This window comes from Pseudomonas sp. NFACC56-3 (genome assembly GCF_900100025.1).
Taxonomy (GTDB): Bacteria; Pseudomonadota; Gammaproteobacteria; order Pseudomonadales; family Pseudomonadaceae; genus Aquipseudomonas; species Aquipseudomonas fluorescens_AA.
In genome coordinates, this window is record NZ_FMTK01000001.1 from 1 (window position 1) to 230,686 (window position 230,686).

Annotated in this window: 175 protein-coding genes and 7 pseudogenes (1 of these 182 cut by a window edge); 88 read left to right on the plus strand and 94 right to left on the minus strand. The window is 59.8% G+C overall.

The genetic code is table 11. The features are described from left to right. Together BLO80_RS00005 and BLO80_RS00010 are read right to left on the minus strand one after the other, a co-directional pair. Positions 1 to 131, minus strand: a 131-nt coding sequence (locus BLO80_RS00005; protein ID WP_139196884.1) for an FAD-dependent oxidoreductase, incomplete at its 3' end; no start/stop codon positions are given. 375 nt (positions 132 to 506) lie between these two features. After that, positions 507 to 1,316, minus strand: coding sequence for an isocitrate lyase/PEP mutase family protein (locus BLO80_RS00010; protein ID WP_092325883.1), 810 nt, complete (start codon positions 1,314 to 1,316; stop codon positions 507 to 509). 369 nt (positions 1,317 to 1,685) lie between these two features. Between BLO80_RS00010 and BLO80_RS00015 the strand changes: the two genes are divergently transcribed. Continuing rightward, a complete protein-coding gene (locus tag BLO80_RS00015; RefSeq protein WP_092325885.1) occupies positions 1,686 to 2,141 on the plus strand; it encodes a hypothetical protein in 456 nt (151 codons plus the stop codon). Between the two features lie 22 nt (positions 2,142 to 2,163). Here the strand turns inward: BLO80_RS00015 and BLO80_RS30445 are convergent, their stop codons facing one another. The 4 genes from BLO80_RS30445 to BLO80_RS00035 all read right to left on the minus strand — a co-directional run bounded on the left by BLO80_RS30445 (position 2,164) and on the right by BLO80_RS00035 (position 7,417). Further along, a complete protein-coding gene (locus tag BLO80_RS30445) occupies positions 2,164 to 3,723 on the minus strand; it encodes a M10 family metallopeptidase C-terminal domain-containing protein (protein WP_092325887.1) in 1,560 nt (519 codons plus the stop codon). Between the two features lie 319 nt (positions 3,724 to 4,042). After that, entirely contained in the window at positions 4,043 to 4,795 is a 753-nt protein-coding gene (locus BLO80_RS00025; RefSeq protein WP_092325889.1) for an SDR family oxidoreductase, read from the minus strand. Positions 4,796 to 5,297: 502 nt separating this feature from the next. Further along, on the minus strand, positions 5,298 to 5,744 hold the full coding sequence (locus tag BLO80_RS28730) for a hypothetical protein (RefSeq protein WP_139196885.1): 447 nt from the start codon (positions 5,742 to 5,744) through the stop codon (positions 5,298 to 5,300). Between the two features lie 143 nt (positions 5,745 to 5,887). Then, positions 5,888 to 7,417, minus strand: a complete 1,530-nt coding sequence (locus BLO80_RS00035) for a DUF2235 domain-containing protein (RefSeq protein ID WP_092325891.1) — start codon at positions 7,415 to 7,417, stop codon at positions 5,888 to 5,890. A 742-nt stretch (positions 7,418 to 8,159) separates the two neighbouring features. Here BLO80_RS00035 and BLO80_RS30485 point away from each other — a divergent pair. Together BLO80_RS30485 and BLO80_RS30490 are read left to right on the plus strand one after the other, a co-directional pair. After that, a pseudogene (locus tag BLO80_RS30485) lies at positions 8,160 to 8,915 on the plus strand (MCP four helix bundle domain-containing protein); the annotation flags it as partial. 66 nt (positions 8,916 to 8,981) lie between these two features. Next, positions 8,982 to 9,770, plus strand: a complete 789-nt coding sequence (locus BLO80_RS30490; RefSeq protein WP_371914560.1) for a methyl-accepting chemotaxis protein — start codon at positions 8,982 to 8,984, stop codon at positions 9,768 to 9,770. Positions 9,771 to 9,837: 67 nt separating this feature from the next. On the opposite strand, the pseudogene BLO80_RS30495 reads toward BLO80_RS30490, so the two are convergent. From BLO80_RS30495 to BLO80_RS00055, 3 genes and pseudogenes are all read right to left on the minus strand, one after another. After that, positions 9,838 to 9,933, minus strand: a pseudogene (locus BLO80_RS30495) (transposase domain-containing protein); the annotation flags it as partial. Further along, on the minus strand, positions 9,934 to 10,944 hold the full coding sequence (locus BLO80_RS00050; RefSeq protein ID WP_092325897.1) for a zinc-dependent alcohol dehydrogenase family protein: 1,011 nt from the start codon (positions 10,942 to 10,944) through the stop codon (positions 9,934 to 9,936). It lies immediately after the preceding pseudogene. Between the two features lie 308 nt (positions 10,945 to 11,252). After that, a complete protein-coding gene (locus BLO80_RS00055; protein ID WP_092325899.1) occupies positions 11,253 to 12,152 on the minus strand; it encodes a LysR family transcriptional regulator in 900 nt (299 codons plus the stop codon). Between the two features lie 105 nt (positions 12,153 to 12,257). Here BLO80_RS00055 and BLO80_RS00060 point away from each other — a divergent pair, with 105 nt between their 5' ends. Both BLO80_RS00060 and BLO80_RS00065 read left to right on the plus strand, forming a co-directional pair. Beyond that, the gene (locus BLO80_RS00060; RefSeq protein WP_092325901.1) at positions 12,258 to 13,115 is read left to right on the plus strand and encodes an NmrA family NAD(P)-binding protein; all 858 of its coding nucleotides are present in this window, start codon (positions 12,258 to 12,260) and stop codon (positions 13,113 to 13,115) included. Positions 13,116 to 13,288: 173 nt separating this feature from the next. After that, entirely contained in the window at positions 13,289 to 13,501 is a 213-nt protein-coding gene (locus tag BLO80_RS00065; RefSeq protein ID WP_256574031.1) for an aldolase/citrate lyase family protein, read from the plus strand. A 51-nt stretch (positions 13,502 to 13,552) separates the two neighbouring features. On the opposite strand, the gene BLO80_RS00070 is transcribed toward BLO80_RS00065, so the two are convergent. Both BLO80_RS00070 and BLO80_RS00075 read right to left on the minus strand, forming a co-directional pair. Continuing rightward, positions 13,553 to 15,103, minus strand: coding sequence for a M10 family metallopeptidase C-terminal domain-containing protein (locus tag BLO80_RS00070; RefSeq protein WP_092325905.1), 1,551 nt, complete (start codon positions 15,101 to 15,103; stop codon positions 13,553 to 13,555). A gap of 36 nt (positions 15,104 to 15,139) precedes the next feature. Then, a complete protein-coding gene (locus tag BLO80_RS00075) occupies positions 15,140 to 16,060 on the minus strand; it encodes a LysR family transcriptional regulator (protein ID WP_092325907.1) in 921 nt (306 codons plus the stop codon). Positions 16,061 to 16,224: 164 nt separating this feature from the next. On the opposite strand from BLO80_RS00075, the gene BLO80_RS00080 reads away from it, so the two are divergent. Together BLO80_RS00080 and BLO80_RS30100 are read left to right on the plus strand one after the other, a co-directional pair. Beyond that, complete coding sequence (locus BLO80_RS00080) at positions 16,225 to 17,355, plus strand: epoxide hydrolase family protein (RefSeq protein WP_092325909.1); 1,131 nt, start codon at positions 16,225 to 16,227, stop codon at positions 17,353 to 17,355. Continuing rightward, positions 17,356 to 17,521 (plus strand): annotated as a pseudogene (locus BLO80_RS30100) (short-chain dehydrogenase/reductase); the annotation flags it as partial. It abuts the gene before it with no gap. A gap of 244 nt (positions 17,522 to 17,765) precedes the next feature. On the opposite strand, the gene BLO80_RS28755 reads toward BLO80_RS30100, so the two are convergent. The 7 genes from BLO80_RS28755 to BLO80_RS29810 all read right to left on the minus strand — a co-directional run bounded on the left by BLO80_RS28755 (position 17,766) and on the right by BLO80_RS29810 (position 23,898). Further along, positions 17,766 to 18,227: a hypothetical protein gene (locus BLO80_RS28755; RefSeq protein ID WP_139196887.1), complete on the minus strand. Its 462-nt coding sequence runs from the start codon at positions 18,225 to 18,227 to the stop codon at positions 17,766 to 17,768. 216 nt (positions 18,228 to 18,443) lie between these two features. Next, positions 18,444 to 18,626 carry a hypothetical protein gene (locus BLO80_RS00085; RefSeq protein WP_092325911.1) on the minus strand — a complete coding sequence of 61 codons (183 nt, stop codon included), beginning with the start codon at positions 18,624 to 18,626 and terminating at the stop codon, positions 18,444 to 18,446. Positions 18,627 to 19,477: 851 nt separating this feature from the next. Continuing rightward, complete coding sequence (locus tag BLO80_RS00095) at positions 19,478 to 20,551, minus strand: polyamine ABC transporter substrate-binding protein (RefSeq protein WP_092325913.1); 1,074 nt, start codon at positions 20,549 to 20,551, stop codon at positions 19,478 to 19,480. Between the two features lie 44 nt (positions 20,552 to 20,595). After that, on the minus strand, positions 20,596 to 20,937 hold the full coding sequence (locus BLO80_RS00100; protein WP_092325915.1) for a cupin domain-containing protein: 342 nt from the start codon (positions 20,935 to 20,937) through the stop codon (positions 20,596 to 20,598). Beyond that, positions 20,934 to 22,358 carry an NAD(P)/FAD-dependent oxidoreductase gene (locus BLO80_RS00105; protein WP_092325917.1) on the minus strand — a complete coding sequence of 475 codons (1,425 nt, stop codon included), beginning with the start codon at positions 22,356 to 22,358 and terminating at the stop codon, positions 20,934 to 20,936. The genes BLO80_RS00100 and BLO80_RS00105 overlap by 4 nt, the downstream gene beginning before the upstream one ends. Positions 22,359 to 22,415: 57 nt before the next feature. After that, a complete protein-coding gene (locus BLO80_RS00110; protein ID WP_092325919.1) occupies positions 22,416 to 23,216 on the minus strand; it encodes a helix-turn-helix domain-containing protein in 801 nt (266 codons plus the stop codon). A gap of 385 nt (positions 23,217 to 23,601) precedes the next feature. Further along, a complete protein-coding gene (locus BLO80_RS29810) occupies positions 23,602 to 23,898 on the minus strand; it encodes a hypothetical protein (protein ID WP_175459429.1) in 297 nt (98 codons plus the stop codon). Positions 23,899 to 23,993: 95 nt separating this feature from the next. On the opposite strand from BLO80_RS29810, the gene BLO80_RS00125 reads away from it, so the two are divergent. Beyond that, the gene (locus BLO80_RS00125; protein WP_256574032.1) at positions 23,994 to 24,776 is read left to right on the plus strand and encodes a DUF4253 domain-containing protein; all 783 of its coding nucleotides are present in this window, start codon (positions 23,994 to 23,996) and stop codon (positions 24,774 to 24,776) included. A gap of 59 nt (positions 24,777 to 24,835) precedes the next feature. Here the strand turns inward: BLO80_RS00125 and BLO80_RS00130 are convergent, their stop codons facing one another. The 4 genes from BLO80_RS00130 to BLO80_RS00145 form a co-directional block, all read right to left on the minus strand. After that, entirely contained in the window at positions 24,836 to 25,948 is a 1,113-nt protein-coding gene (locus BLO80_RS00130; protein ID WP_092325923.1) for an alkene reductase, read from the minus strand. Between the two features lie 144 nt (positions 25,949 to 26,092). Next, a complete protein-coding gene (locus BLO80_RS00135; protein WP_092325925.1) occupies positions 26,093 to 28,330 on the minus strand; it encodes a xanthine dehydrogenase family protein molybdopterin-binding subunit in 2,238 nt (745 codons plus the stop codon). Further along, entirely contained in the window at positions 28,327 to 28,800 is a 474-nt protein-coding gene (locus tag BLO80_RS00140; RefSeq protein ID WP_092325927.1) for a (2Fe-2S)-binding protein, read from the minus strand. The genes BLO80_RS00135 and BLO80_RS00140 overlap by 4 nt, the downstream gene beginning before the upstream one ends. After that, positions 28,797 to 30,062: a c-type cytochrome gene (locus BLO80_RS00145; protein ID WP_092326674.1), complete on the minus strand. Its 1,266-nt coding sequence runs from the start codon at positions 30,060 to 30,062 to the stop codon at positions 28,797 to 28,799. The genes BLO80_RS00140 and BLO80_RS00145 overlap by 4 nt, the downstream gene beginning before the upstream one ends. Positions 30,063 to 30,373: 311 nt before the next feature. Between BLO80_RS00145 and BLO80_RS00150 the strand changes: the two genes are divergently transcribed. Together BLO80_RS00150 and BLO80_RS00155 are read left to right on the plus strand one after the other, a co-directional pair. Next, positions 30,374 to 31,573, plus strand: coding sequence for an MFS transporter (locus BLO80_RS00150; RefSeq protein WP_092325930.1), 1,200 nt, complete (start codon positions 30,374 to 30,376; stop codon positions 31,571 to 31,573). A gap of 100 nt (positions 31,574 to 31,673) precedes the next feature. Then, entirely contained in the window at positions 31,674 to 32,588 is a 915-nt protein-coding gene (locus BLO80_RS00155) for a LysR family transcriptional regulator (protein ID WP_092325932.1), read from the plus strand. 99 nt (positions 32,589 to 32,687) lie between these two features. Here the strand turns inward: BLO80_RS00155 and BLO80_RS00160 are convergent, their stop codons facing one another. From BLO80_RS00160 to BLO80_RS00185, 6 genes and pseudogenes are all read right to left on the minus strand, one after another. Further along, positions 32,688 to 32,987, minus strand: coding sequence for a hypothetical protein (locus tag BLO80_RS00160; RefSeq protein ID WP_092325934.1), 300 nt, complete (start codon positions 32,985 to 32,987; stop codon positions 32,688 to 32,690). Positions 32,988 to 33,460: 473 nt separating this feature from the next. Then, positions 33,461 to 34,540, minus strand: a pseudogene (locus BLO80_RS00165) (transposase). A 74-nt stretch (positions 34,541 to 34,614) separates the two neighbouring features. Further along, positions 34,615 to 35,232 (minus strand): LysE family translocator, encoded by a 618-nt coding sequence (locus BLO80_RS00170; protein WP_092325936.1) that lies wholly within the window; start codon positions 35,230 to 35,232, stop codon positions 34,615 to 34,617. Between the two features lie 314 nt (positions 35,233 to 35,546). Further along, positions 35,547 to 37,238 (minus strand): thiamine pyrophosphate-binding protein, encoded by a 1,692-nt coding sequence (locus tag BLO80_RS00175; RefSeq protein WP_092325938.1) that lies wholly within the window; start codon positions 37,236 to 37,238, stop codon positions 35,547 to 35,549. Between the two features lie 140 nt (positions 37,239 to 37,378). Then, positions 37,379 to 38,134, minus strand: a complete 756-nt coding sequence (locus tag BLO80_RS00180; protein WP_092325940.1) for a molybdopterin-dependent oxidoreductase — start codon at positions 38,132 to 38,134, stop codon at positions 37,379 to 37,381. A 282-nt stretch (positions 38,135 to 38,416) separates the two neighbouring features. Then, positions 38,417 to 39,421, minus strand: coding sequence for an aldo/keto reductase (locus BLO80_RS00185; RefSeq protein WP_092325942.1), 1,005 nt, complete (start codon positions 39,419 to 39,421; stop codon positions 38,417 to 38,419). A 93-nt stretch (positions 39,422 to 39,514) separates the two neighbouring features. Between BLO80_RS00185 and BLO80_RS00190 the strand changes: the two genes are divergently transcribed. Continuing rightward, positions 39,515 to 39,970, plus strand: a complete 456-nt coding sequence (locus tag BLO80_RS00190) for a MarR family winged helix-turn-helix transcriptional regulator (protein WP_092326676.1) — start codon at positions 39,515 to 39,517, stop codon at positions 39,968 to 39,970. 95 nt (positions 39,971 to 40,065) lie between these two features. Here the strand turns inward: BLO80_RS00190 and BLO80_RS00195 are convergent, their stop codons facing one another. The 4 genes from BLO80_RS00195 to BLO80_RS00210 all read right to left on the minus strand — a co-directional run bounded on the left by BLO80_RS00195 (position 40,066) and on the right by BLO80_RS00210 (position 44,482). Continuing rightward, the gene (locus BLO80_RS00195) at positions 40,066 to 41,574 is read right to left on the minus strand and encodes an amino acid ABC transporter permease/ATP-binding protein (RefSeq protein WP_092325944.1); all 1,509 of its coding nucleotides are present in this window, start codon (positions 41,572 to 41,574) and stop codon (positions 40,066 to 40,068) included. 106 nt (positions 41,575 to 41,680) lie between these two features. Further along, complete coding sequence (locus tag BLO80_RS00200; protein WP_092326677.1) at positions 41,681 to 42,484, minus strand: ABC transporter substrate-binding protein; 804 nt, start codon at positions 42,482 to 42,484, stop codon at positions 41,681 to 41,683. Positions 42,485 to 42,564: 80 nt separating this feature from the next. Further along, positions 42,565 to 43,617 (minus strand): isopenicillin N synthase family dioxygenase, encoded by a 1,053-nt coding sequence (locus BLO80_RS00205; RefSeq protein ID WP_092325946.1) that lies wholly within the window; start codon positions 43,615 to 43,617, stop codon positions 42,565 to 42,567. 13 nt (positions 43,618 to 43,630) lie between these two features. Continuing rightward, positions 43,631 to 44,482 carry a sugar phosphate isomerase/epimerase family protein gene (locus BLO80_RS00210; protein WP_092325948.1) on the minus strand — a complete coding sequence of 284 codons (852 nt, stop codon included), beginning with the start codon at positions 44,480 to 44,482 and terminating at the stop codon, positions 43,631 to 43,633. A 534-nt stretch (positions 44,483 to 45,016) separates the two neighbouring features. Here BLO80_RS00210 and BLO80_RS00215 point away from each other — a divergent pair. Continuing rightward, positions 45,017 to 45,478 (plus strand): Lrp/AsnC family transcriptional regulator, encoded by a 462-nt coding sequence (locus BLO80_RS00215; protein ID WP_092325950.1) that lies wholly within the window; start codon positions 45,017 to 45,019, stop codon positions 45,476 to 45,478. Between the two features lie 136 nt (positions 45,479 to 45,614). On the opposite strand, the gene BLO80_RS00220 is transcribed toward BLO80_RS00215, so the two are convergent. The 15 genes from BLO80_RS00220 to BLO80_RS00290 form a co-directional block, all read right to left on the minus strand. Continuing rightward, positions 45,615 to 47,660 carry a M3 family metallopeptidase gene (locus BLO80_RS00220; protein ID WP_092325952.1) on the minus strand — a complete coding sequence of 682 codons (2,046 nt, stop codon included), beginning with the start codon at positions 47,658 to 47,660 and terminating at the stop codon, positions 45,615 to 45,617. Between the two features lie 25 nt (positions 47,661 to 47,685). Beyond that, positions 47,686 to 48,720 carry a DUF2891 domain-containing protein gene (locus BLO80_RS00225; RefSeq protein ID WP_092326679.1) on the minus strand — a complete coding sequence of 345 codons (1,035 nt, stop codon included), beginning with the start codon at positions 48,718 to 48,720 and terminating at the stop codon, positions 47,686 to 47,688. 59 nt (positions 48,721 to 48,779) lie between these two features. Beyond that, positions 48,780 to 49,958: a cystathionine beta-lyase gene (gene metC, locus BLO80_RS00230; RefSeq protein WP_092325954.1), complete on the minus strand. Its 1,179-nt coding sequence runs from the start codon at positions 49,956 to 49,958 to the stop codon at positions 48,780 to 48,782. 428 nt (positions 49,959 to 50,386) lie between these two features. Further along, positions 50,387 to 52,153, minus strand: coding sequence for an enoyl-CoA hydratase/isomerase family protein (locus BLO80_RS00235; RefSeq protein ID WP_092325956.1), 1,767 nt, complete (start codon positions 52,151 to 52,153; stop codon positions 50,387 to 50,389). A gap of 23 nt (positions 52,154 to 52,176) precedes the next feature. Beyond that, positions 52,177 to 53,631 carry a metalloprotease TldD gene (tldD, locus tag BLO80_RS00240; RefSeq protein WP_092325958.1) on the minus strand — a complete coding sequence of 485 codons (1,455 nt, stop codon included), beginning with the start codon at positions 53,629 to 53,631 and terminating at the stop codon, positions 52,177 to 52,179. Between the two features lie 36 nt (positions 53,632 to 53,667). After that, entirely contained in the window at positions 53,668 to 54,024 is a 357-nt protein-coding gene (trxA, locus tag BLO80_RS00245) for a thioredoxin (RefSeq protein ID WP_092325960.1), read from the minus strand. A 29-nt stretch (positions 54,025 to 54,053) separates the two neighbouring features. Beyond that, positions 54,054 to 55,400, minus strand: a complete 1,347-nt coding sequence (locus BLO80_RS00250) for a TldD/PmbA family protein (RefSeq protein ID WP_092325962.1) — start codon at positions 55,398 to 55,400, stop codon at positions 54,054 to 54,056. A gap of 13 nt (positions 55,401 to 55,413) precedes the next feature. Next, complete coding sequence (locus BLO80_RS00255) at positions 55,414 to 57,129, minus strand: ABC transporter ATP-binding protein/permease (protein WP_092325964.1); 1,716 nt, start codon at positions 57,127 to 57,129, stop codon at positions 55,414 to 55,416. Between the two features lie 59 nt (positions 57,130 to 57,188). Then, positions 57,189 to 58,901 carry an ABC transporter ATP-binding protein/permease gene (locus BLO80_RS00260; RefSeq protein WP_092325966.1) on the minus strand — a complete coding sequence of 571 codons (1,713 nt, stop codon included), beginning with the start codon at positions 58,899 to 58,901 and terminating at the stop codon, positions 57,189 to 57,191. Between the two features lie 16 nt (positions 58,902 to 58,917). Further along, positions 58,918 to 59,334 carry an ExbD/TolR family protein gene (locus tag BLO80_RS00265; protein ID WP_256574039.1) on the minus strand — a complete coding sequence of 139 codons (417 nt, stop codon included), beginning with the start codon at positions 59,332 to 59,334 and terminating at the stop codon, positions 58,918 to 58,920. A gap of 2 nt (positions 59,335 to 59,336) precedes the next feature. Beyond that, entirely contained in the window at positions 59,337 to 60,077 is a 741-nt protein-coding gene (locus BLO80_RS00270; RefSeq protein ID WP_092325970.1) for a MotA/TolQ/ExbB proton channel family protein, read from the minus strand. A gap of 40 nt (positions 60,078 to 60,117) precedes the next feature. Next, positions 60,118 to 60,945 carry an energy transducer TonB gene (locus BLO80_RS00275; protein ID WP_256574087.1) on the minus strand — a complete coding sequence of 276 codons (828 nt, stop codon included), beginning with the start codon at positions 60,943 to 60,945 and terminating at the stop codon, positions 60,118 to 60,120. 5 nt (positions 60,946 to 60,950) lie between these two features. Then, positions 60,951 to 61,187 (minus strand): STN domain-containing protein, encoded by a 237-nt coding sequence (locus tag BLO80_RS00280; RefSeq protein WP_175459430.1) that lies wholly within the window; start codon positions 61,185 to 61,187, stop codon positions 60,951 to 60,953. 320 nt (positions 61,188 to 61,507) lie between these two features. Beyond that, positions 61,508 to 62,470 (minus strand): FecR family protein, encoded by a 963-nt coding sequence (locus BLO80_RS00285; protein WP_092325976.1) that lies wholly within the window; start codon positions 62,468 to 62,470, stop codon positions 61,508 to 61,510. Beyond that, positions 62,454 to 62,978 carry a sigma-70 family RNA polymerase sigma factor gene (locus BLO80_RS00290; protein ID WP_092325978.1) on the minus strand — a complete coding sequence of 175 codons (525 nt, stop codon included), beginning with the start codon at positions 62,976 to 62,978 and terminating at the stop codon, positions 62,454 to 62,456. Before BLO80_RS00290 ends, BLO80_RS00285 begins: the two co-directional genes overlap by 17 nt. 507 nt (positions 62,979 to 63,485) lie before the next feature. Here BLO80_RS00290 and BLO80_RS00295 point away from each other — a divergent pair. Further along, complete coding sequence (locus tag BLO80_RS00295; RefSeq protein ID WP_092325980.1) at positions 63,486 to 65,924, plus strand: TonB-dependent siderophore receptor; 2,439 nt, start codon at positions 63,486 to 63,488, stop codon at positions 65,922 to 65,924. Between the two features lie 179 nt (positions 65,925 to 66,103). Here BLO80_RS00295 and BLO80_RS00300 read toward each other — a convergent pair whose 3' ends face one another. From BLO80_RS00300 to argH, 8 genes are all read right to left on the minus strand, one after another. Continuing rightward, positions 66,104 to 67,282: an MFS transporter gene (locus tag BLO80_RS00300; protein ID WP_092325982.1), complete on the minus strand. Its 1,179-nt coding sequence runs from the start codon at positions 67,280 to 67,282 to the stop codon at positions 66,104 to 66,106. Between the two features lie 68 nt (positions 67,283 to 67,350). Continuing rightward, complete coding sequence (locus BLO80_RS00305; protein ID WP_092325984.1) at positions 67,351 to 68,700, minus strand: MmgE/PrpD family protein; 1,350 nt, start codon at positions 68,698 to 68,700, stop codon at positions 67,351 to 67,353. Next, positions 68,697 to 69,584, minus strand: a complete 888-nt coding sequence (locus tag BLO80_RS00310) for a polysaccharide deacetylase family protein (protein WP_092325986.1) — start codon at positions 69,582 to 69,584, stop codon at positions 68,697 to 68,699. The genes BLO80_RS00305 and BLO80_RS00310 overlap by 4 nt, the downstream gene beginning before the upstream one ends. Then, on the minus strand, positions 69,577 to 70,419 hold the full coding sequence (locus BLO80_RS00315; protein ID WP_092325988.1) for a polysaccharide deacetylase family protein: 843 nt from the start codon (positions 70,417 to 70,419) through the stop codon (positions 69,577 to 69,579). The genes BLO80_RS00310 and BLO80_RS00315 overlap by 8 nt, the downstream gene beginning before the upstream one ends. A 144-nt stretch (positions 70,420 to 70,563) precedes the next feature. After that, complete coding sequence (locus BLO80_RS00320) at positions 70,564 to 71,388, minus strand: ABC transporter substrate-binding protein (protein WP_092202939.1); 825 nt, start codon at positions 71,386 to 71,388, stop codon at positions 70,564 to 70,566. A 39-nt stretch (positions 71,389 to 71,427) separates the two neighbouring features. Continuing rightward, positions 71,428 to 72,192, minus strand: a complete 765-nt coding sequence (locus BLO80_RS00325) for an amino acid ABC transporter ATP-binding protein (protein WP_072394591.1) — start codon at positions 72,190 to 72,192, stop codon at positions 71,428 to 71,430. A 10-nt stretch (positions 72,193 to 72,202) separates the two neighbouring features. Next, positions 72,203 to 73,081, minus strand: coding sequence for an amino acid ABC transporter permease (locus BLO80_RS00330; RefSeq protein ID WP_092325990.1), 879 nt, complete (start codon positions 73,079 to 73,081; stop codon positions 72,203 to 72,205). Positions 73,082 to 73,153: 72 nt separating this feature from the next. Then, positions 73,154 to 74,581, minus strand: a complete 1,428-nt coding sequence (gene argH / locus BLO80_RS00335) for an argininosuccinate lyase (protein ID WP_092325992.1) — start codon at positions 74,579 to 74,581, stop codon at positions 73,154 to 73,156. A gap of 294 nt (positions 74,582 to 74,875) precedes the next feature. Between argH and BLO80_RS00340 the strand changes: the two genes are divergently transcribed. Continuing rightward, positions 74,876 to 75,841: a LysR family transcriptional regulator gene (locus BLO80_RS00340; RefSeq protein WP_092325994.1), complete on the plus strand. Its 966-nt coding sequence runs from the start codon at positions 74,876 to 74,878 to the stop codon at positions 75,839 to 75,841. A gap of 251 nt (positions 75,842 to 76,092) precedes the next feature. On the opposite strand, the gene BLO80_RS00345 is transcribed toward BLO80_RS00340, so the two are convergent. Next, entirely contained in the window at positions 76,093 to 76,869 is a 777-nt protein-coding gene (locus BLO80_RS00345; protein ID WP_092325996.1) for an IclR family transcriptional regulator, read from the minus strand. A gap of 164 nt (positions 76,870 to 77,033) precedes the next feature. On the opposite strand from BLO80_RS00345, the gene BLO80_RS00350 reads away from it, so the two are divergent. The 6 genes from BLO80_RS00350 to BLO80_RS00375 all read left to right on the plus strand — a co-directional run bounded on the left by BLO80_RS00350 (position 77,034) and on the right by BLO80_RS00375 (position 82,543). Next, positions 77,034 to 77,792 carry an ABC transporter substrate-binding protein gene (locus tag BLO80_RS00350; protein ID WP_092254690.1) on the plus strand — a complete coding sequence of 253 codons (759 nt, stop codon included), beginning with the start codon at positions 77,034 to 77,036 and terminating at the stop codon, positions 77,790 to 77,792. 61 nt (positions 77,793 to 77,853) lie between these two features. Beyond that, positions 77,854 to 78,510, plus strand: a complete 657-nt coding sequence (locus BLO80_RS00355; protein WP_060742896.1) for an amino acid ABC transporter permease — start codon at positions 77,854 to 77,856, stop codon at positions 78,508 to 78,510. After that, positions 78,507 to 79,253: an amino acid ABC transporter ATP-binding protein gene (locus tag BLO80_RS00360; RefSeq protein WP_060742895.1), complete on the plus strand. Its 747-nt coding sequence runs from the start codon at positions 78,507 to 78,509 to the stop codon at positions 79,251 to 79,253. The genes BLO80_RS00355 and BLO80_RS00360 overlap by 4 nt, the downstream gene beginning before the upstream one ends. Next, positions 79,250 to 80,539: an NAD(P)/FAD-dependent oxidoreductase gene (locus BLO80_RS00365; RefSeq protein ID WP_092325998.1), complete on the plus strand. Its 1,290-nt coding sequence runs from the start codon at positions 79,250 to 79,252 to the stop codon at positions 80,537 to 80,539. Before BLO80_RS00360 ends, BLO80_RS00365 begins: the two co-directional genes overlap by 4 nt. A gap of 178 nt (positions 80,540 to 80,717) precedes the next feature. Then, positions 80,718 to 82,157 carry an ATPase domain-containing protein gene (locus BLO80_RS00370; protein WP_092326000.1) on the plus strand — a complete coding sequence of 480 codons (1,440 nt, stop codon included), beginning with the start codon at positions 80,718 to 80,720 and terminating at the stop codon, positions 82,155 to 82,157. Positions 82,158 to 82,180: 23 nt separating this feature from the next. Further along, positions 82,181 to 82,543: a response regulator gene (locus tag BLO80_RS00375; protein WP_092326002.1), complete on the plus strand. Its 363-nt coding sequence runs from the start codon at positions 82,181 to 82,183 to the stop codon at positions 82,541 to 82,543. Positions 82,544 to 82,609: 66 nt separating this feature from the next. Here BLO80_RS00375 and BLO80_RS00380 read toward each other — a convergent pair whose 3' ends face one another. Continuing rightward, positions 82,610 to 83,503 (minus strand): LysR family transcriptional regulator, encoded by an 894-nt coding sequence (locus BLO80_RS00380; protein WP_092326004.1) that lies wholly within the window; start codon positions 83,501 to 83,503, stop codon positions 82,610 to 82,612. 94 nt (positions 83,504 to 83,597) lie between these two features. Between BLO80_RS00380 and BLO80_RS00385 the strand changes: the two genes are divergently transcribed. From BLO80_RS00385 to BLO80_RS00425, 9 genes are all read left to right on the plus strand, one after another. Then, complete coding sequence (locus BLO80_RS00385; RefSeq protein WP_092326006.1) at positions 83,598 to 84,764, plus strand: MFS transporter; 1,167 nt, start codon at positions 83,598 to 83,600, stop codon at positions 84,762 to 84,764. 555 nt (positions 84,765 to 85,319) lie between these two features. Next, positions 85,320 to 86,216 carry a nitrilase family protein gene (locus tag BLO80_RS00390; RefSeq protein ID WP_092326008.1) on the plus strand — a complete coding sequence of 299 codons (897 nt, stop codon included), beginning with the start codon at positions 85,320 to 85,322 and terminating at the stop codon, positions 86,214 to 86,216. A gap of 38 nt (positions 86,217 to 86,254) precedes the next feature. Then, positions 86,255 to 87,418 carry a substrate-binding protein gene (locus BLO80_RS00395; protein ID WP_092326010.1) on the plus strand — a complete coding sequence of 388 codons (1,164 nt, stop codon included), beginning with the start codon at positions 86,255 to 86,257 and terminating at the stop codon, positions 87,416 to 87,418. Positions 87,419 to 87,476: 58 nt separating this feature from the next. Continuing rightward, complete coding sequence (locus BLO80_RS00400; protein ID WP_092326012.1) at positions 87,477 to 88,310, plus strand: branched-chain amino acid ABC transporter permease; 834 nt, start codon at positions 87,477 to 87,479, stop codon at positions 88,308 to 88,310. After that, the gene (locus BLO80_RS00405) at positions 88,303 to 90,114 is read left to right on the plus strand and encodes an ABC transporter permease subunit (RefSeq protein WP_092326014.1); all 1,812 of its coding nucleotides are present in this window, start codon (positions 88,303 to 88,305) and stop codon (positions 90,112 to 90,114) included. The genes BLO80_RS00400 and BLO80_RS00405 overlap by 8 nt, the downstream gene beginning before the upstream one ends. After that, a complete protein-coding gene (locus BLO80_RS00410; protein ID WP_092254711.1) occupies positions 90,111 to 90,818 on the plus strand; it encodes a branched-chain amino acid ABC transporter ATP-binding protein in 708 nt (235 codons plus the stop codon). The genes BLO80_RS00405 and BLO80_RS00410 overlap by 4 nt, the downstream gene beginning before the upstream one ends. A 5-nt stretch (positions 90,819 to 90,823) precedes the next feature. After that, complete coding sequence (locus tag BLO80_RS00415; protein WP_092326016.1) at positions 90,824 to 91,825, plus strand: asparaginase; 1,002 nt, start codon at positions 90,824 to 90,826, stop codon at positions 91,823 to 91,825. Positions 91,826 to 91,834: 9 nt separating this feature from the next. Next, positions 91,835 to 92,986, plus strand: coding sequence for a transporter substrate-binding domain-containing protein (locus BLO80_RS00420; protein ID WP_092326018.1), 1,152 nt, complete (start codon positions 91,835 to 91,837; stop codon positions 92,984 to 92,986). Between the two features lie 4 nt (positions 92,987 to 92,990). Beyond that, positions 92,991 to 93,599 carry an ANTAR domain-containing response regulator gene (locus tag BLO80_RS00425; RefSeq protein WP_092326020.1) on the plus strand — a complete coding sequence of 203 codons (609 nt, stop codon included), beginning with the start codon at positions 92,991 to 92,993 and terminating at the stop codon, positions 93,597 to 93,599. Positions 93,600 to 93,755: 156 nt separating this feature from the next. Here BLO80_RS00425 and BLO80_RS00430 read toward each other — a convergent pair whose 3' ends face one another. Next, complete coding sequence (locus BLO80_RS00430) at positions 93,756 to 94,553, minus strand: AraC family transcriptional regulator (RefSeq protein ID WP_092326022.1); 798 nt, start codon at positions 94,551 to 94,553, stop codon at positions 93,756 to 93,758. A gap of 146 nt (positions 94,554 to 94,699) precedes the next feature. Here BLO80_RS00430 and BLO80_RS00435 point away from each other — a divergent pair, with 146 nt between their 5' ends. From BLO80_RS00435 to BLO80_RS00445, 3 genes are read left to right on the plus strand one after another with little or no spacing between them, the layout of a single operon-like run. Continuing rightward, the gene (locus BLO80_RS00435; protein WP_060742892.1) at positions 94,700 to 94,888 is read left to right on the plus strand and encodes a DUF1656 domain-containing protein; all 189 of its coding nucleotides are present in this window, start codon (positions 94,700 to 94,702) and stop codon (positions 94,886 to 94,888) included. Between the two features lie 12 nt (positions 94,889 to 94,900). Then, positions 94,901 to 95,809, plus strand: coding sequence for an efflux RND transporter periplasmic adaptor subunit (locus tag BLO80_RS00440; RefSeq protein WP_092326024.1), 909 nt, complete (start codon positions 94,901 to 94,903; stop codon positions 95,807 to 95,809). After that, positions 95,809 to 97,776 carry an FUSC family protein gene (locus BLO80_RS00445; RefSeq protein WP_092326026.1) on the plus strand — a complete coding sequence of 656 codons (1,968 nt, stop codon included), beginning with the start codon at positions 95,809 to 95,811 and terminating at the stop codon, positions 97,774 to 97,776. Before BLO80_RS00440 ends, BLO80_RS00445 begins: the two co-directional genes overlap by 1 nt. Before the next feature lie 110 nt (positions 97,777 to 97,886). Here the strand turns inward: BLO80_RS00445 and BLO80_RS00450 are convergent, their stop codons facing one another. After that, entirely contained in the window at positions 97,887 to 100,100 is a 2,214-nt protein-coding gene (locus tag BLO80_RS00450; RefSeq protein WP_092326028.1) for a TonB-dependent siderophore receptor, read from the minus strand. Positions 100,101 to 100,390: 290 nt separating this feature from the next. Here BLO80_RS00450 and BLO80_RS00455 point away from each other — a divergent pair, with 290 nt between their 5' ends. The 10 genes from BLO80_RS00455 to BLO80_RS00500 all read left to right on the plus strand — a co-directional run bounded on the left by BLO80_RS00455 (position 100,391) and on the right by BLO80_RS00500 (position 134,167). Then, complete coding sequence (locus tag BLO80_RS00455) at positions 100,391 to 101,194, plus strand: ABC transporter ATP-binding protein (protein WP_092326030.1); 804 nt, start codon at positions 100,391 to 100,393, stop codon at positions 101,192 to 101,194. Continuing rightward, complete coding sequence (locus BLO80_RS00460; protein ID WP_092326032.1) at positions 101,191 to 102,174, plus strand: FecCD family ABC transporter permease; 984 nt, start codon at positions 101,191 to 101,193, stop codon at positions 102,172 to 102,174. Before BLO80_RS00455 ends, BLO80_RS00460 begins: the two co-directional genes overlap by 4 nt. Next, a complete protein-coding gene (locus BLO80_RS00465; protein ID WP_092326034.1) occupies positions 102,171 to 103,220 on the plus strand; it encodes a FecCD family ABC transporter permease in 1,050 nt (349 codons plus the stop codon). Before BLO80_RS00460 ends, BLO80_RS00465 begins: the two co-directional genes overlap by 4 nt. Before the next feature lie 40 nt (positions 103,221 to 103,260). After that, on the plus strand, positions 103,261 to 104,211 hold the full coding sequence (locus BLO80_RS00470) for an ABC transporter substrate-binding protein (RefSeq protein ID WP_256573409.1): 951 nt from the start codon (positions 103,261 to 103,263) through the stop codon (positions 104,209 to 104,211). Positions 104,212 to 104,366: 155 nt separating this feature from the next. Further along, a complete protein-coding gene (locus tag BLO80_RS00475) occupies positions 104,367 to 105,320 on the plus strand; it encodes a TauD/TfdA family dioxygenase (protein ID WP_371914561.1) in 954 nt (317 codons plus the stop codon). A 70-nt stretch (positions 105,321 to 105,390) separates the two neighbouring features. Then, a complete protein-coding gene (locus BLO80_RS00480) occupies positions 105,391 to 110,208 on the plus strand; it encodes a non-ribosomal peptide synthetase (RefSeq protein ID WP_092326039.1) in 4,818 nt (1,605 codons plus the stop codon). A 43-nt stretch (positions 110,209 to 110,251) separates the two neighbouring features. Beyond that, the gene (locus BLO80_RS00485) at positions 110,252 to 119,713 is read left to right on the plus strand and encodes a non-ribosomal peptide synthetase (RefSeq protein WP_092326041.1); all 9,462 of its coding nucleotides are present in this window, start codon (positions 110,252 to 110,254) and stop codon (positions 119,711 to 119,713) included. 11 nt (positions 119,714 to 119,724) lie between these two features. Next, positions 119,725 to 128,742: a non-ribosomal peptide synthetase gene (locus BLO80_RS00490; protein ID WP_175459431.1), complete on the plus strand. Its 9,018-nt coding sequence runs from the start codon at positions 119,725 to 119,727 to the stop codon at positions 128,740 to 128,742. After that, positions 128,742 to 132,527, plus strand: a complete 3,786-nt coding sequence (locus BLO80_RS00495) for a non-ribosomal peptide synthetase (RefSeq protein ID WP_256574040.1) — start codon at positions 128,742 to 128,744, stop codon at positions 132,525 to 132,527. Before BLO80_RS00490 ends, BLO80_RS00495 begins: the two co-directional genes overlap by 1 nt. Beyond that, positions 132,524 to 134,167, plus strand: coding sequence for a cyclic peptide export ABC transporter (locus BLO80_RS00500; RefSeq protein WP_092326047.1), 1,644 nt, complete (start codon positions 132,524 to 132,526; stop codon positions 134,165 to 134,167). Before BLO80_RS00495 ends, BLO80_RS00500 begins: the two co-directional genes overlap by 4 nt. A gap of 8 nt (positions 134,168 to 134,175) precedes the next feature. On the opposite strand, the gene fhuF is transcribed toward BLO80_RS00500, so the two are convergent. Next, positions 134,176 to 134,913, minus strand: a complete 738-nt coding sequence (gene fhuF, locus BLO80_RS00505; RefSeq protein WP_092326049.1) for a siderophore-iron reductase FhuF — start codon at positions 134,911 to 134,913, stop codon at positions 134,176 to 134,178. Between the two features lie 203 nt (positions 134,914 to 135,116). Between fhuF and BLO80_RS00510 the strand changes: the two genes are divergently transcribed. The 6 genes from BLO80_RS00510 to treS all read left to right on the plus strand — a co-directional run bounded on the left by BLO80_RS00510 (position 135,117) and on the right by treS (position 144,047). Continuing rightward, entirely contained in the window at positions 135,117 to 135,332 is a 216-nt protein-coding gene (locus BLO80_RS00510; RefSeq protein WP_092326051.1) for an MbtH family protein, read from the plus strand. 38 nt (positions 135,333 to 135,370) lie between these two features. Next, positions 135,371 to 136,801 (plus strand): diaminobutyrate--2-oxoglutarate transaminase, encoded by a 1,431-nt coding sequence (locus tag BLO80_RS00515; protein ID WP_092326053.1) that lies wholly within the window; start codon positions 135,371 to 135,373, stop codon positions 136,799 to 136,801. A gap of 272 nt (positions 136,802 to 137,073) precedes the next feature. Then, on the plus strand, positions 137,074 to 139,431 hold the full coding sequence (locus BLO80_RS00520) for an FdhF/YdeP family oxidoreductase (RefSeq protein ID WP_092326055.1): 2,358 nt from the start codon (positions 137,074 to 137,076) through the stop codon (positions 139,429 to 139,431). Between the two features lie 20 nt (positions 139,432 to 139,451). Continuing rightward, on the plus strand, positions 139,452 to 140,825 hold the full coding sequence (locus BLO80_RS00525) for a cytochrome ubiquinol oxidase subunit I (RefSeq protein WP_092326057.1): 1,374 nt from the start codon (positions 139,452 to 139,454) through the stop codon (positions 140,823 to 140,825). Between the two features lie 12 nt (positions 140,826 to 140,837). After that, a complete protein-coding gene (gene cydB, locus BLO80_RS00530; protein WP_092326059.1) occupies positions 140,838 to 141,839 on the plus strand; it encodes a cytochrome d ubiquinol oxidase subunit II in 1,002 nt (333 codons plus the stop codon). Between the two features lie 141 nt (positions 141,840 to 141,980). Further along, positions 141,981 to 144,047 carry a maltose alpha-D-glucosyltransferase gene (treS, locus tag BLO80_RS00535; RefSeq protein WP_092326682.1) on the plus strand — a complete coding sequence of 689 codons (2,067 nt, stop codon included), beginning with the start codon at positions 141,981 to 141,983 and terminating at the stop codon, positions 144,045 to 144,047. Positions 144,048 to 144,183: 136 nt separating this feature from the next. Here the strand turns inward: treS and BLO80_RS00540 are convergent, their stop codons facing one another. Beyond that, on the minus strand, positions 144,184 to 144,576 hold the full coding sequence (locus tag BLO80_RS00540) for an ester cyclase (protein ID WP_092326061.1): 393 nt from the start codon (positions 144,574 to 144,576) through the stop codon (positions 144,184 to 144,186). A gap of 176 nt (positions 144,577 to 144,752) precedes the next feature. Here BLO80_RS00540 and BLO80_RS00545 point away from each other — a divergent pair, with 176 nt between their 5' ends. Beyond that, entirely contained in the window at positions 144,753 to 145,616 is an 864-nt protein-coding gene (locus BLO80_RS00545) for an alpha/beta fold hydrolase (RefSeq protein WP_092326063.1), read from the plus strand. Between the two features lie 88 nt (positions 145,617 to 145,704). Here the strand turns inward: BLO80_RS00545 and BLO80_RS00550 are convergent, their stop codons facing one another. Continuing rightward, on the minus strand, positions 145,705 to 146,475 hold the full coding sequence (locus BLO80_RS00550) for an alpha/beta fold hydrolase (protein WP_092326065.1): 771 nt from the start codon (positions 146,473 to 146,475) through the stop codon (positions 145,705 to 145,707). Between the two features lie 433 nt (positions 146,476 to 146,908). After that, the gene (locus BLO80_RS00555) at positions 146,909 to 148,591 is read right to left on the minus strand and encodes a diguanylate cyclase (RefSeq protein ID WP_092326067.1); all 1,683 of its coding nucleotides are present in this window, start codon (positions 148,589 to 148,591) and stop codon (positions 146,909 to 146,911) included. Between the two features lie 227 nt (positions 148,592 to 148,818). Between BLO80_RS00555 and BLO80_RS00560 the strand changes: the two genes are divergently transcribed. Then, a complete protein-coding gene (locus tag BLO80_RS00560) occupies positions 148,819 to 149,601 on the plus strand; it encodes an EAL domain-containing protein (protein WP_092326069.1) in 783 nt (260 codons plus the stop codon). Positions 149,602 to 149,823: 222 nt separating this feature from the next. Here BLO80_RS00560 and BLO80_RS00565 read toward each other — a convergent pair whose 3' ends face one another. Continuing rightward, positions 149,824 to 150,744 (minus strand): LysR substrate-binding domain-containing protein, encoded by a 921-nt coding sequence (locus tag BLO80_RS00565; protein ID WP_092326071.1) that lies wholly within the window; start codon positions 150,742 to 150,744, stop codon positions 149,824 to 149,826. A 207-nt stretch (positions 150,745 to 150,951) separates the two neighbouring features. Here BLO80_RS00565 and BLO80_RS00570 point away from each other — a divergent pair, with 207 nt between their 5' ends. Together BLO80_RS00570 and BLO80_RS00575 are read left to right on the plus strand one after the other, a co-directional pair. Continuing rightward, entirely contained in the window at positions 150,952 to 151,836 is an 885-nt protein-coding gene (locus tag BLO80_RS00570) for a glycine betaine ABC transporter substrate-binding protein (protein ID WP_256574044.1), read from the plus strand. A 76-nt stretch (positions 151,837 to 151,912) separates the two neighbouring features. Further along, positions 151,913 to 153,946, plus strand: coding sequence for an NADH:flavin oxidoreductase (locus BLO80_RS00575; RefSeq protein WP_092326075.1), 2,034 nt, complete (start codon positions 151,913 to 151,915; stop codon positions 153,944 to 153,946). A 48-nt stretch (positions 153,947 to 153,994) separates the two neighbouring features. On the opposite strand, the gene BLO80_RS00580 is transcribed toward BLO80_RS00575, so the two are convergent. Further along, a complete protein-coding gene (locus BLO80_RS00580) occupies positions 153,995 to 154,891 on the minus strand; it encodes a LysR family transcriptional regulator (protein ID WP_092326077.1) in 897 nt (298 codons plus the stop codon). 231 nt (positions 154,892 to 155,122) lie between these two features. Between BLO80_RS00580 and BLO80_RS00585 the strand changes: the two genes are divergently transcribed. From BLO80_RS00585 to BLO80_RS00595, 3 genes are all read left to right on the plus strand, one after another. Beyond that, complete coding sequence (locus BLO80_RS00585; protein ID WP_092326079.1) at positions 155,123 to 155,749, plus strand: hydrolase; 627 nt, start codon at positions 155,123 to 155,125, stop codon at positions 155,747 to 155,749. A gap of 499 nt (positions 155,750 to 156,248) precedes the next feature. After that, on the plus strand, positions 156,249 to 156,632 hold the full coding sequence (locus tag BLO80_RS00590) for a c-type cytochrome (protein WP_092326081.1): 384 nt from the start codon (positions 156,249 to 156,251) through the stop codon (positions 156,630 to 156,632). A gap of 111 nt (positions 156,633 to 156,743) precedes the next feature. Continuing rightward, the gene (locus tag BLO80_RS00595; protein WP_256574088.1) at positions 156,744 to 158,045 is read left to right on the plus strand and encodes a D-arabinono-1,4-lactone oxidase; all 1,302 of its coding nucleotides are present in this window, start codon (positions 156,744 to 156,746) and stop codon (positions 158,043 to 158,045) included. Between the two features lie 132 nt (positions 158,046 to 158,177). Here BLO80_RS00595 and BLO80_RS00600 read toward each other — a convergent pair whose 3' ends face one another. From BLO80_RS00600 to BLO80_RS00610, 3 genes are read right to left on the minus strand one after another with little or no spacing between them, the layout of a single operon-like run. Next, on the minus strand, positions 158,178 to 159,788 hold the full coding sequence (locus BLO80_RS00600) for an arylsulfatase (RefSeq protein ID WP_092326085.1): 1,611 nt from the start codon (positions 159,786 to 159,788) through the stop codon (positions 158,178 to 158,180). A 29-nt stretch (positions 159,789 to 159,817) separates the two neighbouring features. Continuing rightward, entirely contained in the window at positions 159,818 to 160,633 is an 816-nt protein-coding gene (locus BLO80_RS00605) for an ABC transporter ATP-binding protein (RefSeq protein ID WP_092326087.1), read from the minus strand. Beyond that, positions 160,630 to 162,222 (minus strand): ABC transporter permease, encoded by a 1,593-nt coding sequence (locus BLO80_RS00610; protein ID WP_092326089.1) that lies wholly within the window; start codon positions 162,220 to 162,222, stop codon positions 160,630 to 160,632. Before BLO80_RS00610 ends, BLO80_RS00605 begins: the two co-directional genes overlap by 4 nt. A gap of 288 nt (positions 162,223 to 162,510) precedes the next feature. On the opposite strand from BLO80_RS00610, the gene BLO80_RS00615 reads away from it, so the two are divergent. Then, positions 162,511 to 163,512, plus strand: coding sequence for an ABC transporter substrate-binding protein (locus tag BLO80_RS00615; RefSeq protein WP_092326091.1), 1,002 nt, complete (start codon positions 162,511 to 162,513; stop codon positions 163,510 to 163,512). 122 nt (positions 163,513 to 163,634) lie between these two features. Here the strand turns inward: BLO80_RS00615 and BLO80_RS00620 are convergent, their stop codons facing one another. Next, positions 163,635 to 164,555, minus strand: coding sequence for a LysR family transcriptional regulator (locus BLO80_RS00620; protein ID WP_092326093.1), 921 nt, complete (start codon positions 164,553 to 164,555; stop codon positions 163,635 to 163,637). Positions 164,556 to 164,737: 182 nt separating this feature from the next. Between BLO80_RS00620 and BLO80_RS00625 the strand changes: the two genes are divergently transcribed. After that, positions 164,738 to 165,643, plus strand: coding sequence for a TauD/TfdA dioxygenase family protein (locus tag BLO80_RS00625; RefSeq protein WP_092326095.1), 906 nt, complete (start codon positions 164,738 to 164,740; stop codon positions 165,641 to 165,643). Positions 165,644 to 165,715: 72 nt separating this feature from the next. On the opposite strand, the gene BLO80_RS00630 is transcribed toward BLO80_RS00625, so the two are convergent. Beyond that, positions 165,716 to 167,323: an alkaline phosphatase family protein gene (locus BLO80_RS00630; protein ID WP_092326096.1), complete on the minus strand. Its 1,608-nt coding sequence runs from the start codon at positions 167,321 to 167,323 to the stop codon at positions 165,716 to 165,718. A gap of 190 nt (positions 167,324 to 167,513) precedes the next feature. Continuing rightward, positions 167,514 to 168,458, minus strand: a complete 945-nt coding sequence (locus BLO80_RS00635) for a LysR family transcriptional regulator (protein WP_092326098.1) — start codon at positions 168,456 to 168,458, stop codon at positions 167,514 to 167,516. Between the two features lie 155 nt (positions 168,459 to 168,613). Between BLO80_RS00635 and BLO80_RS00640 the strand changes: the two genes are divergently transcribed. The 5 genes from BLO80_RS00640 (at position 168,614) to BLO80_RS00660 (ending at position 174,024) form a co-directional block, all read left to right on the plus strand. Beyond that, complete coding sequence (locus BLO80_RS00640; protein ID WP_092326099.1) at positions 168,614 to 170,953, plus strand: TonB-dependent receptor; 2,340 nt, start codon at positions 168,614 to 168,616, stop codon at positions 170,951 to 170,953. 325 nt (positions 170,954 to 171,278) lie between these two features. Next, positions 171,279 to 172,088: an energy transducer TonB gene (locus BLO80_RS00645; protein WP_092326101.1), complete on the plus strand. Its 810-nt coding sequence runs from the start codon at positions 171,279 to 171,281 to the stop codon at positions 172,086 to 172,088. 52 nt (positions 172,089 to 172,140) lie between these two features. Beyond that, positions 172,141 to 172,860, plus strand: coding sequence for a MotA/TolQ/ExbB proton channel family protein (locus tag BLO80_RS00650; protein ID WP_371128535.1), 720 nt, complete (start codon positions 172,141 to 172,143; stop codon positions 172,858 to 172,860). A gap of 1 nt (position 172,861) precedes the next feature. Beyond that, positions 172,862 to 173,263, plus strand: coding sequence for an ExbD/TolR family protein (locus BLO80_RS00655; RefSeq protein WP_092203032.1), 402 nt, complete (start codon positions 172,862 to 172,864; stop codon positions 173,261 to 173,263). A 131-nt stretch (positions 173,264 to 173,394) separates the two neighbouring features. Further along, positions 173,395 to 174,024, plus strand: a complete 630-nt coding sequence (locus BLO80_RS00660) for a LysE family translocator (protein WP_092326102.1) — start codon at positions 173,395 to 173,397, stop codon at positions 174,022 to 174,024. On the opposite strand, the gene BLO80_RS00665 is transcribed toward BLO80_RS00660, so the two are convergent. Beyond that, entirely contained in the window at positions 173,996 to 174,640 is a 645-nt protein-coding gene (locus BLO80_RS00665; protein WP_256574047.1) for a TetR/AcrR family transcriptional regulator, read from the minus strand. The genes BLO80_RS00660 and BLO80_RS00665 overlap by 29 nt on opposite strands. A 126-nt stretch (positions 174,641 to 174,766) precedes the next feature. On the opposite strand from BLO80_RS00665, the gene BLO80_RS00670 reads away from it, so the two are divergent. The 6 genes and pseudogenes from BLO80_RS00670 to BLO80_RS30510 all read left to right on the plus strand — a co-directional run. After that, positions 174,767 to 175,393: a DJ-1/PfpI family protein gene (locus tag BLO80_RS00670; RefSeq protein ID WP_092326685.1), complete on the plus strand. Its 627-nt coding sequence runs from the start codon at positions 174,767 to 174,769 to the stop codon at positions 175,391 to 175,393. A 111-nt stretch (positions 175,394 to 175,504) separates the two neighbouring features. After that, complete coding sequence (locus BLO80_RS00675) at positions 175,505 to 176,059, plus strand: DUF2867 domain-containing protein (RefSeq protein WP_092326104.1); 555 nt, start codon at positions 175,505 to 175,507, stop codon at positions 176,057 to 176,059. Positions 176,060 to 176,497: 438 nt separating this feature from the next. Then, positions 176,498 to 177,598, plus strand: a complete 1,101-nt coding sequence (locus tag BLO80_RS00680) for an ABC transporter substrate-binding protein (protein ID WP_092326105.1) — start codon at positions 176,498 to 176,500, stop codon at positions 177,596 to 177,598. A gap of 1,286 nt (positions 177,599 to 178,884) precedes the next feature. Next, positions 178,885 to 179,937: pseudogene (locus BLO80_RS30500) on the plus strand (sensor histidine kinase); the annotation flags it as partial. A gap of 210 nt (positions 179,938 to 180,147) precedes the next feature. Further along, a pseudogene (locus tag BLO80_RS30505) lies at positions 180,148 to 180,483 on the plus strand (response regulator transcription factor); the annotation flags it as partial. Between the two features lie 519 nt (positions 180,484 to 181,002). Then, positions 181,003 to 181,344: pseudogene (locus BLO80_RS30510) on the plus strand (ATP-binding protein); the annotation flags it as partial. A 36-nt stretch (positions 181,345 to 181,380) separates the two neighbouring features. Here BLO80_RS30510 and BLO80_RS00690 read toward each other — a convergent pair. Next, on the minus strand, positions 181,381 to 181,890 hold the full coding sequence (locus BLO80_RS00690; protein ID WP_092326107.1) for an Lrp/AsnC family transcriptional regulator: 510 nt from the start codon (positions 181,888 to 181,890) through the stop codon (positions 181,381 to 181,383). Positions 181,891 to 182,089: 199 nt separating this feature from the next. Between BLO80_RS00690 and BLO80_RS00695 the strand changes: the two genes are divergently transcribed. From BLO80_RS00695 to mdeB, 4 genes are all read left to right on the plus strand, one after another. Continuing rightward, the gene (locus BLO80_RS00695) at positions 182,090 to 183,106 is read left to right on the plus strand and encodes a 1-aminocyclopropane-1-carboxylate deaminase (RefSeq protein ID WP_060742854.1); all 1,017 of its coding nucleotides are present in this window, start codon (positions 182,090 to 182,092) and stop codon (positions 183,104 to 183,106) included. A gap of 137 nt (positions 183,107 to 183,243) precedes the next feature. Continuing rightward, a complete protein-coding gene (locus BLO80_RS00700) occupies positions 183,244 to 183,702 on the plus strand; it encodes a transketolase (RefSeq protein WP_092254844.1) in 459 nt (152 codons plus the stop codon). Positions 183,703 to 183,748: 46 nt separating this feature from the next. Continuing rightward, positions 183,749 to 184,171 carry a hypothetical protein gene (locus BLO80_RS00705; protein ID WP_092326108.1) on the plus strand — a complete coding sequence of 141 codons (423 nt, stop codon included), beginning with the start codon at positions 183,749 to 183,751 and terminating at the stop codon, positions 184,169 to 184,171. Next, positions 184,168 to 186,864, plus strand: coding sequence for an alpha-ketoglutarate dehydrogenase (gene mdeB / locus BLO80_RS00710; protein ID WP_092326110.1), 2,697 nt, complete (start codon positions 184,168 to 184,170; stop codon positions 186,862 to 186,864). Before BLO80_RS00705 ends, mdeB begins: the two co-directional genes overlap by 4 nt. A gap of 380 nt (positions 186,865 to 187,244) precedes the next feature. On the opposite strand, the gene BLO80_RS00715 is transcribed toward mdeB, so the two are convergent. The 7 genes from BLO80_RS00715 to BLO80_RS00745 all read right to left on the minus strand — a co-directional run bounded on the left by BLO80_RS00715 (position 187,245) and on the right by BLO80_RS00745 (position 195,306). Beyond that, positions 187,245 to 188,399, minus strand: coding sequence for a M20 family metallopeptidase (locus tag BLO80_RS00715; protein ID WP_092326112.1), 1,155 nt, complete (start codon positions 188,397 to 188,399; stop codon positions 187,245 to 187,247). Then, on the minus strand, positions 188,396 to 189,820 hold the full coding sequence (locus BLO80_RS00720) for a M20 family metallopeptidase (protein ID WP_092326113.1): 1,425 nt from the start codon (positions 189,818 to 189,820) through the stop codon (positions 188,396 to 188,398). The genes BLO80_RS00715 and BLO80_RS00720 overlap by 4 nt, the downstream gene beginning before the upstream one ends. After that, positions 189,817 to 190,806 carry an ABC transporter ATP-binding protein gene (locus tag BLO80_RS00725; protein WP_092326115.1) on the minus strand — a complete coding sequence of 330 codons (990 nt, stop codon included), beginning with the start codon at positions 190,804 to 190,806 and terminating at the stop codon, positions 189,817 to 189,819. The genes BLO80_RS00720 and BLO80_RS00725 overlap by 4 nt, the downstream gene beginning before the upstream one ends. Next, a complete protein-coding gene (locus BLO80_RS00730) occupies positions 190,803 to 191,819 on the minus strand; it encodes an ABC transporter ATP-binding protein (RefSeq protein ID WP_092326117.1) in 1,017 nt (338 codons plus the stop codon). The genes BLO80_RS00725 and BLO80_RS00730 overlap by 4 nt, the downstream gene beginning before the upstream one ends. Positions 191,820 to 191,850: 31 nt before the next feature. After that, positions 191,851 to 192,753 (minus strand): ABC transporter permease, encoded by a 903-nt coding sequence (locus BLO80_RS00735; protein WP_092326118.1) that lies wholly within the window; start codon positions 192,751 to 192,753, stop codon positions 191,851 to 191,853. Positions 192,754 to 192,762: 9 nt separating this feature from the next. After that, positions 192,763 to 193,680, minus strand: coding sequence for an ABC transporter permease (locus BLO80_RS00740; protein ID WP_064053624.1), 918 nt, complete (start codon positions 193,678 to 193,680; stop codon positions 192,763 to 192,765). A 105-nt stretch (positions 193,681 to 193,785) separates the two neighbouring features. After that, positions 193,786 to 195,306 carry an ABC transporter substrate-binding protein gene (locus tag BLO80_RS00745; protein WP_092326120.1) on the minus strand — a complete coding sequence of 507 codons (1,521 nt, stop codon included), beginning with the start codon at positions 195,304 to 195,306 and terminating at the stop codon, positions 193,786 to 193,788. Positions 195,307 to 195,493: 187 nt separating this feature from the next. Between BLO80_RS00745 and BLO80_RS00750 the strand changes: the two genes are divergently transcribed. Then, positions 195,494 to 196,408, plus strand: a complete 915-nt coding sequence (locus BLO80_RS00750; RefSeq protein WP_072339293.1) for a LysR substrate-binding domain-containing protein — start codon at positions 195,494 to 195,496, stop codon at positions 196,406 to 196,408. 107 nt (positions 196,409 to 196,515) lie between these two features. Here BLO80_RS00750 and BLO80_RS00755 read toward each other — a convergent pair whose 3' ends face one another. Beyond that, the gene (locus BLO80_RS00755; RefSeq protein ID WP_092326122.1) at positions 196,516 to 196,755 is read right to left on the minus strand and encodes a hypothetical protein; all 240 of its coding nucleotides are present in this window, start codon (positions 196,753 to 196,755) and stop codon (positions 196,516 to 196,518) included. A gap of 408 nt (positions 196,756 to 197,163) precedes the next feature. Here BLO80_RS00755 and gcvA point away from each other — a divergent pair, with 408 nt between their 5' ends. The 3 genes from gcvA (at position 197,164) to BLO80_RS00770 (ending at position 199,761) form a co-directional block, all read left to right on the plus strand. After that, positions 197,164 to 198,069: a transcriptional regulator GcvA gene (gene gcvA, locus BLO80_RS00760; protein WP_092326124.1), complete on the plus strand. Its 906-nt coding sequence runs from the start codon at positions 197,164 to 197,166 to the stop codon at positions 198,067 to 198,069. Between the two features lie 68 nt (positions 198,070 to 198,137). Then, complete coding sequence (locus tag BLO80_RS00765; protein WP_092326126.1) at positions 198,138 to 198,965, plus strand: DMT family transporter; 828 nt, start codon at positions 198,138 to 198,140, stop codon at positions 198,963 to 198,965. Between the two features lie 34 nt (positions 198,966 to 198,999). Then, complete coding sequence (locus BLO80_RS00770; RefSeq protein WP_092326128.1) at positions 199,000 to 199,761, plus strand: glucose 1-dehydrogenase; 762 nt, start codon at positions 199,000 to 199,002, stop codon at positions 199,759 to 199,761. A gap of 46 nt (positions 199,762 to 199,807) precedes the next feature. On the opposite strand, the gene BLO80_RS00775 is transcribed toward BLO80_RS00770, so the two are convergent. From BLO80_RS00775 to BLO80_RS00815, 9 genes are all read right to left on the minus strand, one after another. Next, positions 199,808 to 200,785, minus strand: coding sequence for an aliphatic sulfonate ABC transporter substrate-binding protein (locus tag BLO80_RS00775; protein WP_092326688.1), 978 nt, complete (start codon positions 200,783 to 200,785; stop codon positions 199,808 to 199,810). 144 nt (positions 200,786 to 200,929) lie between these two features. Then, the gene (locus BLO80_RS00780; protein ID WP_092326129.1) at positions 200,930 to 203,062 is read right to left on the minus strand and encodes a TonB-dependent receptor; all 2,133 of its coding nucleotides are present in this window, start codon (positions 203,060 to 203,062) and stop codon (positions 200,930 to 200,932) included. A gap of 476 nt (positions 203,063 to 203,538) precedes the next feature. After that, a complete protein-coding gene (locus BLO80_RS00785; protein WP_092326131.1) occupies positions 203,539 to 204,498 on the minus strand; it encodes a D-isomer specific 2-hydroxyacid dehydrogenase family protein in 960 nt (319 codons plus the stop codon). Continuing rightward, the gene (locus BLO80_RS00790; protein ID WP_092326133.1) at positions 204,495 to 205,682 is read right to left on the minus strand and encodes an acyl-CoA dehydrogenase family protein; all 1,188 of its coding nucleotides are present in this window, start codon (positions 205,680 to 205,682) and stop codon (positions 204,495 to 204,497) included. Before BLO80_RS00790 ends, BLO80_RS00785 begins: the two co-directional genes overlap by 4 nt. Before the next feature lie 78 nt (positions 205,683 to 205,760). Continuing rightward, entirely contained in the window at positions 205,761 to 206,771 is a 1,011-nt protein-coding gene (locus tag BLO80_RS00795) for an ABC transporter substrate-binding protein (protein ID WP_092326689.1), read from the minus strand. Positions 206,772 to 206,785: 14 nt separating this feature from the next. Continuing rightward, positions 206,786 to 208,135, minus strand: coding sequence for an LLM class flavin-dependent oxidoreductase (locus tag BLO80_RS00800; RefSeq protein WP_092326135.1), 1,350 nt, complete (start codon positions 208,133 to 208,135; stop codon positions 206,786 to 206,788). Positions 208,136 to 208,147: 12 nt separating this feature from the next. After that, a complete protein-coding gene (locus tag BLO80_RS00805; protein ID WP_092326137.1) occupies positions 208,148 to 209,101 on the minus strand; it encodes an ABC transporter substrate-binding protein in 954 nt (317 codons plus the stop codon). Positions 209,102 to 209,196: 95 nt separating this feature from the next. Beyond that, positions 209,197 to 210,780, minus strand: a complete 1,584-nt coding sequence (locus BLO80_RS00810) for a rhodanese-related sulfurtransferase (RefSeq protein ID WP_092326139.1) — start codon at positions 210,778 to 210,780, stop codon at positions 209,197 to 209,199. Continuing rightward, positions 210,777 to 211,385 carry a cysteine dioxygenase family protein gene (locus tag BLO80_RS00815; RefSeq protein ID WP_092326140.1) on the minus strand — a complete coding sequence of 203 codons (609 nt, stop codon included), beginning with the start codon at positions 211,383 to 211,385 and terminating at the stop codon, positions 210,777 to 210,779. The genes BLO80_RS00810 and BLO80_RS00815 overlap by 4 nt, the downstream gene beginning before the upstream one ends. 240 nt (positions 211,386 to 211,625) lie before the next feature. Here BLO80_RS00815 and BLO80_RS00820 point away from each other — a divergent pair, with 240 nt between their 5' ends. Further along, positions 211,626 to 212,531, plus strand: a complete 906-nt coding sequence (locus BLO80_RS00820) for a LysR family transcriptional regulator (RefSeq protein ID WP_175459432.1) — start codon at positions 211,626 to 211,628, stop codon at positions 212,529 to 212,531. A 127-nt stretch (positions 212,532 to 212,658) separates the two neighbouring features. Beyond that, the gene (locus BLO80_RS00825) at positions 212,659 to 213,453 is read left to right on the plus strand and encodes a class II aldolase/adducin family protein (RefSeq protein WP_092326143.1); all 795 of its coding nucleotides are present in this window, start codon (positions 212,659 to 212,661) and stop codon (positions 213,451 to 213,453) included. A gap of 264 nt (positions 213,454 to 213,717) precedes the next feature. Here BLO80_RS00825 and BLO80_RS00830 read toward each other — a convergent pair whose 3' ends face one another. Next, positions 213,718 to 214,806, minus strand: coding sequence for an LLM class flavin-dependent oxidoreductase (locus BLO80_RS00830; RefSeq protein WP_092326144.1), 1,089 nt, complete (start codon positions 214,804 to 214,806; stop codon positions 213,718 to 213,720). 363 nt (positions 214,807 to 215,169) lie between these two features. Here BLO80_RS00830 and BLO80_RS00835 point away from each other — a divergent pair, with 363 nt between their 5' ends. Genes BLO80_RS00835 through BLO80_RS00845 form a run of 3 tightly spaced genes read left to right on the plus strand, consistent with a single transcriptional unit; the run spans position 215,170 to position 217,895 of the window. Next, positions 215,170 to 216,042: an ABC transporter permease gene (locus BLO80_RS00835; protein ID WP_092326145.1), complete on the plus strand. Its 873-nt coding sequence runs from the start codon at positions 215,170 to 215,172 to the stop codon at positions 216,040 to 216,042. Between the two features lies 1 nt (position 216,043). Then, positions 216,044 to 216,832 carry an ABC transporter ATP-binding protein gene (locus BLO80_RS00840; protein ID WP_092326147.1) on the plus strand — a complete coding sequence of 263 codons (789 nt, stop codon included), beginning with the start codon at positions 216,044 to 216,046 and terminating at the stop codon, positions 216,830 to 216,832. A gap of 37 nt (positions 216,833 to 216,869) precedes the next feature. Next, positions 216,870 to 217,895, plus strand: a complete 1,026-nt coding sequence (locus tag BLO80_RS00845; protein WP_092326149.1) for an ABC transporter substrate-binding protein — start codon at positions 216,870 to 216,872, stop codon at positions 217,893 to 217,895. Positions 217,896 to 218,070: 175 nt separating this feature from the next. On the opposite strand, the gene BLO80_RS00850 is transcribed toward BLO80_RS00845, so the two are convergent. Then, on the minus strand, positions 218,071 to 219,321 hold the full coding sequence (locus BLO80_RS00850; protein ID WP_092326150.1) for an MFS transporter: 1,251 nt from the start codon (positions 219,319 to 219,321) through the stop codon (positions 218,071 to 218,073). A gap of 448 nt (positions 219,322 to 219,769) precedes the next feature. On the opposite strand from BLO80_RS00850, the gene BLO80_RS00855 reads away from it, so the two are divergent. The 3 genes from BLO80_RS00855 (at position 219,770) to BLO80_RS00865 (ending at position 223,478) form a co-directional block, all read left to right on the plus strand. Further along, on the plus strand, positions 219,770 to 220,789 hold the full coding sequence (locus BLO80_RS00855) for a substrate-binding domain-containing protein (protein ID WP_092326152.1): 1,020 nt from the start codon (positions 219,770 to 219,772) through the stop codon (positions 220,787 to 220,789). 149 nt (positions 220,790 to 220,938) lie between these two features. Further along, a complete protein-coding gene (locus BLO80_RS00860; RefSeq protein ID WP_092326153.1) occupies positions 220,939 to 221,364 on the plus strand; it encodes a YciI family protein in 426 nt (141 codons plus the stop codon). 371 nt (positions 221,365 to 221,735) lie between these two features. Beyond that, the gene (locus BLO80_RS00865; RefSeq protein WP_092326155.1) at positions 221,736 to 223,478 is read left to right on the plus strand and encodes an OPT family oligopeptide transporter; all 1,743 of its coding nucleotides are present in this window, start codon (positions 221,736 to 221,738) and stop codon (positions 223,476 to 223,478) included. Positions 223,479 to 223,486: 8 nt separating this feature from the next. On the opposite strand, the gene BLO80_RS00870 is transcribed toward BLO80_RS00865, so the two are convergent. Beyond that, positions 223,487 to 224,389, minus strand: coding sequence for a LysR substrate-binding domain-containing protein (locus tag BLO80_RS00870; RefSeq protein WP_092326156.1), 903 nt, complete (start codon positions 224,387 to 224,389; stop codon positions 223,487 to 223,489). Between the two features lie 157 nt (positions 224,390 to 224,546). Between BLO80_RS00870 and BLO80_RS00875 the strand changes: the two genes are divergently transcribed. Together BLO80_RS00875 and BLO80_RS00880 are read left to right on the plus strand one after the other, a co-directional pair. Next, entirely contained in the window at positions 224,547 to 227,615 is a 3,069-nt protein-coding gene (locus BLO80_RS00875; RefSeq protein WP_092326158.1) for a D-2-hydroxyglutarate dehydrogenase YdiJ, read from the plus strand. Between the two features lie 201 nt (positions 227,616 to 227,816). Next, positions 227,817 to 229,022 carry a DSD1 family PLP-dependent enzyme gene (locus tag BLO80_RS00880; protein ID WP_175459442.1) on the plus strand — a complete coding sequence of 402 codons (1,206 nt, stop codon included), beginning with the start codon at positions 227,817 to 227,819 and terminating at the stop codon, positions 229,020 to 229,022. 53 nt (positions 229,023 to 229,075) lie between these two features. Here the strand turns inward: BLO80_RS00880 and BLO80_RS00885 are convergent, their stop codons facing one another. Next, entirely contained in the window at positions 229,076 to 230,296 is a 1,221-nt protein-coding gene (locus tag BLO80_RS00885; protein ID WP_092326161.1) for a multidrug effflux MFS transporter, read from the minus strand. Between the two features lie 91 nt (positions 230,297 to 230,387). On the opposite strand from BLO80_RS00885, the gene BLO80_RS29815 reads away from it, so the two are divergent. Both BLO80_RS29815 and BLO80_RS00895 read left to right on the plus strand, forming a co-directional pair. Then, complete coding sequence (locus tag BLO80_RS29815) at positions 230,388 to 230,543, plus strand: hypothetical protein (protein ID WP_175459433.1); 156 nt, start codon at positions 230,388 to 230,390, stop codon at positions 230,541 to 230,543. A 90-nt stretch (positions 230,544 to 230,633) separates the two neighbouring features. Further along, a protein-coding gene (locus BLO80_RS00895) for an LLM class flavin-dependent oxidoreductase (protein ID WP_092326164.1) crosses the window boundary here: on the plus strand, positions 230,634 to 230,686 show its 5' end (the start). The gene runs 1,366 nt beyond the window's last position; the window shows 53 of its 1,419 coding nt (coding positions 1-53); its start codon is at positions 230,634 to 230,636; its stop codon lies off the right edge, out of view.

Sequence of the window (230,686 nt, forward strand, 5' to 3'; positions counted from 1 at the left end):
TTTTCGACCACGCAGACGCTGATTTCCTTACCGGCTTCGGCGGCCTTCTGTTTCAGTCGGCAAGCGGCAGACAGGCCAGCGGGGCCGGCACCGACAATGACCACATCGAATTCCATGTATTCGCGTTGCATCGAAAATTCCTGACTTGGAGGGGAAATGTAATGAGCGGTTGCCGCCTTCTCTGGTGCTTGCAGAATCTTTCGGCATTGGAGCAAATGATTTCTGCGCTGAAGTTCATTGCTTTGAACGGCTCTTCCGTAGGATTAACCTCGACGGGGCGGATACAGTAATTTGAAATCTGCGAAAACTTTATCCAGGAGGGCCTTGATATTTATCTCGCGCGTGCAAGGCCTGACCGGGTCGTAAAAGAACCTTGCACGATCAGTTGTTGAACAAGTACATGACTGCCGACCGCTGCAAAACCGGTTGCTTAATGGTGACCATGGCGTCTTTGCGGCAATGGCCACACCCTGATACGAACGTCTGGCCTCGTCCGCAGGACAGCATTACTCGGTTTTCACCGCCATCAAAGCATTCAATTCGCCGTATGTGTGGGCTTTCAAGGTTTGGGTGTCGAGTTGGCCGTTGTCCAAGAAACTGCGGACCAATGCTCCCATGGCACCGTGCAGAAACTCGGCGATGCTGGAGCCCGCACTGAGTCGTCTGACGCCCAGACGCTTCAATTCGTCGGGGGAGGGCAGTCCGTCCCGGGACAGCAGGTTGACTGGCAGTTTGGTCTCCTGACAGAGGGTGGCAATTTCGTTTGAATCGACCACGCCAGCGGCAAACAGGCCGTCCGCCCCGGCGCTGGAATACAGTGCGGTGCGCTTCAAGAGTTCCCCCAGGCGTTGTTCGGCAGGGAAAAGGTTCTTCAGGTAGACGTCGGTCCGTACGTTAATGAACAACTTGACGCCCGCCTGGTTTGCCACCTTTTTCGCAACGTCGATCTTGCGACCCAGCAGCTCTGGAGAGCCCAGGCCGTCTTCGATGTTGATCCCGACCGCCCCGGCGGCGATGACTGTGTTGATCACTCGACCGACCTGCTCCAGGTCATCGGAGTAGCCGCCTTCGATATCCACCGTGAGCGGTACGCTGAGCACCCGTGCCATCGACTTGACGGTGGTGCTCAGCAGGTCGAGAGGCAACTTGTTGCCATCCTGATAACCATGAGACCAGGCCATGGCCGCGCTGCTGGTCGCTACCGCCTTGCCGCCCAGTCGTTCGACGATGCGCGCACCGCCCGCATCGGCCACATTGGCCAAGACCAGCAGTCCGTTCTGATGCAGCTTGTGAAATGCGGTATCCAGTGCAGTCATGACAATCAAATTCCTTTTAAAGGTTTGCTTTTAATGGCGAGGGGCGGCGTGTTAGGGGCCGGTTGTGCAATGCACATTGCTTAAGTATGGGGCATCCGTGACGTAGCATGAGCGAGATCTGAATGCCAGGATCCTGTCCTTCGGGTTTCTCACCCTAAAGATATTGCGATGATCGACGGTACAACGTGCTCCTCTCAAACCTGTCTGTGCATGCAGATGAATGGCGGTAGTCAGGGCTAGGGTTATCAATCAGCAAGCGGAACAAACTAATGTCTTGGTAGTCTTGAAGAGTGCCCCTTGGCACCGGACGGTTCTTACATGGGGGGCGGTCTGAAACGTTGGAGTATTTTTTGCCATAGGAGGTTTTGCGTGCTCTGGAAGTCAAATCTTGTAGCGCTCGCCTTGTCTGCCGTTGCCTTTTCGGCGCAGGCTCAATCTGATCGTCAAGTGGTCGAGGACATGGTGACTCGCTCGGCCAATGTCTGCCCAGGCCACAGTACCGAGCGCACCACGCCCACGGTGAAGGCGGTGCCTGTCGGCGCGTTGCGGGTGATGCTTGACCGCGGCCTGGTCATGTGTCCCGACCGGCGCCTTGATGTCGACGCGCCGGCTGTATTCTACGGTCGAGTTGGCGTATTCGAATGGAACCCCGAGGTGCCTTCAAGCTCGGAGGTGATCGTCAAGCAGATCGACGCCATGACCCGCAAGGACGAGTATCCATCGGACACCTTGGTTTGGGACGCCAAGGGTATGCCACTTGAGCAGCGCACCGTGCCGGCTTTCGAGGCCAAGCCAGGGGCTGCTGTGCTGTACCAGATACGGTAAGCACACAGCGCAGGGCAACAGATCAGACCACGTTATAAGTATGGGGATCTACGGTGCCTATCAGCGTCAGTTCCACAGGTTCAGGCGCGGAAAGATCCCCGGGGAGCGCAGCACTATCGACGCTGGAGCGGGCGACGCTCGCCGTGCTGAACGTCAGGTTGCTGTCGTCGAGTTGTCCGGCAAAGTTTCCATCGAGCACCAGCTCGAAGCGTTGACCGTCGGCATTGGCCTCGAAGCTTTTCAGATAGGTGCGGGTATCGTCTGCGTTATTTCCAATCAACACGGTGCCGTCGTATCCGTTCCCGATCCCGGTGAAACCCAGGGCACTGAGGTCGATGCGATCCTCTGCGGGATTGAAATCGAGTATGCGGTCACTGCCACTGCCGTCAGAGGTGCGAAAGCTGTCTGTTACGCTGGCATAGCGGAATACGTCATTTCCCGCACCGCCGGAGAGCAAGTCGCGGCCGAGATTGCCTTGCAGCACATCGTCACCTGCCAGGCCGCGCAGGATTTCATTGGTACCCAAGCCTTCCAACACATCGCTGCCGGACGAACCCACCAAACGGGTGCTGCCGTCCGTGCTGCCGAAAGTGCTGTCCAGGCTGCCATCGGCGTTTAGCCGAACCGCGGCAAAATCACTGCCGCCATTGGCGAAAGCGCTTCCTCCGAGCAGAATCTTGCCATCGTCCTGCACCGCTATTGCTTTGCCTGCGGCGTAATCGCCAGGCAGATTAATGCTGACCGAACCTTGGTTGCCGAAACTGACGTCGGGGCTGCCATCGGCGTTGAAACGCAGCACGGTGAAGTCATCGAAAGAGGTCGTGTTGGATAGCAGTATTTTTCCATCGTCCTGCACCGCCACACCGCCGCCGTAGCTGCCAACATTGATCTCCATGATGCCATTGACGCCAAAGTGGGTGTCCAGTTCTCCACCAGCTGTGTATTTGAGCAAGCTGTTATGAAAGTTCGGCGCACCTTGGACGAGTATGCCGCCATCCGCCAGGGAGGTGAGGCCTAGCACGAAATCAAGCGTTCCAGGGGCCTGCAATGTCAGGATTCCGTTTGTGCCGAAGGAGAGGTCTTGTGTGCCGTCGGCATGCAGCTGCGTCACTCTCAGCGTGCTGCCCTCGACGGCCCCCACCAGCACGCTGCCGTCAGAGTTGATTTCCACTATCGGTGCGTGGCCGAACCCGCTGGACAGGCTAGCCTGGGCATTGGCGTTGAACACCGCATCGGCTTTACCGTCCGGGCCCCAACGCTGGACGATGGGGGTGTTATCGTGCCCTTCGTGGGCCGCCACCACCGCCCCGTCAGTCTGGACGCGAAGGCTATAGTCCTTTTCGATGGGGATTTGCTTATGAATCACCAGCCGCCCAGCATTGCCATAGGTCGAATCCACGCTGCCATCGGTGTTGAGATGGGCCAAGGAAAAGTCTTGGCCGTAGTCAAGGTCGAGCGCGTGGTAGGAGAGACCGGCGACCAATACTGAGCCGTCGGGCTGTATGACCATGTCGTAGGCGTTATCGGCGTATCCGTTGACATCGACGATCATGATCCCAGGGGCGCTGTAGGTAGTGGCCATTGCTCCATCCTCTAAAAATATCCAGAAGCATTGACTTTAGCCTAGGACCATTAGTTCGCTAGGCCCACTCGGAATAGGCTGTTGATGCCACCCGTTGGGGCCAGCCGATCGTTGACATACTCAATGATGATCAGAGCGCTTTTTGATGGATTCGTCATGTTCCCGACTCCTGCGGAAACAGCGGCAGAAGTTTCCCGCGTACCGCTGTTTGCACCGTCTGGATTGGACTCGTTCGCCGCTAAGGGCTGAGACGGGCGTTCAGTACCTGATTAACTCAGCCCAGGCGATGTTGCATTCGCGCAATTCTTGAGTTGCGCGCTTAGCCATTCAGCAGGCGGCCGCCGTCAAGGACGATTTCAGAGCCGACCGTCCAGCGCGACTCGTCGGACGCCAGATACAGCACGGCTTTGGCCACCTCGTCGGAGGTCCCGAAGCGCCCAAGCGGAATGGTTGCCGCGATCTCTTTGTTAAGCTGCTCGCGATAAGCTTCCGCAATACCGAGCTTGTCGTAAAGCGGAGTCTCGACGGGGCCAGGGCTCACTGCGTTGACACGGATGCCACGGCCCAGCAATTCGGTCGAGAGCGTCTTCGACATGTTCAGCAATGCGGCCTTCGTTGCGGCATACACGGACGAGCGATCTGCGCCTGCATGCGCGCTTACGGAAGTAGTCAACACGACGGAAGCAGGATTTGCGAAGACCGGCAACAGCGCCTGCATCAGGAAGTACGGCCCTTTGACGTTGATGTCGAAAGAGCGGTTGAACATATCCTCTGTCCATTCCTCAATGGGCAGCCAGACGGATACGCCGGCATTGAGGAAGGCAACGTCGAGTTGGCCGTAGTGTTCCTTGATGACTTGTGCCAGCTCCTTTTGTGCTGCAACGCTGGCCGAGTCGGCGCGCAGCACCGGCACTTCCGGGCCCAATTCGGCCTGGGCTTTTGCAATCGAATCGGGGTTGACACCCGTTACGATCACGCGAGCACCCTCCGCCAAGAATTGCTTTGCCGTTTCCAGCCCGATGCCACTGGTGCCGCCAGTGATGAGCGTACGTTTACCTTGCAAGCGCGACATTTGAATTCTCCGGTGAATGACGACCACTGCGGTCGACATGGAGAAATATGCGCTCATGCCCCGTATCGGATAAGACTGCCTATTTGCATATGGCTCATGCAAATCAGGCATGAATTGAGGGGGAGAAGTGGACCGATTTCTTTCCCTGCCAGGGCATCGGCTGCATAGACGTTGTAGACAAAGCAGTGAGTTTTGGCCAGATACGGGGCGCCCTCCACGCTGTCGTCCTGCAATACTCCGTTTTGGAGAATATGCGAGACGAACATGGCTTTGCTGTCGAATGTCTGGAATCGCTCGATGTGATGGGCCGTATTATATCGAGTGTCTTCCTCCCCTTTGAAGTACGCCGCCTCGGAGTGAACAAAGCGCGCATTATCGTTAAACTTAGGTCCGCCGATTATCTTTTGTGGGCTTTTCTCCAGCGCTACCACGTAGTCAGGGGAAGTGCAGCGCGGTGCCAGAAGGAAAGTAGAGCATGCTGTGAAATTTCACCGCGTCGCTGCTATCCAGCATTTAAGGCTGTAATCGAACCACGCCAAGCTCCAATAAAAACTAGCAATGTGACCGATATTAAACACAGCCAGAATGCAACGGTTATTTTTGTTCTGTGTTTGTTCTTTGTTTTATCGCTATGGAAATGTTCCCAGCCTTTTGCATGTTGATTGCTTTTTGAAACTTCCATTTCTATTTTCTTTATGTAGTCGCTAAGGCGTTGTAAATGTTGGCCAACATTAAAGCTGCGTAATGCACTGAACAGCGAGATCAGTATCGGAATGCTCCATGCCAAATATGAAAACGGGATCGCCAGCTTTGCAGTTACAAGCCAGGAATAAATAGCGGCAATGGCAAGTATTGCATTTCGCTCCAGGGAGGCTAATTCGGCGACAGCCGCTTCCACTTCTTTGCGAAGTGTCAGGTATTCTTCTTTAAGAAAGTCAGGCGCATCCATTTCAACCCCCCCCCGTTTAACTAATGTCAGGCGGCATGCCCTGTAGCGATGGTGCGTTGTATAAGGTTCCTTGTCACCCCTATAAGTCCTTGTCTTTGGGCAAGCACCTCTAAGAACGAGTAAAAACTGCAAGCAATGCTGCTTCAAGGATGTTTAACCACCCACTTCAACGCCACGTGTCCACGATTATTGCCATAACAGTTCCAAGCATCATTGGCATACGCATACAAATACCCCGAGCGCTTTGGCACATAGCTGCATCCCTTACCGATCTTGAAACTCTCGGGCTTGATCAAATAACCCTTGGCATCCACGCCGTCGCCGTTTGCGATCGCGCCCATTAGGCAGAACCAGGGGTACTGTTCGTGACGTTTAGTGAAGCGGAAATTGGCATCACTGTTTTTGAAGAGCCTGCCGTACCAGGATTCCACCTGCCCCAACGCACTGGCTACCAAGTGTGCAACTTCCGCAGGCTGAAAGTTGCCGTCATCGGTGCCGTCGGGGCCGCAACTGATGGAACTGTCCAGCCATTCTCCGGATGCGCTGAAGGTGTAGCTCACGCCCGCTTCCAGCCATAGACCCGTTTCGTTCCAAGGCGAACGTGCCGAGATATCCAGCGACACCGGCGGTTTCGGTGAGATGAGGCGCGACTGTCGATAGGGGTGTTGGGTTATAGGCGGATCGTCTTGGCGTTTCAGCGCGGAGTCGTGAAAGCGATCAGGTTGTGCGACGAGGTTGGCGATGCTACGCGGCTGGGTTGGCAGCAGGCTGAAAACGCCGTCACAGGAATCATGCATCATGTCGTGGTAATCAGGTTTGATCTGATTGATCGCGTTATTGAACTGTAGCCCACACGAGGACGCTTCTTCGATCATCCATTTCAAGGCGCCATCTGCCAGGCCGTTTTCGTGATAGCCACCACCAACGTCTGAATGCACCCCTGGAAACCACAACTGCTTCATGTCTTGGTCGGTTGGCACTTCGGTCCATAACGTTGGCTGGAACGTTGCTCTACGTTCATCCATGGCCACTGCGTGTCGCGCGGTCTTTACCGAGTTATGCAAAGTCGTATCGTGGAAGGTGTAACGGTTGCGGTCGTCAAGCAGGTTGAGCAAAGCCATATCGTCCGGAATACCTAATGCACCAACGGTATCCCACACACCAAGGAAGCGGATCGGAATGCTGGCGCTCGTCTTGTTGTGAAACTTCCAACCCAAGTCATCCCAATCTGCACGGTCTTCAAGTTTGCGTCGGTAGCCACGTTTCAATAATTGATCTATTCGCTTCCAAACTTCGGCAGGCTCTAAATCAGCGATCTTCAACAAGCCACAACTGGTGATGAAACCGCACAGGCTTCGCACCGTATATGCGCCGCGACTGAAGCCGAACAGATAGATATCAGCGTCTGCTTTGTAGTTGTAGCACAGTTTCTGATAGGCACTTTTTATGTTGTCATCCAATCCGGCTCCGGTGCCACCACCAATCGCCTTGTCCCACCACTTGCCGGAGGTCCCCACGCCTGGGTGGTAATACTTTTCCTGAGGAATACCTTTGGCATCGGTTGCTGCAACGGCGTTGTGCAGTCTGACCACGTTGGTGGGGGCTGGTACGCCTTTGTCGAGCTGGTCAGGCGTATTCCAAGTACCATCGCAGCAAATTACGATGTTGGCCATGGCAGGGGTCCTTGCTTCAGTGGTTAGTGAAGTCAAAACCAGTTTATTAAGTGCGTCAAGGTATAGGAGCGGGGAAAAAGCTATATGCCTAATTTAAAAACAGATTTTTTTATTGTTTGCTGGCGCAGTGTTACGTAATTGAAACACAATTTACTCAGCAGTTTTTTTCGAACATTGAAATATAACGCGCTCATAAGATATGGGGGTTGTTTACTGTTCCGGAGTCTTCAGGGTTGTCGGCATTTGAGGCTTTTCTGGTGCGACACTAGGCACTGTACGAAAAGTAATGTCGCAAACACCGCATTTGACGGGCAGGTCTGCGCGCACGATCCGTCCTTCGGTACGCATCACGCTTCCGGGCTCCGTCAGCGAAAAGGGCGCCGGGGCAGGAGCCAGCGAACTTGCGATGCCAGATGCGGGCAGCAAAGCGGCTGCAGCAGTACCCACTATGCATTCTCTGACCTTGCGTGACCCCGCGCAGCCCACCGAACGCTACCAGGCGCTCAAACGGCTTATCGAAAAAGTCACCCTGCAAATGGGCTTGAACGAGGTTTGCATATGCCCGGCGCTTCGGAGCGCCTCCCTCGAGAGACATCAAGCGCGCACGCTGGCGTTTTGCCAGAGGTTGCGCTAGCCCATTTGTCGGATGGCTTGTATTTCCAAGCGTCTTGGTCGATATCCCGGAATGACAGCATCACTGTATCGACCTTTTTAAGAGAATAAAAAAATGAACATCAGGACTATGAACCTCGCCCCCAGGTTTGCCACGTTCTTCTCGCTCATTGTCCTGGTGGTTTTTGCTCTAGGCATCGTCGCCCTATTGCAAATGGGGACGCTTCGAGATTCGGAGCAGGATGTTGAAACCAACTGGATGGCGAGCATCCGCGAGACCAGCAAGATGCAGACAGGCGTTTTGCGCCTGCGTCTTGAAAGTATTCGCGTCACCGTGACCACCGACGAACAACAGCGCCAAACCCGCATTGCTGCGTTGAGCGGCTACCGCAGCACGCTGCAGAACGTCATCAGCGATTACGAACCTCTAATCTCGGGGCCGACTGAGCGTGAGCTCTACCTGGCGGTGTCCACCGATGTGCAGCAGTATTTCAAACTGTTGGATGAGCTGGAGCCGATGCTGCGCAGTGGTGACAATGCCGCAGCCATCACCCTGATCAATACCCGCATCAGCCCTATGACCAACGCCCTGCAGGACAAGATGGACAAGCTCTCGAACTTTAATGAGGAGGGCGCCAAGCATGCGGGCCTGGACGCCGCTTCCACCTATAGCAATGGTGTGACGCTGGTAATTGGCCTGCTGGTGGTAACCGTGGTACTCACCGTGGCGCTGGCTGCGGTGCTGACTCGAAGCATCACGTCGCCCATCAGCGATGCCCTGGCCGTGGCTGAGCGCATCGCCGGCAGTGACCTTTCCCGGGAGGTCTCGATCAGTGGCGGCGATGAAGCCGGCCGCCTGCTGGCCGCTCTGGCGAAGATGCAGGGCAACCTGCGGGAAACCATCGCCCGCATCGCTGATTCCTCCACCCAACTGGCGTCGGCCTCTGAAGAAATGACCGCCGTGACCGAAGACGCCAGCCGCGGATTGGTGCGGCAGAACGACGAGGTCAATCAGGCCGCCACCGCGGTGACCGAAATGAGTGCCGCTGTGGATGAGGTGGCACGCAATGCCGAAGCCGCCGCCCAATCTTCCCGCGAATCAATGGCGTTCACCCGCTCGGGTATCGAGAACGTGGCGCAAACCCTCAAAGCCATCGAAGGTCTGGCCAACAACGTGGCCACCACAGGTGAACAGGTCAAGGCCTTGTCAGGCAGGGCACAGGACATCAGCAAGGTGGTCGAGGTGATTCGAGCCATTGCCGAGCAGACCAACCTGCTGGCGCTGAACGCGGCCATTGAAGCCGCTCGGGCCGGGGAGCAAGGCCGTGGCTTCGCCGTGGTGGCCGATGAGGTGCGGGCATTGGCCCATCGCACCCAGCAGTCGACGCAGGAAATCGAACAGATGATTAGCGCGATCCAGACCGACTCGACCCACGCGGTGAGCGCCATGAGCGTCAGCGCGCAGATGGCCAGCAGTTCAATCTCGGTGGCGCAGAATGCCGACCTCTCGCTCAAGCAGATCGCCGAGACCATAGCCCACATCAACGAACGCAACCTGCTGATCGCCACCGCCTCCGAAGAGCAAGCCCAGGTGGCCCGCGAGGCTGACCAGAACCTGACCAGTATCCGCGAACTGTCAATCCAGAGCTCGGCAGGCGCCAGCCAGACCGCCAGCGCCTGCAGTGAGATGGCCAACCTGGCGATTGAACTCAATCATCTAGTGGCGCGCTTCAAGGTCTGAGTGTAGGCGAAGGGCTATACCGCCTGTGGTGGCCGACTGAAAACGACCCCTTGCTGCCAATTGTGACAGGCGGCATGGGGCCGATCTCTCTCGTCCGCTGCGTCGGCAGCCGTGGCAGCACATCCTTGAGAGAGGCATACGGATCATGCCCATGCATGCGTGCTTAGATATCCAGGCAAATTTTGCCAAAATGCTGGTTGGTTTCCTGATACTTGAACGCTTCGACAATCTCGCTCAAAGGGAAATGACGATCGATAATCGGGCGCATGCCATTAGCATTGATGGCTCGGATCATGTCCTGCTGCTGGCTGCGGCTACCCACCAATACACCCTGCAGACGCACTTGCTTGATCAGTGCCGGTACAAAATTCATTGCACCGCTTACGCCACTCAATATGCCGATGACGGAGATGTGACCAGCAACCCGAACTGCACTCATCGATTGCTCAAGCGTCGCAGGGCCGCCGACTTCGATGATGTGGTCAACACCACGGCCACCCGTTAGCGCGCGTGCAGTTTCGCCCCAGTTGAGGTCTTTGCGGTAATTGATCACATGATCAGCGCCTAGCGCTTTCAGACGTTCAAGTTTTTCATCGCTTGAAGAGGTCGCAATAACGGTAGCACCGGCCATTTTAGCGAACTGCAGGGCGAAAATTGAAACGCCGCCCGTGCCTTGGACGAGCACGGTGTCGCCCGGCTTGAGTGAGTCATCGGCCATCAGGGCGCGCCATGCAGTAAGGCCGGCGGTGGTAAGCGTCGACGCTTCAGCATGGCTGTAGCCAATAGGCGCGAGGGTGAACGATGTGGCGTTGGCCGTCACTTGCTCACGAGCGTAGCCGTCAATGCCATCACCTGGCACGCTGACAAAGCCTTCAACCAGTGGTGCACCGTTGATCCATTCCGGGAAGAAGGTGCTGACGACTGAGTCACCCACCTTGAATTCAGTGACATCTGGGCCGACAGCAATGACTTCACCCGCACCATCGGCCATGGGGATGCGTTTTTCGCTAGGGCCCCACATACCGCTGACCACCGCAAAGTCGTGGTAGTTGAGCGAGTTGGCATGAAGGCGTACGGTGATTTCGCCACGCGCTGCGGCTCGGACTTCGCTGCTGCCAATCACAACCTTTTCATAGCCGCCACCGGGTTCAACGAAGATAGTTTTGCTGCTCATAAGGGATTTCCTAATATTTTCTCATTACGCGAAATAACGAAATGAAGGGTTAAAATTACAATTCGATGATCAGCCTGGCCGCAAAGTCATCAATCGCCTGCTCATTGCGCCGGTAGCTTGTGGCCGATTGATTGTGTTGAAAAAGTCGGTTTTTCCAGGCTGCCCGCATACTGACTGCTGAAAACGGCCTTTCTCGCGCGTAGCTACGTGAAATCTGGGCCCGGAACCCTCTGTGATTTACACCTACAAGCTCCAAAAGCGGTCGGTGGATCGTCTGGCCGGAAACCGGTAGCAGTCATGGGCAACCATCAGTTAACGATCGTCAGCACGAAATCGAGAAATGCCCTGACCTTTGCTGAGGGATTCAAGCGAGAAGGATACAACGCGTAAAGCGGAAAACGCTCATCTGGCAAGTCCTGAAATAATTGAATCAAGCGCCCCTCCGCCAAGAGAAGCTCACTGCCCAATTCCATGATCTGTGCGATGCCGTAGCCAGCCACGCAGGTGCTGTGCAAGCTTCCGACGTCGTTAACAGTCAACTGGCTTTGGGTTTCGACCACGAGCCGCTTATCGCCGTGGTGGAACTCCCATGGAAATGGTCGATTGCTCTCAGGATCGCGAAACTGGATGCAACGATGGTCGATTAATGCCTTTGGGTGGCCAGGACGTCCATAACGCTTGATATAGCTGGGCGCGGCGACTGTAAGAATCCGTGTATCTAAGAGCTTACGAGCCACTAGGCTCGACACACGAGGCTCACCGAATCGAACAGCTAGGTCGAAGCCGTCCGCCACCATATCCCCCAGGCGATCGCGGGTGGTCAGCTCTAGATCTAGCTCCGGGTACGTGTCGAGAAACCTCCCAAGTCGTGGCCCGAGAATCAACCGCGCAAAAAACGGGTCGACATTCACTCGGAGTCGGCCACGCACTATATGTGCGCCAGAGGTCACCGATGTCGCCGCCTCATCTAATGCGGCGAGCAAGGGTATAACCTGTGAGTACAACCTTTCCCCTTCGTCAGTCATGGTAACGGAGCGCGTCGTTCGGTCGAATAGCCTGATTCCCAAGCGTGCTTCCAGCCTGGCCAGACTCCTGCTCACCCCGGGTTGAGACATTGCTAGCACCTCACCGGCAGCCGCAAAGCTGCCGGTTTCGGCAATGGCCGCGAAGACGGTGATGCCATTCAGATTGCGCTCATCAAAATTCATATTGATGCCTTTATGTCATAAATCATATGACATACATGTTATCGATTAATTAGTTTAGAGAAGACAAACTTGCTCTCAGCACGCCAAACACCACAGGAGAGCAAGATGTTCGTCATTACAGGTATCACAGGTCAGGTAGGTAGCACATTGGCTCGTAATCTTCTCGCGCAGGAGCATGAGGTACGTGCCGTCGTTCGAGATGCCGTCAAGGGGAGTATTTGGCGCGAGCAGGGTTGTGAAGTCGTTGTCGCAGATATGTACGATAAACAGTCATTGAGTCGCGCTTTCACGGGCGCGGAAGCGGTTTTTATTCTGTTACCGCCCAATTTCGATCCTAGCCCGGACTTTTCCGAATCGTGCGCAATTATTGCGAATATCTTCGCAGCCTTGCAGGAGTCGAATCCCAAGAAGGTAGTCTGCCTTTCAACGATTGGCGCACAAGCGACTCAACGTAATCTTCTTAGTCAACTGAGCGAGATGGAACGTCGTCTGTCTCACGTGTCTATGCCAATTGCGTTTCTTCGGGCGGCCTGGTTCATGGAAAACAGTGTATGGGACATCATTCCTGCACGTGACCAAAAGGTGTTGCATAGCTTACTTCAGCCGTTGGACAAGGCATTCCCCATGGTGGCAACTGCAGACGTCGGTCGGACTGCTGCGCAAATGATGTTGGAGCAGTGGGATGGGGTCCGTTTGGTCGAACTGGAGGGGCCACACCGAGTCACGCCTCTGCAAATTGCTGATTCGCTGGGCCGGCTTCTGGGGGTAAAGGTTCAAGCTCAGAGTGTCCCGCGTAACACGTGGGAGTCGATGTTTCGGGACCAGGGCATGAACAACCCACTTCCCAGAATCCAGATGCTTGATGGATTCAACGAGGGGTGGATTGAATTCGCAGGTAGCCCTCAACGTGGCACGGTTGAACTGGATACCGTGCTGCGTGGCCTGGTCGAGCGTCTCGGCTGATGGAGTAGAGGGGCTAGTTATGATTATTTCGAGCCAGACGGATTGTTGCGTGGAACTCAACGAAATGCATCGCGGTTCGATCATGACACCTCCTTGTGCAGCGGGCGTGCCCCTGGGTCGACGCGGCAAGGCAATGCCTACAGCGCCGAAATTTGCGCCACAGTGGGCTTCCAGTGGTGCTGATCGACGGTGAACACGCGCCAAACGATATGCGTAGCACACTTGCACAGTTGCAGGCCGTTGCGCCTTACCCGACCCATCTCGTGGCCCGCACGGTCGATGGCAATCCGGCAATGATCAAACAGATGCTCGACATTGGCGTTCAAACGTTGCTAGTGCCCATGGTCGAGAAGCATAAGCGATTGATCGCTTGTGGCTTGCAGTGAGCGTTGAGAAGCCAGGGCGCTGTGTTTACCACACAGCGCCGCGCAACCAGATCAGGCCAAGTAATCGGTATGCGGGTCTACGGTGCCTATCAACGTCAGCTCCACCTGTTCAGGCGCGGAAAGATCGCCGGGGAGCGCAGCACTATCGACGCTGGAGCGGGCGACGCTCGCCGTGCTGAACGTCAGGTTGCTGTCGTCGAGTTGTCCAGCAAAGTTTCCATCGAGCACCAGCTCGAAGCGTTGACCGTCGGCATTGGCCTCGAAGCTTTTCAGATAGGTGCGGGTATCGTCTGCGTTATTTCCAATCAACACGGTGCCGTCGTATCCGTTCCCGATCCCGGTGAAACCCAGGGCACTGAGGTCGATGCGATCCTCGGCAGGATTGAAATCGAGTATGCGGTCACTGCCACTGCTGTCAGCGGTGCGAAAGCTGTCTGTCACGCTGGCATAGCGGAATACGTCGTTTCCCGCACCGCCGGAGAGCAAGTCGCGGCCGAGATTGCCTTGCAGCACATCGTCACCTGCCAGGCCGCGCAGGATTTCATCGCTACCCAGGCCTTTCAACACATCGTTGCCGGACGAACCCACCAAACGGGTGCTGCCGTCCGTGCTGCCGAAAGTGCTGTCCAGACTGCCATCGGCGTTTAGCCGAACCGCAGCAAAATCACTGCCGCCATTGGCGAAAGCGCTACCGCCCAGCAAAATCCGGCCGTCGTCCTGCACAGCGACGCCGTTGGCTACGGCGTAATTGCCAGGAACATCGATGGTGACCGAGCCTTGATTGCCGAAACTGAGGTCGGGGCTACCATCGGCGTTGAAACGCAGCACGGTGAAGTCATAGACAGGAACCGTGAAGGTGGATAGCAGGATTTTACCGTCGTCCTGCACGGCTACGTCGGTCCCGGCTGCACCCCTGGCAAACTCAAGGATGCCATTGCTGCCAAAGTGGCTGTCCAGTTCCCCATCCGCGGTGTATTTGAGCAAGCCACCCGCGGTTCGGACGAACAGGCTGCCATCCGCCAGGGAGGTAAGGCCTCGCACGGAGTAAAGCGTTTCAGGGGGCTGTAGCGTCAGCATTCCATCTGTGCCGAAGGACAAGTCCCGCGTGCCATCGGCATGCAACTGCGTCACTCTCAGCGTGCTGCCCTCGACGGCCCCCACCAGCACGCTGCCGTCGGTGTTGGCTTCCACTAACGGCGTGTGGCCGAAGCCGCTGGACAGGCTGGCCTGAGCATTGGCGTTGAACAGCGCATCGGCTTTACCGTCCGGGCCCCACCGCTGGACGATGGGGGTGTCATCGTGGCCTTCGTGGGCCGCCACCACTGCGCCGTCGGCCTGGACGCGAAGGACGTAGGCCTTTTCGATGGGAATCTGCTTGTGAATCACCAGCCGCCCTGCGTTGCCGTAGCTGCCGTCCACGCTGCCATCGGTGTTGAGACGGGCCAGGGAAAAGTCTTTGCCGTAGTCAGGGTCGAGTGCGTGATTGGTGAGGCCCGCGACCAATACTGAGCCGTCGGGTTGTATAACTGTGTCGTAGCCATTATCGGCGTATCCATTGATATCGACGATCATGATCCCAGGGGCACTGTAGGTAGTGGCCATGTATCCATCCTCCTAAGACATTCAGAAACGTTGACTCTAGGCTGGATCATTAGTTCGCCAGGCCCGTGGAAGCCCTTCGCCAAGGGATTCCACCAGATAATCGACGAAGCAACGCACGCGGGCCGGTAGGTGTGGGCCGCCCATGAACACGACATGTATCTCTTCGCCATCACCTGGATTGAACGCCTCCAGAAGTGGCACCAGTCGCCCTGCCTCAATGGCCTGTTGAACGGTCTCGGCACACACTCGAGCTATGCCCAGACCCTCAACCGCCAGTTGGCCCTGAGTATCGCCATTGTTGGTTTCTATGCTGCCTTTGATCTTAAGGGCATATCCATTTCCGTCTTTGATAAAAGGCCAGCCTGGAGCGGCGCGCTTGAAATTGAAGTCGATGCAATCGTGGCCGTACAGGTCTTCAGGTACTTCAGGTGTGCCCCGTGCTGCCAAGTAATCAGGTGACGCGACGATGACTTTGCGGGTTTTCCCTAATCTTCGTGCAACCAAGGGAGCGTCAGCCAGAGGGCCCAGCCGCAAGGCGACATCGGCTTGGCCTGCGCTGATGTCGACGACAGTGTCCGTCAGGTTGATATCGACAAGGATGTCCGGATACCGATGAATGAAATCCCTCAGCAGTGGCAGCAGGAATGTCTTGCCATACAAAATCGATGCGCTGATCCGCAGGCGCCCACGCGGCGAGCTTTGGTCAGTGATCAGTTGTTCGGTCTCTTTCAGGTCAGCAAGAATTCGTCGTGCCGAAGACAGATAAGCCACCCCCTCGGCCGTCAAGGTCAGCGCTCGGGTAGTGCGCAGCAACAGCCGGACATTGAGGCGTGCCTCAAGGCGATCAACGACGCGCGACACAGATGAGGGTGCCAGTTTGAGCGATCGGCCAGCGGCCGAAAAGCTGCATGTCTCGGCCACCAGCGTGAAAATTTCAAGATCGCTAATGATATCCATGGGCTCTCACTTTTGCGCCGAACGCATAGGCATTTCTCTTATATTGGGCCTTATCGTAGCCTGCGGGCGAGCCTAGTATTGCGTACAACAGTGCAATGCGAAACTCATGCGAACGGCCCCATCGTCAGGAAGTAACTGTACGTAGGGCCCAGGAGGATAGACCCATGGTTGCGCCTTACTCGATCCATATTCCACAAGAACGTCTGGATGCTATCAGGGCGAAGGTCAGTGCCTATGACTGGAGCCAATTGCCTGATACCGGCGGTTGGAAGTCTGGTGTGGGAATCGATGACCTCAAGCGACTTATTCGTCATTGGGAGCACGTCTACGACTGGCGCAAGGTTGAGCGACAGCTTAATCAGCTTCCGCACTTCACTACCCATATCGAAGGTGAGTGCATTCATTTTCTCCACGTTCGAGGTGACGGTTCCAAGCCTCCTGTGCTGCTGCTGCATGGATGGCCTGGATCGTTCATCGAATTCGAACATCTGCTCCGACCATTGAGTGCAGATGGACACGATGTGATAGTGCCCTCGTTACCGGGATTTGCATTTTCGACGCCAATCACCGGCGTCATCGGGCCGCGCCGAGCGGCTCATCTGATGAATACCTTGATGAAGCGGTTGTTTGAACAATCGCGTTACATCGTTCAGGGCGGAGATTGGGGTTCGGGTATCGCCGCCTGGCTGGCTCACGATTCTGCTGAGGCGTTGCATGGTATTCACCTCAACATGGCCGACTTGCTCGCCGAAGGCACCAAAGCAAACACACCGGAGGAAATGGACTTTGTCGCCAAGCGCGACGTGCTCCTGGACTGGGAAACGGGCTACAACCATGAGCAGGAAACCCGTCCTCAGACACTGGGTGTGGCCATGGCCGACAGTCCGGTGGGCGCCGCTGCGTGGATATTGGAAAAATTTGGACGGTGGGCCGACTTACCGCGCAATGCCGACGGCGATCCTGACCTCTGGAGTACGTTTAATGAAGAGCAGTTGCTGACCAACATCATGCTTTATGTGGCGACATCGTCGTTCGTCACGGCGACCTGGATGTACCACGGCAAACGCTTGGAACGCTCTGGCAAATTTCCCCCTGGTACCCGGATTCAGGTGCCGACCGGCTTTGCAGCTTTCCGCGATCCTGTATTCATACCGCCGCCGCGATCATTTGCCGAGAAAACCTTCAACATCGTGCATTGGACCGAAATGCCGCGGGGTGGCCACTTTGCTGCCTGGGAGCAGCCAGCTTTAATGCTGGAGGATCTACGACTCTTTATCGCGAAAGTTTTAGCGTGAATGCTGGATGTCGTTGACTTCGCCCGATCGACAGCGCACTAGCTATTGAAACAACCCACAGCCCAGTCGACGTGTTGGTTAATAACGCCGGCCACGGTCATGAGGGCATTTTCGAAGAGTCGCCGCGGGGCCTCGCCCATTCGATGTCAACGTGTTCGACGCGGTAGTCAAACCCTCGGGAGATACCCAAGGGCTCCGCTAGTCTGGGATTTAAATTGCTCATCAGTCAGTATGTAGTTTTACTGGCAAGAGTATTGAGTCCGGTCAAGGTCGTCAGAACAGAAGCTACTGCAGGCAAGTAAGGGCTCTCTGGTTAGTTGCGGTCGCTTGCATGCCCGGCTTCGGCGAAGGTGAGCTGTTTCAGCAGGCGTGAAGGTGGTTGATATGGATATTGTATGGAGGGTTTGATTTTAATTAATGCCCATATAATGAAGCGCTCCCGTGTTTCCTAGCCCCGACCCAAATATTCCACAGTTCCCCTTTACCTCATAATAATCTATTGCACTACTGTCATTATTAACCCAGAATGCGACGGTGCAGAGCTCCTGAATATTTTTTGTTTGAATCTGCTGGACATTGACTGGTTGTCCGGATGAGGTATCCATGTATGAGCCTACAACTGTTTGCTGGTCGTAATTGGTTCCATATCTGTCGAATACATATATTTTTTGTCCATATAATTCATGACTTGAGCTTACTGAATGCTCTGTCAAGATCATAGAGGGTTTGCCAAATTTTTTATATGCTTCCTGAATGTTTTTTCCCATAAGTTCACTTGCGGCGGAACGCTCCGGTGCAATTGTAGAACACCCTGTTGATGAGAGTGCAAACACAGAGAGGAGTGTGAGTAATGGTGTTTTATAAGAAAACATACAGTCAGTCATTCCTTGGCTGGGTTGGAATTTTTATAGGTATGGGACCTGAGCTGCGCCACTTTGTTTTGGAGTGAGTGATTGTTAGTCGAGAAGCTCAAAGTGGGCACTACAGTCTTGCTGGGGCATTGCATTATTTTGCAACGCCCCAACTATTGGATGGTTAGGGGGTTTATTGCATATGTCTTCACAAGTGCAAAAAAAACCCTAAGTAGATCAACCCTCGCCCCCACCCCCACAGGCAATCAGCTCGATAAGCCCCATTTGATACCACTTATTCTGGCAACTCCATCCGTGTTCAAAAGTAAAGGCACTTGCGGTGCCGCTAAATGCGAGCCCCATTGAGAGGGCGAGCGCCGCTCCAATGGTCCAACGTGCTTTCTTCATTTTGTTTTTCATGGAAACTTCCCTTTATTACTCGTCGCTGTACGGTCTAGCCGCTGAAGGGGTAGCGGTTGTCAAAATCAACCGCCATTCCTGTGGCAGGGCTGCCACTTTTGTAGCTTTATCGAACTGCATCTGAATAAGACAGCAGAGGAGTGGCAGGCACAGAAACACTATTGAATCAGCGGAGCACGCTCCTCAGGTCCATTTGATGATGGAGAGTCATTTATAACAATAGTACAAATGACCTAGTCGCTCGCCGCAAAGAGACAGAGAAACGCAAGAATTAGGGTGGGTATGAATGGTACTTTCCTTACGGCGATTCATGACTGAGACGGTTATCACGCCAGAGGGCCTCTCATCGGACACCCTCTGGGCAGGAGTGATCGCCGGTGTAACCACCTAGAATGCCGGTATCGGGTTACTCGGTGCCCTCGAAGGATCTCGCATCCCGGAGGCTTACTCCGATCTGGCGCAGCAGGTGTTTGCAGAGTGGTCGCTATCAACCGTCGTCATTGAGGCCCAGGACGTCGCCGAAGCAATATGGCGTGCAGCGAATGACCCAGTCTCGCCAATGCGCGTTGTTGCTGGCGCTGACGCCGTTGCTCTGGAAAGTGAGCAAAGCACATCTGCATAAATGCGTGATTGATGAAACTCGTTATTGAGCTTGTATCAGTTGCCCATCGACTCTAGGAGCACTTGCCGAAGGCGCCCGAGTACCAATATGGAAGTGCGTCATCGTTTTGTGGGCGCCTAACGAGTCCAGCCTAGGCTTGCGTCGATGCTGCTGCATTTGGCCACAGGCTTTTGAATGAGGCCTGGGAGATGTCGCCGATGATCCGGGTGCTGTTCATCGGCGACAGCTTTCATTGCCCGCTCTTAATCCGGCTCCAGACCCGCGTGCGCAGCCGGTCGTCCTCCAATGGCATTGCCTCCAGTACAAAGAGTTTTTTCATCACGCTGTCAGGCGGGTACACCATCGGGTCGTTGCGGATGGCCTTGTCGACCAGCCCCTCGGCGGCGGTGTTGCCGTTGGCATAGTGCACATGATTGCTGATGCCAGCTATCACCTTGGGGTCCAGCAGGTAGTTGAGAAATTCGTAGCCGGCGCTTTCATTTGGCGCATCGGCGGGCATGGCGACCATGTCGAACCACATCGGTGAGCCTTCCTTGGGGATGGCATAGGCGATCTGCTGGCCGTTCCCGGCCTCATTAGCTCGCGCTGCGGCTTGCATCACGTCGCCGGAAAATCCCACGACCAGACAGACATCACCCGTTGCAAGGTCGCTGGTGTACTTGGAATTGTGGAAGTAACTCACATAGGGGCGCACAGCGAGGAGCAGGGCCTGGGCCTTCTCGTAGTCGGCCTTGTCCTTGCTGTGATGCGGCAGGCCAAGGTAGTTCAAGGCGATGGGGAGGATCTCGGGACCATTGTCGAGCATAGCCACGCCGCATCGGGCGAGTTTCTTCATGTTTTCCGGCTTGAACACGATGTCCCAGGAGTCTATCGGTACATCACCCAGGACCGCCTTGACCTTGGCCACGTTGTAGCCGATGCCGGTGCTGCCCCACAGGTAGGGAAAGCCGTAGCGGTTACCAGGGTCATTGGCCTCCAGAACCTTCATCAGCGTCGGGTTGAGGTTGTGCCAGTTCGGGAGTTTACCGCGGTCCAGCGGTTTGAGTGCGCCGGCCGTGATCTGCCGGGCCATGAAGTGGTTGGACGGAAACACTACGTCATACCCTGAGTGGCCGGCCATCAGTTTGGCGTCGAGCACCTCGTTGCTGTCGTACAGGTCATATTGAGTCTGGTGCCCGGTCTGGGCGGTAAAGTTTTGCAGGGTATCTGGAGCGATGTAGCTGCTCCAGTTGTAGATCCTGACGGTGTCTGCTGCCTGAGCGGTAGACGCGATCAACAGTAACGGAAAGATCGACTTCAACATGCGAGACCTCAACCTTTGTTCTAGGCGTTATGGATGAAGGCAGTTCAGAAAATCAGTACGTAGCTCTTGCGAACGGTTTCTTGTACATCCCAGATTCCCGTCGTGTTCGCAGGGAACATCAACGCGTCGCCGGCCTGGATATGAAGGGGCTCGCCACCGTCCGGGGTGAAGGTGCAACGCCCCTGAGTGAAATGGCAGAACTCCTGTTGCACGATCTGGCGCCGCCAGCGGCCGGGGGTGCATTCCCACACGCCGGCCTCGACGCCGTCGTCGCGTTCGACGCATGCCGTGGCAACCTGTGAAAGCGGCTCGCCCAGCGGTACACCCACAGCGCCAGGCTCACCGAGCGGCAAACGGGCGGTGTCGCGAAAATGATCGATCTTCATGCAAACGGCTCCTTGGACTTCATCAGACGTTCCATGCAACCGGCCAGGCCTTCAGCCATCCGGCGACGCCAGCGTGGCGCATGGAGGTTGGCCAATACCTGATCCTCGTGAACGAAGCTCTGGATAATGGCGTTGTAACCCAGCCAGCGCAGAGGCTCGGGCTCCCATCGTGGCAACGAGGCCAGGGGACGGTCATCCAGCACCCAGGGTTGGCGAGTCAGTTCGTTGTCTTGGCCAAGAATCAATGCCGCCACGGTTCGGCCGCCCAGATTGCTGGCGCCTACACCTTCACCTCCGTAGCCACCCGCCAGTGCGATGCGCTGGCGACGGTCGGCGAGCATGTGCGGGTGAAAGGACCGGGCAATCCCCAGATTGCCGCCCCAGGCATGGGTCAGGCGCACATTGCGCAGGATCGGAAAGAGTTCACTAAACAGGTGTTGCCGCAATGCTCGTTCGGCCTGAGTGAGGTTGAAGTCACTGCGCAGGCGACCGCCAAAGCGATATCCACCGCGGGCGCCAAACACCAGGCGATCGTCTCGGCTGCGCTGACCGTAGGTGACTTGTCGGCTGTTTTCACTGAAAGCCTGGCCGCGTGTCAGGCCGATTTCGGCCCATACATCGGCCGGGAGTGGCTCAGTCGCGACGATCAGGCTTTGCGCGGCCAGTTGATGTTTGTTCAGCGGGGGCAGGGTGCTGGCATAACCTTCGACCGCCGGCACCACCCAATCGGCGCTCACCCGACCGTGCTCGGTTCGGACCTGGCCTGGCTTCCAGTCGAGCACCGGGCTTTGCTCGTAAATGCGTACACCCATCCGTTCGACGGCTTCGGCCAGCCCCCGTACCAACCGTGCAGGCTGGATGGTCGCGCAGTGAGGTGAATACAGGGCGCCGTATGCCTGGGCCACATTCAACTGTTCGCGCAAGGTCTGAGGGCTCAACCAGCGGTAGTCGTCTTCACCCAGGCCTTGCGCACGGACGGCATCGAGTTGTTCGCGCAGGCGCCGTTCTTGCTCGGGATAACGCGCCGCGCAGTACAGCACGCCGCCTTTGCGCAGTTCGCAATCGATGCCTTCGAGGTGGCACACTCGCACCACCTCGTCGGGAATTGCATGCAGCAGTTGGTAGCCCGCGTGACGTTGCGCGGCAGGTAAGGGGCCCAGGAGCCGGTCTTCGCCCAGCAGGTTGCCCATCAACCAGCCGCCATTGCGGCCGGAGGCGCCGAAGCCGGCAATTTGTGCTTCAACGATGACGATGTGCAGGTGCGGTGCTTGCTGTTTAAGGTAATAGGCCGTCCAGAGGCCACTGTAACCGGCGCCGATAATCACAACGTCTGCTTGCAGATCCTGATACAACGCCGGGCGCGGTATCAGCGCCTCGCCGAGTTGCTCCATCCACAAACTCACACCACCCCAGCCAGACATCCCATGCTCCATCGGTTGATTGCCGATAGAGATTAATGCGCTGCGACAGGGGCTGTGTTATCTGCGGGCACGCGCGCAATTGGCTTTCAACCACGCCTTGGGCGTGCAGCCGGTATGACTTCGGAAGGCCTTGTAGAACGCCGAGGTGGAATTGAATCCGGCACTCGCCGCAAGGGCATCGATGGGCGCGTTTTCACCGTGATTGGGCAGGCGCTCAAGCAGGTAGGCCAACCGGGCTTGGGTCACGTATCGATAGAAACTTTGTCCCAGCACTTGATTCAGCAGGTAAGACAACTGATTGCGACTGTACCCGGTGGCGCTGGCAATCCGTGCAAGGTCCAGATCCGGGTCGAGGAAGGGCTGCTGGCGCGTAAAATAGTCGGCCAAATCTCGCGCCATGAACGTCAGTTGACGCGCCGAGAGCCCCAGTTTACTGATGGCGGGGGCGTGGCGCCCAGTCTGGGGCTCGCTGTCGCGCACCAGTGAGGCATATTCGTTTATACGAAGGATCAGGCCATCACATACCGTGATGGCTTCGCTGGTGCGAAAAACCACCCGCTCGCCACTGCCTTTCAGCGCTGTCTGGTACTGGATGAATGCGGTACTGCCATCTGCACGGATGCGGTCGTTGTGTTCAAGATACTCGTCGGGATGACGCGGCAGCGTGCTGGTGATGTAAGCGCGCAATTCGGTCAGGCCCATGCTGCGGTTCTGGAAAAAATCGTTGTACTGCACTTGCGGGTGATAAATCGCGAGAATCGCCTCCAAGTCGCGGTGTTTCCACGCCATGTGGTAACGCAGCACCACTTCGAGGGTCAGCGCTGTCTGTTCGGCGGTATCTGGCGGAAGAAGAGGCATTGGCTGACCGGCGTGACGATTGGGGCTGGCGCCAGTCTAGCCCTGCAGTGGCTCACTGGACAAATTAGCAGAGCTGCCGACTCCAGGCTCAGCCACAGCTCCGGCGCTACGGTGACGACGATTGATTTGAGAATGCGTTTGCGTTCTTCTTGTTGCAGATGGGTCAGCAGAAAATCGGTAAAGGCGGGAACACAGGACATGGGATCTCCGTATCAGGTCCGAGAGGTGGCGCAAGGTTGATCAACCGGCCGACATCATAGAACGGGGCAGCGGGAAAAACTGCTGCGCCGACGGACTTCTCAAGCCACGGAGCTTGCGTTCGCCGCATGCGACGACGCAGCGCCTCGATGTGGCGAGCATTCTCGTTTAAGGGGGGGCGGTTTCATTAGACCCCCGGCCGATATGCGACGTGTATGACGCCATAAGAATGCCCCGAGCCTACAAACAGGCTTGGGATGTCGAGCGTTCGAGGCGTTACATCACCGATCAAGCCGGTACCCAGTTCGATCCCTCCCTGGTGGACGTCTTTTGTAACCTCTTTGACGAAATAGATCGTTTGCGGTTGCCCGATGTGGGTTGATGTTGTCCTATGAGTGTTCAGCTTTGGTATCTCTACGCCAGTGTCGCTTTGATTGAACTTGCGGCGGGGATTGGCAACGGCCACATGCAGTGTGTGTTGCATGCTACGGGTCCTGTTGTAGCTTGTTTCTATGATGATCTTGGAGCGCTTAGGATTACTCCCTCAATTCAGTAACAATATGGAGCAAGCCACGCTTTATGGATATCGAATTTCGCGGTAATGGCATGCGTGAGAACCCGTCTGTAGGTACATGCGATGAGTACGGTGTGAGCGGAATTACCAGCTTTGACGATCTGACCGAGGCTCGTCGTAAGATTGCAGAGTCGCACCCAGGCTTTAAACCTTTGTTCTCGCTCGATGATCTGCACCAGGCTCGATACACGTCGGGCCATGCTCGCAGTCATTTAGGAATGGATGACGCCACCGAGGAGGACATCGCGGGGCTGCCTCAAGAATGTTTTGAGAACGGTGAATATGTAGGTTATCCGACCACGAAAGCGGAGTTCGCCATCTGCCTTCGCAATTTCACGAACCTGGTAGCAGCTACGTCTTTCGAAGATGCTTGTGCTCATGGTTTGACGCTTGATGAGCAGGCCCTGCAGGAGTGGATTGGTTATCAGGAAAAACCTGTATCGATAATCGACCAGCCCATGTCAGCGCTTTTGGTACCCGTTCAGGAGTCTTACCAGGCGCTCGCTGCTTTTCCCAACGGCTATTTCACTTCCGATTTGGATCCTGCGAAAAACTTTGCGGTTGCGCGTCATTTTTCAGAAGCGCATGGCTATGAGCTAATGGGCGTAGGTGCCTCTTACATCGGCTTCATTCGTGCTGAGCCGCCTGACCTATCTCTGGCCAATCTCGTTGCGAAAGACTTTTGCGCGCTCTACAACACGAGCGTTGAAAAACTACAAGCACGCATTTTTGCAGTCGCTCAGGCGGTCTCGGGTCGGACTCATCTTTGGCTGCGTTATGTGGAATGATGATCCCAAACAATCCGAGCCGGCCGCCTTTCGGACCGGTCAACTGCGTTAAGCCCAGCTCAGGAATGAGTCGGATAATCCACGTAGCCACGCTGATCGCCACCGAAGAAGGTGCTCGGGTCTGGTGTATTGAGCGGTAACCCGTCGCGAATTCGCCGGGGCAGATCCGGGTTTGCCAGGAACGCTCTGCCGAACGCAATGATGTCCGCCCGGCCGTCGATCAAGGCCTGTTCCGCCGTCTCGGGATCGTAGCCACCGGCGATCATCAACACGCCGTTCCATGCCGCACGTAATTGACCGATGATTTCATCCCAGCGTGGATCGAAGTGCTCGTCCTTGACGGTGCCAACCACGGCGGGCTCGACGAGGTGCAGATAGGCCAGCGTCCATTGGTTCAACGAGCGCACGATGTAGCCGAATGTCGCCTGCGGTGTCTCATCGCCCATGCCCATGAACCGCCCCATCGGCGTCAAGCGTACGCCTACGCGCTCTGCGCCCACTTCGTCGACTACGGCGGCGACCACTTCCAATAACAGCCGTGCACGGTTTTCCAGGCTTCCACCGTAAGCATCCTCGCGCTGGTTACTGTTACTGTTGATGAACTGGTCCAGCAGGTAACCATTGCCCGCATGAATTTCCACGCCGTCCATTCCAGCGTCCAGTGCATTGCGCGCGGCCCGGCGGTAGTCGTCGATGATGTCGGTGATCTCTGGAGCCTGCAGTGCACGTGGCACCGGTACATCGCTCCAGACACCGTTGCCATCCGCGTCGACGATGAACGTCTTGCCCGGCACGGGTAACGCGCTCGGGGCAACCGGGCGCGCGTTGTCAGGCTGAAAGCTCGGGTGGGACACGCGGCCGACATGCCAGAGCTGCATGAAGATCAGGCCGCCGCTCTCATGCACCTGGGCGCTGACTGCACGCCAGGCTTGCACCTGTTCAGCGTTGTAGATGCCCGGTGTCCAGGCATAGCCTTGGCCTTGCCGGGAAATTTGCGTCGCTTCGGTAATGATCAACGCGGCGCTCGCACGCTGGCGGTAATACTCGGCGTTCATGGCCGTTGGCACGTCGCCCGGTTGCCCGGCGCGAGAGCGTGTCAAAGGCGCCATCGCCACGCGGTGAGGGAGTGTGTAGGGGCCCAATGCGATGGGTTGGAACAGGTGCTGCGGCATGAGGTGTTCTCCGATAGTGGTACAGAAAGCAGGGCGGCGGACGTTGGGTCAGGCACCGGATGGCTCAAGTTAATCGGCGGAAGGGCGCTTGATAATCCGAGGAAAGCCCAACACTGCGTTGCGTGAAGCGCAACGCAATGCAGGTCAGGACGGCTGCTCCGAGCGGGTCAGGGGCAGGTTCAACCAGCGTCGGCCGGTGGCGTTCGCCACGGCGTTGCCGATGGCGGCGGCCATGGGACCCTGAACGATTTCGGCGGCGCCGAGAAACGGTTGTCCCGGTTGGTCGAGTAGATGAACATCGACCTTCCTGGGCACCTGCGAAAAGCGCAGGATCGGGTAACCACTCCAGTCGTAGCTGCGTATCCCCCCGGCGTCATAGGCGACCTGTTCATACAGCGTCCAACTGGTGGACTGGACGATCCCGCCCTCCACCTGATTGCGCAGGCCATCGGGATTGACGATCTGTCCGACGTCCACCGCCGTGACCACATGCTCGATCTGTATTTCACCGGTCAGCGGATGTACCTGAAGTCGTACCGCGATAGCGCAGTAGCCCATGATGTTTTTGTACCGGGCAAAGGCGAAGCCGATGCCTGCGCCAGGCTCATTGCTTTTTTGCGGCCAGCCAATAGCGTCGCGAACCCGCTCCACCACGGCCCGCGCCCGGGGATCTTCCAGATGAGCCAGGCGCAAGGCTATCGGGTCGACCCTGGCCCTGGACGCAAGCTCATCCATGCACGCTTCGATCGCAAAAATGTTGATGTGCGCACCCAGTGAACGCATGGCCGAGGTGCGAAAGGGCATCTGCGTGACAAAGTTCATATTGATGCGGGTAGAAGCCAGCGTGTAGAGCGGCACGGCGTTGCGATCGCCATCGCCTTCAGGTTGAGCGATGGGCACCGAAGGTGCGGAGGCGAACGGTCGAGCCAGCAATCGCGCCGGCAGCAACCGGCCGGCGTTGACGATGCGTTCGTTGTGCGGCGTCGTCCACAGTTCATAGTTCCAGTCCTGCAACCGACCTTGGGCGTCCAGGTTGGCTTTGACTTCGGTGACCATCGCCGAGCTGTAGGGCTCCCAGAGATTTTCCTGCTCGCGCATCCATTGGACCCGGACCGGTGTGCCGGGTATGCGCATGGCAATCAACGCCGCGTCGGCTGCCGCATCGTCCGCGCCGTTATGGCCATAACAACCGGACCCTTCGGTGTGGATACAGCGAACGCGCTCGGGGGGGAGCTGCACCATTTCGGCGATCCCGGCCCGCAGGGGATACACGCCCTGGGTGTGGGTCCAGACGGTGAGGGTGCCGTCCTTGAACCAGGCCACGGCGCAGGACGGGCCAATGGAGCCATGCATCAGGTATTGCTTGGTCACGCGTGCCTGATAGCTGTTGTCGGTCGGACCCTGGGCAGTGCGTTCATGGCTGATCGGGTAGGGGCGTGAAGGGAGGCGTTTGAGCAATGCGTGGATGTCTGCGGATTCGGGTATAGCCTGGCCACCGCTCCAGCGCGCTGTTTCGTATCCGCTGCGCATCGCTTTGATTGCTTGCCATTCATCCCGCGCGACCACCGCAAGATAGTTGCCGTCGCGAATCACCTGCACAACTCCGCAGAGCGCTTCGACCGACGCCGCATCAAAGGCCCGCAGCGTGCAGCCGGGGCGGGGTGGGCGAATCACCCGAGCGTGCAGCATGCCCGGCAGACGGATGTCCTGGACAAACGCGGCGCCACCGCTGACTTTTGCCGGAATATCCAGCCGTTGCAGCGAATGGCCGATCAGCCTGAACGCGGTCGCGGCCGCTGCCGGCGAATCGGACTGTGCATAGCGGTGCAGATCGACGTTTTTGACGGCGTCGGCATAAGCCATTCGTTGTCCGTTGGGACCGTGAATGATGCCCTCCCGGGTCGTCAACAGTGCCGGTGCAACCTCCCAACGACGCCCGGCCGACTCCAGCAGCAGTTCACGCACTTGTGCCGCTGCGTTGAACAGCGCGGTCCCGCTGTCGAAAATACTGTGGCTGCCAGCGGTGTAACCTTCGTTGGGCGTCAGCGCCGTGTCGGCGGTGAGCAGGTTGATCGCTGATGGAGAAACCTCCAGGCGTTCAGCGGCAATTTGCAGCAAGGCAGTCTTGACCCCGGTGCCCAATTCAACCTTGCCGGTATAGACGGTGATGCCTTCATGACCGACGCGGATCCAGGCATCAAGATAGGGATTGGTGCGCAGGCTGCCGGGCAGATCCGGTGCCAATACCACCGTGCCAAGCGTGTCGACTTCGGTGTCCGCCCACGCACGTCGCGGCACTGGTACCAGGGTAAACGCCATCAGCAAGGCGCCCCCACGTAGGAATGCGCGACGGCTGTGATTGACCTCGTTGACCACTGTCATGACGCGCTCCCGTTTTGCCTGGCGACAAGGCTGATCGCGTCGATGATTCGCAAGTGGGTGCCGCATCGACACAGGTTGCCGGCCATGTACTCACGAATGGTCTGTTCATCCGGCTGCGGGTTGCTCTCCAGCAGTGACTGCGCGCGCATCAACATACCAGCGATGCAGTAGCCGCACTGGGCCGCCTGTTTCTCGATAAAGGCCTTTTGCAAAGGGCCGGGATGTTCGGCGGTACCGAGACTTTCCACCGTCCGGACCTGCTTGCCGCCAAGGCCCGCGCACGGCGTCACGCAGGAAAATACAGGCTTGTCATCGACGATGACCGTGCAGGCGCCGCATTGCCCCAGACCACACCCGTACTTGGCGCCGTTGAGCCTCAGATGATTACGCAGCGCGTAGAGCAACGGCATGTCCGGTTCGAGGTCCAATGTCTGGGCCGAGCCGTTGACGTTAAGCGTGATTTGGGTCATTTCGTCTCCTGACGTATCGCTTCAAGGGTTGAAGAAAGGTCTGTCCAGGGTTGGTCGGGTCTGGCTTGTCGGCGCAAGTACGAAGCGAGTGCGATGAGTTGATCGTTGTCGAGGCTGGCGGCAAACGGCGGCATCATCGGTCCCGGCATGCCCGGCGTTGCCGGGACACCTTCGAACACGGTTTTCAGGAAATTGCGCGGGTTCGGGGCTTGCAACGATGACGTACGGTCCAGCGAAGGACGCTCGTCGATTTCACGCATCGGTGCGGCTGGCCCATGGCAGCCGGCACAGGCGCTGGCGAACAGCAGGGCGCCAGTGGTCTGATCGGAGGCCCCGGCATTAGCATCTGCGGCTGGGACCTCGGTGATGACAGTTCTGGCGGGCAAGCTCAGCAGGTACTCGGCAATCGCCTGTACGTCGCCGACTGGCAAGCGCGCCAGGCTGAGACTGACCGGGCGCATCGGGCCGGCGGCAGTTCCATGGCCGTCCACCACTTCTGCTCGCAGGTAGCTCACCAACTGATCGTAGCGCCAGGCATTTGCACGACGATCCATGCCCAGCAGCGAAGGCGCTTCCCAACCATCCACGGTACCGCCGGCCAGGCTTGCGCCGGACTTCTCGGCGCCGATCAGGTTCAGCGGAGAATGACAGCCTGCGCAGTGGCCAGGGCCTTCGACCAGGTAGCGCCCGCGATTCCATGCATCGGATTGCTGCGCCACGGGGGTCAGTGGCTCGCCGTGCAGGAACAGTAAATTCCAGAACGCCACCAGCGGCCGGAGGTTCATCGGGAAGCTCATGCGGTTTTGCCGGGCTGGAGCGTGCACGGCCGGGCCACTCATCAAGTACGCATAGGCGTCTTCTATATCGCCTGCTGTCATGCGCCGGTAATGCACGTACGGGAAGGCCGGATACAGGAAGTGCCCATCGCGGGCGATCCCTTCACGCATCGCCCGCTCGAACGCCGGCAGCGACCACTGGCCAATGCCTGTCTGCGGATCGGGTGTGATGTTCGTGCTGTAGAGTGTGCCAAACGGCGTCACCAGCGGCAGTCCCCCCGCCAGGTAAGGGCCGCCGGGTCTCGTGTGGCATACCGCGCAGTCGCCCGCTTCGACGACTCGCGCGCCGCGTTGCAACTGCACCGGATCGAAGGTTCGCGGCCGCTCGACGGGCGCAATCGCCGGACGCCACATCAGCAGGGTGGCAGCGATCGCACCTATCGAAGCCAGGACCGCAGCGCCGACCCAAAACGGTCTGGACCTCATGGAAATGCCCATCATGGGCATCCCAAGCCTGAGGGACGCGCGCTGGACATTGAGGATGGATTCGAGGTCATTGACGGCTCCTTGAACAATCGGGAAAGGGCGCCGATGGAGAATCCTGCGCCGAGTGCCCAAGGGTAGAGAAGCCCCATGCGCCGGAGTATCAGCGGATCACGCAAAAGCCTGTTGCGCCAACCGCAACACCGCTGGCGTTGCGTGTCGCGCATCACTTCATTGCCCGATCAATGTATTCTCCGGGCAGACCGTTGCCCTTAGCCTGACGATCACTTCCCCAAACTTACCGAGGTGTCACCATGTTCATGGGCAATCCCGCCGCGACGGCCAAGGCCGAACAACCCGCTTCACTTTCCGGCCTGATGGTCGCGTTCCTGGCGTTCTGCTGCGGCGCGGTCGTGGCCAATCTTTATTACGCTCAGCCGATTGTCGAATTGATCGCGCCGCAAATTGGCCTGTCCAGCACCAATGCGAGCCTGATCGTGTCGCTGACGCAATTCGGCTACGCCTTGGGTTTATTGCTGCTGGTGCCATTGGCTGACCTTGCGGAGAACCGGCGCCTGGTGGTGGGCCTCACCCTCGCGTCGGGCGTTACCCTGTTGTGTGCCGGGCTGGCGCACTCGCCGTCGATATTCCTCGTCTTGTCGCTGCTGATCGGCCTCACATCGGTAGCGGTGCAGATCCTGGTGCCCCTGGCGGCACACCTGGCGCCGGAGGCAACACGAGGCCGCGTGGTGGGTAACATCATGAGCGGCCTGTTGCTCGGCATTCTGCTGTCGCGCCCGCTGTCGAGCTTGCTGGTGGACGTGTTCGGCTGGCGCGGTGTGTTCTTCAGTGCGGCGGCGCTGATGGCTGTTATCGCCCTGATCACCGCCATTGCGTTGCCGCGTCGCGTACCGACGCATCGGGCGACTTATGCCGCATTGATCGGCTCGGTGTTTGCGCTGGCCCGGCGCCATTCGGTCCTGCGCCAACGTTCGTTGTACCAGGGATTGTTGTTCGCCAGCTTCAGCCTGTTCTGGACCCTGGCGCCCATCGAGCTGATGCGCCACCACGGTTTCAGCCAGGTGCAGATCGCGATCTTTGCGCTGGTAGGCGCCGTCGGTGCCGTGGCCGCGCCCATTGCCGGACGCTTGGCCGATGCAGGTCATGGCCGTCGCGGGACACTCGTTGCGCTGCTGTTGGCTCCGGTCTCCTTGTTGATTGCTGCGCTGCCCGGCAGTGGCTACATCTGGCTTGTCGTGTGCGCGGTGCTGCTGGATTTCGCCGTGCAGCTGAACATGGTGCTGGGCCAGCGCGAGGTGTACTCCATCGACCCGCACAGCAGGGCTCGATTGAATGCCGTGTACATGACCAGCATCTTCGTCGGCGGTGCCTTGGGATCGCTGGTGGCGAGCCCGCTCTATGAGCATTTCGGCTGGAACCTCTCTGCGGTGGCGATTGCGTTGCTGCCTGCCTTGGCCCTGGTGATATTCATGAGTCGCAAGGCAGATGTCTGACCAACAGGCATCGAGGAGCGCGGCGAAGCACAGTCCTGCAAGACGGCGGGCGAACGGTCATGCACAATCAGCTCCGTTCCCTTTCGACCGGACTCCGCTGATGGACAAATTGCTGGCGTTGAAGATGTTTGTTGAAACCGTGCGTTGCGGTGGTTATTCCTCTGCGGCGCGCAAACTCGGCATCTCCACCTCTTCGGTGACACGCCAGGTGGCGGGCCTGGAAAGCGAGCTGGGCGCCAGCCTCCTTAACCGCACGACCCGCAACACCAGCGTGACCGTCGCCGGGCAAGCCTACTTTGAAAAAGCCGTGGCTATTCTGGAGGCCATCGATGAAGCCGATGCCGTGGTCGCCGACCGCGGCAGCGAGGCGCAAGGGCGCCTGCGGATCAGTGTCCCCGTCGAGTTTGGCCGGCGAATCATCGCGCCACATCTGGGCCGGCTGCTCGACCGTCATCCGGGACTGGAAATCAGCGTGTCATTGAGCGATCAGGTCGGTGACCTGTTGAGCGAGCAGATTGATGTGTCCGTGCGCCTCGGCTCGTCGGTGGTCAGCGAGGACATCGTCAGCAAACGGGTAGGGGCCTTCGAGCGCTGGGTCGTCGCCAGCCCGGATTACCTGGGCCGTCACGCGGCGCTGAGTCATCCTAATGACTTGCTGGGGCACCAGTGCCTGCGCTTCGATTACGGTGGATCGCATCATCACTGGACGTTTCAGGGTGACGAGCAACCCCTTCAGCTCAACGTGCATGGCCGGTTGCAAAGCAACAACGCCGACATCTTGCGCGAGGCCGCAATTGCGGGCGGCGGGGTGGCTCTCCTGGCCGACTGGCTGGTGCGCGATGACGTCGCCGCAGGTCGACTGACACGGTTGCTGGAGCATTACGAAGTCAATCCGGGCAGCGCGAGCAGTTGCATCAATGCGCTGTATTTGCCCAATCACCGCGGCTCCAGCCGCATCAATGTGTTCATCGATTTTCTTACGGAGCTTCTCGCCTCTGATCGAATGGCCCAATGAGGGATATCGCCGAGCTGTGTAGCGCCAGATCCTCAAGTGACGTACTGAGGACCTTCATGACTGGCCGATATTCCTCTTTTTATCACCGCTGCAGAGCGACTATTGATGGGTGTCCACTTCCTCAGCCGGATAAAACTCGCCTTCCTTGCCCATCTTTGTCAGTCGTTCGCGCGCGATCCGCTCAACGCTGGCCACTGCGGCCTGATCGTCAGGGTTGACCAACTGCAGGCACAGGCGTTGGACATTCTGATCGTGGGTGCCTTCGCTGAGCATTTCGTGGGTGAAGACTTGTGCGCCACGCCAGAGGCATAGCTGGGTATGAGTCCCGCCGAGCCATATCTCGTTGATTGATCTGAGGTCAGTGGTCGCCAGTTGATCCACGGTAATTGTCTTATCCATTGCGCTGTACCTTACCAATGATTGGTTACAGGTAGACTTACAGGCACAGCGGGTGTTCCCAGCGTCGGCGGTTCAACCGCGCCAAGCCATGGAGTGGCGAACCTCATAAAAAAGTGGGCAGTATTTCCAGTAAATAAATCTGTCCCCTTCATTGCCGCAAACCTTGATGTATGAGGAGACTTCGCTTTTGCCAGCGATTCTGTAGCACGTAATGGAGTTCAACCCCGGTCATGGTCTCCATCAGTGGTGAGTATCCGCACCTTGCAGAGCTTGGGCCCGCCGAGGATGCAATCGGGCGAGAGCGGCTGCTTCCGACCGAGAGTGTGTAAAAACGTCAGATTGGGTTTCTATATCGACGCCAGGAGACCGTGCTCACGTTTCGCAAACTGATCAAGGTCACGACGTTTCCAGGAACAGTTAAAACGGCTCAGCAGCCTCTTAAAATCTTTTGGATGGGATAAAAAGATCGGTTTTCACGCCGTTAACGCTTTCATCAAGCCAGTGGTGCTGATGATTTTCATAAACCTTTTCAGATTGTAGGCGAGCACATTCCTCTGCACTCACCCCGTTAAGCTTTCTGGTCAGGAAGTGTGTCGCGCCCATCCACATCTCCGGCGCATTGTTCAGCCGGGTCTGCATTTCCTCCAACACGGCTTCATGGTCCCAGCGCCGAACTCACCGCTCCGTGATTGGTGTGCACTGCGGTTTCATGGCACAGCCCCGGCATTCGAACTCCAGTAACGGTGCAACGTCAGGCCTTTTTCAACGTTGGTATAGCGCCAGATCAGCGCCTCTCCAGCCGGGCAAATGTATTCGTTTTTTGCGCGTCATAGATGAACGCATCGCTATTGAAACGCCCGTCAGCCTTGGCTCCAGAGGTCATCGGCTTGGGTACATAGGCGGTGAATTTCAATGACCTGTAACTCTTTCATCTGAGCTTTGAGCTTGTCGATTTTCTCTTGCAGATGAGTAGCCTTGGACTGAGCGGTTGAGGGTTCTTGCTGATCGGCTTCGTCGAGCGCAGTCAGATACCGATTGATACTCGATTCAATTTCCTCCATTCGCCGCTTCAGTTTGGCGCTGGTGAAATTGCGGTCGCGATTGTTGACAGCCTTGAATTTACTGTCATCGATGGCAACAAGACTTCTCCAAACAATCCCAACTGCTGACAGAGCACGACGAACTGGTGACAAACGTCTCGGATGGCCTTGCTGTTATCTTTTCGGAAGTTGGCAATGGTCTTGAAATCGGCATCAAACGCGCGCTCAGCCACATCAGCTCGACGTTGCGTTGGGCTTCTCGCTCCAAACGTCGGCTCGACTGGATGCGGTTGAGATAACCTTAGATGTAGACCTTCAGCAAGACCGAGGGATGGTAAGCAGGCCGGCCAGTATCGGCAGGGACGGCACCTTCAAAACACAGATTGACCAGATCGAGTTCATCGACAAAGACGTCGACTACGCGCACCGGGTTGGTATCGCTGACGTAGTCGTCGAGACGCTCGGGAGTAAGGTGCCTTAGCCTCGATGGTCACCTTGAATAAAGCGCTTCATGGGCGATCCTTGCGATGAAATCCTCAGAAATCATAGCAAGGTTTTCGGGCTGGATAGATTACTCAATCGTAGACTTATTGAACCAGCTGCCGGATCCCTAGAGACAAAATCAAACCACCGCATAATCGATCAATAGCTTTTTTCCTCCTTCGATACGCTGAAGCGATCTCAGGTTGAGAAAGAGCTATTGCGACCACCCCATACCAGGTCATCGAAACCACCACTACGACTGCCAGCATCGACAAAAACGTGCTTGGTGAAACGTGGGTGGGGGCTGCCGCTGAAAAAATAGCGGCATAGAAGGCCATGGATTTAGGGTTGCCAATGTTCGTAACGACCCCCTGAATGAATGACTGCCGAAAGTTTTCGACGACAGCATTATTGCAGGGGGCAGGCGCGCTCTTCCCGGCCTTGAGCAGCAGTCGGAATCCAAACCACATCAGATAGGCAGCTCCCAGAACTTTTACGACCAGCGCCGCCCAAGGGAACGCAGCAAATACAACGCCGATACCTGCGATTGCACAGGTGGCCCAGAATAAATTGACCAATACGATGCCTGCTACCAAGGCCAAAGCTTCTGACCGCGTAGCAGCTACCGCTTTGTGGACTACTGCAACGAAATTTGGCCCTGGAATAACGACACCGGCCAGGTAAACCAAAAAGACTGTCAAAACGGCGGGACCATCGATCATGTGCATTCCTTTGCGAGTATTGTGGCCGGGGACGGTCATCATTCAGTTCAAGGCCGCCCGCGGCTTCAACGTACAACGAAATAAAAATTTGATACAGGGCTTTGAGCGTAGTTGTGTTTTTTACACACTCTGGGCCAGAAGCAGCCGCCTGAAGGTGTCGACGAAAATTCGGGCGACTCAGCTTTTGTTGATTGACGCGCTATCTTGATAAGGTCGCATGTAATAAGCCCTGTTGTTCGCCAAGGCTTTCGCGGTCGCCTGATGCAGGGCTGCAATTTTCATGGGGCCGCGCCAAAGGTGAACGGACGTTAGCATCAAGCCATGATCGGTAATTCGATGAGGTTGGGACGGCCTGAGCGAATGCCATCCTCGACCGCTTCAGCGATATCGCCGGCGCGCTCGACCCTGCGCGAAGCAACCCCCAGGGAGGAGGCGAGGGCCTGGAAGTCGATGGCCGGGTCTCGGATGTCCATGCCGATGAACTGGTTCGTACCGGCACTTCGGTAGTGCGCCTGGCTACGCGCGTAGTTTTTCAGGATGTTGTATTCGCCATTGTTCATGACCACAAAGGTGACGGGCAAACGCTCGTGTGCCGCTGTCCAAAGCGCTTGGGGTGAATACATCGCCGAGCCATCGCCGACCAGGCAGACCACCGGGGCGCGGTCCAGGCCAAGGGATGTACCGACAGCCGCCGGCATGCCCCAGCCGAGGATGGCGCTCCGTGTAAACAGGTACTGGCGGGCCGAATGCGAATCCAGGCACGCACGCACATGAGGGATGGTAACCGGCGCTTCGTCGACGATCCACACGTCAGGGCCGATTGCCCGGACAGCTTCATGGGCCGCAACGAAAGGCGTTGTCACGGGCGTATGGAATTCGCGCTTCGCGCGCTCGGCCACTTCGATTCGGCGGGTTCCGCGCTCGTGCGCAGCGACATTTCGCAGCGTCGCGATGGCCTGGCTGTGTGGGGCCAGCATCTGATCCAGTAACGGCAGCAACAACTGCAAGGACAGCTTGATGTCGCCTATCAATCCCAGCGCCGTTCCATGCACTCTGCCCAGTTGGTGGCCATCGCCGGTCAATTGAATGAGACGGCAATGAGGGGGGATCGCCGGGCCTTGCGAGTATTGGTAACTGATCAGCGAATGGCCGCCGAGAAGCAAGACCGCATCGAAGTCAGCGAACGTTTCGCGGATATCGGCAGCTTTGGGCGACAAGGCTCCGCGCCATTGAGGATGAGCGGTGGGGAAGGGGATATGCCCGGGCCAGGATGGCCCGAAGACCGGCGCGCCGAGTGCTTCGGCGAGCCTCACCGCTTCCACTTGCGCATTCGACTGGAAGACCTCCTCCCCGACGATAATCGCCAGGCGGCCGGGAGTAACCGTCGCTAAGGCGTCAGCCAACGGGTCAATCGCCGCGGTCACCGCACCTCGTTCGATTCGCGACGGCTGGCCAGCATCGGCATCGGTATGCTGCTCCATCACGTTGATCGGCAGCGAAAGGAAAACCGGGCCGGTCGGCCCTGTGCGGCAGTCCTGAAGCGCGCGACGCAGCAGCATCGGGATATGTTCGGGGTGCTGGATTTCCTCCGCCCATTTGACGCTCGGTCGGGCCAGGCTGACCAGATCGCCATGAAGCAGCGGGTCGGTCACGCCATGGCGGGTATCCTGTTGGCCCGCGGTGATCACCAGCGGCGTGTTCGCCATCTTCGCGTTCAGGATGGCGCCCATCGCATTGCCAAGGCCTCCTGCTGTATGAAGGTTCACGAAACCGGGGCGGCCGGATGCCTGCGCATAACCGTCGGCCATCGCCACGACGCAGGCCTCCTGGAGGCCGAGCACGTAGTGCATATCGGATACGCCCGAGAGCGCATCGAGCAAAGGCAGCTCCGTTGTTCCCGGATTGCCGAAGACATGGCGAACGCCTTCGCTGCGCAGTACTTCTACGAGCAGGTCCGCGCCGCGTTGCCCACGGATGCTGGACGGGACACAGGGAGTTGACGGCATGGCGCGAAACCTCATTTATTTGGAAGAGATAATTTAACCTGCTTTCATGGCTATTGGATTGCCAAATGGCAGTGCACCACCTGTGCGGCGACGACGCTGCAAGCCCTGACGCTGGGTTTGATTTGAAGCCCGTCAGTGACTTAACGTCCGCCTATTCTTTCGAGCGACTGGCTTTTGCGCGGCAAATCGCTGGTACGCTTGTCCGAGCCTTTGCGAATCGCATTGCACAAGGCCCGGACGATGGGTACATAGCTCAGCTGGCTGGGCTGGCAGGCCTGGAGCGCACCCGTTGGGTTGATCAAGTGTACCGCGATGTGCCCTGGCAGCCATGAGACGAGTGGCCAGCGGGGTCGTTGGGCGATCGTCGGGCACAGATCAGCCGCCGTCACACCAAATTCAGAAGACGCCACGAATGCGACCCCCATCAGGCACGCGCCTTCAAGCTGGGCGCGTAGGCGACCGGGGTTTTCTACAGCGCCCAGGTCAGCGACAAACACCGTGTCATGCACAATCAAGCGGCCCTCGTCGCTCAGCTCGACATCGATTACCGCGGCCATGCAAGTCTGCGCATCGCAGTGTGCGGCGATGCCCTGGGTTCGGCGTCCGCCTGAAGGCTTGCCCCAATGGCTTCTCGTGGCCGCTTCGGTGATGACGCTACGCATTCGCCGGGCATCGAAACCTGAGCGTTGCGCGGCGCCGTCGGCCCGTGTTGATACCGAATCGATCAGGGAAAGCAGGTAGTCTTGTTGATCGAGCCTGCATGCAGGGTCCTGTGCGGCCATGAATTGCTGTTCGGCGCGCAGGCGAAGCAACAGGTCTTTGCGGTTCAGGATACCGTCTGGCGATGGCCAGATGAATTGATCAAGCGCGCTGTCGTGCCCGTCAGGATGGTTCATTTGCGTTTCTCCTTCCGCCTGATGACAAGAGCTCCAGCAAAAAGCAACCAAGGGTGCGGAATCTCTGGTTAAGCCAGGTTCCTGCGGGAGCGGGCAGGCTCGCTCCCGCAGGTTCATGCTGGCGCCGCAGGAGCAATCCTGGCGTTACTTTAGGCGCAACGATCTGACGTCAGGGTGACGGGAGGCTGACAGGAACATGTCAGGCGATAAAGGGGGCCGGGCAGGTGATGCATACAGTTGAGTCTGGCCTTCTTGTCGTCGGCTTGCATCACCCACCCACGTTCAAGCCACGATCTGCTCTGCTGCGCGAGCCCAAGGGGTCGCTGTCCTTGCTGGCATCGAAGGAGACAAGCTGCTAACGGTGTCGAGCCGATGAATCTGTTCGGCTGACAGTTCAACCGACAGGGCTGCGAGGTTGTCGGCCAACTGCTCGACCGAGCGCGGGCCGATGATGGGTAACGACCCGTGCGTGCCGGACCAGGCGATGGCGACTTGACCGGGGGTGACGCCTAGTTCGTTGGCGATGGCGATGACCGTGTCGAGGACCTGTGTACGCTGCTCGCTATTCTCCGCCTGGAACACCTTGCCACCGAGGCCCTCGGCGCGTCCTTTCTCGCCCTTGCGGTACTTACCGGTCAGCATGCCTCCGCCGAGTGGCGACCAAGTGACGATACCCAATCCCAACGCATGCGAAGCCGGGAACAGATCAACCTCGGGGTCGCGGTGGACCAGGCTATGCTCGAATTGCGCCGCGGCGATCGGCACCGAGTGGGTGAGTTCGGCGAGGGTGACTGCTCGCGATAGCCGCCAAGCAGGAAAGTTGGAGAGGCCGGCATAAAGAATCTTGCCTGCGCGGGCGAGATCCTCGAACCCACGGACAATTTCTTCGATGGGCGTGACATTATCCGGCCAATGCACCCAGTAGAGATCGATGCGATCGGTTTTGAGTCGCTTCAGGCTCGCCTCTACCGAGGCCACCATGGCTTTACGACTATTGCCAATGACGAGGCGATCGGCATTTGGCTGCGCGCCTTGGGTGTACTTGGTCGCCAGGACGAAACGCTCGCGTCGGCCCTTCAGAAGGGTACCGAGCAGTTCCTCGGACTCTCCGAACTGGTAGATATCTGCGCCATCGATGAAGTTGCCGCCGGCCTCCGCGTAGGCGTTGAAGATTGCCGTGCTGACATCGGGATCCGCACCGTAGCCCCAGCCTGTGCCAAAGTTGCCCGTCCCAAGCACGACCTGGGACACACTCAGTCCTGTTTTGCCGAAGGATGCATATTTCATGTTTTCACCATTGATCAAGTCGGAATGATTTTTTCAGATAGTGGCGGTGCAAAGAAAATTGTATATGCAAATATTGCAGGTACAATAGACCCCATGAAAAATACTATCAAGCCACAGGGCTGCACCAATCTGAAACTCCGCCAGCTCAATCGCATGGTGACGCGTCATTACGACCGCTACGTCGCCGAGTTCGGCCTGAAGAACACGCAATACGCATTGTTGTCGCATGTGGTCAGGCTGGGACCTATTCGGCCGAGTGATCTGGCCAGGCAAATGCAGATGGATAATTCGACCTTGACTCGAAACATGCAGTCCCTGACCGCTCAGGGGTGGCTGGAGATTGGTGCAGGAGGCGATGCCCGCAGTCGCCTTGTCGAAGTGACCGAGGCTGGACGCGTAAAGCAAGCCGAAGGCCAGCGGGCCTGGAAGGAGGCACAGCGCGCACTCAATGGTCTACTCGGCGTGGAGCGCGTGGCGGTATTGCACGAATTGCTCGACGCATGCATTGCGAGCCTTGACGACGATCTTGATGAGTCCCCATCAGAATGACTCGCCAGAAGCCTCGCAACGCATAACGGGGATGGGAAAACCAGCGTGCTTGACGGATATCCCATCTCGAGTGTCAGGACCCAATCACACCGAGTTCAAACCCTCATGAATTTTCTGATTCTCTCGCCGCACTGATCAGCTCGGATCATCCCAGGCGCCGCATCCAGTTTGACCAGGCCGTCCTCCATGAAAACTACCCTGTCGGAAATTGACATGGCGAAGTCCATTTCATGGGTCACGATCAACATGGTCATGCCTTCTTTTGCCAGGTCGCTGATCACCTTGAGCACATCGCCGACCAGTTCCGGGTCAAGGGCTGAAGTAGGCTCATCGAACAGCATGATTTGGGGATCCATCGCCAATGCACGGGCGATAGCCACGCGTTGTTGCTGGCCGCCCGACAACTGATGCGGATACTTTTGCGCGTGCGCCAGCAGCCCGACCTTGTCCAGCAGCGCGTAGGCGCGCTGCTCGCTGATGGACTTGTCGCGGCCGTGATAACGTGGCGCGAGGGTGATGTTGTCGAGAATGGTGCGATGGGGAAACAGGTTGAAGCTCTGAAACACCATGCCGATGCGCTGCACCCCGTGGCGTACTTGTTGCGTGTTGGTGTTGTCACCGGCGTGGATGTAGCTCTCGCCGAATAGAATGATCTCGCCCTGGTCGATGCTTTCCAAGGCGTTGACGGTCCGAATCAGCGAGGTTTTTCCCGATCCCGACGGACCGATAATGGAAATCACCTGCCCCACGTTGACATCAAGGTTGATGCCCTTGAGCACGGCGTGCTGGCCGTAGCGCTTGTGAATGTTGATCAGTTGCAGGGCGGGTGCCGAGCCAGGCCCCGGCGCTGTACGAGCGTCTGCCGGAGAGGGCGCCGCCCGTGACGCGCGTAGACGCCGCAGGCTGATGTCATCCAGCGTTTGTGGTTTGCGGTTGTTGAGCTCCAGGTGTTGCTCCAGCCAATGAAACAGCCAGCCGAGCACGGTCACGATCAGCACGTAATACACCGCCACAGCCGACAGGGTTTCCATGACCAGGAAGTTTTGCGCGTAAAGACGCTGGCCCACGGTCAGCAGTTCGGTCAAGGAAATCACCGAGACCAGCGAGGTCAGTTTCACCACGGTGATGTATTCGTTGATCAGTGTCGGCAGGGAAATGCGGAACGCCTGCGGGATTACGATCAGGCGCTGCAGACCGATCAGGCCGATACCCAGTGCACGGCCGGCTTCTTTCTGGCCTTTGGCAACGGATATCAAGCCGCCACGATGAATTTCCGCCATGTACGCCGCCTCGGTGACCACCAGTGCCAACAGGCCGGAATAGAACGGGTTGGACAGTACGCCACGGGTGACCGGGAGCATCTGCGGCAAGTTATAGACGAACACCACCAGTACGAGCAGCGGCACGCTGCGAAAGAACCAGATATAAACCGACGCCGGCACGCTGACCCAACGCGTGGCCGAAAGCTTGGCCGACGCCAGCAGGAAGCCCAGCAGCATGCCGATGAACCAGGCCAGCGTGCTGAGTTGCACCACCGTAATGCAGGCTTTCCAGAAGTCCGAGACCGAAAACAGAGAAAAGAAATAGGGCCATTCAAATTGCATGTGTACCTCCAACTGCTGGCGTCGACGGAGGCTTCACCTATGCCGGGCAGTCAAGCGAAAGCCGCCGACTGTGGGAGCGGCCTCGCTCCCACAGGGCTGCACTGAGTCAGTTAGTCGGTTCTTCCAGGTTGTACTTCTTCAACAGGGCGGCGTATTCACCCGATGCTTTCGTCGCATCAAAGGCCTTGAGCAGCGCCTGATAGAGCGCGTCGTTGTCCTTTTTGACGTAGATACCCAACGTCTGTTGATAGATCGAGTGCTCGGTGCTGATCACAACCCGACCTTTGGTACGTTCTGCGATCATGCCGGCGGCACCGTCGATCTCCACCTGAGCCTGCACGTTGCCGGAGAGCAGCGCCTGGGTCACTTCAGGCGCGGACGGGAATTCGCTGACCATGACCGCGCCCTTGTTGTTCGGGACGCAGTAATCGGTCGAGAGCTTGTTGAATTGCGTCACCCAAGTGGTGCCTTTTTCCAGGCCGATTTTCAGGCCGCAGAGGTCTTCCGGTACTTTCGGTTTCAACGGGCTGTCTTTCAGCACCATGATCGCTGCGCCGGTCTTGGCGTATGGGATGGTTTGCGCTTGGGTCTGCCGTTCGGGCGTGATGTACATGCCCGAGATGATCGCGTCATAGTGACCGGCGTTCAGGCTCAGCAGCAGGTTGGAAAATTTGGTGTCAACGAAGTCAGCTTTGAGGTCCAGATGTTTGGCGAGCAATCGCGCCAGTTCGGGGTCGGAGCCGACGACATTTTTTTGTTCGTCGTAGGATTCGAAGGGCGGATAAGTGATTTCCATGCCGACCTTGAGGACGCCGGGTGTCACCGTCGTGGCTGCGTGGGCACCTGCCGCACCGAGGATCGCGAAGGCCAGCAGGGACAAGCGGACAGCGATATTCATTGGATTGCGCATCATCAGTGACTCCACGTCGAAAAAGTAGGGTTGGACTGGTTTTGGAACAGGGTTGTTTTGGAACGGGTCGGGGGGTTGCATCAGGACGCTTCCTGCGTCTGGTTCTTCAAGTGACCGAAGCTCGATGGCTTGCGCGCGCGCTCGTACAGTTTGAGTTCGCCGCGTTCGACCTTGCGGCGCAGGTATTGATAGGTTTGCAACGCTTGGCCAAACATGTGTTCACCGATGGTGATTTCCTCGTAATCCTTACCGCCTTCAAGAAACTGCGGCAGTGGCTTGATTTGCGTATGGAAATCGCACGCATAGAAGAGTGGGAACGAGTAGCGCTCTTCGCTGACGGTTCGCACTCGGTGAGCCGTCGCGACGAATGTACCTGCGGTCATGACCTCCAGCATGTCGCCGATGTTGACCACAAACGTACCGTCCATGGGCGGCGCATCAATCCATTGCCCCTGATCGTTCATCACCTCGAGGCCTGGCTTGTCGGCAAGCAAAATCGTGAAGCATTCGTAGTCGGTATGGGCGCCGATGCCGGGCGCGTCTTGAGCCGCCAGGTCAAACGGGTAATGAATCAGGCGCAGCTTCGACGGTGGGCGAGTCACCAGTGCCTCGAAATAATCTTCCTCCAGGCCCAAAGCGAGGGCGAAACCCTTGAACAAGCGACGACCCAATGCAAACACCGCGGCGTAGTAGGCTTCGACGGCAGGACGGAAACCCGGCAAGTCCGGCCATTCGTTGGCCCCGATCAATGGCGTGCCGGCAATGACCAGCGGATCGTCTTCGCTCACTTCGAAACCGATATCGAAAGCTTCCTTGTGATCCGGTTTGCCTTTGGCATAGACCTCTTCACCTTCAGGCACAAAACCTTTGTGGCTGCGTGAAGTACCGATGTAATGCTGCATTTTGTACTCAAGCGATTGTGCGAACAGGTCCTTCGCCGCTTGACGCAAGCCGTCGATCAGTGACGACTCGATGCCGTGGTTCTTGATGTACAGGAAACCGACTGCGCGGGCGGCGTTACCCAGTTCTTCGGCCACTGCCTGGCGCTGGGTGAGGTCGTCGCTGTACAGCCCGGCGATATCCACCACCGGAATGCGATTGAAGTTGGCGGCCGTGGGCGCTTTGTCAGGCATGAGGGAGCACTCCTTATCGGGTTGAGGTGCGGGCGAAACGTCGAAAATGCTCGCGCTCGGTGTTTGCCATCCACACGTTCAGCGACCACAGATCAGCCACCGGCACGTTGGTGAAGGGCAGGTGATGCAGATAGCCGTCGGCGCCGAACTCCGGTGTCAGCGTGCTGACCTGATACCCGCGTTTTTCCTGGGAGCGCCAGATGGCTTCCCAATGTTGCTGATGGAAGGCAAGCGCTTGGCTGTACTCGGGGGCGGCGGGGTGGGGAACCTGTGGTCCCTGGTCATAACCGACTCGGGCTTGAATATGGTGGACACGTTCGACGAAGGCGCTGAGGTCGTCTTCCGGATCGTTGAGCAGGCGCTCGCAGGTGACGACCCAATGACTGATGTCACTGGTGAAGCGCAGGTCCGGCAGTTGACGAATCAGCTCGAGGGTGACCCAGGGGTTGAATAACGAGCGAGCGCGATGAGTCTCGAAGACGCACACCTGGCCATGCTTGCGCGCGACGTCCATCGCGCGGCCGAAGAAGTCGACTTGCTGTGCCAGGGGCCAGCGGTCGTTGCCAGCCAGCAGATTGACGAAGCGCGGCGCCAACTCAGCCGCCCAGCCGAGCTTCTTGTCGAGGTCCAGAAGGTGTTCGTCGACGGTTGCCGACTGCTCCGGCAGAACGTCGTAGGCGCTGAAGACGGTGCTGATATAGCTGACTTTGTTGATGCGTAGAAAGGCTGCGAACTCGGCACGTTCGCTGGCGGTCATGGGCAGGCGGGCTTCCATGCCATCGAACCCGGCTTCAAGCAACTCATCGAGCGCTTGTGCCTTGCTCGCGGTGTAGCCCCACAACGTTCGGAATATTTCCAACTTCATCGATCTGCTCCAAAGGTTCCTTCGCATGATTGACACGGCGACGTTGCGGCGCGAACCGAAACGCACAACGAACGGCAGTGACAATCAGAAAAAGCAATCTTCGGGCCGCATCTCTATGGAAAGGCTCCTTTGTTGCCGTCAATAGTAGGGAGGGGCGGTTGGCGGGAAGAATAGGGAAGCGCAAAAAGATAGTTCAGAGATTTCTAAACTATTGATCACTGGCGGCGGCCCTGATCGTCAGCCATCGATGCGGGATTCCAGAATCTGGGCGTTGGCCCACGCTGCCGCGATGCTTGTCTCGTGCTCGGACTCAAGGAAGCGCCGAAGAAGACTTCCTGATTTTGGAAAAATACCGAGACTCGAGTCGCCGAGTTTTCCGATGGAGCAAATGACTAGACTGTAGCGCGATGTTAGAGCCGAACATATTGCGTAAGTTGTAAAGTTTGATGGTGCTCGGCACTTGTTTATTGGAAAATGCCGGGCGTTGAATTCGTACGTATACAGTTATCTTCCAAGGCCAAGGCATGACACCTCATGGACAAACTTGATAGGGCAATACTGGACATTCTGCAGAAAGACTGCACGCGGCCAGTAGGTGATATCGCGGAGCAGATCGGCCTAGGGAACACAGCCTGTTGGCGCCGCATTCAAAAACTCGAGGAGTCGGGCATTATCCGTGCTCGGGTTGCGCTTTTGGATGGCAAAAAGCTGAATGTCGGTGTGATCGTGTTCGTCGCCATCAAGACTACGCAGCACAATTCGGATTGGCTTGAGGACTTTCATCGTGCGGTGTCATCAATCGAGGAAGTTGTGGAGGTCTATCGTATGGCCGGAGACACGGACTACCTGTTGCGTGTGGCGGTGCCCGATGTGGCAGCCTACGATGCAGTCTATAAACAACTGATATGTGTTCCAGGGCTGTCGGATATCAGCTCGAGTTTCTCCATGGAACAGATTAAATATTCGACCCGTTTGCCACTTCGCTACGCACCTTGATTTCCTGCGGATGAAGGCGGGGCAACGGAGTCGCCCAACCTTCAGGTCTGGCGTATGCCTCTTGATACTGTCTACCACGAGTCACTGAAATCCAACTTCGCCGACGGCCCGGGTTTCCTCCAGGCCGGTGTAGAAGTTAAACCTGGGCCTGATCCAGCCCGCTCAACGCCAGTAGCGCGTCGATCCTCGGTTCGCGTCCACGGAAGCGCTTGAACAGATCCATTGCAGGTTCCGCGCCACCCTGGGCGAGTACTGTCTCCCGGAACGCCTTACCCACTACCGGATTAAATAGCCCTTCTTCCACAAAGCGCGAAAATGCATCTGCGGCCAACACTTCGGCCCATTTGTAACTGTAATAACCTGCCGCGTAACCGCCCGCAAAAATATGCGAGAACGTATTGGCTGACCGGGCATAGGCGGGTGGTGACAACACAGACGTCTCTTGACTGACCGCTGCCATAAATACCGTCGGGTCAGCCACCTCCGAGCGGGCATGCAGTTCGAAATCGAAGAGTGCCAGTTCAACCTGACGACACATCGCCAAGCCGGCCTGAAAATCGCGTGATTCAACCAACTGTTGCAATAGCTCGTCCGGCAGCGGCTCTCCACTTTCCACATGACAACTCAAGCCACGCACCACTTCCGGTTGCCAACACCAATTTTCCATGAACTGGCTAGGCAATTCGACTGCATCCCATGCCACGCCGTTGACACCAGCAACGCCCGGCTGCTCGACCCGGGTTAACAAATGGTGAAGACCATGTCCGAACTCGTGAAACAAGGTCACCACTTCGTTATGAGTCAACAAGGCAGGTTCCCCCTGCATTGCCGGAGCGAAATTGCAGACCAGATAGGCCATCGGCGCATGCAACACCCCTTGCCGATCTCGGCGACGGCTGCGACATCCATCCATCCACGCCCCGGCCCGTTTGTTCGGTCGTGCATAAAGGTCCAGGAAGAAACGTCCCACCACCGCATCCTTTTCAACGACTTCAAAAAAGCAAACATCGGTGTGCCATGTATCGAAACCCGTCAATTCGTTGATCTGAATGCCGTAGAGACGCTCCACAAGTTCAAACATGCCCTTGAGTACGTGATCGACTGGAAAGTAACGTCGCAATACCTCTTGGGACAGTGCGTGATATTGCTGCTGGTATAGCTCGGAAAAATATCGGATGTCCCACATTTGCAAATTCTCGACACCCCGTTCAACGGCGAAGGCCTTGATATCTCGCAGCTCTCGCATCGCACCTGCACGGCTGTGTTTACCCAGGTCGCGCAAAAAATCCAAAACCTGGGGCACAAAGTCAGCCATTTTGCTTACCAGGCTGAGCTGCGCATAGTTCTCGTAGCCCAGCAGTTGGGCGAGTTCGGCACGGCACTCAAGGATCTGCTGCATGATCGGGCCATTATTGAATGCTCCGGCATTCGGCCCAACCTCCGAGGCTCGAGTGACGTTGTTGAAATACACCTCTTCTCGCAACACTCGATTATCGGCATAGGTGAGGATCGCCTGCACACAAGGCACCTCCAGGGTCAGCAGCCAGCCTTGCAAGCCCCGCTCTTTCGCGCATCTGGCCATAAAGGACTTGGCCGCCGCAGGCACCCCCGCGAGCTCTTCTTCATCTGTCAGCAAACGGCTCCAGGCTTGGGTCGCATCCATGACGTTGTTGCCAAACAAGCTGCCCAGTTCACTCAGGTTAAGGTTGAGCTCGAGAAAACGTTGTTGACTGGCCGGTGGCAAATGAACACCTGATAGTTTGAAATCCCTCAGGGCGTGATCGATCACCGAGCGTTGCGCCACATCGAAATCAACGTAATTGCGGCTATTCAACAAGGACTGAAAGCCCTTGTACAACGTCATGTTTTGACCCAGCTCCGTGCCGTACGCGGAAAGTTTTGCGAGCGCTGCTTCATAGGCCTCACGCAGTTCCGGTGTGTTGCATACGGCATTTAGATGCCTGACCGGACTCCAGACTTCGTTCAGAGCGGCCTGGAGCTCATCGAGCCACAATACGAAGCCCTCCCAACTGAGGTCTTTGGTGTCGTCTGCGGTCAACCGTGCCAGTGACTGGCGGTTATCGGCTAGCACTTGGTCGATCGCCGGACCGACGTGCTCGGCTTTTATCATTGAATAAGCCGGTAGGTCTCCTGCAACCAGCAGCGGATTGGCAGTGTGCATCCAGGGTTCCTCTTGGGGATAGAGATCAGGCATCAAGCGCCAAAAACAGGAAGGTGGCGAGCCAGTGCTCGCCCATGTAGTGGTCATGCAGGTGGTCGCGGCTAGCCTGCAGATGCTGCGCCGCCGACTCGGTCAGTCGGCGATGCACATCACTGCCGGCAGCAAAACTTTGGGAGATACGGGTCATACACCAGGCTCGACTGAGATTCAGCCCGTCCAGATGGGCCAGGCGACCATCGGTGCGGTCACTGACTTGGACAGGGATGAAAAGCCTGCTGGTCGCAGAAAAGCTCGGGGCGGGTAGATATTTCGAGAACCATTGACGGTACTCTTCTGGTTCCAGAACCCGTTGCATCAGCAGGGCCTGCTGCCAGGTGGGAGATAGAAAATCCTCACCGCCCGGCTCAAGGTCTGGGCAAGCCACTGCATTCTGAAAGTATGAAAGAGCCAGCGTCTGTAGTAACCGGTCAAACTCAATGTGGTGGAAGGCCTGCGCATAGTCGAGCGCAAGCAAGAGCGCGAAGGCGGTGTTGTTGTGTTGTCCAGAGCGAATCGGGTAAACAAGTTTTGGCAAATAGCTCTTCAGTCGTGAGGCTATCAACTCGGCCAGAGGCGCCAAATTCGCAAGCCACTGCGACGCTTGTGGCAAGGTCGATTCTTTGAGCTGAGCGACGAGCTTGAGCAACCAGACCCATCCATAAGGGCGCTCAAAACCTGCCTGGGCCGGTCGACGAAAGAAGTCGCACTCGGCCTCTACCTTTGGGGCCGTGAAGTGGCTGTTGAAGTGCTGCTCAATTTGCCGCGCCTGCGGACCCTGTGGCGCCCGCTCCAAGGCACGAAGTAGCAGCCAGTGACTATGGACACAAGAGTGCCAGTCGAAACTGCCATAGAAAATCGGGTGCACACTACTTGGTTTTTGCAGGTCTTCGGCAGACTCGAACACGCGGTTTTGGGCGTACGGAAATTCCCGACGCACGTGTAGCAGAGTCGCTGAAACGATATTTACGAATTGGAGATCGTTCATTAGAAATGACGGCTTCGTATTTAAGTTGAGTTTCATGGGGGCCTCGCAAGTTAGTCCCACGACACCATCGATGCTGCTGTCAGGGAGTCCAATCATCAGGCAACTGCGACGCAGGGGCTCTGGAAAGCGATGCCCAGGGCACGATGGAAGTCTTCAAGTAAATCAGTGACGTGCTCCAGGCCGGCATGCACGCGAATGAGATAACCCTGACTGGCCGTGGGCATGCTGCGCAATGGCTGCCCTACGGGAACTACGAGGCTTTCGAACCCGCCCCAAGAAAGGCCGATACCGAATAACGTCAGGTTGTCGAACAGCCGGGCCAATACGGCCGGATCCTTTGTCTTGACCTCGATACCAAACAGCCCGCTGGCACCGAGAAAATCTCGTTTCCAAAGTTCATGCCCAGGATCATTCGGCAGCGCAGGATGCAGGACGCGAGCGATGGCGGGATGTGTCTCCAGGCATTTCGCCAATGTGACACCCGTGGACCAATGCTGCTGAAGGCGTATGGGCATCGTGCGCAGCCCACGTAGAGCGAGGAACAGATCATCAGGGCTGGCAGTTTGTCCGAAGTCATGGGCCCCAGCCTTGAGCAACGGCCATGCGCGCTCGTTAGCGGTGGCCGTCCCAAGTAACGCATCAGAATGCCCGACAATGTATTTGGTTGCCGCCTGAATGGATACGTCTACGCCATGATCGAAGGGTTTGAAATACAAAGGCGAGGCCCATGTGTTATCGAGTAACACGAAGGCTCCGACTTCATGGGCTGCCTCACAGATAGCCGGAAGGTCGCAGACTTCGAAGGTCAGTGAGCCGGGCGACTCAGTAAACACAACACGCGTATTCGGGCGCAGTTGTGCGGCGATCGCTGCGCCAATAGTTGGGACGAAATACTCCACCTCGACACCGAAACGCGTCAGGACATTGCTGACGAACGCCCGAGTCGGACCATAGATGTTATCCGTCATCAGGACGTGGTCACCCGTTTTTACAAAGGCGAGCAGCGCATGGACGCAGGCAGCTAGACCTGAGGGAAATACCAGGCTGGCATGACCACCTTCAAGTTCTGCAATAGCATCCTCGAAGGAGCGCGTGGTCGATGTGCCGAAGCGCCCGTAATGGGCATAAGGGTTGCCGTCCTTTTTGCTGGCTTCCCAAGCTTCAAAGCTTTTTGCGAGTACGGTTGAACCCCGAAAGATTGGTGTATTGACCAAGCCGCAATACGCGTCAGGATTTCGGCCGGCGTGAATGTATCGAGTGGTGGCGTCATACATGGCAGTGGCGTCTGAGTTCGGAGTGTCAATAGATGATACAGACGTTGGCGAGGATGATTTTTGCTTTATTTTCGTGAATATACGATTTAATAGGATAAAAATCTATAAAAGTGATTTTTTGCGATTTTTACATTCTATTTTTGCGAATGCTGCGACGTTCGTGCTGGTATTGAAGGTTCTTGCCGGCAACGATCGATACCCAGTTTGCTCATCACCAGATTCGCTCATTGATTCTGTGTGCACTGCAGGTACGACCATCAATTTGATTTGGACGGCTTGTATGCGAATTAGCTAAAAATACGATGACCGCTGCGATTAAAAGCCAATGCCCCGACTTGTCGGGGCATTGCTTTTGTGGTTTTGGGATTAGGCCCGAGCTTTTAGTCCCCAGACCGAACAACGCGTGATAAGAAGGGCGTAGACTTTTTCTAAGCCGTAGCGCCCCGTAAATCCCTAGCCAAACGTTTAAGCACGGGCGCTGGTTCCCAATTTTCACCGAACTGCGCTTGCAACTCCGCCAGGTTGTCATGCAGCAACACCACGCTTTGGGCCCAGCGCGCCATGGGGCCAGACTGGTGCGGTGGGTAGCCATAGCCCCGGGTTACGACCATGTCGATATCCTCGGGATTCATCGCCAGTCCTGCACTTAGCTGGCGACAGCCCTGATTGGCAATGGAGCAGCGAATTGCCTGGAGCACACCTTCATCGTCGAGCGGGCAATCGAGCTCAGTGCTCGTGTGGGAGCCAAGCGGCGACCATTGCATGGCCGCCAGCGATAGACCGAAGTTTTGGCACACTCGCGTAATGGACTCCAGACTTACACCACCGGCCAGTAGACTATCGAGGTCCGTTGCCCAACCAGCCATCATTTCTTGCCCTAACAGCCGCTGGCCAGGTGAATGCAAACACGCCAGCCCTATGGCTCGTGCACCTCGCACTGCCAACTGAACGTGCTTGGATTGATTCGACTCGCGAGCCCAGAACTGGAGGAGGGTCTTCGGTCCTGTACCGTAAACAAAGGCAGGCAGCAAAGCATGTCCTTGTATCTGCTCGGGGAGCTGAGTCAAGTCAACGCTTTCCCCTTCGCGAATCGCATAAACAATAACTGCGTCCGGTTTCATCGCCGCGCAGTAGCTGGCGAAGGCCTCCAACCGATCTGCTTGTGGTCCCTCGGTACAGTCCAGCCATACATCTGTAGCTTCCAGCGCGGACAGTGTCTGAGGCTGTGTCGCATGAGGCTTGATCCAATTTATCTGCAAGCCATCGACGTTCAGTTTACAGCCGAGAGGAAGTTGCGCTGCGGACAACGTCACCGTCCCTATCGGCGGAGCATGCTCGTCGGGCCGTCCCGGAATACGCCAGGCAGCAGCCTCATCGTACAAAAAGCTGTTCATCAAGGCCATCTTCTGTCCGGATTGCTCGACCTCTACGTAAAGGCGTTCCTCCAGCTCATAGCCCTTGTCAAAGTCATCCGGGTCAATAGCTTCCAACGCCTGCAATATGGCAGCCTTGGCTTTGTAAGCAAAAAACTCTACGGGCTGGGCGGCTCGGAATTCGCTGAGGAAGTTTTCCGGTGTTTGCGCGAGTAGATGACTTCGATTGCGGGTTTGCAGAGGTGCTCCGAGCATCGCCGCCCAGTCCGCGATCTCTTTGAAATGGTCCGCCCAATCCTCTTCCAGGACCGTATCGACCAGCTTCAGTTCTAGCGCCTGCGCGGCCGTGATGAGTGTACCTTCCAGCAAGATTTTTATGGCTGGCTCAATTCCGATCAGCCGTGGCAAGCGTTGCGTGGCGCCAGCCCCCGGTGGTAGACCTATGTGGATTTCCGGGATCCCGATGCGGGCAGTCGTGGTTGCCAGGCGCCAATGGCACGCCAGCGCGAGCTCCAACCCCGACCCCAGTACGCGACCGTGCATCAGGGCTATGAGCGGCTTCGAGCAAGCCTCCACCGCGTCTACCAGAGGCCGGGCTGCGTCGCTGTTGTACACCACGCCCAACTCGTGCGTCAGGGCCCCGATCGAGAAATCCGCACCTTGCCCATGAACGACGGCCAGTCGCGCTTCGCTGTCCTGCTCGTAAAGCGCCAGGCAGCGAGCGAAATCATCCAGCAAGGTTTCGCTGAAGGCGTTGAAAGGTGGATTATTCAGTTGCAGTAGCGCGAGTGTACCTTCTCGCCGATAGTTGACCAGAGACATGCAGGGCTCCTGTAGGGGACGGCTCAGGCCGTTCCACCAACGATAAGGTTGTCAATTTTTAGAGTGGGCTGTCCAACGCTGACCGGTATGCTCTGGCCTCTTTTTCCACAGATCGCCATGCCCGGATCCAGCGCCAGATCATTGCCAACCATACTGATTTGGCTGAGCGTTTGCGGGCCATTGCCTGTCAGGGTGGCCCCGCGCACGGGGGCTACCAACCGGCCGTCTTCGATCAGGTAGGCCAGCGCGCTTTGGAAAGTGAATTGACCGCTGACAATATCGACCTGGCCGCTGCCTGGAGTGGCCAAGTAAAGGCCACGCTTCACTGAAGCGATGATTTCCTCAGGCACCAAGTCGCCATTGCGCATGAAGGTGTTGGTCATGCGAGGCATCGGCAAATGGGCATATGACTGGCGACGGCCATTGCCTGTAGGGGACATGTTCATCAACCGAGCGCTGAGGTTGTCGTGCATGTAGCCGCACAGAATCCCATCCTCGATCAGAGGCGTGCACTGTCCCGCTTCGCCCTCATCGTCGATATTCACCGAGCCCCTATGGCCGACCAGCGAGCCATCGTCGACCACATTGACACCTTTGGGCGCCACTCTTTCCCCCATACGCCCGCTATAGGCGGAAGTCCCCAAGCGATTGAAGTCACCTTCAAAACCGTGCCCCATGGCTTCATGCAGGAGAATGCCGGTCCAACCGGGCCCCAACACTACCGGCATACTGCCGGACGGGCTGGGAATGGCATCAAGGTTGAGCAACGCGCCATCGACCAGCTTGCGCAATTCCTGTCCTATGCTCGCTTCGTCCAGCGTTTCCAGCGCATAACGCCCACCGAGGCCGGTACTGGCCATTTCACGTTGCTTGCCGTTGGCCACCATCACGTTCATTTGCACGATGACCAGCGGACGCACATCGGCAGCCAGACGTCCATCGTGACGCATGACCATGACGGTCTGTTGTTCGACCTCGACCATGGCGAAGACATTGACTACCCGCGGGTCCATGGCCCGGGCCATACGGTCGATGCTTTTCAGGATGGCGACCTTGGCATCCGTGTCCACGGAATCGATCGGATCAACGTTGGCATACTGCGCCTGCGGTGCCGTACGCTGAAGGTTGACTTGAGCCTGCTTGCCCCCGGGACGCGCAATAGTGCGCACTGCATGTGCAGCATCCCTGAGGAATCGCTCATTGATCTGCTGGGAGTAGGCAAAAGCACTTTGGTCCTGGTCCAGCGCCCGCAGGCCAAAGCCCTGATCGACACTGAACGAGCCAGACTTGATCAACCCTCCTTCGATATTCCAGCGCTCTCGCTTCACCGACTGCAAATACAAATCCGCAAAGTCGACCTGGTGTGCCATGACATCGTCCAGGACACGCGCAAGGTGACGCTCGTCCAGCCCATAGGGCTCGAGCAGCAACTGCCTGGCGGCCTGCAGATTATTTATGTGGGTATGAGGTGCGTTCATGATATCCCGGGTAGCTCGTGCAGAGGAGGTGGATGATCAGTTGGCGTCGGCCGCAATTCCCTTATCGATAAAACTGCGCAGCCGCAATCGCGACTGCACACCGACAACCCGCGTAACCTCTTGGCCATTGCGGTAAATCACCAGGGCGGGGATACCTGCCACTTGGAACCGTGCCTTGCCGGCCTCCGGGTCCTGGGCGTTGACTTCGTCCATATTGCATTTCATGACCTTGAGCCGGCCGTCATACTCTTCGGCCAACTGGTCGATCACCGGCGCGAGCATCTTGCATGGGCCGCACCAGGGCGCCCAGAAATCCACCAGCACCGGCAGTTCGGAATCAGTCACCAGTGCGTCGAAGGTCGCTAGGGACAGGTCTTGAATCAATTCGCTCATGTGGTTCTCTCCGTTCAGAATTTTGCAGGTTATTGGCCGCCGATTCGCAGCCGGTCGATCAGGACCGAGCCGCTGCTGATATTGCCCTGGGTCAGGGTGTCGCTTCCCACCGCGACGATGCCGGCAAACATCTCGCGCAGATGTCCGGCAATGGTGATTTGCTCGATCGGAAACTGAATCTGGCCGTTTTCAACCCAAAAGCCTTGGGCGGCGCGCGAATAATCTCCAGAGGCCAGACGCACGCCATCGCCCATGAGGTGAGTGACGAGAAGACCCGTATGCAGCTTGCGCAGCATGGCTGGCAGGTCGTCCTCGGGCCGCGTCAGCTGGCTTTTAAGGGTAAGATTGTGGGCACCCTGGGCGTTGCCGGTGCTGACCATGCCAAGGCGCCGCGCACTGTAGGCACCGAGAAAATAGCCGCTGACCATGCCACGTTCGACCACGGCCCGACGCTGTCCGGCTACGCCATCGGTATCGAAACAGGCGCTGGCCGTGCCACCGACAAGGAAGGGGTCCTCGAGCACGTCAATGTGCTCGGCAAAAATCACTTGACCAAGGCTGTCACGTAGAAAGCTTGAACCACGGGACAGTTCGCTTCCGTTTACCGCCTGAAAAAAATGCTGAGTGAGGCTATGGGCAGCTCTGGGTGCGAGCAGCACCGGGCAACTGCGCGAACTGATTGAGCATCCGCCCAAGGCTTCGAGAGCGGATCGCGCAGCGCGCTCACCCGTGGCCTCCGGTGCCTGGAGGCGGTGCGGTGCAATGTGATAATCACTCCAGGAGTCCGGCTTGTTTTGCCCGTTACGATTGGCAATTACTCTGGCGGCGATGATGTGGTCGGTACGGGTCGTCGTCCGGCAAAATCCTCGTGACGTCACCAGTTGGAATTGCGATCGCGAAGTGCTCAAGCTGGCTCCGTCACTGCGCACTTCACTGCCTGCCGCCCGTATGCCGGCTTCAACGCGGTGGGCATGTTCAAGCGCCTCCTCGATACTCAGGTTCCAGGGGTTATCTAGCTTGAGGTCTGCGTAAAAGCGGCTAAGCCCGTCGCCATCCACCAATCCCGCGTGCGGGTCCTCATTGGTGTAGCGGGCGATATCCAGCGCCTTACTCACCATGCGGCCTAGGTTGCCCGCGCTGAAGTCGGTGGAGTGCGTGGTGCCTTGCCGATCACCGCGAAAAACCGTGAGGGAGAGCCCGCTTTTGGCATGTTGCGAGCGAGTGTTCACACGGCCGTCGATGACCTCGACGCTCAGGCCGGCCATCTCCGAGAGAGAGACCTTTACATCGCTCGCACCAGCCGCCTGGGCCTGCGCGATCAGGTCATGAGCCAACTCTGCCAGTTGTTCCTCGGTATAAGCGAACTGATGATCCATGGATAACTCCTGTTCAGAAAGAATATCCAGAAGCGCCTTCACGCTGCGGATGGTTGTGTGGGAACGGCGGAGGCGCGTCCAGATCGAGTACGTGGTCGTGCAGGCTGTCCAGGGCGGGTCTATGGCTGATACTCACGACCGTGGTGGCTGGCAACTGAGCGAGCACATGGCGGTAAACTGCGAGCTCGGTCTCAGCGTCCAGCGCACTGGTTGCCTCATCGAGGAACACAAGGTCCGGGCGTTGCATGAGCAGCCTGGCAAAAGCCAGCCGCTGCTGTTCACCTCCGGACAACTTGTGTTGCCACGCGGCTTCTTCATGTAGCAGCACTGCGCATTGCGGCAACTGACAATCGCGTAGCGCCTGCTCGCACTGCGCGTCACTGAACTGAGTCGCCTCGGCGGGGTAACAAAGTGCTGCTTTGAGCGTGCCGGTAGGCGTATAGCTGCGCTGGGGAACAAACATCACCTGCCAATGGCTCGGTGTCCGTATCATCCCGCTGCCATGTGGCCACAGGCCGGCGATGGCGCGCAGCAAGGTGCTTTTGCCGCGACCGGAAGCGCCCTTGATCAGCCAGCGCTGGCCCTGGCTGATGTCGAGCGACCTGAGTGCCAGTAAGGGTTGGCCCAAAGGTTTGAGCAGGTGCACATCGCGACAAATCAATCGGTCGCCGCCCCGTTGCAGCTCAAAGCCATTGGGCTTCGCATCGAGTTTGTTGATTGCCCAGCTGAAGTCCCGCAGCCGGTTAACCAGCGCCAACCAGAGGGTAAAGGTTGGGTATATCTGCACGAACAGGTTCAAGACGCTGGTCATTGCGCCGAATGCACCGCCGGCAGGCCCGCCGAGGCCACCTCGGATGCGCGCAACGTCGCCAAGGCTGATATCCCCGCTCATGTAGCGCGGCAACGCAAGCAGCAGAGGCAGCAGCGAAAATGCCTCGGAATAGGCGTCGCGGGCGAACATCAGCCTGGCGGTCCGTTTGATGATCGCCACCCAGTTGCTACGCACGCGTATGAATGCGCCAGATAGCCGCTGACCTTCTGTTTCGCCGCCATGATAGAAAGCGATCTGCTCCGCATTCTCGCGCAAGCGCATTGCCAGGAAACGAAACTCGGCTTCAACCGTTTGCTTGTGGTTATTGAGGCCTATCAGCGACTTGCCTGCCCAATGCACCACCGCCAGTTGGCCAAAGGTGTATGCGAAAGCAGCAAATAGCAGGTATCCGGGAATGGCCAAGGCCAGCCCGAATACACTGAATGACAACTCACCCGAAAGTCCCCAGAGCACCACCCCGAAGGACACGGCGCTGACCACGACTTGAATGATGTTGAGGATATTGTTGAGCGTAATGTCGACGAACTGGGCAACGTCCTGAGCGATGCGCTGATCGGCATTGCTGATCACGCCCTCGCGTTCAAGCTCGAAAAAGTGGTTGGCTTGCGTCCAGCGCTCTACATAGTGACGCGTCAGCCAAGTTCGCCAACGCAGCTCAAGTAGCTGCCGGAAGACCGAGCCGATGATCATCAATACTGGTGTGGCCAATGCCAACAAGAAGTTGAGCACCAACACGGGAAACAGCGTTGCCCAGTTCCGCGCGACCAGCGCATCGACCAGGTTGCCACCGGCTTTGTTCGCCCAGACGGCGACATACACCCCGCCCAAGGTAATGCTCACGCACACAGCGAACAACAGGTAGGCCAGCCACTTCTCTTCCGAAACCCAGAACCCCATTACGAGACGGCCTATACTCGGCCGCAGTGCGCTGCTGTCGGTTCTTTGATCCATAGCGCTCATGCGGGCACCGCATGTCGCGCGCAGGTGACGTTCAGTTGATATGGGTAGTAAGAATCGAGTTGCGGGTTATGACTGATGCTGATAATCGCGCTATTGGACAGGCGGGCGAATATCACCTGATAAAGCGCGTGCTCGCTGGCTATATCCAGCCCGCTGGTGGCCTCGTCAAAAAAGACGAATTGCGGTTTTTGCAATAACACTCGCGCCATGGCCAAGCGCTGCTGCTCGCCGCCAGAGAGCACTTTCTGCCAGTCGTCACATAGGCTTAAAGACTCCGCTCGCTCGCTCAAGCCGACATCGAGAAGCGCCTGCCTGCATTGCTCCGTGGTGAACCTGGCCTCAACATCCGGGTAGCAGAGCGCGGCTTTCAAGCTGCCCTCTGGAATGTAGCTTTTTTGCGGGACGAACAGCGTGGTGGCCTGAGCTCCAGGCAATGTGATGTCGCCGTTGCCATAGGGCCACAACCCGGACAGCGCGCGCATCAATGTGCTTTTGCCGGAACCCGAGGCCCCTCTGATCAACCAGCGCTGGCCTGGTTCTATGCGGATGGCGGCCACATGGCTCAGCAGTTCGCCAGTGGGTGCCTCCAGCGCCAGGGGCGACGCAGTCAGTACCGCCTCGCTTGAGCTTTTAAACTGGATACCCGTGCGGTTGAATTGCAGTTTGTCCAGCGCCGCCTTGAAGTCACGCAAGCGGTTGGCAGAGGCCAGCCAGATACTGAAATCGACATAGCTGGTGATGAAGTAGTTCAGCGAGGAATGAACACGTTCGAAGGACGCAGTAATCTGAGTGATGTCCCCCAGAGAGGCAGCGCCTGACAAGTAACGCGGCATCGACAGTGCGGTGGGGACCAGGCTGCCAATGTGAAAATAGGTCGTATTAGTGATCAATAGCTTGCTGGTGCGGATCACCAACGCGACAAAGTTGAGCTGTATCTCTCTGAACTGCCGCATCATGCGGCGTCCCTCTTGGGGCCCACCGCGATAAAATGCGATTTGTTCAGCGTTTTCGCGCAGGTTCATCCCCAGCGCACGGAAGTCCGCCTCGACTGTCTGCTTGCGCGTATTAAGAGCAATCAGCGGCTTGCCCATCCATTGGGCTATCAACATGCCCAGCAGTGAATACAGGAGCGCGGCGTAGAGTAGGTAACCAGCAATCGCGTAGTGGGTTCCGGCCAGGTCGAACTCGAGAGTACCGGACATTGACCACAGGACCGCACCGAACGTGAAAGCATTCACTACAGTCGTTATTGTCCCCACGCTCAAGGACAGCGCGCGCTGTACGAATACGTCGATGTCTTCGGCCACGCGCTGGTCCGCATTGCTAAGCAGCCCGTCGCGCTCGACCCCATAAAACCGCTGATCGGCGGTCCACTGGTGGATAAAACCGTGGGTCATCCAGGTTCGCCAGCGAATGCGCAAGTAATCCTGCGCCGCATAATTGATGATGGCCAGAAACGCCATTGTCATCCCCAACGCCAACCCCAATCCCAGTGCCCCCCACAACGTAGGCCAATCGCGTGCGACCAGCGCATCCGTCGTTGTTGCCACAATCCGGATTGCCGCGAGGGAGACGTAGACCGAACCGAAGTTGATCGCGAGATTGGTCGCTAACAGTCCCCAAGCCCAATACCGGTCTTCAGAAACCCAGTAGGGCAGCAAAAGCTGGGCGAGCGAGGGCCTGGCAGTGGTTTTTACAGCACTGGTCATAGGGGTACCAAAGGACTCAAGGCGTTGCTGGTTTGGCTTCAGTCACGAAGTCGATTTTGCTCAGGCCGCCACCCTGTGCCGCGGATAGCACTATGGCGACCCGCTCGTAGCGCACGGCCTTGTCGGCGAACAGGCGCACATTGGGCACGGGATCCTGCACTGCAGCCACTGCGATGCGTTGCTTGAGTTGCTCGTCATCCAGTGCTTCCTTGTTCCACAGCACCTGGCCGTCGGCGGTGATCGATACATCGATCGCATCTGGCTGCTTTTCCATCGCGTGGCTGTCGGCTTTGGGCAGCTCAAGTTTCACCGCGTGGTTGATGACGGGAAGGGTGATGATGAAGATGATCAACAACACCAGCATGACGTCGATCAACGGCGTCATGTTGATATCGGACATCACGTCGTCGGCATCGAACTGTGAGCCACCCATGCTCATGCCTGTGCCCTCTCGACGATCGTGTCGGAAGCTGCCGCGGCAGGCTGTGCCGCATTGCCCGCTATGCTGACGCGGGCGCCGGTGAGGAAGTAAGCGTGCAGGTCGTGAGCGAATCGCCTCAGCGCATGACTCACGCTTTTGTTGCGGCGCGAAATCGCGTTGTAACCCAGCACTGCGGGGATGGCCACGAACAGGCCGAACGCCGTCATGATCAGTGATTCGCCTACAGGCCCGGCGACTTGGGCCAAGGACGCGTCGCCCGACGTTCCTATCACTTTGAGCGCGTGGTAAATACCCCAGACGGTACCAAAAAGCCCCACGAACGGTGCGGTGCTGCCAATTGACGCCAGCACCGCCAAGCCCATTTGCAAGCGTGACAAATGCTCCTCCACCACATCCTTGAGGCAACGTGCCAACCAGTCACTCAGGTCGAACCGGCTGTGCAGCCGGGAGCTCTGTTGCTGCTGGTGAGCATTCGCGGCAACGCCGGCCTGGGCCAGATGAACGAAAGGATTGCCGGGGCCAGTATTGAGTTGCTTCACACCCTCCTCGAAGCTTTCGGCGCGCCAGAACGATGTCACCGCGCAGCGCGTCATGCTGCGTAGCTTGATCAACTGCCCAGCCTTGATGATCATCACTCCCCAGCTCAGTATTGACATGATCAGCAGTACGAACGCGATCGTTCTCGACACCATATCCGCTGTTTGCCAAGCGTAGGCCAACCCCATTTCTTGCATGATCAATCCTCTTCTGTGGCACTCGAGCATCGTCGAGCGGTTATTTGCTCAAATTGAAGTCAACGGTTTGCACTGCGCGCACCGAGATGGCTTGACCGCCTTCTATGTAAGGGTTGCAAACAGCGCCTCGTACGGCGGCAACTGCGGCCTCGTCAAGGTCTTCATTACCACTGCTGCGAACGACATCCGCGCGCTGTACCAGCCCTTTAGGGTTGATTTCCAGGCGTATCAGCACTTGTCCTTCGGCATGTAGCCGCCGGGCTCTACGCGGATAATCCGGGGCCGGCACGCGGCAGCCTACGGAAGGCACGTCCTTGGGCACTGCGGAGGGCAGATCCATCAGCTTTTGCGCAACAGGGGCCGCCTGGGCCTGTGTCGAATTCGGGTCAGGCTTGGCTTCAGTGGGCTTGCTCGGCTCGACCGGCTTTTGCTCGACCACAGGCGGCGCTTTCTTCGGTTCAGGCTTGATAACAGGCTTGGGCTTAAGCTTGGGCTTTACTTCCTTTGGCTTGACCTCGGGCTTGGGCGGCGCCTGCTCTATCGTGCGTGTTGCCGACTCACTGGTGAGCACGGCAGGCTCCGGCGCAACGGGAGCTTCGACCACCGGAGGCGGCACCACCACGGGTGGCGGTGGAGGCATGGCGACCAGGCTCACGCGTACACTGGCGGCAGGCGCGGAAGCGTCCATCGTCAACTCTCGCTTGCTTACCTGGGTGACTAGCAGTACCAGCGCCGCGACATGAATTAACACTGCAAAGCTGAACGCCATGACGATAGGCAAGCGGTTTTTTTTCGGCTCGGCAACCTCGCCAATTCGGCTGACATCCCAGCCGCGTCCGCGGGGGAGCTGTTCTACACGCACATTCATATTGGTCACACGCCTCTCCCCGCACTCGTACGCTTGACCTGGATCTCCGCTGGCTGCAGGGTCAGGGTTCCGTTGGCAGTGAGCACCAACTCGAACCCCGAGCTATGCAGGAGCATCCGCGCAGCGTCGTAGCCGCTAAAATGGCCGCGAACGCCATCACTGTGCATCTGGCTGATCAAGCCTGGGTCAAACACGATCGAGCACCCGTTGAGGCGTCCAACTTCAAGCAGCGCGTTGCTCAAGGTGCCGCCAGCTATCGAGTAATCTCGCTGAGCGGCCAAGCTGCAAGCCATACTGCTCCCACAACTTCCTGCCATCAGCACCGACAGGCTCACGGCCTGGGCAGACCGAAAATTACGTTTGGGAAGGAGGGAGAGCAGCACGATGGTTATCGCCTAACAGTTAGTCTTACTACCTATGTGCAACGAGGAAGTAAAAGCGTGAGGGGCGAATGCGATTATTTTGGTTTTTTTTTCGCAGGGCTGCGGTGAAGGCAGGAATGGCGCGGGTTTTGGTCAGTTAAGCAAAGGGTGAGGAGCGCGCGAGCAGGCAAGCGCAGACGTCAGGCAGCGCTGATGCTGACCCAGAAACCCGTGGCGCGCTGTACGATGATCGGCAAGGTTTGCGCTATCGATTCGATGGCATTGTCGCTGTCGTCCAGCGGGAATATGCCACTCACCCGCATGGCGGCAGCTTGAGAATCCAGCCGCACCACGCCGGTACGATAGTTACGCAGGGCTTCGATTACGGTCGCCAGTGGTTGGTCATCGACCACCAGCAGTCCCCGCGTCCAGCTACATTCGGCTACGGCGGAGATAGGGAAGACATTGAAACCATTCGTACCTACCGAAACCCCTTGCCCTACGGCAAGCAAGCGCGAATTGCCGGTCGCATCCCATACCTGCACAGGTCCGGTGAGGGCCGCCACCCTGAAGCCATCCGTCAGATGGCGGATGGACAGGCGACCACTGCCGAGCTCCACTCTGCCGCCTGCCAACTGAATGCTGAGAGGGAGCCTGGAAGCGGCTGCCTGCAGCAGCATTTCCCCTTCAATTAATTTGATCTTGCGCTTGCCGCGAACCTCATCGATATCGATGTTGACCGCGCTGCGCGCATTGAGCGTGAGTGAACTGCCGTCACCCAAGGTCAGGGTACGACGCTCTGAGGTGCGGGTCGAAAGATCGGCGAAGAGGTTGCCGACCGGATAGGTTCTATCGACCAGCGCTCCCCCCACTACGCCTACTGTTGCCAGGCAGAGGGCATTGCGCAGGAACTCACGACGACGCGACGGTGCCAGCAATGTAGAGCGCACAGCCTGATGCTGAGTGGTCGCCAGCTTGAGCGGAATCCGGCCCAGAGTCGCCTCTATGTAGGCACAGGCCTGATCGTGCTCCGCGCTGCGGGCTCGCCAGGCGGCGAACTCGTGCTCATCATCGGGTGTGGCCTCACCAGAACGCAGTAATACCATCCACTCGATAGCCTGCTCGGAGGCGTCGTCAGTACTGCTCTTAGATACCTTGCTCATGGCGAGCCGCCTCGTAACAGCACCGCAGTGCCTTGACCATGTATTGACGAACTCGAGCAGCCGAGACGCCGAGCAGCTCACCAATTTGCGCGTAGGTCAAACCGTCGAGCTGGCTATAAAGGAAAGCGCTCCGGGCGTTGACCGACAGCCCCTCCAATGCCTTATCGACGGCCAGCAGTGACTCCATCAGCAGGTGCTGCTCTTCCGGCGAAGGATGACACGCCTCGGGGGCCAGAGCCAGAGCGTCCATATAGGCTCGTTCCAGGTCCCGGCGACGCGACAGTTCATACATGACCCGGTTGGCGATGGTGGTGAGCATCGCCCGTGGCTCTTTCACTTCTTGCAGGGTGGGCATTGCGGCCAGCTGGGTGAAGGCCTCGGAAGCGACATCTTCGGCGTTGTACCGGCAGCCAAGCTTGTACCGCAAGCGCGCGGTCAGCCAGCTGTAGTCGCTGCGAAAGACCACAGTCAGTAAATCGGATCGAATGAGAGGATCAGTGGCGGCCATGAATGCACCCGTTCAACTGCAAATAAATACGCTCGACACAGGCTGTCTGGCGACTTGCTCAAGCGGCTGGGCACACGCAAGCAAGTCTTGGGCCAGTACAGCGCAGCAGTTGAGGTAACACCATTGATACGCAGTATGGTCACCATTGAGCGCCATAGTGACGCGGGAGAAAACCGCAGCGCACCATCATTGATCGAAGGAGGGAAATAGCGCTGCGCAAATTTTTCCAATTCCTTCTGCGGGCTTGACGAGTGTTACCTGGATTCACCTGGGTAAAGCGATAAACTATCAGTTGTAGAAAATTTACTCGGCAACGCCACTGCCGAAAGACACTGCCTCCGGACGCCCTAATGTCCTTTTTCAACAAGGACGACGTAGCGGCTGCAATCTTCAACGATGCAAAAAATACATTTTTTTCGTCAGACCTCTCACGCTTTTGACATCTCGTCACACAGAACCAGTAACCGAATGTTTTGGTTTCCTGGGGACAAGGTGGAGCGCAAACGTATGGCATCAAGCTGCAATTTGGCAAAACTCGCTTTGGCTATTTCGCTGGTTTCCGGAGTGTCACCTGTGCAAGTTGTCCTGGCGGCAACCACGCAAGAGGCCGCAGCGCGGTTCAATATTGCTGCGGGCTCGCTGGATCAGACACTTCTGGCTATCGGGCAACAGACCGGGAGAACCATATCGTTCGACCCGGCATTGGCTAAAAATTACCGCGTGCCGGCAGTTACCGGTCTCTTGAGCGCCGAGCAAGCCATCGCCCAGGCATTGCGCAGCACTGACCTGCGCCTTGGTATCACCAGCAACGGGACACTGACCGTTGAACGTACTCCGCAAGCCGCCGCGTCGCCAGCAGCGACCAATAACGATGCCATACTTCCCAGCATAACCGTGAGCAGCAGCACCGAAAACGAGGATGCGGAGGTCTACAATCCAAGCAATGCCACTGGCGCAATGCGTGGCAACACCTCGATTCAGGAAACTCCACGCTCGGTTCAGGTACTCAGTAACAAACTGTTGACCGACCGCCAAGCCGTTTCCCTCGAGGACGCGTTGCGCAGCTCTGGCGGCGTAACAACCTGGCAAACTAACCGCGGAGCTAACACTTACTTCATTCGGGGTTTCGCCGTTGCGAACACCAGCACCAATGGGGTAGCGGATGTTGGCGCCGGCGCTACACCCATTGAAGGGTTGGACCGTGTCGAAGTCATCAAAGGTCCGGACTCCATCATGACCGGTAGCGCGGGGGCGTCGGGTTCGATCAATCTGGTCCGTAAAGCGCCAATAATCACGCCATTACATCAACTTCGCGTGGATGTGACCGACAAGGGCGAATTTCAGCAAGCGCTGGATCTGGGGGGGGCGTTAAGTGATGACAAACAGTTCAGTTATCGACTTAACATGATCCATATGCGTGCCAATGAGAGCGAGCCGGATTACAACGGCGGTCGTCGCGACTATATCGCTCCTGCATTACGTTGGAAGGATGATGACACCAGCCTGACGATTGGCGCAGAATTCCAAGGCCGGCGAAGCACTCCAGGCGCTGCGACGTACCTTTACCAAGGCAAGCTACAAAAGCTTTCCAATTACCGCATCACCGGCAAGGATGATCGAATTACCGGTGATACCAAAGCAGGTTATTACGAATTCAGTCACAACTTCACGGACAACCTCACGTTTGAAAGCAAGGCGACCTATACCCGTGAAGAAGATCAGGTTCACCTATGGGAGCCAGGGGGGGGGGGTGGTGCTCCGGCTTTCGGGCCGAACGGCTTGATCCGCGCCAGAGGCCTGCAATCCGGAACGAACACCGATTCCTTTAGCACCCAAAATAATATTATATACACGTTAACCACGGGTATTCTCGAACAGAAACTTCTGGCTGGGGTTGACTATCAACACTACACAACCGACACGTTTGACACTGCAACTCGGGCTTCAGCCAGTGGCAACCTCAACCTGGGCGAGGACTTCGATCTACCTGAATTCAGTTACACATCACCCAACTATTACCACTCTGGGAATTACGTTCAGACCCAAAAGGGACTGTTATTGCAGGACTTGGTCAAGGTGGGCGATAAGACACACGTCATGCTCGCCGCGAGACGCACTCTGTACGATGCCGACTCGACCCTTTATATCCCCGACCTGCCCGACTACCCGGCCAATAGACGTGGCACTTCCGAAACACAGAGTTTCAAGAGCAGCAAGTGGGTACCGAGCTACGGCATCAGTTACGACATCACGCCCGATGTAACGGTGTATGCAAACCATTACAAAGGTTTCCAGGCCAACAACGTTGCTGATAACACCACTGGCGTGCCGCTGCCTCCTAGAGAAAGCGATTCAAAGGAGGCCGGGGTAAAAGTGAAGTTCAACGACGACGCTCTGACCTTGACCAGCGCCATTTTCCAAATGGAAGAAACCGGTGTACCCGTCTCCAATGGGTTTGGCCAAACTATCGGTAGCCAAGGGCGTAAGTCCAAGGGGGTGGATTTTGACCTGGCCGGTGAAATTCTTCCGGGTTGGGCAATCAATGCCAGCTACACCTATAGTGATTTCGCCGAGCCGCCAGCGCCACAAACGAGGGTTCCCTCTTTTTCCGACTCCCCTCAAACGGTCGGTCAGCCAAAGCACTCTGGCAGCGTCTGGACTTCCTATGAGCTATTGGATGGCACGTTCAGAGGCTTGGGAGCGGGGATAGGCGTGAATGCCTATAGCAGCACAACAAACGGGTACGCTTCCGGCTTCAATTACTTCACCCTTCCGGGCGGGGCTCAGACTGACGCGTCGGTTTTCTACCGGCAGAAAGATTGGTCATTGACGCTGGGTGTCAAAAACATCTTTGACCGCACGCTTTACTCGTACACGGCGACGCCGGACTATGTCGGGGTGCGGCCTGAGCGTACAACCCGGTTGACGGCGACCTATAACTTCTAAAACGGCTCAAACAAAAAACCGGCCTACACTCTGGCCGGTTTTTTTCGTAAAAATATCAAGGGTAGGGAGGGGCGGTTGGCGGAAAGAACAGGGACGCGCAAAAAGATAATCAGAGATTTCTAAACTATCGATCACTGATCGCTTGCGAGGGTACCCCCAGGCTCAATCCATCAATCCCATCACTTCTGCACGACCGCCACCCGACGCCCGCTCATGAAACATAGCAGCCCACCCATCGCAGTCAAGGCGCTCAAGGCATAGAACATCGTCGGTGCCGGGGTTTGTATCAGCAGGTACCCGCAGATCACCGGGCTCAGGGCGCCGCCTAGGGCGGCCAGGTTTTGGGCGCCGTAGTAGCTGCCGCGCAGTTCTTCCGGGGCCAGGGTATCGACGAAGAGAAATTCGGCTGGGTAGATGATCATTTCACCGAGCGTGAAAATGAACATCGCCACGCACCAACTCAGCATGTCGTCCGCCAGGCTGAATCCGATCAGGCCAAGAATGAACAGGCTGGTGCCCGCAGCGATCCAGTAGCGCAGCTTCTCGCGATCGAGGAACCGGCCGATCTGGTATTGCAGCAGGATCACAGTGATGGCGTTGCAGGCGAGCAGGGCGGCCATGATCTCCAGTGCACGCTTGGGGTCGTGGGTGACCAGCAGGTATTGCGACAGATACAGCGTGAAGCGTCCGTGCACCACGGTGCTGAGCAGGCAGCCGCAGGTGAACATGATCAGGGTGCGGTCGTTTTTCAGGGTCTTCAGGGTCTTGAGAAAACTGGGCGGTGGGCCCATGGCCGCTGTCGGCGTTCCATCGCCGGGGATTCCCATCATCAGAAAGATGCTGGAGAACGCGATGCCAGCGGCGATCAAGAATGGCGCGATCGGATAGACCCCCGCAATCACCACGCCGAGCATGGGGCCAGTGGCGTAGCCGATGTTGGTCAGGGTGTAGCGCAGGGAAAACGCTTTGGCACGCTGGCCGATGGGCAGGTTTTCGCTGAGGATCGCTTTGGAGCCGATCAGAAACAGGGCCGACGCGGTCTCGGTGATCACCACGGTCAGGGTGGTCAGGTAGAGGTTTTCGGCAAAGGTCAGCAGGACGAAACCCACGGCGCTGGAGAGCATCGCCAGGATCAGCAGTCGGCGCTTTTCCAGGCGATCGATGATGTAGCCGCCGTACAGGGCCAGCAGGGTGGCGATGAACACCGCGATGCCCAGCAGCAAGCCGACATCTTGTTGATTGAGGCCCAACTTGGTGCTCAGAAACAGCGTAAGCAACGGGCTGGTAATGGCGCGGCTGACCACGATGGTCAGCGAAACGATCATCAAGCGTCGAATAACGAGGGAGTAAGTGGCCACGGGGGGCAAATGTCCTTATTCAGATTGTTGGCGTACACCGCGATGACGTCCGAGCCGTCAATAGCTGATCAACCCAGCCACCGTTCCAGCGTACGTATCGATTCCAGGTCTTCCATGCGTCGCAGTTGCTTCAGCAGTTCCGCGGCCCGTTCCTGCGGCATGACCCGCGTCGTCAAACTGAAGAACTTCTCATCCAGGGCCTCATCGGCAAGTGGATTGCCCGGCGCTCCCAAGGGCATTTTCACACACAGGCTTGCCTGTCGGCCGTCCACGGTCCGCAGCGTCACCACAGGCTCGCCATCCTTATCCAGTCGCGGGTCCACTTCAAGCTGGATGTGCGACATGCACTGAATCAGCAGCGGATCGTTGCGTTGCCGGTCATCATAAGCGTGCAGTCGGCAATGCCCATGCACCAACCGCGCGGCGAGGGCATACGGCAGGCTCATTTGCGCGGCTGCGAGGCGGGTGACATCTCGGCCGCCACACATGCCGTGAAGAAAACCGCTCAGCCGAACGTGCACGTTTTCGACCTGGTCGACGGATACCTTCAACTGCTCCAACAACTGGCCGAGGGCATCGATGGCCGAATGGGTGCCGCGACAGGAGGCATGGGGTTTGATCGAGCAGCGAGCGAGCTTCCAGTTCACGCCGAACTCTGCATCCAGCGCTTCGGGCCTTGAAGTCGCTGGGGCGAGGGTGTTCAGAAAACCGCCCCAGACATCATCGAATAACTGCGTCGGGCCGCTGATGCCTTGTTGGGTGAACCGCGCAGCCAACAGGCCACCTTCTGCGGCGCGCCCGCTGTGCAGTTTCTTGCTGTGCGAGCCGTCGTGAATGAAGGCCCACAGGCCACCGCTGAAGCTGCCGGCAATGCCCAGTGCCGTCAGGGTTTGCCGCGTATCCATACCCAGGATGCGCGCACTGGCGGCGGCTGCGCCGAACACCCCACAGGTCGCGGTGGAGTGCCAACCGGCGCCATTGTGGGCGCTATAGCCGCCGCAGGCTTCGAGCACTCGGCGACCAACCTCATAGCCGATCACGACGGCGCTGATGAATTCACGACCACTCACGGGCCGTGCGCGCAGCGAAACCGCCGCCATCGCCGCTGGCAGCACGACGGCCCCGGAGTGATCGCAACCGCCGGTGTCGTCCAGTTCCAGCGCATGGGCGGCGATGCCGTTCAGCATCGCTGCCGGGCCCGCGCAGACCTGCAGATCGGTTCCCCAAACCGGTACCTCGCCCGCTTCACCAGCGAACACCTTGTGTGCCTGCTTGGCGATATCGCTCTCGGCGCCAGCCAACGTTGCGCCGAACGTATCGAGAATGTGCCGCTTGGCTTGCGTTACCAACGCAGGCGATAGATCTTCAAACCGCAGATCGACACAGAATTGCGCCAACCGTTGCAAACGTTCGCTCATGAGACGTAATCCCGGTAATGGCGCTCGTACACCGATGCGGGATGATCCTCGGCCGCTGGCGCCGCGCTGTCTGCCCACCATTGCGCGACCTCGGCGCCGGTGGTGATCCACACGTCATCGTGCTGTTGAATGCCCTCGATCAGCTCGCGCAACACGCCTATCCGTCCCGGCGTGGCGATGATTTCCGGATGCAGGCGAAGCACGTAGCACAGGCCGAATCGGTGAAACCCGGCGAAATCCATTTGCAGGTTGCCCAGGGTGTGGCTGTAGGAGGCGATCCGTGATTGTGCCGGTGGCACCGCCGGGCTCAAGTTGAAGGCGAAGTAAGGTTCGTCCTCCAGCTCATAGTGCAGCGGCAGTTCAATGACACCGGGCGCAGTCGGGTGAGCGAATGGCAAGTCGTCGCCTCGCCATAACGAGGACCAGCGGATGCCTTGGTCCTTCAACGCGCCGATGAATCCCGGCGCACCATTGCCCGCCGGGATTCGAAAGCCGACCGGGCGCTTGCCGGTCAGCCTGGCCAGGGTCTCGCAGCCCCTGGCGACATCGGCGCCCTGGGCGACCAGGTCTAGCGCATCGTAATCCTGATGACGGTAACCGGCGCAGGCGATCTCATGACCGTCGTCCTGGATCGCCTGGATGAGCGCTGGGTTTTCCTCGGCAACGATGCCGGGGACGAACCAACTGCTGCAGACCCCGAGTTCCTTGAACAGGCCGAGCAAGCGTGTCACGCCGCGTTGGGTACCGTAGCGCCATACCGACAAGGTTTTGTCACGCCCGGCAACTTCCGGGGCTTGCGTGAGGATACCGTGGATGTCGTTGTAATCGACGGTCAGTACCACTGCGCAGCGATAGCCTTCCGGCCAGGTGGGGGAATCAGCCATGGCGGTGCTCCTTCAACCAGAAGTGGGCGACGTCACGGCAGGTGGCGAACCACACGTCATCGCGCCGACGCATGTGCTCGAAAAGCTGTTCCAGCAGCAGGATGCGTCCCGGTTTACCAATGATCTTTGGGTGGAAGAGGGTGGTCAGGCACAACCCTTCGTCCATCGCGCCGTCATATTCGCGGCACCAGTTGTCCAGGGTCAGCGCGTAACTGGCCGTACGGTCCAACCCGGAAGGAAAGTTCGGCGCGCGGGTGTAGGCGAGGGAGGCGTAATCGTCCATTTCCCACCGGCCTGGGATTTCCACCAGCGGCGTATCGAAACCCGCTACGTCCACCAGGTACGGTCGGTCATCGCCGCGCATGCTGCTGGAATAGGTCACGCCGGCTTCCACCAGCATGGCCGGGGTTTCGGCGCGCCAGTCGCCGGACGGCGTGCGAAAGCCTTCGGCGCGGATGTGCAGGTGTTTCCAGAACACCTCGCGGGAGATCTGCATCACCTCCTTTTGCCGATCCAGTGTCAGGGCATAAAAGGATTCGTGTTTGTAGCCGTGATACGCCACTTCATGCCCACGCTCGACAATCGCCTTGCATTGTCTCGGCCAGTTCTCCACGACCCAGGCGGGGACGAAGAATGTCGTCGGGATCCGGAACTCGTCGAGCACATCCAGCAGGCGCGGTAGGGCCCGGTAAGGGCCATAGCCGCCGAACCCGAAGTATTCGGGTTTGCGCCAGATCGAGCCGTTGAGCATGGCGTCACCGGTCGGGCCGTCGAGATCGAAGGCGAGGGCCAGGCAAGCCTTGTGCGGCGCGGGCCAGGTAGGTGAGGAGGGCATCGGTAGTGCTCCATCTTTATTCGTAGACACCAGACCCTGTTGTGGAAGCGGGCTTGCTCGCAATGGCATCGAGTCAGGCAACATTGACGTTGAACCACTCGCGAGCAAGCCCGTTGCCACATCGCAATCGAATGGCCTGTGGGATCACTTTCCGGCGTTGATGGTCGCGGTCTTGAGTGCCCCCAGTTCCAGATCCCATTTCTTCAGGATCGCCTGGTAGCTGCCGTCATCGATCATGCTTTGCAGCGCGACCTTCACCGCTTCACTGAGCTCAGGCTTCTTCTTGCTCACGCCCATGCCGGTGTACTGCTCGGAGATCGGCAGGCCCACGGTCTTGTACATGTCCTTTTCCTGGGTCTTGAGGTAAGGCAGGGTTTCGCTGCCCTGCATGGCTGCATCGATGCGGCTCTGGCGCAGTTGCGCCCGGGCATCGGCCGAGCCTTCGGTACCGACCACGTTGATCCCCGGCTTGCCGGCGGCTTCACAGTTGGCCTTGCTCCACTCGGCGATTTCCGTTGGAAAGTTGGTGCGGCGGCTGGTGCCGACTTTCTTGCCGCAAAGGTCGAGAGTCTCGTTGATGTCCTTGTTTTTCTGCAGGGTGTAGAACTGCGGACCACTGGTGAAGTAGTCGATGAAGGTCACGCTGGCCTGGCGTTCGACAGTGTCGGTCATGCCCGACAGCACCATGTCCACGCGGTCGGTGGTCAGGGCGTTGATCATTTGTTCGAAGCCGGTTTCCTGCCATTTGATCTTCACACCCAGGCGCTCGGCCAGGGCATTGCCCAGGTCATAGTCAAAGCCGGTGAGGGTGTTGGTGGCCGGGTCCTTGAAGTCCATCGGCGGGTAGTTCGGCATGATCGCCACGACGATTTCGCCCTTGGCCTTGATGCTTGCCGGCAGTTCGGCCGCGAAGGTGAGGCTGGATGCCATGACGCTTGCGAGTACTGCGGGAATAAAAAAGTTCTTCATGGTCGTTCTCTTATGAGTGTTGTGAGCGTCAACGGACGCTTAGGTTCGAACGGCAGAAATGAAGCTTTGGGTGCGAGGGTTTTGCGGACTTATTAGTATTTCTTCGGGGCTTCCAGCCTCCACGATCTGCCCGCCGTCCATGAACACCATGCGATTGGAAACTTCGCGAGCGAAGCCCAGTTCATGGGTGACGACGATCATGGTCATGCCGGTCTGCGCAAGATCGCGCATCACCGACAGCACCTCACCGACCAGTTCCGGGTCGAGTGCCGAAGTGGGTTCATCGAACAGCATCAGCTTGGGGCGCATGGCCAATGCACGAGCGATGGCCACGCGTTGCTGCTGGCCGCCCGAAAGCTCGATCGGGTAGCTGTTGCACTTGTCCGCCAGGCCAACACGGGCGAGCAGTTCCAGGGCCTCCTCATTCGCCTCTTTGGGGGAGCGCTTGAGCACCTGGCACGGTCCTTCGATGATGTTCTGCAACACGGTCATGTGGGGGAACAGGTTGAACCGTTGAAACACCATGCCGGTGGACAGCCGCTGGCGGGCGATCTGGGTTTCGTTGAGTTCGTGCAGCTTGTTGCCGACGATCCGGTAACCCACCAGTTCGCCGTCGACCCACAGGCCGCCCTTGTCGATTTTTTCCAACTGGTTGACGCAGCGCAGCAAGGTGCTTTTTCCCGAGCCGGACGGGCCGATGATGCACAGCACTTCGCCTTGCTCGACTTCGATGTTGATGTCCTTGAGCGCGTGGAACTGGTCGTAATATTTATTCAGGCTCACGGCCTTGACGATGCTTCTCATGGGGAACTCCTCAGGAACGCTTGCCGGCGCCGCGGGCGAAACGACGCTCCAGGCGACTCTGACCAAAGGACAGGACGGTGACGGTGGCCAGGTACCAGATGCCGGCGACGATCAGCAGCTCCATCACGCGGGCGTTGGCGTAGTAGATGTTCTGGGCGTTGTAGAGCAGTTCCGAGTATTGGATGACGCTCGCCAGCGAGGTCATCTTCACCATGCCGATGAACTCGTTGCCGACCGGCGGAATAATGATCCGCATGGCCTGGGGCAGGATGATCCGGCGCAGCGCTTGCAGGCGTGGCATGCCGATCGATTTGGCAGCCTCGTATTGCCCGGTGTCCACCGAGAGCAGGCCGGCGCGCACCACTTCGGCGGTGTAGGCGCCCTGGTTGATGCTCAAGCCCAGCAAGGCCGCCGCGAATGGGGTCATCAGGCTCACGGTGTCCATTTCGAACAGGCCGGGAATGCCGATGGTGGGGAAGATCAGCGCCAGGTTGAACCACAGGAGCAGTTGCAGGATCAGCGGCGTGCCGCGAAACAGCCAGGTATAGGTCACGGCCACATAGCGCAGGATCGGGTTGGCCGACATGCGCATGATCGCAGTGATCACGCCGAACACAATGCCCAGCGCCATGGCCAATACGGCCATGACGATGGTGTTGAGCAAGCCCCACATGATCGCCTCGGAGGTCAGGAACTGGCCGATGTACGACCATTCGATCTTGCCTTCGGCGAAGGCACGCACCAGGCCAATAAGGGCGATGACGATCAGCGTGGCGAAGAAGATCCGCCCGTAGTAGCGCCGGGGCACATGATCGTACTGGGTAATGTCGAACTGGTTTTCCGCCAGCTTGCGCTCCGCCTGGAGTCGTTCTGCCTGTGTCTGGCTCATGTTGTTTCTCCGTACTCGGTTTCGGCGCTATCGCTGTGGGAGCAAGCTCGCTCCCACAGTTCGGTGTGTTGCTCAGAGGCGAAAGCCCTGATAGTCCTCGGTCCATTGCTGCTGGGTGGCGAGGGCGGTTTTCAAGCGTCCGATCTGTTCGCGTACCTGTTGTGGCGCGGTCCCGCCCCAGCCATTGCGCGCAGCGATGGCGGCTTCGAGGGTCAGGCTTTCGCGTACCTCCGGGGTGAGGCGCGGGTCGATTTCCGCCAGCAGAGCGGGGGAGGCCTCCCACAGTTCGATGTCGTGTTTCTCGCACGCCTGGACCAACGCACCGGTGATTTCGTGAGCTTCCTTGAACGGCACGCCGCGCACCGCCAGCCAATCGGCAACTTCGGTGGCGAGGGTGAAGCCCAGCGGTGCCTGGCGGCGCAATTCCTCGACGTTGACTTTCATGGTCGCCACCATGCCCGCCATGGCGGGCAGCACCAGTAGCAGCGTGTCGACGCTGTCGAGGACACCGTGCTTGTCTTCGCTCAAGTCACGGTTGTAGGACAGTGGCAGGGATTTAAGCGTGGAGAGCAGGCCGGTCAGGTTGCCGATCAGGCGACCGGCCTTGCCTCGCGCCAGTTCGGCGATGTCCGGGTTCTTCTTCTGCGGCATGATCGAGCTGCCGGTGGCGTAGGCATCGTCCAGTGCGACCCAGCGAAATTGCCGCGACGACCACAGGCAGAACTCTTCGGCAAGGCGCGAGATATTGATGCCGAGCATGCTGGCGATGAACAGGAACTCGGCGACGTGATCGCGGCTGGCGACGGCGTCGATGGAGTTTTCGCAGACGCCGCTGTAGCCCATTTCCTTTGCCGATTGCTGAGGTAGGCGAGCGATCGCCGAGCCCGCCATGGCCGCCGCACCGAGTGGCGACAGCGAGGTGCGTGCGTCCCAGTCCACCAACCGCTGTACGTCGCGTAGCATCGACTGGGCGTGGGCCAGCAGGTGGTGGGCGAACACGATCGGTTGCGCCTGCTGCAGATGGGTGAAGCCGGGGCAGATGCTTTCGATGTGTTGCTCGGCCTGTTCCACCAGCGCCTGCTGCAGGCCCAATACTTCAACGGCCACGGTGCGTACGTGGTCACGCAGGAACAGCCGCAGGTCGTTGGCGGTCTGGTCGTTGCGCGAGCGGCCGGCACGCAGCTTGCCACCCAGGGCGCCAAGCCGTTCGGTCAGCAGGCGCTCGATGAACGTGTGGACGTCTTCATCATCCGGGGTCGGGGCGATGCTGCCGGCGCGATAGTCCGCGCCGATGCGTTCCAGGGCGTCGAGCATGGTCTGGGTTTCTTGTTCGCTCAGCAGTCCGGCGCGCTGCAACTCCCGGGCATGGGCCTTGGAGCCGGCGAGGTCGTACGGGGTGAGCCGGAAGTAGCGCTCAGGGCAACGGGACAGGGCCGCCAAGGCTTCGGAAGGGCCGCATTTGAAGCGAGCACCCCAGAGTCGGTCGGTGGTTTGAGACATTGTTGTTTTCCTCGTCGGTTACGCGAACTGAAACGGGTACTCCAGGCCACGGCGTCGCTACGAAATCAGCGAGCGCAGTCAGGCCAGAGCAGTTTTCAAGAGGGCAGTTGCATCGGTGCGAGCGCTGATCGATCGGTCAGCTTTTTATGTTTCGCGACCAGCGTTTTGGCGCTGATGTTCGGAATTTATTGTCGGTTGCCAAGCTTGGTTTTCTGTGTTCATTATTATTGGGCCAGCTTGTTTTTGTTGTTGGGCACAGGTTGTTGAATAGAGCGACAGAGGTAAATAAGCATTATGGAAACCCCACTTTCCAATTCCGGAAACCCGCCGCCAAGAACCCCGCAAAGGGCACCGTTGGCCCTCAGCGGGCTGGACTTCAAATTGCTCAAAGTGTTCAAGGCCGTGGTCGAGGCGGGAGGCTTTAGTGCCGCACAGAATGAGCTGAATGTGGGGCTGGCAGCCATCAGCAAACAGATTTCCGACTTGGAAATCCGTATCGGTATGCGCCTTTGCACGCGGGGGCGAGAGGGCTTTCACCTGACGGAAGAAGGGCGTCTGGTGTATCAGGCATCGATAGACTTATTTGCCTCCGTCGACAACTTTCGTGATCGCCTTAGTTCCGCGCAGAATGAACTTGTCGGTGATCTTGGTGTGGGGGTTATTGATAATACTATATCGGATGAAAGTTCCCCGTTAGTTGCTGCGCTCAGGCAAATTAATGAACAGTCGCCCAAGGTTCGGTTTCAACTTCAGGCTTCGCAACTCGATGAAGTCGAAAGAGGTGTCGTCGAAGGACGGTTGGCAGCGGGGATCGTACCGATTTATCAAAAGCGCGAAGAGTTTGATTACTACGAACTCTATGAAGAACGTTCGCAGGTCTATTGCGCACTCGGCCATCCGCTGTTCTCCATGGCGGACGCGGACATGGGGGAACATGTGCTCAAGGAGTATGAGTGCGTCAACCATCGCTACGCGATTCATCGCGACAAACTGAAATTTGCGCACTACGACCGCTTCTCCGCCTCGGCCACCCAGGTGGAAGCTGTGGCGTTACTGATCAAGACGGGGCGTTTCCTCGGGTTCCTGCCCCAGCATTACGCCGCGTCGATGGTGGCCCGGGGAGAGTTTCGCGCAGTGTGTCCGGACCTGATCAACATCGTCACGCCATTCAGTCTGATACTGCGTCACAACACTGTGCGCAGCCCCTTGGTCAAGGCCTTTGCCAAGGCGTTGGGGGTGGATCTGAAGGCTCCGCTTTGATGTTTATGGGGTAGTCACTCACGAACCTCGGCGGCAACCGGAATGATAGGTAAGTTGCACCATCAAACCGTTGGCACTGTTCTCGTTCAAACACCGCGACCTGTTCCGGCGTGTTCCGTTGGAAGGGCACCCCGTTGAACTATCCTAGGGCTCAATCACCCCGTCCAGTATGTCCAATCCACCCTCTAAGTGACGATGGTAGTAGTTGGATTTGTGCAAGAGAAACGGCGGCTGTCCATGGGGGCAATCTGCTAAAGGGTTCGTATTGACGAGCGAATCGCCCGTGCACATTCGATCACCGCGGGCGCCAGCTTGCGCTCGGCTTCCTCCATGCTCCAGCGACTGGTGGGTACCACCACATGCACGGCGGCGACCGGCAGGCCCTGGCTGCCAATGATCGGCGCGGCAATGGACATGTCGCCCAGGAACAACTCTTCCTTGTTCGTGGCATAGCCCCTGCGCCGTGTGGTCTCGATCTGCTCGATGATGTCGTCGATCTCGGTCAGGGTGTACTGGGTATGGCGTTTGCGCTCGCTGGCTTGCAGTGCGGCAACGAGTTCGTCGTCGGGCAGGGCGCTCAGGAACGCCCGCCCGGAACCGGTGCAGTACATCGGGATCCGGCTGCCGATGGGCATGTGGATAGGGATGAATTTCGGCGCCACGAAGCGTGCCACGTACACCATGTCCAGCCCGTCGGGTTCGGTCAGGTTGGTCGTCTCCCCGGTAGCCTGTGCCAACTCGGCAAGGAACGGGTTGGCCACGTCCACCAGCGTGTCGGCGGCCAGGTAGTTGTAGCCGATCTCCATGACCTTCGGGGTCAACTGGAAGCGCTTGGTCTGCGGATGCTTGCGCACATAACCCAGCTCTTCGAGCGTATAGATCATGCGTTGCGCCGAGCTTTTGTTGATGTCTGCAACTTGGGCGATATCCGCCAGGTTCATCGTGCGCTGGGCTGCGTTGAATGCCCGCAGCACCGCCAGGCCTTTTTCCAATGACTGATTGAACAGCGGATGAGGGGTATCGCTCATGGGAAATCCTTATATTCTGCGCTTTGAATATCGATATTCGATACTTATAAATCTCTTTACGATTTTTGTAAATCGCTTTACAGTCATTTTGAGCCTCCTGCCATCCATATGGGGCAACCCTTACCGGACTTAAGACAATAAAAGCGTCCAATGGGAGATACGCCATGCTTACTCGCTTTCGTGCACTCACGTTCGTTGTTGCCCTGGCTGCCGGCATCGCTTCAGCCAACGCCGTCGCCGAGCCTGTCTACAAGGTCGGTGCAACCGCAACGGGGATTCCCTTCACCTTTCTCGACGTCAAGAGCCAGAGTATCCAGGGCATGATGATCGACGCCGCGCAGGCGGTGGCCAAGGCGGGTGGCTTCGAGGTGGAGATCCAGCAGACCACCTTCGCTTCGCTGATCCCGTCACTGACGTCAAACAAGATCGACCTGATTTCTGCCGCCATGCTCCGGACGCCAGCGCGGGAAAAGGTGGTGCAGTACTCCGATCCGGTCTTCACCTATGGCGAGGGGCTGATCGTCAAGGCCGACGACCCGACCGCGTACACCCGCATGGAGGATTTTGCCGGCGAAGTTGTCGGCGCCCAGGTCGGCACCGTGTTCATCGATGAGTTGAACAAGCGTGGTGTTTTCAAGGAAGTCCGCGGCTATGACTCGATCCCCGATCTGATGCGCGACCTGGCCCTCGGCCGTATCAAGGCGGGTTTCGCCGATCGCCCGATCGTCGCTTATCAATTGGCCCAGGGCACCCAGAACAAGGTGCACCTGGTGCAGAGCTATCAGCCGGTGGTGATGGGGGACGTTTGCCTGATCGTGCGCAAGGGCGACAACGCCACACTGGAACAGGTCAACAAAGGCATCGCCGCGATCAAGGCTGATGGTTCCCTCGAACGGATCATCGAGAAGTGGAAACTCAACTGATGATTTTGTCGACCGCCTGCGGTGGCGGGCGGGTCCACTCATTGTTCCGTGGGTAGCTTTTATGATTCTCCAGAATGCGTTGGACTTCCTCCCTATCTTGCTCAAAGGGGCGGTGGTCACTCTTCAAGTGACGGCCGGGTCGTTTGTGCTCAGCTCGCTGATCGGCCTGCTCCTGGCCCTGATGATGGTCTCGAAAATACGTGCGGTCGCGTTGTTCGCCATCAGTGTGGTGAACATCATCCGGGGGCTGCCGATCATTGTGCAGCTGTTTTATATCTATTTCGTCCTGCCGGAATTCGGCATTCAACTGACGGCCATGCAGGCCGGTGTCATTGGCCTGGGAATCGCTTATTCGGCCTATCAGGCGGAGAACTTCCGGGCCGGTATCCAAGCGATCCAGCAAGGGCAGATCGAGGCGGCGGAATCCTTGGGGATGCGCGGTGCGATGGTGATGCGGCGAGTGGTGCTGCCCCAGGCATTTCGCATCGCCTTGCCGCCTTACGGCAACACCCTGGTCATGATGCTCAAGGACTCGTCCCTGGTCTCCACCATCACCGTGGCCGAGATGACTCGTGCGGGGCAACTGATCGCCTCTTCGACCTTCGAGAACATGACGGTCTACACCCTGGTGGCATTGCTCTACCTGGCGATGAGCCTGCCGCTGTCCTTTGCGCTGCGTCGTCTGGAAGCACGCTTCAGCACCCGGAGAACGTCATGATCGAGATCAAGGGCATTCACAAGCGTTACGGCAGCGTGCCGGTCCTCGAAGGCATCGATTTGCAGGTCAAGAGCGGTGAAGTGGTGTGCCTGATTGGCCCTTCGGGGTCGGGGAAGTCCACGTTGCTGCGTTGTATCAACGGCTTGGAAAGTTATGACCAGGGCGAGGTCCTGGTCGGCGATGAACGTGTCGACCGCAATGCCAGGAACATCCACGACATTCGCACTCGGGTGGCGATGGTCTTTCAGCGCTTCAATCTGTTCCCGCACCGCACGGCCCTGGAAAATGTCATGGAGGGGCCGATCTACGTAAAGAAGGAGAACCCTCAGGCGGCGCGCAAGAATGCCGAGGCGTTGATGGAAAAGGTCGGCTTGTCCCATCGGATGAATGCCTACCCGGACGAACTGTCCGGGGGGCAGCAGCAACGTGTCGCCATTGCCCGGGCGTTGGCGATGAACCCCCAGGCGATCCTCTTCGATGAACCGACCTCGGCGCTCGATCCGGAGTTGGTCGGCGAAGTGTTGGCGGTGATGCGCAATCTGGCCAACGAGGGCATGACCATGATCGTGGTGACCCACGAAATGGCCTTCGCTCGAGACGTCGCCGACAAGGTCTGTTTCCTTCACAGTGGCAAGATCGTCGAGTCAGGACCCGCCGGGGAAGTACTGAGTACGCCGACGCATCCTCGCACACAGGACTTTCTTCGCCGACTGCTCAACCACAGCGGGGAGGTGCCGGCATGAATGCACCTTTCGCCCCGCAACTGCCGGCCTCGCTCTGGGCCGCGACGGCCACACCGGCGGTGAAAACCCCGGCCTTGGCCGAAGACAAGCAAGTGGATGTGGCCATCGTGGGGGCTGGCTATACCGGTTTGGTGACGGCTTTACGCTTGGCCGAAGCGGGTGTCAGCGTCTGTGTGCTGGATACCGGGGAGCCAGGCTGGGGCGCCTCGGGGCGCAACGGCGGGCAGGTGATTCCCGGGCTGAAGTTCGACCCGGATCAATTGCTCGCCAAGTTCGGCCCGGCCCGTGCCGAAGCGATGATCGAGGCGGCCGGGTCAGCCGCTGACGAAGTGTTTGCGCTGATTCGCCAGTACGGGATCGAGTGTGATGCCACCCGCAAAGGCTGGATTCAACCGGCCTGTTCGACGACCGCGATGAAGACCATCGAGCAACGCGCCGCGCAATGGCAACGCCGGGGCGTCAAGGTGGAGCTGTTGGACCGGGGCGCGGTCAGCCAACGTATCGGTACCGAGAATTACCTGGGGGGTTGGGTCGATCCGCGGGCCGGCAGCTTGCATCCATTGAGTTACGCCCGTGGCCTGGCGAAGGCCGCAGTGGGGCAGGGCGCAATGATCCACGGCCACAGCCGCGTCACAGGGTTGAAGCAGCAGCGATCAGGCTGGCTGTTGTCCACTGCGCAAGGATTCAAGGTCAGCGCGCAACGGGTGTTATTGGCCACCGATGGCTATACCGATGACTTGTGGCCCGGGTTGCGCCAGACCGTCGTCGCGGCCAACAGCTTCATCATCGCGACCCGTCCGCTCCCGCCAGCGATCCGCAAGACCATCCTGCCTGGTGGCGAGGTCTGTTCGGACTCACGCCGTTTGCTGCTCTACTTCAAGCAGGATGCCCAGGGGCGTTTGCTTCTGGGAGGGCGGGGACCGTTCTCGGAGCCTTCCCGGCAGCGTGACTGGGCGCACCTGGAGCGTTCGCTGGGGGCGCTGTTTCCGCAAGTGGCGGATGTGCCTGTCGAGTACCGCTGGAGTGGTCGGGTCGCCCTGACGCAAAGCTTTCTTCCCCATGTGCACGATCCGGCACCGGGGCTGTCAGTCTTGCTCGGCTACAACGGCCGCGGCATCGCCCTGTCCACCGCGTTGGGCAAGCATCTGGCCGCGAAGCTTTCAGGGGCGACGCAGGACTTCCCGTTCCCGGCCATGCCACTGCGGCGAATTCCGTTTCATGCGTTGCAGCGGCTTTATCTTGCTGCCGGGATCAGCTATTACCGGGTATTGGATGCCTTGTTTTGAGCGCTTATTGAAGACGCCGCGGGCACCGGTTGGGCGGTGTCGGTGGCGTCGTATCGGCCCAAGGCGAGCGACCTCCAGGCCAACTTTCCCTCCAGTCTGAATGGCTCCGAAGTGGAAATGGCGTTAGCATCCCCTCCATTGGGCTTAAACAGCCTGTTTTTCAGATCAGGGTCGCATTGTGGAAAAGCTAAAACGCCTTCAAAGCGGAATCGAAGGACTCGACGCGCTGCTCCAGGGAGGGCTGGTCGCGGGTGCTTCATACATAATCCAAGGACGCCCAGGTTCAGGCAAGACTATCCTCGCGAACCAACTTGGATTCCATCATGCCCGCAGTGGCGGTCGTGTTTTAGTCGCCACGCTGCTGGCCGAATCACATGATCGACTTTTCCAGTTTCTGTCTACGCTGAGCTTTTTCGACTCAGCCAAAGTCGGCGCTGAAATCCAATTTGTCAGCGCATTCGACACATTGGAAAACGAAGGCCTGGATGAGGTCGTGAAACTGCTTCGGCGCGAGATCAGTCGGCAAAAGGCTACCGTGATGGTGGTCGATGGTCTGCTCAATGCGCGCTCCAAGGCCGACTCGCCCATCGACACCAAGAAATTTATCTCGGAGTTGCAGGGACACGCCGCTTTCGCCGGTTGCACCGTGTTGTTCCTCACCAGTTCGCGGCTCGACGACGGTAGCCCCGAGCACACGATGGTGGACGGTGTCATCGAAATGGGAGAAGAGCTGTTCGGGACGCGTTCGGTACGGCGCATTCAGCTGCGCAAGACCCGCGGCAGCAGTGCGTTGACCGGTCTTCACGAATGTGAAATCAACGACGACGGCCTGGTTGTCTATCCGCGCCTGGAAAGTCTCTACAGCCGTCCTTCCGCCCCCGACAGCGCCGACATGACGCGTATTGCCAGCGGGATCGATTCCCTGGATGACATATTGGGCGGAGGCTTGCACAGCTCCAGCGTGTCCCTGGTCATCGGTCCTTCCGGGATTGGTAAAACGACGCTGGGTCTCAAATTCCTCGCCAAGTCGACGGCAGAAGCCCCTGGCTTGCATTTCGGATTCTATGAAAGCCCGCAGCGGCTGCGCCTCAAAGGCCTCTCCCTGGGCATCGATATCGAAGACATGGAAAAAAGCGGTGCGTTGAGCATTGCCTGGCAGCCCACCACCGAAGGCTTGCTGGATGGACTCGGCGCACGACTGCTGAAAATCGTTGAGGAGAAGGGTATCAAGCGCCTGTTCATCGATAGCCTGAGCGGCATGACACGGACTTCGACAAATCCCGCGCGGATTACCGATTTCTACAGTGCGCTGATGAACGAGCTGCGGTCCCGGGGCGTTACGGTGTTCGCCTCCTGGGAAATGCGAGATCTATTCGGTTCCGAGGTCAGTTCACCGAACTCGGACCTGTCCAGCATCGTCGATAACCTGATGCTCATGCGCTTCCTTGAGAATGGCTCTGAACTAAGAAGGACGCTCTCCATTCTTAAGGTACGAGACAGCGCTTATGACCCCTCGCGATTCGAGGTGATCATCCGGGATCAAGATGTTTTTCTTGAAAAGGCTTTGAAAAATGAACCTTCAGTCGCAGCTGAGTCATTGCCTGGTTCAATTTCATAAGTCTTTGAGCGGGTTGAATTAACATGACCACCATCCTGGTCGTCGACGACGAGTATTTGATCGCTGACATCCTCGGTTTTGCGCTAGAGGACGAGGGCTTCATGGTCGTAAAAGCCAGCAATGGTCAAAAGGGACTCGAAGTGCTGGAAAGAGAACGTCCAGCCTTGATCATCACTGACTTCATGATGCCGGTCATGGATGGTCTTGAATTCGCCACGGCCGTGCGAGCCTTACCGGCCGTCAAGGGGTTGCCGATCATCTTGATGAGCGGTGCCCAGGCTCACGTGGGCATGACGCGATCGGATTTGTTTGATGCCGTGCTGCCCAAGCCGTTCGACATAGCCTCGATTGTCGCCGAGGTGAAGAGGCTCCTGATGGCAGAGTGATACAGCGTCTAGCGGCGCAGATTGCCAGATGCGTGTGATCGCGGTCGCTTTCGGTGACGCCACCGCTCACATCCGGTGATGTTCCAGCAAGAAATCAACGAACACCCGCACCCGCGCCGGCATTGCCGAGCCCCCTACGAACACCGCATGAATCGGTTCTCGGTCGCCTGGGTTCCAGGCTTCCAGCAGCGGTATCAGGTCACCGCGCTGCAGATCCTCGCTCACGGTGAATTCGCCGATACGGGCAATGCCGGCACCCACTCGCGCGAATTGTGCCAGCGCTTCACCACTGCTGCATTCGATGTTGCCGCTGACCTTCAGGGAAAATTCCCTTGCGTCGCGGATGAACGGCCAGTTGGGTTCTGCACGCCGGAAGTTGAAGCGCAGGCAGTTGTGTCGTAGCAGGTCTTCCGGCTCCTGGGGGATGCCGTGGCGCTGCAGGTACTCGGGCGATGCCACCACGACCTGGCCGGTGTCGCCGATCCTGCGCGCGGTCAGCGGGCTGTCCGGCAGATGGCCGAAGCGTACCGCCACGTCGGCCTGGCCGCCGAGAATATCGACGACTTCGTCGCCGAGGGTGAGGTCGACAACGATGTTCGGGTAGCGGGCGCTGAAGGCTGCCACCAAAGGAACGATGGCCTGCCGCCCGTGGCCAAGGGCGGCGCTGACCCGCAATCGGCCCCTGGGTACGCCCTGGTCGGCGATGGCTTCTTCGACCTCGTCCATGTCGGCCAGGATACGCCGGGCGCCGCGCAGGAAAGCCTCGCCCTCGGCGGTGAAGGTGATCGCCCGGGTGGTGCGCAACAGCAGGCGGGTACCCAGGCGTTGTTCGGTACGCGCGATGATTCGACTGACCGCCGAGGGTGTCAGCCCCAATGCACGCGCGGCGGCTGACAGGCTGCCTTCCTGCGCCACGGTGGCGAACACACTCATCTCACCTGATCTGCCGTTGAAGTCCATTTGTGCCTCTTGCGCAAAGGTGATTGCCAAAAATCCTATCTACCGCCTGAAAAGCCTGAATCGTAGCATTGGCGGCATAGATAAGGAGCCTACCATGCGTATCAATCCACCACTTGTTGCACTCGCCATCGGTGCCTTTGGCATCGGCGTTACCGAGTTCGCCCCCATGGGCATGTTGCCGGGCATCGCTGCGGATCTCGGCGTTTCCATTCCCGCCGCCGGTCTGTTGGTCAGTGCCTACGCCCTGGGCGTACTGCTCGGCGCGCCCTTGATGACCCTGACCACCGGCAGGATCCCCCGGCGCTACCTGCTGATCGGGCTCATGGCGATTTTTACCCTGGGTAATCTGATGTCAGCCCTGGCGACCGATTACTACAGCCTCATGGTCGCCAGGGTGGTGACCTCACTGAACCACGGTGCGTTCTTTGGCGTTGGCTCCATCGTCGCCGCCAGCGTGGTCGCCCCGGACAAGCGTGCCGGGGCGGTTGCGGCGATGTTCATGGGCCTGACCCTGGCGACCATCGGCGGCGTGCCGCTGGCCGCCTGGTTCGGCGAACTGTTCGGCTGGCGCACGGCATTCTGGGGTATTACCGGGCTCGGCGGGGTGACCATGGCCGCGCTGTGGTTCGCCTTGCCCAACCTGAAAATGTCGCAAGGCGTCGGTGTGCTGGCTGAAATTCGGGTACTGGGCCGTGGCCCGGTGCTGGGTGCGTTGGCCCTGACCGTCGTCGGCTCGGGTGCAATGTTTACCGTTTTCACTTACATCGCACCGATCCTCAGCAATGAGACCCACGGGTCCACCGCTTACATCACCGCCATGCTGGTGCTGTTCGGTGTGGGGTTGACACTGGGCAACATGTGGGGTGGCAAGGCCGCCGACCGCTCGATAGACCGCACCCTGATCGTTTCGCTGGGCGTGCTGATTCTCGTCTTGCTGGCGTTCACCGTCCTGATGCGTTGGCCACTGCCGGCCGCCGTGGCCATCCTGATCTGGGGCATCGCCAGCTTCGCCCTGGTGCCGCCGCTACAGATGCGCGTCATGGAAGCCGCCAAGGACGCGCCCAATCTGGCCTCGGCGGTGAACATCGGTGCCTTCAACCTTGGCAACGCGATAGGCGCGGCGCTGGGCGGAGCGGTGATCAATGCCGGGCTGGGTTATCCGGCGATTTCCCTGGCCGGAGCGGCCATGGCGGGGCTGGGGCTGCTGATGGTGCTGGTTTTTGCCTGGCGTTCCAGAGCGGCTGCAAGTGTGGTTGCGTGATGATGAGGTGAGGGGGACTGTTAGTCCCCGTCGCCTCGCGAGCCTGCCTGGCCATCAAGCAGCTAAACCATTCGATAGGCAACGGGCTATGACATGCTTTTCACTGTGGCTCCAGTTCCGACCATAAGGTCTGCGTCCAATACCAACCATCAGCGTTCCGTCATCTTCCATTGTGCTGACATTTACTATCCATTTGCTGCTTCTGGTTCGGAGCGGATCTGGCCAGTCGATAGCCTGGGCGTGGAAGGCGCAGCATACCAGGAGGCGTGCGCCCATCGCAGGCCCATGGCGAATGAGGCACCATGGCCAACCTGAGTGTCTGCATTGTGGTTCATGGCGCAACGCTGGAGCCTCGCCAGATCAGTGGGGTTCAATTCTATTGTTAAGAAATCTTTTGACATGGCTCGGCAGGACTGTGTAACGTTTGCACATAGGTCACCGTTTCTTGTTGGAAATCGTAGACCCCCAGCAATATTGCTGAGTACATATCGGCTATAGAAGCCCCTGAATTGCGTTAGTAGCGCATTCGGGGGCTTTTTTTTTGGAAAAAATAATATGTCGGCTTTTCGCTCCTCTGACGAAACTCAAGAATTTCCGAGCATCACGGTGGCAGCCATACAAATGGAGCCACGAGTGGGTTGCAAGGCTGAGAACCTGAAAGTGTCGCTGCACCTGATAGCCGAGGCGGCCAGCGCCGGTGCGCAGATCGTTGTACTGCCCGAATTAGTCAGCAGCGGGTATGTCTTTTCCAGTCGTGAAGAGGCCTTTGAACTGGCGGAGTCCGTACCGGCAGGCATCAGCGCCCAGGCATGGGAAGATGCTGCCCGCCAGCACAACGTCTACGTCATCGGCGGCGTTGCAGAACGAGTGGGGTACAAGCTTTACAACGCTGCCGTCATGGTCGGGCCCGAAGGTTACGTGGGGACTTATCGCAAGCTCCATCTATGGGGTGACGAACATCTGTATTTCGAGGTCGGCGATCTTGGTTTACCGGTGTTCCATACGCTTTTTGGCCGTTTGGCGATGATCATCTGCTATGACGGCTGGTTCCCGGAGGTCTATCGACTGTTGGCCATGCAAGGCGCAGATATCGTCTGCATGCCAACCAACTGGGTACCCATGCCGGGACAGGGCAACGGCACCATGATCATGGCCAATACACTGGCGATGGCCAATGCGCACGTCAACGGTCTGAACATCATTTGCGCTAATCGCGTAGGTACCGAACGCGGTCAGCTCTTTGTGGGTAACAGCATCATTGTCGGTGCCGACGGTTGGCCATTGGTGGCCCCAGGCAGTGCAGATAACCAGCAAATACTTTATGCCGATATCAATCTGAAGACGTCCCGTCAATCCCGTCGCCTTACAACGTTCAATACAGTCCTGCGTGATCGCCGTACCGATATCTATGACCCCATGTTAGGCACTGGCTGGCAACTGCCTCGCTACTAACCCCCCATCTCTGCATAACAAAGATCGAGGATACTCACATGAAATCCACTTATCCCCTTGTCCGTATCGCTGTTCTGGCAGCTACGGCGATCGTAGCCACCCAGGGACATGCCGCTGAACCTATCAAGATTGGCGTTGCGGTGGGGTTGTCAGGCGCCAATAGCGTGGTGGCGCCGGCTGTCGTTCAGTCCTCGGAACTCGCTGTGGAGCAAATCAACGCCGCTGGGGGAATCCTCGGTCGCCCGGTGCAGTTGGAGATCGTTGATGATGCTTCCGGCGCAATAGGTGCACAGAAAGCCTTTGATACGCTGGTGCTGGAAAAGAAAGTAAACGCCATTATCGCGATGGAAAGTAGCGCCGCGCGTAATGCCGCCTTGCCGGTTATTTCCCGTGGGCGCGTGCCCTATATCTATACCTCGTTCTATGAAGGCCGTTCTTGCAATAAGTGGATGTATGTCAACGGTTGGGTACCAGAACAGCAAGTTGCCCCTGTAGTGGATTACTTCAGCCAGAAGCTCGGGGCAAAAAACTACTTTCTTGTCGGTAGCGATTACGCCTTTGGCCGGGGCATGCTCAAGTTTACTAAAGCGTACATTGAGCAACACGGTGGAAAGGTTATCGGTGAAGAGTACTTGCCGATGGACGGGAGTGACTGGACCGCCGTTATTTCAAAAATTCGCTCGACACAACCTGACGCGCTTATCAGTGCCACGGCAGGTGGCGCACCTAACGTCTCATTGGCCAAACAGTTGAAAGCGGCGGCGTTGACACTGCCTTACGGTAACCTGGCCATCGATGAAGGCACCGCCAAGACCATGGGGGATGTGGCAACGGGCATGTACATGTCGGCCTCGTATCTGACCAGCATCGACACACCGGAAAATAAAAAATTCCTGAGTGACCTCGGCCAGAAGTTTGCCGGGAACCTGTCCACGCCAAACGAACTTTCCGAACCGCAATATGAAGCCTTCTTTCTCTACAAGGCGGCGGTGGAAAAAGCCAACTCCATCGACTCCGCTGCGGTTGTAGATGCGTTGAAAGATGTCTCGATCGTCGGACCGCGCGGCGTTGTGCAGATGAATGCCAGCCGCCATACCCCCCTGGCCATGCGCCTGGGCCAAATACAAAGCGATGGTTCTATTCGCATCCTTGAAACCCAAGAAGGCGTCAGCCCAGGTATTCAATGCCCGAATTTGAAATAGTCCATTGCTTGATTACTAAGTAACGCTTCACGTTGCATTCTCCCCGGAGGGAGACGTCATGGTGTTAATTCTAGATATAACAACAACAATAGCCATGCTGTTCATTGTTACTGCGGGCCTGATGATGATTTTCGGAATAATGAAAATCGTCAACTTCGCCCATGGTGCCTTGCTGACAATGGGAGGGTATGCGGCGTTTGTCGTGACCCAACTGGGATGGCGTCCCTGGCTTGCGTGGCCGTTGGCTCTCGCGACCGGAATGATCGTTGGCGCGATCATCGAATACTTGATTGTTAGGCCACTCTATAAACGCCCTCTGGATGCCATCCTGGCAACCTGGGGGCTGGGCATCGTGATCGGTCAGCTGATCATTCTCGCCTTTGGCCGGGACGTGAAGTTTGCAGACGTGCCCCTGACAGGAACCTGGTCGCTGGGTGGAACGGATTACTCTGCCTATCGATTGCTGCTGATTCCCTTGGCACTCGGCCTGTGCGCCTTACTGACGGCGCTACTCAATGGCACTCGCTTCGGTGTCAAAACCCGCGCCGTCATCATGAACGAGGAATTGGCCAGTGGCCTGGGCATCCATGCCGGGCGCATACGCTTCATTACCTTCAGCCTGGGCGCGGGCCTGGGCACATTGGCCGGGGCCTTGATCAGTCCGCTGTCGAGTATTGACCCAGGCATGGGGATTACCTGGCTGGTTTCTGCCTTCATGCTCGTCATGGTCTCCGGGCATTCGATGCCCAGCCTTATCGTGACTTGCGCGGTATTTGGTGCGTGCCAAGTTATCGTGAGCACTTATGCGAGCCCAGTACTTGGCGGACTCACGATTGCCGTGTTGGCGGCGTTGACCTTGCGTATTCGTCCAAAGGGGTTCGCACATGACTAACACTATGTTGCAGGCGGCGAACACCCGATCTACGCGGGCCAGTCGTCAGGGAGCATGGGGTCGTTCGGGCGTGCTGGCTTTGATTGCCGTCGCATTGCTGATCGCCGGTCCGTGGATTTTCGACGGTTACGTGCTCAACCTGCTGATCAAGGCTTTTCTGTTTGCGATTGTGGTTATCACGGTGGATGTGCTGTGGGGCTATACCGGCTATCTCACCTTCGGGCAGTCGGCGTTTTTTGGTATTGGTGCGTATGCCGCAGGCTTGGTTTTTACTCACTTTGGCCTGTCGCCTGGCTCCATTGCTATCGCCATCGGGCTCGCGATTGTCGTCCCGATGGTGGTTGCAGGGCTGGTGGGGTGGCTGTCCTTCTACCGGGGCGCCTCGCCGTTTTTTGCCACGGTTATCTCGCTGGTGTTGCCCATCGTAATGACCCAGTTGCTGCTGTCCGGTGGGGAGTGGACGGGCTCCAGTTCAGGCCTGACCGGCTATGACACCTTCGACTTGTCGCTCAATGCCTGGTACTGGATCGCCGGGAGTGGTGTGGCGCTGATAGGGCTTTTCGCCTGGCTGTTCGTGCGCAGTGATGCCGGGCGTGTGCTGGCGTCGATACGTGACAACGAGTCCAGATGTGCGTACCTGGGGATCAACGTCCCGAACATCAAAATCCTTCTGCTGATCGCCACTGCGGCGATTACAGGGATCGCAGGTTTTGGCTACGGCGCTTTCAGTGGCGTGGTGGCGCCCGAGTTGTCCGGTTTCGTCTTGGGTACCGAGCTGATCATCTGGGTTGCGCTGGGTGGACGCGGCACGTTGTGGGGGCCCATGGCGGGGGCGATTCTGATTAACGTTGCCACGGCCTATCTCGGCAGCCGCATGCCGTTTCTGTGGCAACTGATTCTCGGCCTGTCCTTTGTGCTGGTGATCGTCTTGCTACCGCAGGGGATCGTCCCGGCCCTGCTCAAGCCCCTCGGGTTCGGCACACGTTCGCGGCGAGTACCGGCGCTGGTTGAGCGTGCAGGGAAAGCGGTTCCCGAATCGGATGATGTGCCTGCGCTTGTAATGGCGGACGTCACCAAGCGTTATGGTTCGCTCAAGGTTTTGCAGGGGATCGAATTCAAGGCCGAGGCCGGTGATCTGGTTGGACTGATCGGCCCCAATGGTGCCGGTAAAACAACACTGATGCGGTGCATGAGCGACGGGGCTGAGCGTACATCCGGGACGGTGCATTTGTGCGGTAACGATATCCGTCGGCTTCCGGCAGAGGCCTGTGTTCGTTTTGGTCTCGGGCGCAAATTCCAGAATGCCAATATTTTCGAATCCCTGACCGTCGCCGAGTGTCTGCGTATGGCCGGAACCCTTCACGAACGACCCTTGTTTTTCACTCGGGCGGATACGTTGGCCTTGCCATCCTATGCCTTGGACGTTCTGCGGGTTACCGGGTTGGATAGCATGCTGGACGTGGTCGCTCGAGACTTGTCGCACGGTGAACAGCAAGCGCTGGAGCTGGCCATGGTGCTGGCCCTGGAACCTCGCATCGTGCTGCTAGACGAGCCTACTGCTGGGCTGACAAAGACCGAGCGCACGCAAATCGGTGTGGTGCTTTCCATGCTCGCAAACCGCTACAAGTTGTGCTGCCTGCTGGTTGAACACGATCTGGATTTTGTGGAACAGATCGCTACCCGAATCGTGGTATTACACCAAGGGACGATGGTCATGCAGGGCACTTTCGAAGAAGTCGTCAATTCGGATTTGGTCAAGACGATTTATGCCGGATCTGCACTTGCTCCACAGGAGGTCGTATGAACGGTGCCACATTGGAACTGAATTCAGTCACGAGCGGTTACAGGGCGTCCGTCGTCCTACGGGATATGTCGTTCAAAGTCGCGGCCGGCGAAGCGGTCGCATTGCTGGGCAAGAACGGCATGGGCAAGACGACGTTGCTCAAGACCATCATGGGGTACCTGCCCAAGAAACAAGGCACTGTTCAAGTCAACGCCTGTGACATTACCCGACTGTCGCCTCATCGAGTCGCACAAGTAGGTATTGCTTATGCGGCTCAGGAAAAAGCGCTTTTCACCGAACTGAGCATCCGGGACAACCTGCGTATGGGGCTCGAGAAAGACGCGTTGTTCGATGAGCGTTTCGCTGCCATAGAATCCGTGTTCCCGGTGTTCAAGGACCGTCTGAAGCAATACGCCGGTACGCTGTCGGGAGGCGAGCAAAAAATGCTGCTGGTGGCGCGTGCGTTAATGATGCGCCCCTCCCTCATTCTGCTGGACGAGATCACTGAAGGCTTGCAGCCCTCAGTGATTGACCGGATCGCTGTCGCACTGGTGCACGAGCGGCAACTCCACGGCACGACCCTGCTGCTTATCGAGCAAAATGTGCCGTTCGCATTGAAGGTGGCGGATCGATACCTGGTGCTTAAACAAGGCGAGATCGAAGAGGAGGGCGACGCCCGCGCGCCGGGAGCTACCGAAGCCATTTTCAACCATCTGAGGGTGTGACGCTTATGGCCCTGTCCAGCTCTGACGACCTTCCGTTGTGCCTGTTCATCGCAACAGGCGGAACAATTGCCATGCGCGTTGACCCTTCGACGTCAGCCCCAATCCCTGCGTTGTCGGGCCGCGACTTGATCAAGGTCGCTCCTGACATCGCGAAGATTACGCGGCTCGAAGTCAACAACTTGTCGAATGTCCCGTCAGTTGAAATGGGGCCGCCGCGCTGGGTACAGCTGCATCAGATCATTGAAGCCGCGCTGGCCCGTCAGGATATCGCGGGTGTGCTGGTGTCGCACGGCACCGACACCCTTGAAGAGACTGCCTGGTTTCTCGACTTGACGTTGACCTCCCGCAAGCCTGTTGTGCTTATTGGTGCGCAACGCAATGCGTCCGAATCGGACTTCGACGGGCCACGCAACCTGGTGAGCGGTGCCAGGGTCTGCGTTGAGCCTGAATCTTCGGGCAAGGGCGTGATGGTGGTTCTGAACGATCAGATCAACGCCGCACGGGAAGTCAGCAAAACCCACACCAGCGACGTTGAGTCGTTCAACTCGGGCGACGCGGGTTTTCTCGGAAGAGTGGACGGCGACAAGGTCGTTTTTTATCGCTCATCCTGTCGTCGACAATACTTGTCGCTAGGGCGAGACAGTTTGCCTCGCGTTGACATCGTAGCCATGTACGCCGGTGCGGACGCCTCCTTGTTGAACGCTGCCGTGCAGGCGGGTGCCAGGGGGATCGTCATCCAAGCGCTGGGGGCGGGAAATGTGAATGCCGAGGTGTATGCGGCCATTTCACAGACCATCGACACCGGTATCACAGTGGTCGTTGCCACCCGAGTTCCCCGTGGTCGCGTCAGGCCCCTTTATGGCTTTATTGGTGGCGGCAGTACGCTGAAAGAGGCCGGCGTGATCTTCGCCAATGACCTGAGTCCGCAGAAAGCGAGGATATTATTGATGTTGGCTATCCAAAACCTCAGGTCCGCAACCGAGCTACAAGACATTTTTGATCAATAGGTAAGCGTCATGCCAAGCACCAAGACAGCAGTCACTAAAGATCAGGGATGGCCTATCGGCATCTTGTACTCGCGCTCGGGTGCTACCGGTGTCACCGAGTCCGAACACTTTTTTGGAACTGCGCTGGCGATCGAGGAAATAAACGCACTGGGTGGCGTCCTGAATCTGCCGTTGATCCCAACCGCATACGACCCCAAGGGTTCGTCGGAAGAATACCGACGCTTGACCGGCAAGTTGCTGATCGAAGATGAGATCAACGTCATTTTTGGTTGTTCCCGATCTTCCAGCCGAAAAGCGGTGCTGCCGCTCATCGAACGCCATAACGCGTTGCTCTGGTATTGCTCGTTCTATGAAGGGTTCGAATATTCACCAAACATCATTTATACCGGCGCAGTACCCAACCAGAACAGTATTCAACTCGCCGCCTACCTGTTGCAAAACAAGGGCACCCGGTTCTTTCTGGTGGGGGCGGACTACATCTATCCGCGTGAATCCAATCGCATCATGAGGGACGTCGTTGAACAATACGGCGGTGAAATTGTGGATGAGGTCTACCTGCCCATCGAAGCAGACGCGGAGCAACTCAAGGATGTTTTGAATGAAGTCCGCGAAGCCCAGCCGGATGTCGTTTTCTCGACTCTGGTCGGGCAGTCGGCCCGGTCTTTTTATCAGCTATATGGTGAGCATGGGCTTGATCCGAAAAAAATGCCCATTGCCAGCCTTTCAATGACCGAAGAAGAAATTCGCCTGATCGGGCCGCAACTGTGTGAAGGCCACATCACAGCCGCCACCTATTTCGGTTCGCTGCGCAACGACAGTAATCAACGGTTCATTGAGCTTTGGCGCACACGCTTCGGTGATCGGCCAACCAGCACCTGGTCGGAAATGGCCTATTCCCAGGTTCACCTGTTTGCGCGTGCCTTGGAGCGAGCTGGTAGTCTGGACAGGCGCAAATTAGTCGACGCCGTGCACAAGGTGAAGTTCGCTTCTCCAGAAGGGCCGATCGCTATTGATGCCGAAAACAACCATTGTGCCCTGACTCCCCGAATCGGCATGTGCCGCAGCGATGGGCAATTCGACGTCGTATGGGAAGGTTCGGGGCCGGTCAAACCCGATCCTTACCTCTCCACTTTCGGCTTCTCTGAGTTTTGGTTGAGGTGACGCCATGAGTTCCAGCCTTCGCCGTCTCTATGAAGATTTGCGCAGTATCTGCGTTGCGTTTGTTTATCCCCCTGGGGATGATCGCGATATTGTCATGCAGCAGCTGAAAAGAATTGGCTGTCGGGTGAAGGTCGTCTGGCCATTCCCTTCAGAGCCACCAACGGACGTTGACGTCATTCTCTTTCAGATTACGCAGGAGCTGGAAGGCAACAAGATCTGGTCGGGCGCCTCTGTCAACGCGGCACTCATCGCGCTTTCCGACTACGAAAGCCCGACCATCTTGAAGTTGTTGCTCGATACGCGCGCTCACGGGGTGATTTCAAAACCGTTTCGATCTTCCGGAATTCTTAGCACGCTGGTACTGGCCAGAGCCTCGTACAGCTATCAGGAACGCTTGCAGGGGAAGATCGACAAACTGGAGTTGACCATAAAGTCTCGTCGACAGATCGAAAAAGCCATTCGTGTGTTGGTCGAACGTCAAAGCCTGACCGAAACTCAGGCTTACGAACACATGAGATCGCGGGCAACCAGGTTGCATGTAACCGTCGCCGAAGTGTCCGGGATGATCATCGAAGCCCATGAGGCCATGGAACGGCTTGGCTTGAAACCTTAATGTGGAGGCCCACGTTATCGGGATCGTTTTGGATGACACCTCGGTGGTTATCAACGTTGGATTAAGAAGGGCTACAGTGGCGGCAAGGAGGTGGCATTGCCAATGCCCGAGCCGATCAGGAGCACGGCTATCCAGGTCGTGGCGCCGTATCGCCGCTCATTGCCGTAGCGTGGTATTACGCAGATAACGTGCCGGTGAGGTGCCCAAGGTCTTGCGAAACATGGTGATGAACGAGCTGACTGACTCGTAGCCGAGCGCTTCAGCGGTTCTCTGCACCGACTGCCCCTCGGCCAGGCTTTGCAACGCGACGATGATCTGCCATTGCTTGCGCCATTGACCGAAAGTAAGCCCGGTTTCGCTTTTTATCAGGCGGGCCAGCGAGCGTTCGCTCATGGCCACATGCCGTGCCCAACTGGCCATGGTGGCGCGGTTGGAAGGCTCTTGCGCCAGCGCCCGGGCGATTGTGCGAAGTTGGGTTGAGGCGGGCAAAGGCAGGTAAAGCTGTTCCGTGGGCGCCAGTTCGAGTTCTTCGAGCAGCACGTGGGCCAGCCGTGCCAGGCGCGAATGGGTGGGGTAATCCTGGACCTGGCCACTCAAGTGGAGGATGAGTTCCAGGATCAGTGGCGACAGCGCCAGCGTACAGCAGCGATCTGGCAGCGACGCGGCGCCGGGTTCCACGAATAAAAAACAGACCTGCCCGTTGGCCGTGACGCGGTTGCTATGGGCGACCCCTCCCGGAATCCAGACGCCGAACCCTGACGGGACCATCCACACGCCATCTTCCACCGTACACACAATGCCCCCGCAATAAGCCACGACCAGTTGCCCCTTGCGATGTTTGTGTTCGGTGGACTCACTGTCGTTGCGCTGGGTTTCCAGCATCAGTGCTACGGCAGGTTGCGACAGGTTGTCGTACTCAAATCGGTCGACGTGGAAACGGTGGATTTCGGCCATGGCGTGTCGTCGGCGCTTGTCTGAATTTGATTATATTTTGGCAGTGTACTCAATATCGGCAGTAGTGGTCGTCCCTTAGCATCATCACCAAGCCCCTTCAGTACGCGGGCGAATCCTAGTCCCCCCTCCGAATCCCGGTGCTTGCCATGCTTAGCGAAATCTCCATTGCCAACCTCTACGTCCCCCCCTTGTTGATCTACCTGGGGGCGTCGGTCTTGGCCTACAAACTCATCGAGCGCCTGGCCCGGCGTTGGCTGGACGAGACGTGGCACCCGGCGCTGGCGCGTTTTTTTGTCTCGCTTATCGTCGTGTCGGCGATGGTCGTCAATTGCTGAGTGAGGCCGGCCATGTCTATCGTCAAAATCCTCAAACCTGCCGCCACCCTGGGGCTTGGCGTGCTGGCCCTGCTGTTCTGTCTGCAGCTTTGGCGGGCTTATGTCTTGGCGCCCTGGACGCGGGACGGACGGGTGAGCGCGCAGGTCATCCGTATTGCACCAGAGGTTTGCGGCCAAATTGATCAGTTGCTGGTCAGCGACAACCAATGGGTCGCCAAGGGCGATTTGCTGTATCGCATCGATGCGCGTGCTTATCGATTGGTCCTGCAACAGCGTGAGGCGGAGTTCGCTGAGGCGCGCAGTGTGTTCGAGCAGCGCAGCGCACAATTCAAGCGGCGATCCCAATTGGCCGACGCCATCGCCCGGGAAGAGATTGACAACGCGGCGCGTGACTTGACTGTGGCCCAGGCGCGCCTGGACGCGGCACGCAGCCAGTTAGCCCAGGCGCAGCTCGACCTGGACCGCACGACGATACGTTCGCCGGTGGACGGCTACGTCACTCAACTGCGGCTGCAGCCCGGTGACTACGCGGAGGCTGGCCATACCAACCTATTTGTGGTCGATGGCCATAGTTTCTGGATCACGGGTTATTTTGAAGAGACCAAACTGCCCGGTGTGCGCATCGGCGCGCCGGTGTCGATCAAGCTGATGGGGTTTGCCCCGCTGCTGGATGGGCATGTGGCAAGCATGGGCAGGGGAATCGCCGATGCCAATGAATTGCGCAACGACAGCGGTTTGCCTCAGGTGAGCCCGACCTTCAGTTGGATTCGGTTGGCACAGCGCGTACCCGTGCGCATCGAGTTGGACAGGGTCCCGGACGGGGTGGAGTTGTCAGCGGGCATGACCGCCAGTGTCGAAGTGACGCAGCCGAATGCCGCGCCGCGCTGGCGACTCACCCAATGGCTGCAGGCGTTCCTGTGATGACTCGCCTGTCGACACGCCTGTTCGCGTTCATCCCCTTGCCCTGGACGCCCGCCAGTTTCTCTTACGTGTTGCGTAGTGTCTTGGCGGCGGGGCTGGCGCTGTGGCTCGGCTTCCAACTGCATCTGGAGTCGCCGTTCTCGGGGGCATCCACTGTGTTGCTGCTGGTGCAGCCCATCCAAGGGGCGGTGCTGGGAAAAGGCTTCTACCGGATGGTGGGAACCCTGGTAGGCCTGGTGGCGGCTTTCGTGCTGACAGGGTTGTTCGCTCAACAGATGCTGCTGTTCATACTCGGCATCGGTATGTGGCTGGGCCTGTGCGTCAGTGCAATGAGCGTCTTGCGCCATTACCAAGCTACGGCGGCAGTGGTGGCGGGTTATACGGTCTGTCTGGCATTGGGGCCTGCCATCGTCGCGCCTGAACAGGCCTTCGATCACCTCATCACTCGCGGCACGGCGGTGGCGCTCGGGGTGCTGAGCTTGAGCCTGGTGGTAACGCTGTTCAGTTCCAAGACGATGGAGAAGAAGCTTCGAAACTCGCTGGTCGATGTCTGTGTCCGCAGTTCTCGGCTGCTCGCAGCGAGGCTCTCGGGCGAGCAGTCCGCGGAGCTGGCGACGCAACGCCACCCGCTAGTCATGGATATCGGTAAGGTGAACGACCAATTGGGAATAGGGCGGGGTGAATCGTCGCGGATTCGCTCCCGGCAGTTGGCGATTCAGGCCGGCCTGGCGCATTTGCAATCCGCTGTACTCGATGCGCACAGCGACGACGATCCATACCCCGGGATCGACCCCACGTTGCTCGCGCGGATAAGCACGGCATTGCGGCAACTGGGTGAACGGATGAACGACACCCACTGGGACTTTCTCGCCGCCGCCGATAGGGTGGGGCAACTGCGTAGCCTGGTGAATGATTTCGCTGACTCAAACCACCACTCGCGGTTGCTCAGCGAACGCTTGGACGAACAACTGACGGATCTGGGCGAGGCCTTGCTGAACTTCGCCAGCCTCGACCACGCTCGCCGCGAGCAGGTACGTACCGTGGTGTATCCGCGCAATTACGCTGATGCGGCGCGAAACGGCATCAGGGCACTGCTCGCCACGTTGGCCGCGGGTGCGGTCTGGTATCTCAGCGGTTGGGATCAAGGGCCCGCGCTACTGGCGGTCCTGGGTCCTTGCTGCACACTGCTGGCGCCGGCCCCCGCGCCTGCCCAAGGCCTCGCCAGTTTTATTCGGGGCACGTTCTACGCCATTTTGGCGGCAGCGCTGTGCAAATTCCTGCTGATGCCACAGATCAACGGCTTCCCTTTGTTATTCCTGTTACTGGCTGCGTTCTGGTCGTTCGGGATCCATGCGACGAGCCAACCGCGCTATGCCCTGCAAGGGATTGCCTACCTCATCGGGTTCAATACCTTGGTGAGCACCGGCGATACCGCTTCCTACAATTTCGTCGATTTCGCGAACCAGGCGCTGGCCTGGATCGTGGCAATGCTTGTCTGTCGATTAGCGTTCCAGGTCTTGCCGAAGGATCCCGCTAAACATGTTCGGGCATTGAAACACTCGCTCCACAAGGACACACGCCGGCTACTTCGCCGTGGAAGCCATATCAATCACCCGAAATGGCAAGCGAAACAACAATCCCGGCTAGTCGCGTTGAAAAGTTTGCTTGGCGCTGACAGCCCGCAGGATTACCAAGCGGGTTATTTGTCGTTGCAATTGAGTAAACAATTGAGCCGGCTACAGCGTAACGCGAGCGGCATCGATCCTGAATCGCCCGTCGCCCAATGCGCACAAACCGGCGCCCGACGGATTGCTCGATATGCTCATCATCCGGCGATCGGTGCCGTCCATGCCCGGCGCACATCAAGGTCGATGAGCAGACTCGGCGCACATCATCTAGCAATCTGTTACCAGGACTTGGCTGGGCTGTTGGAGCAATACGCGAGCGTTGCGCGTTCCCCTTATTGAGTCAGAACCGCAATCGGAAGGCGGAACGCGCGCAGTAAATGAAAAAAGAGGCCTTGGCCTCTTTTTTCATTCTGCGATTTCAGTGCATTGATCCAATGCTGGACGAATCCTTACCACCTGAAATTAACGGAGGTCACCAACTCGCGCTCGTCACCGTAGCGGCAGATGGCAAATTCACAGTAGGTGTACTTTTTATTCGTCACGTTGTTTGCGTTGAGGGCCACGTCCCAGTTCTTGTCGATCTGGTAGCTGGCCATGGCATCGAACAGGGTATAGGCCGGCATCTGCGAATCGATACCCGAGGCCTGGGTCGTTCCCTGATAGCGAGCACCACCACCGACCTTCAACTGCGGCAAGCCGAGCAGGGCGAAGTTGTAGTCGGCCCATAGGGCGGCTTGATGGTAGGGCGTGTCTTCGCTGCGCTGGCCTACTTCGCTCTGGATCGCACTTTTGGTAATGCGTGCATCGGTGTAGGCGTAAGTCGCAATGACAGTCAGTTGAGGCGTGACGTCCGTCTTGGCTTCCAGTTCCAGGCCGCGGGAGCGTTGTTCGCCAATTTGTGAGGCATTGCCGCCGAGGTCAAACTTCAATACGTTTTCTTGGGTCAGTTCATAAACCGCCGCACTCAACAGCGTGTTGCTGCCTGGGGGTTGGTAGCGAATGCCGATTTCGTACTGCTTGCCTTCGGTGGGGTCGAAGGTCTGGCCAGGTGCTTCGGACACCGCGACGGGAAAGAATGATTCGCTGTAGCTGATGTACGGCGCCAGGCCGTTATCCGCCTGGTACACAAGGCCCGCACGCCAGGTGGTGGCTTCGTTGTCCTGGTTGAGCTTCTGGCCCGTGGCAAAACCCCTTTGATCCTGGTCGGCCCAGTCATGTCGGCCACCGAGCAACAGCAACCAGTGGTCGTCGAACTTGATCTGGTCTTGCAGGTAGATGCCTGTCTGCAGGGTGTCGATCTGCGAACCGCGATCACGACTTGGATCTTTGTTCACAACCACCGGCTGCCCGTAGTTGTAGTCACCGATATTGATAGAGGACGTGTTGGCCCGGAAGTTATGCGAATCGTACGAGGCATCGTACGTATCGGCGCCCACCAGGAAAGTGTTCTCCACCCCCCCGATGTTCCAACGCGTTTCGATATTGGTGTCGCTGGCCAGGGCCCTGGAGCGTTCACGCCGATCGCTGTATTGCCGGCGCAGGATACCGGTAGTGGCGGCGGCATTGATGGCCGCGGCGCTGGTCTGGGCCTGCAGGTATTTCCATTTCACATCCGCTTCGTAATAACGCAGTTTGTTGCTGATGCGGGTGTGTTCGTCGAAACGGTGTTCGAACTCGTAGCCGATGGCGGACATCTCGCCATTCATATCGTCGTAGTCAGGCTCGCCGATGAAATCGTGGCGACCGATGGTGAACGGCCCGTTGCCGACACCCTTGACGAGTTGGTAGGGCAGAGGGGCGGAGAAGCGGGTGTCACTTTTTTGATAGAAAGACAGCAAGGTCAGCGACGTATCCTCGTCGGGGCGCCAGGTCAGGGCCGGGGCGATGTAGGTCTTGTCGTCGTTGATGTGGTCCTGTTGGGTGTCACTGTCACGCTGGAGCAGGGTCAGGCGATAGCTGAGGGTCTCGCTGTCGCCCAGGGGGCCGCTGAAGTCCGCGGTCAGTTGCTTGCGATCGTGATTGCCATATTGCAGGCCCAACTCGTGCAACGGTGTCTCGGTCGGGCGCTTGCTGACGCCGTTGACGAAGCCACCCGGTGAAAGCTGCCCGTACAGGACCGAGGCCGCGCCGCGAATCACTTCCACGCGCTCCATGCCGTAGGGTTCCTGGACGCCGTCGTAGGAGTTGTTTTGCAGGCGCAGGCCGTCGCGCAGCGAGCCGCCGGTGGCCGATTCCACGTCGAAACCACGAATGCGGAACCGGTCGGACGTGCGGTTGAAGCTGCTTGGCTGGCTGGTGAAACCCGGTGTGTAGCTCAGGGCGTCAGCCATGGTGTCCGATTTGCGATCGCGCATTTCATCGGCGGTCACCACGGACAACGACTGTGGGGTTTCAGTAATGGCCGCGTTGGTTTTGGTGGCACTGGTATTGCGCAAGGCGACTTTGCCGGCGAGTGGGCCTGTCGGGTTTTCAACGGCGGCGGCATTGATATTGATTTCGCCCAGTTGAACCGCTGTGCCCTTTTCGGGGTTCTCATCCTGTGCGGCAATCGCCTGCGCTGAAAAAATGCTCCCCAAAGCCAGCGCGAGGGTGCTCAAGTGAAAGGCTGGATGACGTGCGCCGTAACGTTTTTCGCTGCCAACTGTTGTTTTTTTTCCGAGCATCGAGGAAGTCCTTGAGTTTACAGTGTGCTCTTGGGGAGCTGTATGCCCTGATTCTGTTCTACCAGGCAGACCTTCAGGGTAGGTGTCTACTGGCCACATGTTAGCTGTAAATGATAAGGGTTTGCATTAGTATTGTCAGGCTTGTAGGCAATTATTTTAGTTTCGACATATCCTGTCGCCCACTTAATGGCCCCCTGGCTGAGGTCCTGTCGTGTCACAGGACGAAAAATGCCACGGGGCATCCTCGATAACCCATTCGGTCAGGCCTTTTTGGGCATGGAGGGACAATCATGCTGAAAGCCACCGATGTGCGGCTGAGCTATGGCGAACAGCAGATTCTCAATGGTGTCAGCCTGGATATTCCTGAAGGTTGTTTCACCGCGTTGATCGGGGCCAATGGCTGCGGCAAGACCACGTTATTGAACGTGCTGGCACACATGCTGCGACCGAGCGCTGGCAGCGTGCAGCTGTCGGGAAAACCCTTGGGGCAACATTCGCGTCGAGCGCTGGCACAACAAATGGCGTTGTTACCCCAGCGCACCACATCGCCTGCCGGCATGAGTGTGCGAGAGCTGGTGATGCAGGGCCGCTTTCCCTGGCAGAGCTGGTGGCGCCAATGGTCGGAGCAGGATCAACAGGCCATTGACCGCGCCATTGACCTGGCGGGTATCGGTCCTTTGCTGGATCGTTCGTTGGCCACCTTGTCGGGTGGACAGTTGCAGCGCTGCTGGATCGCCATGACCCTGGCCCAGGATACCCCGGTGATCCTACTGGATGAGCCAACGACGTTTCTGGACATTGCCCATCAGATCACGCTGCTTGAATTGCTGGTGGATCTGCGTGACCAAGGCAAAACCATCGTGGCGGTCCTTCACGATCTGAACCAGGCCGCGCGTTACGCCGACCATCTGGTGATGATGCGCGAAGGGCGTTTGCTCGCCCAGGGTGCGCCGGCCGCAGTCTTCACGCGGGAAAATCTCAAGGCAGTGTTCGATCTGGATGCGCACATCATCACCGACCCTTATTCCGGTGATCCGTTGTGCGTGCCCCAGACGAATCGAAGCCAGCCGCTGGCCGTACGGGAGGCGATGTGAATCACGGTTTGCGCTTGCCGGTCTGGTTGGGTTTGTTGGTGGCGATTGCCCTGACGGCGCTGCTTCATCTGGCCGTCGGCGCAAAGGACATACCCTGGCAGGAGGCTTGGCAGGCCTTGGTCGCCTATGCGCCAGGCAATCCCGACCAGAGTGTCATTCGTGGCAGCCGCTTGCCACGCCTGCTGGTCGCGATGCTGGTGGGCGCCAGCCTGGGGCTCGCCGGGGTGATCATGCAGGCGGTGGGCGATAACCCGCTGGCCGATCCGGGCATTCTCGGTATCAACAGCGGTGCGGCATTGTTCGTCGTGTTCGGCTTGCTGGTAGTGCCGGGCAACGATATGTCGATGATTCCCTTGTTCGCGTTCGCGGGCGCATTGGTGGCTTCCATCGGTGTCCTGATGTTGGCGGGGCGGGGGCACAACCCGATTCGACTGACATTGTCCGGGGCGATGATCGCGGCGCTGTTCAGTGCGATCACCTCGATCCTGCTGCTGCTCGATCAGCAGGGGCTCGACAGTCTGCGTCGCTGGCTGACCGGCTCCATCGGCGTGACCGGGGGGGCGATGCAGGCCTGGGTCTGGCCCTACGTCCTGCTGGGCATGTGCCTGTGCCTGGTGAATGTCCGCGCTTTGAATGCCCATCGCCTGGGGCCTCAGGCGGCGGCCGGCATGGGTGTCAACCTGTTGAAGATGCGTGTGCTCGGCCTGGCCTCGGTGGTGCTGTTGTCCGGGGGCGCAGTGGCCTTGGCCGGGCCCATTGGGTTCGTCGGCCTGGTGGTGCCGCATGCGGCGCGGTTATTGTTTGGCGATGACTACCGCCGCCTGTTATTGGCCGCCCCTTTGCTGGGGGCGTTGCTGCTGATTCTGGCGGATATCGCGGCAAGGACCGTGGTGCGCCCATTCGAGCTCAACACCGGCATCGTGACCGCTCTGATCGGCGGCCCCATTTTTGTCGTGCTGGTCTTGAGGAAGGTCCGATGATGCGAGCTGGATTGACCTTGCCCCGGACCTATCCGTTGCTGCCCTGGGTGGCTCGACCAATCGACTTGATCTCGGTGCTGGCGCTGATGGCTGCCGTTATTGCATTAGCCTCGTATGCACTGACCGTCGGCAGTTATTCATTGGACGTTGCCCAGGCATGGCAAGCGTTGCTGGCACCTGAGCAGGTCAGTTCGACGACGCGCAATCTGCTCTGGGAGCTGCGGTTGCCCCGTGTCTTGCTGGCGATCCTGGCTGGCGCCGCCATGTCCCTGGCCGGTCTGTTGATGCAGTCGTTGACTCGTAACCCCCTGGCAGCGCCGGGCCTGGTGGGCGTGGAGTCGGGTGCGAGTGTCACCATGTTGCTGATCATCGTGCTCTGGCCGACGCTGCTTCCCCTGGAGTTCTACCCATTGGCGGCGCTCGCCGGCGGGTTGGCGGTGGCTTTCTTCGTCGCGCTGCTGTCCTGGCGCCAGGGTATCTCGCCGTTGCGCCTGATCCTGGTGGGCGTGGGGCTTACCGCCATGCTCAGCGCGGTGGCCGATCTGCTGATCACGTACGGCAACATCGATCAGGTAGAGTCGGCCCTGATGTGGCTTGGCGGCAGTCTGCACCGGGCCGGCTGGGCCCAGGTCCACAGCCTGGGCGTTTGGCTGGTGCTGGCGGGAGGGCCGTTGCTGTTTTGTCATCGCCAGTTGAACCTGTTGCAGTTGGGCGAAAAAGTCGCCCTCAGCCGTGGTCTGAATGTCACAGGGGTCATGATTTCCTTGCTGCTGTGCAGTGTCATGTTGACGGCGGCCGCGGTGGCCAATGTGGGCACCATGACCTTTGTCGGGCTGGTGGCGCCGCACCTGGCGCGACAGATGGCCGGTGACCGTCACGGCGCGTTGATCCCCTTGTCGGCCTTGGTGGGCGCACTGTTGGTGCTGGCCGGCGACACCCTGGGGAGGGGGCTTTTCCCGCCTTTGCAGTTGCCTGCGGGGCTGGTTGTCGCAATCATCGGCGCGCCTTATCTGATTGTTTTGTTGGCGCGTCAGCGCAGTCGCTGAAAACACGGCGACGTTCATTGAATTGTCTGGAGGTAAACGCGTGCGGGAACGGGTGAAGGTTTTTTTTCGAGGTGTGGCCGGCATGCTGTGCGTGCCGTTGGCATTGCTGGCTGCACAGGCCAGCGCCGCTGAAACCAAAATATTCGAGAACAGTTTTGGTCGAGTCGAGGTTCCCGTAGCCCCGCACTGCATCGTGTCTTTGCATGACTTCAGTCTGACGACCCAATTGCTCGAGCTGGGGGTCAAGCCTTGTGGTTCGACGGGGAGAAAGAAGCTGTTCTCGGATGTGCTGTTTCGCGGAACGCAGGAGCGATTCAATGTGTCGGGTATCCAGTACATCGGCTCGCACCAATCGCCCGACCTGGAGGCTATCGCGGCCTTGAAGCCTGACTTGATCGTGGGGTTGTCGTATCACGCCGACATCAAGGAAAAGCTCAGCAAGATCGCCCCGGTCGTGCTGTTGCCTGCCCGGGAAAGCGACATCAAGACCTACGCCAAGGAGCTCGCCGAGCTGGTTGGCAAGCAGCAGCGCTATGAAGAGATGCTCAACGAGTATCAATGGGTCGTCAGTGAGTTCAAGAAGCGTGTGAAAGATCCTTCGCGCATTACCGTCACGACGTTGGAGGTCTACAGCGATGGCTTTCAGCTGATCGGTCGCGGCGGCATGGACGACGTCATCGCCGATTTTGGCCTGGGGCGTGTCGCCGCGTACCGCGAGGCGCGGCAGAACGTGCCTTACAGCCTGGAACGAATCGGCGACTTCGACAGTGATTTCATTATCGATACCTATGAAGAACTGCTCGACTCGGAGGCCAGCACAGCGGCGTTTCGCCAGTCTCCCCAGTGGCAGAATCTGTTTGCAGTGAAGAACCGCCAGTTCCTGTACCTCAACCGCAGCCGCTATGCCGATACGATGCAAGGTCTGCTGGGTTCTGCCTATTTGCTGATGTCCCATATCGCTGAGCGGGAGAGCGTGCTGCAAGGCAAATGAACGAATCATTTGCGATACAAACGACATTAATGACAATGATTCTCTATTGCGGTTGTTAGTCGTTTGTATTAGTTTGTGCTCTCGAAAAATACGCTGATTGGAATGGCGGGAGGGCTTTTATGGAAAGCGGTTTGGTGCGTGCACAGGTTCAATCCATGGATGATGCACCGGGTAACGAGCAGAACCTGCCGTTCATATTCCAGGCTCCGATTGTCGGCGATGCCTGGCAAGCCAGCCGAGCGCAGATCCTGCAGGCAGTGGAATCAGAGTTACCTCGTGCCGGTGGTATCTTGTTCCGTGGTTTTGCGTTCAAGGGTGAAGCGGACTTCGAGGCGTTTGCCCGCAGCTTCGGTCATGAGCTGCTGACCTACGACTATGCCTCCACCCCGCGCACCAAGCTCAACAACCGGGTATACACCTCCACCGAGTACCCGGCCCATCAGGTTATCCCGCTGCACAACGAGCAGTCCTATTCGCTGAATTGGCCGATGAAGATCTGGTTTCATTGCGTGCAAGCCTCGCCGGTCGGCGGTGAAACACCCATTGCCGATAGCCGCCTTGTTTACCGACAAATCGACCCCGCTATCCGTCAGCGCTTTGCCGAGAAGCGCCTGATGTATGTGCGCAATTATGGCAATGGCCTGGACTTGCCCTGGCAACAGGCTTTCAGCACCGAGGACCGTTCGCAGGTCGAGCGCTTCTGCCGCGCCAGCAACATCGAATTCCGGTGGACGGACGATGGTGAGCTTTCCACTCGCCAGGTCTGCCAGGCCGTGGCCCAGCACCCGGTGACCGGGGATTGGGTATGGTTCAATCAAGCGCATCTGTTCCATATCTCCAATCTTGCAGCGCCGGTACGCGAGACCTTGATCTCCATCGTCGGGGAGCAGGGCGTGCCGCGTAACGTGTTTTATGGCGACGGCTCGCCGATTGAACTGGAAGCGCTGGAGCACATCCGCGAAGTGCTCCAGCGCTGTCAGGTGACCTTTCCCTGGCAGGCGGGTGATGTGTTGATGCTCGACAACATGCTGGTCGCTCACGGTCGGTCCACCTTCCAGGGGACGCGCAAGGTCGTGGTCGCCATGGCGGAGCCTGCCTCGGCAAGCTGATCGCCCCCGCCTTTCAAAAAGCCGCCGCAATGGGCGGCCTGTTTCGAACAAGCACAATGAAGGACATCAAATGCTCGATCGCCTGATGCATCGCTGCTGGTTGCGTGGAGTTCGCCTATCGATAGCCGAAGGTGGCGTAATCGTTACCCACGGATCGCCAGGCGCGCTGGATGAGGAACTCAGTGCCCAGCTCCACGCACGCAACGCCGAAGTGCTGCAATGGCTGCAACGGCACCCCGACTATTTCGACGCCCGGCCACTGACGGATAACGAACAGGCCCTCTGGTTTCTTCAGCGCCTGGAGCCTGACAGCTGCGCCTACAACATTGCCTATGCCGGACGGATCAAGCCACGCTTGGCTCCCCAAGACCTGCCCGAGCGCCTGCAAGATGCCTGGACGACGGTGCAAAGGCGCTATCCGTTGTTGTGCACGCCCTACGCCGAGCGTAACGGTGAATTGCTGCAGTGGGGGCATCGCGAGCATGTCCAGCCGTTGCAGTGTGTGGCATTGCAAGACGCGGATGCGCAGACGTTGCAGCAACGTATCACTGAGTCGGCCGATCGTCCCTTCAGGTTGGAAGACGGCGACGTCAGCCGGGTCGTCCTGTTGAGCAACGCACGTGACGGCCATGTCGAGCACACCGTGCTGCTGGTGATCCATCACATCGCGGCGGATCTGGCCACGTTCTACATCGTGCTCAATGAGCTGTTCGCGCTGATCCACGATCAGCCGTTGCCCGCCGTGAATCCCGACGCCTATCGCGACTACTGCAGTGACTTGCATATTCGTAGCGAAGCGGCCGAGCCGGTAGAACTGGCGTGGTGGCAGGCACAGTTGGCCGAAGCCCCGGCCCTGGAGCTACCCACGGATTTCCCCTATGGCAGCACCCAGGCATTCAAGGGTGGGGAGTTGTCGGTCCGCTTCGACCCGTCCACGACGGCACGGTTTCGCGCCGTCGCCCGGGAATGGGGGGTGACGCCGTATGTGCTGTGGTTCTCGCTGTTCCAGCAATTTCTTGGGGTACTCTCGGGCCAGGACGATTTTGTCCTGGGAACGCCCAGTGGTTGGCGCTTGCGGCGCGAACACGTCAACCTGCCGGGGTACCTGGTCAACCCGCTGCCCATCCGCTGCCGTCTGCGTCGGGATCTGTCCAGCGGCGAGTGGGCAAGGCAGGTAGACGCCACCGTCAAGCAGGCCCTGCAACACCGCCATTATCCGTTCTCGCGCCTGGTCAAGCAGTTGGACCTACCGCGGCAAGCGGGCAGGGCGCCGCTGTTCCAGCACATGTTCACGCTGAACAAGGAACGCATTGCGCCGTTCGAGCAATACGTCGACCGCTTGCTCTCGGAGCAGCGAGGCGCGGCCCACGAATTGAACATGGTGATCATCGACGAAGAAGAAGGATTTCTTTGCCGGTGGCGTTACAGCAAGGCGTTGTATCGCCATGAAACGATCGAACGCTATCGGGACCAGTTCGTCGCCCTGGCCCTCGCGGCGATTGAGCAGCCCCAGGTGCCGTTTGCCGAACTCGATTGGTTGGCGCCCGAGCAGCAGTCCTTCCTGAAAGGGGAGGATGTGCCGGTTGCCGTGAGCAACGCCTGGCAGGCATTCACTCAACAGTGTGGGCTCAAGCCCCAGTCGATTGCCCTTCAGGATGAGCAGGGTACGCTCAGCTATGCCGAACTGGGACGTGCAGCGGTCGCCCGTGGCGAACGTTTGCAGGAGAGCTCGAGCCTTGCCGGCGAGCGCATCGCCTTGTGCCTGCCGCGCAGTCGTGAGCTGGTGATGCACATGCTCGCCACGTGGCAGTGTGGCGCGACCTACCTGGCGCTGGATCCGCAGTGGCCGTCGTCACGTTTGCAGGACATCTGTCAGGACGCCATGCCCAAGGTGTGGATCAGTGAGGGCGAGCGTCCCGAATGGCTGCCCGAGCAGGTCCGGTGGTTGGCGTTGCCGCCTGCTCCCTTGTTCAGCGAATCACCTTTGCGCGCGCCCCTGGGGGCCGATCTTGCGGCTTACGTGGTGTACACCTCAGGCTCCAGTGGCCGGCCCAAGGGCGTGAAAGTCAGCCAGGGCAACCTGATTCATTACGTGACCGGTTGCCTTGAGCGTCTGGACCTGCCGGCCGATGCGAGCCTGGCCAGCCTGGCCAGTTGTGCGACGGACCTGGGGCATACCGCCCTGTTTGGCGCACTGCTGAGCGGCCGCTGTCTGCGCCTGCTGGCCGAGGACTTGGCCTTCGATGCCGAAGAACTGGCTGCCGTACTGGCGCGCCAACCCGTTGATCTGCTGAAAATCGTGCCGTCGCACTTCAACGCCTTGTTGATCGCCAAGGACCCGCAGCGGTTGTTGCCACGGCGATGCCTAGTCGTCGGTGGCGAAGCCCTGAGTCACGACCTGGTGACACGCTTGCGCGCATTGAAAGCCGATTTGCGCATCGTCAACCACTATGGCCCCAGCGAAACCACTGTCGGGGTGTTGACCCATGAGGTCGATGCCAGTGGCGCAGCACCGTTGGGACGGCCACTGGCCAATGTCCAGGTCAGCGTGCGCGGCCCTGACGGTGCCCTGTTGCCAATAGGCGTCAGCGGCGAACTCTACATCCAGGGGGCGACGGTGGCGCTGGGTTATCTCAGTGCCAGCGACGCCGACCACGCACGCTTTGGTGAGCACGGTTATCGCAGTGGTGACCGGGTACGGCTCAATCACCAGGGACAGATGGAGTTTCTCGGTCGCCTCGATGAGCAGGTCAAGATCAGGGGCTACCGGGTGGAACCCGCCGAGGTCGCGGCACAATTGCGCGCCATGCCGCAGGTCAACGACGTCAGGGTGCTGAACTGCCCCACACCGTTGTCGGGCAATCGGCTGGTCGCCTTCCTGGTTGCGTCGCCGGCCGCGCTGGCCGATATCCAGGCCGCCTTGCAACTGCAATTGCCGGATTACATGCAACCGGCGCAATGGCATTGTCTCGACGCCTTTGCCTTGTTGCCCAACGGCAAGGTCGATCGTCAGGCGTTGTTGCGCCTGGCTGAGCAAGCGACGGCGCCATCCCATGGGGCAGGGCAGTCGAACGAACAGCCCTTGAGCAACGTGGAAGCCGCATTGCTGGACATCTGGCGAACGATGCTTGGCAACCCCGAGGTGGGGCCCGATGACAACTTCTTCGCCTTGGGCGGCGATTCCATTCTCGGCCTGCAAATCATCGCCCTGGCGCGTCAGCAACAGATTCTGATGACGCCCAAGCAACTGTTCGCCGAGCAAAATGTGCGGGCCTTGGCCCGTGTGGTGCAGACCCCACAGCGCAGCGTCGAACGGCGCCTGCTCGACATCGCCCGGGAGATTCTCAATAACCCGGACCTGCGAGTCGATGACAATTTCTTCGCGGTCGGCGGTGACTCGATTCTGAGTCTGCAGATCATCGCCCGGGCCAAACAGCAGGGCCTGCAGCTCAAGCCCAAACAGATCTTCGAATCTCCCACCGTGCGGGGTTGGGCCGAGCAGGCGGTGGACCTTGGCGCGGCGAATGAGCGGCCCGCCAGCGACGCGCCCGAGCCCACCTCGGCGTTTGCCTTGACGCCCATCCAGGATTGGTTTTTTGCCCAACGACAGAACCTGGCCGAACACTGGAACCAGTCATTGTTACTGGCCCTGGACGAGCCACTGGATCAGGAACGGTTTACCCAGGCCCTGGCCGTGTTGCTGGAGCGTCATGCCAGCCTGCGCCTGACCTTTGAAGCGTCCTCGCAAGGTTGGCAGCAACGCTATCAAGGCTTTTCCCAGGATCAGGTCAACGCGCTGTTCCGGGTGGAGGAAGCCCCCTTGACCGAAACCCTGCTGCAACGTTCGCAGCAAGGCTGGAACCTGGCCCAGGCACCCTTGATCCGCTGGGTGTATTTCACCCAAAGCCGGGAGTTGCTCTGCACGGCCCATCACCTGTTGGTCGATGCGGTGTCCTGGCAGGTTCTGCTGCACGAGCTGGAAAGCCTGTATGTGCAACCGGACGCGGTGTTGCCCGCCGTCACGGCAGGTTTCCATGTGTGGAGCGAGGCTTTGCAGCGCCACCGTGGTGAACCTGAGGTGCTGGCCCAGGTGGATTACTGGCGCGACCAATTGGCCGCTGAGGGCAGCGTGCCTGAACAGGTCAGTGTGTACGGTGAGAGCCGGACGCTGGAGGCGCAACTGTCGGTCGAGCAGACCCAGTTGTTGTTGGGCGATTGCCACGTGGCCTACGGCACTCAAGTCCAGGACCTGTTGGTGGCAGCCCTGGCCGGGACCATTGGACAGTGGCAGGGACGCGAACGCGTCACCCTGGAACTGGAAAGCCACGGTCGCAGCGGCTGGGAGCAAGGTCCCGATCTGTCCCGTTCGATCGGTTGGCACACCAGCCGCTATCCGTTGGCCATCGACACCTCATGGGACCCTGAGCACTCGATCATCGCGGCCAAGGAGGCCCTGCGCCGCCTACCTGAACAAGGCCTGGGTTATGGACTGCTGCGCCTCGACCCGGCCAACGGCCTGGGAGCGGCCTCGCTGTTGACCTTCAACTACCTGGGGCGCGTTGACCAGTGGCTCGAAGCCTCCAGCCTGTGGCGATTGGCCCGGCCGATCTGCCCAGGCATGCGCGCTGACAGCACCCGCCGCACGCACCTGCTGGATGTCACCGCGCTGGTGAACGAAGGGCGGCTGCACATCGAATGGCGCTATGACCCGCAGATCCACGAGCCCGCGTTGGTCGGCGAATTGGCCCGGCAGTTCCAGCAGCGCATCGCTGCCTTGCTGGAGCACTGCCTGGCGCCCACGGTGGGTCGCGCCACGGCTTCGGACTTCGCTGACTCCGGCTTGTCCGACGATGAATTCCTGGGGCTGCTCGAACAACTCGAGCAGTGATTAACCCTGCGTCCCCATACATACAGGTTCGGATACCGTCAGCATGAACGACAAGGTCAAAGCACTTTCGCGCAACATCGAAGCGATTTATCCGCTGGCTCCCATGCAGCAGGGACTGCTGTTCCACAGCCTGCTGCACCCGGGCAAGGGTATGTACCTGTTGCAATACCGTCATGTCATGGTCATGCCGAACCTCGATCTGGCGGCTTTCCGTCAGGCCTGGGCGCAGGTGGTGGAGCGCCATGAGTTGCTGCGCACCTCCTTTGTCTGGAAGCAGCAGAAGCGCCCGATGCAGGTCGTGCACAAACAGGTCGAACTGCCGATTACCTATGAAGACTGGTCGCATCTAGGCGAAGGCGAGCAACAGGAACGCCTGGAGGCCTTGCTCAGTGAAGAACGGGCCCAGGGACTGGATTTCACCAAGGCGCCCCTGATGCGGGTCAGGCTGTACAAGCTGGCGCCCGACACTTACCAGTTCGTGCGCAGCTATCACCACATCCTGATGGACGCCTGGTGCTTCTCGATCATCATGATGGACTTCCTCAACGGCTACCGGGCCGCCCAGGAAGGTCGCCGCCTGAACCTGCCGGTGCCGCGCCCGTACCGCGATTTCATTCGCTGGCTGGAAACCCAGAAGCCGGAGGACCATCAGGCGTTCTGGCAACAGCGCCTGGCGGGGTTCGACACCCCCAACGAGTTTGGCTTCGGTCATGTCGGCCGGATCCAGGGGGCTGCGGAGCCCGTTGAAGACTGTGTCGAACATCTGGAGCTTGAGCAGACCCGGGCACTGCAAAACGCGGCAGCCCAACACGGCATCACCTTGAACACCCTGGTGCAGGGGGCCTGGGCCTTGCTGCTGGCGCGTTACAGCGGCGATCGCGACCTGGTGTTCGGTATTACGGTGGCCGGTCGGCCGGTTCACCTGCAAGGCATGGAAAACATCGTCGGTCTGTTCATCAACAGCCTGCCGCTGCGCTGGACCTGGCGCCCGGATGACGCGCTGGCCCCATGGCTGAAGGCCTTGCAGACCGAGAACCTGAGCCTGCGCGAACACGAAAGTGTGTCCCTGGCCGACATCCAGCGCTGGAGCGAAGTGCAGCGCCAGGACCTGTTCCAGAGTTTGTTCGTGTTCGAGAACGCGCCCATTGCCGCCGACTTGCGTCAAGGGCAACTGGACTACCTGATCAGCGACATGGCCAACCGCACCCACACCAACTATCCCATCACGGTGGTGATCGTTCCGGGTGAACGCCTGCATTTGCAATTGACCTACCAGACCGACTGGTTCCTGCGCGAAGAAATCGAGCAGATGTTGCGCCACTTCCGCACGTTGCTGTTGAACATCGGCGCCGCCCTGCACAGCAATCCAGAGACACCGTTGCACCACTTGGCGATGCTCGACGAGCGTGAAATCGCGCACCAGCATCAGGTCTGGGCCGGTGGCGGCCTGGCCGCCGACGAACAGCTGCTGCAACCCTTGTACATCGAGCGATTGCAGCAACAGGTTCGCCAGACGCCCGAGCGCATCGCCATGGTGCACGGCGAGAACAGCCTGACCTTCGATCAGTTGAACCGCGCCGCCAACCGTCTGGCCCGGCATCTGCGCGCCCAAGGTGTCAACGCCGACGACTTGATCGCGGTGTTCGACGAGCGTGGCCTGGACCTGGTCGTGATGATCGTCGCCACCCTCAAGGCCGGTGCCGGTTGGCTACCCCTTGACCCGCGCAACCCGCCTCAGCGGCTGGCCCAGGTCCTGCGCCAGAGCCGAACGCCGTTGCTGGTGCACAGTGCGGGGCAGGGTGAGCTGGCGATGGAGGCGGTGGACCTGCTCGAACAGCGTCCCAAGTCCGTACGCTATGATCCTGCGGTATTGAGCCGTTATAGCGATGAAGACCTGAACCTCCCGGTTCACGACCGTTCGTTGGCCTATTGCATCTTCACCTCTGGTTCCACCGGCACCCCCAAGGGGGCCATGGTGGCGCACGCCGGCATGCTCAACAACATCCTCGGCAAACTGCCGGGGCTGGGGCTCGATGCGACCGATGTCATTGCCCAGACCGCGCCGCAATGCTTCGACATTTCCGTCTGGCAGACCCTTGCCGGTCTGGTGCTGGGGGCACGCACCGTGATTCTCGGCGATTGCATCGTGCAGGATCCCGATGCGCTGGCGTCGGCCATTGAACGGCACGGCATCAGTATCCTCGAAGCCGTGCCATCGTTGATGCAGAGCCTGCTCGACGCAGGGCTCGAGCGTTCGCGCCTGCGCTGGGTGCTGACCACCGGCGAGGCGTTGCCACCGGCCTTGGCGCGTCGCTGGTTCGACCGCTATCCCGCCATCCCGTTGATGAACGCCTACGGGCCAGCGGAATGCTCCGATGATGTCGCCTTCCATCCATTGCTCGAACGGTTGCCGGAACAGCGCATCAACGTGCCCATCGGTCGCGCCACGCTGAACAACCGCTTGTACCTGCTCGATGCCGACCTGCAACCCATACCGGCCGGCGCGGTGGGGGAGATTTTCGTTGCCGGCGTCGGCGTCGGCCGCGGCTACATGGCAGACCCGGCGCGCACGGCGGCGGTGTTCCTGCCGGACCCGATCGCCAACGATGGTTCCCGTCTCTATCGCACGGGAGACCTGGCGCGCTTCCTGCCCAATGGCGACCTTGAATACGTGGGCCGGACCGACCATCAGGTCAAGATCCGTGGACACCGCATCGAACTGGACGAAATCGAAGCCTGCCTGAGCCGTTACCCCGGCGTCCGGGAAGCGGTGGTCGTCGCCCGTGATGATCAGCAACGTTCCAAGGTGCTGGTGGCCTATGTGGTGGGGGATTCACAAGCGAGCATCGAGGCCTTGCGCGAGCATGTCCTGGGCAACCTTCCGCCCTACATGACGCCGGGGGCATTTGTGTTCCTGGAGCGCTTTCCCCTCAATGGCAACGGCAAGATCGATCGCAAATCCTTGCCCGCACCGGATTTCGCCGCCCAGAGCCAGGCCCGCTACGTTGCGCCGAGCAGCGAGTTGCAAGGCCAGATGGTCGAGGCGTGGCAAAGCGTGCTGGGGCTCGGCCAGGTCGGGGTCGAAGACAACTTTTTCGAGCTGGGCGGTCACTCGCTGCTGGCCACGCAACTGATTGGCCTGATCGGCAAGCTCACGGGCAAGGATGTGCCGCTGCGCGTGGTGTTCGAGCGCCCGACCATCGCCGCCATGGCCGATTGGCTGGAAAACCAGGCCGGCACCGTGAAGGCAGCGCCAACGCTGTTACCGCGTCCTGAGACGCTGCCGCTGTCGTTTGCCCAGCAACGGCTTTGGTTCCTGCAACAACTGGATCCCCACAGCCCCGCCTATAACCTGGCGGGCGCCGTTCGCTTGACCGGCCAGTTGCACATCGCCGACCTGCAGGCCGCGTTGCAGGCTGTGGTCGATCAGCATGAAGTGTTGCGCACCGGTTTCATCAACGAAGCTCAAGGGCCGAGCCAGGTGATCCTGGCCCGCACCGAGCTCGATTTGCCGTTGATCGACGTGCAGAGCGAAGAGGCACTGCACGATTTGCTGCGGCAGGATGCAATGACACCGTTCGTGCTGGAAACGGCTCCGTTGCTGCGCGCCAGACTCTATCGCCTGGCACCGGATGCTTTTGTCCTGTCGTTGAACTGCCATCACATCGTGGCCGATGGCTGGTCGTTGCAGTTGATCATCGATGCGGTGTGCAAGCAGTACCGCGACCTGCGGCAAGGGCTGTCGCCCGCGCTGCCGGCCCCGTCGATGCAGTACGCCGACTACGCGCTCTGGCAACACCAATGGATGAACAGCAAGGCGTGCGAGCAGGAACTGGCCTTCTGGCGCGAGCAGTTGGCTGGCGAGTTGCCGGTGCTGGAGCTGGCGGCCGACTTTCCTCGTCCTGCCCAGGCGAGCCAGGCCGGTGGGCGTGTTGAACGGCGCCTGCCCGACGCCCTGGCGGCACGCTTGCGCGCCTTCAGCTCCCGCCATGGCTGGAGCAACTTCATCCCGATGCTGGCCGCGTTCCAGCTGCTGTTGCGTAGCCGCGGCGGCGCAGACGACATTCTGGTCGGCGTTCCCGTGGCCAACCGGCACCATGGGGTGTTGCAGCCCCTGGTCGGTTGTTTCGTCAACACGCTGGTGTATCGCAAGAAGCTGTCGGGTGAACGCAGCCTGCTGCAACTGATGAGCGAACTGCAAGCGTTGTCCGTGTCGGTTCAATCCCATCAGGATTTGCCGTTCGACTACTTGATCGAGCAGCTCGGTGTGGTTCGGCAGGTGAGCTACAACCCGCTGTTCCAGGCCATGTTCAACTACTTCCCGGGCAATGCCCTGGAGCGTTTCGAACTGACCGATGTGATCGCCGAGCCGTTGGACAACCGTCCGGACAGCGCCTTGTGCGACCTGCATCTGGACGTGCGTGACAGCGAGCACGGCATCAGCCTGAGCCTTCAATACAGCAGCGACCTGTTCCGCGAACAGACCGCCCAAGCGATGGCCGAGCAGTATCTGGCCTTGCTCGATGCGCTGCTGGAGCAGCCGGGGCGAGCCTTGGGTGAGCTGGCGTGGCAATCGACCGAAACCTCCCCGGCCCGCATCGAGGGCCCTGGCGTCACGGGCCATCAGGATATTCTCCAGGCCTTTGCACTTCAGGTAGCCCGTCAACCCGAAGCGCTGGCCGTGCTGGCTGGTGATGAGCGCCTGAGCTACGCCCAGCTGGACCGGGCTGCCGAGCAACTGGCGGCAACCTTGCAGGCCCATGGCGTTGGCATCGAGGATCGAGTGGCCCTCAGTCTGCCCCGTGATGCCCGCTTGCCCATGGCGATGCTGGCGATTCTCAAGGCCGGTGCCGCCTACGTGCCATTGGCCGAAGACACGCCGCCGGAACGTGGCCGTTACATCCTTGAAGCGGCGCGACCCAAGTTGTGCCTGGGAACTGCCGCGAGCCTGGCGGTGTTGGCGCAGTGGAACAGCGGCGTGGCGTTGCTGGACATCGATGTCGCGAGCGCGACCGATCGCTACAAGGCGCCGGTATCGACGGCGGACCAGCTCGCTTACGTGTTGTATACCTCCGGTTCCACCGGGCAGCCCAAGGGTGTGGCGATCAGCCGTGGCAACCTGATGAACCTGATGCTCGCGGTGGAGCAGGCCCTGCCAATGACGGCCCGGGACCGGGTCCTGGCCTTGACCACCGCGACCTTCGATATTGCCATTGTCGAATTGCTGCTGCCGTTGGCACAGGGCGCCAGCATCCTGATGGCCGATCGCGAGCAGGCGCGTGATCCGCAAGCGATCGATCAACTGCTGATGGCCGGGCAGCCGACGGTCATGCAGGCCACGCCAGCGACCTGGCGGATGCTGGTGGCGCATACCTCGCGCAGTTGGCAAGGCGTGCGGGCCGTTTCCGGCGGAGAGGCCTTGCCGTGCGCACTGGCCGAAGCCATGGAGGGGCGGGGCGCCAGGGTCATCAACGGTTACGGGCCGACAGAAGCGACGGTCTACAGCACCTTTGAAGTGCGCAGCGGCGATGAGGGGGGCGTGGAGGTGCCGATCGGGCGTCCGGTGGCAAATACCGCCGCGTATGTCCTCGATGCCGATTTGCAGCCGGTGGCCGCTGGGGTGCCCGGTGAACTGTACCTGGCCGGGGCCAACCTCGGTCGGGGTTACTTCGCCGCGCCACGACTGACCGCGGCGGCTTTCCTGCCGGATCCGTTCGTACCCGGTGCGCGTATGTACCGCACCGGTGACCGGGTCCGCCGCAACAGCCATGGCAGTCTGGACTACCTGGGACGTCTGGACTTCCAGGTCAAGCTGCGCGGTTTCCGGATTGAACTGGGTGAAATCGAAGCGCTGCTGGCCCGTATTCCCGGGGTCCGCGAAGCGGCGGTCGTGCTGCTGGGCAGCGGTGAAACAGCGAGCCTGGTGGGTTACTACGCCGGCGATGCGCTGGATGAAACAGTGCTGCGCAAGGCACTCGGCGCGCAATTGCCGGACTACATGTTGCCGAGCCAGTTCGTTCGCCTGGACACCCTGCCGCTAAGCCCGAGCGGTAAGGTAGACCGCAAGGCATTGCCGGCGCCGCAACAACGCGACGGCCAGCGCGGCACGTTGTCGAGCGAATGGGAGCGGGAGGTGGCCAGACTCTGGGAGGAGCTGCTGGGATGCACCGACATCGGTGCGCACGACAACTTCTTCGCCCTGGGCGGTCATTCGTTGCTGGCGGCGCGTCTGGTGGCACGGATTGCCGAGCAGCATGGCCGGCGCCTGCCCTTGCGCACGCTGTTCGAGCAGCCTGTCCTGCGCGATTTTGCGGCGCAGGTGGCGGCCAAGGACGTTGAAGCCGAGGGCATCCTGCGTCCTTTCCAGGAGCCCCTGGCACCGCTGCATTTCACTCAGCAGCGTTTGTGGTTCCTCGATCGTCTGCAGGGGGATACCCAGGCTTATCACTTGTCTCTCGCCTTGCGTCTGGAAGGTCACCTGCAACCGGCGTTGCTGGAGCAGGCGCTGACCCAACTGAGCATCCGCCAGCACAGTTTGCGGACGGTGTTCAGCGACACGGCCGATGGGGCGCGGCAGTCTGTCGAAGCGCACTCGACCGTGCCGTTGAGCTTCGAGGCGCTGGAAACAGACGAACATTCGCCCGTCTTCGCGCTGAAACTGAGCCAGGAAGCACAACGTCCCTTTGACCTGACGGCGCCACCGTTGTGGCGGGTTCGTGTGTATCAGGGCCAGAACCTGAGCGTGCTGCAGGTCACCTTGCACCACATCATTGCCGATGCCCGTTCGCTGGAAGTTTTCTTCGACGAGCTGCAGCTGATTTACCAGGCCCTGCTGGAAGAGCGCAGCCCTTGCCTGCCGTCACTGCCGCTGCAGTTCTCGGACATCGCAGCCAGTTGGCAAAGCCCGGCCGGGCAGGCGCGTATCGAAGCGCAGCTTGAATACTGGCGGCAGACCCTGGAAGGGGAGCCGCCGGTGCTGAACCTGCCGACTGACAAGCCACGGCCCGCCGAGCAAGGTTACAACGGCCAGCGTTTGCGCTTCAGCCTGCCGGCACCGTTGGTCAGGCGTCTGCGCGAGACTGCGCAACACCATGGGCTGACCGCGTTCGCGCCGTTGCTGGCCGCTTGGAAAATCCTCCTGGCCAGGCACTCGGGCCAGCGTGAAATCTGGATCGGCCTGCCAGTCGCCCATCGCCACCAGGCCCACACCGATCACCTGATCGGCTACTTCGCGACCACCCAAGTGTTGCGCAGCCACATCGATGCCCAGCAGCCGGTCGAACAGTTCTGGCAGCAGCTGCAAGCCACTCACCTGGCTGCCCAGCAGCATGCGGACGTGCCGTTCGAACGCTTGGTGGAAGCGTTGAACGTGCGCCGCGACCTCAGCCACACCCCGCTGTTCCAGGCGTTGTTCAACCTGATCCAGCGCGATACCGCGAAGGGCGAGGACCGTTTCGCCGGCTTGTCGGCGCAGCGGCTGGCTGTGGAAAGCGACAGCGCCCTGGTGGATATCGGCCTGCACATCGAGCAATACGGTGATGACTGGCAATGCGTGCTCGAATACAACACCGACCTGTTCCTGGCCCGGACGGCCCAACGCTATGCAGACGAATACCTGCACCTGCTCGAAGGCATGCTGGAAAATGCCCAGGCGCGCCTCTGGGACATCGACCTGGCCAATACCGATCATGCCCTGGCCCTGCGCCCCTGGAACCAGACGACCGAGACCTTGCTCCGCGAAGCGGACCTGATTGCCCGTTTCGAACGTCAAGTGGCGCTGACGCCCCAGGCGTTGGCGCTCGACTGTCAGGATCAGCAATTGAGCTATGCCCAGCTCAACGCCCTCACTAATCGCCTGGCCCATTGGTTGCGCACGCGCGGCGTCGGCACGGATGACCTGGTTGCGGTGTGCCTGACGCGCGGCCCATGGTTGCTGCCAACCCTGCTGGCCATTCACAAAGCCGGTGCGGCATACCTGCCGCTGGATCCACAGCACCCGGCGGACCGCCTGCGCTTCATCATCGAGCATGCACGTCCGGCCCTGGTGCTCAGCGAAAGCCTGTGTGGCGATGTGTTGGGCAGCGTCGACACTATCTGGCTCGATCAGTTGTCGCTGGAGGCGTGCAGTCCTGACAACCCGGTGCAGGCGGTCCACCCCGCGCAACGCGCCTATGTGATCTACACCTCGGGCTCGACCGGCACCCCGAAAGGCGTGCAGGTCACACGGGAGAACCTGAGCAACCTGTTGGCCGGTCTCGATCGGCAATTACCCCTTGGCACCGCGGATGTCTGGCTGGCCAGCACCACCTACGCGTTCGATATGTGCAAGCCGGAGCTGTTCCTGCCGCTGGTCAATGGCGCGGCCATACTGTTGGCTCGTCGCGAGCAGGTCGTCGATGGTTACCAACTGTTTGCCTTGCTGCGCCGCGCGACCGTGTTCCAGGCGACTCCCGCCGGCTGGCAGATCCTGTTGGAAACGGCCCAGGCCGACTGGCCGCCGGTGCGCGGGCTGATCGGTGGTGAGGCGGTTCCCGCTGAGCTGGTGACCGAGCTGCGCAGTCGGGGCGTGGTGTTGATCAACGCCTATGGCCCGACCGAAACCACCGTCTGGTCGACCACCCAGGCGCTGCAAGAGGTGCCGTCCGGTGTGGCCGACATTGGCTCGCCACTGCTCAATACCCGCTGCTATGTGCTTGATGAAAGGCTGCGTCCGGTTCCGCTGGGCACCACCGGCGAACTGTATATCGCCGGCGCCGGGGTGACCCGTGGTTATCAGCATGCCGCCGCGACCACGGCAGCGGTCTACCTGCCCGACCCCTATGCCAGCGAGCCTGGCAGCCGCATGTATCGCACTGGCGACCTGGTACGCCGGCGCGATGACGGTCGACTGGCCTATGTCGGTCGCAGCGATTTCCAGGTCAAGGTGCGCGGGTTCCGCATCGAGCCCGGCGAGATCGAATCGTTGTTGCGTCGTTACCCGGGTGTGGAGGAGGCGGTGGTGATGATCGAGCCGCGCAGCCAAAGCCTGTTCGCCTGGCTGCAAGCACCGAGCGCCGTTGACCAGGCAGAACTGCGTCGGTACCTGGAAGGCCTGTTGCCAGGCTATATGATTCCGGCGGGTTTCATCACGCAGCAGCGCCTGGCCCTCAATGCCAACGGCAAGATCGACCGCAAGGCTTTGCCAGCGCCGCAGCCAGTCACGGTACAGGGGGTGGCGCCGCGCACCGAGCTGGAGCAGCAACTGGCCGAAATCTGGCAGGACCTGCTCGAATTGCCGCAAGTGGGGGTGTTCAACAGCTTCTTCGAACTGGGCGGGCATTCGTTGTTGGCGATGCGCTTGATGACCCAGGTCGAGAGTCGTTTCGGGATCAGGATCGAGCTGCGCAGCCTGTTCCACAACCCGACGATTGCCGGTCTCGCCGAGCAGATCGAGAAACCCCAAGGGCCCACGACCGACCAGGCCCTGGACGAAATGCAGCGCCTGTTATCAGAGATGGAAGAGTAAGGATGAGTGCGATGACGCAACAAGCTTTCCTGGAGATTGCGCAGCGGCTGGCTTCCTTGCCCGCGGACAAGAAAAAGATCTTTCGCCAGCGCCTGGCCGAGAAGGGCATCGATAGCTGGCGCCTGCCGATCGTTCCTGCCATGCTCGCCGAAGATGGGCGCTTGCCGTTGGCCCAGGCACAGCGGCGTTTCCTGTCGGCGGAGGCCCTGAGCAGTCGTGCGCTTTACAACTTGTGCTCGGTACTGCGTTTCGACGGCCGCCTCGATGGCGAACGTTTGCAGCAGGCCATGCAACAGTTGACCGACCGCCACCAGATATTGCGTACCCGTTACACGACCGACGCGCAAGGACAGTTGCAGTCTCATTGCGAGGCGCAACAAGTACCACGGCCCAGCGTCGAACCGCTGGCCCTGGCGGCTTGCGAATATGAGCAGTGGTGCGCCGATGAGTACGCCCGGCAACTGGCCGAACCCTTTGACCTCAGCCAGTCGGCGCCTTGGCGCTGGCAGGCGTTCAGCGATGCGCAGGAACAATCGACCTGGTTGTTCTTCACCATTCACCATGTGGCCTACGATGCTTGGTCGGCTCAACAACTGACCCTTGAACTGGCCGAGGCTTACCGGGCGCTGGCAGTGGATGAGCCTGCCCGGCAACCCGAACTGAGCATCCAATACGCCGACTATGCCGCTTGGGAACAGGACTGGCTGGACAGCGAAAGCTGCCGACAGCACATCGATTTCTGGTGCGCACAGCTGGCCGATGCGCCAGCGCCGCTGGCATTGCCTCTGGACCGTCCACGTCCGGCGCCAGCTCAACGCCGCCACAGCGGCGCAGTGCTTGCCCGGACGCTGTCGCCGCAACTGGCGACAGCGGTCGAGGCGGCTATTCGTAACCATGGGGTGACGCTGTACATTTACGGCTTGACGGCTTTCAGTTGCCTGCTGTCGCGCTACAGCGGCGAGACCGACCTGTGCCTGGGCACTTCGGCCGCTCAACGCGATCGTCCAGAGCTGGTGCCGTTGATCGGCCCGCTGCTCAATACCCTGGTGATCCGTCAGCGCCTGCACGACAACCCGGACTTCGCCACCGCGCTGCTGCGCACCCGCGACACCGTCGCCGCTGCCTTCGATCATCAGTTACTGCCGTTTGAAAAGGTGCTCGAAAATATCGAGCGCCCACGTTCGAGTCCGCTGTTTCAGGTCATGTTCGTCCAGGTGGACTTGCCCGAGAGCCGCACGCTGAAATTGCCGGGGGTCGCGGTTGAAGTCCTTGATCCGCCACAGCGTCATGCACGTTTCGACCTCACGCTGCGCCTGGTGCGTAGCGCTGATTCGGGCCTGCGTTGTGAGATGGAATACAGCGATGAAGTGTTCGAGGCGGCGACGGTCGAGCAGATGCTGGACGACTTGTTGGCGATTTTCCAAGAGGCGTCGAGTCATCCCCAGTGCCGTCTGGCCGAGCTTCAGTTGGCTTCGCCGCCGAGCGAGGTGTGGGGGCCCGCGTTGGGCGCGATCCCCTTGCCATTGGACCAGCAGGTGCTTCATTGGGCAGCGCACACGCCGACCGCTGCGGCCTTGTGCAGCGTCGAGGGAAGCGTCGACTATGCCAGCCTCGGTGCCGCAAGCCGCGTGTTGGCTTCGCGGTTGGCCGGGCAGGGCGTTGGGCCGGGGCAGGTGGTTGCGCTGTGCATGCCGCGTTGTGCGGAACAACTGCTGGCGACGCTGGCGTGTTGGCAGCGTGGAGCGGTCTGTCTGTTTCTCGACCCGGCACAGCCGCCACAGCGACTTGCGCAGCTCTTGCAGGACAGTGGCGCGAGCCTGTGGGTGACATTGGCCGATGCCCCTGAAACCGGCGTCCACATGGCGCGCCTGGTGCTCAGCGCCGCCGACTTGTCCGCCGTGGCCACCGAGGGGCCGGGTGAGAGCCTCAGCCAGCCACACCTGCCGGCCTACCTCATTTACACCTCGGGCTCTACCGGCCAGCCCAAAGGCGTCCTAGTCACTCACGGCAACCTGGCGCATTACGCAAGCGCGGTGGGTCAACGCCTGCAAGCGAAACCGGGCAGCCGCTGGGCGACGTTGGCGACCGTGGCCGCGGACCTGGGGCTGACGTGCGTGTTCGCTGCGCTGAGCGCCGGCGATCCGTTGCTCCTGCCGCCTGCGTCGTTGACCTTCGATCCGCCCGGCTGGGCTGACTTTCTTGACGAACATCCCGTGGACTGCCTGAAGATTGCGCCTTCGCACTTGCGCGGTCTGTTGACCCTGGACGATGCCCGACGGGTCTTGCCCAGGGATTTGTTGATCCTGGGCGGTGAGGGTTTCGACCCCACCTTGTTTGCACGGGTGCGCGAATTGGCGCCGCAACTGCGCATCTTCAACCACTACGGGCCTTCGGAAACCACGGTGGGGGTGATTTGTGGCGAAATCCTTGCGCCCGACTCGCTGGACTCGGGGCTGTATCTGCCCTTGGGCCAGCCGTTATCGGACTGCCAGTTGCGTATCGTCGACGGCAACGATGTCTCCGTGCCGCTGGGTGTCGCCGGTGAGTTGCTGATCGGTGGTCCTCAGGTCGCCCAGGGCTATCTCGGTCAACCGGAGCTGACCGCCCAGGTTTTCGGTTCCACACCCCAAGGACAACGCTTCTATCGCAGCGGTGACAGGGTTCGCCTGGATCGCCAGGGGCGGCTGGTGTTCCTGGGGCGTCAGGACGACCAAGTCAAGATCCGTGGTTTCCGTGTTGAGCCGGGCGAAGTCAGCGCCTGGCTCAATGCTCAGCCTCAGGTTCGCGAAGGGGCGGTACTGGCTTGTGAAGTGAAGGGGCGCACGCAACTGGTGGCATACGTCAGTCCGTCCTTGGCAGCCGAAGTTCTGGAGAGCCTGCAAGCCGAGGCCAGGCGTCAATTGCCGGAGCACATGGTGCCCAGCCATTGGTCGGTGCTGGACGCGTTGCCGCTGACGGCCAATGGCAAGCTGGATCGACGTGCATTGCCTGAACCGGCTGAGCAAGCGTCGTCCGCTGTCTCCGCTCGGCCACCCAGTGGCGCCACGGAACAACGCCTGGCGCAGTTGTGGTGCCAGGTCCTCGGCTGCACCCAGGTCGGGCGCGAAGATGATTTCTTTGCCCTCGGCGGCGATTCGATTCTGAGCCTGCAATTGATCGGCCTGGCTTCGCGCGAAGGGCTCAAGCTACAACCGCGCGATGTCCTGCAACATCCCACCCTGGCGGCCATGGCCCTGTGTATCGATGGGCGGTTGGACCCCGTGTTGCTGACCGTCCTCACGGCCTTTCGCGAACTGCTTGGGCAGCCCGGCCTGGGACCGGATGCTGACTTCTTTGCCGAGGGCGGGGATTCGATCCTCAGCCTGCAATTGATCGCGCGTCTGCGTCAGGCCGAACTGCGCCTGATGCCCCGGCAACTGCTGGAAACCCCCACCGCCCGGCAACTGGCCGGGGTACTGACCTCCTCAGTGTCACCAGTCGCACCACCGCCGGCAACCGAAGCCTTGGCGTCGCCGCGTGCCCTGTCCCACGCCCAGCAACGGGTGTGGTTCATGCAACAGCTCGATCCGACTGCAACGGCCTACAACGTGACGCAATTGCTGGCTTTGCGTGGTGACGTGGATGTGCCTCGACTGCAACGCACTTGCCAGACCCTGGTCGCGCGCCATGACGCCTTGCGCTGCCGATTCTTTGAAGCACAAGGGCAGGTCTGGCAGCGCCTGGATGAGACGGCCTGTGCGATCTTCAACGTGCATGACCTCCATGACCTGGATGAGTCGCAGCAGGCCGCGGCCATCGCCACTGCCGCCCAGCGCGTTTTCGATCTGGTCCAGGGACCGTTGCTGGCAATCGACTTGTTTTGTGTGGCGCCGGGTGACTACCGGTTGCTCTTCAATGTGCACCACATTGCCGTGGACGGCTGGTCCATGGGCTTGTTGGTTGAGGATTTTGCGCTGATCTACCAGGACCAGGCCGCACCCGCGACCACCGGGTTGCTGCCGCTGATCGAAGCTCAGCGGCGCGACCTGGAGGGCGCACAGGGCAGCCAGTTGCTGGCGTATTGGCAACAACGCTTGCAAGGCCTGAGCAACGAGCCGCTGGAGTTGCCGGACCACTGCGCGCGTCCGGCACTGCAGGCGTACGCCGGTGCCCGTAGCGAGTTTGTCTTGCCTGGCCCGTTGAGCGCGGCTATCGATGCCCGCGCCAGGGCATTGGGGGTCACGCCCTTCGTGCTGTATTTCGCCGCCTATCAACTGCTGCTCTGGCGTCATGGCGGGCGCAATGACTTCGCCATTGGCTTGCCAGTGGCAGGGCGCGAATCGGCCGAGAGCCAGGCATTGGTCGGCTTGTTCGTCAACACGTTGGCGCACCGGGTACAGATCGATGCCCGGCAAAGCCTGCAAGCCTTTATCCACGACCTGAACGGGCGATTGGCCGGTGACTTGGCCCATCAGGCGCTGCCGTTCGAGCAATTGTTGGACATGCTGGATGTCGAGCGTAGCCTGGACCGCACGCCGATATTTCAGACGATGTTCAACTATCAGGCTGACCACCGCGATGCGCGCAGCCTCAGCTTGCCCGGCATCAGCGTGGAATCGTTGGCGCTGCCCGATGGTGTGGTGAGTGCCAAGTTCGACCTGACGTTCAATGTGTTCAGTCAAGGCCGTGGGGCCGACGCCCGCACCGGTTTGATCGTCGAGTACGCTACCGCGTTGGTGCGCCCTGGCACCCGCCAACGACTGGCAGAGGATTACCAGGGATTGCTCGCCAGCCTGGCCAATGTCGATCTTCAGCAGCGCTTGCTGGAAGTGCCCCTGGGTTCAGTCGCCAGCCTGGCCACGGCGGGCACGTCCTCGCTTTTGAGTGGCGAAGCGGATTTCGTCACGCGCTTCGAAGTACAGGCTGCCGTTCATCCTGAACGTATCGCGGTGTGCTGCGCCGATCGCCGCTTGAGCTACGCCGAACTGGATGCCCAGGCCAACCGCCTGGCCCACTGGTTGCTGGCGCAGGGCATCGGTCAGGAATCGACGGTCGCCTTCTGCCTGCCTCGAGACGAACGGCTGCTGGTGTGCCTGTTGGGGATCCAGAAAGCCGGTGCCGGCTACCTGCCGCTCGACCCGGCTCACCCACCGGCACGCCAGGCGCAGATTCTCACCCGGGCGCGGCCGCAATTGCTGCTCTGCGATACGCGGTCCGCAGATTTGCCCGGGCACCTGCGTAGCTGTTTGTGGGCGGACCTGCCATTGGCGCAGTGTTCCGCTCAAGCCCCGGCCTTGCCGACGACGCTTGAGCAGCTGGCTTACACGCTCTACACCTCGGGATCGACCGGGCAGCCCAAGGGCGTGCAGATCAGTCGCGGCAGTTTCGCCAACTTCCTGCTGGCCATGGAAGAGGCGCTGCCACTGGAACATGTGCAGCGTTATCTGGCCCTGACCACCGTGACCTTCGACATTTGCGGCCTGGAGCTGTGCCTGCCGCTGGTGCGCGGCGGCACGGTGGTGCTGGCCGACGATGAAGAGCGACAGGACCCCGTGTTGCTCGCGCGCCTGATCCAGCACCAGGCCGTGGATCTGATTCAGGCCACGCCGGCCACCTGGGCGATGCTGTTGCAAGGCGATCGCCAGGCACTGGCCGGGCGTGTGGCCCTGGCCGGGGGGGAGGCGCTGGCGGCGGAGATGGCGACCGAACTCAGGCAATGCGTGGCGCACCTGGTCAATGTCTACGGCCCGACAGAAACCACGGTGTGGTCCACCCAGACGCCGATTGATGCCCTGCAATCGCCCGTCGCACCGATTGGCCGGCCGCTGCTCAACACCCGTTGCCATGTCCTTGATGAGCACCTGTGCGAAGTGCCTCCCGGCTGTGTGGGCGAGCTGTATATCGCCGGTGACGGCCTGGCCCGCGGTTATGCCGGGCAGCCGGGGTTGACCGCCGAACGCTTCATTGCCGATCCGTTCAGCCGCGAAGGCGGGCGGTTGTACCGCACGGGCGATCTGGCGCGTTGGCAGCCCGATGGGCAGCTGTATTACCTCGGTCGCACCGATGATCAGATCAAATTGCGCGGTTATCGCATCGAACTGGGGGAGATCGAGGCCGTGCTGCTCAGCCACCCCGAGCTGCTGCAGGCGGTCGTGACCGTGCAAGGCGAGCACCTGGCCGCCTTCTGGGTCGCCAGTTCCGACAACCCGCCTGACGAAGCCACGATCCGCAACTACTTGCAGGCGCGTTTGCCGGCCTACATGTTACCGACGCATTTGCAGGCACTGGAGCAGTTGCCCCTCAATACCAATGGCAAAGTGGATCGCAAACAACTGCCACAGGTGCAGTTGGACGTCGGCGGTGCGGGTGTCGTCCAGCGTGCGCTGACGGCCAGCGAGACACAGTTGGCCGAGGTCTGGGCGGCGGTGTTGAACCAGTCGCAGATTCCTGCCGACGGGCATTTTTTCCAGTTGGGCGGGCATTCGCTGATGGCGGCCCAGGTGCGTGCGCGCTTGCGCGAACAGGGCCTTGAAGTGCCGTTGCGCTGGTTGTTCGAAACGCCGGTGCTGGCGGACCTGGCGCAGCGCATCGAAGGTCTTGCGCCTCGTCTGGACCTGGCTTCGTTGCAGATTCCTCATGTCGACCGACAGATCGATCAACCCTTGTCCTCGGCGCAGCAGCGGGTCTGGCTGATGCAACAGTTGGATCTGGCTGACAGCAGCTTCAACATGAGCAGCACCGTACGCTTGCGCGGCCCGCTGGACGGCCACGCCCTGGAGCGCTCGTTGCATCGGCTGGTGGAACGCCATGCCATCTTGCGCACCACGTATCACCAGCGTGGCGGCGAATTGTACCAGCGGATTCACGGACACCTGTCGGTGGCGTTGCAAGTGATTGCATCGAGCGCGGCGCAGTGGCCGGCCGATGCCCGCGGCATTGCGCTGCGACCGTTCGACCTCGGCAGCGAGGCACCGCTGCGGGCGGTCCTGTACCGCCTCGGTGAGCAGGACCATGTGCTGCAACTGGTCATGCACCACATTGCTTCCGACGGCTGGTCCGGCGCTGTGCTGGTCGATGAACTGATCCAAGGTTACGAGGCCTACAGCGCGGGTGTTCTGCCGCCACAAGACGAACTGGCGATCCAATACGTCGACTACGCGGTATGGCAAGGTTCCGCGGCGGTACAGCGGCGTCAGCGTGAAGGCCTGGATTTCTGGCGACAGGCCCTGGCCGGCATTCCCGCGCAAGTGCCACTGCCGTTCGATTTCCCACGTCCGGAGCGTGACAACGGCGCCGGGGCGGCCTTGGACTTTCAGTTGCCGGCGGCCACGGTTGGCCGGTTGAAGGCGTTCGCGCAAGACAGCGCAACGTCGCCGTTCATGGTGCTGCTGACCTGTTATGCGGCCGTGCTGCAGCGCGAAACCCAGGGACGTGACCTGGTCATCGGTACGGATGTGGCCAACCGCGAGCATCCTGCCACGGAGTCTCTGATCGGCTTCTTCGTCAATCTGCTGGCCTTGCGTATCCGCCTGCAACCGGAGTTGAGTTTCCGTGAGCAAGCGCAGCAGGTCCGGGAGGTTTGCCTGCAAGCGTTCGCCTGGCAGGACACGCCGTTCGAACGTGTTGTCGAATGCCTGGAACTGCCACGGGTGGCGAATGTGCATCCGCTGTTGCAAACGTTGTTCGTGCTCGACAACACGCCGCGGCAACAACGCCAACTTGGCCACTTGCAGGTCGAGCCACTGACGGGCGAGCAGCACCATTCCAAGTTCGACATGGCCCTGTTCGCCAGCGAAGACGGCGATGGGATCAGCCTGCGCTGGGTGTATCGCACCAGCCTGTTTCGCCGGGGCACGGTTGAACGCTTGCGTGATGCCTTCCAATCGCTGCTGGACCTGGCCCTCGGGGCGCCAGACAACCCAATCGATACCTTGATTCTGACTCCAGGAGGAGCTGACGCAATGTCCACGGACAATCCGCTGCAACGCAAAATGAGCAAATTGGGCAAGATGCGCCAGAGCGGGTCGCCTGTTGCCCGTGAGCCCTTCGAAGCCCGACCGCTGCGCGAAGGCTCGAAGTTCCCCTTGTCGATTCAACTGCGCGACCGCGAACTGGCACCGGCCATCTGGGCTGAAGCCAATCGTGAAAAGGTCGAGAACTGGCTGCTCGAACACGGTGGCATTGTCTTCCGTGGCTTTGATCTGCCGACGCCGGCGGCTTTCGAAGCTTTTTGCCAGGCTTTGTGCCCTCAGTTGTATGGTCAGTACGGTGACCTGCCGAAGGAGGAGGGTGGCAAGAACATCTACAAGTCCACGCCCTATCCCAAGGATCGGATGATCCTGTTTCACAACGAGAGTGCTCATCAGCATCGCTGGCCGCGCCGGCAATGGTTCTACTGCCAGACGCCCGCCACGTCCGGTGGCGCGACCCCGATTGTCGACAGCCGCCAGGTCTACCGTGAACTGCCGGCCTGGCTGCAAGCGAACCTGCGACGCAAGCAACTGATGTACGTGCGTAATTTCAGTGCCAGCCTGGACGTCAGTTGGCAGCATTTCTTCCAGACCCAGGAGCGTGCCGACGTCGAACGGATCTGCCGTGAGAGCAATATCGAGTTCCAGTGGCGCGGCGCCAACGATCTGCACACCCGGCAGGTGTGTCCCGCGGTCATCCTGCACCCGTTGACGGGAGAGGAGAGCTTCTTCAATCAGATTCAGCTGTATCACCCGGCCTTTCTCGATGCCGATGTGCGCGAGCAGTTTCTACGCGACGGTGAAGCCTCGATGCCCAGGCAGGTGTTCTACGGTGACGGCTCCGAGCTCGAGCCCGAGGCCATCGAGGCCATCAACACGGCCTATGACCGTTGTGCCGTGCGTTTCGATTGGCAACAGGGGGATGTGGTCATGCTCGATAACATGATGGCGGCACACGCCCGGGACCCGTTCGAAGGCGAGCGCAAAATCGTCGTGGCCATGGGGGAAATCTATGGTCGTGACCAAGTGATGGCTGCGCCGGCGCAGACCGGAGAGACACAGGCAGAGTGGAAACCATGATGGACCTTGGACTCACGCTTTCACCCCAGCAAAAACAACTGGCCCAGGCCAATCCGCACGCCTGGCGCTGGGTTCGCATGCAGCTGGCGGGCGTGCCCGGAGGCATCGTCGAACAGCGCCTGCGTGACGGCTTGCAGCAGCATCAGGCGTTGCGCCTGCGCTACCAGCGTCCGGTCGGCGCCACCGGCCTGCGTCAACGGGTTGTCGAGCTAGGCGACCTGCGCCTGAACTGGCGTCAGGGGCGCTCGGGTGACGGGCACGATGAGCAAACATGGCTGCGCGATGCCCAGCAATGTTGCCTGGCCGAACAACCCGATGTATTGGCCTGGTTGCTCGACGATTGGCTGCTCTTGGCGGTCCCGGTGTATTCGCTGGACACGCGCAGCCTGATCCAGTTGCAAGAGCAGTTGCTGGGTCGCGCCGCGCCCTTGGACGCCGACCCCATGCAGTACGGTGAATACGTCGAATGGATCAATGGCCTGCAACTGGACGAAGATGCCGAGCAGGGCGTGCAGTTCTGGCGCAACCAAGCCCTGCAGGAAGTGCCGGGCATGCGCCTGATCGAACGCTATGGCATCGCCAGCGGCAGCCATGCCGTTGTCCGGCTAGCGCTTGCGCAGACACTGCCGGCGGCCTTGACGGCCCTGGCCGAGCGCGAAGGTGTGGCTGTCGAGCCACTGGTCCTGGCTGCCTGGGGGGCATTGCTGGGCAGGCTCAATGGGCAGCAGCACGGCCAGTTGGGTTTGCAGCACGATCCTCGTGATGACTACGAGGAGCTATCGGGCGCCTTCGGGCTGTTCGAGCAGACCCTGCCGATGATGGTGCAGTTGTCCGAGCACAGCACCTTGGTCAACCTGGCGCGGCCATTGGCCCGGCAACTGGAAAACGCCGTGGCCTGGCAGGAGTATGTCGGCCAGGCCCAGTTGCTGCCAGAGTGGCGCGCCAGTTTCCAGACCGGGCTGCGTGTCGTGCATGCACCGTCGCTGCATGGCTTGCAGGTCCTGTCCTTCGATACACCGGTGGAGCTGCAATTGCAGCTGACGCTCGATGCCCAGGGCAGCGCAGAGCTGGCACTGGCCTACGATTGTGGCTTGTACCGTGAAGCCCAGGTGCAGGTGTTGCTCAAGCGCTTCGCCCATTGGCTTGAACACTTGGTGCAGTCGCCCAACGCTCCCATCCATGGCGTCGATGCCCATTTGCCCGAGGAACTGTCGGCGTTGCCGCCCCGTCCCGCCCAGGTGCCGGATCTCGATATCGTCGCCACCGTGCGCGAACACGCCCGGACACAACCGGACCGGCCAGCGCTGCGCTATGGGGAGCAAATATTTTCTTACGCCGAACTCGATGCCCTGAGCGATCGGGTTGCCGGCAGCCTGCGTCAGGCCGGTATCGGCCGTGAGCAAGTGGTCGGCCTGTACCTGCCCCGTGGGGCGCAAATGCTGATCGCGATGCTGGCCTGCTTCAAGGTCGGTGCTGCCTATCTGCCCTTGGATCCTCAACAGCCCCCCCTGCGTCTGGCCGGCATCATCGATGATGCTCGACCTGCGTTGTTGCTGCATGCAGAGGGGCTGTTGCCCGATACCTCGGTGAACACGCTGTGCTGGTCGCAGGCATGCACCGGGCCGGTGTTCGATTCGCCGGTGCAGGGCACGGCGCAAGACCTGGCCTACGTGCTCTATACCTCCGGGACCAGCGGCAAGCCTAAAGGTGTGCAGATCGAACAAGGTCAATTGCGTCACTACGTCACGCAGGTGACTCGCGCGCTCCAGTTGCCGGAGGCCGGGCACTATGGCCTGGTGTCCTCGCTGCTGGCGGATCTTGGCAATACCGTGCTGTTTCCTGCCTGGTTGCAGGGCGGCTGCGTGCATGTGCTGGAGCAGTCCACCGTGACGGATGCCCGGGCGTTTGCCGAAGCACTTCAGCGCTACCCATTGGACGTGCTCAAGATCGTCCCTTCGCACCTCGAAGCGCTGATGGGCGAACACGCGACCCAGGCGGTGCTTCCGCGCCGGGTCCTGGTGCTGGGCGGCGAGCCGATCGGTGAGCCTCTGCTGAACCGTTTGGCCCAAGCGAAACCCACCTGTCGCCTGTACAACCATTACGGTCCGACGGAGACCACCGTAGGGGTGTTGTGGCGGGCGATCGATATCGACCAGGGCGTGAGTGGCAGCGCCTTGAATCAGGTCTTGGGCGACAACCGCATCCACTTGCTCGATGACCAGCAACGACCGGTCCCATCCGGCCAGGCCGGGGAGCTTTGCATCAGCGGCGCCAGTGTCGGGCGCGGCTATGTGGGCAGTGCCGGAGGCAGTGCCTTTGGTGTCGATCCGCTCAGTGGCAGCCGTTTGTATCGCACCGGTGATCTCGCCTTGCGCCAGGCCGATGGCGCACTGCGCATGCTTGGACGCAATGATCAGCAAGTAAAAATCCGCGGGTTTCGCCTGGAGCTGGCGGAAGTCGAGCAGGCGTTGTTGGCCCAGCCAGGCGTATTGCAGGCCGCTGTCCTGCTGGACGGCGAAGGCGATCATGCACGCTTGCTGGCTTTCGTGGTCAGGGACGAGACTGGAGGGCAGACCACCGAACAGCTGTGCGCCGCCCTGGCTCGCCAACTGCCGGACTACATGCTGCCCAGCGCTGTCCTTGCGCTCAAGACGCTGCCACTCAACAGCAATGGCAAGCTGGATCGCAAGAGCCTGCTCGAACGTGCCCGGCAACGCTTGCAGAGCACTCGCGTGGCACCTGTCGGCGAGCTGGAAACTGCCATCTTGGCCATCTGGTGCGAGGTGCTTGGCGTTGACGACCTGGGGGTGACCGACCACTTCTTCAACGTTGGCGGGCACTCGCTGGCGGCGATCAAAGTGGTATCGCTGATTCGCGAGCGGCTGTCGCTCGAATTGCCTACCAACCTGCTGTTCGAACGGCATACCGTGCGTGATCTGGTCCACGGCCTGGGCAACGACGACGGCGGTGGCCCTTGGAAAGTCTTGCATGACGCTGATGAACAGTCGCCGGCCTTGCTGCTGGTGCACGGCGCGCAAGGGCACCTGCAGGCGTATCAGCCGCTGGTAGACAATCTGAGCGGCAAAGTCGCTGTCTTTGGCTTGGCCGCCCTGGAAAATGGCTGGGATGAGGGCGACATGGACGCGTTGTTGCAGCAATACGTGGCAAGCATCCCCGTCCAGTTGAAACAGCGTCCGTTGGTGTTGCTGGGCTGGAGCCTGGCGTCGCGTCTGGCGTTGGCGCTGATCCCCCATCTGCGAGCCAACGGCTTTACCGTCGAAGGGCTTGCAGTACTCGACCATGATGCGCAGCGCAGCCTGGCCGGCGAGGGCGATGGGGCGGGCCAGTTGATTGCCGATTTCGCTTTCTATTGCCGCAGCCACGCCCAGCCCATGGGCGAGTCACTGCGCGAACGCTTGACGGGGCTGCTGGCCGGCCTTGACTACGCCGAGGGGGTTGCCCGGTTGCTCGACGATGCCCAGGTGCGTGCGCACCTGCAATGGGAAGCCGCCGATGCTGATTTGCTCGCACTATTGGCGCAGTATCGGGCAATCAAGCTGCGTTTGTACGAATATGCCTTGCCCACCGTCGATGTACCGCTGTGGCTCTGGCGCGGCAATGCCCATGCCGACTTGCGCGCCCAGTGGCAAGCGCATACCCGGCAGGCTGTTCGCCAGTGGACGCTGGACGTGGGCCATCACGAGATACTGGGGGAGCCGCGCTTGGTCGAAAACCTGTTGCCTTTATTGTTGGAAACCTCTGCCAAGGTGGTGTCGGCCTCATGATCCTATTGAAAGAACTGCTGCATGACGCTCGATGGCGCATTCTGCTGGCGATCCTGAGCAGCGCCTTGAGTGCAGCCACCAGCATCGGCCTGATCGGCTACATCAACCGCAGCCTGGACCACGGTCTCGATGATATCGGCCGGGGCTTGGTGCTGTTCGGCGGTTTGCTGATCCTGTTGTTCATCAGCGGTGTCATCTCGCAATGGTTGCTGGTGCAGATCGGCCATCGCCTGGTCTACCAACTGCGCCTGCGACTGGTGGGCAAGGTATTGGGCACTGCACTCGAACGCATCGAGCGGTTGGGCAGCCCGCGTATCTACAACGCGCTGACCAAGGACGTGACCACCGTCGCCACGGCGTTCAAGCAGCTGCCGATCTCCTTGTACAACGGTCTGCTGTTGTTGGCAGGGCTGGCCTATATGGCCTGGCTGAGCCTGCCGTTCTTCGTTCTGACCCTCGGGGTGATCGCGTTCGGAGTAGGGCTTGATGTATTGCTCGGACGCAAGGTCAAGACCCTGATGCAGGCCGTACGACGGCAGGATGATCAACTGACCGAACAATTCGAGGCCGCCATCCAGGGCCGTTGCGAGTTGGGCCTGAGCCGGGAACGCCGCCACTTGCTCTATGAACACAGGCTCGAACCCATCGCGCGGGCCTCGTTGGACGCGTCGGTACGGGCCGACACTTTGTGGGCGGTGAACCTGAACTGGACGACACTGCTGGTGTTCGTGCTCATTGGTACGCTGTTCTTTCTCGGCCAGGGGCTAGGGTTGCTCAGCCAACAGGTGGTGGTGGGCTACGTGCTGGCGATCATGTTTCTGCGCACGCCGATCTCGATGATCCTCGACGCCATTCCCGCGGTCATTCGCGGCCATGTCGCCTTACAAGCCATCGATGCCCTGGCGCTGGGTGAGACGGTGCAGTTCACGACGCCTGCGCACGCGGCACAACCTTTCGGCGAGTTGCGCCTGTCAAACGTGCGCTACCGCTATCCGGGGCAGAGTGACGAGTTCGCGTTCGAGCTGGGGCCGATCGATCTGTCGATTCGTCGCGGTGAGTTGATTTTCATTGTCGGTGGCAATGGCAGCGGTAAATCGACCCTGGCCAAGCTGCTGACAGGGCTCTACGTGCCCACTTCGGGGCAGGTTTCGCTCAATGGCGTGGAACTCGATGCCAGCACCAGTGAGTGGCATCGCGAGCATTTCGCCGCCATTTTTGCCGACTTCTACCTGTTCGCCGATGTGCTGGGCGAGGCTGGCAACCATGAAGGGCTCGAGGCGCGGGTGGATCATTATCTCGACCGCCTGGGGCTGGCTCATAAAGTTGAATTCGCGGCCGGGCGCCTGTCGACCACGGCGCTGTCCCAGGGCCAGCGCAAGCGCCTGGCGCTGTTGCTGCTCATGATGGAAGGCCGGGAAGTGTTCCTGCTGGACGAATGGGCGGCCGATCAGGATCCGGTGTTCCGTCATGTGTTCTACAACGAACTGCTACCCGAGCTGAAGGCGGCCGGCAAGACCGTGATTGCAATCACCCATGACGACCGTTATTTCGATGTCGCCGACCGGGTCTATCGTCTCGACTACGGCCATCTCGTGGACTATGACCGAACGGCGGAAAACCCCTTTCAACTGGCGAAATAGCGTTGCCATCAGGCGGACTGTTCCTGCCGTTTGCACTCATCGAGGGGGCAACTGCTGCAATAGCCGACGCCGGGAAGGCGGTAGCGAATGCAGCAGATGCGCCTCAGGCGCTGCGGCTCGTCTGCGCCGACATCCTGGTAATGCACGGGGGCGAACAACGGATTGCGCTGACCATTGGGGCGCAGGCGGCTGGTCAGGATTTCTCTGGCCGGTGCGGTGCTGTCTGCGTTGGCCAGCGGGTGAAGGTCGATACGGCTGGTGACGAACTCGAAGGTATTGCCGGCATTGCTCCAGAACAACCGGGGCGACGCCCGGGAGGCACTGACCAGGGTTTCGATGACGGGCTCCAGGTGGCCCTCGATCAGGGTATGGAATCGTTCGAAGGCCGTGCAGGGGGGCAAGGGGCGGCCCGCATGGGGCAGGTGCAACGCTTGTGGCCTGGCGTCATGGCCCAGTTGTATCCCCGTGTCGGCCAGGGCAAGCGGCAGATCGCATTGCTGGAGCAGATTGGCCGCCATCACCGGTGCCAGGAATGTGCTGAAGTACCATTTGGACCACAGCGAGACCAGGGCCAGGCGCTCATCGGTTTTGTACCGTGCCTGCAAGTCATCGACGAACGCATTGAAATGCCCGGGCTGGAAGAACCTGTCTCCCGGTACGTCCGTACGAGGATGGCTGCGCAGTTGCAGCTTTTCACCATGGTCGGCGAGCGGACCGGTGAACAGCGGGGCAAGGCTGGGGATCATCGACTCATCCGTGGACCGCGAATTGAGAGAGGTTATCGTTCAGAAGGGCTCGAAGTATAAACAGGGTATTGCCGCGATGCGACTGTTCGACGTCGAAATGAAATTTTGAGAAACAAGCATAAAATTTGAGATATTAATGAGAATCGATACCATTAGTATTGTATCGTAGGATCCTTCCCGTCATACCCGTCAAGGAGCAAGCAATGAGTTTGGACAGTCCGGATACGCGCTTTCTGGTGGTCGTCAATGATCAAGAGCAGTACTCAATCTGGCCGGATTATCGAAGTGTGCCCAACGGCTGGCGCACGCTCGACGTGAGCGGCAGCAAGCAAGAGTGCCTGGACTATATCGAAAAGGTCTGGACCGATATGCGCCCGCTAAGCTTGCGCCAGGCCATGCAGGAACAAGGACAGGGCTGATCGCCCGCGACAGAGTTTCTTCACCTCAGGGATTCAATATGGAAAGCGTCCAGCCCCGTCTACCCTCCAGCGCAACCTTCACGCTGGAACAGTTTCGTCAGCAAGCGCCGCGTGAACTGAATACCAACCCGTATCTGCAACGCCAGGCCGCCCGTGAATCGAATGCCCGGTCTTACCCGCGGCGTATTCCATTGGCGCTGCAGGAAGCCCATGGCCTCTATGTCCGCGACACCCAGGGGCAACTGTTCATGGATTGCCTGGCGGGGGCGGGGACTCTGGCGTTGGGGCATAATCACCCGGTAGCCATTGCGGCCATGCGACAAACGCTCGACTCGGGCTTGCCTTTGCATACCCTGGATCTCACGACACCGGTCAAGGATCGTTTCGTCGAAGACCTGTTCGACGCGCTGCCGGAAAATTTTGCCCGTCATGCGCGCATCCAGTTTTGCGGTCCGACTGGTGCCGACGGCATCGAGGCGGCCTTGAAACTGGCCAGGACGGCCACCGGACGCAAACCGATCCTGTCGTTCTCTGGCGGCTATCACGGCATGACGCTGGGAACATTGAGCCTGATGGGCAACCTGGGGCCCAAACAGGCCCTGGGTTCGCTGATGGCTGACGTGCAGTTCCTGCCATACCCTTATGACTACCGTTGCCCGTTCGGCATTGGCGGCGAAGCCGGGATCGATGCAGGCCTGCATTTTATCGAACAACTGCTCAGTGACCCGGAATCGGGCGTCTTGCCACCCGCGGCCGTGGTGGTCGAAATCGTACAGGGCGAGGGTGGGGTGATCCCGGCACCGATCCGTTGGCTCCAGGGCCTGCGCCAGTTGACGCGCAAGTTTGGCGTGGCGCTGATCATCGATGAAGTACAGACCGGGCTGGGCCGTACCGGCAAACTGTTTGCATTCGAACATGCGGATATCGAGCCGGACATCCTCGTGCTCTCCAAGGCCATCGGCGGCGGCCTGCCGCTGGCCGTGATGGTATACCGCGAAGAACTCGATACCTGGAAACCAGGCGCCCATGCCGGCACTTTCCGCGGCAATCAGATGGCGATGGCGGCGGGGGCTGCAACGTTGCGTCACATCATCGGCGAAGACTTGCCTGGGCACGCCGAGGTCATGGGGCAACGATTGATGGGGCATCTGCGTCGGCTGCAAAGCGATTACGCGTGCCTGGGTCAGGTCCGCGGCCGAGGATTGATGGTGGGGGTGGAGATCGTCAGCGATACGCCGAGCGATAACCGTGTACCGGCAGCGGACACGGCCCTGGCCCAGGCCATCCAGCGTCAATGCCTGCGCCTGGGTGTCATTCTGGAGCTTGGCGGCCGCCATGGAGCCGTTGTGCGTTTCCTGCCGCCGTTGATTATCCAGCCTGAAGAAGTCGACGTGTTGGTTGAACTCTTCCACGTCGCTTTGGCCAATGCGCTGACAGAGGTCAAGGGAAGGACGCTGCACATCGCGTAAAAACCTGGCAGTGACGCTTGAAGCAATGCCCCGATTTTTCGGGGCATTGTTTTTTGGGCGGCGGGAGTGAGGCGGTATTCAGCCATAAACCTTCAGCATCCTTTGTTTGAATGCCTTGGGGTCAAAAGGCCGAGGTTTGCCGCTTCTCCTCGTCCCGATGCGAACGTCCAGAGGGAGTTAACGCTCCATGGAGAAATCATGAACCTTTCAAAAGCCGTAAGCTCGTAACATTTAGACACATTGCTATGGCTTCGGGTTCGTAAAGGTGCACCATGCGACTGATCCATCCCTCTGCTCGTTTTCGTCCGTATACATCCGCCTCGGGAGGGTGGGGCTCTGCTCATTCGGTCCTGAATATCCTATGGCGAGAACAGGCTGTATTTAAGGGGGCAAAAGCATTACTCAGGCAAAATAAGCCTCACGGTTTTGCCTGCGTAAGTTGCGCCTGGGCCAAGCCCGGCGACCCCCATGCACTGGAGTTCTGTGAAAATGGCGCCAAGGCAACCGCCTGGGAACTAACGTCCTTACGCACCGGCCCCGACTTTTTTCAACGACATTCCTTGACCGAGTTGCGCAGCTGGAGCGATCACGACCTGGAACAACAGGGTCGGCTTACTCACCCGCTGCGTTATGACCCGCAGTCGGACCGATACGTAACGACGACCTGGGAGCAGGCCTTCGGCGAAATCGGTGATTGTCTGCGCAGCCTTTCTCCGGACGAGGTGGTGTTCTATGCCTCCGGTCGGGCCTCTCTTGAAGCTTCTTTCATGTATCAGCTCTTCGCGCGCGCGTACGGCACCAACAATTTGCCGGATAGCTCGAACATGTGTCACGAGAGCACCTCGGTGGGGTTGCAGCAAAGTATCGGTGTACCTGTAGGCACTGTGACGCTCGCTGACTTTGAACACACGGATTGCATTTTTTTCTTTGGCCAGAATGTTGGAAGTAATAGTCCACGAATGCTCCATCCGCTCCAGGAAGCCCGGAAGCGCAAAGTCCCCATCATTACGTTTAACCCTATCCGGGAGAGAGGGCTGGAGCGCTTTGTCAATCCGCAATCACCGGCCGAAATGCTTGGACCTAAGTCAACGTTAATCAGCACCCAGTACCATCAAGTCAAGATAGGCGGAGACACCGCAGCGGTCTTGGGGATAGCCAAGGCCCTCTTCCACATGGAACAGCACGCCAGCAACAGTGGTGGCCAGACGGTGCTCGACCACGAGTTCATTGCCCAGCACACCGAAGGATTTTCTGAGTTTCAAGCCGAGGTAGAACGCCATGACTGGGCAGAGCTTGAGCGGATCTCGGGTCTTGGAAGAGCCGCCATGGAGGCTGCGGCGACGGTTTACGCACGAAGTGAAAAAGTGATGGTGGTCTACGGCATGGGCATGACTCAGCATCGGCAAGGAGTTGAAAACGTGCAGATGCTGGTAAACCTTTTGCTGCTACGCGGCAATATGGGTAAAGCGGGGGCCGGTATCTGCCCAGTGAGGGGGCACTCCAATGTCCAGGGACAACGAACGGTCGGTATTACCGAAGACCCGGCCAAAGTGCCCAAGGAGAAAATTGAACGGCTGTTTGGCTTCAAGGTTCCAGAACAAAAAGGGCTGACGACTGTAGATGCCTGCGAGGGAATATTGAATGGCAGCGTCAAAGGCTTCATCGGACTGGGTGGCAATTTCTTGCGAGCGGTCCCTGATACCAATCGCATGGAGCCTGCATGGTCAGCCTTGGCTGTCAGCGTACAGGTTGCCACAAAACTCAACCGGACCCATCTTGTTCCTGGCACGCATACCTGGCTGCTACCTTGCCTTGGTCGAATCGAGATCGACCGGCAAAACAATGTAGAGCAGAGCTACACCACCGAGGACAGTACGGGGTGTATTCGCGCCTGGCGGGGTACTGCCGAGCCCGCCAGTGGTCAGCTATTATCCGAGGTGTCCATTATTTCCGGTCTCGCGCAAGCCACTCTCGGCGGCGAGACCCGAATACCCTGGCAGCAATGGCGACAAAATTACGCCGCAATTCGCCTGGCCATCAGCGAGGTATACCCGGACATTTTCCATGACATGGAAGCCCGCATGTGGGAGCCAGGCGGCTTTCACCGTCCGCTGGGGGCGAGCCAGCGCAAATGGACGACGCCTTCCGGTAAAGCGCAGTTCGTATCGCCGTCTAATCTTGATGAAGACGACGATGTCGATGAGGTAGATCCTGACCGTAGAAGTGTCCTGCAGTTGATGACCTTGCGCAGCAACGATCAATTCAACACAACTGTCTATGGCTATAACGATCGTTTTCGTGGCGTTAAAGGTACCCGAAGCGTCGTTTTCATGAATAGAAGCGATATTGTCCGTTTGGGATATGTACCCGGCGAATGGGTGCGGTTGCGCACGGCAGTCGAGCCGCAGGTCGTGCGAGAGGTTGGTCCTTTCCAGATCGTTGCTTATGACATTCCGCAAGGCTGCGCAGCCTCCTATTATCCTGAGTCAAACCCGTTGATTCCGCTCTGGCACCACGCGAAACAGAGCAAGGTTCCTGCTGCTAAATCCATTCCGGTGGTACTGATCAGAGCGCAGCCAAGCGCGTCGGAGGCGGACAATGCCATACCAGATGAGGATCAAGCCATTTAGGTTCCGGAGTCCGACGATACATGGAGAGTTTTGAGACAGCCCTGCTGGCCGCCCGTGCCCAGTTTGCGATCACTGTCGGTTTTCATATCGTGCTGGCTGCCTTCACCATCGGCATGGCTAATTTCCTGATGGTGCTGGAGGCGCTCTGGCTATGGCGACGAAACCCGGTCTACCTGTGCATCTACCGCTACTGGCTGAAAATCTTTGCGCTCAATGTGGCAATTGGAACGGCGTCTGGCTTGATCCTGGAATACCAGTTTGGCCTTAACTGGTCACGCCTTTCCTCTATGGCGGGGGAGGTGATCGGGCCGCTGATGTTTTATGAGGTCATGGCGGCTTTTTTTCTGGAAGCGGGGTTTTTGGGAATAATGCTCTTCGGCATGAAAAAGGTCGGCCGAGGTCTGCACTTTTTTTCCACATCTGCGGTAGCGGTGGGGTCGCTGATCAGCGCGTTTTGGATCTTGTCGGCGAACTCCTGGATGCAGACGCCGGCCGGTTACGCGATTGGGCCTGACGGCCGTTTTATCGCGCAGGACTGGTGGGCGATCATTTTCAATCCGTCTTTCCCCTATCGATTCACCCACATGATGTTGGCCACCCTGTTAGGAACGGCCTTATTTGTCGCTGGAGTATCTGCTTGGCAATTGTTGCGGGATCACACCCGCGAACATGTGCGGGTGCAGTTTTCCATGGCTTTGTGGGCAGTGGCAGTATTGGCACCGGTTCAGATCGTCGTAGGGGATCTTCATGGGGAGCACACCCTCAAGTTTCAGCCGCAGAAAGTGGCCGCTATGGAGGGGACCTGGACCCGCCCGCCAGAGGGCGCCGGGGAACCGCTACGTTTGTTTGCCATCCCCGACATGGAGGAGCGTCGCAATCATCTTGAGTTGGCGATCCCTCGAGTTGCTTCGCTGTATCTGCGTCACGATCTGAGCGGCACAATCGCGGCGCTGGATGAATTCGCTGCGCAGGATATCCCGCCGGTTCCTGTCGTGTTCTGGGCCTTTCGCGTGATGGTGGGGTTGGGTGTTTTGATGCTCGGCTTGGGCGTCGCGAGCTTGATTCTCAGGTGCAGAAAGCGTCTCTATGATGCCCGCTGGTTGCAGAAATGGTGCGTTTTGATGGCGCCCTCCGGATTCGTGGCCATGCTAAGCGGTTGGGTAGTCACCGAAGTAGGCCGGCAGCCATTTACGGTCTGGGGCCTGTTGCGGACGGCAGAAAGCGTTTCCCAAATATCGCACCAGCAAATCCTGACCTCGACCCTACTCATCCTGGGTTTTTATCTCGTGGTATTTGGAATCGGCCTATGGGTTCTCCTGCGTATTTTGCGCCAACCTGCAGGAGTAGGCGAAGCTGGGCCACAGCCGACGATTGCCGATGAAATCGGCAAATAGTGGGGAGGGTAGATGGCCGACGGGGATTGGATCATTTTGCTGTCAGCCGCAGCGCTCGCGTTTTCGGTGATCAGCTACGCGTTGCTTGACGGCGCCGACCTTGGCGTTGGAATGCTGATGGGTGTGACCCGGCGCGCCAGGCATCGTCGCGCCATGGCGGTTTCCATCTTGCCTATCTGGGATGCCAATGAGACCTGGCTGGTGTTGGGTGGCGGTGGGTTGCTCGCGTTATTCCCCAAGGCATATGCAGTTCTGCTGCCGGCGCTCTATATACCCTTCATCATCATGTTTATGGCCCTGATCGTTCGCGCAATGGCGCTGGAGTTTCGCGATGAAGCTACTCGCCATGGCTTAAAGCGGATTATCGACCTGCTGCTTGGCTTGGGATCATGGGTAGCGGGTATGTGCCAGGGGGCAGTATTGGGGACATTGGTTCAAGGTGTGTCGTCCCGGGATGGTCAGTTCAGCGGGACGGGCTGGGAATGGTCAGGCCCATTTCCCATTTTCTGCGGCGCGGTCCTGGTGGTGGGGTATCTGTGGCTGGGAGCATGTTGGCTTTATTGGCGGACGGAAGACGAACTGCAATCAAAAGTACGTGCGCAAGCAAAGGCACTTTCATGTCTGACGATTGTGTTGCTGATGATTCTTGTGGGGTGGACGTCGACCTTGGCCAGCCAATACGCGACTCGACTGGCGACGCCGGAAATCATGATTCCTGCCAGCGTTTCAATGTTGACCCTGACGATGCTCTTCTTTGCAGGGTTCCGAACGCAGTTTCATTACCTGCCATTGTTCTGTGCGATCGGGGTCTTTGTCATTGGATTTGTTGTTATGGTCGCGACGCTATACCCGCTTATCGTCCCGCCTGACGTTACGCTGTCGAACGCTGCTTCGGGGCCGGTCAGTCAGCGATTCATGCTTATTGGCTTTGCCGTCTTGATCCCAATGACGCTCTTTTACAACACCTACGGATTCAGGGTTTTCAGCGGCAAGATCAGGCCCGTCAAGGACTGAGTAGAGCTGGCCGATTGCACCTCGCAGGCTTTCTCCTGATTCGATGCAACGAATGTCGCGTGGTGGCCTCCTATGAAAACGAGCGGCGCTTCGGTTGGAGAGGGGCGACTGCGGTTTTTCATGACGGAGGTGATTGTGTCCATGACGGCAGCTGAGAAAAATCATGTCGACTGGCTGGTCGAACAATCGATGCTCAATGCTGCGAGGAAGCGCGCCAAGCTCTACTCGGGCCAGGGACGGATGTGGCAGCAGCCCTATGCGCATACTCGGCCTCGCGACGCCTCGGCATTGGCGTCGGTGTGGTTCACTGCGTATCCGGCTTCCATCGTTACCCGCGAAAATGGCACTGTGCTTGAAGCGCTGGGGGATGAAACCTTATGGCATGCGCTGTCGAGAATCGGTATCCAGGGCATCCACAATGGCCCCTTGAAAAGGTCCGGTGGCCTTTCGGGCAGTGACTACACCCCTACGATTGACGGCAATTTTGACCGCATCGGTTTCGACATCGACCCGCAGTTGGGCACCGAGGCGCAGTTGCAAGCGTTGACCCGGATGGCCGCCGCGCACAATGCGGTCGTCATCGAGGATGTCATCCCGTCTCATACCGGCAAAGGCGCGGATTTTCGTTTGGCCGAGATGGCATATGAAGATTATCCGGGGCTCTACCACATGGTGGAAATCCGCGAGGAGGATTGGCCGCTGCTGCCCGACATTGCCGAGGGGCGCGATGCGCAGAACCTCACCCCGCAGCAGGTCGACGTTCTGCGGGACAAGCATTACATCGTCGGACAGTTGCAACGGGTGATCTTCTTCGAACCAGGCGTCAAGGAAACCGATTGGAGTGCGACCCCGGTGGTGATGGGCGTTGACGGCAAGCCGCGCCGTTGGGTCTATCTGCATTACTTCAAGGAAGGGCAACCTTCGCTGAACTGGCTGGACCCGACCTTTGCCGCTCAGCAGATGATCATCGGGGACGCGCTGCATGCCATCGATGTCTCGGGGGCGAAAATCCTGCGTCTGGACGCCAACGGATTTCTTGGCGTCGAGCGCAAGCTCGAGGGTACCGCCTGGTCCGAAAGCCATCCGCTATCGATCACCGCAAACCAGTTGCTCGCTGGAGCGATTCGCAAGGCCGGCGGCTTCAGTTTCCAGGAACTGAACCTGACCGTAGACGATATCGCCGCCATGTCCCACGGAGGGGCTGATCTTTCCTACGACTTCATCACCCGACCCGCCTACCAGCACGCCTTGCTGATGGGCGATGCCGAATTCCTGCGCTTGATGCTGCGGCAGATGCACACCCTCGGCATCGATCCGGGTTCGCTGATCCATGCATTGCAGAATCATGATGAATTGACCCTGGAGTTGGTGCACTTCTGGACCCTGCACGCGCACGATACTTACCTCTATCAGGGGCAGACCTTTCCCGGCAGCATCCTGCGCGAGCACATCCGCGAGCAGATGTACGAGCGCCTCACCGGCGAGCATGCGCCCTATAATCTGAAATTCGTCACCAACGGCGTGTCCTGTACCACTGCGAGCATCATCACCGCAGCGCTGGGAATTCGCGATCTCGACACCATTACGACGGCAGATATCCAGCAGATTCGCCAGGTTCATTTGCTGCTGGTGATGTACAACGCGATGCAACCCGGCGTATTCGCATTGTCTGGCTGGGACCTGGTGGGCGCATTGCCGTTGCCGGCCGAACAGGTCGAGCATCTGATGGGCGACGGCGACACCCGTTGGATCCATCGCGGTGCCTACGATCTGGTGGACCTCAACCCTGATGCGGCATTGTCGGCCGGCCAGATGCCGCGTCCGAAGACCCTGTACGGCAGCTTGCCAAGCCAGTTGAAAGATCCGGATTCGTTCGTCTCACAGCTGCGCAAAATCCTCTCTGCGCGCCGTGCCTATGACATCGCCGCCAGTCGCCAGATACTGATTCCGGACGTCGAGCATCCGGGGCTGCTGATCATGGTTCACGAATTGCCGGCTGGCAAAGGTACGCAAATCACCGCGCTGAACTTCGGTTCGACCCCGATCACTGAAACCCTGCACCTGCCCAATATCGCACCGGGGCCGGTGGTCGACATCATTAATGAACGGGTCGAAGGCGACCTTACGCCTGAGGGCGAATTCACCATTACGCTGGATGCGTTCGAGGGGTTGGCGCTGCGGGTGGTGAGCAGCTCACCGATGCTCTAGGGCTTGGGAAAGCGAGGTGGTTGATCGCACAGTCACCCAGCCATGCCATAATTTCTAGTCAAGGCTTTGTCTATGCTCTGCTCCGTCACCCATGGGGAAGAGCTGGCCTGGATAACCTGCAGCCTTGAGGCATCCGCTACGCTGATCGGAGCTGAGCTTCGATCGCTGCCTTGTCGATCACCGACCAGACCTCGCGGATTCTGCCGTCCTCGAACCCGTAGAAGACGTTTTCGGCGAAGGAGAGGCGTGTCCCATTCACCGCCAGGCCCAGGAATTCCCCGACCGGCGTGCAATTGAAGGCCAGGCGAGCCGCCAACTTCGGTGGGTCGATCACCAGGAATTCAATGGCAAAGCGCAAGTCGGGGATGGCCCGATAATCCGCTTCCAGCATGCTTCGATAGCCGTGCAACCCTAATGGTCTCGCGTTGTGAACCACATCCGGGTGCACGAAATGCCCCAGGTTTTCCCAGGCCTGTGCGTTCAGGCAGGCGATGTAGTCGCTATAAAGATCTGCGAGGTTCGAGGTCATGGGGTGATTCTCCTCTGCATGTCTGTTCTTGCCTTTCTGCGATCTTAGCGAGTGTCAGGCTGACAGCAAAGTCAGGCTCACCCTTGGGACGAAAAGCGGAGATAACTGCGTAAACGGTACCCGAAGACTACCTTGATCTATTGTGTGTAGTGAAAAGCACTCATCACGGGGTGATTATGTTCGAAGGTTTCCAGTTGGAAATGATCAGCTTGTCCGAGGCGACTTTGCGCGTTCGTTACGGTGGCTCTGGCCCGCCGTTATTATTGCTTCATGGTCACCCCCGTACCCACACCACCTGGCATAAGGTTGCACCGCTGCTGGCCAGATCTTTTACGGTGGTCTGCCCGGACTTGAGAGGATTTGGCAGGTCCAGTAAGCCGACGAACCCTCATGACTACGGTGCTTTTTCGAAGCGAGCGAAGGGCCGGGACTGCGTCGCGCTCATGGAGAGCCTTGGGTTCGATAAGTTCTACTTGGCGGGCCATGACCGAGGCAGTTACGCTGCTTTTCGCACAGCGCTAGACCATCCGTCACGGGTGTTGAAGTTGGCCGTTTTGGATGGCGTGCCCATCCTGGAAGCGCTTGAACGATGTGGGGCACGGTTCGCGTCCAAATGGTGGCACTGGTTTTTCTATGCCCAGCCTGACAAGCCAGAAAGGGCCATTCTCGCGAATCCAAAAGCGTGGTACGGGGGAGACGCAGAGGCCATGGGGCGAGAAAATTATGAGGACTTTCAGGCCGCGATTCACGATCCCGAAACCGTGATTGGAATGCTCGGTGATTACCGCGCAGGAATCGAGCTGGACCATCTGCACGACCAGGAAGACCGTCAGGCTGGTCGTAAGCTTCAATGCCCGCTCCACGTGATGTGGTCGTTGCAGGATGACCTGGAGGACCTCTATGGCGATGTGCTTGCGGTTTGGGCGCCGTGGGCAGAACAGAAAGTCACTGGCGCCGGCATTGACAGCGGTCATCACATGGCCGAAGAGGCGCCGGTCGAGTTGGCTTGCGCACTGGAGGCTTTTTTCTCCGGGCGATGAGCATCTTGACGGGGGCGGCGAAAAGCTCAATGCGACCCAGGCAACGGCAAAAGGCCCGCATGCGCGGGCCTCATGTTGCCAATTGCATTTATTGCGCGGCTTTTTCGATCAGGTTTGCCACCACCTTCGGGTTGGAAACCATCACCACATGGGAGGCGCCTTTAACCACGACGGTTTGCTTGGCATGCGCACGCTCGGCCATGAACGCCATGGCCTGCGGAGGAATGTTCTTATCCTTGTCGCCATACACGAACCAGGACGGAATGGTTTTCCAGGCAGGATCCGTGGCGGCTTCGTTCAGCGCGGCGACGGTGATGGGGCGTTGGCCGGCCGCCATCAGGCGAGCTTCAGCCTCAGGCACATCGGCTGCGAACTGGTCGTGGAATTTATCCTGCTGGATGTAGAGATCCTTGCCACCATCGGCCAACTCGACCGGAGCCGACAAGGCCGAGGCGAGGGTGCCACCCGGGAATCGTCCAGACAGCTCTGCCGCGGTCTCGCCTGCTTCCGGGGTGAAAGCCGCCACATACACCAGGCCCTTCACGTTCTGATTGCCATACGCCGCCTCGCTGATCACCGCGCCGCCATAGGAGTGGCCGACCAGAACCACGGGTGTCTTGATGTTCTTGACGATGCTTGCCACCGATTGTGCATCACTGCTGACGCCACGTAGCGGGTTCGCCGCCGCAATGACCGGATAACCGTCTTTTTCCAGAATCTTGACTACGCCGTTCCAGCTCGACGAGTCGGCGAAAGCGCCATGGACCAAGACCACAGTGGGTTTGACGTCAGCAGCGTTTGCAAAACCAGTGGCTGCGAAAGCGGTGGCGAGGGCCAGACCAGAAAGAAGCTTTTTCATGAGTGACTACCTGTAGAGAAGGAAAAGGGCGGTTGCCAAGTGGTTGTGGTGCGCAATAAATATTTGCGCGCTAATCAGTCGAGATAAAGTTACCGCCTAAAATGTTTGCGCGCAAGATATTTTCGAAGAATCAATTAAAGATTCATATAAATTATTGTTTTTAAATTGATTATTTTTTGAAGGGCGGTGGGTCCAGATCGAACCCTTCGAACTGCGAGGGGAAGGGAAGGTGTTCCACCCTCTGGAGCACACCGTTGCGGTGACTTCATCGGGTGTTTTGGTACTGACGTTGCTCTCGGATGAGCTGGGAGGGTGTCAGGGGCGTTTTGTCCAAGGTCATACAGGCGTTGCGACGGTGATCGGAGAAAGAGGGGGCGCCCCTTGGCTGCCTGTTGCTCTGAGGCGGCTTACGTTCTCCCTCTCTATGACCCGACTACGAAGCTACGCGGTTTTTCCCCCCGCGCTTGGCCTTGTACAGTGCGGCGTCCGCTGCTTGCAGCAATAGGATTTGATCGGTCCCGTTACGCGTCGTCGAGGCCACGCCAAAGGATGCGGTCACGCTGAACGTCTGCATTCCATCCGTAGGGCTCATGCTTTCCAGCGAACCCCGGATGGATTCGGCTCGCAGGAGAGCGTCTTCAATGGAGCAATCTGGCAATATGATGATCAGCTCTTCTCCACCAAAGCGGCAGGCGACATCGGTGGCTCTGATTGACTTCATGATCAAGGATGCCGTGCTTCGCAACACCGCGTCCCCCGCAGAATGACCATGGATGTCGTTCAGTTTTTTGAAGTTGTCCAGATCGAGCATGATGACGCTCAGGTCCACTGCATCTCGAGTGGCTTTGGAGAGTTCGCGCTTGAGTGTTTCCTCCATGAAGCGACGGTTATACAGGCCAGTCAGCGGGTCTTTAATCGACTGGACTTGCAGGACCTGGCGCATCCTGCCGTTTGCCAGCGCTAGCGCGGTTTGCTCTGCGGCAGCCTCCGCAAACTGGCGGCTGATTTCCTTATCGCCATTTCCGCCAGCATGCTGGATATGCAAGAGTCCCAGTGTTTCTCCGTAGGCTATCAGCGGCAGGCACCAGTGAATGTCGCCATCGTCGAACTCCGATTTGTCTGAGTAGTGGGCGCAGCGCAGCTCATGACGATGTTCAACCACATGGGCATGGCCTCGCCGTATGGCCCAACAGTCTTTGGGGCCGATGAGAGCGTCTGATTGAGCCTCGACATGGCCCCAGCTTGCGGCGGGTTGCAAAGCATCAGCCGAATTGCGGTACAGGTACAGCGTTCCGCTACTGCCGTCCAGTAACTGTTGGCAGTAAGTGCTGACCAGCTGGAGTGTTTCCTCTTGGCTCATCTCGGTCTGGAGCAGGCGAGCCATTTCTGCGAGCAAACCTATTTCTGTATTGCGCCGCTTAAGGTTTTTCAGGCTTTTGCCCAGTTGGGTGCTTGAAGAAAGCGCGCTAGCTGTCGATTCGGCCTGGCGTTTTATGGTCTGACGCATGGACACGTAAATGAAACGCCCCAGCACCAGCGTAAGCAGGAAGCTGGCGATGGAAACGGCGACGGCCCAACGCAAGTTGGCGTTAAGCTGGTTGTCCAGAACAGCCACTTCCTCGACTTCAGCTTGAATCAGCTCGCCTCCCAGGTCGCGGACCTGGTCCATGAGGTGCTTGCCGTTGCCCGTGGCGATTTCGGCCACCGTCGCAGCAGCGCCTTGAGTGCTGCGCAGCTTGATCACCATTTCCAAGTGGTCCAGCTTCAGTGCGGACTTCTCGATGAAGTCCTCCACCTTGGCGATCTCAGCGGACGAATCGTGTCGATAGTTTTCACGAAGCAGCTTGATCGCATCGGGAAGCTGCGACGTGGCGACGTAATAAGGCCGCAGAAATGTCTCCATCCCCGTTAATGCATACCCACGTTCGCCTGTCTCGGCATCCACGAGCAAACTTTGCACCGTGCGAATGCCGTCCAGCTGCTTTTCTACCAGGTTGCGGTCATTACGCGTTTCGTTCGTCCAGAACAGGGTAAACGGACCTACCGCGGCCGTGACGGACATGACCAACGTGGCAGTCGCTGCTGCGAGGAGAAGTCTGGGTGTGCGATGGGGCATCGTCAGCTCCAATGGGATTCACATCTTTATCGGCAAGTAAGGTTAATGGCGTAGGTGTATCACGCTAAAACCGTTAGGCGGTCAAAAGATCGTACATTCGCTGAGAGACCGCGCGGCTTTACGCGACCTCGCGTTTCAGAAACTTCGGCCCGCGCCGATTCAGGTGGTGTCGGCTACAGTTCCTTGTACCCGCAGGGATGTATCACGACCGCCACGGAATATTAATCATGACGAAACGCCCTCCGTTCCAATCGCTCGGCTGCGCCGAATGCCGCAACCATGAGGCGTTGGGGTTTGATTTCACCATGGCCTTCCAGCCTATTTTCAACGTCCGGACACGCGCTGCGTTTGCTTATGAGGCGTTGGTCAGGGGCATCAACGGCGAATCGGCTGGCTACATCCTGGGGCTCGTGAACGACAACAACCGCTACCGATTCGACCAGGCTTGCCGGGTGAAGGCCATCGAAGAAGCCGCAAGGCTGGGGTTGCTGGACATTCCCGACTGCTTGCTGAGCATCAATTTCCTGCCCAACGCCGTATACCGACCAGAGACGTGTATCCGGGCCACTCTGGAAGCGGCGCGCCTGACCCATTTCCCGCCAGAGAGGCTCATGTTCGAAGTGACCGAAGGCGAGAAGGTGGTAGACCCCGAGCACCTCAAATCGATTTTCGTGGAGTACGCGCGTCAGGGTTTCATGACCGCCGTCGACGATTTTGGCGCGGGCTATTCGGGCCTTAACCTGCTGGCCATGTTCCAGCCGCAGGTGTTGAAGATTGACATGGCACTGACCCGAGACATCGATCGAGACTCGGTCAAACAAGCGATCGTCGAAGGCATCATCCTGGTCGCCAGACGCTTGGATATCCTGGTCATCGCCGAAGGTGTCGAGACCCGTGAAGAAAGCTCGACGCTGCTAGGCATGGGTATCGAACTGATGCAGGGATATTTGTATGCAAGGCCCGCGGTCGGTCATCTCCCGGCTGGATGCTTCGATGACGGCGTGCTGTAAAGGCGGGCTCGAATCCATAGGTTCGCTGCGGCAGGAGTGCTTCATGGGCCCATCCAGTTATCCAAGAAATCCGTGAGTATGTCTGTGGATAACCGTGCTGATGCCCGGTGGGCAGGGGGTTTTAACGGGCGCTCAAAAAATGTACAGGCAGGTTGGCATCATGGGTCCAGACGGGTGTTTGGCCTCGTCCGAAGAACAGACACGCTCTCGCTCGGAGCTGGATCAGCGGCGGCTCATGTCCGCCAATAACCATTCACGAAACACCTCGGCTGCCGAAACACCAATGCTGGTGGGATTCAGCGCCAGGTAATACCCTCGGCTGGTACGGTACTCATGGGGCAGTACCCGAACGAGGGCGCCGGATTCCAGCAGGTCGTCAATCATCGCGCCCCATCCCAGCGCGATGCCTTCGCCTTCCAATGTCGCTTGAAACAACAACGCAGAGTTGTTGAACGACAGCGCTGGCGTAGGCGGTGCATACGTGACGCCCATCTGTTGCAGCCAGACCGGCCAGTCCACCACGGGCCAGCGAATCCAGCGCCAGTGTTCACGGTCCAGGTGAAGCAAGCGTTCCTCCAGCAATTGTCGCGGCTCATGCAGTTGGCGATCGCCCAGATAGGAAGGGGAGCAGACAGCAAGTATCGTCTCATCGAAAAGCCGATCCAGCCTGACCCCGGGGCCCTGTCCTTCACTGCCAGTGGTGAACCCGATATCGATGTTTTCGCCCACCAGATCAAAATCGCGATCCAGTGCCAGCAGGCGCACGCCAATGTCCGGATGCGCTCGCTGGAAGGCTTGAAGGCGAGGGCGCAGCCAGTATGTCGAAAAGCCAATGGTGGCCGCGAAGGTAACGACTCCGGAAACACCGTTGCGCAGATCGTGCACGGTGTCGGCAATGCGCTCCAGGCTTTGGTCCACGGTGGCATAGAGACGTCGGCCGGCCGAGGTCAGGCTGATATGGCGATGGCCGCGCACGAACAGCGGCTGCCCCAATGATTCCTCCAGTACCCGGATCTGTCGGCTCACTGCGGCCTGGGTCACACACATTTCCCGCGCTGCCGATGTGAAACTCAGCAGGCGTGCGGCCGCTTCGAAAATCACCAGGGCAGTCAGCGGAGGCAGGCGACGACGTAGTTTTTCCATGGAGAGCGGCCCTTGCGGCTGTTACCGAATGACTCGGCATTCACATTACAAAAGGTTATCCAGCCACCTGACTTTAAATCGTTTGAGCGGCTTGACGTCGTCTGGCTTGATTGACGCGTACCGATCAGGCCCACCAGGCCTTCAGGGCTTGGCCTATTCGTCAACCTTGCAAAACCGATACCGTCAGAGGTCACTATGAACGCACTGATGAAAGGACTTACGCACGGCCTGAAAGTAATGGCAATCGCAGGCTGTCTGCTAGGCGGCACCGCTTGGTCGGCCGAGCCGCAACCAATCCGTATTGGCTGGGTGGCCTGGCCCGATGCCGAGATCAGCGCCAAGCTCGCGGCTTACGCCATCGAACAGCAATTGCAACGCCCTGTGAAGCTGGTGATGGCCGATATCGGAATCCAATTCAAGGCCATGGAAAGTGGCGCCATCGATTTCATTCCAATGGTATGGCTGCCCACCACCCACAAGGGATATTGGGACAAATACCAGGACAAGCTGGAAGATCTCGGTGTGCTCTATGAGGGGCGCATAGGATGGACCATTCCTGATTCCATTCCCCGCGAAACCCTGAGCAGCATGGCCGACCTGAACAAGCCGGAAGTGCGTGAGAAATTGCGCGGCACGATTCTCGGGCCGGAACCAGGCACAGGCCAATCCACGTTGTCGCAAAAGGCCATGGAGGTCTATGGCATCACTGGCTACAAGCTGGTGTCGTCGTCCGGCGCTGCGGAAGTGACGCAATTCGCCCGGGAAATCGAGCGTGGGCGTTGGAGTCTGCTCAATGGCTGGAACCCGCATTGGATGTTCGCCAAATGGAAGCTGCGTTATCTGGATGACCCCAAAGGCGTTTTCGGCAGCACCGAGCAGGTGCATGTCATCGGCCGCCCTGGTTTTCGCGAAGCGGAGCCGGCCGTCGCAGCCTTCCTGAACAATTACAAATTACCGCTGCCGCAGCTTGAAGCGCTGTTATTGCAAGCCAAGGACAGCTCGGCCGACGCCGCGGTAAAAGCTTATTACGCGGCCAACAAGCCGACTTTCGATGCGATGTTTGCACCCCAGGCGACGGCCGCCGCGCAGTGATTGCCTGACGGCGCCTTCGTTTATAAGCCCAAGCCTTAAGGCTTCGGCTATCTCGGATTCCAGTGCGAGCACCGCCATGTCCAGTAATGATCCGCTGCTGCAACCCTTCGCCATCAAGCATCTGCAGTTGCGCAATCGCGTCGTCAGCACGTCACATGAACCCGCGTATACCGACCAGGGCATGCCACGGCAGCGCTATCGGCTCTATCACGAAGAGAAGGCCAAGGGCGGTGTCGCACTGACCATGATTGGCGGCTCCTCCATCGTGGCACCGGACAGTCCACCGGCCTTCGGCAACCTTGAGATGTACCGCGACGAAATCGTGCCCTGGTTGCGCGAGCTCAGTGATGGCGTGCATCAGCATGGCAGCGCGGTCATGTGCCAGCTCACCCATCTTGGCTGGCGAGGCAGTAACTTTCACGCTGACTGGCTGCCGCTGGTGTGGCCTGGCCATGGACGCGAACCGACCCACCGCAGCTTCACCAAAAAAGCCGAAGACTGGGACCTGGCGCGAATCATTCAGCATTACGCCGACGCCGCGCAGCGCTGCAAGGCGGGGGGATTGGACGGCATCGAACTGGAGGCCTACGGTCATTTGATGGATTCGTTCTGGCTTCCGGCAAACCAACGTGACGACGGGTGGGGGGGCAGCCTGGAAGGGCGCATGCATTTTTCGCTGGAGGTGTTGCGGGCGATCCGCAAGGTCGTGGGCTCTGAGTTCATCGTCGGCATTCGCATGGTGGTCGAGGATGATATGCCCGGCGGGCTGGGTCGTGAGGAGGGCCTGGCCATCGCGCAGACCCTGGTCGATCACGGCATCGATTTCATCAGCGTCATCAAGGGGCGTATCGACAACGATGTCGGCATCGCCAAGGTGATTCCCGGGATGGGCACCCCTGCCGGACCGCACCTGGAATTGGCAGGTGCCGTGAGGCGTGCGGTGTCGGTGCCGGTGATGCAGGCGGCACGGATCAGCGATGTCGCCACAGCCCGTCACGCCCTGCGTGAAGGGCTGGTGGATCTGGTGGGGCTGACCCGTCCGCAGATCGCCGACCCGCATTTGATTGCCAAGGTCTTGGCCGGCCACGAAGAGAGGATTCGTCCCTGCGTGGGGGCCAGTTACTGCATGGACCAGATCTATATCTCCGGCCAGGCTCACTGCCTGCATAACCCGGCTATTGGGCGAGAGAGCAAGTTGCCTCATGAGATCACCCCGTCGGGCGGCCCCGTTCGCAAGGTACTGATCGTCGGTGCCGGTCCTGCCGGACTGGAGGCGGCACGGGTATCTGCCGAGCGCGGACATCAGGTGACAGTGATCGAGGCCAACAGCCAGGCGGGCGGGCAGGTCCGTCTGGCATCCGTGCCATTGCGCCGTCGCGAATTGATCGGCGTGGTGGACTGGCGCGTCAGTGAATGTGAGCGCTTGGGCGTGCAATTGCGCTACAACTGCTATGCCGGGAAAGAGGAGGTGTTGGCGCTGTCACCGGACGTAGTGATCATTGCCACCGGAGGATTGCCGAACACCGAGGTTCTTGAGTATGGCAACGAATGGGTCGTCAGTACCTGGGATATCCTTGCTGGCGACGTCAAGCCGGCAGAGTCGGCACTGGTGTTTGACTATAACGGCGGTCATCAGGCGCTGACCGCTGCGGAGTTCATGCTCGATCATTGCCGCAAACTGGAAATCGTCACGCCCGAACGCATGCTCGGCCCGGACATTGGTGGTTTGAACACGCCGCCTTATCTGAAGGCCTTTGCCGAACATGGCGTGCAACAGACCTTGAGTCATCAATTGACGGGGGTGCGGCGTGAGAACGGCAGATTGGTGGCGACCTTGCGCAACAGGTACGCGGATATCACCAGCGAACGGGTGGTGGACCAGGTCGTGGTTGAGCACGGCATCCTGCCATTGGACGATTTGTATTTCGAACTCAAGGCGCTGTCGCGCAATCGGGGAGAACTGGATCATCAAGCCTTTATCGACATAAAACCCCAATTGCTGGGGGAGGGCGGTCCTGGGTTTCAGTTGTTCAGGATTGGCGATGCGGTGAACAGCCGGGATATTCACGCCGCGATTTATGACGGGATGAGGTTGTCCATGGCGCTTTAGCTTGAGTCACGAAGTGGCCATGGACAACCCGTGGTGATCTTTGTCGCATCAAATACGAGCAGGCCCCGCAAAGTGCGGAGACTGTCCGAATGACTCGATCAGAAGCTCTGTGAGCATTCGTATCTTCCGTGCCGGATGCTGGCCTGGCGGACGGACCACGTACACACCTGCCGGGGGTGGTGGATACCGGGTCATGATCGGCACGAGCGCCCCTGAGTTTACATGCTCATAAGTCAGGCAATCCGGTAGGTACGCGATGCCGAGTCCCGCGGTTGCGGCAGCCACGAGCGCTATGCCGTTGTCCGCCTTGAAGCGGCCCTGCGGACGAACCGTGATGACCTTGTCACCCTCCATGAATTGCCATGCGTCGGTACCCTGCAGGAGAGCCTCATGGGCAATGAGCTCGTCCGGTGTCTCGGGTGCCCCATGCGCTTTTATGTAGTCTGGGCTTGCGACGAGTTTCGTGTAGATCGGGCCGATTTTCCTCGCGATCAAATTGGAGTCGGAGAGGTATCCGACGCGTATCGCACAATCGAACCCCTCGGCAATGAGATCAACGAAGCGATCGCTGTAGCAGGTCTGGATATGAAGCTCGGGGTGACGGTGTGCCATTTGCGCGAGCATGGGCGCGAAATGGGTCGGGCCAAAAGACAGCGGCGCCGCGACGCGTAAGCGACCACGAAGGGCGCCTGTCGGCAGGATCGTTTCTCTGGCTGCCTCGATTTCGGCGCAGACCCTGGCCGCGTAATCTCGGAACGTGGCCCCGGCTTCAGTGAGGGCGGCCCCGCGCGTGGTTCGTGCAAGCAACTGGATGCCAAGTTCCGCTTCAAGCCGGGCGAGCCTGCGGCTGACGATCGACTTGGATACGCCAAGCCGGAGCGCCGCAGGCGAAACGCCCGCTGCGTCAGCCACTTCCACGAATGTTTGCAGCTCTTCTATATCCACGTCAGCGTTCCTCTTTGTGCGACACAGTTAGCCTCGTGTTGCGACTACTGCGTCGGAAATGGGAACAGCATAATCCTTGCTTCCGGGCAATGTCGCCAGTGGCACATGCTGCCTGGAAACCCAAATCCACTGACAACATCAGTAGACACTTCGTCAGGGCCATGCCCGTCCATACGAGTGAGCGTTGGCTCTCTGGCACACGTGCATCACAACTGAGAACAGGACCAGACAATGACAAGCGAGACTATTCGCAACCCCCATACCGACCATCTCTTATCGCCTGAGAATTGCGCGCTGATCATCATCGATTATCAGCCGATCCAGGTCTCCTCGATTCGCTCGATGCCCCGTGACGAGCTCGTTTTCAACATCACGAGCGTTGCCAAGGCGGCCATCAACTACAACCTTCCTATCATTCATTCGACGGTCAACGTCGCGACCGGTCGCAATAAACCGCCGATCCAAGCGTTGCAGGACGTGCTCGGCCATCTTCCGACTTATGACCGCACCTCGATCAATAGCTGGGAAGACACTGAGTTCAAGCAGGCGGTCAAGGGCATCGGCCGCCGCAAGCTCATCATGACCGCGCTCTGGACCGAAGCCTGCCTGACTTTCCCTGTACTGGACGCGATCCAGGAAGGCTATGAAGTGTATGTGCCGGTCGATGCGGTCGGTGGCACGTCAGTCGCCGCGCACGAGGCCGCCCTTCGTCGAATCGAACAGGCGGGCGCGAAACTCATCAGCCGTGTGCAGATGTACTGCGAGCTCCAGCGCGACTGGGCACGGGAGTCGACTGTCCCGGGCTTTATGGGGGTCTTCGAAAACTTCGACGGTTTTAACGCCGAGAAGGCGCTCTAGAAGGCGCCCCGGCACAACTCAGGAAGTTGCAAACAGGAAGGGGGTGGCGCTTGCGAAAGTCGCCACCTTCATTACCTGCCGGTGGCTCAGCGGGTCGTAGGTCGCGATGCGTTTTTCTGCCCAATGGGCTTCGCCCACGGTCGCGATCCTTGGCGCAAGCAAGTGCCCGGCGGATCATGGACGCCGCCTGACGAAAGGACACCAGGCAGTCCGGGTTTGGAAGGTTCGCTATCTCAAACCCAGGCCCATGCATAAACGTACCGGGTCAATACCGAAGTCCTTGCTCATGCCGGCAAGGCAGCGCAGGAGACGCCAGTCGAAACAACAGGTTTATCCCATTCAAACTGGCGATTGGCCAAGCGTGGCCGTTAATGCCCCCTTTCTGGCCACGCCTACCCTCAACAGTGCCGGGCTCCTGACTTAATGTGCCGTTAACTGCATACGCGGTCGCTTCCCATAACAAAAAGCCTGTCAGACGAGCACTCCCGAGAAGAAAGCCATGTGGCCATCCCCCCCGTTTTCCCTGCGTATCGTTCCTATAAGCCTGCTGGCAGCCTTGATTGGCCTGCTCAGTGCCTGCGGTGATGAGTCACCACCAGCGGCCACCACTAATCATGCCACCAACGCGATGCCCTCGGACCCGTCACTCGCGCCCATCTATGACACCAGTTGCAAAATCTGTCATGCCAACCCGGCCTCGGGCGCACCGCAAACCGGCGATGCCAAGGCGTGGACCCCCAGGATCGCGCAGGGGGCGGACACGCTGCTCGACCACATCATCAATGGCTATAACGGCATGCCGCCCATGGGGCTCTGCGTGCAGTGCTCGGAAGAACAATTCCTGGCGCTGACGGCTTTTATGTCCAGCCAGGAAATCCAATAGAACAATCGGGAAAACCTCATGGCTACGGATATCTCACGACGTCAGCTGTTGCAGAGTGCTGCCATAGCCGGCGCGTTTACGGCGTTAACCAGCAACAGCGCGGTGGCTCAGATGCTTCGTGCGCCTCGACTTATCCCTTGGCGCAATTGGTCCGGCGGGCAAAGCTGCCTGCCTCTGAAGAGGCTGGCGCCAAAGGATCTTGATGAACTGATTCAAGTCATACGCCAGGCGCCGGGCAAGATCCGTCCCGTGGGCTCAGCTCACTCGTTCAGTGCGTTGGTGCCGACCGACGATACTATTTTGTCGCTGAGCTATTTCAACGGTTTGCTCGGTCATGACAGCAAGACGCTGCAGGCCGAGTTTGGCGCCGGCACGCCGATGTCGCGCATGGGGCCGGCGCTCAAGGAGATCGGTCAGGCGCTGAAAAACATGGCCGACATCGATTACCAGACCTTGGCTGGCGCTATCTCGACCTCGACCCACGGCACCGGAACACGCTTCACCTCGTATTCCGGGTTTGTCAGTGGCCTGCAATTGGTAACCGCCCAGGGTGAGGTGCTTGACTGCGACGCTACGCACAATACCGAGATTTACACTGCTGCGCGGGTGTCCTTGGGCGCCCTGGGCATTGCCACCAAGGTGCGCATGCAAAACCGCACACCTTACCGGCTGCGGGAGCGTCAATGGGTCGCCAAGACCGAGGAACTGTTGGAGGACGTGGAAAAAAACGTTCGGGAAAACGATCATTGGGAAATGCTCGTGCTGACCCATTCCGACTACGCGCTTTCGATTGCCCTGAACGAAACCACCGACCCTGAAACACCGGCCCTCGGTCCGGAAGAGGCGAGCGCTAACGAGTTCGCCACGATCGTAGAGAAACTCGATAAGTACGGCAGCGACTTTCCCGCAGCCAGGCGCACATTGCTCAACAGCTTGCGCTTTATCGCCGATTTCGAAGACCGGGTCGGCGATTCGTTCAAGATCTACCCCAACGTGCGCACGATACGTTTCAACGAGATGGAATATTCGGTTCCGGCGGAGGCTGGGCCTGCCTGCCTGCGCGAAATTCTCAAGCTGATCGACGACCGGAACCTCAGCACCTGGTTCCCCATCGAGTACCGCTATGTGAAGGCCGACGATATTCCCTTGAGCATGTTCGAGGGCCGCGACAGCTGTTCGATTTCGGTGCATCAGTACTACCAGATGGATCACCATAATTTCTTTGCCGCGGTGGAGCCCATTTTCTGGAAATACGGCGGACGTCCCCACTGGGGCAAGTTGCATAGCCTCAATGCGCGCAATCTTCAGGCGCTGTATCCGCGCTGGCAGGAGTTCACGCGCGTGCGTGAGCACCTGGACCCGGGCGGCAAGTTTCTGAATGCACACTTGTCTTCAATTCTGGGAGTGTCCTGATGAAACGCAGAGCCTTGCAATTCAAGAAGCTGCAAACAGGATGAGGGTGGCGCTTGCGAAAGCCGCCACCCTCATACCGTTCCATTCCAGATAGGGCAATCCTGAGGGCGCAGGGTTTTTTAGGTCGGACATTCAATCCGGCTGAAACGGCGATGCGCTGAGCACCACGCCAGTTTCGTCGACGTACTGCTGCCAGTGGCCAATCAAAATGGCCAGTCTGTCCGGCTGACTCAACGCCAGGTCATGGATTTCGCCCGGGTCCTGGCCCAAGTCATACAGCTGCCAGGTCGCCGGTCCCACGGGGCCGGGGATGTACACGGCTTTCCACTGGCCCTGGCGAATCGCGCGGCGGCCAAACAGCTCCCAGCCGGTGACGGTGTGTTCGTCGTGCACCTCGCGGGTTTCGCCCGACAGGAAGCCCAGCCACGATTTGCCACGCAACGGCGCCACGGGCCTGCCGCGCCACTGTGTGCCGGGATGGCGTACGCCGGCCAGGTCCAGGATGGTCGGTGCAATGTCCATCACTGTGCCGAACCCATGGCTGATGCGCCCCTGGAGCGACAGCTGGGGGTAATGCACCAGCGCCGGCACACGAATCCCACCTTCAGTGGTAAATGCCTTGAACAGCCGCGACGGCGCCGTTGCCACCTGCGCCCACGACGGCCCGTACCAGACGTAGGAGTTGGCGCGGCCGATGTTGTCCAGGCTGTTGTCGTAATGCTGGTTGAGGTAGGTCAGCAACTGCGGCCCGAACTTGGGGAAGGCCTCCAACAAGGCACCTTCGGCACCGTTATCGGACATGAACACAATGAACGTATTGTCCAATTGCCCTTGCTGGCGCAGGTACTCCACCACCCGGCCGATGTTCCAGTCCATGCGCTCGACCATCGCCGCATACACTTCCATGGCACGGGCCGATACCTGGCGCTGCTCATCGGTCAAGGCGGCCCACTGGGTGTTCAATTCGATCAGCGGGTGGGGTTCGACATCGGCGTCGATCAACCCCAGGGCCTTGAGTTTTTCCAGGCGCTCCAGGCGCAATACTTCGGGGCCGGCGTCGTAGCGGCCACGGTATTTTTCAACGATGTCGGCGGGTGCCTGTAACGGCCAGTGCGGTGCGGAAAACGGCAGGTAGGCAAAGAATGGCCGGGCCTGGTCGCGCTCCTTGAGGTACTGCAGCAGTTTGTCGCCAAAGGCATCGGAGGAATAGAAGTCCTTGGGTAGTTGCTCGACGAAGGTATCGTCCTCGATATACAGCGCCGGCGTGGATTTGAGCAGGCCCGGCGTGTGCTCGTCGTAGGTCGGTTCGAAACCGTAGTGGTTGGCCGCCCCTGGCAACAACGAGAACGAACGCTCGAAACCACGAGCGTGGGGCGCCAGTTCGGCGGTCAGGCCCAGGTGCCATTTGCCGCTCATCAGCGTCTGGTAACCGGCTTCGCGCAGCAGCTCCGGCAGCGCCACCACCTTATCGTTCAGGTAGCCTTCGTAGCCGGGCTTGCCGATCAGCTCGGGGGTGAGCGCCTCGGCCATGGTGCCGATGCCGGCGATATGGTGGTCGGTGCCGGTGAGCAGCATCGAGCGCGTTGGCGAACAGGTGGGGGCGGTGTGGAAATCGGTCAACCGCAGGCCATTCAGTGCCAGGGCGTCCAGGTGCGGCGTGGCGATTTCCCCACCAAACGCACCCAGGTCGGAGAAACCCATGTCATCGGCCAGGATCACTAGAAAATTGGGACGTTGCGACATCAAGGCGTTCCTCGTTGGCAGGCAGTCTTTCAGCAGGCGATAAAGGCCAGGGGCAAATCGCGGATCTGTTCGCGCACCGGCGGCTGGTAATGGTCATCGCTGGTCAACTCGTGCAGCAGCTCTTCACGCAACTGGTGGAATTCGAAGCTGCTGCGTTGGCGTGGATGGGGCAGGGCAACGTCGACGACTTGCTTGATTCGCCCGGGCCTCGGCTCCATCACCACCACACGGTCGGCGAGAAAAATCGCTTCTTCCACATCGTGGGTCACCAGCACTGTAGTGATCTTGGCGCGGTCACGAATCGCCAGGAGTTCGTCCTGCATCTGCTGGCGGGTCAGGGCGTCGAGGGCGCCGAAGGGTTCGTCCAGCAGCAGGATGCGCGGGCTGGCCACCAGACCTCGGGCAATCGCCACCCGTTGCGCCATGCCGCCGGATAGCTGGTGAGGATAGGCGCGGGTGAAGTCGCTAAGGCCCACCAGTTCGATAAAGTCGCTGATGCGCCGGTTACGTTCAGCTTCGCCGAGGGGCTCGTTGACCAGCCCCAGGCCGATGTTTTGCGCGACGGTCAGCCAAGGGAACAAGCGGTGCTCCTGGAACACGATGCCGCGCTCGCCGCCGATGCCGTTGACCGTTTGGCCATCGACGCGAATCTCGCCGCGAAACTGGGTGTCGAGCCCCACCAGCAGGCGCAACAGGGTGGATTTGCCGCAGCCGCTGGAGCCGACGATCGCGACGAATTCGCCTTCGGCAATGTCCAGGTTGAATTCACGGATAGCCTCCAACTCGAAGCCGTCGACGTCGAAGGACTTGCCCACATGGTTGAAGCTGACAATCGGTGCGTTCATGCGTGTCTCCAGCGGGTAGCACGGGTTTCGATGCGTTGGCCGATCAAGTTGAGGGTTGCGCCGGTGAGGCCGACCAGGAGCATGCCGCTCATGATCAGGTCCATGCGCAGCAGTTGTTGGGCGCCAATCATCAGGCTGCCGATACCGCCGTTGGACGGCATGAAATATTCCGCACCGATGGTACCCAGCCAGGCGTAGATGAGGCTCAGGCGCAGGCCGGCGAAAATCCCTGCGGCAGCGCCTGGCAAGATCAGGCGGCGCAGCCGCTGGGTCAGACTCAGGCGCAGCACCTGAGCGGCCTCGCTGAGCTGTGGCGAGAGGTTCAGCACGCTGCGTTGAGTGGCGATAAACAGCGGGAAGAACGCCGCCAGGGCGATGAATACCCACTTGGCCAATTCACCCAGACCGAACCAGGCGGTGAGCAGCGGTACCCAGGCGAAAATCGCGATCTGGCGCAAGGCTGCCAGGGTCGGTCCCAGCACCCGTTCGCTGCGTCGCGACAGCCCAAGCCACAGGCCCATGGCAAAGCCCAGGCCGCCGCCGAGCAGCAACCCGCCCAGGGTGCGCTTCAGGCTTGTGCCCAAGGCGCCGCTCAGGCTGCCGTCCAGTGCGCCGGCGATGGTGGTGTGCAACACGATCCAGGGGCTGACCAGTATGTTTGCGTCTACCCAAGCCTGTTGCGTCGCCACCTGCCACAGACTCAACAGCAGCAGGGGCAGCAGCCACGGTTGCAGGCGCTGCCAGCCTTGATAGCGCGGGCCGCGTCGAATCTGCGCGGTGGCCGAGTGCGGCCAGTGCACCCATTTGTGGTCCAGCCAGCCAATGCCGCGATCCATCACCACGCCGAGTACGCCGATGATCACGATGCACACGAAGACGATATCGAGCATGAACAATTGGCGCGCCCAGACCATCAGGTAGCCGATGCCTTCGCTGGAAGCCAGCAACTCCACCGCCAGCAGTGAGGTCCAGCCGGCCGCCAGGGCCAGGCGCACGCCGGCCATGAAGGCCGGCAGTGCGGCGGGCAGGATCAGGCGGCGGATCAACAGGTGGGAGGGCAGGCGCAGTACGCGGGCGGCTTCACGTAAATGGGGTTGGGCGTCGCGTACGCCCACCAGGGTATGCAGGGTCACGGGCACCACGATCGCCTTCACCAGCACCACCAGTTTCAGGGTCTCGCCGATGCCGAAAAACACCATGAACAACGGGATCCAGGCCAGCGTCGGCACTTGTGACAACGCACTGAACGTCGGAAATACCAGGCGCTCGGCGCGCGCACTGAAGCCTAGCAGTGCCCCCAGCAACGCCCCACTGGCAATGCCCGCCAGCAGCCCCCAGAACAGGCGTTGCAAGCTGATTGCCAGATGGCTCCACAGCTCGCCGCCGGCCAGTTCCAACGCGCTGCTCCAGACCAGAGACGGCGGTGGCAGAATCTGTTCGCTCATCCAGTGATGGCGGCTGCCCAGCCACCACAGCGCGCAAAGCGCCAGAGGCAGCAGCCATGGCAGTAGACGTTCATTGAGTACCGGCCCGTGCGACGTGGCGCTGGGGGCCGCGAGCGGCAAGCTCAAAAGTGAGGTTCGGGCCATGGAAGACCTCCGTTGTCGCCAATGGCGTTATGTGATTCTGATCTTATAAAAACGCAATCAAGATGATTGAGGGATAAGAAAAATCATTTAAAGCCTCTGTCCTGCACGCATCCAATGCATTCGAAGAATATTTTCGATGCTGTTTATGCATAGTCCTCTGGGGCCGGCGTTTTAACTTGCATAGGTCTAAAAGCTATTAAAGTGTGAATTTATAGTATTTAAAGTTTTGCCCGGCGTGTGCCTACTTTCTGCTTCCCAGGCGACCCTCGCCCACAAGGAGCTGCGCTTATGAAATTGCCTTTTAAACGTCTGATCACTCTGTTCGCGGGCACTGCGTTGGCCGGGCTGGTGCATGCTGCCGAACTCAAGGAGATCCGCATTGCCGTGCCCGACCTCAGTGCTGGCAGCCAGCACAGTGGCGGCGGCATAACGGATGTGTTGCGCGAGCAGCAGATCTTCGAGAAAGCCTTTGCCGACCAAGGCATCAAGATTCAGTGGAATTACTTCAAGGGTGCGGGCCCGGTGATCAACGAAGCCTTCGCCAATGGCCAGGTGGACTTGGCTTACCTGGGGGATCTGGCCGCGATCATCGGTCGTTCCAACGGCCTGGATACCCGCCTGCTCAGTGCCATCGCACGGGACGTCAAGCAGTACCTCGGCGTGGTGCCGGGCTCGGGTATCAAGACCCTGCAGGACCTCAAGGGCAAGCGTGTCGCAGTGTTTCGCGGCACGGCCAGCCAGTTGTCGTTCGACGCCGCGTTGGCCAGCCAGGGCTTGAGTGAAGAGGATCTGAAAGTCATCAACCTGGACTTCAACGCAGCCGGCGCGGCCTTGGCCGCCAAGCAGATTGACGCCACCTGGGGCGGCTCGAGCCTGAGCGCATTGCAGGCCAAGGGGCTGGCGGAAATACCGTTGACCACCAAGGACCTCGGTGGCGCCGGCAGCGTGCAGGGGGTGCTGGTGGGCAGCAAACAGTTCGTCGACGAGCATCCCGACGCGGTGGCCAAGCTGCTCAAGGCCCAGCAGCAAGCGGTGCAATGGTTGACCGATGACAACAACAAGCAGGCCTACATCCAACTGGTGTCGGGGCGGGCCAGTTACCCACCGCTGATCCTGACCAATGACTTGAAAGACCAGGCCCTCAGCGAGATCTTCCCGTCGACCCTGGACCCGGTGTTCCTGGGCAAATTACAGGGGGCGGTCGACCTGGCGTCGAAGGAAAAGCTGATTCGCCGGCCGTTCCAGGTGAGTGATTGGGTGGCGCCGAACCTGGCCTCGGCAGGGCTCTGAATCTGGTGGTGCCTGGGGTATCGCTTTCGCGAGCAGTCAAATCGGCGTTCCCACATTCGACCGCGTTTCGTCAGGATGAATGTAATCGAATGTGGGAGCGAGCTTGCTCGCGAAGAGGCCGATCAGACCGCCATGCTGATGGCCTGCTGATCCACCTCCAGCAACGTCTCGATCATCGCCTTCGCCGCTGGCGACAAGCGTGAACCGGTGCGGCTGACGATGCCGCAGCGGGCGCTCAGGGTGTCCATGTTGTGTGGCAGGTTGCGCCAGTGCAGCAGCACCAGCGTGCCTTGGGCGATGTCGTCGGCGAAGGCTTCCTCGGTGCCCACGCCGATGGCATTGGACTGCAGCACGATCTTGACCAGCGCCGGGAAATGTTCGGTCTGGATGCTCGGTGAGAAATCCATGCGCCCGCTGAGGTTCGCCAGCAGTTTGCGAATGCCCTGGGAGATCAGCGGCGCCGCCAGCGGGTAATCGAACATGTCGTTGGTCGACAGACTGTCCTTGGCCAATAGCGGGTGCCCAGGCCGGCAGAAGAACACCCCACGCTTGGGTGTCAGCGCGCGGGTCTGGAAATTCGGGTCGGTTTCGAACTGACGAATGTCGGCGATAAAAAATTCTATTTCTTCTCGGCTCAGGGCGCGGCTGAGTTTTTCCCAGTTATCCACCTGGAAACCGGTGCGGATTTTCGGGTGGGCGGTGATAAAGCGCGCCACGGCGTCGGGCACCAGTTTTACGGCGGGTGCCGGGCCACAGCCGAAGCGCAGGTCGCCGGCGTCGAGCTTGGTCATGCGTGTCACTTCACTGCTGAGCAAGGCTGCGCCATGCACCAGCGTCAGTGCGTGTTGCAGCACCACTTGGCCCTCGGGGGTGGGGCGCAGATCCTTGTGGCCACGGTCCACCAGTACACAGCCGAATTCTTGTTCCAGCCCCTGGATGCTGCGGCTGAACGCTGGCTGGGTGATGCCCATGGCGTCCGCCGCGCGTACGAAACTGCGGTGTTCGTTAAGGGCGATGAAATAGCGCAGTTGGCGAAGATCCATATGCTTTCCCTGCATTTTAAAAATAGGTCGAAGGCATTTGCGACCAAGGGAGCTGAGGTTTTAAATGCAAGCTCTTATTCCGTCAACGATGCATCTATTAATTTGCTAGATCAAAATTGCATATCTATAGAGCGTTGCCGGGAAACGTTCCCACCATCAGCAGGCACATGAGGGTCACCACAATGAGCAACGCCGCATTAGCTGTTCAACCCATTGCCCAGGCACTGGACATTCACCCGGTCGCTGGCCGCATCGGTGCCGAGATCCGGGGCATCAGATTGTCCGGTGACTTGGACGCCGCCACCGTCGAAGCCATCCAGCAGGCGCTGGTGCAGTACAAAGTGATCTTCTTCCGCGACCAGACCCACCTCAATGACCAGAGCCAGGAAGCCTTCGCCCATCTGCTCGGCGAGCCGATTGCCCACCCGACGGTGCCGGTACGCGACGGTACGCGGTTCCTGATGGAGCTGGACGGCACGCGCGGCCAGCGCGCCAATTCCTGGCACACCGACGTGACCTTCGTCGACGCCTACCCCAAAGCCTCCGTGCTGCGTTCGGTGCTGGCGCCCAAGTCCGGTGGTGACACCGTGTGGGCCAACACTTCCAGTGCCTATAACGACCTCAGCGCGGGGTTGCGCGCACTGGCCGATACCCTGTGGGCGGTGCACAGCAACGAATACGACTACGCCGCGATCAAGCCGGATGTGTCAGTAGAGCGGCTTGAGGAGTACCGCAAGGTGTTCACCTCCACGGTGTATGAAACCGAACACCCGGTGGTGCGTGTGCACCCGGTCAGCGGCGAGAAAACCCTGTTGCTGGGGCATTTCGTCAAACGCCTCAAGGGGTATTCACAGGCGGATTCGACCCAACTGTTCAACCTGTTGCAAAGCCACGTCACGCGCCTGGAAAACACCGTGCGCTGGCGCTGGAACACGGGTGACGTGGCGATCTGGGACAACCGCGCCACCCAACATTACGCCGTGGACGACTACGGCACCCAGGAGCGTATCGTGCGCCGGGTCACCCTCAAGGGCGATGTGCCGGTGGGGGTGCAAGGGCAGTCGAGCAAGACCATCAAGGGGCTGTAAGCCGGCGCAGACGCGACTGTGTGGGCAATGTGGCCCTCGCCACAGGAATCTCACCCCATTGATTCGCGTCCTTTACCAGACGCCGATTTGCACCACTTTCTCCGCCTCCGGCTCACCATAACGAAACCGTTGGCCACGCAGATCGATCTCTGTGTGGCTGATGGTGGTGCGCCGCTTCAGCCCGCGCAGCCACTCGAACAGATACCCCAGATGGCTTTCGCGAACCTCGGCATAAGCTGGGTCGCTGCCCAGGTCGTGCAGTTCCTGCGGGTCGTTTTCCAGGTCGAACAGCTGTGGACGAAAGCCGTCATAGGCCAGGTACTTCCAGCGTTCGCTGCGCACCATGGTCATGCGGCAGCGGTCGATGGGTTGTGCCAGGCGCTCGCGGGCCGGGGCCTGGAAGGCGTAGTCGTATTCGGCGATGGCGTAGCGGCGCCAAGTGGTGTCTTGAGCGTGCAGCAGCGGGATCAGCGAACGGCCTTCCAGGCGGTGGTCGGCAGCGGGCAGGCCCAAGGCGTCGAGGAAAGTCGGCAGGGCGTCGATGGTTTCGACCAGGCGTGCGTCCACCGTGCCACGGCTGATATCGGCAGCGGCCCGCGGGTCACGCACGATCAGCGGAACGCCCACCGCAGGCTCCAGCAAAAACTCTTTCTCGCCAAGGAAGTGATCGCCGAGAAAGTCGCCATGGTCGCTGGTGAACACGATCAACGTGTCGTCCCAGCGGCCATTGCTTTGCAGAAAATCGAACACGCGCCCGAGTTGATCGTCGATCTGTTTGATCAGCCCCATGTAGGTGGGAATCACCGTGAGCCGCACCTCGTCACGGGAAAAATTCAGGCTCTCCTGATGCTGGCGGAACGCTTGATACACCGGGTGATCGCTGGTTTGTCCAGGCTGTATGGGCGCCTGGATATGCTCGGCGCCGTACAACGCGTGATACGGCGCCGGGGCGATGTAGGGCCAGTGCGGCTTGATGTAGGACAGGTGCAGGCACCACGGTCGCTCGGCTTGCTCGTGGATAAAGTCGATGGCACGGTCGGTGGTGTAGACGGTTTCCGAGTGCTGCTCAGCGACTCGCGCGGGTCGCCCGGCGTTGCGCATGTGCCAGCCGCTGAGCACCTCGCCGTTTTCACCTTCTGCCGCGTTCGCCCATTCGTGCCACGGGTTGGTGCCGCTGTAGCCCTGCGCGCGCAGGTAATGGGTATAGGGCGCGGACTCGCGTTTGTCGTCGAACAGCGGGCTGTCGGGGTAGATGCCATCGTGACGAAAATAGGCGTCGAAACCGACTTCATTCAGCGGCTCGGCCTGCGGGCTGGCGGGGTCGATGTTCAGCCGCTGCAAGGCCTCCAGGTTGGGCGTGGCGTGGGTCTTGCCCACCAGCGCCGTGCGGATGCCGTGGGGGCGCAGGTAGTCGCCGATGGTCAGTTCTTCCAGGGGCAACGGTACCGCGTTCCACGCCACCTGATGGCTGCTGACGTAGCGCCCGGTATAGGCCGACATGCGGGAGGGCCCGCAGATGGTGCCCTGGGTATAGGCGCGGCTGAAACGCACACCGGCGGCGGCCAGGCGGTCGATGTTCGGTGTCTGCAGATGGGCGTGGCCGTAGCACGACAGGTAATCGCGGCGCAGTTGGTCGCACATGATGTACAGCACGTTGCGGACGGTTTTTGGGGCAGGCATGAGGCTTCACCAAGTGGAGGACAGGTGAGTTTTTTCGCCGTTCGGAGGGTGGGCTGGCAAGTGCATTTGGGGACTGGGTTTCATGCAGTCAATGCATCGGTGTTGCTGCCAGCGCTTTCGCGAGCAAGCTCGCTCCCACATTTGGAATGCGTACAAATGTGGGAGCGAGCTTGCTCGCGAAAGCGCCGCTTCAGACAGCGACATTCTCCAGTGCGCACACCTCCTCATCCCGCTCATCGAGCTGCTTGATCTGCTCGATCATCGCCTCCGCCAACGGCGACAAGCGATACCCCGCACGACTGACGATGCCATAGCGGGTGTAACGTTCCTCCAGGTCTTCGGCCAGGCCATCGATCGTCAGGCACACCAATTCGCCGCGAGCCATGTGCAGCACATCACTGTTAGCGCTGACGATGCCGATGGCGTCGGAGCGCAGCACCACGCCCATCAGGCTGTAGCCGTTCTCGCATTCGACGTTGGGCAGGTAATCGGGCCGCCCACTGAGGTCGACGATGACCTTGCGCAGGTTCGGCGGGCGAATGGTCACGGCCAGTGGGTAACTCATCAGTTGCGCGGCCGTCACGCTGGGTTGCTGTGCCAGCGGGTGGCCGGCACGGCAGCAGAAATACCATTTGCGCGGCCGCAAGCGGTAGGTGTGGTAGTCCGGGTGGGCTTCAAAGTGGCGGGTGTCGGCGACGAAGAATTCGAATTCTTCACTGAGCAGGCGTTTGCCCAGGCTTTGCCAGTCATCCACCTGGAACTGCACGCGGGCCTTGGGGTAGCGCCCGATAAAACTGCCAATGGCCCGTGGTATCAACCCCGCCGCCGGCGCCGGACCGCAACCGAAGCGCAATTCGCCGGCTTCCAGACCATTGAATTGGCTGATCTCGTTGGCCAGTTGCTGTGCGCCACTGACCAGGCGCCGGGCATGTTCAAGCAATACCTGGCCTTGCTTGGTGGGCGCCAGGTCTTTGCGGCCGCGATCCACCAGTTGGCATCCGGCGCTGTGTTCCAGGGCCTGGATGCTGCGACTGAACGCCGACTGCGACAGATTTACCGTCAACGCCGCCGCGACAAAACTGCGTTGTTCGGCAAGGGCAATGAAGTGGCGAAGTTGGCGCAGATCGATATGCATTTTTCACATCAAAAATATCGGGGAAATGCATTGGCTATGCATTAGGTCGACTCCTTATAAAGGCTATCTCTTATGCAGTAAATGTTCGTGAAAACATAAATAAATAACCTAAGGGAATATCAAGTGATGGATATTTCCGGGTTCCGGAGCCGCTTATGAGTCTGTTGATGCCCGCTGTACCTTGCTCTCCCTGGAGGCTCAAACGCCTGCCCCTGGCCATGTTGCTGGCGGGCAGTGCCAGTTGGACACCCGGCCACGCGGCCGAACCGGCACCCTCGGGTGAAAGCGTCAGCGGCCAACTGGAAACCGTCACGGTGACTGCCCGGCGGCGCACGGAAAGCGCCCAGGAGGTGCCCACACCGATGAGCGTGATCGGCGGCCAGGCCCTGGAAAGCCAGCGGGTCTATCGGATTCAGGATTTGCAGCAACTGGTGCCCAGCGTCAACGTGGCCTACATGCATGCGCGCCAATCCAGCGTGTCGATTCGCGGCCTGGGCAACAACCCGGCCAGCGACGGGCTGGAAGGCAGCGTGGGCTTGTATATCGACAACGTGTACCTCGGCCGGCCGGGGATGGCGGTGTTCGACCTGATGGACATCGAACAGCTCGAGGTGTTGCGTGGCCCCCAGGGCACGTTGTTCGGCAAGAACACCACGGCCGGCGTGATCAATATCAGCACCCGTGCGCCGAGTTTCACTCCGGAGCGCAGCATCGAAACGTCGCTGGGCGAGGACGGTTACTTCCAGACCAAGGGCACGATCTCCGGCCCGCTGACCGATGAACTGGCCGGGCGTTTCTCGGCCTATCGCACGCGCAGCGACGGCGACATCAAGAACGAATACGACGGCCATGACCTCAACGGCGGCTCCCGCCAGGGCTTTCGCGGGCAACTGCTGTACAAGCCGAGCGAAGCGTTCAACCTGCGCTGGATCGGCGACTACAACGAAGAGGACTCCAGCGCCGGCACCCGCGTGCTGTACAGCACCGGGCCGACCATCAATGGCACCAACCTCTACCAGTCGCGGGCGGCCGCTGCGGGGGCCACCCTGGTCGACGGCACCCATCGCAAGGTCAACCTGGACAGCGACCAGCACGTCACCGTGTTCCAGGGCGGCACCTCCCTGGAGGCCAACTGGACGTTGCCCAGCGATTTCACCCTGACCTCGGTCAGTTCCTATCGCTTCTGGAATTTCACCCCGCGCAACGATGACGGCCTTAACGTGCCGGCGTCCTATAACGCCGGCGTATCGGTGGAAGACAAACAGTGGTCCCAGGAGTTTCGCCTGGCATCGCCCACGGGTGGCTTCTTCGACTACGTGCTGGGTGCCTACTATTTCGGCAACTCGCTGGACAACAAATCCTTCGTCTCTTACGGGCCCCAGGCGGATATCTGGAACGGCACGCCTGCAGGTGCGCTGGCCAACGTCAGCACCGTGGGCAACGGGCACATCCGCACCGACAGTTTTGCCCTGTTTGCCCAAGGCACCTGGCACCTCACCGAGCGCCTGGATTTCACCGCAGGCTTGCGCGGTACTTATGAAGAAAAAAGCGCCTGGGTGACGCGTAACAGCCCAGTGGGCGGTGCGGCCGTCACGGGCGCCGCCGCGACGGCTCGACGTAACCGTACCGGCGCCTATGACTCCGGCGACCTCACGCAATACAGCGCCAGCCCTTCGGGCTTGCTCAACCTGAGCTACCGCTTGAACGACAACCTGCTGGGCTACGCGACCTTGTCCCACGGCGAGAAGTCCGGTGGGGTCAACCTCGTGGTCGGCTCCGCACCGACTGCCGGGGCGGACTCGCTGCTGGTCGGCACCGAGCGCGCCAACAACGCCGAGCTGGGTTTCAAAAGCACGTTGTGGGACCGGCGCCTGCAGCTCAATGCCAACCTGTTCTGGACCCAGGTCAACGGTTACCAGACCAACGCCTATGACCAGGACAATCGCGTGCAGTACCTGACCAACGCAGGTTCCGTGCGTTCGCGCGGCGTGGAGGTGGAAAGTACCTGGGTGCCGATCAAGGGCCTGACGCTGAACCTCAACGGCTCGTTCAACGATGTGCGTTACCTGAGCTACAAGGATGCGCCGTGCCCACCGGAAGTCAGTCTGCGCCCAGGAGCGCCGGCTTCCTGCGACCTGAGCGGGCACCCAGTGGTAGGGGCGTCGAAGTGGATCGCCAATGCCAACGGCGAGTACAAGTGGAATCTGGACAATGGCTTGGAGCCCTACGTCACCGGCAGCTATGCCTTTCGCTCCAAGGCCGTGGGCACGGTGGAGGATTCCGACTACGGACAGATTCCTGCCTATGCGGTGGTCAACCTGTCCACTGGTTTGCGCGGCAACTATGAGCAGGGACAGTGGGATGTGTCGTTGTGGCTGAAAAACGCCTTCGACAAAACCTACTACACCACCCTGTGGACCGGCGGTAACGGCGGTTACGAAGGCCTGCTGGGGAGCCCGCGCACGCTAGGGGTGACCGGACGCTACGACTTCTAGCCCATGGGATAGGTGGCCGGGTCAACACCCGTGCCACCCGCCGTATCGTCAGCGCCGTCACTCGTGTGCGCAAACAACCTGTCGAGCCATGCCTTTAATGAATATTTTGCATGCCTGAAAAAGCACCGGAAAAGTGTGTCTCGGCGCCAGGCCACGCGGGCCGCGGCTTTAGCGTATGGGTGAATTTCAATTATTCGTTTTAGATCTATATATAACTTTAAAGATTACTTTAAGAGATAAGCGTCTAGCCCCGATCATTTAGCCCTCGACGGCCTTTCACGCAGGCCTGTCGATTTCTGTTTCAAAAACCGTAGGGAGTGAATCAATGGGCAATGTCCAGGCCGCCGCCAGTGCACACGAGGCGCAATGGCGCCAGGCACCGGGTGGTGAGTTGGTCGACCTTGGCCGGCCGCACCGTGCGCCGTTGGGGCAGCTGCGCTTGCAGCGTCCCCCCGGGCGCTTTTCGAGTCGGCGCGAAGGGATTCTGCTGGGGTTGCTGGTATTGGCCCTGCACGGTGCGGTGATTTATTGGGTGAGTCAGAAGCCCACCCCGGTGCTGCCGATTGTGCCGCCGGAAATCCCACCGATGACCATCGAATTTTCCCAGCCCGCGCCGCCGGTGGTCGAAGCGCCGCCGCCCGTGCCGCCACCACCGCCGCCACCTGTGGTCGAGCCACCGCCGCCCGTCGTGGATGAGTTGGCCGCCAAGCCGGCGCCGAAAAAGATTCCGAAGCCCAAGCCGGTACCCAAGCCTGTGCCTAAGCCGGTCGCCAAACCGGTGGAGCAACCGCCTGCGCCTCCCACGCCTGCGCCACCGGTTCCCGCGCCAGTCGCAGCCCCCGCACCGGCTCCGGTAACCCCGGCTTCGGCCAACGCCGCGTACCTGAAGAACCCGGCGCCCGAATACCCATCATTGGCCCAGCGCCGGGGTTGGGAAGGCACGGTGTTGTTGCGGGTGCAGGTACTGGCCAGCGGCAAGCCGGGTGAGATCCAGATCCAGAAAAGCAGCGGTCGCCAGCAACTCGACGACGCCGCGCTGGCCGCCGTGAAGCGTTGGAGCTTTGTGCCGGCCAAGCAGGGCGATGTGGCCCAGAACGGCTGGGTCAGCGTACCCATCGATTTCAAGATTCACTAACTATTGCTGCGGTGTATTGCACACGCCGCGATCTGTCCAGAGGGAAAACATCATGGCATTAGCATCTCCACTTGAATCCATCGAAAGCGCGGTGATCTGGCTGCTGGTGGCCTTTTCGGTCGCAACCTGGGGCCTGGCCTTGCTCAAGGGCGTGCAGTTCGGTCGCCTCAAGGCCCAGGATCGCAAGTTCCACAAACAGTTCTGGGCGGCGTCGAGCCTTGAGTCGGCCGCTGAACTGGCCGAAACCCAACCCGGCGCCGCTGCCCGTGTGGCCCAGGCCGGTTATGCCGCGATCCAGGTCGGTGATGCTCCCCACGCTGCCGACCTGAGCCAGGCCATCAACCACCAGGACCGGCTCGAACGCGCCCTGCGCCAACAGATCGTCCGGGAGCGCCGCTCCCTGGAAACCGGCCTGGCGGTGGTCGCCAGTATCGGCAGTACCTCGCCGTTCATAGGACTGTTCGGCACCGTTTGGGGGATCATGGAAGCACTCAAGGGCATCAGCGCTGCCGGTTCCGCCAGTCTGGAAACCGTAGCAGGGCCGATTGGTGCGGCGCTGGTCGCCACGGGCGTGGGTATCGCCGTCGCGGTTCCTGCGGTGTTGGTCTACAACTATTTCCTGCGTCGCCTGAAGCTCACGGCCGCCGACCTCGACGACTTTGCCCACGACTTTTACAGCCTCGCGCAGAAAAATTCATTCCGCGTGCTGCTGCACCCAACGCTGAACAAAGCCCGTGCCGGCAACCCGCAGAAAGTGAAGGAGGCGTCCTGAGATGGCTTTCTCCACACAAGACAATGACGAGGTGCTGAGCGAGATCAACGTCACGCCACTGGTGGACGTGATGCTGGTGCTGCTGGTGGTGTTTATCGTCACCGCGCCGCTGTTGACCAACGCCATTCCCATCAATTTGCCAAAGACCGAGTCAGTGGCACCCGTGGAACAGAAAGACCCGCTGGTGGTGAGCATTGACGACAAGGGCAAGGTGTTCATCAACAAGGACGAGATCCAGGCGGATCTGCTGGAGTCGAACCTGCAAGCCGCCAAGGCGAAAAACCCGGATGTACGCGTACAACTGCAGGCGGACAACGGGGTGAACTATGGCGAGGTTGCCCGGGCCATGGCGTCCATCGAGCGTGCGGGGATCAGCAAGTTGTCGGTGATAACGGCGAAATAGGATCGGGCGCTGGTCTTGGGTTCCTGGTGTACATCTCCTCGACTGATGGGCCACACAGAACGTTTGACCGAACGCCGAGTGGCTAACTAGAGTGGATAACCGTACGGCTGCCGACTGCCCTGGACATTCAAATGAACGACCTATCCCTGCTGCTTGCCTTCATCGCTGCTGCGTCAGTGCTCACCGTGACTCCCGGCGTGGACACGGCCATGGTGCTTCGCGCTACAGCGACCGGCGGTCGACGTTCGGCGGCGATGGCTGCTATCGGTATCGTGCTCGGGTGTCTGGTGTGGGGAGCCGCGGTGTCACTGGGGCTCGGTGCCCTGTTGCAAGCTTCGGAGTGGGCTTACCTTGCGTTGAAAATTGTCGGTGCCGTGTATCTCGTCTGGCTGGGTGTAAAACTGCTGCTGCGACCCCGGGCGACGCTGCAAGGGCAGGGGAGCGAGAACATGGCGGCCTCTGCGCGTGGTGCCTTTGTTCGCGGTTTACTGACGAACCTGCTGAACCCCAAGATTGGTGTCTTCTACATCACGTTCCTCCCCCAGTTTGTCCCGAGTGGCGCGAGCGTGGCCAGTTACTCCTTCTTCCTGGCGGTGCTACACGTGCTGTTGACGCTGGCCTGGTTCGGCATTCTGGTAGCGGCGACGGTGCCACTGAGCAATTTCCTGAAGCGCCCGGCGGCCCTGAAGGCGCTTGACCGACTCACGGGCGGTGTTTTTGTCGCGTTTGGGCTCAAGTTGGCTGTTTCCAATCCGGCTTGAGCCCAATACTGCACTGCACGTCGATGGACGCTTGAATGTCATCGACGGCTTGGGCGTGGGAAGAGGCCCGCCACGGTGCAAGAGCCCCTTCGAAAAGTGACAAGGCTCGATGCAGGAAACCGTTGAAGCGAGCGGCATCACGCCGCAGCCCTGCCTGTTGACCACCAATCAGGCACAGATGGGCCACCTGAGCAATCACTTCTGCTTCGCCTGGCATAGGGACCCAGCGGCGGCACGTCCGTATCGCGAAGTCCAGTCGTCTTGTGTCAACACGCTGCTGAAACTCGCTTACCAACGGATCGTGCAGTGACCAGGCCCGGATGGAAACTTCCCGCCCAGGTTGTTTCTCTGCGGCAATGCTCAAATAGCGTTTCAAGATTTCAACCGCGCTGCGACCCTGGGCCGCATGAGCGAGCATGCGCTCCGTGTAGTCTTCTTCCCAAGCGGCCAGCAAGGTGCGGACAAAGTCTTCGCGATTGCGGAAATGGTGATAGAACGATCCGCGGGTCACCTCCAATCGGCGCGATAGACTCTCGGCCGAAACGCCAACATGCCCTATCTGGTCGAGGGCCTCAAAACCAGCCGCGATCCAATGGTGACGAGTTAGTTTTTTCACCCGTTATTTCGCTCCAGAGTCAGTGCCATACAGACTGTGTATGGTGCGCAACCGGTTGATACGCTGCGAACACCCACAAAGACGGCCGTTGCGTTTTGCACGCCAGCACTTTCCATGGAGTTCGCCTTGAAGAAAATCGTTCTGGTTGCTTTCGACCAATTCACGGATATCGACCTATTCCTGATGTGGGACATTCTAGGCCGCAACACTGAGGACTGGCACGTCCGAATATTGGGTTCCAGTGCTGTCGTGCGTTCGGCGCACGGTCTGCCTGTTTCGGTGCACGGTCCACTTTCCGAGGCCAATAGTGCCGACGCGGTATTGTTCGTCAGCGGCAGGGAAGGGGTACCCGCTGCACTTGCCGATCCAGATTTCCTGCCGTCGTTTCAACTTGACGCCAGGCGCCAGCGAATCGGCTCCCTATGCGCCGGAGCGTTCATTCTCGAACGACTTGGGCTGCTCAGCGGCCAGGCAACTACGCACCCGGATGCACGATCGAGCTTGCAAGCGCTGGGGCTCGAGTCCATGGACCAGCCTCTTGTATTCCAGGGGAACGTTGCAACCGCGGGCGGATACCTTTCGGCGCTCTATCTGGTGGGGTGGTTGGTTGAATCCTGGTTCGATGTCGATAAGCGCCGTGCGACGTTGAGCCCTGTTCTGCCCGCTGGGCAGCAAGCGCTCTATGATGCCTTGATCGAGCTCAGTATCCGGCAAGGAAAAGTGGGCGCCTCGACCACATCCAGCCACGTCTGAACCAGACACGCACCCACCGGGCGACAAGGAGCGTTTTCGACCAACCATCGCAACCAGAAACGCGACATGGCATGTCGTCCAATCAGTGTTAGCACTCAGGAGGGATCCCCGATGCCCCGAGAATTTGAGCTCATTATGTCCGTGCCAGTCCCCTCGAGGTCCGGCATCACCCACCTTTACACGTCGATGGACCTGGCAGACGCTTTTGCGATTCGGCTCCCGGCGGGCACATCCAGCGATCCGGATTTGCTGGCGCGCTTCATCCTTTCTCACCAGCCATCCTGGATCGGCTGGCTCATGAACGTCCGAGACACTGTCGTTGCCTGTTTTGGTCTCAAGACAGCCAGACATCTTGCATCACTTGCTCATCGGATTGGACCCTTCAAGGTCTACAGCACCAACCAGACTGAAATCGTGTTGGGAGAGGACGACCAGCACCTCGACTTCCGGCTATCGATCCTGTGTGCCGGAGAGACAGAGCCAGAAGGCAGTCGCCAACTGGTCTTTTCAACCGTGGTCCAGTGCCACAACCGACTAGGCCGGGCCTACATCTTCGTTATTGCCCCCTTTCACCGCTTGGTTGTCAGGGCCAGCCTGCTGCGTGCGGCGCGCGTCGGTTGGCCTCTGGCGACGGCCCCTGAGGCGGATCAACGCCCTATTCTTTAGGAGGCTATCCGAAATCAAGCTTGATGCCGGCTCGCCCATCCAGGTGCCGTAGCCGGTGTGCCCTTGTGGGCGTTTGGTTGGCTGGAATCCTCCACGGCCGCGAGCGAAGCGGGCAGGTTGCGACTATGCTCATTGCCACTGCAGGCAATGTATGGGTTTCAGTGATCGGCCGCCAAGGGAAGGAGTCTGTATGTGTCTGGTTCTACATGTCCGGTTCCATTGTTGGAATGACCGAATGAGCAATCTGGTAACAGATGTCCATCGGCGCATTTTGATCCCTGGGCGACCCGTCGTCAGTTCGTGAGCGCCCATTTCACAGGGACGACGATCTCCAATCTGCAGGCCGATTTCTCCAAACCAGATCAAGCAGTCGATCCAGGCTGTCGACAGGTGCAGGTGGATGACTTTTGGTAAATCCCAAGGACGATGGAGAACAACATGAACACCAAACCGATCCACAAAATCTTGTGGCGCTTCGCTGGCTGCGTGACCGGGCTGGCGATGGTGGCCGCCAATCCAGCCCACGCTGCCGACAGCGGCATCGCCCGTGCCCCTACCGCAAGCCATAGCATTGCTTTCAGCAACTCCTACGCAGGCAGCGATTTCCGCAAGGTGATGGTGCGCAACTGGCAGGAGATTGCGGCCCAGGCGCAGAAGGACGGCTTGATCCGCGAGGCTCCGGTGGTCAGCGCGAACAACTCGGCGTCGGAACAAGCGGCCCATATCCAGGACCTGGTCGTCAAGGGCGTGAACGCCATCGTCATCCTGGCCGCGTCCGACACGGCCCTCAACGGGGTGATCCGCGACGCCTGCAACGCCGGCATCGTGGTGGTGGTCATGGCCAGCCTCGTCACCGAAAGTTGCGCCTATACCGTGGATTACAACTGGTCCGCCATGGGCCGCGTGGAAATGGATTATATCGCCGAGCGCCTCAAGGGGAACGGAACGCTGCTGGAGATCCGCGGCATTGCCGGCGATGCCACCGATAAAAACATCAGTGACGGCATTCGCAAGGCCGCCAGCGACTATCCGGGCTTGAAGTTCGCCAAGACCGTCTATGGCAACTGGACCGCTTCCGTCGCACGCAAGGAGGTAGCGCTGGCGCTGCCGTCGCTGCCCAACATCGATGCCGTCGCGACTCAAGGGGGCGACGGTTATGGCGCGGCCATGGCGTTCAAGGCGGCGGGACGCCCTTTGCCGATCATTGTGATGGGAAATCGTCAGGACGAACTTGCCCTGTGGAAACAGGAGCGCGATGCCAATGGCTACGAGACCGTCTCGGTCTCCGCCTCGCCAAGCGTCTCCCAGGTGGGGTTCTGGGTGGCCCAGCAGATTCTGGCGGGCAAGCAGGTGCCGAAGTTCGTCGAGGTGCCGCTGGTGCGTATCGATGGGAAAGACCTGGACGCCTGGCTCGCCACCATGCCGGTGGGCGGCGCCGCCAATCCTTCCTATGACCAGGCCGCCGTCGTGGCGATGATCGACGCGGCCACCAACCATACGGCGCCGCCGACGCCTTTGCCGGAGGTGACGAAACCGTAGTGGCGGACGGGGGGCGCGGCGCCATGTCGACATTCAGACCTGCCACGGACAGGCCCATTGCCGTCAGGATTGGCCTGGCGGTCGCCGCGCTGGTGTTTCTGATGCTGGCGGTGTCGCTGGTGAACCTTTATGGCCTGCGCGGCATGGTCCGTGCGGTGGATTCCGCCAGCCATTCCGCGGAAATTCTCGCCTCGGTCAACGGTGCCACCGGGCGGGTGGAGAACTTCATCGCCACCCGCGACCAGGAAAGCCTGTCCCAGGCCGAAGGCATGGTGGCGACGGCGATCGCCGGCCTCTCGGCCATCGCGGTGGCAGAGGCGCAATCGCTCAAGGGTAGTCTGGAAAGGCTCGCGACGGCGATCGCCGCCTTGCGGGCCGCGAGCCTGGCCATGGATGGCGAAACGGAGAACATGACCGCCCACTACAGCCGGATGCGAGAGGCGACGATCCTCGTCGAACAGGGCATCGCCGATGGGTTGAAAGGGCTTGAGACCCGCACCGCGGAGCACGAGTCGCGGGTGAGCGACATCGAAAGCGCCCATCGCATCCTGGATATCCTGCGCAACGGCGAACGGATCATCACCGCCAATGTGGCCAGGATGCTGGTGACCGGTGACGGGGCAGCCGCCACTGCGGCGCGCAACGCCAGCGCGGCACTCCGGCCCGTGGTCGAACAATTGCGCGAGTTGATGGGGACACCGCAGCAGAGAGAGGCCCTGGACCAATTGGCCACGGCGCTCGACGCTGCCAGCGTGGCGGTCGAGCATCTTGGCGAGGCGCCCAAGCTCCGGGGAGACGAGGCCTTGCGGTATCTTGCCGCCGTCGGGGAGACGGCCGAGCGCCTCGAGACAATGTTGGAGGAAGTGCAAGGGCATGTTGACCATGACGCCAGCGACATTCAGGCAGCAACCGGTTTGCTGCAAAATGCTGCCGCGTTGTCCAAGCGTTTCGCCGAGCGTGTGGCCACCCTGGAGGCGCAGACCTTGTCGTTTCGCCTGTCGCCGTCGGCCGAGGTCGCCGACGCTGTCGACCACATCCTGGACGAGCTCTCCCGGCTCGCTCGGGTTCTCCCGGCGTCCGTGGGACTGCAGGCCAGGGCAACGCCCCTGACGGTCAGCGATCAGATCGCCGGCTACCGGGCGGCATTCGCCAGGTTCCATCAGGCGAGCAACGCCTTGAGCGACGCGCGCGATCAGGTTCGCAACGAGGCACGGAGCGCCGGCCTGTTGGTGGCGCGCTTCGCTGGTCAAGCACGCTCCGACGCCTTGGTCCACAATGATCGCGGCATGCTTGCGACGATCGTCGCAGGGACCGTCGCCCTCCTGCTGGCCGGCGCCATCGCCTGGAGCACGTCGCGATTTGTCGCGCAGCCCATCGTGGCTCTGGCCTCGGTCATGCGCCGGCTTGCGGCTGGCGACCTGAACGCCGAGATCGCCAGTGCCGGACGCGGCGACGAGATTGGAATCATGACCCGCGCCGTACGGGTGTTCCAGGAGAACGCCCTGCGCATCCGGGTGTTGGAGGCCGAGGCCGAGGCCGAACGACAGCAAGTCCAGGCCTCTTTGGAAAGAATGGTCGCCGAACGGACCGACACGCTGCACCACCAGACCGAGGTGCTGGAGGCGCAGGCCATCGAACTCATTCAGGCGCGCAACCAGGCTGAGACGGCTAACCAGGCAAAGAGCGATTTCGTGGCCACGGTCAGCCACGAACTGCGCACCCCCCTGACCCTCATTCTCGCCCCTCTGGAGCAACTCTCGGCGGCGCCCACCCCGCCAGCGGACTGGCATGTGCAAATCGACCGCGCCCAACGCAACGCATTGCGCTTGATGAACCGGGTGAACGACATCCTCGATTTTTCCAAGGCCGAAGCGGGCAAGTTCGAGTTGTGCCCAACGCCCATTGACTTGAACAAGGTGGTGGGCGTGCTGGCCGAGGACGCCGCCATGGTGGCCGAGGGCAAAGGCTGCACCTTGACCTGCAGCATCGATCCCGCGCTCGGCACGGTGTTCCTGGATCCCCAACACTTCGAGAAGATTCTTCTCAACCTGGTGAGCAATGCCATCAAGTTCACACCGGCCGGCGGCACGGTGCACCTGGCCGTCACGCCGCTCGATGGCGCGCGATTTGAACTCGCGGTGCAGGACTCGGGGATTGGCATTGCGCCTGACAAACTGCCGCTGTTGTTCCAGCGTTTTTCCCAGATCGACAATTCCGCCACGCGGCACTACAGCGGCACAGGCATCGGTCTCGCCCTGGTCAAGGATCTGGTCGAATTGATGGGGGGTGAAGTCGGTGTCAACAGCGAGCCCGGACGGGGGTCGTGCTTCTTTGTTCGACTTCCGCTGGGGACCGAGCCAAACACCGTACCGACCGAAGCCAGCACGATGCATGAGCGATCATCATCGAGCACGACAAGCACAGCCGAGCAGCGTCACCTGCGTTTCGATGACGGTCGCCTTGGCAGTCGCAACGACCGGGTTTCGATCCAAGGCGCAGACGACGAGCAGCCCCCGGAACATGCCTCGCGATCCAGAGTGCTGGTGGTCGACGACAGCCCGGAGATGCTGGCCTATCTCAGCGAGCTTTTGCGAGACGATTACATCGTCGCCACCGCAACCGATGGCGAACAGGCCTGGGCGCTGCTGCAGCTTCGACCCATCGATGTCGTGGTTTCGGATGTGATGATGCCGGAGCTCGACGGTTTCGGCCTGACAGCCAGGATCAAAGCCAGCACCGGTTTTGCTCATTTGCCCGTGATCCTGGTGACCGCCCGTGGCGGTAGCGAGGCCTGTGTCTCCGGGTTGGAGAGTGGCGCCGATGACTATATCGCCAAACCCTTTTCGCCCCTGGAGCTCAAGGCTCGCGTACGCGCGGCGCTGCGCATGGGCCAGGTGCAAACCGAACTGCATGCAAAATCCCGTCAGGCGGGCATGGCCGAAATCGCGACGACGGTGCTGCACAACGTCGGCAACGTCCTCAACAGCGTGAACGTATCGGCAGAACTGGTCAGCAGGCAGATGCGCAGCTCCAAGGCCCAGGGGCTGGGCAAGTTGGCTCAACTGATGAACGAACACGTCCATGACCTGAGCGATTTCCTCACCAAGGACCACAAGGGAAAGATGCTGCCCGACTACCTGCTCAAGTTGGCGGAGGTGGTGGCGGTAGAGCAACAGAGCATCATCGAAGAGCTCGGGCAACTCACCAAGGGCATTGACCACATCAAAACCATTGTCGCTGCCCAGCAGTCCTATGCCGTTGCCGTCAGTATTGTCGAGACCGTGCCGGTCGCAGAGTTGATCGACGATGCCTTGCGCATGAGTGCTGGATTACTGGCGCGCCAGGAGGTGACGATGGTCAAGGACATTGCCGACTTGCCCCTGCTGGCGTTGGACCGGCACCGGGTGCTGCTGATACTGGTGAACCTGATCGGCAATGCCAAGCAGGCATTGGACGGCGTGATCGATCGCAGCCCATGCGTCACGTTCAGCGCGTCCCTCGTTGACGGGGCCGTATTGCGCATCACGGTGGCCGACAACGGCAATGGGATTGCGCCTGAGCACCTGAAGCGTATTTTTACCCATGGCTTCACGACGCGCAAAGACGGTCACGGTTTTGGCCTGCACAGCTGCGCGTTGGCCGCGCAGGAAATGGGTGGCAGCTTGACCGTGCACAGCGACGGGGTTGGGCAGGGCGCAACCTTTACCCTTGATATTCCGCTTGATGCTTCGCTGAGTGAGCGATGAATACCGAACCGATGCCTGCTCGGTCTGATTGGAGCCTCAAAGGGGAATGTGGGTGGTCGACAAGACCTGGCGCAACCCCATGAACGAGCGAATCTGGCGAACGCCGGGCAGGTAAAGCAGTTGCTCCGCGTGGAGCCGGTTGAAGCTGTTGCTGTCCTTGGTTCGTATCAACATGAAGTAGTCGAACTCCCCCGTCACCACATGACATTCCATGCAGCCGGACACTTTTTGTGCGGCGGCCTCGAATGCGGCGAAGGATTCCGGTGTGGAGCGGTCCAGCACCACGCCGATCAAGACCACCATCCCCGCATCCAGCGCTTCATTGTCCAGCAGTGCGACGATGTCCTTGATCAGGCCGACCTGCTTGAGTCGTTCGACACGCCTGAGGCAAGCCGGGGCACTCAGTTTCACCTTCTCTGCAAGTGCCACGTTGGAGATGGAGGCATCTCGTTGCAGGACCTTGAGAATCGCGCGGTCGGTTCGATCCAGTGGGTGCGGCACCGGGGCCGCAGCGGCCGGCTTCTTGTGAGTATTTGTTGCTTTCATATTGAATTCAGCGCATTAAAAATAGGTTTTATGTACTTTAATGGAAATTATGTTTTTATAAATAGCAGAAACTTGCAACACATATTTTTCGAATTCTTCTTAATATTGAACTCATCGAAGCCCCTCCTGAAAGAGCCTGGAATGTGGCCTTTTCACTTTCGGTCTGGCGCTTGGATATCCAATATCGAGGAGCAGAGTCATGAACCTGAATCGTTTTAAACGTTATCCATTGACCTTCGGTCCTTCTCCCATCACGCCCTTGAAGCGTCTCAGTGAACATCTGGGTGGCAAGGTAGAGCTGTATGCCAAGCGTGAAGACTGTAACAGTGGCCTGGCCTTCGGCGGGAACAAGACACGCAAGCTCGAATACCTGATTCCCGAAGCGATCGAGCAAGGCTGCGATACGCTGGTCTCTATCGGTGGCATCCAGTCGAACCAGACCCGCCAGGTCGCTGCAGTCGCTGCCCACTTGGGCATGAAGTGCGTGCTGGTGCAGGAAAACTGGGTGAACTATTCCGACGCGGTGTATGACCGGGTGGGCAACATCGAGATGTCGCGCATCATGGGGGCGGACGTGCGGCTTGACGCGGCAGGTTTCGATATTGGTATCCGGCCAAGTTGGGAAAAGGCCATGAGCGATGTCGTGGAGCAGGGTGGCAAGCCGTTCCCGATCCCGGCGGGTTGTTCCGAGCATCCCTATGGCGGCCTTGGGTTCGTGGGCTTTGCCGAGGAAGTGCGGGAGCAGGAAAAACAACTGGGGTTCAAGTTCGACTACATCGTGGTCTGTTCCGTGACCGGCAGTACCCAGGCCGGCATGGTCGTCGGTTTCGCCGCGGACGGCCGTTCGAAGAATGTGATCGGCATCGATGCCTCGGCCAAGCCAGAGAAAACCAAGGCACAGATCCTGCGTATCGCCCGGCATACCGCGGAACTGGTGGAGTTGGGCCGCGAAATCACCGAAGAGGATGTAGTGCTCGATACGCGGTTCGCCTATCCGGAATACGGTTTGCCTAATGACGGTACGCTGGAAGCCATTCGCCTGTGCGGCAGCCTGGAAGGTGTGCTGACCGATCCGGTGTACGAAGGAAAATCCATGCACGGGATGATTGAAATGGTCCGCCGTGGCGAGTTCCCCGAAGGCTCGAAAGTGCTTTACGCGCACTTGGGCGGGGCGCCGGCGCTGAATGCCTACAGCTTCCTGTTCCGCAACGGCTGATTCACGCCAATGAGCTGTAGGCGAGCGCTTGCTCACGAAGCGGTGGGGCAGTTGGCATTTAGGTTGAATGTCACGGCCTCATCGTCGGATCGCCGCTCGGAGCGAGCCGCTGCAACCCAACCGCCGGGAGTACCGCCATGCATGCGATATCGCAATCCGCAGTCTGGATCAAGGAACCTTCGGCGGATGCCGGGGTGGTTATCGTGACCAGCGCCGCGCTGCCCAAGTACATGATCGACAAGCTGCACGTGACGATAGATGACTGGGACCAGGTGGCTTATCTGGCCGTCAAGCAGTCCGAGGCGTTGCTGGTCGACTGGTTGCGGGTCGGGTCCAGCCCGGAGCCGTCCGCCGGGGGCGACGCGTGTTATGCCAGCCAGCTGTTGCGCGCCGTCCCCCACGGCAGCTTTTTACTGGAAGTCGGCACGGTGCCTGGCCTGACCTGGCTGGGATCCGTCTGCGGCCACCCGCTGCGTGTCGTCGAACTGGGAACGATAGCCTCATCCACCGCGGCGATGGATCGACAGGTGGAAGAGGTGCTATCGGCGACCCGGAGTCTGGCGAAAAGCGTGCTGCAGGCGCGCGGCGTCATTTAACCCAGTCCTCGTCAATTCGCCTGTTGAAACCAGAAAGGCAACGCTTATGAGCCGAACCGCCGAGGGGCGTACCCACGCAATGAGGTGGATGCGCGAGCCTTCCAGTTGTACGCGTATCGTGGTCATCGTGAGCGGACTCGATAGCGATCATATTGATCTGATCCATCAGGGGTTCAGCTGTTTTGACAATGTCGCGCTGATCCATGTCGATACGATGAGCACCGCGACTGGCAAGCTCGTTGGCGTGCAAATGGCCAAGAGTGACTACAGTTTTGTGGTGCTCGGTGAACTGGATGAGCGCTTCTTGCACGACCTTTCCATTGGCCAGCCCTGCCTCTACCCAGTCGCACCGGACGAGGCGGCCGAACGCTCCGTCATTGCCGCGGTGGAGCAGGTAAAACGCCTCGCCCGAGGCAGCCACTCGCGTCACCTTGAAGTGATACCCGACACCTGCAGGAGTTGCTTATGAACCTGTCCGATCTCCATGCCCAATGGCCGGGCCCGGCTGCAGAGGATGAAGAAATGGCCGAGTGGCGTGAGGCTTTGCTCTCCGTCGCGGCCCATAGCGGCACGGGCCGGGCAAGACAGATCCTCGACATGCTGCTGGCCGTGGCAAGCACTTCGGACATCGACTGGCGGCCCAGCCATGGTACCCCTTACATCAATACCATCAGCGTTGAGCGGCAACCGGTGTTTCCTGGGGACCTGGCTATCGAGGAGCGTCTGGCATCGATCATGCGCTGGAATGCCCTGGCGATGGTTGCCCGGGCCAATCATGCCTACGGCGAATTGGGTGGACACATCGCCAGTTATGCCAGCGCGGCGGATTTGTTTGAAGTGGGCTTCAACCATTTCTTCAAGGCGCGCACCCCAACCGGCGGCGGCGATCTGGTGTTCTACCAACCGCACTCGGCGCCAGGCGTCTATGCCCGGGCGTTCCTCGAAGGACGCCTGGAAGAAAAGGATCTGCAGCACTATCGGCAGGAGATCGGCGCGCGTGCCAATGGCGCCCGGGGGTTGTCGAGTTACCCGCACCCCTGGTTGATGCCGGACTTCTGGCAGTTCCCGACGGGCTCCATGGGGATCGGTCCGATCAGCTCGATCTACCAGGCGCGTTTCATGCGTTACCTGGAGCACCGCGGCCTGCAAAAGACTTCGGGGCGAACCGTCTGGGGCGTGTTTGGCGACGGTGAAATGGATGAACCGGAAAGCATGTCGGCGTTGACCCTGGCGGCGCGCGAAGGGCTGGATAACCTGGTCTGGGTGATCAACTGTAACCTCCAGCGCCTGGACGGCCCGGTGCGTGGCAACGGTCGTATCATCGACGAGCTCGAGGCGTTGTTCGGCGGCGCGGGCTGGAACGTGATCAAACTGGTGTGGGGTTCCGACTGGGACAGATTGTTTGCCCAGGATAAAGACGGCGCGTTGGTCAGGGCATTGTCGGCCACGGTCGATGGCCAGTTCCAGACGTTCGCGGCCAAGGATGGGCGCTTCAACCGTGAGCATTTCTTCGGCCAGGACGAAGCCCTGGCGCATTTGGCCCAAGGCCTGAGCGACGAGCAGATCGACCGCCTCAAACGCGGTGGTCATGATCTGGTGAAGATCTTTGCCGCGTATCAAAGCGCAGTGCTCGAGGGCAAGAAACCTACGGTCATCCTGGCCCAGACCAAGAAAGGCTTCGGCATGGGCGACGCCGGGCAGGGCAAGATGACCGTGCACCAGCAGAAGAAACTCGACAGTGAGGCGTTGATCGCGTTTCGCAACCGTTTCAACCTGCCGTTGACCGATGAGCAGGCCATCTCCCTGAGTTTCTTCAAGCCGAGCGACGACAGCGCGGAAATGCGCTACCTGCATGCACGCCGCCAGGCGTTGGGCGGCTACATGCCGGCGAGACCTTCGGCCAGCGAGTCATTGGCCGTGCCCGACGTAGACAGCTACGCCGGGTTTGCCATCGCCGCCCAAGGCAAGGAAATGTCCACCACCATGGCCTTCGTGCGGATGCTCAGCGGCTTGCTCCGGGACAAGCAACTGGGTCCGCGCATCGTGCCGATCGTGGCGGATGAAGCGCGTACGTTCGGCATGGCCAGCCTGTTCAAGCAGATCGGCATCTACTCCAGCGTGGGGCAGCGTTACGAGCCGGAGGACATTGGTTCGATCCTCAGTTATCGGGAAGCCCTGGACGGGCAGATTCTCGAAGAGGGCATCAGCGAGGCGGGGGCGATCAGTTCCTGGGTTGCTGCCGCGACCAGCTATTCGGTGCATGGTCTGTCGATGCTGCCGTTCTACATCTATTACTCGATGTTCGGCTTCCAGCGCATCGGCGACTTGATCTGGGCGGCGGCGGATCAACGGGCCCGCGGTTTTCTGCTCGGTGCCACCGCAGGCCGTACGACATTGGGTGGCGAAGGTCTGCAGCACCAGGACGGCAACAGTCATCTGATGGCGGCGATGGTCCCCAATTGTCGGGCTTACGATCCAGCATTCGCCGGCGAGTTCGCGGTGATCCTGGATCACGGCATGCGCCAGATGCTGGAGCGTCAGGTGGACGAGTTTTATTACGTCACCTTGATGAACGAGAACTACCCGCAGCCCACCCTTCCTGAAGGTGTCGAACAAGCCATTATCCAGGGCATGTATCTGTTTGCCCGGCATGAAGTCGAGGGTGCCCGTGGACGTGTTCAGTTGTTGGGCTCCGGCGCCATCCTGCGCGAAGTGATGGCCGCCGCCGAGTTGCTGGCGAGCGATTGGGGAATCGACAGTCAGGTCTGGAGCGTTACCAGCTTTACCGAATTGGCCCGGGAGGCACGGGAAGTGGAGCGCTGGAATCGACTGCATCCCGGACAACCTGCCAAGCGCAGTCATGTTCAAGAATGCCTCCACGACTCGGCGCCCATCATTGCCTGTACCGACTACGTACGCGCCTTGCCCCAGTTGATCGCCAGCTATCTCGATGGCCATTACACGGTACTCGGCACCGACGGGTTTGGCCGCAGCGATACCCGCAGCCAACTACGCAAGTTCTTCGAAGTGGACCGCCACCAGATCGTCCTGAGTGCGCTGACCTCCCTGGTGCATGACGGGCGTCTGGACGCCAGTGTCTGTGCCGAGGCCATTGAACGCTACGCCATTGACGTTGACGCCGTGGCCCCTTGGGACGCTTGAGGCCGGCTTCATCCTGTGGGAGCGAGCTTGCTCGCGAAGGCGGTGGTTCAGTCACAGAGATGTTGGCTTGCTGGCCTCATCGCGAGCAAGCTCGCTCCCACAGGTTTTTGTGTCGTGTGCAGATGCTGTGAACCCGCGCAACCCTCTGTGGGAGCGAGCTTGCTCGCGATAGCGGTGGTTCAGTCGCAGGGATGTTGGGCTTGCTGGCCTCATCGCGAGCGAGCTCGCTCCCACAGGTTTTTGTGTCGTGTGCAGATGTTGTGAACACCCCGCGAATCCATGTGGGAGCGAGCTTGCTCGCGATAGCGGTGGTCCGGCTACATAGCGGCAGGACGTGTGTCCTGCTCTTGTTCTTACTTCGATCTCGACGCCCCGTTATCTCAACTGCTCTCGCCAACAGCCAGGATGGTCGCCACCAACGCCTGGGCGCGAGGCACCAGCGTGTCCAGTTCCAGATATTCACGATCGGTATGGACTTTGCCGCCCACCGGCCCGAGGCCACACAGGGTTGGAATGCCCAGGCTGGCGGTGAACCCGGAGTCGGCGCAACCGCCGGTGAACTCGCCTTCGACGCTGAAACCCAGTGCCAGGGCTTTCTGTTGGTAGATATGCAGCAATCGTTCGCTGTGACGGGCTTCCATCGGTAGAAAGGTGGTCGCTTCCTTGAGGATGGCATGGGTGCCGATCAGTTCTTCTTCGGCGACGATGGCCAGGATTGCGGTAAGGATTTGATCCCAGTGCTTGAGTTCGATGAAGCGCACATCCAGCCGGGCCGAGGCGCTCGGTGCGACGGTGTTGCTGGACGTGCCCCCGGATATCAGACCCACATTAGTCGTGATGCCTGCCGAGTAATCGGTCAAGGCATGGAGCTTGACGATCTTGCGTGCCAGGGCCTCGATGGCGCTCGCGCCGTCGGCATGGTTGACCCCGGCATGCGCTGCGCGACCGAAGACTTCGATGATCAGCGTGGCACCGCCTTTGCGTGCGCTGACCACGTTGCCACTGGCCCGGCCGGGTTCGGTATTGAGCACGGCGCGGGCGGCACGGGCTGCCTGTTCGATATGGGTCCTGGCGCTGCCGGAGCCGATTTCTTCATCACCGGTGTACAGGACCTGCACCGGATAGGGCAACGGGCCGGCGCGCTTGAGTGCCTTGAGGGCGAAGCAATTGAGCACCAGGCCGCCTTTCATGTCGGCGACGCCGGGGCCAAAGGCGAGGTCGCCATCGCGGCTGTAGCCGCGCGTCGTGGTGGTGCCTTTGGGGAACACCGTGTCGCGATGGCCCAGCAGCAACACCGGCTTTCCAGGTTCGCCTGGCACTTCGGCGAGCATCACGTCACCAAAACCATCGACCGGCATGCGCGTGAGCAGGATGCCGTCGGCTTCCAGTTCAGCCGCGAGCAGCGCCCCCACCGCGTCGACGCCCGCCTTGTCATAGCTGTTGGAGTCGGTGTCGACGATACGCTGCAGCAACGCTTCCATGGCGTGGCGCTGGTCGGCAAGCCAGTCCAGCGCCTGTTGTGGCATGGCATTCATTGCGCCTGCTCCCGCAACTGATGTTCCTGGGTCAGACGTGCCGCGTCGTTGCCCAGGTCCCAGAACAGCCCGGCCATGATTTGCAGGCTTTCCTTGACCACCGGTGCCAGCAAGTGTTCGTTCGGCGCATGTTGCGAGCAGGCCGGGTACGAGTGCGGCACCCATAAGGTTGGCAGGCCGAGCACGTCTGCGAACACATCGTTGGGCAGCGAGCCACCGAGGTTTGGCAGCAACGCGGGTTTTTTGCCGGTGGTCTGGGCCAAGGAGCCGAGTGCCCAACTGACCCATGGGCTTTGCGGATCCAGCCGAGTGGCATGCATCACCTCGACGTGGCTTTGCTTGACCTCGACATGGCTGAAACCATGAGCATCCAGGTGGGCACGCACAGCCGGGATAAAGGTTGTGTAGTCGCTGTTCACCACGAAACGGATATGGCAGTGGGCATTGGCCTTGCCAGGGATCGCATGCACAGGGGCGTCGGGGTTGCCGGTCTTGAAGGCGATGACGTCCAGGGTGTTCCAGCCGAACACCTTTTCGCTCAGGGAGAGCTCGGGGTTACCCCAGTTGGCGTCGATTTCCGGATCGCCCGGTCCGCCACCGACATCAATATCGGCCAATGCCTGGCGAACCGGCTCGGGCAGTGTCTTGGGCATCAGGCCCGCCACTTTCACCCGACCGTGCTCATCGACCATGCTCGCGATGGCATTGGCCAGAATGATCCCGGGGTTGGCTAGCAACCCGCCCCAGTTGCCAGAGTGATGGGCGCCTTCGCGCAGATTGACCACCAGCTCGAAGTTGAACACCCCCCGTGAGCCGAGAAAAATCGTCGGTCGTGATGCCGCCAGACGCGGGCCGTCCGAGGCGATGAACACATCTGCCGCGAGCTCGTCGCTGTGGGCGGCACAGAACGCGTTCAAGCCCGGCGAGCCTTCTTCTTCGCCCATTTCCAGCAGCAACTTGACGTTGAACCCCAGCTTGCCGTCGCGAGCCTTGAGGGTTTGCTCCAGCGCGGTCAGGTTGATCAGGTGCTGGCCTTTGTTATCCGCCGTGCCGCGGCCGTACCAGCGATCGCCCTCGGCAATGACTTGCCATGGCGACAGGCCCTCACGCCATTGGGCTTCATAGCCGCGCACCACATCACCGTGGCCGTAGCTGAGCACGGTCGGCAGTTCCGGATGCTCGATGCGTGTGGCGATCATGAAAGGACCGCGTTCTGCCACCGGGTTGTCATAGATCTTGACGCTGAAGCCCATCGCCTCGACATGCGGGGTGATGAAGTCATGGAGGTAGCGATACAACTCGGGCCGGCTGTCCGTTGCCTGGCTTTCGGTGTGCAAGGCGACGCTGCGTTCGAGCAGATTGAAAAATGCGCCGTTATCAAATTGCTCGGTGGTGTTGCTGATGGCCAGTGAACGACTCATGAGTGGACAAGCTCCAGTGTTTGGGCGGGATTGTCGTGAAGGTGGCAACGCACGTTGCCGCCGATAATCGAATCATTGGCCGGGTAGGCCGTCTTGCAGGGAGCGAAGCAGCTCGGGCAGCGCGGATGGAAAGCGCAACCGGAGGGCGGAGACATCGGATTGGGGAAGGAGCCGCGCAGGCCGATTTCGGGGATGCCCAGGCGCGGATCGGGGGTGAGCACCGAATCCAGCAAGGCGCGGGTATACGGGTGACCGGGTTCAGCGAACAACGATTGGCGAGTACGTTCTTCGACGATGCGCCCCAGGTACATCACCGCGACCCGGTCGGCGAGGTGTTCGATGACCGCCAGGTTGTGGCTGATCAGCAGATAGGTCAGGCCGAATTCGCGCTTGAGGTCTTGCAGCAGGTTGAGAATCTGCGCCTGCACCGACACGTCCAGCGCCGAGGTGGGTTCATCGCAGATCAACACATCAGGGCGCATGATCAACGCCCGGGCAATGGCCACCCGTTGCCGCTGGCCGCCGGACAGTTGGCTCGGATAGCTGTCGATGACCCGCTTGGGCAGGCCCACGACATCGAGCATCGCTTCGGTCTTCTTGTGCCGCTCGGCGGGGCTGCCGATGTCATGCACGATCAGCGGCAGGGTAATGATTTCCCGCAGTGTCTTGCGTGGGTTCAGCGAGGAATACGGGTCCTGGAATATCGGCTGGATGTGCCGGGACATTTCCTTGCGATCCGTCGCCGCCAGGTGTTTGCCATTGACCAGCACGTCGCCGCTGGTCGGCGCCAACAGACCGAGCAGTAGCTTTGCCAGGGTACTTTTTCCGCAACCGGACTCACCCACCAGGCCGAGGGTCTCGCCACGCATCAGGCGCAGGGAAACACCATCCACGGCTTTCAGGATGGCGGCGGGTTTGAAAAAGCCCTTGTTGATCCGAAACTCGCGACGGATGTCACACAGCTCCAACGTGATGTCTTTTTTCATGACCTTGCGCGCTCCAGAAGGCGAACCGGTGCCGGAGCCGGTGCGGCGAACAGGCAGCGCGCCATGTGTCCGTCCTGCTCGATTTCGGGGATGTCTTGCGCGCAGGCCGCTATCGCTTGAGCGCAACGATTGCGGAACGCACAACCCTGCTGTTCGCCCACCAGGCTTGGCACCAGCCCTGGAATCGAACCCAGGGCCTCGCCCGGTTTGGTCCGGCCAGGGATTGGAATACTGGCCAGCAGACCGCGGGTGTACGGATGCTGCGGGTTCTCGAACAGTTGCAGGGCAGGGGCGGTTTCGACGATTTCCCCGGCATACATCACCGCGACCCGATCGGCGATCCGTGCCACCAGCCCAAGGTCGTGGGTGATGAAGATCACCGCCAGGCCGAGTTCTTTCTGAATGTCGCGGATCAAGCGCAGGATCTGCGCCTGGATGGTCACGTCCAGGGCCGTGGTGGGCTCATCGGCGATGATCAGGTCCGGTTCGCACATCAACGCCATGGCGATGATCACCCGCTGGCGCAAACCGCCAGACAGTTGATGCGGGTACTGGCGCAAGCGTTCGGTGGCATTGCTGATACCGACTTTCTCCAGCATTTGCGCGGCGCGAGTCAGGGCATCCTTGCGCGACACCTTGCGATGCTGAGTCAGCACTTCGCTGAGCTGATCGCCAATGCTGTAGGCCGGGTTCAGCGAGGTCATCGGTTCCTGGAAGATCATCGCCAGACGGTTTCCGCGCAGGTCGCACATGCGCCGTTCGCTCTGGCCGATCATGTCGATACCGTCCAGTGTCAGCCGCGACGCGGTGCGTTTGGCCTTGCGTGGCAACAGGTCCATCAGCGCCAGCGACGTCAGGGATTTACCGCAGCCGGATTCGCCGACGATGCACAACATTTCACCGCGTTCGACTTCAAAGCTCAGACCGCGCACGGCATGCAGCATGTCATCCGGCGTCGGGCTGTTGCCCATGGGGATGTCCACGCGCAGGTTTTCAACATGGAGTAGTGCCATGTTCGGTACCCTCTATTAGTAAGGCCGTCTATCAGTTACGGCCGTCGGGCAGGATCAGATCGCGCAGGCCATCGCCGACCAGGTTGATGCCCAGCACCAGAATCATCAGGGCGACGCCAGGAATGGCGATGACCCACGGGGAAAAGAACATGTAGGGTTTGCCTTCAGCGATCATCAAGCCCCAGGACGGCGTCGGCGGTTGCACGCCAACGCCGAGGAACGACAGGGCCGACTCCAGCAGGATCGCGTGGGCCATTTCCAGGGTCGCGACGACGATCAGTGCACCGACCAGGTTGGGCAGAATCTCACTGACCAGAATGCGCAGGGTCGAGCAGCCAAGCGCCTGGGCCGACGCGACATATTCAGCATCGCGAATCTGTTGCACCGAAGCCCTGACCACCACCGCGAAGCGATCCCATAACAGGCAGCCCAGCAGCACGATCACCACTTTCAGCGAGCCGCCCATCAACGAGGCCGAGGCCAGCGCGACCATCACCACCGGCATCGCCAGCCGGGTGGTGATCAGGTAGCTGATGAACGCATCGACCTTGCCGCCGTAGTAACCCGCCAACAGCCCCATGACGGTGCCGATAAAGCCGGAAATCAGCGCCGCGGCGATACCGATGAACAGCGAAATACGAGCGCCGTAGAGCAGTCGCGACAGGTAGTCGCGGCCCAGCTTGTCGGTTCCCAGCACGTATTCCCAGGTGCCGTTGGCCATCCATACCGGCGGTTTCATGCGCAGCATCACGTCTTGCGCATAAGGGTCATGAGGCGCCAGCCACGGGGCGAAGAGCGCGCCGGTGAAGATGATCAGCAACAACACCGTGCCAATGGCGAAACCACGATGGCGAAAGCTCTTGCCAAGGACTCGGCTCAGGCTGCTGGGGGGTGGCAGGTAGTCATTGATCGCGAGGGTAATGGGGGTGCTCATGTAAGCCTCCTAGCGCACGCGAATGCGCGGGTCGAGCAGTGCGTTGAGCACATCGGCCAGCAAGGTGAGGATGATGTAGATCACCGCAATCAGCAGGACCACGGCCTGTACCACTGGAAAGTCGTCACGGGCGATGGCGTCCCAGGCGAGTTGTCCGATGCCTTGCAGGGAGAACACGGTTTCGATCACCACCGAACCGCCGAGCATGAAGCCGAACTCCACCGCCGCCAGCGCGACGACCGGAATCAAGGCGTTGCGCAGTGCGTGCTTGAACAGCACGCGGGCAGGGCGCAGGCCCTTGGCGCGGGCGGTGCGGATGTAATCGGAACTGAGCACATCAAGCATGCCTGCACGGGTCAGGCGCATGATCGCCGGCGTCGCGTAGTAGCCCAAGGCAATGGCCGGCATGACGAAGTGCAGCAGGGTCGAATTGCCGGACACCGGCAGCCACTTGAGCGTCACGGCGAACACCACGATCAGCATCAACGCAAACCAGAAACTGGGCATGGCCTGGCCCAGTACGGCAATGCTCAAGGCCAGTCGGTCGATCCAGGTGTCGCGTTTGACCGCCGCCAGCACGCCCAGTGGAATCGCCACCAGCAAGGCGATGCCCAGCGCCATGGCCCCTAAGCCGAGGGTAATGGGCAAGCGGCTGGCGACGAGGTTGTAGACCGATTCCTGAAAGAAAAACGAGTTACCCAGATCCAGCCGCAGCAAATCGCCCAGCCAGTTGAAGTACTGGGTCGGTAGCGGTTTGTTCAAACCGTATTGCACGCGGATCTGTTCGATCTGTTCGCTGGTGGCTTCCGGTCCGCCAATGGCCGTGGCCAGGTCACCGGACAGGTGCAACAGGGAAAAGCTGATCACCGACACGGTAATGGCGACGCAAATAGCGATGCCCAGCCGGCGCAGAAGGAATCCAAGCATGGCAAGTTTCCTCATATCCAATGGATGGCAGGTGTGAGGAGGTGTCCGTGGTGCGGGTTGGTCCGCAAGTCACGGCACCTCTCGATCAATCCGCTCGGTTGCGGATCACTTCCAGCTGGACTGAACGAAACGCGGCAGCTCATCCGGGTACGACGTGAACGCCAGTTCGGAGGTGTAGGCGTAGTTCATCGAGTAGTTGAACAGCGGCGCCCAATACGCCTGTTCGCTGATGCGCTGCAACGCCTTGCGGTAGTTGTCCTTGCGCACTTGCGGGTCAAGGGCGTTGTCAGCGGTCTGCAACCAACCCTGGACTTGCGGATCCTTGATGTTGTCGTCCGGGTTGCCCTTGAACCAGGTGCCGGCCGACGCCGAGGTGTCGAGGATCGAGAACGAGCCCCAGGCCTGAAACGACATGGGCACCTTGCCGCCACGTTGCTGATCGCGCAGGGCGGCGTACTTCAAGAAGCGGAGCTTGGCGTTGATGCCCACGGCGCGCAGGTTGCCGATGATGGCTTCGACGTAGTCACGGTCGCGATAAGCGAAGATTTCGGTCTCGAAGCCATTTGGGTAACCGGCTTCGGCGAGCAGCGCCTTGGCCTTGGCCGGGTTGTAGTCGTAGACCGTGGCCGCGGAGGTATCGCAGCCGAACTGGCCTGGATAACAGGCAACCTGCAAGGGCTTGGCTTCGCCCCCCACCAATTGCGTGGCCAGCGCATTGCGGTTGATCGCATGGTTGATGGCCTGACGCACCTTGAGGTTTTTCATGGGCGAGTTTTCAGTGGAGGTGCCCCGGGCATCAAGAATCAGGAAGCCGATGCGCATGGTTTCGCCGCTGGTCACGGTCAGGTTCGACATGCCTTTGAGATCGACCGCCTGATCCGGGGTCACACGCCAGGTCCAGTCGACACCGTCGGTCATCAACTCGGCCAGGCGGGTTTCGGCATCCGGGATCACCCGGAACTTGAGGTGGCCGATATGGGGCTTGCCTTGTGGGCTGTCTGGAAAGTAGTCCTTGTTGATCTCCATGGTCACGCCTTCGCCAGCCACCACCGACACGGCTTTATACGGTCCGGTACCGATTGGCTTGCGGCTGAATTCGGCCAGGCCGACCTTCTCGAAATACTGCTTGGGGAACATCGGAACGGCGTTGGACAGGTATTCCAGTGCCGGAGGGAAGGGCTTCTTCAAATGCAGGCGGACGCTGTAGTCACCGGTTTTTTCGGCGCTCTTGATCCAGTCCACGTTTTGCACGGTCACGACTTTCGCTTCGGGCGACACCACGTAGTTGAGGGTGAACACCACGTCGTCGGCGGTGAAGGCGTCGCCGTTGTGAAATTTGACGTCTTTGCGCAGCTCGAAGTCGATGGTGGTGTCGTCGACCTGTGTCCAGCGGGTGGCCAACATGGGCTTGTATTCGCCGCTGTTGGGATCGCGGTAGATCAGGTTGTCCCAGATCAGCCGGCCGAGAATCACGCCTTCGCGTAGATCGTTGTGATAGGGGCTGATGTTTTCAGGCTCGCTGTCGGAAGCGTAAACCAGGGTGTCGTTGGCTTTACCGGCATGAGCCGGAAAACTGCTGATGATGCCCATCAGCGCGATAGTGCAGGCGAAACCTTTGATGCCCATGCCGTCGTCTCCGTTGGCGAGAGTGGTTGAATCAAAGGGCAGCGAATCGCAAAAGCGGAAAGGAGGGTAATAAAGACCAGGTCATGTTTTTTTTGATCTGGACACGAATGTAGGGAAAGGCTATCAATGCCACAAGAATAATATTTCGATACTTCCTTTGCCGAAAAGGCAAACCTTGGGGGCGCCGATGCAGCTGTATGGTGTGCAGTCCACGGCACTGCGCTATTTTCTTGAAGTGGCGCGATGTGGATCGATCAGCGAAGCCTCGGTACGGCTGAACGTCGCGGCGTCAGCGGTGAGCCGGCAGATTGCCAAGCTTGAATTGGCCCTGGACGCCAGCCTGTTCGAGCGTCGTGCCCGGGGCATGGTGCTGAGCGAGGCGGGGGTACGACTGGCGGCTTATGCGCGCAAGTCGCAGCTTGAGGCCGAGCAGGTGGTGCTGGAAATTACCGAGCTGCATGGCTTGCAACGAGGTCATGTGCATGTCGCCTGCTCGGAAGGATTTGCGCTGGAATACATGCCCAGGACCATCAGCGCGTTCCGGCGTGAGTATCAGGGCATTCATTTCACATTGGAGGTCTGTGCGCCTGCCGAAGCGACCGAGAAGGTTCGCTCCGGCGAAGCCGATCTGGCGATGACCTTCAGCCTGACGCCGCAAAAGGAAATCAAGGTCGAACATGTCCTGAGCGGGGCGATTTTTGCCGTGGTCTCCAACGCTCATCCTTTGGCCGGGCGTGAAGCGGTCAGCCTCGCTGAGTTGCAACCCTGGCCCATTGCGTTACCCAAGGCCGACACCACGATACGGCAACTGTTCGACATCTGTTGCGGTGTACAGGGGTTGTTGTTCGACCCGGTGTTGACCACTAATTACGTTGCCTCGCTCTATAGCTTCGTCCGCGAAGAGGGGGGGATCAGCCTGGCCAGCGAAATGACCTTGCACAAGCAGGTGGCGGACAAGGCACTGCAATGCTTGCCGATCCTCGATGAAGGCATGCATGCGCGGCGCATCGAACTGCAAAGCATGGCTGGACGCAATCTACCGGCAGCGGTTTGTGCATTCAGGGATTTTCTGATTGCGGATCTGGCGAAAGCCAAGCTCTGAGCCGGGTGAGTGTGCTTTCAATGCCATTCGTTTTTTTGACCATCAGCCGCCGGCCCTCTCCGCCGAGCGGCCAATGAACCTCTGTTGCCGGCGAAAAAACCGTAATGCTACGGCTGGACGGTGCTCTTGGTGGAGACGATTTTGCCGTAGCCTTCCATTGGCGGCGTTTCGACCACCCACATACGCTCGCTGCGACATTTGAACTTCACCCCTTTGCGCGGCGCCATGACTCTGGTCGTCTCCATGCACATTGCCCTGGTGGCGAAGGTAGGTCCCGGTTTGCGTTCCTCGATACAGCCTTCGATGCCGCTGCAGATCGTCATCACAACAAAGTAAACAGTCATCATCTCGGTATTGCTCCCTTGCGCGATGCGAGTGATTACAGCCTGTAGTCCAGGTCGGCTGGCCTAACGTTCTAGCGGGGGTTGCCTGCGGATAATGAGCTTCGATTCAAATCGCCAGCAATGGCACGTTGGTACCGCGCGTCGGGAAACTGTCGCTGTATTAATATATTTTTATTTCATCGATTTTTATGCCAATAACTTGGCGTCATCCGCGCGCAAGGAGAGGGTGAACGCGGGGCCATAAACACCCGGAAACCCCTGTGGGAGCCGAGCTTGTTCGCGATAGCGTCGGCACATTCAAAACCTCACTGCAGGCTGACCCAGCGCCAGCAAGCCCGTCGCTGCTCAGCTTGCCTACAACAGAGGATGCAAAGGCGCTAGCATGAGCGTTTACTCATAGAAGGGAACATCATGCGCAACCTTCCTCCTTCTTCGAGCCTGCGCGCCTTCGAAGCCGCTACGCGGCACGCCACGTTCACCGCGGCAGCAGAGGAGTTGCATGTCACACAGAGCGCAGTGAGCCACCAGCTCAAGCATTTGGAACAGCTCTGGGGATTGCAACTGTTTCATCGCGGTAACTCTCTGCACCTGACCTCGGCAGGCGCAGCGCTTGCGCCCATCGTGCGGGAGTTCTTCATGAAGCTCGAGGCCACCTTGGCCGATTTGCGCGAGCAGAACGGGCGGCAGCGGCTGAGTGTGAGCACGACCTATTCTTTCGCCTTGAAGTGGTTGCTGCCCAGGCTTCCTGATTTGGCGCAAGCGCATCCGGAAATCCTGCTTACCCTGGACAGTACCGATAGCCCCATTAACTTCTCGACGACAGACCCGGACGTGGCTATCCGCCTGGGCAGCGGACATTTCCCTTCGCTGTTTTCAGAATTCCTGTTCCGCGAGCAGATTTTCCCTGTCGCCAGCCCAGCGTTGCTTGCACGCTTTGGCACGCCTCAAACGGCCGCCGAATTGCTGCGCTATCCACTGCTTACGCGTGATGGCGCAGCGTTGGTGCCGAAATGGGAGCAATGGTTTGCCCAGGTGGGCGTCGAGGTCACGACCCTGAAGGAAAGTATTCGCTACGCAGATACCAATATGACCATCGAGGCGGCGCTCCTGGGACAAGGTATCGCGCTGGCACGCAGCGGGCATGTCGAAGCCGAGCTCAATGACGGCCGTCTTGAGAGGCTTTTCGAACTGCCGTGCGCATCGCCTCTGGCGTATTACTTCGTATGCCCCAAAGGAATCGAGACTCAGCCTCATATCACCCGCTTTCGTCGTTGGCTGGTGACCCAGGCCCTGGATGCTCAGCGCGCTTATGCATGAGGTTTTCCTCATGCATGGATGAAGAGACTTTGCTTTTTTAGCGCGACTCGCTCGGTCTAGGATGATGCATGCCCTTACACATCATCTGCCTCGTCTTGTTCGCCGCGCTGCTACACGCCAGTTGGAATGCCATGCTGCGTGGGGGGGCCGACCGTTTGTGGTCCATGACCATCATGTGCATGGCGATAGCCTTGGCGAGCGCCATCGTGGCGGCGCTACTGGCGCCGCCGGCCCGTGCCAGCTGGTTCTGCGCCGGCCTCTCCGCTCTATTGCACGTGGGCTACAACCTGTTCCTGGTGCGCAGTTACAAGTCTGGCGACCTGGGCCAGACCTATCCCATCGCCCGCGGTGTATCCCCGATCCTGATTGTCCTGGCCGCTTCGCTGTTCGCGGACGAACGCGTGGCGCCGAGTGGACTGCTGGGTATTGCGTTGGTGTCGACCGGAATCCTGTCGCTGGCTTATACCGGGCGCCGGCGGGCCTTGCCTGACTTGCCCTATGCACTGGGCACCGGTTTTTTCATTGCCGCTTACAGCGTTGTCGATGGCATAGGTGTGCGCCTCTCCGGGGCGCCAATGGCCTACACCGCCTGGATGTGCCTGTTGTGGGGTGTGATGATGCCCCTGGTCTATATCGGACTGCGAGATGCCAGGAGCCTCTTTGCTTTGCGGCCAGGTATCGCCGTGGCCTTCGCTGGCGGGCTGGTTTCATTGCTGGCCTACGGCGTCGTGATCTATGCCATGGCCCATGCCCCGATGGGGGCGGTGTCCGCCCTGCGCGAAACCAGTGTCATGTTCGCCGCTTTGATCGGGTACGCATTTCTTGGCGAGGCATTGACCTTGCGCAAGCTGTTGGCCTGCGCCGTCATTGCCCTCGGTACGCTGGTGATCGGCTGACGCTGCTTTTTTCATTGGGCTGTGAGGATTGACCATGAATGACCGTTCGCAAAACCCCGTGATCCTGATCACCGGAGGCGGGCGCGGGATCGGGGCGGCGACCGCCCTGCTGGCCGCTGAGCAAGGTTATGACGTCGTGCTGACCTACATCGCCGATGAGGCGTCGGCGTTGGCGGTGGCAGCGCAAATCGAGGCCAAGGGGGGCCGTGCCTTGGCGGTGCGTGCCGATAACGCCGACCCAGCACAGGTCGCCGAACTCTTCGCCACCCTTGACCTGCGCTTCGGACGAATCGATGTGCTGGTCAACAACGCTTCGATATTGGCACGCCAATCTCGCTTGGAGGATCTTGGCTTCGAGCGCATGCAGCGAATCTTTGCGGTCAACATCTTGGGTCCGATGCTCTGCGCGCAACACGCGACCCGGCGCATGGCCTACCGTTATGGCGGGCGTGGCGGCGCGGTCATCAATATCTCTTCGGCGTCAGCCCGCCTCGGTAGCCCGAATGAATACGTGGACTACGCAGCGTCCAAGGGGGCGGTTGAAACGTTCACGACCGGTTATGCCAAGGAAGTGGCCCGGGAGGGGATTCGTGTCAACTGCGTTCGCCCCGGGCATATCTATACCCAGATGCATGCGAGTGGGGGAGAGCCGGGCAGAGTCGACCGGGTGAAGGACACGATCCCCATGGGGCGCGGCGGACAACCGGAGGAGGTCGCGCGGGCCATTCTCTGGTTGGCGGGGCCGCAGGCTTCGTTTGTGACGGGTACCTTCCTGGATGTGACCGGAGGGAAGTAGACCGGCTATCGAGCTCTTCTTTCAAAAGGCGTGGTCTGGCACCGTGTCAAGGTGCCCAGATTCCCACATCGCGGGCATCCACCGACTTGGGCAACAGCCCGGCGGCGAAAAAGGCATCGGCGATTTTCTGCTGTTCATCCAGTTGGTCGGCTTTTACCGGTTGTACCTGGTAACTGCGATGGGCGTTGGCCGCTTCGACCGTTTCCACATCGAGATTGCCCCACAACGGGCCCAGGACCTGCGCCGCGTCGCGGGGATGGTGCTTGATCCAGTCGCCAGCGTCCCGCAGTTGCTCGTATACCACCTTCAGCACTTCAGGGTGCGCCTTGGCGTAGGGGGTGCTGGTCAGGTAATAACGCTTGTAGCTGGCCAGCCCGCTGCCGTCAGCCAGGGTTCGCGTCGGTAGCTGCCGCTGCACACCGCTGAGGAACGGTTCCCATGTGACCCAGGCATCGACCTTATGATTCTCGAATGCCGCCCGGCCATCCGCGGGAGACAGGTAGGCTGGTTGGATGTCCGAGAACTTCAGGCCTGCCTTGTTCAGGGCCGCGATCAACAGGTAGTGGGCACCCGCCGCCTTGGTGACAGCGACTTTCTTGCCTTTCAAATCCGCCAGTTGCTGCAAGGGGGAATCCTTGGCCACGACAATGGCCTGGGCCGAGGGCGAAGGGGCTTCCTGTGCGAAATAAGTCAGCTTGGCCTGTGCGGCCTGAGCGAATATCGGCACGGTATCGGCCACGTCGGCGCTGACGTCGACATTACCGACATTCAATGCTTCCAGCAGTGGCAGGCCGCTGGGGAACTCGTGCCAGCTCACGTCGATGTCTGCCTGGGCGAGCGCCTTGTCCAGTTTGCCTTGGGTTTTCAGCAACGTAATCAGGGTCGATGATTTCTGGTAACCGATGCGCAGGGTTTCCCGAGCCTGGGCCGGGAGCGTAAGAGTGGACAGGACCAGTGCAACGACCAGGCCGGTCAGAGCGGGGTGATGCAATATCGCCCGGGGATGGTTGATGAGTCTTGACATGGCTTGCTCGACATTGACTAAGGGGTGGATGAACACCACGGAATCCTATGGTTATAAAAACCAATTTATAAATACTTTTTGTGCATTAGCTTAGGCGTCTTTGCACTCGCCAAAACGGCCACTGCCGGCCAATTGCGCGGGGTCTCAGAGGTCGTAGCGCACCGACAACAAAAGGGTTCGCGGATCGTTGACGGAGTAGTAGCGAGCACCGCTTGCGGGCACATAACCGACCGCTTGCGGGTAGGCGCGGTCGAGCAGGTTTTTCACCGACAGTGTGGTCGTCCAGTGCCCGTCGCCGGAGATGTAGCGGGTGTTGGCATTCCAGAAGGTCTGCTGGGGGATTTCCTGGACGTCGTCGTTCAGCGCATTGGCATAGGACTTGGTCTGGAACTGCGCATCGGTGCCAGCCAACCAGGTGCCGGGCAAGCCCGCCGGGATGGTGTAGTTGAGGCCGACACTGGTGTTCCAGCGCGGCGAGTACACCAGTTGCTTGCCGTTGGCATCGACCCCGGCGCCGCTGGCGTTTTCGAAGTCGTCGTACTGGCTTTGCAGGTAGCCAAGGTTGAACGTCAGTTGCAGGTCGTTGGTCAGCGCACTGAGGGTTTCCAGTTCGACGCCGTAGGTGTGGGCCTGGCCCACGTTGGTCCGCAGGCTGACGCCCAGCGCCGGGTCATAAGCGTTGGTTTGCAAGTCCTTGTAGTCGTTGTAGAACAGTGCGAGGTTGGCGCGCAGGCGACGGTCGAAGAAGTCGCCCTTGAAGCCGGTTTCCCAGGTGGTCACGTCTTCGGGAGAGAATGCTTGCTCGGCGGCGGCTTGGGTCGGCGCGCGGTTGTCGTAGCCGCCGGCCTTGAAGCCTTTGGCGACGTAGGCGTACTGGTTGAGGTGTGGCGTCCAGGCGTATTCGAAGCCGAGTTTCGGGCTGGTGGATTGCCAGGATTTGCTGGAGTCGGCGCTGAAATTGGTGCCGGTGATCTGCCGGTCGGTGTTGACCACGTAGTTGGTGTAGTCGAAGTTCTTATGTTCGCGGGTGAACCGGAGGCCGGCGATCAGCGACAGTTGTTGCGTGACTTTGTAACTGCCCTGGCCATACAACGCATAACTTTCGGTATTGGTCGTGCTGTATTGACCCTGGCCGATCACTCGGTTGCGCGCAATCGAGTAAGTCAGGCTGTCTCGCTCGGCATCGAATTTTTCCCGGTACAGGTACAGGCCGGTGCTGAAGCTGAAATCGTCGTAGTCGCCGTTGAGCTGGAACTCCTGGGTGGCATAGTCCTGCTTGTAGGTGATCAGGCTGTTCTGAATGAGGGCCGCCTGCCCGGAATTGTCATAGTCCACCGGTTGGTTGAAGGCTGAGTAGGCGGTCACCGATTTGAAACTCAGATGATCGTCGAGGGTATAGATCGCCCGCAGCACCGAGCTGCCCTGGTCGAGACGGTTCTTCGGATTGAGGCTGCTGTAGCTCTTGAACTTGTCGAAGTGGCCGTCGGCATCGAAGGGGGTATAGCTGGTGGTGTCGCCGCGGTCGAAAGTGCCGGCCAGCGTCAGTTGCACATCCCAGGGCGAGTCGATGGGGTTGAAACGCAACTTGCCGCGGTAGGACTGCAGGTCGACGTTATTCACGTCCTCGCCGCGGGTGGGGTTGGAGACGGTGCCGTCACGGGTCAGGCGAATCGCCGAAAAGCTGCCGAACAGGGCGTTGTCTACCAATGGGCCGCTGATCAGCAGTCGACCGTTCTGGGCGTTGTAGTTGCCGGCGCCAAGCTCGAAGAAACCACGGGTTTCCTGGGTCGGGTCGCGGGTGATCACGCGGATCGCGCCGGCGCTGCTGTTGCGCCCGTAAAGCGTGCCTTGGGGGCCACGCAGGACTTCGACGCGCTCGACGTCGTTGAAGTCGAGCATCGAGGAAATCGCCCGGGGGATGTACAGGTCATCGGCGTAGATCGCCACGGCGGCTTCCTGGATCGGATCGGTCTCGCCGATGCCTCGAATCCCGTAGGTCTGCGCGCTGTAGGAGATCGACTGGCGGCTGAGGGTCAGGTTCGGGACCTGCCCGGAAAGGTCGCGGATGCTCTTGATCTGCTTGTCCTCGAGGGCGTTTTCATCGAACGCGGAAATCGCCAGCGGGGCTTTCTGCAAGTCCTCGCTGCGGTGTTCTGCGGTAACGGTGACAACGGGGAGGGCACCCTCCCTGGTGTTTTCTTCGGCGTGGGCCGACAGCCCGAACAAGGCCAGCGATACGGCCACTGCCAAGCGGTTTGAAGTGAAGGTGTCGTGCATGGTGAACCCCTGGTGTGGAGATGCTGCGTGGGTGTGGTCTTTTTTTGGGCAAAGCGTTGCCGTGGTCATGGCGGTGAACGCCATGGCGGCGGTGGCTCGGGCCGGTTTCAGGTTTGGGTGTGCAAGTGACCGTGGAGTGGTGTCGGCCGGAAAAACATAGCGTTCCGAGAGCCTCCACCTGGTCAGGGGTCGGTGATGGTTGTAACAGTATTTGTATAATAAGGCGCTGTAAAAGTCCGATTTGTTATAAGTTAATTATAAAAAATAGGCATTAAGTCTTTAGATTAAATGCGTAAAGCTGATGTTTTGGTTGTGCGCAGAACACACCCTGTGGGAGCGGGCTTGCTCGCGAAGACGGTGGGCCAGTCGACGCCCATATCGACTGACACTCCGCCATCGCGAGCAAGCTCGCTCCCACATTTGTTTTGGGTGACTTCAAAAATCTACCTGTTCCGCCAGATCCCTGTGGGAGCGGTTCAGTAGCCGCGCTGTGGGTTCGCCAGATTTTCTGGCGCCAACCCGTTCAGGAAGCGCTCGAGATTGGCCAGGAAGCTGTCGGCTATTTCATGGCGGCTGTTGCTGGAGATCGCCGAGGTGTGGGGCGACAGGCGCACCCTGGGGTGGGCGTAGAGCGGATGGCCGTCGGGCAGCGGTTCGGGGTCGGTGACGTCCAGTGAGGCCAGGCCGAGGGTGCCTTCGTCCAGGGCCGCGAGCAACGCCCCATGGTCCAGCAGGCCGCCGCGCGCGATGTTGATCAGGTGCAAGCCCGGCTTGGCGCTGGCGAGCACCGCGCGGTTGACGATGTGCCGCGTTGCATCGGTCAGCGGCGCGGCCAGTACCAGATGATCGGAGCGCGAAAACAGCTGGTGGATGTCTTGCGCGGCTTCGACGCCTTCCACCTCGAACGGCGTCGAGCTTTGCCGCAACGCTAGCACATGGATGCCCAGGGCACGGGCTTTGGCCGCCAGGCTGCGACCAATCGCACCAAAGCCGAGAATGCCCAGCGTGCTGCCCTTGAGCGGCCTCAGGGCGCTGAACTGCCATTGCGAGTCGTGCACCCAGATGTCCGGCAGGTGTTTGGCCGCCGCGAAGATCGACGCCAGGGCGAACTCAGCAATGTTATCGGCGGCGCTGCCCCGGGAGGTACTCACCGGCGGGCCATCGAACAGCCACTTGGGGTAAAAGTCGATGCCGGAAGACACCACCTGGACCCATTTCAGGCCGTAGGGCCAGCCCGGCGGCGGCGTGTCCGGCGCCAGGTAGCCGTGCACGTTGATGGGCCGGGCCAGCAAGACACTGACCTCGGCCGGCAGGTCGCTTGGCACGCCGGCCGGCGCGTCGAGCACTTGCGCGCCAGGGTGCGTCTGTTCGAGGCGTTGGCGGATCACATCGTTGAAGTCTTTATCCAACTGGCTGGCGATCACGAGCGTGCTCATACAAGGTCCTTCTTCTGACGTTGGGCAAACGCCGCTTTGCCGACGCCTTGCAGCACGGCGTCGTTTTGCGGGGTGTGGACGCGACTGCACAGTACGTCGCGATAATGCCGCTGCAACGGGCTGTGCCGCGACAGGCCGGGGTTGCCGGACGCTTCGATGGCCAGTTCGACAGCGCGGATGGCGTTACCGGTCACCAGGTATTTCAATTGCGCGGCATGGGCCGCCGGGGTGCGTCCTTCGGCAGCGGCATCCAGCAGGCTGCGATTGGCGAACAGCAGGGTGTCGATGTGCCCGACGGTTTCCTGGAAGCGTGGCAGGGTCGCCAATGCAGCGCCGAGGTTGGATGGTTTGCGCTGTTCCAACCAATCCACGAACCAGTCCCGCGCGGCCTGGGCGACGCCGTCGTAGACCGCCGACAGCAACACCGACATCCACAGGAAGCCGTCACCGTCCAGTTCGGGTTGCGGCGCACTCCAGCGACTGACACTGACCGCGTGATCCAGTGGCACCAGCACGTTGTCGAACCGCACTTCATGGCTGCAGGTGGCACGCATGCCCAGGTGGTCCCAGTCGTCGACGATGCTGATCCCGGGTGTGTCCTTGTGGATCAGCCAGGCACCCACCAGCGGATCTTCATCGGTGCTGCGCGCCCAGACGCTGAACCAGGTCAGGCCGTGACTGCCGGTGGAATAGAGCTTGCGCCCGCTGATGCGCCAGCCTTCGGAGGTGCGCCTGGCGATGGTCGCCGGCAGCCCGCCACGGGCCGGGGTGCCCAGGTCGGGCTCGACACGCAAGGCATTGATCAGCGCGCCTTCGCCCACGGCATCCTGGGCCACTCGCAAGCGCAATGCCTCAGGCCAGTTCCGATTGTCCTGCAGGCGCGAATGCTGGAGGTACTGCATCACCAGAATCAACGCCGTGGAAGGCTCGCCCTTGGCGACCGCACTGATCGCCTTGCGTGCCTGCACCAGGCTGGCGCCGCCACCGCCCAATGCCTTGGGCACTGTCAGGGCCAACAGACCATGCTCGTGCAGCAACGTGAAATTGTCCCGGGGAAAGGCGCCGCTCTCGTCATAGACGTGGGCCGTGGCTGCCAGTTGCCTGCCGATGCGTTCGAGCAACGTGTCGAAGTCGGCGACATCGACCGATTGCAGCGTGGGTGGGCGTGGAGAAGAAAGACTCATGGTGCGTTCACTCGATCAAAGAGGTGAGGTCCGGTGCGGCCCTTGTGGCGAGGGAACAAGCGCCCCCGTCACAGGCATTCAAAGCGGCAGCAGGCGGAAGTTCCTGTCCCACAGCGGACCCACGTCGAGTCGTTCGTTCAACACGCCGGCGTTGAAGAACAGGTCGGCGACTTCTTGTTGCGAAGCAATGGCCTGGTCGCTGACTTCGACGACTTTCGACGGCTGGCTGCGGTTGTTGTACATGTCCAGGAACACGGCTTTATCGACGCCCAGCAACTGTGCCGACTTGGCGGCCCAAGGCTCGGGGTTGGTGTTGATCCATTCCAGGGTGCGCGCCTGCCGTTGGATATAGTCCTGGATCGCCTGCTTGCGCAGCGGGTCTTCCAGGGCAGCGGGGCGCGCGGCGACCAGGTAGTTGCCCGACAAGTAGCCCAGGGCGGTTTTCAACACCCGGGCACCGCTGCGGAACTTTGCCAACTGGATGAATACGCCATAGATCACCCAGGCATCGAGCTGACCGCTCTGAAACGCCGTGAAGCCATCCTGGGGCGTGAGCGCCACCGCCGTGATGTCGTTCATGGTCAGGCCCTGTTCCTTCAAGGCCTTGATCAGAAAGTAGTGGGACGTGGTGGAGCGCACATAGCCGACCCGCTTGCCACGCAGTTGTCCGATCGATTCGAGGGCGGAATCCTTGGGAATCAAAATCACCTGGTTGTTCACATCGCCTTGCAGCACCGCGATCAGGCGCGGCTGGCGGTGGCTCTGGATGGAAAAGATCGGCGGGATTTCGCTCATGCTGCCCACGTCCAGGCTGCCCGAGGCCAGCGCTTCGACGATCAGGTTGCCACCGGCGAACTCGGCGTATTCGACCTTGTAGGGTGTATTGCCGGTGCCGGCATCGTCGACGAAATAGGAATCCTGGCCCCGGTAGGTTGCGACGCCCAACGTCAGGTCAGAAAGCCCTTTGCCTTGGGCGCAGGCGCGTGGGGCAAACCCCAGGGCGGATAGCCCCATCGCACCCAGGGCGATGGAACTGGCCGTGAGGAAATCGCGACGATTGAATTGCCCTGGCGTGAGGTTTTTCATCATGGTCGGGCCCTTGCTCATGCTACGGCCTCGCGGGCCGCGTTTGTCGCCACGGGCCGTGCGTATCGGTTGGCGGGCACCGGCAGGCCCAGATTGTCCCGCAAGGTGTTGCCGCTGTATTCGCTGCGAAATAACCCGCGCTGCTGCAGGACCGGTACCACGCGTTCGGTGAAATATTGCAGGCCGTCCGGCAGCAGTGAATTGATGATGAATCCATCGGCCGCGCCGTTTTCGAACCAGTGTTCAATGGCATCGGCCACCTGTTCGGGGGTGCCGACAAAGTCCCGCCGTGGCTGGGAGAAACGCAGGGCGACTTCGCGCAACGTCAGGCCTTCGTCCCGGGCCAGTTGCTTGATCCGGTCCGAGCCGCCTTTCTGGCTATTGGCGCCCAGGTCGCCCAGTTCGGGGAAGGGCGCGTCCAGTGGGTACTGACTGAAGTCATGGTCATTGAAGGGGCGGCCAAGGGCGACGATGGCATCTTCGATGCTCACCAGTGCCACGGCTTGCTGGTAGCGGTCTTCGACTTCCGCTGCGTCACGCCCGACAATCGGGCGGATGCCGGGCAGGATCGACAGTTCTCGAGCGTCGCGCCCGAAGCCCTGGGCGCGTTTTTTCAGGTCCTGATAATAGGCGCGCGCTTCGTCGAAGCCCTCGGCGCTGACAAAAATGGCGTCGGCATTGCCGGCGGCAAAGTTGCGCCCGTCCTCGGAAGTGCCGGCCTGGAAAATCACCGGCTGACCCTGGCGGGAGCGAGCGATATTGAGCGGGCCTTTCACCGAGAAGAATTCGCCCTTGTGCTCCAGGGCATGCAGCTTGCCAGGGGTGAAAAATTCGCCCGTTTGCTTGTTGTAGGCGAAGGCGTCGTCTTCCCAGGAATCCCACAGACCCTTGACCACCGCCACATGCTCCTGGGCGATCCGATAACGCACGGCGTGCGGTGGGTGCTCGGCCTTGCCGAAGTTATCGGCGGTGCCACTGAGCCACGATGTCACCACGTTCCAGCCAGCTCGCCCATCGCTGATATGGTCCAGCGAAGCGAACTGGCGCGCCACCTGGTAGGGCTCGGTGTAGCTGACGGTCACCGTCGCCACCAGGCCGATGTTCGACGTCAGTGCCGCCAGCGCCGAAAGGATGGTCAGCGGCTCGAAGCGGTTGAGGTAATGCGGACTGGATTTTTCGTGAATGTGCAGGCTATCGGCGATGAACACGAAATCGAACTTGGCGCCTTCGGCCAGTTGCGTCTGTTGCTTGTAGAAACCGAAATCGGTGCTGGCATTGGGTCGCGCCTGCGGGTGGCGCCATTCGCCCCAGCCGTGGCCGACGCCATGGACCATTGCGCCGAGTTTGAGTTGGCGTTGTCTGCTCATGGTTCTGCTCCTTTAGCGCGAGGCCTGGGCGAGGGGGGCACGCAGGGTGTTGAAGCTCTTGTCGAAACCTTGGGAGACGTCGATGTGGCGAGTCAGCAAGCCTTCTTGCTGATAGATGTCGGCGGTCGCCTGCAGGCCGCTGATCACGACGTCATCAATCACCACCGGCTGCATGTGGGTGGCATTGGCCACGCTCAGGTGAACCGCCAGGGGCAGGCCGGTGATCCTGGCCTGGGCGGCGGCGTATTCATCGGGGTGCTCGTTGCTCCAGCGGTAGGCCCGGTCGACGCGGGCGACAAAGTCGTCCAGTTGCTGGCGTTTGTCGGCGATGGCCTGGCTGGTGGCGGCGAGGTAGAGGTGATTGCTCAACAGATTGCTGCCGCTGACCAGGACCCGCGCCTGGCTCTGAGCGGTCACGACCGTGGTGAAGGGATCCCAGGTGGACCAGGCGTCCGCGGTGCCGTTGTCCAGCACCAGCCGGGATTCACTGGGCAGCAGGAACACGAATTGCACGTCCTGGGTGCTCAGGCCCACGCTGCGCAGGGCCTTGATCGCCAGGTAATGCCCGATGGAGCCGCGCGTGGTGACGATGCGCTTGCCCTTGAGGTCGGCGACTTGCTTGATGGGGGAGTCCTTGGGAACCAGGATGGCCGTGGTGTTACGCCCCTCGGCATGAATGATGCTGACCACCTTGAGCGACGCACCCGCGCCTAGGGCGAATACGTAGGGTGCATCGCCCAGGGCGCCGATATCCACGGCGCCGGCATTCAGTGCCTCGCCCAGCGGCGCGGCGGCGGGGAACTCGGAAAACTGGATCTCGTAGGGCACCTCCTTGAGCTCGCCGGAAACCTCCAGCAAGGCCTTGATAGTGGATTTCTGATTGGCGACTCGCAGCGGCTGCAAGTCGGCGGCATGGACGGGGCCAAAGGCGAGGGCGATCAACAGCAGGGATAGAGTCAGGCGCATCGGAGGCTCCAGGCTGAGTGTTGCGTTCAGCGCCTCCGCCTGGAGAAGGGGTCGGCTGGTGTGGGCAGGGGCCGGTCAACCGACCCCTTGCGGGTTCAGATCACGAAAAAACCATGGGTGCCGTCGCGGGCCAGTTGGTCCACCAGGCCGTACTCCCAATCCAGGTAGGCCTGCATGGCCTCCCGTGGGTTGTCGGTGCCCTCGTACGGTCGGCGATAGCGGTCGATGCGCGGCGAGGCCAGGCGGGTTTCGCCGTGCTCCAGTGGTCGTTGCTCGGCGATCCATGCTGCCGTGCCGCTGCGCAGCAGAAACACGTCCTTGCCGGTCAGCGCCTCGACTTCGGGGACCGCCAGCCGGGCCAATTGGCTGCTGCCGCACGTCAACACATAGCGTTGGGCCGGCGGCACCTTGGCCAAGGCTTCGCTCAACCGAGCGCGCTGTACCCACCAGGCGCCGGGGATGTGGCGCTTGACGTAGTTGGCGCTACCGGTGAAATCCAGCACCACGGTGTCACCTTCGGCCAGCCATTGTTCAAGGGTTCCGGGGCTGATTTCCTCGGCTTGCGGCGGTACAGGCACCGGCGCTTTCCATGTGCCCTGTTCGCTGAAGTGCGCCGGTTGCAGGTCATCCAGTACGTGCACCTCCCAACCCAGTTGCGCGAGCCAGGAGGCTGACATATTGGCGCGTACGCCGTCGTCATCCACCAGCACCAGGCGCGCGCCGCGCACACTGGCGAAGTGATCGGTTTCCTGCACCAGTTGCCCGCCAGGGGTGGAGCGCGAGGCGGGCAGGTGGCCGGCTTCGAATTCTTCCGGAGTACGCACATCGAACAGGTAGGTGCTGCGTGTCGGTTCCTGCTGCCAGCGATGCAGGTCGGCGAGGGTCGCGCGCCCGACCAGTGCCTGGTCGGCGACACGGCGGGCATCGCGAGCGGCGACGTCTCGATGTTCTTCGCCGGTGACGGCAAAGCGGCGTGACTGGCCGTGCTCCAGGGTTTGACCGGCCAGGGTCCAGCCGATGGTGCCGTTGCGCAGGGCGGCCACCGGGTTCTCGATGCCCGCGTTGATCAGCGACTGGGTGCCGATGATGCTACGGGTACGCCCGGCGCAATTGACGATGATGCGGGTCGTCGGGTCTGGCGCGAGTTCGCGAGCACGTAACACCAGTTCCGCCCCCGGCACGCTGATGCCACCGGGAATGCTCATGGTCTGGTATTCGTCGAAACGCCGGGCGTCGAGCACCACCACGTCGGCTTCGCTGTCGAGCAACGACTGGACCTCTTCGGCCGCCAGCGAAGGTGTGTGACGTTGGTTTTCCACCAGCTCACCAAAGGCCTTGCTCGGCACATTGACGTCGATGAACAACTCGCCGCCGGCTTTGCGCCACCCCTCAAGGCCGCCCTCGAGCACGCTGACATTGCTGTAGCCCAAGTCCAGCAAACGCTGCACCGCGATGCCCGCCAGACCCTCGCCGTTGTCATAGACCGTCACCGAGGTATCGCGCCTAGGGATGCGCGAATACACCTCCAGCTCAAGCTTGGACAGCGAAATATTGGCGGCGAACAGCGGATGCCCTTCGGCGAAAGGGGCCTCTTCGCGGACATCGATAAGGGCCAGTTCTTCACGGTTCAGCAACGCCTGGCGAATCTCGGCGTAGGAGCGGGTAGGTACGGTGCTCATAGGGCTTGGTTCTCTTTGGACAGGTCCCAGATATTGGGGAGGAAGGCGTTGGAATAACCGGAAATGAACAACTTCTCGCTGCCGTCGGGCTGATACACCGCACGGCGAACGGCGCCGATGTTGGCGCCGTACACGTGAATGCTGATGGACACCTGGTTATCGAAGGCGTTGCTGACTTGGTGGATGTCGCCGATCTTGGGAGACACCGCTTCCACTTGGCCCGGTACCAGCCGTGTGGGCGCGCCCTCAGGCACCAGGGTACCGTCGGGATGGCGGGCGAAGCCTTGGGAATGCTCGGCGCCACGCAGCATGCCAATCAGCCCCCAGACCCGATGATCGTGGATCGGCGTACGTTGCCCCGGTCCCCAGACAAAACTGACCACGCTGAAACGCTGCCGCGAATCGGCATGCAGCAAGTACTGCTGATAGCGCTCGGGGTCTGCCCGGGCAAAATCCTCGGGCAGCCAATCGTCATGGTTGACCAACTGAGCGAGCAGTTTGCCACCGCGATGCAGCAGGTCGCCTTCGCGAGGGTTGCCGTCGATCAGCTCCGCCAGGGCGCCGATGAATGCTCTGAGTCTCTCCGGGTGTCGGGCCTGGGTCATGGCGATTCCGTCGTTGTGTTGAATGTCTGTTGTCATGATTTAAGCATAATGATTTTTCTTAATATGCTATTTTTTAATGATTAGGTTATAGCTGAAAAGAATTTAGAACAGTTGTGAATAGATTTAGAGGTTATCGATCGGTGCGCCGGGCTATCCAGGCATGCGCAATGGCACTATGCTTTTTTGCAGTGCATTATGCTTTTCAAACATTTTATTGACTGTTCTCTATGTGCGGGCCAAATGAAAATTGACGATATTGACGCCTTTGTCGAAGTGATTCGTTGCCAGTCCATCAGCCATGCCGCCGAGACCTTGCAGCTGACGCAACCGGCGATCACACGACGCGTGCAGAACTTCGAGCAAGCGTTGGGCGTGGAGTTGTTCGACCGCAACACCAAGCCGCTCAAGCCCACGTTGATCGGTACGCGAGTCTATGAGCAGTGTCGTCTGATCCTGCGGGAGATGGACGCCCTGCGCGAGCTGGTTGCCACCGATGCGCCGCCTACCGGCCTGTTGCGCCTGGGCGTTCCGCAAACGATCGGGGATGTGGTGCTGCTCGATGCGCTCAAGCATTTGCGCGTGGAGTACCCCGAGCTACGTGCTCAGGTGGTCACCGGCTGGGGCAGTCAGTTGGTCGGCAAGATCGAGCGTGGCGAATTGGATGCAGCGGCGGCGTTGTTTCCCGCAGGCAAGATTTTTCCAGACAACATTGTCGGTGAGTCGATCGGCAAGATGGAGCTGGTGGTGGTATGCGCCAATGCGCAGTTGCCCAAGCGTCCCTGCAAACTGGCCGACGTCTACCAGAATGGCTGGATCCTCAATCCGGACGGCTGCGGTTTCCGTGCCGGGTTGCAGCGAACCCTGTCGGACCAGGGCCTGGCTTTGCGGGTCAACCTGGAAACCTTCGGTACCGAATTGCAACTGGGCCTGGTCGCCGATGGCCTGGGCCTCGGCCTGGTGCCGCGTCCGCTGCTGGAACGCAGTGTTCATCGCGAACACCTGGCGGTCATGCCACTGAAGGATTTCAAGCCGGTGATGGACCTATGGCTGATCTACCCACACTTCCTGGGCAACCTGCAAGGGCCGGTGGATGCCTTCGGCAAACGGGTGGCTGGATCGCTGCAGAAGGTCAAGGATGCCGCATGAGTGGAAGTGAGGCTGGTCTATCATAAAAAATAATAATAATTAGCTTAGATTAAAATGTGCTTTTTATTATTTTTTGCCTTCCCCTAGGCTTCCTGCAGATCCTTAAGGCCATCCAGGAAGTTTTGCCATGAGCAGCGTCAGTCCGTTATCCAGCGTTTCAAAAAATGTTCGTCAGCGTGTCAGTCCCGAGGAGTGGGAGGTGCGGGTGAAGCTGGCCGCCGCCTATCGGCTGGCGGCCCTGTTCAAGTGGACCGATCACATCTACACGCACTTTTCCGCGCGGGTGCCGGGGCCTGAGGAGCATTTCCTGATCAATGCCTTCGGGCTGTTGTTCGATGAAATTACCGCGTCCAACCTGGTCAAGGTCGACATTGACGGAACCCTCGTCGACGACCCGACCGGCCTGGGCATCAACTACGCCGGGTACGTGATCCATAGCGCTATCCATGGTGCGCGTCCCGACCTGCAAGCAGTCCTGCATACCCATACCCGCGATGGCATCGCGGTATCGGCCCAGCGCGATGGGCTGTTACCGATCTCGCAGCACGCCATCGGATTTTCCGGGCGGGTGGCTTACCACGGTTACGAAGGTATCGCCCTGGATCTGGATGAGCGTGAACGGTTGGTGGCGGACCTGGGGGACAAGAGTGTGTTGATTCTGCGTAACCACGGTTTGCTGACGGCGGGGATCAGCGTCGAGCACGCATTCCAGCAACTGCACGGGCTGGAGCGCGCCTGCAATATCCAGATCGCGGCACAGGCTGGTGGCAATGCCGATTTGATCTTTCCTCCGGCCGAGGTGGTGGCCAAGGTCGAGAAACAGGCCGAAGTGTTAAAAAATGGTGATGGGCCGGGTGTTGCGCGGCACTGGGATGCGCTGATCCGGCAGTTGGAACGGACCGACATCGACTACAAGAACTGAGTCTTCAAGCGGTGTGCCAGGCGGCTCTGTCTTTGCCTGACTCACCGCTTTCGCGAGCAAGCTCGCTCCCACAGTGATGAGTGGACGGGACACGAATCTCTCATCCCACCACAACCAATGTGGGAGCAAGCTCGCTCCCACAGGATGAGTGGACAGGACACGAATCTCCCATCCAACCACGAGCTTGCTCGCGAAGACGTCGGCACATTCGCCATGGACGTAAGCAGACCCACCGCTGTCGCAAGCAGGCCCGCTCGTGTTATTTCAAGCCACTTTTTCAGCGGCCTGGCGTTCGCGTTCGGCGACGAGTTGACGGATCAGCGGGATCAGACGCTTGCCATAATCGATGGCGTCATCAAGTGGGTCAAAACCGCGGATCAGGAACGTGGTGATGCCCAGGTCGTAATAGTCGAGCAGGGCTTCGGCCACTTGTTCCGGGGTGCCGACCAGCGAGGTCGAATTGCCTTGTGCGCCGAGCAGGCCGGCGATCCCGGTCCACAGGCGCTTGTCCAGACGCGAGCCCTGGGCAGCGGCCGCCAGCAAGCGTCGGGACCCTTCGTTCGGTGGTTCGCGACGCACAAAGCCGTTCTGTTCGGCCAACGCTGTGGCCTGTTGCAGGATGCGCTCGGCACGGTCCCAGGCTTGCGTTTCGGTGTCGGCCAGGATCGGTCGCAACGACAGGCTGAAACGAATGCTGCGCCCGTGCCTGGCCGCCTCGGCGCGCACCTTATTCACCACTTCGCGCACCTGTTCGTAGGTTTCACCCCACAATGCGTAAACGTCTGCATGCTTGCCGGCTACAGCGATGGCCGCCGCCGATGAGCCACCAAAATACAGCGGTATGTGTGGCTGTTGCGGCGACTTCACTTGCGAGTGCGCACCCTCGACCTGGTAGTACTTGCCCTGATAGTCGAAGGGCTTTTCGCGGGTCCATTCCTGACGCAGCACATCAAGGTATTCATCGGTACGGGCGTAGCGCTCATCTTTGCCGATGTAGCTTCCATCTGCGCGCAATTCACGATCATCGCCGCCGGTGATGATGTGCACGGCGGTGCGCCCACCATTGAACACATCGAGGGTGGCGAACTGTCGTGCGGCCAGGGTCGGTGCGACGAATCCCGGTCGATGGGCAATCAGGAACTTCAGCTTTTTCGTCACGCTGGCGGCATGGGAAGCAATCAGCGTGCTGTCCGGACTGTTGGAGTGAAACGCGACCAGGGCGCGGTCGAAACCGGCTTCCTCATGGGCGCGGGCGACGGTCTCCACATATTCAGGCTGCAACACCGGGCCGCTGCGTGGCTGGGTTTCCGAGGATTGGTGGCCGCCGATGTAACCGATGAATTCGATGCTCATGCTGGGTTCCTTGTCTTTGGATAGGCGTGATTTCAAAGCCTCCACCGGGCAGGGGGTCGGTCTGTGACGTCGAAAGTAGGCGCAGCGGGCAAGGCTGTGAAATGCCGTTTTGTTCTAAGTTAATTATTAATTAAATGAATCATATAAAATCGTAAATATCAGTACTGTGCATTTTAAGGTGCGTCAGGGACGCATCCGCCGCGGGACGTGGGCTGCGGGCTTTTATTATGCAAATAATTTATCTGGATTATTTTATATCTGATTTTTAATCATATTAGGTTATTCCCAAAAAGAATTTCACTGACGTTTTTTATGCGAATAGCATGAATTCGAAGCCGTATTCTTGATGAGGAAGGAAGCCTGATGACCGAAAAGACCTTCGATACGCAGAGCACGAGTAGCTCGTTTTCTGTCAGCAAGGCTGTTGAAAGCCGGGGGGCATGGAAGCTGATTCCCGGCTGGCTACACACCTGGCGAACCCCGGAAGTCCTCCTGCGCCTGCTCAGTCCGGTTGCGTTGCTGCTCTTGTGGGAACTGGCGTCGCAGCTCGGCCTGATCCCCCAACGGATTATCGCCGCCCCCTCGCAAATAGGCGGCACCCTCTGGGCGATGATTGTGTCAGGGGAGCTGGGCAAGCATTTGCTGGTGTCGCTGCAGCGCGCGTTGCTGGGGTTGAGCATCGGGGTCAGCGTCGGCGTCATTGCGGCGCTGATCACTGGTTTGTCCAAGCGCGGTGAGGTCATCCTCGACTCGCCGATGCAGATGCTGCGCACCATTCCTTCCCTGGCGCTGGTGCCGTTGTTCATCCTCTGGTTCGGCATCGGTGAGTTCACCAAGATCGCGCTGATCGTCACCGGTACGACCTTCCCGGTGTACCTGAACCTGTTCGCCGGGATTCGCAACATCGACCCCAAACTGATCGAGGCCGCCAACACCCTGGGCCTGAATCGTCGCGAGTTGATCTGGCATGTGATCTTGCCAGGTTCCTTGCCTTCGTTTTTTGTCGGCTTGCGCTATTCCCTGGGGATTTCCTGGCTGGCCCTGGTGTTCGTCGAACAGATCAACACCACCGCCGGCATCGGTTTTCTGGCCAGTGATGCGCGGGATTTCATGCGCACCGACGTGATCGTGATCTGCCTGCTTATCTACAGCGTCCTCGGCTTGTTGATCGACGGCCTGATCCGCACGCTCGAGCGTTTTGCCCTGGCCTGGCGCCCATCTTTTGTGAGGAACTGACATGTCGACTATCGCGGCAAAAAACCTGCAGCCAGAAGCACCGGTACAACTGCGTAATGTGGTGCGCCAATTCGGCCAGCAACGGGTCATCGATGGTTTGGACCTGGACATCGCACCGGGCGAATTCGTCGCGCTGCTCGGGGCCAGCGGTTCGGGCAAGACCACCTTGCTGCGCAGCCTGGCCGGCCTGGACAGTATCGACAGCGGTCAGTTGCGGGTGCCCAAGGCACGGGCCGCGGTGTTTCAGGAGCCGCGGTTGATGCCGTGGAAGCGCGCCTGGAAGAATGTGGTTCTCGGCCTGCACACCCCGGACGCCAAGGCGCGAGCGGTGCAAGCGCTGACGGAGGTCGGCTTGGCCCATCGTCTGGAGGCCTATCCGGCGACGCTCTCCGGCGGGGAAGCACAACGCGTGGCGCTGGCCCGTGGCCTGGTGCGCGAACCCAAGCTGTTGCTGCTCGACGAACCCTTCGCCGCGCTCGATGCACTGACCCGGATTCGCATGCATCGGCTGATCATCGAGTTGTGGCGCAAGCACACCCCGGCGGTACTGCTGGTTACCCATGACGTGGATGAAGCCATTCTGCTGGCCGATCGGGTGATCGTGTTGGCCAATGGCAAGATCGCCGAGCAATTGTCGATCGATCTGCCGCGGGCTAGAGATACCGGGCAGGAGGGTTTCCAAGCGATCCGTGCGCGCTTGCTGGGGCTGTTGGGGGTCGAGGTGCAGACCGTTGCCGTGGCTGAACGTCCGCTCACGAACAGCACTGTCCGGCGTTTTGCCCATGGTTGACGCTGCTTTCAATTCATTGATACAGGGATGTGCTGTCATGCCGATACACGTTCGCAAATCTGCGCTGATGTTGTTGTCCTGCGTCGCGTTGCTACTCAGCGGCTGCGGTGACACGGTCGAGTCCCAATCGCCATCTGCTGCCAAGTCAGACTTGTCCGGCGTCAAGTTGATTCTGGGCGATCAAGCCAAAGGCTTGCGCACGGTGGTCGAGGCGGCAAATGCATTGGAAGGGATCGACTACACAATTGAATGGGCGAACTTCCAGGGGGCCGCGCCCTTGTTCGAAGCCTTGCGCGCCGGTGCCGTCGATTTGGCGCCGGCCGGCGATACGCCGGTGCTCGCCGCCGCGACCGGTGGCACGCCACTGCGCATTGTCGCGGTACGACGTAGTCAATCAAGAGGCATTGCGATCCTGGTTCCAGCTGATTCGCAGATCCGCACCGTTGCCGACTTGAAAGGCCGCAACGTCGTGGTGTCTTCGGCTCGCGGCAGCATTTCCCAATACCTGTTGATTCGCGCACTGGCCAATGCCGGTGTCGAGGACAAGGCGGTCAATGTCGGATTTGTCCTGCCGACCGATGCCTTGTCCGCATTCAACGCTGGCAAGATCGAAGCCTGGGCCACCTTCGGGATTTATCAGGCGTTTGCCGAGCAGCAGGGCGCGCGCGTGCTGATCAGCGGCGAGGGCATCAATACCGGCCTGACCTTTATCACCGCCTCCGATGACGTCCTGGCCGATCCCCTCAAGCGCAAGGCACTTAGCGACGTACTGCAACGCTTTGCCAAGGCCTTCGAATGGGCCCGGCAAAATCCCGACGAGTACGCACGGGTCTTCGCCAAGGTCAACGATATTCCCCTGGAAGTCTCGCAACGACTACGCAGTTGGGGGGATGAGGCGCTGTTGCCGCTCGAACCACAGGATGTTCAGGCGCTGCAGCAAGTCGATGACTTATTCGTGGAAAAAAATATTTTCCCCCATCGTGTCGATGTGCAAAAACTGACGGATGACCAAGTGTTTTCCCTGAAGCCTTTGACATTGACGCAGTCGGAGACGGCACGTTAGTCCGGGTCCAGGCACGTGTTCGTTTTGAATGTGTCGCGTGGCGGGCTGTACAACAAAATGAGTCGATTTGGGCGCAAGGTTGATGCGCTTCGTTCTTAGCGGTTGGCGCAGCGCTGATGGTGAAACGGGCGGTCAGTTTGCCGCCCGATCAACGCATTGCCTGGCCAAGTGAAGGTCAGAAAACGCTTTTCTTGAAGGGGCGAGCGGGGACGCCCCGATAGAACGACAAAATGGCCAGCACCTGCACGATGACTGCCGCTGTCACGACAGCGGCGATGGCGTGATTCGGATCGGTGAAGGCGGCGCGCAACAGGCCAAAAAAGGCCGGGGCGAAGGCGTAGGTGGCCTGGCTGATCGCAACCATCAGGGCGACCACCCTGGCGGTGTGTTCACGGCTGAACTCGGCCTGTGCTATCAGCGGCGGCAAGGAGGTGGCATTGCCAATGCCCGAACCGATCAGCACCACGGCTATCCAGGCCCCTGTCGGGTGAAGGTCCAGGCCCAGAAGCATCAGCGTGCCCAGCATCTGGACGGTATAACCGAGGCAAGCCAGCTGTCGGCGATTCATACCCTGGGTCATCAGGCGTGCAGCGACGTATCGCCCGCCTATCGCACTGGCGGTGGCCAGACCCATGGCGAATGAGGCGTCATGCGCCCCCATGCGTCCCACCAGGATCGAGTACAGGTGCGCGATCAAGCCGATCTGGGCGAACAGCCCCAAGGACATACCGGTTGCCAGGGTGCGGAAACTGGCCGACCTGAGCGTCTGCATGACGGTCCACGGCGCGGCGCTGGCGCTGACCGGCACGGGAGCCGGCGGGGCTGCATTGTCGGGATGTTGTCCCAGGCTCTGTGGATTCTTGTTGAAAACCAGGAAGGCGAAAGCGCCTATGACCAGCACAGCGATGACGCTGATCAGCGCCGCCGCCGGGGCAAAGCCGAAACGCTCGATCAGCCACACCCACAGCGGCGAAAAGATTACGCCTCCCAGGCTGGCGCCGTTATAGGCTTTGCCCAAGGCCTTGGGTCTTTCCTTGACGTACCACGGCGCGATGAGGGTGTTGACGGCCGCGGCCCCCAATGTCACCCAGCCGATACCCGAGCAGACGGCACCGGCATACAGCACCCAGGGCTGGTTGGCCTGAGCCCAGAGGTTCACGCCAATGCCCAGGACGATGCTGCCAAGCAAGGTAATGGCGGGGATGCCGAAGCGTGCATAAAGTCGTGGCAGGTTGGCGATGACAATCGTGCCGCTGAGAAAGTGCAAGGTCACGGCGGCCGAGACCTGGGCGATTGGCCAACCCGTGCGCTCAATGACCGCCTGCATATAAATCGGCGGGCCATAGAAGCCGATTCCCCAACCGATCATCGCCAGGATGAACGTGCAGGCCAGTACGGTTTTTCCAAAAAAGCGGGTGTGTGTCATCGCCATCTCCTCCAGGGTGGCTCGCAGACTATGCGCTCGGCAAGTTCCTCACTTCGAGGTGCGTCGAACAATGGATGTCGAGGACGATTGCTTGTCCAGATCCGGCCGGGCCGGGCGCGCCAAGGGTGGGCCTCCAGCGATCCAGAACTGATCAGAGGGCCGGGACAGGTAGGATGTTACAAACTTGCTATTTCCCTTTCGGGTCGATGACAGCAGAGCCGACTATCCTTGCGGGCACCGAACGTAAACGCTGTATCCATAAAAAAGAGACGCCATGTCACATTATGATCGCGCCATCGGCTCCGGACCCGGCATCTCACGCGGCGATCGAACCTGTTTGACCAGGTCTCGGTTGCTCCGGATAGTTTCAACGACGATGTTCTGTCTTTTCACGGCAACGCCTGGGTATGGCCAGGACCTGCCAGTCGCGACGGACACTACGGTTACGGTGTCTCAAGCGCAGGAAATGGTGGCCAAGGCCACCCTCGGCGCCGTTCCGTGGAGTGGCCCTGAATCCGGCCCGCCCGCCCAGCGTGGCAAGAGCATCGCCATTGTCGCAGAAGATATGCGCAACGGCGGCATTGTCGGCGTCGCCCAGGGCGCTCGCGAGGCCGCCAAGGCGATGGGCTGGACGCTGAGGGTATTCGATGGCGCTGGATCCGCGGCCGGGCGTGCAAAGGCCTTTGCCGATGCCCTGGCGGCGAAACCCGATGGGCTCATTCTCTGTGGCGCCGATGCCCTTGAAAACAAGGCAGCGCTGGCCGTCTTCGCCGACAAGGGCGTGCCGGTGGTGGGCTGGCACGCCGGGGAGCGCCCCGGGCCGATCGTTGGCACGCCGATGGCCATGAACGTCACGACCGACCCGCTGGAAGTGGCTCGCATCACGGCCATGGCGGCGGTGGCGCAATCGAACGGAAAGGCCGGGGTGGTGATCCTGACCGATTCCAGGTACAGCATCGCCATGGCGAAAGCCAAGGCCATGGAAAGTGTCATTCGGGCCTGTCGGGAGTGCTCGTTGCTGGAGGTGCGCGATGTCGCGATCTCCGAAAGTCGCGAGAAGATGCCGGCGATCACCACGGAACTGCTTCAGCGCCATGGCAAGCGTTGGACCCACACGCTGGCCATCAACGATATCTATTTCGACTATGCGGTTGCCACCTTGGCCAGCGCCGCGATACCCCGCGACGGTATCAGTCTGTTGTCTGCCGGTGACGGTAGCGCTTCGGCGTTCTTGCGCATACAGGAAAAAAACTACCAGACCGTCACCGTGGCCGAGCCGCTCAATGTGCATGGCTGGCAAGTGATCGATGAATTGAACCGGCTGATGGCAGGCCAGCCGGTGAGTGGCTTCGTGGCACCGGTTCACTTGGTCAATGCCGACAATATCACTTTGGACGGCGGGACGAAGCTGCTGTACGACCCAAGCAATGGTTATCGAGAGATCTATCGATTCCAGTGGAATCCCTGAGCGTTGGACATGACTCACGGCAGCCTGGGGCTTCCAGGCTGCCAACGATCCATCGAAAAATAATCGCGTCGAGCTGTCGATTTCGACCATTGCCATTCGATTAGTCCGTAGAGCCGCCACAAGGGTGGCCATTCTCAGGAGATACGAGCATGCGATTTATGGTGATCGTCAAGGCCAGTCCGGAGTCGGAAGCCGGAGAAATGCCCAGCGAAGAACTGTTGGCTGCCATGGGCGCCTACAACGAAGAGTTGGTCAAGGCCGGGGTGATGCTCGCCGGTGAAGGCCTGCATCCCAGTGCCGAAGGCGTGCGTGTGCAGTTTTCCGGCAAGAACCGGACTGTCGTCGATGGACCCTTTGCTGAGACCAAGGAGCTGATCGCCGGCTTCTGGATCTTCAAGGTCCAGTCATTGCAGGAGGCAATCGACTGGGTCACGCGCTGCCCGAACCCGATGGTCAGCGACAGCGAAATCGAAATCCGCCAGATCTTCGAACTCGAGGAGTTCGGCGAGTCCTTTACCCCCGAATTGCGCGAGCAGGAAGAGCGCTTGCGGGCGCAGATGGCCGGTCAATCGTGACGCCGACGACAGGAGAACCCAGCATGAGAAGCATCCCTTACCTGACCTTCAACGGCTGCTGCAAGGAAGCCTTTGCGTTTTACAAGGAGGTGCTTGGCAGCGCTCGCGACATGCCTCACTTCCTGCCCGTGGGTTGACGATTCTGGCAAGCACGCTTGCCAGGGTTTCCCTTTGGCATGTGAACCTTGCGCCAATACTGCGTTCAGTTATTGAGTGGCCGCTTTACATGACCCTGTGGGAGCGAGCTTGCTCGCGATGGCGGAGTGTCAGTCTCTATCCCTGTCACTGATCCACCGTCATCGCGAGCAAGCTCGCTCCCACAGGAGGGCAGTCTGATCTGGCGGCTGCGCCAGTGCCGATAAGGACTTCGCATGCACCCAACCTCATCCACAGTCCCCTTGAACGTCACAGTCGAACGCGAGCTCAGCCCGCGCGCGGTCAGTACGGGAATCGTCCTCGGTATCCTGCTGACACCCTCCAATGTCTACGCCGGGTTGAAAATCGGTTGGTCGTTCAACATGTCGATCATCGCCTTGCTGATCGGCTATGGCATCTGGCAAGGCCTGGCCAGTCGATCAGTGGGGCGACTGCCCTGGACGCTGCACGAAAGCAACATCAACCAGACGGTGGCTTCTGCCGCGGCGTCGATCATTTCCGGTGGGCTGGTCGCGCCCATCCCGGCCTACACCTTGCTGACCGGCCAGCAGTTGGATGCCATTCCCATGGTGGCCTGGGTCTTTTCGGTGAGTTTCCTGGGGATCTGGATCGCCTGGTACCTGCGACCCTCATTGCTCAATGACAAGGCGCTGAAATTTCCCGAAGGCATGGCCACCCTGGAAACGCTGCTGCATATCTACAACCACGGCCACGAAGCCGCGACGCGCTTGAAGGTGCTGCTCAGCGCCGCGCTGCTGTCCGGGCTGGTCAAGGCGGTCGACACCTTCATGTGGGCCATCCCGCGTTGGTCTCCGAGCGCTCAACTGGAGCGCCTGACCTTTGCCGCTGATCCTTCGCTGCTGTTGGTGGGGTTCGGCGGGATCATCGGTATTCGCGTGGGCCTGACCCTGCTGCTCGGTGCTGTGCTGGCGTGGGGCGGGTTGGCGCCGTGGCTGTTGGAACAGGGCCTGGTGCCGTTGCCGCACGGCAGCGCCGGCCCGCAGTTCGCGGCGCTGGTGGAGTGGTTGCTCTGGCCGGGGGTGAGCCTGATGGTCTGTTCGACCCTGGCCTCACTGGCGATTCGCTTGTGGGCATTGCACCGGTCCACCAAGGCGGGCGGCGGGGCGATCTGGACGATACCCAAGCCTGGGCCTGTCGCCGGTTTCGCACTGTCGATCATCCTGGTGGTCAGCCTGCAGGTGCTGTTGTTCGGTATCAACCCGTGGATGGCCTTGTTGACCATTCCCCTGGCGATCTGCCTGGCGGCGGTGGCCGCGCGGGTGGTCGGCGCCACGGGCATTCCGCCGATCGGGGCCATCGGGCAATTGTCCCAACTGAGTTTCGGCATCGTCGCCCCGGGGCAGGTGCCGATCAACCTGATGAGCGCCAACACCGCCGGTGGTTCGGCCGGGCAGTGCACCGACTTGATGAACGACTTCAAGGTCGGCCGGGCGATTGGCGCCACACCGCGCAAGCAATTGATCGCCCAGACCCTGGGCATTTTCATCGGTAGCATCGTCGGCGTGCAGGCCTATCTGGCCCTGATCCCGGACCCGCAAACCATGCTGCTCACCGAAGAGTGGCCGGCCCCGGCGGTCGCCACCTGGAAGGCCGTGGCACAAACCCTGACCCTGGGCCTGGACTCATTGTCAGCGAGCATTCGCTGGGCGATTTTCATCGGCGGTTTGGTGGGTTTGTTGTTGGGGATCCTCGACAGCCTGCTGCCGGCGCATCGGGCCCGCTACCTGCCGAGCACGGCGGCCCTGGGCCTGGCCTTCGTCCTGCCGGCCTCGGTGTCCCTGATGATGGCGCTCGGTGCGGTGCTGACGTGGCTGGTGAGCTGTCGCTGGCCGAGCCTCACGGAACGCTTCGCCATTACCGCGGCGGCGGGGTTGATTGCCGGGGAGAGCATTACCGGGGTGGGGGCGTCGTTGTGGCAGATGCTTGGCAATGGGTGAGGGCGACCTCAGTTATCAGGAAACGGCAACGACAGAAGCCAGGCACTGAAGGCCTTCAGCGCCGGCAGGTGTTGGTATCGGCTCGCGTAGACAAGGTAATAGCGGCGTCCGCTTTCCATCGGTTCAAACAGCGCAACCAGGTCGCCGCTCTTCAGTTCATCCTGGACCAGGATTTGTGGAACCAGCCCAATCCCGATTCCCGCCGACACGGCTTGGATCAGGTGGGCAGTCAGCTCGAAGCTCGGGCCGGATCGCATGTTACGGTGGTCGACGTTGTGCTTGTCGAACCAGTCCGACCAGACGCCTGGCCTTGATACGACGTTCAACAAGGCGTGTTCGGCAACGTTCGCCGGCGACATGGCCCGGTACTCGGGTAATGCGGTCGGGCTGGCGATCACCACCAGCTTCTCCGTGAGCAGCTGATGTGCAATGTAGCCAGGCCACTCCCCCGAGCCTGCGCAGATGATCGCGTTCATGTCGTGGGTGGAGGATTGAACGTCCTCGCGGATGATCCTCGAATGTATGTGCACCAGCAGGTCCGGGTGCCTGGCATAGAATTCATGCATCCGCGGCAGAAGCCATTTGGAACCCAGGGTTGGCAGCACGGCCAGGTTCAATGGGCCGCTGTCGCTCTTGTAGGCGATGGCCTGCAATGTTGCGCTTCGAATACGCCCCAGCGCGGCCGCCAGCTCGTGCTGATACAGCGCGCCGGCGGCGGTCAATTCAATCTTTCGGCCTTCGCGGCGGAAGAGTTCGATTTCAAGTTGCGCCTCCAGGGTCTGCACCTGTCGGCTGACGGCGCTTTGCGTCAGTGCCAACTCTTCCGCGGCCTTGGTGAAGCTGCAATGGCGTGCGGCGGCCTCAAAGGCAACCAGCAGCGACATCGAGGGCGTCAGTCGTCTAGGGTTCATTCATAAAGCTCATGCAAAAACAGCAGGAATTACGTTTGCCCCGACCGTCTAGGAAGGCAAGAATCATGAAAACCTTATGCAGCTGCTCGATACGTCCTGGACTGAGCATACGTAATGTGAATGCATAGATTAGCTTTTCAGCCTGTAGGAATACATCATGATTGCCCGGTTATCGCCTCCTGAACCCCAGAAAGCGACCTATGACGCTTTTCTGAATGCGCTCCAAGTGGCGGGGTTCCAAGGCGAGATTGCCCGCGACCATGGCGACCGGACGGTATTGGCCACCGACAATTCCATTTACCAGCGCCTGCCCCAAGCGGCGGTATTTCCCCTGGATGAACAGGACGTGATGATCCTGTCGCGCCTGGCCGCCGAACCCGCGCACCGTGCGGTCGTGCTCACGCCACGCGGTGGAGGCACCGGCACCAACGGGCAATCGCTCACCGATGGTGTGGTGGTCGACCTTTCCCGCCATCTGAACCACATCCTGGAAATCAACGTCGAGGAGCGCTGGGCCAGGGTACAGAGCGGTGTGGTCAAGGATCAGTTGAACGCAGCGCTCAAGCCCTACGGTTTGTTCTTTGCACCCGAGCTCTCGACGTCGAACCGCGCAACCATTGGCGGCATGATCAACACGGACGCGAGTGGCCAGGGGAGCTGCACCTACGGCAAGACGCGCGATCACGTGCTCGAGCTTTCGACGGTGTTGCTGGGCGGTGATCGTCTCACCAGTTCAGCCGTCGACGCCGCGCTGTTGCCGGTGCTGGTCGAACGCCAGGATCGGGTGGGGAAGGTCTACCAGTGCGCGGTGGACATCGCCGATACCCAAGCCGAGCTGATCAGGGACACCTTTCCGACACTCAACCGTTGCCTGACCGGTTATGACCTGGCCCATCTGCGCGAGCCCGATGGGCGCTTCAATCTGAACAGCGTTCTTTGCGGCTCCGAAGGGTCCCTGGGCTTCATCGTCGAGGCCAAACTGAACGTCCTGCCTATCCCGAAATACTCCATCCTGGTGAACGTGCGTTACGCCGGGTTCATGGATGCCTTGCGTGATGCAAAGGCGTTGATGGCAATGAAGCCGCTGTCGATCGAGACCGTGGACTCGAAAGTGCTGATGCTGGCGATGAAGGACATTGTCTGGCACGGCGTCGCCGAGTATTTCCCTGAAGACCCTGATACGCCGACGCTCGGGATCAATCTCATCGAGTTCAGCGGGGATGACGAGGCGGCGGTTGAGCAGCAGGTTCATGAGTTCGTTCGGCACCTGCAGCGCGATGCTTCCGTGGTCCGCTTGGGCCACACACTGGCCATCGGCGCCGATGCGCTCAAGCGTGTCTATGCGATGCGCAAGCGGGCCGTGGGGTTGTTGGGCAACGTCAAGGGCGAGGCCAGGCCCCAGCCGTTTGTCGAAGACACCGCTGTTCCACCCGAACACCTGGCGGACTTCATCCAGGCGTTCCGTGCGCTGCTCGATGGCCATGACCTGCAGTACGGCATGTTCGGTCACGTCGATGCTGGGGTCTTGCATGTGCGGCCGATCCTCGACATGAAGGACCCGGCCCAGGCCGCCTTGATCCGGCCGATTTCCGATGCGGTCGCGGCCTTGACGCAACAGTACGGCGGACTGTTGTGGGGCGAACATGGCAAGGGCCTGAGGTCGCAATACGTGCCCGATTACTTCGGTGATCTGTACCCCGCGCTGCAAGCGCTGAAAGCGGCTTTCGATCCATTCAACCAACTCAACCCAGGCAAGATCGCCACCCCGAACACGCTGCCCGGCGCTCGATTGACCCGCGTCGATGAAGTGGACATGCGCGGTGCCCTGGATCGCACCATCGATGAACGTGTCTGGCAAAGCTATGACACGGCGGTTCATTGCAATGGCAATGGCGCGTGCTACAACTTCGACCCTGATGACGCCATGTGCCCGTCCTGGAAGGCGACGCGCAATCGCATTCACTCGCCCAAGGGGCGGGCCTCGCTGGTTCGGGAATGGCTGAGGTTGCAGGGCGAGCAGGGTGTCGATGTACTGGCGGCCAGCGAACGGGTTCGAGGGGCTGGCGGGGCGCCGGGCCTTGCACGTCGGGCCGTGAATAGCCTGGCCCGGAAGATGGGGCAGCCGGATTTTTCCCATGAGGTCTACGAGGCCATGAGCGGTTGCCTGGCCTGCAAATCCTGCGCAGGCCAATGCCCTGTGAAAGTGAATGTGCCGGAGTTCCGCTCGCGTTTCCTTGAGCTTTATCACAGTCGCTACCTGCGTCCTCTCAAGGACTACCTGATTGGCTCATTGGAATACACGGTTCCGTATCTCGCCAAGATGCCGCGGCTGTACAACTTCGTGATGAGTGCCCGGCCGATCCGCTGGGGGCTCGAACGAGTCGCCGGGATGGTCGATAGCCCGCTGCTCAGCCTGGTGGATTTTGCCGCCGTGTGCCGGCGCTGGAACGTAGAGGTGGCAACTCCGCAACGCCTGGAAGCGCTTAGCGCTGAGCAGCGTGAGAAAAGTGTCATCCTCGTTCAGGACGCTTTTACCCGGTTTTTTGAAACGCCATTGCTCGTTGATTGGGTGGAGCTGATCTCGAGGCTGGGCTACCGAGTCTTCCTGGCCCCGTACGCGCCCAACGGCAAACCGCTTCAGGTGCAGGGTTTCCTGAAAGCGTTCGAGAAGGCCGCCAGCTTCAACGGCCAGACCTTGCTCAGCCTCCAGCGGTATCGAGTGCCGTTGGTGGGGCTCGATCCGGCGATGACCCTGGTCTATCGACAGGAGTATGCCAAGACACTGGATACCGGCAACGCTCCCCAGGTGTTGCTCGCGCAGGAGTGGCTGATGGATGCCCTGCCAGAAGATGCAGCAGTGGAGGAGGGAGAGCCTTACCACTTCCTGCCCCATTGCACGGAAAAGACCAATGAGCCGGGCAGCATCGGGCAATGGCAGAAGATTTTCCAGCGCATGGGCCTGACGCTTCACGTACAAGCCAGCGGCTGTTGCGGAATGTCGGGCACCTACGGGCATGAAACGCGAAACGCTGGAACGTCCGACACGGTCTACAGGCAGTCCTGGAAACCGCTCCTGCAGAAACTCAATCGGTCGGGCAGGGTGGTTGCCGATGGGTACTCTTGCCGCAGCCAGGTGAAGCGGCAAGAGGGTGTGACGGTGCTTCATCCCCTGCAGGTTCTGTTGGCGCGGGTGAAAGAGATAGGCACAGATCCCCTGTGGGAGTGAGCTTGCTCGCGAAGGCGGTGGGTCAGGCAATGAAGCATGGCCGCTAAAGCCCCCTTTCTGGCCTCGCATAACCTCAACGCTGGAGTAGCGCTGCCGTAACGTGCACCTGACTGCGCGCGAAGGAGCGTCCTGATGAACCGTAGAACCTTTATGCTCGGCACCGTGGGAGTGGGTGCGTTGATGGCAGGGGCGGGCGCGCTGTTGCGTCCGAGCGACCGGGGCAGTCCCTACAACGAGTACTTCCGCGCGCTGAACCAGGAGCTGAAGGTCCATGGGCCGATGCGGCCGGTGATGCTGATCGACCTCGATAGGCTCGATCACAACATCGATGTGGTCATGCAATCGGTCAAACGTGCCGGCAAACACTTGCGGCTGGTGGAGAAGTCCCTGCCGTCACCGGGGTTGTTGGCGTACATCGCCAAACGGACCGATAGCCAGCGGCTGATGTCGTTTCACCAGCCATTCCTCAATCAGGATGCGGTGACCTTTCCCGAGGCCGACCTCTTGCTCGGCAAGCCTTTGCCGGTGCGCTCGGCCGAGCTGTTCTACCAGACCCACAAGGGTACCTTTGACCCTTCCAGGCAATTGCAGTGGCTGCTCGACACCCCGCAGCGGCTGATGGATTACCTGGCGTTGGCACAGGGCCTGGGCATCCGGATGCGGGTCAATATCGAGCTGGATGTCGGCCTGCATCGCGGCGGAGTCGCTGACCAGGCGGTGCTCGGCGAGATGCTGAGGCTGATCAGTGCTCATCCGCAGCATCTCGAATTTTCAGGCTTCATGGGGTATGACCCGTTTGTCGGCATGGGCGTGCCCCGGATCCTCGGTTCGTCCCAGGCGTTGTTCGACCAGGTGATGGTCATTTACAACGGTCATGTGAACTACGTTCGTGAGCATTTTCCGGCGCTTTGGCACAACGGACTCACACTCAATACCGCCGGCAGCCCCAGCTACCGCATACACGAACAGGAGCGCTTGAGCAGCGAGGTCTCGGTGGGGACGGCGTTTCTCAAGCCGACGCATTACGACTTGCCATCGCTGGCCGAGCATGTGCCGGCGGCCTTTATCGCAACGCCGGTGTTGAAGAGCACCGGGGCGGTCAATTTTCCCGCTTTGGATGACAAGTCCCGCTTGTTCTCCTGGTGGAACCCGAATCAGCGCGGGACATTCTTCATCTATGGCGGCAACTGGATGGCCGAGTTCGAGTCCCCCTCGGGGCTGCAAAGTAACGAACTCTATGGTCGCAGTTCCAACCAGGAAATGGTCAACGGCTCACCGGCCGTGGGGCTGAACGTGGAAGACCAGGTGTTTTTACGGCCGACCCAGACTGAGTCCGTGCTGCTGCAGTTTGGCGACTTGCTGGCCGTGCGCGGGGGGAAGATCGTCGAAACCTGGCCGGTGTATTGACCGGCGCTTCACCGGCGCAATCCTCCATCGTGCTTGGCCGGTTAAACGGTCGCTCAAAGCCTGCCCCGCAACAGAAACAGCACCAGCGCCACCAGGCAGGCCGTCGCCTGGATTCCACCCAACGTCGTGACCGGTGCGAAGCTCAAGACCGAGGCCAGCCAGGTGGTCAGCGCAGCCGCGCCCATGGAGAGAAAACCCAGCAGTGCGGAGGCCATCCCGGCTTCTTTGCCGAAGGGGCCCATGGTGATCGCCGTGCCCAGCGGATTGGCCAGGCCCATGCCCCAAAGGAAAGTGACCATCGAGAGGGCATACCACCACAGGCCAGGCACGGCCGGACCTGCCAGAAGCAGCCCACCGCCGATCATGGCGCAGGCGATGCCCAGGAGTGTGATGACTCGAGCGCCATGACGATGGGCCAGGCGCGGGGCCGCCATGCCGGCCGCGAACACGACGAATACCGTAGAGGCGAAATACAGGCCGGTCTGCACCGACGTCAGGCCGATGCCTTGCATCAGGATGGCGGGCGCCGCCGCGAACGAGGCGAACAGGCCGCTCATCAGCAAGCTCATTGAGAGGGCGGGGAGGATGAAGCGCCTATCCAGTACCAATCGGCGATAGGCGAGCACCACGCTCTTGGCCGAGTGTGGCGCCCGGCGATCGGCGGGATGGGTTTCTCCGAGGTCGCGCACGTAGAAAAACGCCAGTACCACGGCGGCCAGTCCCACCAGGATGAAGATGGCACGCCAGCCGAGCGTGACGGCCAGCACGCTGCCGGCCAACGGCGAAAACCCCGGCGCCGCGGCGGTGGCGATCATCGTCAGCGACAGGGCGCGGGCGAGCGTCTCGCCTTCGAACAGATCCCGCGCGATGGCGCGCGACAGCACCGAGGCCGCGCACACGCCCAGCGCCTGCACGACGCGTCCGGCGATCAGCACATCGAGGGTGCTGGCCAGGCCGGCGATGACGGTGCCGACGACGAACACCGCCAAGCCGCCCAACACCAGTTTCTGGCGCCCGTAGCGGTCAGCCAGCGGCCCGACCACCAGTTGGCCCAAGGCGAATGTGATGAAGAAACTGGACAGCGTCAGGCCGAGCTCGCGAGCGGTCACGCCCAGGTCTTCACCGATCGCCGCAAACGCCGGGAGGATGATATTGGTGGAGAGCATGCTGATCGCCGCCAGGCCCGCGAGCAGCGCCACGACTTTGCCGGTCAATGGTTGTGTGGAGGCGTGCGGTTGCCTACCGGTGATCGCCAATGAAGGTCTGGCTTCCATACGTCATCTCCTGCGCGGGTGGAGGGCGTGCCTCAACCTGAGTCTGCGGCCCGTGGCGGTTCACATGATGGTCATAATATTTCGACCAAATATGATGGTCATCATCTCAGGCGTCAAGCTAAATATTGGTGGTTCGAGTTTCGTGACAGGAATCACCCGCGCACTGTCTGCCACCGGACAGTTGATCAACAAGGTTGTCACCATGCAGGCATTTTCTGTGAACGAATGCATGTCTAACTTGCTGTAAATAAAAGACTTATTACTTGGCATGAATCGTGTTGATAGAGCAATGAGAAGCACTCGGAAGGGGTGCTGAATCTATCGAGCAGGAGTTCCCATGCCACGTGAAATTCGATTGAATGCCTTTGAGATGAACTGTGTGGGTCACCA

Bases quoted from the DNA above. Each gene is read 5' to 3' on its own strand.
- BLO80_RS00825 (WP_092326143.1), top strand. From the start codon at position 212,659: ATGAGCAGCGTCAGTCCGTTATCCAGCGTTTCAAAAAATGTTCGTCAG.
- BLO80_RS00480 (WP_092326039.1), top strand. From the start codon at position 105,391: ATGCTCGATCGCCTGATGCATCGCTGCTGGTTGCGTGGAGTTCGCCTA.
- BLO80_RS00745 (WP_092326120.1), bottom strand. From the start codon at position 195,306: ATGGGCATCAAAGGTTTCGCCTGCACTATCGCGCTGATGGGCATCATC.
- BLO80_RS00660 (WP_092326102.1), top strand. From the start codon at position 173,395: ATGAACGACCTATCCCTGCTGCTTGCCTTCATCGCTGCTGCGTCAGTG.
- BLO80_RS00870 (WP_092326156.1), bottom strand. From the start codon at position 224,389: ATGAACCCTAGACGACTGACGCCCTCGATGTCGCTGCTGGTTGCCTTT.
- BLO80_RS00655 (WP_092203032.1), top strand. From the start codon at position 172,862: ATGGCTTTCTCCACACAAGACAATGACGAGGTGCTGAGCGAGATCAAC.
- BLO80_RS00475 (WP_371914561.1), top strand. From the start codon at position 104,367: ATGGATGATGCACCGGGTAACGAGCAGAACCTGCCGTTCATATTCCAG.
- BLO80_RS00080 (WP_092325909.1), top strand. From the start codon at position 16,225: ATGGTTGCGCCTTACTCGATCCATATTCCACAAGAACGTCTGGATGCT.
- BLO80_RS00500 (WP_092326047.1), top strand. From the start codon at position 132,524: ATGATCCTATTGAAAGAACTGCTGCATGACGCTCGATGGCGCATTCTG.
- BLO80_RS00860 (WP_092326153.1), top strand. From the start codon at position 220,939: ATGCGATTTATGGTGATCGTCAAGGCCAGTCCGGAGTCGGAAGCCGGA.
- BLO80_RS00875 (WP_092326158.1), top strand. From the start codon at position 224,547: ATGATTGCCCGGTTATCGCCTCCTGAACCCCAGAAAGCGACCTATGAC.
- BLO80_RS00770 (WP_092326128.1), top strand. From the start codon at position 199,000: ATGAATGACCGTTCGCAAAACCCCGTGATCCTGATCACCGGAGGCGGG.
- BLO80_RS00680 (WP_092326105.1), top strand. From the start codon at position 176,498: ATGAACACCAAACCGATCCACAAAATCTTGTGGCGCTTCGCTGGCTGC.
- BLO80_RS00555 (WP_092326067.1), bottom strand. From the start codon at position 148,591: ATGCCCCATCGCACACCCAGACTTCTCCTCGCAGCAGCGACTGCCACG.
- BLO80_RS00730 (WP_092326117.1), bottom strand. From the start codon at position 191,819: ATGGCACTACTCCATGTTGAAAACCTGCGCGTGGACATCCCCATGGGC.
- BLO80_RS28730 (WP_139196885.1), bottom strand. From the start codon at position 5,744: ATGGATGCGCCTGACTTTCTTAAAGAAGAATACCTGACACTTCGCAAA.
- BLO80_RS00750 (WP_072339293.1), top strand. From the start codon at position 195,494: ATGCAGCTGTATGGTGTGCAGTCCACGGCACTGCGCTATTTTCTTGAA.
- BLO80_RS00290 (WP_092325978.1), bottom strand. From the start codon at position 62,978: ATGGCCGCCACTGATCCTCTCATTCGATCCGATTTACTGACTGTGGTC.
- BLO80_RS00365 (WP_092325998.1), top strand. From the start codon at position 79,250: ATGAATGCACCTTTCGCCCCGCAACTGCCGGCCTCGCTCTGGGCCGCG.
- BLO80_RS00695 (WP_060742854.1), top strand. From the start codon at position 182,090: ATGAACCTGAATCGTTTTAAACGTTATCCATTGACCTTCGGTCCTTCT.
- BLO80_RS00305 (WP_092325984.1), bottom strand. From the start codon at position 68,700: ATGAGCGAACGTTTGCAACGGTTGGCGCAATTCTGTGTCGATCTGCGG.
- BLO80_RS00450 (WP_092326028.1), bottom strand. From the start codon at position 100,100: ATGCTCGGAAAAAAAACAACAGTTGGCAGCGAAAAACGTTACGGCGCA.
- BLO80_RS00430 (WP_092326022.1), bottom strand. From the start codon at position 94,553: ATGGCCGAAATCCACCGTTTCCACGTCGACCGATTTGAGTACGACAAC.
- BLO80_RS00845 (WP_092326149.1), top strand. From the start codon at position 216,870: ATGCCGATACACGTTCGCAAATCTGCGCTGATGTTGTTGTCCTGCGTC.
- BLO80_RS00755 (WP_092326122.1), bottom strand. From the start codon at position 196,755: ATGATGACTGTTTACTTTGTTGTGATGACGATCTGCAGCGGCATCGAA.
- BLO80_RS00125 (WP_256574032.1), top strand. From the start codon at position 23,994: ATGGATATCGAATTTCGCGGTAATGGCATGCGTGAGAACCCGTCTGTA.
- BLO80_RS00445 (WP_092326026.1), top strand. From the start codon at position 95,809: ATGACTCGCCTGTCGACACGCCTGTTCGCGTTCATCCCCTTGCCCTGG.
- BLO80_RS00410 (WP_092254711.1), top strand. From the start codon at position 90,111: ATGAACGGTGCCACATTGGAACTGAATTCAGTCACGAGCGGTTACAGG.
- BLO80_RS00220 (WP_092325952.1), bottom strand. From the start codon at position 47,660: ATGCACACTGCCAATCCGCTGCTGGTTGCAGGAGACCTACCGGCTTAT.
- BLO80_RS00765 (WP_092326126.1), top strand. From the start codon at position 198,138: ATGCCCTTACACATCATCTGCCTCGTCTTGTTCGCCGCGCTGCTACAC.
- BLO80_RS00235 (WP_092325956.1), bottom strand. From the start codon at position 52,153: ATGTCTCTGGTCAACTATCGGCGAGAAGGTACACTCGCGCTACTGCAA.
- BLO80_RS00420 (WP_092326018.1), top strand. From the start codon at position 91,835: ATGCCAAGCACCAAGACAGCAGTCACTAAAGATCAGGGATGGCCTATC.
- BLO80_RS00590 (WP_092326081.1), top strand. From the start codon at position 156,249: ATGTGGCCATCCCCCCCGTTTTCCCTGCGTATCGTTCCTATAAGCCTG.
- BLO80_RS00025 (WP_092325889.1), bottom strand. From the start codon at position 4,795: ATGTCGCGCTTGCAAGGTAAACGTACGCTCATCACTGGCGGCACCAGT.
- BLO80_RS00780 (WP_092326129.1), bottom strand. From the start codon at position 203,062: ATGCACGACACCTTCACTTCAAACCGCTTGGCAGTGGCCGTATCGCTG.
- BLO80_RS00185 (WP_092325942.1), bottom strand. From the start codon at position 39,421: ATGAAATATGCATCCTTCGGCAAAACAGGACTGAGTGTGTCCCAGGTC.
- BLO80_RS00630 (WP_092326096.1), bottom strand. From the start codon at position 167,323: ATGCCTGCCCCAAAAACCGTCCGCAACGTGCTGTACATCATGTGCGAC.
- BLO80_RS00325 (WP_072394591.1), bottom strand. From the start codon at position 72,192: ATGAGAAGCATCGTCAAGGCCGTGAGCCTGAATAAATATTACGACCAG.
- BLO80_RS00100 (WP_092325915.1), bottom strand. From the start codon at position 20,937: ATGAAGATCGATCATTTTCGCGACACCGCCCGTTTGCCGCTCGGTGAG.
- BLO80_RS00260 (WP_092325966.1), bottom strand. From the start codon at position 58,901: ATGACCAGTGCTGTAAAAACCACTGCCAGGCCCTCGCTCGCCCAGCTT.
- BLO80_RS00010 (WP_092325883.1), bottom strand. From the start codon at position 1,316: ATGACTGCACTGGATACCGCATTTCACAAGCTGCATCAGAACGGACTG.
- BLO80_RS00740 (WP_064053624.1), bottom strand. From the start codon at position 193,680: ATGCTTGGATTCCTTCTGCGCCGGCTGGGCATCGCTATTTGCGTCGCC.
- BLO80_RS00455 (WP_092326030.1), top strand. From the start codon at position 100,391: ATGCTGAAAGCCACCGATGTGCGGCTGAGCTATGGCGAACAGCAGATT.
- BLO80_RS00810 (WP_092326139.1), bottom strand. From the start codon at position 210,780: ATGAGCACCGTACCTACCCGCTCCTACGCCGAGATTCGCCAGGCGTTG.
- BLO80_RS30445 (WP_092325887.1), bottom strand. From the start codon at position 3,723: ATGGCCACTACCTACAGCGCCCCTGGGATCATGATCGTCGATGTCAAC.
- BLO80_RS00250 (WP_092325962.1), bottom strand. From the start codon at position 55,400: ATGGATCATCAGTTCGCTTATACCGAGGAACAACTGGCAGAGTTGGCT.
- BLO80_RS00495 (WP_256574040.1), top strand. From the start codon at position 128,742: ATGGACCTTGGACTCACGCTTTCACCCCAGCAAAAACAACTGGCCCAG.
- BLO80_RS30490 (WP_371914560.1), top strand. From the start codon at position 8,982: ATGACCGCCGTGACCGAAGACGCCAGCCGCGGATTGGTGCGGCAGAAC.
- BLO80_RS00200 (WP_092326677.1), bottom strand. From the start codon at position 42,484: ATGCGCAATCCAATGAATATCGCTGTCCGCTTGTCCCTGCTGGCCTTC.
- BLO80_RS00595 (WP_256574088.1), top strand. From the start codon at position 156,744: ATGCTTCGTGCGCCTCGACTTATCCCTTGGCGCAATTGGTCCGGCGGG.
- BLO80_RS00385 (WP_092326006.1), top strand. From the start codon at position 83,598: ATGCGTATCAATCCACCACTTGTTGCACTCGCCATCGGTGCCTTTGGC.
- BLO80_RS00815 (WP_092326140.1), bottom strand. From the start codon at position 211,385: ATGACCCAGGCCCGACACCCGGAGAGACTCAGAGCATTCATCGGCGCC.
- BLO80_RS00035 (WP_092325891.1), bottom strand. From the start codon at position 7,417: ATGGCCAACATCGTAATTTGCTGCGATGGTACTTGGAATACGCCTGAC.
- BLO80_RS00295 (WP_092325980.1), top strand. From the start codon at position 63,486: ATGGCATCAAGCTGCAATTTGGCAAAACTCGCTTTGGCTATTTCGCTG.
- BLO80_RS00375 (WP_092326002.1), top strand. From the start codon at position 82,181: ATGACCACCATCCTGGTCGTCGACGACGAGTATTTGATCGCTGACATC.
- BLO80_RS00425 (WP_092326020.1), top strand. From the start codon at position 92,991: ATGAGTTCCAGCCTTCGCCGTCTCTATGAAGATTTGCGCAGTATCTGC.
- BLO80_RS00705 (WP_092326108.1), top strand. From the start codon at position 183,749: ATGAGCCGAACCGCCGAGGGGCGTACCCACGCAATGAGGTGGATGCGC.
- BLO80_RS00515 (WP_092326053.1), top strand. From the start codon at position 135,371: ATGGAAAGCGTCCAGCCCCGTCTACCCTCCAGCGCAACCTTCACGCTG.
- BLO80_RS00625 (WP_092326095.1), top strand. From the start codon at position 164,738: ATGAGCAACGCCGCATTAGCTGTTCAACCCATTGCCCAGGCACTGGAC.
- BLO80_RS00400 (WP_092326012.1), top strand. From the start codon at position 87,477: ATGGTGTTAATTCTAGATATAACAACAACAATAGCCATGCTGTTCATT.
- BLO80_RS00720 (WP_092326113.1), bottom strand. From the start codon at position 189,820: ATGAGTCGTTCACTGGCCATCAGCAACACCACCGAGCAATTTGATAAC.
- BLO80_RS00350 (WP_092254690.1), top strand. From the start codon at position 77,034: ATGCTTACTCGCTTTCGTGCACTCACGTTCGTTGTTGCCCTGGCTGCC.
- BLO80_RS00520 (WP_092326055.1), top strand. From the start codon at position 137,074: ATGCGACTGATCCATCCCTCTGCTCGTTTTCGTCCGTATACATCCGCC.
- BLO80_RS00435 (WP_060742892.1), top strand. From the start codon at position 94,700: ATGCTTAGCGAAATCTCCATTGCCAACCTCTACGTCCCCCCCTTGTTG.
- BLO80_RS00050 (WP_092325897.1), bottom strand. From the start codon at position 10,944: ATGAGCAGCAAAACTATCTTCGTTGAACCCGGTGGCGGCTATGAAAAG.
- BLO80_RS00715 (WP_092326112.1), bottom strand. From the start codon at position 188,399: ATGAATGCCATGCCACAACAGGCGCTGGACTGGCTTGCCGACCAGCGC.
- BLO80_RS00075 (WP_092325907.1), bottom strand. From the start codon at position 16,060: ATGGATATCATTAGCGATCTTGAAATTTTCACGCTGGTGGCCGAGACA.
- BLO80_RS00775 (WP_092326688.1), bottom strand. From the start codon at position 200,785: ATGTCAAGACTCATCAACCATCCCCGGGCGATATTGCATCACCCCGCT.
- BLO80_RS00485 (WP_092326041.1), top strand. From the start codon at position 110,252: ATGAACGACAAGGTCAAAGCACTTTCGCGCAACATCGAAGCGATTTAT.
- BLO80_RS00145 (WP_092326674.1), bottom strand. From the start codon at position 30,062: ATGAGGTCCAGACCGTTTTGGGTCGGCGCTGCGGTCCTGGCTTCGATA.
- BLO80_RS00170 (WP_092325936.1), bottom strand. From the start codon at position 35,232: ATGATCGATGGTCCCGCCGTTTTGACAGTCTTTTTGGTTTACCTGGCC.
- BLO80_RS00675 (WP_092326104.1), top strand. From the start codon at position 175,505: ATGCCCCGAGAATTTGAGCTCATTATGTCCGTGCCAGTCCCCTCGAGG.
- BLO80_RS00380 (WP_092326004.1), bottom strand. From the start codon at position 83,503: ATGGACTTCAACGGCAGATCAGGTGAGATGAGTGTGTTCGCCACCGTG.
- BLO80_RS00195 (WP_092325944.1), bottom strand. From the start codon at position 41,574: ATGCAATTTGAATGGCCCTATTTCTTTTCTCTGTTTTCGGTCTCGGAC.
- BLO80_RS00560 (WP_092326069.1), top strand. From the start codon at position 148,819: ATGACGAAACGCCCTCCGTTCCAATCGCTCGGCTGCGCCGAATGCCGC.
- BLO80_RS00405 (WP_092326014.1), top strand. From the start codon at position 88,303: ATGACTAACACTATGTTGCAGGCGGCGAACACCCGATCTACGCGGGCC.
- BLO80_RS00360 (WP_060742895.1), top strand. From the start codon at position 78,507: ATGATCGAGATCAAGGGCATTCACAAGCGTTACGGCAGCGTGCCGGTC.
- BLO80_RS00735 (WP_092326118.1), bottom strand. From the start codon at position 192,753: ATGAGCACCCCCATTACCCTCGCGATCAATGACTACCTGCCACCCCCC.
- BLO80_RS29810 (WP_175459429.1), bottom strand. From the start codon at position 23,898: ATGCAACACACACTGCATGTGGCCGTTGCCAATCCCCGCCGCAAGTTC.
- BLO80_RS00835 (WP_092326145.1), top strand. From the start codon at position 215,170: ATGACCGAAAAGACCTTCGATACGCAGAGCACGAGTAGCTCGTTTTCT.
- BLO80_RS00055 (WP_092325899.1), bottom strand. From the start codon at position 12,152: ATGAATTTTGATGAGCGCAATCTGAATGGCATCACCGTCTTCGCGGCC.
- BLO80_RS00510 (WP_092326051.1), top strand. From the start codon at position 135,117: ATGAGTTTGGACAGTCCGGATACGCGCTTTCTGGTGGTCGTCAATGAT.
- argH (WP_092325992.1), bottom strand. From the start codon at position 74,581: ATGTCTCAAACCACCGACCGACTCTGGGGTGCTCGCTTCAAATGCGGC.
- BLO80_RS00265 (WP_256574039.1), bottom strand. From the start codon at position 59,334: ATGGGTGGCTCACAGTTCGATGCCGACGACGTGATGTCCGATATCAAC.
- BLO80_RS00140 (WP_092325927.1), bottom strand. From the start codon at position 28,800: ATGACCCAAATCACGCTTAACGTCAACGGCTCGGCCCAGACATTGGAC.
- BLO80_RS00820 (WP_175459432.1), top strand. From the start codon at position 211,626: ATGAAAATTGACGATATTGACGCCTTTGTCGAAGTGATTCGTTGCCAG.
- BLO80_RS00865 (WP_092326155.1), top strand. From the start codon at position 221,736: ATGCACCCAACCTCATCCACAGTCCCCTTGAACGTCACAGTCGAACGC.
- BLO80_RS00635 (WP_092326098.1), bottom strand. From the start codon at position 168,458: ATGCATATCGATCTGCGCCAACTTCGCCACTTCATTGCCCTTGCCGAA.
- BLO80_RS28755 (WP_139196887.1), bottom strand. From the start codon at position 18,227: ATGTTTTCTTATAAAACACCATTACTCACACTCCTCTCTGTGTTTGCA.
- BLO80_RS00575 (WP_092326075.1), top strand. From the start codon at position 151,913: ATGTCCAGTAATGATCCGCTGCTGCAACCCTTCGCCATCAAGCATCTG.
- BLO80_RS00620 (WP_092326093.1), bottom strand. From the start codon at position 164,555: ATGGATCTTCGCCAACTGCGCTATTTCATCGCCCTTAACGAACACCGC.
- BLO80_RS00330 (WP_092325990.1), bottom strand. From the start codon at position 73,081: ATGAGCCAGACACAGGCAGAACGACTCCAGGCGGAGCGCAAGCTGGCG.
- mdeB (WP_092326110.1), top strand. From the start codon at position 184,168: ATGAACCTGTCCGATCTCCATGCCCAATGGCCGGGCCCGGCTGCAGAG.
- BLO80_RS00840 (WP_092326147.1), top strand. From the start codon at position 216,044: ATGTCGACTATCGCGGCAAAAAACCTGCAGCCAGAAGCACCGGTACAA.
- BLO80_RS00465 (WP_092326034.1), top strand. From the start codon at position 102,171: ATGATGCGAGCTGGATTGACCTTGCCCCGGACCTATCCGTTGCTGCCC.
- BLO80_RS00415 (WP_092326016.1), top strand. From the start codon at position 90,824: ATGGCCCTGTCCAGCTCTGACGACCTTCCGTTGTGCCTGTTCATCGCA.
- BLO80_RS00340 (WP_092325994.1), top strand. From the start codon at position 74,876: ATGGAAACCCCACTTTCCAATTCCGGAAACCCGCCGCCAAGAACCCCG.
- BLO80_RS00285 (WP_092325976.1), bottom strand. From the start codon at position 62,470: ATGAGCAAGGTATCTAAGAGCAGTACTGACGACGCCTCCGAGCAGGCT.
- BLO80_RS00160 (WP_092325934.1), bottom strand. From the start codon at position 32,987: ATGGATAAGACAATTACCGTGGATCAACTGGCGACCACTGACCTCAGA.
- BLO80_RS00180 (WP_092325940.1), bottom strand. From the start codon at position 38,134: ATGAACCATCCTGACGGGCACGACAGCGCGCTTGATCAATTCATCTGG.
- BLO80_RS00440 (WP_092326024.1), top strand. From the start codon at position 94,901: ATGTCTATCGTCAAAATCCTCAAACCTGCCGCCACCCTGGGGCTTGGC.
- BLO80_RS00210 (WP_092325948.1), bottom strand. From the start codon at position 44,482: ATGAAGTTGGAAATATTCCGAACGTTGTGGGGCTACACCGCGAGCAAG.
- tldD (WP_092325958.1), bottom strand. From the start codon at position 53,631: ATGAACGCACCTCATACCCACATAAATAATCTGCAGGCCGCCAGGCAG.
- BLO80_RS00060 (WP_092325901.1), top strand. From the start codon at position 12,258: ATGTTCGTCATTACAGGTATCACAGGTCAGGTAGGTAGCACATTGGCT.
- BLO80_RS00885 (WP_092326161.1), bottom strand. From the start codon at position 230,296: ATGGAAGCCAGACCTTCATTGGCGATCACCGGTAGGCAACCGCACGCC.
- BLO80_RS00585 (WP_092326079.1), top strand. From the start codon at position 155,123: ATGACAAGCGAGACTATTCGCAACCCCCATACCGACCATCTCTTATCG.
- BLO80_RS00205 (WP_092325946.1), bottom strand. From the start codon at position 43,617: ATGCCTGACAAAGCGCCCACGGCCGCCAACTTCAATCGCATTCCGGTG.
- BLO80_RS00830 (WP_092326144.1), bottom strand. From the start codon at position 214,806: ATGAGCATCGAATTCATCGGTTACATCGGCGGCCACCAATCCTCGGAA.
- BLO80_RS00690 (WP_092326107.1), bottom strand. From the start codon at position 181,890: ATGAAAGCAACAAATACTCACAAGAAGCCGGCCGCTGCGGCCCCGGTG.
- cydB (WP_092326059.1), top strand. From the start codon at position 140,838: ATGGCCGACGGGGATTGGATCATTTTGCTGTCAGCCGCAGCGCTCGCG.
- BLO80_RS00095 (WP_092325913.1), bottom strand. From the start codon at position 20,551: ATGTTGAAGTCGATCTTTCCGTTACTGTTGATCGCGTCTACCGCTCAG.
- gcvA (WP_092326124.1), top strand. From the start codon at position 197,164: ATGCGCAACCTTCCTCCTTCTTCGAGCCTGCGCGCCTTCGAAGCCGCT.
- BLO80_RS00085 (WP_092325911.1), bottom strand. From the start codon at position 18,626: ATGAAAAACAAAATGAAGAAAGCACGTTGGACCATTGGAGCGGCGCTC.
- BLO80_RS00850 (WP_092326150.1), bottom strand. From the start codon at position 219,321: ATGACACACACCCGCTTTTTTGGAAAAACCGTACTGGCCTGCACGTTC.
- BLO80_RS00605 (WP_092326087.1), bottom strand. From the start codon at position 160,633: ATGAACGCACCGATTGTCAGCTTCAACCATGTGGGCAAGTCCTTCGAC.
- BLO80_RS00355 (WP_060742896.1), top strand. From the start codon at position 77,854: ATGATTCTCCAGAATGCGTTGGACTTCCTCCCTATCTTGCTCAAAGGG.
- BLO80_RS00600 (WP_092326085.1), bottom strand. From the start codon at position 159,788: ATGTCGCAACGTCCCAATTTTCTAGTGATCCTGGCCGATGACATGGGT.
- metC (WP_092325954.1), bottom strand. From the start codon at position 49,958: ATGTATGACGCCACCACTCGATACATTCACGCCGGCCGAAATCCTGAC.
- BLO80_RS00070 (WP_092325905.1), bottom strand. From the start codon at position 15,103: ATGGCCACTACCTACAGTGCCCCTGGGATCATGATCGTCGATATCAAT.
- BLO80_RS00565 (WP_092326071.1), bottom strand. From the start codon at position 150,744: ATGGAAAAACTACGTCGTCGCCTGCCTCCGCTGACTGCCCTGGTGATT.
- BLO80_RS00725 (WP_092326115.1), bottom strand. From the start codon at position 190,806: ATGAAAAAAGACATCACGTTGGAGCTGTGTGACATCCGTCGCGAGTTT.
- BLO80_RS00610 (WP_092326089.1), bottom strand. From the start codon at position 162,222: ATGGCCCGAACCTCACTTTTGAGCTTGCCGCTCGCGGCCCCCAGCGCC.
- BLO80_RS00110 (WP_092325919.1), bottom strand. From the start codon at position 23,216: ATGCCTCTTCTTCCGCCAGATACCGCCGAACAGACAGCGCTGACCCTC.
- BLO80_RS00650 (WP_371128535.1), top strand. From the start codon at position 172,141: ATGGCATTAGCATCTCCACTTGAATCCATCGAAAGCGCGGTGATCTGG.
- BLO80_RS00805 (WP_092326137.1), bottom strand. From the start codon at position 209,101: ATGCGCCTGACTCTATCCCTGCTGTTGATCGCCCTCGCCTTTGGCCCC.
- BLO80_RS00640 (WP_092326099.1), top strand. From the start codon at position 168,614: ATGAGTCTGTTGATGCCCGCTGTACCTTGCTCTCCCTGGAGGCTCAAA.
- BLO80_RS00130 (WP_092325923.1), bottom strand. From the start codon at position 25,948: ATGCCGCAGCACCTGTTCCAACCCATCGCATTGGGCCCCTACACACTC.
- BLO80_RS00550 (WP_092326065.1), bottom strand. From the start codon at position 146,475: ATGAAAAAGCTTCTTTCTGGTCTGGCCCTCGCCACCGCTTTCGCAGCC.
- BLO80_RS00785 (WP_092326131.1), bottom strand. From the start codon at position 204,498: ATGAGCACGCTCGTGATCGCCAGCCAGTTGGATAAAGACTTCAACGAT.
- BLO80_RS00320 (WP_092202939.1), bottom strand. From the start codon at position 71,388: ATGAAGAACTTTTTTATTCCCGCAGTACTCGCAAGCGTCATGGCATCC.
- BLO80_RS00795 (WP_092326689.1), bottom strand. From the start codon at position 206,771: ATGATGAAAAACCTCACGCCAGGGCAATTCAATCGTCGCGATTTCCTC.
- BLO80_RS00700 (WP_092254844.1), top strand. From the start codon at position 183,244: ATGCATGCGATATCGCAATCCGCAGTCTGGATCAAGGAACCTTCGGCG.
- BLO80_RS00545 (WP_092326063.1), top strand. From the start codon at position 144,753: ATGTTCGAAGGTTTCCAGTTGGAAATGATCAGCTTGTCCGAGGCGACT.
- BLO80_RS00800 (WP_092326135.1), bottom strand. From the start codon at position 208,135: ATGAGCAGACAACGCCAACTCAAACTCGGCGCAATGGTCCATGGCGTC.
- treS (WP_092326682.1), top strand. From the start codon at position 141,981: ATGACGGCAGCTGAGAAAAATCATGTCGACTGGCTGGTCGAACAATCG.
- BLO80_RS00255 (WP_092325964.1), bottom strand. From the start codon at position 57,129: ATGGGGTTCTGGGTTTCGGAAGAGAAGTGGCTGGCCTACCTGTTGTTC.
- BLO80_RS00490 (WP_175459431.1), top strand. From the start codon at position 119,725: ATGACGCAACAAGCTTTCCTGGAGATTGCGCAGCGGCTGGCTTCCTTG.
- BLO80_RS00135 (WP_092325925.1), bottom strand. From the start codon at position 28,330: ATGACAGTGGTCAACGAGGTCAATCACAGCCGTCGCGCATTCCTACGT.
- BLO80_RS00175 (WP_092325938.1), bottom strand. From the start codon at position 37,238: ATGCCGTCAACTCCCTGTGTCCCGTCCAGCATCCGTGGGCAACGCGGC.
- BLO80_RS00395 (WP_092326010.1), top strand. From the start codon at position 86,255: ATGAAATCCACTTATCCCCTTGTCCGTATCGCTGTTCTGGCAGCTACG.
- BLO80_RS00190 (WP_092326676.1), top strand. From the start codon at position 39,515: ATGAAAAATACTATCAAGCCACAGGGCTGCACCAATCTGAAACTCCGC.
- BLO80_RS00155 (WP_092325932.1), top strand. From the start codon at position 31,674: ATGGACAAATTGCTGGCGTTGAAGATGTTTGTTGAAACCGTGCGTTGC.
- BLO80_RS00525 (WP_092326057.1), top strand. From the start codon at position 139,452: ATGGAGAGTTTTGAGACAGCCCTGCTGGCCGCCCGTGCCCAGTTTGCG.
- fhuF (WP_092326049.1), bottom strand. From the start codon at position 134,913: ATGATCCCCAGCCTTGCCCCGCTGTTCACCGGTCCGCTCGCCGACCAT.
- BLO80_RS00540 (WP_092326061.1), bottom strand. From the start codon at position 144,576: ATGACCTCGAACCTCGCAGATCTTTATAGCGACTACATCGCCTGCCTG.
- BLO80_RS00215 (WP_092325950.1), top strand. From the start codon at position 45,017: ATGGACAAACTTGATAGGGCAATACTGGACATTCTGCAGAAAGACTGC.
- BLO80_RS00615 (WP_092326091.1), top strand. From the start codon at position 162,511: ATGAAATTGCCTTTTAAACGTCTGATCACTCTGTTCGCGGGCACTGCG.
- BLO80_RS00270 (WP_092325970.1), bottom strand. From the start codon at position 60,077: ATGCAAGAAATGGGGTTGGCCTACGCTTGGCAAACAGCGGATATGGTG.
- BLO80_RS00105 (WP_092325917.1), bottom strand. From the start codon at position 22,358: ATGTCTGGCTGGGGTGGTGTGAGTTTGTGGATGGAGCAACTCGGCGAG.
- BLO80_RS00225 (WP_092326679.1), bottom strand. From the start codon at position 48,720: ATGAAACTCAACTTAAATACGAAGCCGTCATTTCTAATGAACGATCTC.
- BLO80_RS00570 (WP_256574044.1), top strand. From the start codon at position 150,952: ATGAAAGGACTTACGCACGGCCTGAAAGTAATGGCAATCGCAGGCTGT.
- BLO80_RS00645 (WP_092326101.1), top strand. From the start codon at position 171,279: ATGGGCAATGTCCAGGCCGCCGCCAGTGCACACGAGGCGCAATGGCGC.
- BLO80_RS00390 (WP_092326008.1), top strand. From the start codon at position 85,320: ATGTCGGCTTTTCGCTCCTCTGACGAAACTCAAGAATTTCCGAGCATC.
- trxA (WP_092325960.1), bottom strand. From the start codon at position 54,024: ATGAGCGAATTGATTCAAGACCTGTCCCTAGCGACCTTCGACGCACTG.
- BLO80_RS00150 (WP_092325930.1), top strand. From the start codon at position 30,374: ATGTTCATGGGCAATCCCGCCGCGACGGCCAAGGCCGAACAACCCGCT.
- BLO80_RS00345 (WP_092325996.1), bottom strand. From the start codon at position 76,869: ATGAGCGATACCCCTCATCCGCTGTTCAATCAGTCATTGGAAAAAGGC.
- BLO80_RS00310 (WP_092325986.1), bottom strand. From the start codon at position 69,584: ATGGCTGATTCCCCCACCTGGCCGGAAGGCTATCGCTGCGCAGTGGTA.
- BLO80_RS00275 (WP_256574087.1), bottom strand. From the start codon at position 60,945: ATGAATGTGCGTGTAGAACAGCTCCCCCGCGGACGCGGCTGGGATGTC.
- BLO80_RS00315 (WP_092325988.1), bottom strand. From the start codon at position 70,419: ATGCCCTCCTCACCTACCTGGCCCGCGCCGCACAAGGCTTGCCTGGCC.
- BLO80_RS29815 (WP_175459433.1), top strand. From the start codon at position 230,388: ATGATGGTCATCATCTCAGGCGTCAAGCTAAATATTGGTGGTTCGAGT.
- BLO80_RS00790 (WP_092326133.1), bottom strand. From the start codon at position 205,682: ATGAGTCTTTCTTCTCCACGCCCACCCACGCTGCAATCGGTCGATGTC.